The 230,686-nt window shown below is 35.5% G+C and carries 187 protein-coding genes, 2 tRNA genes, 1 pseudogene and 1 riboswitch; of the genes and pseudogenes, 95 read left to right on the top strand and 95 right to left on the bottom strand.

Annotation, left to right across the window (positions count from 1 at the left end):
- Positions 1–25: 25 nt before the first annotated feature.
- The 8 genes from C1631_RS09130 to C1631_RS09095 all read left to right on the top strand — a co-directional run bounded on the left by C1631_RS09130 (position 26) and on the right by C1631_RS09095 (position 9,322).
- Positions 26–583 carry a YMGG-like glycine zipper-containing protein gene (locus tag C1631_RS09130; protein ID WP_103249728.1) on the top strand — a complete coding sequence of 186 codons (558 nt, stop codon included), beginning with the start codon at positions 26–28 and terminating at the stop codon, positions 581–583.
- Between the two features lie 52 nt (positions 584–635).
- A complete protein-coding gene (locus tag C1631_RS09125) occupies positions 636–2,270 on the top strand; it encodes an LIC_10190 family membrane protein (RefSeq protein WP_109711789.1) in 1,635 nt (544 codons plus the stop codon).
- A gap of 50 nt (positions 2,271–2,320) precedes the next feature.
- Positions 2,321–3,391 carry a chorismate synthase gene (gene aroC, locus C1631_RS09120; protein ID WP_109711786.1) on the top strand — a complete coding sequence of 357 codons (1,071 nt, stop codon included), beginning with the start codon at positions 2,321–2,323 and terminating at the stop codon, positions 3,389–3,391.
- Positions 3,392–3,408: 17 nt separating this feature from the next.
- Positions 3,409–3,972 (top strand): thioredoxin family protein, encoded by a 564-nt coding sequence (locus C1631_RS09115; RefSeq protein WP_109711784.1) that lies wholly within the window; start codon positions 3,409–3,411, stop codon positions 3,970–3,972.
- Between the two features lie 10 nt (positions 3,973–3,982).
- Positions 3,983–4,522 (top strand): TlpA family protein disulfide reductase, encoded by a 540-nt coding sequence (locus C1631_RS09110; RefSeq protein ID WP_103249335.1) that lies wholly within the window; start codon positions 3,983–3,985, stop codon positions 4,520–4,522.
- Between the two features lie 82 nt (positions 4,523–4,604).
- Positions 4,605–4,946 (top strand): YkvA family protein, encoded by a 342-nt coding sequence (locus C1631_RS09105; protein ID WP_103249334.1) that lies wholly within the window; start codon positions 4,605–4,607, stop codon positions 4,944–4,946.
- A 120-nt stretch (positions 4,947–5,066) separates the two neighbouring features.
- Complete coding sequence (pyrF, locus tag C1631_RS09100; RefSeq protein ID WP_103249333.1) at positions 5,067–6,446, top strand: orotidine-5'-phosphate decarboxylase; 1,380 nt, start codon at positions 5,067–5,069, stop codon at positions 6,444–6,446.
- A 53-nt stretch (positions 6,447–6,499) separates the two neighbouring features.
- A complete protein-coding gene (locus C1631_RS09095) occupies positions 6,500–9,322 on the top strand; it encodes a BamA/TamA family outer membrane protein (RefSeq protein ID WP_228441142.1) in 2,823 nt (940 codons plus the stop codon).
- Positions 9,323–9,452: 130 nt separating this feature from the next.
- Here C1631_RS09095 and C1631_RS09090 read toward each other — a convergent pair whose 3' ends face one another.
- Both C1631_RS09090 and C1631_RS09085 read right to left on the bottom strand, forming a co-directional pair.
- The gene (locus C1631_RS09090; RefSeq protein ID WP_109711780.1) at positions 9,453–10,262 is read right to left on the bottom strand and encodes a T9SS type A sorting domain-containing protein; all 810 of its coding nucleotides are present in this window, start codon (positions 10,260–10,262) and stop codon (positions 9,453–9,455) included.
- 172 nt (positions 10,263–10,434) lie between these two features.
- Positions 10,435–11,235, bottom strand: a complete 801-nt coding sequence (locus tag C1631_RS09085) for a T9SS type A sorting domain-containing protein (RefSeq protein ID WP_103249432.1) — start codon at positions 11,233–11,235, stop codon at positions 10,435–10,437.
- 438 nt (positions 11,236–11,673) lie between these two features.
- Between C1631_RS09085 and C1631_RS09080 the strand changes: the two genes are divergently transcribed.
- Both C1631_RS09080 and dusB read left to right on the top strand, forming a co-directional pair.
- On the top strand, positions 11,674–14,901 hold the full coding sequence (locus tag C1631_RS09080) for a DUF8818 domain-containing protein (RefSeq protein ID WP_109711778.1): 3,228 nt from the start codon (positions 11,674–11,676) through the stop codon (positions 14,899–14,901).
- A gap of 181 nt (positions 14,902–15,082) precedes the next feature.
- Positions 15,083–16,078 (top strand): tRNA dihydrouridine synthase DusB, encoded by a 996-nt coding sequence (dusB, locus tag C1631_RS09075; protein ID WP_103247923.1) that lies wholly within the window; start codon positions 15,083–15,085, stop codon positions 16,076–16,078.
- Between the two features lie 51 nt (positions 16,079–16,129).
- On the opposite strand, the gene deoC is transcribed toward dusB, so the two are convergent.
- The 5 genes from deoC to C1631_RS09050 all read right to left on the bottom strand — a co-directional run bounded on the left by deoC (position 16,130) and on the right by C1631_RS09050 (position 20,617).
- Positions 16,130–16,873 (bottom strand): deoxyribose-phosphate aldolase, encoded by a 744-nt coding sequence (gene deoC, locus C1631_RS09070; RefSeq protein ID WP_109711776.1) that lies wholly within the window; start codon positions 16,871–16,873, stop codon positions 16,130–16,132.
- 4 nt (positions 16,874–16,877) lie between these two features.
- Positions 16,878–17,348: an Lrp/AsnC ligand binding domain-containing protein gene (locus C1631_RS09065; protein ID WP_002976659.1), complete on the bottom strand. Its 471-nt coding sequence runs from the start codon at positions 17,346–17,348 to the stop codon at positions 16,878–16,880.
- A gap of 28 nt (positions 17,349–17,376) precedes the next feature.
- On the bottom strand, positions 17,377–18,312 hold the full coding sequence (locus C1631_RS09060) for an endonuclease/exonuclease/phosphatase family protein (protein ID WP_109712342.1): 936 nt from the start codon (positions 18,310–18,312) through the stop codon (positions 17,377–17,379).
- A 374-nt stretch (positions 18,313–18,686) separates the two neighbouring features.
- Positions 18,687–19,358 carry a tRNA (guanosine(37)-N1)-methyltransferase TrmD gene (gene trmD, locus C1631_RS09055; RefSeq protein WP_109711774.1) on the bottom strand — a complete coding sequence of 224 codons (672 nt, stop codon included), beginning with the start codon at positions 19,356–19,358 and terminating at the stop codon, positions 18,687–18,689.
- A complete protein-coding gene (locus C1631_RS09050; RefSeq protein WP_103247928.1) occupies positions 19,355–20,617 on the bottom strand; it encodes an NAD(P)/FAD-dependent oxidoreductase in 1,263 nt (420 codons plus the stop codon). The genes trmD and C1631_RS09050 overlap by 4 nt, the downstream gene beginning before the upstream one ends.
- Before the next feature lie 65 nt (positions 20,618–20,682).
- Between C1631_RS09050 and C1631_RS09045 the strand changes: the two genes are divergently transcribed.
- Complete coding sequence (locus C1631_RS09045) at positions 20,683–21,546, top strand: glycoside hydrolase family 25 protein (protein WP_103247929.1); 864 nt, start codon at positions 20,683–20,685, stop codon at positions 21,544–21,546.
- Positions 21,547–21,594: 48 nt separating this feature from the next.
- Here the strand turns inward: C1631_RS09045 and C1631_RS09040 are convergent, their stop codons facing one another.
- Entirely contained in the window at positions 21,595–22,107 is a 513-nt protein-coding gene (locus C1631_RS09040; RefSeq protein ID WP_103247931.1) for a 5' nucleotidase, NT5C type, read from the bottom strand.
- A 197-nt stretch (positions 22,108–22,304) separates the two neighbouring features.
- Here C1631_RS09040 and C1631_RS09035 point away from each other — a divergent pair, with 197 nt between their 5' ends.
- Entirely contained in the window at positions 22,305–24,200 is a 1,896-nt protein-coding gene (locus C1631_RS09035; protein ID WP_109711772.1) for an ABC-F family ATP-binding cassette domain-containing protein, read from the top strand.
- A gap of 143 nt (positions 24,201–24,343) precedes the next feature.
- On the opposite strand, the gene C1631_RS09030 is transcribed toward C1631_RS09035, so the two are convergent.
- A complete protein-coding gene (locus C1631_RS09030) occupies positions 24,344–25,399 on the bottom strand; it encodes a Gfo/Idh/MocA family oxidoreductase (protein ID WP_109711769.1) in 1,056 nt (351 codons plus the stop codon).
- A gap of 181 nt (positions 25,400–25,580) precedes the next feature.
- On the opposite strand from C1631_RS09030, the gene C1631_RS09025 reads away from it, so the two are divergent.
- The 3 genes from C1631_RS09025 to C1631_RS09015 all read left to right on the top strand — a co-directional run bounded on the left by C1631_RS09025 (position 25,581) and on the right by C1631_RS09015 (position 29,372).
- Positions 25,581–27,860 (top strand): TonB-dependent siderophore receptor, encoded by a 2,280-nt coding sequence (locus tag C1631_RS09025; protein WP_109711767.1) that lies wholly within the window; start codon positions 25,581–25,583, stop codon positions 27,858–27,860.
- Positions 27,861–27,951: 91 nt separating this feature from the next.
- Entirely contained in the window at positions 27,952–28,467 is a 516-nt protein-coding gene (locus C1631_RS09020; RefSeq protein ID WP_103248362.1) for a hypothetical protein, read from the top strand.
- A 314-nt stretch (positions 28,468–28,781) separates the two neighbouring features.
- A complete protein-coding gene (locus C1631_RS09015; RefSeq protein WP_109711765.1) occupies positions 28,782–29,372 on the top strand; it encodes an outer membrane beta-barrel protein in 591 nt (196 codons plus the stop codon).
- Between the two features lie 97 nt (positions 29,373–29,469).
- Here C1631_RS09015 and C1631_RS09010 read toward each other — a convergent pair whose 3' ends face one another.
- Positions 29,470–30,105 (bottom strand): peroxiredoxin, encoded by a 636-nt coding sequence (locus C1631_RS09010; RefSeq protein WP_109711763.1) that lies wholly within the window; start codon positions 30,103–30,105, stop codon positions 29,470–29,472.
- Positions 30,106–30,202: 97 nt separating this feature from the next.
- On the opposite strand from C1631_RS09010, the gene C1631_RS09005 reads away from it, so the two are divergent.
- Complete coding sequence (locus C1631_RS09005) at positions 30,203–31,090, top strand: mechanosensitive ion channel family protein (protein ID WP_109711761.1); 888 nt, start codon at positions 30,203–30,205, stop codon at positions 31,088–31,090.
- Between the two features lie 202 nt (positions 31,091–31,292).
- Here C1631_RS09005 and sucC read toward each other — a convergent pair whose 3' ends face one another.
- The 6 genes from sucC to C1631_RS08980 form a co-directional block, all read right to left on the bottom strand.
- Positions 31,293–32,483 (bottom strand): ADP-forming succinate--CoA ligase subunit beta, encoded by a 1,191-nt coding sequence (gene sucC / locus C1631_RS09000; RefSeq protein WP_034694875.1) that lies wholly within the window; start codon positions 32,481–32,483, stop codon positions 31,293–31,295.
- Positions 32,484–32,614: 131 nt separating this feature from the next.
- Positions 32,615–33,892 (bottom strand): chloride channel protein, encoded by a 1,278-nt coding sequence (locus tag C1631_RS08995; RefSeq protein WP_109711759.1) that lies wholly within the window; start codon positions 33,890–33,892, stop codon positions 32,615–32,617.
- Positions 33,893–33,894: 2 nt separating this feature from the next.
- On the bottom strand, positions 33,895–34,281 hold the full coding sequence (locus C1631_RS08990) for a DUF423 domain-containing protein (protein WP_103249944.1): 387 nt from the start codon (positions 34,279–34,281) through the stop codon (positions 33,895–33,897).
- A 1-nt stretch (position 34,282) separates the two neighbouring features.
- Entirely contained in the window at positions 34,283–35,371 is a 1,089-nt protein-coding gene (locus C1631_RS08985; RefSeq protein WP_109711757.1) for a hypothetical protein, read from the bottom strand.
- Positions 35,371–35,538: a hypothetical protein gene (locus C1631_RS24000; RefSeq protein ID WP_165828264.1), complete on the bottom strand. Its 168-nt coding sequence runs from the start codon at positions 35,536–35,538 to the stop codon at positions 35,371–35,373. Before C1631_RS24000 ends, C1631_RS08985 begins: the two co-directional genes overlap by 1 nt.
- Positions 35,538–36,866 carry a hydroxymethylglutaryl-CoA reductase, degradative gene (locus tag C1631_RS08980; RefSeq protein WP_109711754.1) on the bottom strand — a complete coding sequence of 443 codons (1,329 nt, stop codon included), beginning with the start codon at positions 36,864–36,866 and terminating at the stop codon, positions 35,538–35,540. The genes C1631_RS24000 and C1631_RS08980 overlap by 1 nt, the downstream gene beginning before the upstream one ends.
- A 240-nt stretch (positions 36,867–37,106) precedes the next feature.
- Here C1631_RS08980 and C1631_RS08975 point away from each other — a divergent pair, with 240 nt between their 5' ends.
- Positions 37,107–38,366 (top strand): putative DNA modification/repair radical SAM protein, encoded by a 1,260-nt coding sequence (locus C1631_RS08975; protein WP_109711752.1) that lies wholly within the window; start codon positions 37,107–37,109, stop codon positions 38,364–38,366.
- A gap of 46 nt (positions 38,367–38,412) precedes the next feature.
- Entirely contained in the window at positions 38,413–39,171 is a 759-nt protein-coding gene (locus C1631_RS08970) for a TIGR03915 family putative DNA repair protein (protein WP_109711750.1), read from the top strand.
- 760 nt (positions 39,172–39,931) lie between these two features.
- Here C1631_RS08970 and C1631_RS08965 read toward each other — a convergent pair.
- Both C1631_RS08965 and C1631_RS08960 read right to left on the bottom strand, forming a co-directional pair.
- Entirely contained in the window at positions 39,932–40,729 is a 798-nt protein-coding gene (locus C1631_RS08965) for a DNA alkylation repair protein (RefSeq protein WP_438502070.1), read from the bottom strand.
- Positions 40,729–41,367, bottom strand: coding sequence for a peroxiredoxin-like family protein (locus C1631_RS08960; protein WP_109711746.1), 639 nt, complete (start codon positions 41,365–41,367; stop codon positions 40,729–40,731). Before C1631_RS08960 ends, C1631_RS08965 begins: the two co-directional genes overlap by 1 nt.
- 95 nt (positions 41,368–41,462) lie before the next feature.
- Here C1631_RS08960 and C1631_RS08955 point away from each other — a divergent pair, with 95 nt between their 5' ends.
- The 5 genes from C1631_RS08955 (at position 41,463) to C1631_RS08935 (ending at position 46,461) form a co-directional block, all read left to right on the top strand.
- A complete protein-coding gene (locus tag C1631_RS08955; protein WP_103248428.1) occupies positions 41,463–41,807 on the top strand; it encodes a winged helix-turn-helix transcriptional regulator in 345 nt (114 codons plus the stop codon).
- A 138-nt stretch (positions 41,808–41,945) separates the two neighbouring features.
- Positions 41,946–42,818: a DUF4846 domain-containing protein gene (locus tag C1631_RS08950; protein ID WP_103248427.1), complete on the top strand. Its 873-nt coding sequence runs from the start codon at positions 41,946–41,948 to the stop codon at positions 42,816–42,818.
- A gap of 84 nt (positions 42,819–42,902) precedes the next feature.
- Positions 42,903–43,889: a 6-phosphofructokinase gene (gene pfkA / locus C1631_RS08945; RefSeq protein WP_103248426.1), complete on the top strand. Its 987-nt coding sequence runs from the start codon at positions 42,903–42,905 to the stop codon at positions 43,887–43,889.
- A gap of 32 nt (positions 43,890–43,921) precedes the next feature.
- A complete protein-coding gene (gap, locus tag C1631_RS08940; protein WP_027373765.1) occupies positions 43,922–44,926 on the top strand; it encodes a type I glyceraldehyde-3-phosphate dehydrogenase in 1,005 nt (334 codons plus the stop codon).
- A 338-nt stretch (positions 44,927–45,264) separates the two neighbouring features.
- Positions 45,265–46,461, top strand: a complete 1,197-nt coding sequence (locus C1631_RS08935) for an oxygenase MpaB family protein (protein WP_228441139.1) — start codon at positions 45,265–45,267, stop codon at positions 46,459–46,461.
- A gap of 35 nt (positions 46,462–46,496) precedes the next feature.
- On the opposite strand, the gene C1631_RS08930 is transcribed toward C1631_RS08935, so the two are convergent.
- A complete protein-coding gene (locus tag C1631_RS08930) occupies positions 46,497–47,714 on the bottom strand; it encodes a hypothetical protein (RefSeq protein WP_109711744.1) in 1,218 nt (405 codons plus the stop codon).
- Between the two features lie 301 nt (positions 47,715–48,015).
- On the opposite strand from C1631_RS08930, the gene recA reads away from it, so the two are divergent.
- Positions 48,016–49,017, top strand: a complete 1,002-nt coding sequence (recA, locus tag C1631_RS08925) for a recombinase RecA (RefSeq protein ID WP_027373769.1) — start codon at positions 48,016–48,018, stop codon at positions 49,015–49,017.
- Between the two features lie 162 nt (positions 49,018–49,179).
- Here the strand turns inward: recA and C1631_RS08920 are convergent, their stop codons facing one another.
- Positions 49,180–50,619: a hypothetical protein gene (locus tag C1631_RS08920; protein ID WP_109711742.1), complete on the bottom strand. Its 1,440-nt coding sequence runs from the start codon at positions 50,617–50,619 to the stop codon at positions 49,180–49,182.
- A 167-nt stretch (positions 50,620–50,786) separates the two neighbouring features.
- Positions 50,787–53,675, bottom strand: a complete 2,889-nt coding sequence (locus tag C1631_RS08915; RefSeq protein ID WP_103249002.1) for an alpha/beta hydrolase family protein — start codon at positions 53,673–53,675, stop codon at positions 50,787–50,789.
- A 154-nt stretch (positions 53,676–53,829) separates the two neighbouring features.
- Here C1631_RS08915 and htpG point away from each other — a divergent pair, with 154 nt between their 5' ends.
- The gene (htpG, locus tag C1631_RS08910; RefSeq protein WP_109711740.1) at positions 53,830–55,722 is read left to right on the top strand and encodes a molecular chaperone HtpG; all 1,893 of its coding nucleotides are present in this window, start codon (positions 53,830–53,832) and stop codon (positions 55,720–55,722) included.
- 409 nt (positions 55,723–56,131) lie between these two features.
- Positions 56,132–56,524 carry a helix-turn-helix domain-containing protein gene (locus tag C1631_RS08905; RefSeq protein ID WP_109711738.1) on the top strand — a complete coding sequence of 131 codons (393 nt, stop codon included), beginning with the start codon at positions 56,132–56,134 and terminating at the stop codon, positions 56,522–56,524.
- Positions 56,525–56,598: 74 nt separating this feature from the next.
- Here the strand turns inward: C1631_RS08905 and C1631_RS08900 are convergent, their stop codons facing one another.
- Together C1631_RS08900 and C1631_RS08895 are read right to left on the bottom strand one after the other, a co-directional pair.
- Entirely contained in the window at positions 56,599–57,396 is a 798-nt protein-coding gene (locus C1631_RS08900) for an alpha/beta hydrolase (RefSeq protein ID WP_103248787.1), read from the bottom strand.
- A 107-nt stretch (positions 57,397–57,503) separates the two neighbouring features.
- Positions 57,504–57,800, bottom strand: coding sequence for an MGMT family protein (locus tag C1631_RS08895; RefSeq protein ID WP_103248786.1), 297 nt, complete (start codon positions 57,798–57,800; stop codon positions 57,504–57,506).
- A 102-nt stretch (positions 57,801–57,902) separates the two neighbouring features.
- Here C1631_RS08895 and C1631_RS23995 point away from each other — a divergent pair, with 102 nt between their 5' ends.
- On the top strand, positions 57,903–58,049 hold the full coding sequence (locus C1631_RS23995) for a hypothetical protein (protein WP_165828263.1): 147 nt from the start codon (positions 57,903–57,905) through the stop codon (positions 58,047–58,049).
- 225 nt (positions 58,050–58,274) lie between these two features.
- Here the strand turns inward: C1631_RS23995 and C1631_RS08885 are convergent, their stop codons facing one another.
- The 4 genes from C1631_RS08885 to C1631_RS08870 all read right to left on the bottom strand — a co-directional run bounded on the left by C1631_RS08885 (position 58,275) and on the right by C1631_RS08870 (position 61,767).
- Positions 58,275–59,246, bottom strand: coding sequence for a deoxyhypusine synthase family protein (locus C1631_RS08885; RefSeq protein WP_103248784.1), 972 nt, complete (start codon positions 59,244–59,246; stop codon positions 58,275–58,277).
- Between the two features lie 275 nt (positions 59,247–59,521).
- A complete protein-coding gene (locus tag C1631_RS08880; protein WP_109711736.1) occupies positions 59,522–59,902 on the bottom strand; it encodes a GreA/GreB family elongation factor in 381 nt (126 codons plus the stop codon).
- 398 nt (positions 59,903–60,300) lie between these two features.
- A complete protein-coding gene (gene arfB / locus C1631_RS08875) occupies positions 60,301–60,693 on the bottom strand; it encodes an alternative ribosome rescue aminoacyl-tRNA hydrolase ArfB (protein WP_109711734.1) in 393 nt (130 codons plus the stop codon).
- Between the two features lie 48 nt (positions 60,694–60,741).
- Positions 60,742–61,767: an AMP-binding protein gene (locus C1631_RS08870; protein ID WP_109711732.1), complete on the bottom strand. Its 1,026-nt coding sequence runs from the start codon at positions 61,765–61,767 to the stop codon at positions 60,742–60,744.
- Positions 61,768–61,866: 99 nt separating this feature from the next.
- On the opposite strand from C1631_RS08870, the gene C1631_RS08865 reads away from it, so the two are divergent.
- Both C1631_RS08865 and C1631_RS08860 read left to right on the top strand, forming a co-directional pair.
- A tRNA-Gln gene (locus C1631_RS08865) sits at positions 61,867–61,937 on the top strand.
- Between the two features lie 203 nt (positions 61,938–62,140).
- Positions 62,141–62,211: transfer RNA gene (locus tag C1631_RS08860), tRNA-Gln, on the top strand.
- Between the two features lie 113 nt (positions 62,212–62,324).
- On the opposite strand, the gene C1631_RS08855 is transcribed toward C1631_RS08860, so the two are convergent.
- The 10 genes from C1631_RS08855 to C1631_RS08810 all read right to left on the bottom strand — a co-directional run bounded on the left by C1631_RS08855 (position 62,325) and on the right by C1631_RS08810 (position 82,538).
- Positions 62,325–62,525, bottom strand: a complete 201-nt coding sequence (locus tag C1631_RS08855) for a hypothetical protein (RefSeq protein WP_109711730.1) — start codon at positions 62,523–62,525, stop codon at positions 62,325–62,327.
- Positions 62,526–62,531: 6 nt separating this feature from the next.
- A complete protein-coding gene (locus tag C1631_RS08850) occupies positions 62,532–69,206 on the bottom strand; it encodes an RHS repeat-associated core domain-containing protein (protein WP_109711728.1) in 6,675 nt (2,224 codons plus the stop codon).
- A 105-nt stretch (positions 69,207–69,311) separates the two neighbouring features.
- Entirely contained in the window at positions 69,312–69,800 is a 489-nt protein-coding gene (locus C1631_RS08845) for a T9SS type A sorting domain-containing protein (protein WP_109711726.1), read from the bottom strand.
- A gap of 5 nt (positions 69,801–69,805) precedes the next feature.
- A complete protein-coding gene (locus C1631_RS08840) occupies positions 69,806–70,768 on the bottom strand; it encodes a cell wall anchor protein (RefSeq protein WP_109711724.1) in 963 nt (320 codons plus the stop codon).
- Positions 70,769–71,376: 608 nt separating this feature from the next.
- Entirely contained in the window at positions 71,377–72,258 is an 882-nt protein-coding gene (locus C1631_RS24360) for a CDK-activating kinase assembly factor MAT1 (protein WP_228441136.1), read from the bottom strand.
- 239 nt (positions 72,259–72,497) lie between these two features.
- A complete protein-coding gene (locus tag C1631_RS08830) occupies positions 72,498–73,169 on the bottom strand; it encodes a hypothetical protein (RefSeq protein ID WP_109711722.1) in 672 nt (223 codons plus the stop codon).
- Between the two features lies 1 nt (position 73,170).
- Positions 73,171–80,088: an RHS repeat-associated core domain-containing protein gene (locus C1631_RS08825; RefSeq protein ID WP_165828262.1), complete on the bottom strand. Its 6,918-nt coding sequence runs from the start codon at positions 80,086–80,088 to the stop codon at positions 73,171–73,173.
- Between the two features lie 105 nt (positions 80,089–80,193).
- The gene (locus tag C1631_RS08820; RefSeq protein ID WP_103247144.1) at positions 80,194–80,682 is read right to left on the bottom strand and encodes a T9SS type A sorting domain-containing protein; all 489 of its coding nucleotides are present in this window, start codon (positions 80,680–80,682) and stop codon (positions 80,194–80,196) included.
- A 6-nt stretch (positions 80,683–80,688) separates the two neighbouring features.
- Complete coding sequence (locus C1631_RS08815) at positions 80,689–81,525, bottom strand: hypothetical protein (RefSeq protein WP_109711717.1); 837 nt, start codon at positions 81,523–81,525, stop codon at positions 80,689–80,691.
- Between the two features lie 14 nt (positions 81,526–81,539).
- Positions 81,540–82,538, bottom strand: a complete 999-nt coding sequence (locus C1631_RS08810; RefSeq protein ID WP_103247146.1) for a cell wall anchor protein — start codon at positions 82,536–82,538, stop codon at positions 81,540–81,542.
- A 506-nt stretch (positions 82,539–83,044) separates the two neighbouring features.
- Between C1631_RS08810 and C1631_RS08805 the strand changes: the two genes are divergently transcribed.
- Entirely contained in the window at positions 83,045–83,752 is a 708-nt protein-coding gene (locus C1631_RS08805; protein WP_103247147.1) for a LytR/AlgR family response regulator transcription factor, read from the top strand.
- Positions 83,753–83,826: 74 nt separating this feature from the next.
- Here the strand turns inward: C1631_RS08805 and C1631_RS08800 are convergent, their stop codons facing one another.
- The 3 genes from C1631_RS08800 to C1631_RS08790 form a co-directional block, all read right to left on the bottom strand.
- Entirely contained in the window at positions 83,827–84,453 is a 627-nt protein-coding gene (locus C1631_RS08800; RefSeq protein WP_103247148.1) for an outer membrane beta-barrel protein, read from the bottom strand.
- Between the two features lie 35 nt (positions 84,454–84,488).
- Positions 84,489–85,181: a TapB family protein gene (locus C1631_RS08795; RefSeq protein ID WP_109711715.1), complete on the bottom strand. Its 693-nt coding sequence runs from the start codon at positions 85,179–85,181 to the stop codon at positions 84,489–84,491.
- Positions 85,182–85,374: 193 nt separating this feature from the next.
- The gene (locus C1631_RS08790; RefSeq protein WP_165828261.1) at positions 85,375–86,178 is read right to left on the bottom strand and encodes a sensor histidine kinase; all 804 of its coding nucleotides are present in this window, start codon (positions 86,176–86,178) and stop codon (positions 85,375–85,377) included.
- 509 nt (positions 86,179–86,687) lie between these two features.
- Here C1631_RS08790 and C1631_RS08785 point away from each other — a divergent pair.
- Together C1631_RS08785 and C1631_RS08780 are read left to right on the top strand one after the other, a co-directional pair.
- On the top strand, positions 86,688–87,998 hold the full coding sequence (locus C1631_RS08785; protein WP_109711711.1) for a serine hydrolase domain-containing protein: 1,311 nt from the start codon (positions 86,688–86,690) through the stop codon (positions 87,996–87,998).
- The gene (locus C1631_RS08780; RefSeq protein WP_103247153.1) at positions 87,995–89,401 is read left to right on the top strand and encodes a hypothetical protein; all 1,407 of its coding nucleotides are present in this window, start codon (positions 87,995–87,997) and stop codon (positions 89,399–89,401) included. The genes C1631_RS08785 and C1631_RS08780 overlap by 4 nt, the downstream gene beginning before the upstream one ends.
- 77 nt (positions 89,402–89,478) lie before the next feature.
- On the opposite strand, the gene C1631_RS08775 is transcribed toward C1631_RS08780, so the two are convergent.
- The 8 genes from C1631_RS08775 to C1631_RS08740 all read right to left on the bottom strand — a co-directional run bounded on the left by C1631_RS08775 (position 89,479) and on the right by C1631_RS08740 (position 99,191).
- Positions 89,479–90,111 carry an HdeD family acid-resistance protein gene (locus tag C1631_RS08775; protein WP_103247154.1) on the bottom strand — a complete coding sequence of 211 codons (633 nt, stop codon included), beginning with the start codon at positions 90,109–90,111 and terminating at the stop codon, positions 89,479–89,481.
- A 315-nt stretch (positions 90,112–90,426) separates the two neighbouring features.
- Positions 90,427–91,521, bottom strand: a complete 1,095-nt coding sequence (locus C1631_RS08770) for an agmatine deiminase family protein (protein WP_103247155.1) — start codon at positions 91,519–91,521, stop codon at positions 90,427–90,429.
- A 5-nt stretch (positions 91,522–91,526) separates the two neighbouring features.
- Entirely contained in the window at positions 91,527–92,138 is a 612-nt protein-coding gene (locus C1631_RS08765) for a hypothetical protein (protein WP_103247156.1), read from the bottom strand.
- Between the two features lie 345 nt (positions 92,139–92,483).
- Positions 92,484–93,902 carry an amino acid permease gene (locus C1631_RS08760; RefSeq protein WP_109711709.1) on the bottom strand — a complete coding sequence of 473 codons (1,419 nt, stop codon included), beginning with the start codon at positions 93,900–93,902 and terminating at the stop codon, positions 92,484–92,486.
- Between the two features lie 125 nt (positions 93,903–94,027).
- Positions 94,028–94,858 (bottom strand): hypothetical protein, encoded by an 831-nt coding sequence (locus tag C1631_RS08755; RefSeq protein WP_109711707.1) that lies wholly within the window; start codon positions 94,856–94,858, stop codon positions 94,028–94,030.
- 173 nt (positions 94,859–95,031) lie between these two features.
- Complete coding sequence (locus C1631_RS08750) at positions 95,032–95,646, bottom strand: response regulator transcription factor (RefSeq protein WP_103249719.1); 615 nt, start codon at positions 95,644–95,646, stop codon at positions 95,032–95,034.
- The gene (locus tag C1631_RS08745) at positions 95,643–98,615 is read right to left on the bottom strand and encodes a sensor histidine kinase (RefSeq protein WP_109711705.1); all 2,973 of its coding nucleotides are present in this window, start codon (positions 98,613–98,615) and stop codon (positions 95,643–95,645) included. The genes C1631_RS08750 and C1631_RS08745 overlap by 4 nt, the downstream gene beginning before the upstream one ends.
- Positions 98,616–98,894: 279 nt before the next feature.
- Entirely contained in the window at positions 98,895–99,191 is a 297-nt protein-coding gene (locus C1631_RS08740) for a helix-turn-helix domain-containing protein (RefSeq protein WP_103249621.1), read from the bottom strand.
- A 183-nt stretch (positions 99,192–99,374) separates the two neighbouring features.
- Between C1631_RS08740 and ccoN the strand changes: the two genes are divergently transcribed.
- The 5 genes from ccoN to C1631_RS08715 all read left to right on the top strand — a co-directional run bounded on the left by ccoN (position 99,375) and on the right by C1631_RS08715 (position 111,157).
- Positions 99,375–101,654, top strand: a complete 2,280-nt coding sequence (gene ccoN, locus C1631_RS08735) for a cytochrome-c oxidase, cbb3-type subunit I (protein WP_109711703.1) — start codon at positions 99,375–99,377, stop codon at positions 101,652–101,654.
- 22 nt (positions 101,655–101,676) lie between these two features.
- Complete coding sequence (locus C1631_RS08730; RefSeq protein WP_109711701.1) at positions 101,677–102,564, top strand: cbb3-type cytochrome c oxidase N-terminal domain-containing protein; 888 nt, start codon at positions 101,677–101,679, stop codon at positions 102,562–102,564.
- A gap of 286 nt (positions 102,565–102,850) precedes the next feature.
- Complete coding sequence (locus C1631_RS08725) at positions 102,851–107,881, top strand: translocation/assembly module TamB domain-containing protein (RefSeq protein WP_109711699.1); 5,031 nt, start codon at positions 102,851–102,853, stop codon at positions 107,879–107,881.
- Positions 107,881–110,208: a translocation and assembly module lipoprotein TamL gene (gene tamL / locus C1631_RS08720; protein ID WP_103247563.1), complete on the top strand. Its 2,328-nt coding sequence runs from the start codon at positions 107,881–107,883 to the stop codon at positions 110,206–110,208. The genes C1631_RS08725 and tamL overlap by 1 nt, the downstream gene beginning before the upstream one ends.
- A 1-nt stretch (position 110,209) precedes the next feature.
- A complete protein-coding gene (locus C1631_RS08715) occupies positions 110,210–111,157 on the top strand; it encodes a YihY/virulence factor BrkB family protein (RefSeq protein WP_109711697.1) in 948 nt (315 codons plus the stop codon).
- 36 nt (positions 111,158–111,193) lie between these two features.
- On the opposite strand, the gene argS is transcribed toward C1631_RS08715, so the two are convergent.
- The 7 genes from argS to C1631_RS08680 all read right to left on the bottom strand — a co-directional run bounded on the left by argS (position 111,194) and on the right by C1631_RS08680 (position 127,178).
- Positions 111,194–112,954: an arginine--tRNA ligase gene (gene argS / locus C1631_RS08710; RefSeq protein ID WP_103247564.1), complete on the bottom strand. Its 1,761-nt coding sequence runs from the start codon at positions 112,952–112,954 to the stop codon at positions 111,194–111,196.
- A 139-nt stretch (positions 112,955–113,093) separates the two neighbouring features.
- Positions 113,094–114,659: a SusD/RagB family nutrient-binding outer membrane lipoprotein gene (locus tag C1631_RS08705; RefSeq protein ID WP_109712338.1), complete on the bottom strand. Its 1,566-nt coding sequence runs from the start codon at positions 114,657–114,659 to the stop codon at positions 113,094–113,096.
- Positions 114,660–114,664: 5 nt separating this feature from the next.
- On the bottom strand, positions 114,665–117,586 hold the full coding sequence (locus C1631_RS08700) for a SusC/RagA family TonB-linked outer membrane protein (protein WP_103247565.1): 2,922 nt from the start codon (positions 117,584–117,586) through the stop codon (positions 114,665–114,667).
- A 277-nt stretch (positions 117,587–117,863) separates the two neighbouring features.
- Positions 117,864–119,285: a SusD/RagB family nutrient-binding outer membrane lipoprotein gene (locus C1631_RS08695; protein ID WP_103247566.1), complete on the bottom strand. Its 1,422-nt coding sequence runs from the start codon at positions 119,283–119,285 to the stop codon at positions 117,864–117,866.
- Between the two features lie 12 nt (positions 119,286–119,297).
- The gene (locus tag C1631_RS08690; protein WP_109711695.1) at positions 119,298–122,297 is read right to left on the bottom strand and encodes a SusC/RagA family TonB-linked outer membrane protein; all 3,000 of its coding nucleotides are present in this window, start codon (positions 122,295–122,297) and stop codon (positions 119,298–119,300) included.
- A 418-nt stretch (positions 122,298–122,715) separates the two neighbouring features.
- On the bottom strand, positions 122,716–124,146 hold the full coding sequence (locus C1631_RS08685) for a SusD/RagB family nutrient-binding outer membrane lipoprotein (RefSeq protein WP_103248825.1): 1,431 nt from the start codon (positions 124,144–124,146) through the stop codon (positions 122,716–122,718).
- A 5-nt stretch (positions 124,147–124,151) separates the two neighbouring features.
- Entirely contained in the window at positions 124,152–127,178 is a 3,027-nt protein-coding gene (locus tag C1631_RS08680; RefSeq protein WP_109711693.1) for a SusC/RagA family TonB-linked outer membrane protein, read from the bottom strand.
- A 604-nt stretch (positions 127,179–127,782) separates the two neighbouring features.
- Between C1631_RS08680 and rnhB the strand changes: the two genes are divergently transcribed.
- Positions 127,783–128,367, top strand: coding sequence for a ribonuclease HII (gene rnhB, locus C1631_RS08675; protein ID WP_103250054.1), 585 nt, complete (start codon positions 127,783–127,785; stop codon positions 128,365–128,367).
- Between the two features lie 99 nt (positions 128,368–128,466).
- Here rnhB and yidC read toward each other — a convergent pair whose 3' ends face one another.
- From yidC to C1631_RS08660, 3 genes are all read right to left on the bottom strand, one after another.
- Positions 128,467–130,266, bottom strand: coding sequence for a membrane protein insertase YidC (gene yidC, locus C1631_RS08670; protein WP_109711691.1), 1,800 nt, complete (start codon positions 130,264–130,266; stop codon positions 128,467–128,469).
- A gap of 178 nt (positions 130,267–130,444) precedes the next feature.
- Positions 130,445–132,052 carry a CTP synthase gene (pyrG, locus tag C1631_RS08665; RefSeq protein WP_109711689.1) on the bottom strand — a complete coding sequence of 536 codons (1,608 nt, stop codon included), beginning with the start codon at positions 132,050–132,052 and terminating at the stop codon, positions 130,445–130,447.
- Positions 132,053–132,265: 213 nt separating this feature from the next.
- On the bottom strand, positions 132,266–132,835 hold the full coding sequence (locus tag C1631_RS08660; RefSeq protein WP_103247368.1) for a YceI family protein: 570 nt from the start codon (positions 132,833–132,835) through the stop codon (positions 132,266–132,268).
- Positions 132,836–132,974: 139 nt separating this feature from the next.
- On the opposite strand from C1631_RS08660, the gene radA reads away from it, so the two are divergent.
- Both radA and C1631_RS08650 read left to right on the top strand, forming a co-directional pair.
- Positions 132,975–134,324: a DNA repair protein RadA gene (gene radA, locus C1631_RS08655; protein WP_109711687.1), complete on the top strand. Its 1,350-nt coding sequence runs from the start codon at positions 132,975–132,977 to the stop codon at positions 134,322–134,324.
- Between the two features lie 93 nt (positions 134,325–134,417).
- A complete protein-coding gene (locus tag C1631_RS08650) occupies positions 134,418–135,011 on the top strand; it encodes an acyl carrier protein phosphodiesterase (protein WP_103247366.1) in 594 nt (197 codons plus the stop codon).
- On the opposite strand, the gene C1631_RS08645 is transcribed toward C1631_RS08650, so the two are convergent.
- Positions 135,008–135,451 carry a DUF6702 family protein gene (locus C1631_RS08645; protein WP_306461380.1) on the bottom strand — a complete coding sequence of 148 codons (444 nt, stop codon included), beginning with the start codon at positions 135,449–135,451 and terminating at the stop codon, positions 135,008–135,010. The two genes, C1631_RS08650 and C1631_RS08645, sit on opposite strands and share 4 nt — an antisense overlap.
- Positions 135,452–135,581: 130 nt before the next feature.
- Between C1631_RS08645 and C1631_RS08640 the strand changes: the two genes are divergently transcribed.
- Positions 135,582–136,160: a HupE/UreJ family protein gene (locus C1631_RS08640; protein ID WP_103247365.1), complete on the top strand. Its 579-nt coding sequence runs from the start codon at positions 135,582–135,584 to the stop codon at positions 136,158–136,160.
- Positions 136,161–136,227: 67 nt separating this feature from the next.
- Positions 136,228–138,615, top strand: coding sequence for a M1 family metallopeptidase (locus C1631_RS08635; RefSeq protein ID WP_103247364.1), 2,388 nt, complete (start codon positions 136,228–136,230; stop codon positions 138,613–138,615).
- An 81-nt stretch (positions 138,616–138,696) separates the two neighbouring features.
- Here C1631_RS08635 and C1631_RS08630 read toward each other — a convergent pair whose 3' ends face one another.
- Both C1631_RS08630 and C1631_RS08625 read right to left on the bottom strand, forming a co-directional pair.
- Positions 138,697–139,389, bottom strand: a complete 693-nt coding sequence (locus tag C1631_RS08630) for a LytR/AlgR family response regulator transcription factor (RefSeq protein ID WP_103247363.1) — start codon at positions 139,387–139,389, stop codon at positions 138,697–138,699.
- Positions 139,382–140,494 carry a sensor histidine kinase gene (locus C1631_RS08625; protein WP_185144659.1) on the bottom strand — a complete coding sequence of 371 codons (1,113 nt, stop codon included), beginning with the start codon at positions 140,492–140,494 and terminating at the stop codon, positions 139,382–139,384. Before C1631_RS08625 ends, C1631_RS08630 begins: the two co-directional genes overlap by 8 nt.
- Before the next feature lie 151 nt (positions 140,495–140,645).
- Here C1631_RS08625 and C1631_RS08620 point away from each other — a divergent pair, with 151 nt between their 5' ends.
- The 11 genes from C1631_RS08620 to C1631_RS08585 all read left to right on the top strand — a co-directional run bounded on the left by C1631_RS08620 (position 140,646) and on the right by C1631_RS08585 (position 152,477).
- Complete coding sequence (locus C1631_RS08620) at positions 140,646–141,332, top strand: DUF2490 domain-containing protein (protein ID WP_103247372.1); 687 nt, start codon at positions 140,646–140,648, stop codon at positions 141,330–141,332.
- 25 nt (positions 141,333–141,357) lie between these two features.
- Positions 141,358–142,644, top strand: coding sequence for a CitMHS family transporter (locus tag C1631_RS08615; protein ID WP_103247371.1), 1,287 nt, complete (start codon positions 141,358–141,360; stop codon positions 142,642–142,644).
- Between the two features lie 99 nt (positions 142,645–142,743).
- The gene (locus tag C1631_RS08610; RefSeq protein ID WP_103247362.1) at positions 142,744–143,946 is read left to right on the top strand and encodes a cation:dicarboxylate symporter family transporter; all 1,203 of its coding nucleotides are present in this window, start codon (positions 142,744–142,746) and stop codon (positions 143,944–143,946) included.
- Positions 143,947–144,126: 180 nt separating this feature from the next.
- On the top strand, positions 144,127–144,756 hold the full coding sequence (locus C1631_RS08605; protein ID WP_228441133.1) for a DUF3108 domain-containing protein: 630 nt from the start codon (positions 144,127–144,129) through the stop codon (positions 144,754–144,756).
- A 345-nt stretch (positions 144,757–145,101) separates the two neighbouring features.
- Entirely contained in the window at positions 145,102–145,242 is a 141-nt protein-coding gene (locus C1631_RS23990; RefSeq protein WP_165828260.1) for a hypothetical protein, read from the top strand.
- 306 nt (positions 145,243–145,548) lie between these two features.
- Positions 145,549–145,686, top strand: a complete 138-nt coding sequence (locus C1631_RS23985) for a hypothetical protein (RefSeq protein WP_165828259.1) — start codon at positions 145,549–145,551, stop codon at positions 145,684–145,686.
- Positions 145,687–146,013: 327 nt separating this feature from the next.
- Positions 146,014–146,148 (top strand): hypothetical protein, encoded by a 135-nt coding sequence (locus C1631_RS24510; protein WP_262510202.1) that lies wholly within the window; start codon positions 146,014–146,016, stop codon positions 146,146–146,148.
- A gap of 172 nt (positions 146,149–146,320) precedes the next feature.
- Positions 146,321–146,599 carry a co-chaperone GroES gene (locus C1631_RS08600; protein ID WP_103247361.1) on the top strand — a complete coding sequence of 93 codons (279 nt, stop codon included), beginning with the start codon at positions 146,321–146,323 and terminating at the stop codon, positions 146,597–146,599.
- Between the two features lie 111 nt (positions 146,600–146,710).
- Positions 146,711–148,336 (top strand): chaperonin GroEL, encoded by a 1,626-nt coding sequence (gene groL, locus C1631_RS08595; RefSeq protein ID WP_103247360.1) that lies wholly within the window; start codon positions 146,711–146,713, stop codon positions 148,334–148,336.
- A gap of 105 nt (positions 148,337–148,441) precedes the next feature.
- Positions 148,442–149,881 (top strand): ligand-binding sensor domain-containing protein, encoded by a 1,440-nt coding sequence (locus tag C1631_RS08590; RefSeq protein WP_109711683.1) that lies wholly within the window; start codon positions 148,442–148,444, stop codon positions 149,879–149,881.
- Positions 149,882–150,185: 304 nt separating this feature from the next.
- A complete protein-coding gene (locus C1631_RS08585; RefSeq protein WP_109711681.1) occupies positions 150,186–152,477 on the top strand; it encodes an nSTAND3 domain-containing NTPase in 2,292 nt (763 codons plus the stop codon).
- A gap of 73 nt (positions 152,478–152,550) precedes the next feature.
- Here the strand turns inward: C1631_RS08585 and C1631_RS08580 are convergent, their stop codons facing one another.
- On the bottom strand, positions 152,551–152,838 hold the full coding sequence (locus C1631_RS08580; protein ID WP_103250316.1) for a helix-turn-helix domain-containing protein: 288 nt from the start codon (positions 152,836–152,838) through the stop codon (positions 152,551–152,553).
- A gap of 509 nt (positions 152,839–153,347) precedes the next feature.
- On the opposite strand from C1631_RS08580, the gene C1631_RS08575 reads away from it, so the two are divergent.
- A complete protein-coding gene (locus C1631_RS08575; protein ID WP_123966630.1) occupies positions 153,348–153,893 on the top strand; it encodes a hypothetical protein in 546 nt (181 codons plus the stop codon).
- 35 nt (positions 153,894–153,928) lie between these two features.
- Here the strand turns inward: C1631_RS08575 and C1631_RS08570 are convergent, their stop codons facing one another.
- On the bottom strand, positions 153,929–154,276 hold the full coding sequence (locus C1631_RS08570) for a winged helix-turn-helix transcriptional regulator (protein WP_103247004.1): 348 nt from the start codon (positions 154,274–154,276) through the stop codon (positions 153,929–153,931).
- An 80-nt stretch (positions 154,277–154,356) separates the two neighbouring features.
- On the opposite strand from C1631_RS08570, the gene C1631_RS08565 reads away from it, so the two are divergent.
- The 23 genes from C1631_RS08565 (at position 154,357) to C1631_RS08450 (ending at position 174,854) form a co-directional block, all read left to right on the top strand.
- Positions 154,357–154,866: a dihydrofolate reductase family protein gene (locus tag C1631_RS08565; RefSeq protein WP_109711679.1), complete on the top strand. Its 510-nt coding sequence runs from the start codon at positions 154,357–154,359 to the stop codon at positions 154,864–154,866.
- Positions 154,867–155,045: 179 nt separating this feature from the next.
- On the top strand, positions 155,046–155,546 hold the full coding sequence (locus C1631_RS08560) for a hypothetical protein (RefSeq protein WP_109711677.1): 501 nt from the start codon (positions 155,046–155,048) through the stop codon (positions 155,544–155,546).
- Positions 155,547–155,790: 244 nt separating this feature from the next.
- Positions 155,791–156,966: a Kelch repeat-containing protein gene (locus C1631_RS08550; RefSeq protein ID WP_123966628.1), complete on the top strand. Its 1,176-nt coding sequence runs from the start codon at positions 155,791–155,793 to the stop codon at positions 156,964–156,966.
- 73 nt (positions 156,967–157,039) lie between these two features.
- Positions 157,040–157,975 (top strand): alpha/beta hydrolase family protein, encoded by a 936-nt coding sequence (locus tag C1631_RS08545; protein WP_103247007.1) that lies wholly within the window; start codon positions 157,040–157,042, stop codon positions 157,973–157,975.
- A gap of 204 nt (positions 157,976–158,179) precedes the next feature.
- Positions 158,180–158,725: a hypothetical protein gene (locus C1631_RS08540; protein WP_109711673.1), complete on the top strand. Its 546-nt coding sequence runs from the start codon at positions 158,180–158,182 to the stop codon at positions 158,723–158,725.
- Positions 158,726–158,732: 7 nt separating this feature from the next.
- Entirely contained in the window at positions 158,733–159,392 is a 660-nt protein-coding gene (locus tag C1631_RS08535; RefSeq protein WP_109711671.1) for a DUF2461 domain-containing protein, read from the top strand.
- A 25-nt stretch (positions 159,393–159,417) separates the two neighbouring features.
- The gene (locus C1631_RS08530; protein WP_123966626.1) at positions 159,418–160,188 is read left to right on the top strand and encodes a hypothetical protein; all 771 of its coding nucleotides are present in this window, start codon (positions 159,418–159,420) and stop codon (positions 160,186–160,188) included.
- 297 nt (positions 160,189–160,485) lie between these two features.
- Complete coding sequence (locus tag C1631_RS08525; RefSeq protein WP_103247011.1) at positions 160,486–161,130, top strand: DUF6563 family protein; 645 nt, start codon at positions 160,486–160,488, stop codon at positions 161,128–161,130.
- A 102-nt stretch (positions 161,131–161,232) separates the two neighbouring features.
- Complete coding sequence (locus C1631_RS08520; RefSeq protein ID WP_165828258.1) at positions 161,233–161,733, top strand: DUF2004 domain-containing protein; 501 nt, start codon at positions 161,233–161,235, stop codon at positions 161,731–161,733.
- A gap of 40 nt (positions 161,734–161,773) precedes the next feature.
- Entirely contained in the window at positions 161,774–162,724 is a 951-nt protein-coding gene (locus C1631_RS24355) for a DUF6985 domain-containing protein (protein ID WP_228441130.1), read from the top strand.
- 73 nt (positions 162,725–162,797) lie between these two features.
- Positions 162,798–164,855 carry a M48 family metalloprotease gene (locus tag C1631_RS08510; RefSeq protein WP_109711667.1) on the top strand — a complete coding sequence of 686 codons (2,058 nt, stop codon included), beginning with the start codon at positions 162,798–162,800 and terminating at the stop codon, positions 164,853–164,855.
- 61 nt (positions 164,856–164,916) lie between these two features.
- Positions 164,917–165,291: a VOC family protein gene (locus tag C1631_RS08505; protein ID WP_109711665.1), complete on the top strand. Its 375-nt coding sequence runs from the start codon at positions 164,917–164,919 to the stop codon at positions 165,289–165,291.
- Positions 165,288–165,842: a dihydrofolate reductase family protein gene (locus C1631_RS08500; protein ID WP_109711663.1), complete on the top strand. Its 555-nt coding sequence runs from the start codon at positions 165,288–165,290 to the stop codon at positions 165,840–165,842. Before C1631_RS08505 ends, C1631_RS08500 begins: the two co-directional genes overlap by 4 nt.
- 59 nt (positions 165,843–165,901) lie before the next feature.
- Positions 165,902–166,396: a hypothetical protein gene (locus C1631_RS08495; RefSeq protein ID WP_109711661.1), complete on the top strand. Its 495-nt coding sequence runs from the start codon at positions 165,902–165,904 to the stop codon at positions 166,394–166,396.
- A gap of 103 nt (positions 166,397–166,499) precedes the next feature.
- Entirely contained in the window at positions 166,500–167,087 is a 588-nt protein-coding gene (locus C1631_RS08490; RefSeq protein WP_109711659.1) for an ASCH domain-containing protein, read from the top strand.
- 110 nt (positions 167,088–167,197) lie between these two features.
- Entirely contained in the window at positions 167,198–167,581 is a 384-nt protein-coding gene (locus C1631_RS08485; protein WP_109711657.1) for a 5-carboxymethyl-2-hydroxymuconate Delta-isomerase, read from the top strand.
- Between the two features lie 35 nt (positions 167,582–167,616).
- Positions 167,617–168,120 (top strand): DinB family protein, encoded by a 504-nt coding sequence (locus C1631_RS08480; RefSeq protein WP_103247019.1) that lies wholly within the window; start codon positions 167,617–167,619, stop codon positions 168,118–168,120.
- A 254-nt stretch (positions 168,121–168,374) separates the two neighbouring features.
- Positions 168,375–169,550, top strand: coding sequence for an alpha/beta hydrolase-fold protein (locus tag C1631_RS08475; RefSeq protein ID WP_109711655.1), 1,176 nt, complete (start codon positions 168,375–168,377; stop codon positions 169,548–169,550).
- A gap of 703 nt (positions 169,551–170,253) precedes the next feature.
- On the top strand, positions 170,254–171,093 hold the full coding sequence (locus C1631_RS08470; protein ID WP_103247021.1) for a hypothetical protein: 840 nt from the start codon (positions 170,254–170,256) through the stop codon (positions 171,091–171,093).
- Between the two features lie 444 nt (positions 171,094–171,537).
- The gene (locus C1631_RS08465) at positions 171,538–172,317 is read left to right on the top strand and encodes an alpha/beta fold hydrolase (protein WP_109711653.1); all 780 of its coding nucleotides are present in this window, start codon (positions 171,538–171,540) and stop codon (positions 172,315–172,317) included.
- Positions 172,318–172,322: 5 nt separating this feature from the next.
- The gene (locus C1631_RS08460) at positions 172,323–172,673 is read left to right on the top strand and encodes a DUF2200 domain-containing protein (RefSeq protein WP_103247033.1); all 351 of its coding nucleotides are present in this window, start codon (positions 172,323–172,325) and stop codon (positions 172,671–172,673) included.
- A gap of 188 nt (positions 172,674–172,861) precedes the next feature.
- Positions 172,862–172,987: riboswitch (FMN riboswitch) on the top strand.
- A 92-nt stretch (positions 172,988–173,079) separates the two neighbouring features.
- Entirely contained in the window at positions 173,080–173,727 is a 648-nt protein-coding gene (ribB, locus tag C1631_RS08455) for a 3,4-dihydroxy-2-butanone-4-phosphate synthase (RefSeq protein ID WP_109711651.1), read from the top strand.
- Positions 173,728–173,852: 125 nt separating this feature from the next.
- The gene (locus C1631_RS08450; protein WP_103247023.1) at positions 173,853–174,854 is read left to right on the top strand and encodes a T9SS type A sorting domain-containing protein; all 1,002 of its coding nucleotides are present in this window, start codon (positions 173,853–173,855) and stop codon (positions 174,852–174,854) included.
- Positions 174,855–174,918: 64 nt separating this feature from the next.
- Here C1631_RS08450 and C1631_RS08445 read toward each other — a convergent pair whose 3' ends face one another.
- Entirely contained in the window at positions 174,919–177,003 is a 2,085-nt protein-coding gene (locus C1631_RS08445) for a TonB-dependent receptor domain-containing protein (RefSeq protein WP_109711649.1), read from the bottom strand.
- A 185-nt stretch (positions 177,004–177,188) separates the two neighbouring features.
- On the opposite strand from C1631_RS08445, the gene C1631_RS08440 reads away from it, so the two are divergent.
- Complete coding sequence (locus C1631_RS08440; protein WP_109711647.1) at positions 177,189–177,941, top strand: DUF3575 domain-containing protein; 753 nt, start codon at positions 177,189–177,191, stop codon at positions 177,939–177,941.
- 110 nt (positions 177,942–178,051) lie between these two features.
- The gene (locus tag C1631_RS08435) at positions 178,052–179,347 is read left to right on the top strand and encodes an MFS transporter (protein ID WP_109711645.1); all 1,296 of its coding nucleotides are present in this window, start codon (positions 178,052–178,054) and stop codon (positions 179,345–179,347) included.
- Positions 179,348–179,394: 47 nt separating this feature from the next.
- On the opposite strand, the gene C1631_RS08430 is transcribed toward C1631_RS08435, so the two are convergent.
- Positions 179,395–179,610, bottom strand: a complete 216-nt coding sequence (locus C1631_RS08430) for a hypothetical protein (protein WP_103247026.1) — start codon at positions 179,608–179,610, stop codon at positions 179,395–179,397.
- A 229-nt stretch (positions 179,611–179,839) separates the two neighbouring features.
- On the opposite strand from C1631_RS08430, the gene C1631_RS08425 reads away from it, so the two are divergent.
- The 6 genes from C1631_RS08425 to C1631_RS08400 all read left to right on the top strand — a co-directional run bounded on the left by C1631_RS08425 (position 179,840) and on the right by C1631_RS08400 (position 185,075).
- Positions 179,840–180,514, top strand: coding sequence for a DUF4919 domain-containing protein (locus tag C1631_RS08425; protein ID WP_103247027.1), 675 nt, complete (start codon positions 179,840–179,842; stop codon positions 180,512–180,514).
- A gap of 205 nt (positions 180,515–180,719) precedes the next feature.
- A complete protein-coding gene (locus tag C1631_RS08420) occupies positions 180,720–181,571 on the top strand; it encodes an alpha/beta fold hydrolase (protein ID WP_103247028.1) in 852 nt (283 codons plus the stop codon).
- Entirely contained in the window at positions 181,571–182,041 is a 471-nt protein-coding gene (locus C1631_RS08415) for an RNA polymerase sigma factor (protein WP_103247029.1), read from the top strand. Before C1631_RS08420 ends, C1631_RS08415 begins: the two co-directional genes overlap by 1 nt.
- Positions 182,031–182,624, top strand: a complete 594-nt coding sequence (locus C1631_RS08410) for a hypothetical protein (RefSeq protein ID WP_103247030.1) — start codon at positions 182,031–182,033, stop codon at positions 182,622–182,624. The genes C1631_RS08415 and C1631_RS08410 overlap by 11 nt, the downstream gene beginning before the upstream one ends.
- A complete protein-coding gene (locus C1631_RS08405; protein WP_103247031.1) occupies positions 182,624–183,238 on the top strand; it encodes a class I SAM-dependent methyltransferase in 615 nt (204 codons plus the stop codon). Before C1631_RS08410 ends, C1631_RS08405 begins: the two co-directional genes overlap by 1 nt.
- Positions 183,239–183,293: 55 nt before the next feature.
- Complete coding sequence (locus tag C1631_RS08400; RefSeq protein ID WP_109711643.1) at positions 183,294–185,075, top strand: GEVED domain-containing protein; 1,782 nt, start codon at positions 183,294–183,296, stop codon at positions 185,073–185,075.
- Between the two features lie 56 nt (positions 185,076–185,131).
- On the opposite strand, the gene C1631_RS08395 is transcribed toward C1631_RS08400, so the two are convergent.
- Complete coding sequence (locus tag C1631_RS08395; protein WP_103249520.1) at positions 185,132–186,883, bottom strand: ABC transporter ATP-binding protein; 1,752 nt, start codon at positions 186,881–186,883, stop codon at positions 185,132–185,134.
- A gap of 515 nt (positions 186,884–187,398) precedes the next feature.
- Complete coding sequence (gene truA / locus C1631_RS08385) at positions 187,399–188,130, bottom strand: tRNA pseudouridine(38-40) synthase TruA (RefSeq protein WP_109712336.1); 732 nt, start codon at positions 188,128–188,130, stop codon at positions 187,399–187,401.
- 109 nt (positions 188,131–188,239) lie between these two features.
- Here truA and lpxK point away from each other — a divergent pair, with 109 nt between their 5' ends.
- The 6 genes from lpxK (at position 188,240) to C1631_RS08355 (ending at position 194,112) form a co-directional block, all read left to right on the top strand.
- Complete coding sequence (gene lpxK, locus C1631_RS08380) at positions 188,240–189,265, top strand: tetraacyldisaccharide 4'-kinase (RefSeq protein ID WP_103247290.1); 1,026 nt, start codon at positions 188,240–188,242, stop codon at positions 189,263–189,265.
- Positions 189,249–190,061 carry a purine-nucleoside phosphorylase gene (locus C1631_RS08375; RefSeq protein ID WP_109711641.1) on the top strand — a complete coding sequence of 271 codons (813 nt, stop codon included), beginning with the start codon at positions 189,249–189,251 and terminating at the stop codon, positions 190,059–190,061. The genes lpxK and C1631_RS08375 overlap by 17 nt, the downstream gene beginning before the upstream one ends.
- A gap of 190 nt (positions 190,062–190,251) precedes the next feature.
- The gene (locus tag C1631_RS08370; RefSeq protein WP_103247288.1) at positions 190,252–190,767 is read left to right on the top strand and encodes a TlpA family protein disulfide reductase; all 516 of its coding nucleotides are present in this window, start codon (positions 190,252–190,254) and stop codon (positions 190,765–190,767) included.
- A gap of 83 nt (positions 190,768–190,850) precedes the next feature.
- Entirely contained in the window at positions 190,851–191,306 is a 456-nt protein-coding gene (locus C1631_RS08365) for a GNAT family N-acetyltransferase (RefSeq protein ID WP_103247287.1), read from the top strand.
- A 191-nt stretch (positions 191,307–191,497) separates the two neighbouring features.
- On the top strand, positions 191,498–192,595 hold the full coding sequence (dinB, locus tag C1631_RS08360; RefSeq protein WP_109711639.1) for a DNA polymerase IV: 1,098 nt from the start codon (positions 191,498–191,500) through the stop codon (positions 192,593–192,595).
- Positions 192,596–192,639: 44 nt separating this feature from the next.
- Complete coding sequence (locus C1631_RS08355) at positions 192,640–194,112, top strand: alpha-amylase (RefSeq protein WP_109711637.1); 1,473 nt, start codon at positions 192,640–192,642, stop codon at positions 194,110–194,112.
- A 375-nt stretch (positions 194,113–194,487) separates the two neighbouring features.
- On the opposite strand, the gene C1631_RS23980 is transcribed toward C1631_RS08355, so the two are convergent.
- The 3 genes from C1631_RS23980 to C1631_RS08345 all read right to left on the bottom strand — a co-directional run bounded on the left by C1631_RS23980 (position 194,488) and on the right by C1631_RS08345 (position 197,120).
- Positions 194,488–194,652: a hypothetical protein gene (locus C1631_RS23980; RefSeq protein WP_165828257.1), complete on the bottom strand. Its 165-nt coding sequence runs from the start codon at positions 194,650–194,652 to the stop codon at positions 194,488–194,490.
- Positions 194,653–194,757: 105 nt separating this feature from the next.
- Complete coding sequence (locus C1631_RS08350) at positions 194,758–196,092, bottom strand: carboxylesterase family protein (RefSeq protein ID WP_109711635.1); 1,335 nt, start codon at positions 196,090–196,092, stop codon at positions 194,758–194,760.
- 125 nt (positions 196,093–196,217) lie between these two features.
- Positions 196,218–197,120, bottom strand: coding sequence for a helix-turn-helix domain-containing protein (locus tag C1631_RS08345; protein WP_109712334.1), 903 nt, complete (start codon positions 197,118–197,120; stop codon positions 196,218–196,220).
- A 130-nt stretch (positions 197,121–197,250) separates the two neighbouring features.
- Here C1631_RS08345 and C1631_RS08340 point away from each other — a divergent pair, with 130 nt between their 5' ends.
- Positions 197,251–197,655 carry a cupin domain-containing protein gene (locus tag C1631_RS08340; protein WP_103247284.1) on the top strand — a complete coding sequence of 135 codons (405 nt, stop codon included), beginning with the start codon at positions 197,251–197,253 and terminating at the stop codon, positions 197,653–197,655.
- A gap of 24 nt (positions 197,656–197,679) precedes the next feature.
- Complete coding sequence (locus C1631_RS08335; protein WP_103247283.1) at positions 197,680–198,732, top strand: NAD(P)-dependent alcohol dehydrogenase; 1,053 nt, start codon at positions 197,680–197,682, stop codon at positions 198,730–198,732.
- 53 nt (positions 198,733–198,785) lie between these two features.
- Here the strand turns inward: C1631_RS08335 and C1631_RS08330 are convergent, their stop codons facing one another.
- Positions 198,786–199,214 carry a winged helix-turn-helix transcriptional regulator gene (locus C1631_RS08330; protein WP_103247282.1) on the bottom strand — a complete coding sequence of 143 codons (429 nt, stop codon included), beginning with the start codon at positions 199,212–199,214 and terminating at the stop codon, positions 198,786–198,788.
- 160 nt (positions 199,215–199,374) lie between these two features.
- Between C1631_RS08330 and C1631_RS08325 the strand changes: the two genes are divergently transcribed.
- Positions 199,375–200,253 (top strand): NAD(P)H-binding protein, encoded by an 879-nt coding sequence (locus C1631_RS08325; RefSeq protein WP_103247281.1) that lies wholly within the window; start codon positions 199,375–199,377, stop codon positions 200,251–200,253.
- Between the two features lie 139 nt (positions 200,254–200,392).
- Here the strand turns inward: C1631_RS08325 and C1631_RS08320 are convergent, their stop codons facing one another.
- The 23 genes from C1631_RS08320 to C1631_RS08210 all read right to left on the bottom strand — a co-directional run bounded on the left by C1631_RS08320 (position 200,393) and on the right by C1631_RS08210 (position 228,211).
- Positions 200,393–201,673, bottom strand: coding sequence for an alkaline phosphatase family protein (locus C1631_RS08320; protein WP_109711633.1), 1,281 nt, complete (start codon positions 201,671–201,673; stop codon positions 200,393–200,395).
- A 107-nt stretch (positions 201,674–201,780) separates the two neighbouring features.
- Complete coding sequence (locus C1631_RS08315; RefSeq protein WP_103247279.1) at positions 201,781–202,617, bottom strand: GNAT family N-acetyltransferase; 837 nt, start codon at positions 202,615–202,617, stop codon at positions 201,781–201,783.
- 34 nt (positions 202,618–202,651) lie between these two features.
- Complete coding sequence (locus tag C1631_RS08310) at positions 202,652–203,047, bottom strand: cytidine deaminase family protein (protein ID WP_103247278.1); 396 nt, start codon at positions 203,045–203,047, stop codon at positions 202,652–202,654.
- Between the two features lie 4 nt (positions 203,048–203,051).
- Entirely contained in the window at positions 203,052–203,654 is a 603-nt protein-coding gene (locus C1631_RS08305) for a GrpB family protein (protein WP_103247277.1), read from the bottom strand.
- 178 nt (positions 203,655–203,832) lie between these two features.
- Positions 203,833–205,530 (bottom strand): hypothetical protein, encoded by a 1,698-nt coding sequence (locus C1631_RS08300; RefSeq protein ID WP_103247276.1) that lies wholly within the window; start codon positions 205,528–205,530, stop codon positions 203,833–203,835.
- 195 nt (positions 205,531–205,725) lie between these two features.
- Entirely contained in the window at positions 205,726–206,496 is a 771-nt protein-coding gene (locus C1631_RS08295) for a T9SS type A sorting domain-containing protein (protein ID WP_103247275.1), read from the bottom strand.
- Position 206,497: 1 nt separating this feature from the next.
- On the bottom strand, positions 206,498–207,022 hold the full coding sequence (locus C1631_RS08290) for an ankyrin repeat domain-containing protein (protein WP_103247274.1): 525 nt from the start codon (positions 207,020–207,022) through the stop codon (positions 206,498–206,500).
- Positions 207,019–207,564, bottom strand: coding sequence for a YceI family protein (locus tag C1631_RS08285; RefSeq protein ID WP_103247273.1), 546 nt, complete (start codon positions 207,562–207,564; stop codon positions 207,019–207,021). The genes C1631_RS08290 and C1631_RS08285 overlap by 4 nt, the downstream gene beginning before the upstream one ends.
- A gap of 10 nt (positions 207,565–207,574) precedes the next feature.
- Entirely contained in the window at positions 207,575–207,922 is a 348-nt protein-coding gene (locus C1631_RS08280; RefSeq protein WP_228441127.1) for a hypothetical protein, read from the bottom strand.
- A 1-nt stretch (position 207,923) separates the two neighbouring features.
- Positions 207,924–208,766: a DUF5777 family beta-barrel protein gene (locus tag C1631_RS08275; RefSeq protein WP_103247271.1), complete on the bottom strand. Its 843-nt coding sequence runs from the start codon at positions 208,764–208,766 to the stop codon at positions 207,924–207,926.
- A gap of 126 nt (positions 208,767–208,892) precedes the next feature.
- A complete protein-coding gene (locus tag C1631_RS08270) occupies positions 208,893–209,543 on the bottom strand; it encodes a Crp/Fnr family transcriptional regulator (protein WP_109711631.1) in 651 nt (216 codons plus the stop codon).
- Between the two features lie 229 nt (positions 209,544–209,772).
- Positions 209,773–210,078, bottom strand: coding sequence for a DUF3467 domain-containing protein (locus C1631_RS08265; protein ID WP_027375539.1), 306 nt, complete (start codon positions 210,076–210,078; stop codon positions 209,773–209,775).
- An 87-nt stretch (positions 210,079–210,165) separates the two neighbouring features.
- Positions 210,166–214,431, bottom strand: coding sequence for a DNA-directed RNA polymerase subunit beta' (rpoC, locus tag C1631_RS08260; RefSeq protein WP_109711628.1), 4,266 nt, complete (start codon positions 214,429–214,431; stop codon positions 210,166–210,168).
- A gap of 124 nt (positions 214,432–214,555) precedes the next feature.
- Positions 214,556–216,109 carry a hypothetical protein gene (locus C1631_RS08255; RefSeq protein ID WP_109711626.1) on the bottom strand — a complete coding sequence of 518 codons (1,554 nt, stop codon included), beginning with the start codon at positions 216,107–216,109 and terminating at the stop codon, positions 214,556–214,558.
- Positions 216,110–216,167: 58 nt separating this feature from the next.
- Entirely contained in the window at positions 216,168–219,989 is a 3,822-nt protein-coding gene (rpoB, locus tag C1631_RS08250; RefSeq protein ID WP_103247200.1) for a DNA-directed RNA polymerase subunit beta, read from the bottom strand.
- 438 nt (positions 219,990–220,427) lie between these two features.
- Entirely contained in the window at positions 220,428–223,025 is a 2,598-nt protein-coding gene (locus C1631_RS08245; RefSeq protein ID WP_109711624.1) for a T9SS type A sorting domain-containing protein, read from the bottom strand.
- 30 nt (positions 223,026–223,055) lie between these two features.
- Positions 223,056–224,189 (bottom strand): phage tail-like protein, encoded by a 1,134-nt coding sequence (locus C1631_RS08240; RefSeq protein WP_123966624.1) that lies wholly within the window; start codon positions 224,187–224,189, stop codon positions 223,056–223,058.
- Positions 224,190–224,319: 130 nt separating this feature from the next.
- Positions 224,320–224,826 (bottom strand): hypothetical protein, encoded by a 507-nt coding sequence (locus tag C1631_RS08235; protein ID WP_109711622.1) that lies wholly within the window; start codon positions 224,824–224,826, stop codon positions 224,320–224,322.
- Between the two features lie 269 nt (positions 224,827–225,095).
- A complete protein-coding gene (gene rplL, locus C1631_RS08230; protein WP_103247204.1) occupies positions 225,096–225,464 on the bottom strand; it encodes a 50S ribosomal protein L7/L12 in 369 nt (122 codons plus the stop codon).
- A gap of 46 nt (positions 225,465–225,510) precedes the next feature.
- On the bottom strand, positions 225,511–226,104 hold the full coding sequence (gene rplJ, locus C1631_RS08225; RefSeq protein WP_103247205.1) for a 50S ribosomal protein L10: 594 nt from the start codon (positions 226,102–226,104) through the stop codon (positions 225,511–225,513).
- 17 nt (positions 226,105–226,121) lie between these two features.
- Positions 226,122–226,814 (bottom strand): 50S ribosomal protein L1, encoded by a 693-nt coding sequence (gene rplA, locus C1631_RS08220; RefSeq protein ID WP_045501112.1) that lies wholly within the window; start codon positions 226,812–226,814, stop codon positions 226,122–226,124.
- 11 nt (positions 226,815–226,825) lie between these two features.
- Positions 226,826–227,272, bottom strand: a complete 447-nt coding sequence (gene rplK, locus C1631_RS08215; protein WP_047099700.1) for a 50S ribosomal protein L11 — start codon at positions 227,270–227,272, stop codon at positions 226,826–226,828.
- Between the two features lie 312 nt (positions 227,273–227,584).
- Positions 227,585–228,211, bottom strand: a complete 627-nt coding sequence (locus tag C1631_RS08210; protein ID WP_228441124.1) for a hypothetical protein — start codon at positions 228,209–228,211, stop codon at positions 227,585–227,587.
- A gap of 96 nt (positions 228,212–228,307) precedes the next feature.
- Between C1631_RS08210 and C1631_RS08205 the strand changes: the two genes are divergently transcribed.
- Positions 228,308–230,257: a BspA family leucine-rich repeat surface protein gene (locus C1631_RS08205; RefSeq protein ID WP_103249861.1), complete on the top strand. Its 1,950-nt coding sequence runs from the start codon at positions 228,308–228,310 to the stop codon at positions 230,255–230,257.
- A 43-nt stretch (positions 230,258–230,300) separates the two neighbouring features.
- Here C1631_RS08205 and C1631_RS08200 read toward each other — a convergent pair.
- Positions 230,301–230,686 (bottom strand): annotated as a pseudogene (locus C1631_RS08200) (hypothetical protein); the annotation flags it as partial.

Here is a 230,686-nt window from a genome sequence, read left to right as displayed (position 1 = left end):
GCTTAAGCTTATTAAAATTTGAATTATGAAAAAGATAGTATTAGCAGGTTTCTTATCTGTTTTTTTGATAACAGCCTGTAAAAAAGATGACAGAACCGCCGAGAAGTCTCTCGAGGCACAAAAGCTTGAATTTCAGGCCAGACAACTTGAAATAGAAAAACAGAAACTGGCTATTGAAAAAGAAAAACTGGTCTATGAAGCTCAGAAAAAAGTAGATAGTATTTCAGAGAGTAAAAAAGCAAAAGCTACCAGTGCGAATAATTCAAAACCACAGATCATAAGAGAAACAAGAACTGTATACAGAGACCGACAATCAAACTCCAATTCCGGAGGAAATAGTAACGGTGGCTATGCAGACAATGGAAGTGGAACATCACAAGGTACTACTAAGAAAAAAGGAATGAGCAAAGCTGCAAAAGGAACCATTATCGGAACCGTTGGTGGTGCAGCTGTTGGTGCCATTGTTGCCAAGAACAACAGAGGGCTTGGAGCTGTAATTGGTGGTGTAGTCGGTGGTGCTACAGGATATGCCATAGGGAGATCAGGAGACAGAAAAGACGGAAGAGTTCAACCCCGCAGATAAATATTTTCAAGATAACATATAAAGATTGCTTATTTTTAAGCAATCTTTTTTTATGATAGTAATTCTCTTTTCTACGATTTTCATTATCTCCGTCTTAGCAGGATGGGGGAAAGTCTTTGAAAATATATGGGGCACTTTATTTCACGGAATTTCCGGAAAAATTCTATCCGGAATTTTAGGGATAAGCTTAATATGGACTTTGATTTCTTTCTTTTACCCCCTTGATATTTATTTAGAGGTAATCTTTATCGCATTAGGATTGTTCTTTTTTTTCAAAAATCAACTTTATCTGTTCTTTTACCGGTTTTCAAAAAATGACGGCTATTTATTAGCTTTTATGTCAGGAATTATTTTGTTGGCTGGATCCTATTATCCTTACATACTGGATCATTTCGGATACTACATACCTTCTATCAATTGGCTCACCGAATATGGATTAACAAAAGGCATTTCGAATCTGGACCTTACTTTGGGGCAAATGTCGTTGTGGCATATTTTTCAGGCCGGATTTTCCAATTTCTCAGATCCGTATTTAAGAATCAATACTCTACTTTTAGTTATTTATACTTTTTACATTATTGAAAGAAAGAACTGGATATCCTTTTGTTTTATCCCTGTTTTATTGTTGTTTTCACAGTCTCCAAGTCCGGATCTTCCTGCCATTATTTTTTCTTTAATTATTTTACAGGAAATAATCGCAGGAAATAAAAACACTGTTCTGCTTTTTGCTTTTGCCGTTTTTGCTTTTGCCATCAAACCCACCATCCTATGGCTACCCATAATGGTATTTCTATATAGTATCTTTATTTCAAAATCAAATAGTAAAAATTTAATTTTTGGAACATTGATCCTCTTTTTATTCTTCATCAAAAATATATGGACATTTGGATATCCCATATTTCCTGTTGCTATAGGCGATTGGGGGTTCAGTTGGAAACCTGATGCTCAGATTTTAAAAACCTCCGCGGAATATGCCATTCGGAAAACGTATGACATGCAGTATTCTTATGAAGAAATCCAAAAGTTTTCTATATGGGAACATATTAAAAACTGGTTGCTCCTGAAGGGAATCAAATCAAAAATCAATATTCTTTTTCTTATAAGCTTACTTATTTTCACAACATTTGTCTGGATCAAAAAAAACAAGATTATAACGATAATATACTTTTCATTGTTAATCAAAAGCATATTCACACTTGCTTTTTCCGCCCAATACCGGTTTTTCATTGATGTATTCTTCGTACTATTTTTTGTTATATTTTATGAGTATTTTAACAAAAGAAAATCTATCATTATTTTTTCAGTATTAAGTATCATTCTGATTTCGGCCCTTACCTTCCCTACTCTTATTCAGCAATATATTCCAAGTTTCAGATTGGGAAGTTTCATGGCAGGATTTGAAAAAGAACAGCTTTACAAACCATCAACCTATCAATATCGACAATTTAAAACATATAAGATCGGGAATTTAAAATTTCATGTTTCAAAAAATTATCCTTATAATTTTGACACTCCTCTTCCCGCCATTTCTGCAAGTTTTGTTTCTGAAGATATTAAAGCCGGGGTTTTTCCACAACTTTCAGATAAAAACGATATCAAAAAAGGATTTATCACTAGAAAACTTTCCTGCGAAGAAAAAAAGGAGGCAGCAAGCGTGATTAATAATATCAAAAACACTGATAAATAGAACAAATCCTGAAACTTTATTATATGAAGAAAAAAAGGTAATTTTGTATCATGTTCAACACATTAGGTAATCTTCTTAGTCTTACAACATTTGGAGAAAGTCACGGAGTGGCTTATGGCGGTATCATCAATAATTTTCCGGCAGGTTTAACGGTAGATCTCGATAAGGTTCAATACGAACTTAACCGAAGAAAGCCGGGACAGTCTGCGATCGTTACTCAAAGAAAGGAAAGTGACACAGTACAATTTCTTTCCGGGATCTTTGATGGAAAAACAACCGGTACCCCAATTGGCTTTATTATTGAAAACGAAAATCAGAAATCAAAAGATTATGACCATATTGCACAGGCATATCGTCCCAGTCATGCAGATTTCACTTACGACCAGAAATTTGGGTTAAGAGATTATCGTGGGGGTGGAAAATCTTCCGCCAGAGAAACAATGAACTGGGTGGTAGCTGGTGCTCTTGCCAAACAATTGTTACCCGATATTGAAATTAATGCTTATGTTTCTTCTGTAGGTGATATTTTCTGCGAAAAACCTTATCAGGCCTTAGACTTTTCTAAAACAGAAAGCAATGATGTACGTTGTCCGGATACGGAGACCGCTGAAAAAATGATCTCAAAAATTAAAGAGATTAAAAAAGAAGGGAATACCATTGGAGGAACCATTACCTGTGTTATCAAAAACGTTCCTGTAGGAATTGGAGAACCGATATTTTCAAAACTTCAGGCTGAACTGGCAAAAGCAATGTTAAACATCAATGCCTGCAAAGGTTTTGAGTACGGGAGTGGATTTTGTGGAGCCAAAATGACAGGAAAGGAGCATAATGATGCCTTCAATACGGATTTTACAACAAAATCAAATCTTTCAGGGGGAATTCAGGGCGGAATTTCTAACGGAATGGATATCTATTTCCGGATAGCTTTCAAACCTGTAGCCACTATTTTAAGACCTCAGGATAGCATTGATAAAGAAGGCAATCCTGTTGTGGTGGAAGGAAAAGGGCGTCATGACCCATGTGTGGTTCCGAGAGCCGTTCCTGTAGTGGAAAGCCTTGCTGCATTTGTATTGGCTGATTTGTTTTTGATCAATAAAACAAGAAATATCAATAATTTTTAATATAAATATTTTTCGTAATGAAAAATTACTGGGATCAAGGAATTTCTTTTGAAGAATACCTTCAGATAGCAAAAGAAAGATTAGAAAATCCGGCTAACCAACAGGAAGCTGATTATAAACAATACTACGAGCTTGGACTTCAGAGAATGGACAGAACTGTAAAGAAGTATGTTCCTGCTGAAGAACAAATACAGGAACTCCTGACAAAAAACTTTGACGGAAGAATTTTAATTATTTCCGAAGCGTGGTGTGGTGACGCAAGTGCAACAGTACCAGCACTTTTTAAGTTCTTTGAAGGTCACAATGAGGTAAGAGTATTCCTGAGAGATCGTGATAAAAGTCTTATCAATCAATTTTTAACCAATGGTACAGAGTCTATTCCGAAGGTTCTTATTCTGGATAAAGATTTTAATGTAAAAAATTCATGGGGGCCTCGTCCAAAATACGGATATGAGCTTCTTATGAAATACAAAGCAGATCCTGAAGCTTATCCGAAAGATAGTTTCTACAACGATCTGCAGATATATTATGCCAAAAACAGAGGTAAAGATGCTGTTCAGGAAATTTTAGATCTGCTATAAAAAACAGAATATGAAAAAGAATATCATTTATGTTGTATTAGTCGCGATTATTGGTATTGTTGCATTTGTACCCGGAATAAGAAATTTTCTTAAAGATCAGTTCTTCCCAATTGCAACCATTGAAAATGCCGTACATATAAGTGAAGAAGACTACGATGTTGATCTTAAAGGAATCAATGCACCAAGCACAAATCTTAAAAGCTTTAAAGACAAGGCCGTATTTCTAAACTTTTGGGGAACCTGGTGCCCGCCATGCAGAAAAGAATGGCCATCTATTCAGAAACTGTATGACTCCAGGAAAGGAAATGTTGACTTTGTACTTATCGCCATGAATGACAAGGAAGAAGATATAAGAAAGTTTTTAAAAGAAAACAATTATACCGTGCCTGTGTACATCGCACAAAGTCCGATTTCTGAAAAAATTCTTCCTAAAGTATTTCCTACCACTTTTCTGCTGGATAAAAACGGAAGAATACTGATTAAAGAAGATGCGTCAAAAGATTGGGACTCAGAGACTGTACATCAGTTCATTGATAATATCATCAAATAATTTTTAACTAAATTTTATAATTTGTTGGTACAGGATTTGTGAAATTTATAGTGTTGAAAAGTTTATTAAATTCAAACACAAAATGAAATATTCAAAATTAAATCTTGCAAAAGAAGCTATCAGTCACAAGGGCTTTGTAAAAAAGATCCCTGATATTTTCAGAATGGTTAAAATGTGGAGAAAAGGAGTATATCCAATGAAATCTATCGACATTATTCTTCCTTTACTAGGACTTTTATATGTTATCTCTCCTATTGACCTGCTTCCAGAGTTTGCCATACCGGTACTTGGAGTAATGGATGATATAGCAGTATTATCGCTGACAATTCCTAAACTCATCAAGGAGGTTGACAAATTTTTACTTTGGGAAGCCGAGAGGAAATATAACGGCACCCAGGTCATTGATGCTGAAGTCATAAAATAATAGTTTATTATATTTTAGAACCATCCCGGAAGATTCGGGGTGGTTTTTTATTTACAAATAGGTAATAAATTTTTGAGCCTTATTTCAAATCCTTAAATTTGCAATATCTAATAAAAAATAATGGAAAGTAAAAAAGAATTCTTCTTAGAGTGTTACAAACTGGGCATCATCAAATTCGGTAGGTTTACCTTGAAAAGTGGTATTGAAAGTCCTTTTTATGTAGACTTAAGACCTCTGGCTTCAGATCCTAAAATCTTAAAAAATCTTGCTAATTATTTATTGGAAATGCTTCCTCTGGATAATTTTGATTTAATCTGTGGAGTTCCTTATGCAGCACTTCCAATGGCTACAGCCATGTCACTGGAAAGCTATATTCCATTAATTATTAAAAGAAAAGAAGCTAAAAGCTATGGAACCAAAAAAATGATCGAGGGAATTTATCAGAAAGATCAAAACTGTCTTTTGGTAGAAGATGTTATTACGTCAGGAAAATCTTTGGTGGAAACTATTGCGGAAGTGGAGCAGGAAGATCTTAAAGTTTCAGATATCGTTGTCGTATTGGATAGAGAACAGGGAGGGAAACAATTATTGGAAAATAAAGGATACAGAGTACATACTCTTTTCAATATTTCTGAAGTATGCGAAATTCTTCAGGAAAACGGAGAATTATCTGATGAAGAAGTAAAGAGAATCCAGGATTTCCTACAAGGGAATCATATTCAGTTTGAAGAAGAAATCAGATCTTCTTATGAACAGAAACTTCAGAATGCGCAGCACTCAGTTTCAAAAAAATTGCTTGAAGCAGCATTGACAAAAAAATCAAACCTGATTGCTTCTGCAGATGTAACCACAACACAAGAACTCCTGGCTTTAGCTGAAAAAGTAGGTCCACATATTGTTGCTTTAAAAACCCATATCGATATTATTTCAGATTTCGAATACGAAAAAACAATAGTTCCTTTAAAAGAAATTGCTGCTAAGCACCAATTTTTATTGATGGAAGACAGAAAGTTTGCAGATATTGGAAATACACAAGAATTACAGTTCACCAGCGGTGTATTCAAAATTACAGATTGGGCAGATTTTGTAACATCTCAGGTAATCGGAGGCTTTGAATCTTTAGACTGTTTTAAAAATGTAGGTGTTGTAGCTATTGTAGGAATGTCTTCAAAAGGAACGTTAACAACTGCAAGTTACCGTGAAGAAGCTTTAAAAGTAGCTCTATCTCATCCGAATGTAATCGGAGGTGTAGCTCAGAATAAGATTCCTGAAGACCTTTTATTATTTACTCCGGGAGTAAATCTTGCTGATTCGGGAGATGGTAAAGGACAACAATACAACACACCTGAACATGTCTTCAGAACTTTGCATACAGACTTTATTATTGTGGGGAGAGGGATCTATAAATCTGATGATCCAGAAGCATCTGCAGTCACTTATAAAACCGAAGGCTGGAACGCATATATTAATTCTTTGGTAAAAAAAGAAATTCAGAACTAAAATCCTAGAAAGTATATACAAAATAAGTTATATTTGGGCTTTATCACCAGTATTTGAAAAAGATCAGCATTTGCCTTATTTTGTTTTTGGGAGTTGTACAGATTTCTGCGCAGAAAGACAGCATCTATATTGAAGCAAGGTTGTCTTCTGACAGAAAAACGCTTGAAGTCAATCAGGAAATTGTGTATCACAACCAATCTGACAAAGACCTTCAGCAAGTCAAACTTTTAAATTGGGTTTCAGCATATAACAAGCGTGGAACCTCTTTAGTGTATAGAAAACTGGAAGACAGAAATAATGACCTGCACTTTGCTAAAAGCAATCAGCTTGGAAAATTATTGGATCTGACCATCAAAAACCCGGAGAATGAGATAATTCCTGTCAATACGCTTTCAGATGAAAATCTTTTTATTCCTCTGAAAGAGGTATTACAACCCGGTAAAAGCATTACACTGCAGTTACAATATCGGATACAACTTCCCGATGGAAGGTTTACAGGATATGGAACATCTGGTCAAAACATTGCATTAAAATATTTCTTTATTGTTCCGGATCATTTTGATCCGGACAATATTTCCGAAAGAAAATATCATGATATTGAAGAACCGGTAAGTTTCAATACATTCTGGACTGTAAATTTTGATATCCCTGTCAATAGCTTTGTTGAAGGTAATCTGCCACAAACCCAGATGAATTCGTTCAAAGGTTATCTGGAATCAGACCCGGAGTTTTTGATTTCACCCACAACCTATCCGTCTATAAAAACCAATATTGACGGTGATGATACCGAAATTAAATTTGGATACAATTTAAAACCTGAGGAGAGGCAAAATCTGGAATTTTATCTGCCACTGCAATTAAAGTTTCTTAAAGAAAAAATCGGGCATCTCCCGGAAAGTATTTTCATTTCAGATAAATTCAAAGCAAAGGAAGACTTCTTCGGAAATAACGATATCAAATTCTGGAAATTCAGATTCCAGCTATTTACTGACGCTGAAAAAACCGATCTTGATTATTTTGGGATGATCACCAAAAAGATCCTTAATGAAATTATAATTTCCGACAAACAAAAAGATCATTGGTTTGCGAATGGGTTAAAATCATATCTTGAAATTCAATATCTTGACAAATTTTATCATGATACTAAGCTTTTGGGGATGTTGCCGGAAACAAAAATATTCGGTATCAAACCTTTAAAACTGTTTCATGCTTCCAAACTTAAGCTTTCAGATCGTTACGGATTGGCATACCATTATATTATGTTGCAAAATCTGGATCAGAAGATTGAGGAAGACTTTACCTCTCTGAGTAATTTTAATGAGATGGCAATCAGTAGCTTTGAAACAGGAAGCTTGTTAAGCTATTCGGCTGCCAAAATGGGCAATGATAAATTTAACAGCATTGTAAAAAATTATATTTCTCAAAACTCCGGAAAAAAAATAAATCCTGAAGAATTTCTAAAAACACTTTCGGAGAAAGATAAATCAACAACTTATCTTTCAAAATTTTTTAAACATAAAAACAGAGTTGATTTCAAACTGGGGCATATTAAAAAAGAAAATGACTCCCTGCAGATCAAGATCTTGAAAAATACAACAGCTTCTATTCCGGTAAAAATGGAAACCCAGTCTAAAGAAGGAGAAAAGAAAGCATATTGGATAGACACTGAAGAAAATCAGGATGTCACTACTATTTCTCTTCCTGCTTCTGACAATATTTATAAAGTCACATTGAATAGCGGCTACATCTTTCCTGAATCGAAATACAGGAATAACTTTCTCTATGCCAAAGGGCTCTTTTCCAACGCTAAAAGAATTAAGCTTAAATTAATAAAAGACATTCCGGATCCTGAATATAATGAGATTTATATCAGCCCAAGAGTACGTTTCAACAATACCTATGATAAATTCCTGGTGGGAATAAACCTTAAGAATCAGTCTTTTTTTGATCAGAAATTTCTCTATTCAGTTACTCCAACATACAGTACAGGAACCGGAAAACTAACCGGATCAGGAGCTGTATCCTATTCTTTTTTACCGGCTGAAAGCATTATCCGCAGTCTAACCTTTGGAGCATCGGCTTCTTACTTTCACTATGATTATGGATTAGCCTACAGAAAGGCCGGTTTATTTTCAAATATTAATTTTAGAAAAAACCCAAGAAGTACAGTAAGCAGAGGATTAGCATTTTCTTATAATTATTTAGAAAGAGATCTGAGCCCTAAAATGATTGCCAATGATGATTATAAAAAATACAATCTCTGGAGTCTTGGGTATGGTTACACAGATAACCAGATGATCCATGAAAAAAGCTTTAGCCTCAGCACACAAGGAATGGAAGATTTCAACAAAATTACAGCTGAAGGTTTCTATAGATGGGAGTTTGCTCCTAAACAAAAGCTAAGTCTTCGTTTATTTGCCGGATATTTCGTAAGAAACAACACCAGAAACAATTTGTTTGATTATGGAATTTCCAGAGTATCCAATTATTCTTTTTCCTATAATCTTTTAGGAGAAAGTGCTGACAGTGGTCTTCTTTCCCAACAGTTTATTCTGGCAGACGGAGGGTTTAAATCTTTTATCCCCGGAACAGTCAACCAATGGATCACTTCTTTCAATGTTGATTCCAGTGTCTGGAAAATCTTCCATGTATATGCGGATGCAGGAATGTATAAAAACAAAGATCTTCCTGCCAAATTCATTTGGGATAGTGGTATTAAAGTAAGAATCATCCCGGATTTTCTGGAAATTTATTTCCCGATACAATCTTCTTTAGGATTTGAGCCTGCATTCAAAGATTACGCAAAACGAATCAGATATACGTTGGTGCTCAATCTTAGCTCAATTATTAATGCTGCCAGAAGAGGATGGTATTAGAGTAATTGAAAAATGAGAATTGAAAATTGAGAATTGTAATTTGATAATTATAAGTATCACTTTTATTGTCTTACAATAGTATAAAAAATACCAGCTTATCTGATGGATGGACTGGTATTTTTATTTAAAACTAATCTTTAACAATCTTCTGAGAGATAGGAACATTATTAATTGTTCCTGTCACAATATAGGTACCTTTCGGAAGGTCGGTAATATCCATCGCTATAGCAAATTTGGTAGGTGATTTCTTAACAACTTGCCTAAAAGTATCATATACCTTAGCATCTTTAACTTCAGTTCCAAAAACAATTTTACCATCTTTTATAAACGGATTTTGTACAAAACCGGATTTCGCATTTCCTTCCAGTGAAAAATCTGTCATATTATCACTGCTTCCATTCAAAGTCCTTTTTATAGCTGTTGTTGTGGTTGGCGAGGGTGCCGGGCCGTCACCTTTAAACTGATCCGCATTGGAACCATATCCTACAAAATCCAAAACATTGGATGATGTGGGGCCAGAAACCTGTACTATACTTCCTGCCAATGCAATTTTACCGGATACATTTGAAATTTTTAATCCTACAGATTTATTAAGGCTTCCGTCAAAATTAGTGATGGTAGTAGCAATAAAATCTGGTTTCGGTAAGTCCTCTGTACCTCCTGCAATGGCGGCTTCCTGGATCAGATACGATTCATCAGGACCTAAAGTAAAATCGGGCAATGTATGATACTGAGAGAAAGCTCCTATTGCTGGAGCATATTGTATACTTGCTCCCGTAAGAGAAACCAGAGAAGTTCCTATATTTTTGAGCACGATATAATTATTTTTTAATACAGCACCAGAGTTTTCGTTGCCACCATAAATTTCATTGATAACGATTTGGGCATCCGAAAATGCATTTATTAGTATCAATCCAACAATAGTAAATGTTTTTTTCATCAGCAATTAATTTTAAGGATAAATTTATGGTAAAAATATCAAAAACAGTACCATCAAATTGAAGAATCGTAAAAAATGGCTACGATAAATAAGTATATGTCAACAGCTATTTGTATTAAAAAATCCGGCCACTTCTTCGAAGTGGCCGGACCCTTATTTTGATCTAAAAAAATTAGTCTTTCAAAATTTTCTGAGAAACAGCTTGTTTGTTTACTGTACCTGTTACGATATAGTTTCCTTTTGCAAGCTCAGCAATGTTTACTGTTTCGTTTTGTCTTACAGACGCTTCTTTTACAAGCTGTCCGAACATGTTGAAGATTTTTACATCTTTTACATCTGCTCCGAAAGTAATTTCGCTGTTTGTAACAAAAGTGTTTTTAACGAAATTTCCTTTTTTAGCATTTTTAACGTCTGAAATCCCTAATGTTCCACTAACAGTTTTTACAACAATATTATCAAGGTAAGCTCTAAAAGATGTATTTGTAGTTTCAAATGTTACAGTAGAGTTAGCTTGTCCCCCTGTAAAATTCAACGTTTTTGATTCAGGAGTACCTGACATCACAGCAACATAGTTTACGGTCTGATCAGCTAAATTAGTAACTTTTACAGTGATCGTACTTGGAGTACCTGTCCATCCTTTTACATCAAAAGTAATGACTACATTCCCTCCGTCTGTTGATAAGTCTAATGTCTTAGAAGTCATACTTCCAGTAGCACTGGATGTTCCTAATTTCACCATACCACCAGCGCTGTAAGCTTTTGCTCCGGCTGGAAAGTTAGCAACAGGAGGAATAGGATTTGTAGCAGTTCCCGGATTGTATACATCTGTTCCGTTAGGAGCGTTAGTTCCTGTTGAAGCTGTATTTCCCCCGGCTGAATAAGAAGCAAAATCCTCAGATAAAGCAATAGTTTGTTGCGCATTTGCTACAAAAGCCATAGCAGCGATTCCAAAAATAGTAAAGATCTTTTTCATAAAATAATTTTTTTTAAAATTTATGGTGTAAAACTACAAAAAAACTGTTAGTTTAAAAAAAGCAATGACTACATTTAACAATTAGTTAATTTACCTCATTTTAAACGATTTTCAACGAAATATTTTCGTTATTTACACCTAATATAATGAAATAAATTCATTCTTCAAAAAATGATCTGAACCTATTATTTTATTTTAGAACAAAAGCATTTTTTTGTTTTTATTGTAAATACATCAGTATCGTTTTTTATTCCAAAATAAATCGATTTAATCAACTTCACGGAAATATATTATTCATTGACTATAAACTTCCAATACAGTTCTAAATTACCGCTTACTCTAAAGGACTTCACAATAATTAGATTAAATTTCTGTTAATAATCCTAAACATCTTAGTATTAACAATTTTTAATTATTTTTACGAATTATTTTCAAAACTTGCGGAATTTTATTCTTCTATTCGTTTTCTTTTTTCTAGGCATATTTTCAGGAAATGCTCAGGTATTTTCGTGGAAAAATCCTAATGTTCAAGAAGACAGTATCAAAAGAGACAGTATTCTTGCAGCAAAACTGGAACAGGATATTTTTGCAAAAGACACTCTGGACTTTATAAGAACCAATAATAAAATTGTCATCGATGAAGCTGTACTTGCAAAAAATGATAAGAAAAGGTTTTTAGGTGAACTTAATTCTAAGGGTTCCATTATCCGTGGAATTACATTTGGTAATAACCAGGGACAATCTGTACAAAGTTCAATGGATCTTCAGATTTCCGGACGACTGTCAAAAGATGTAACTATTCTAGCCAGTATTTCTGACCATAACCTGCCTATTCAGGCGGATGGATATACTCAGACTTTAGAGGAATTCGATAAGATTTATATACAGCTTAATATTAAGGATAAATCGATTCTCAGAGCAGGGCATTTGGACCTCGTAGAGCCTAAAAATTATTTTGCCAAGTATCAGAGAAGAAGTATGGGGATTCAGTTCCAGACTGAACTTGGTAAAGAAAACAAGACCTTCATAGACATTTCAGCTGGTGTAGCACGAAGCGAATTTCACAGAGTTCGTTTTCAGGGTGTAGAAGGTAACCAGGGACCTTACCGTCTGACAGGTAAAAACGGGGAACAATTTATCACCCTGATTTCAGGGTCAGAACAAGTTTTCATTGATGGAATTCTAATGAAAAGAGGAGAAAACCAGGACTATGTCATCAATTACAATACAGGAGAAGTAACTTTTACCAGCTTTCGACCTATTTTTCAGCAGAACTTTATTACGATTTCGTATAACTATGCCAATAGAAATTATTCAAGGTATTTGTTTACAGGAAAGGTGGAGCACCAAAGAGAGAAATTCAAAGTAGGCTTCAACTGGTTTATGGAAAATGATAATAAAAATGCACCCCTTTCTTTAAATCTATCAAAAGAGGATGAACAGATTCTTGCAGATGCCGGAAATGATCCTAACCTGATGTATGCTCCATCCGGCGTTCTCACTGAATATGATGTTAATAAAATTTTATATCGTAAAAATGCCGCAGGAAATTATGAATTTTCTTCTGATCCAAACGAACCTCTTTATCAGGTTTCATTTACCTATTTTGGAGTGAATCTCGGAGATTATAAAACAGCACAAACTACCAATAACGGCCGTGTTTTCGAATATGTTGGTCCTAACAGTGGTGATTACAGAGCTGTTAGAAAATTGCCTTCGCCTCAGAAATCTCAGGTATTCTCTCTCAACTCAGAATATTTATTAAAAGAAGGAAAGATAGGTGCTGATATTTCTCTTAGCAACTACGATCTCAATTTATTTTCTTCAAAAGATTCTGATCAGAATATCGGATATGCCTACCGCATTTTCGGAAATAAGAGCTTTACAAAAAATAACTGGAAAGGAACTCCAAGTTTTGAATATCAATATATTGACAAACAATTTCACATCTTAGATCGTATCAATGATGTTGAATTTTCCAGAGATTTTAACTTAGCTCAGGAATTCAATAAAAAAACACAGAACAGATTTATTTTCAGTTTCTTAAATAAATGGAATAATAAATCGACTTTGAACTATCGTATCAATTATTTGAACGAACAAAACTCCTACAAAGGGATTAAGAATGATCTTGATTTTGGATGGATCTCAGGAAAGTTTTTCACTAAAGGAAATCTTTCTTACCTGAATACCACTGCTACTCTTCAGGACACCAAATTTATCAGAGGTGGGGTTTCAACTGAGTTTACCGGTAAAAAAGGGAGCTGGACAATTGGGGGAAGTATGGAACATAATGAGAAAAAATACAACGATTCTCAATTGATGGATGTCACCAGTTTTAGCTGGAAAGAAATTTTTATGCAAAAGAAAATTGGAGACAGCACCCGTACTAAATTGCTTGTTAAAGTATATATGAGAGATAATGATTCCGTTCGTGATAACAGACTTCAAAATATGAATAATATTTTAGGAATTATGGCCGAGAGTCAGATTATCAAAAACGAAAGAACCTCTTTAAATGTTCTGATTCACTATAGAAAATTCTTTTATCAGAATGTAGATCCCAATGTAACAACCAGAAATAATGACTTCGTTGTAGGAAATGTTCTTTACAATCAACAACTTTTCAGAAACGGGATGCGCCTTCAGGCTTTTTATGAACTTGGAAACGGACAGGAGGCACAAAGAGAATTTCAGTACATCAAAGTAACTGATGGACAAGGAATTTACAAATGGACTGACTATAATGGAGATGGCATCCAACAGCTCGATGAATTTGAGATTGCGGAATATTCTGACCTGGCAAAATATATCAGAGTTTACACCAATTCTGTAAGATATATTCCTTCCAATAAAAACAAATTACAATTGGCTCTATTTGTAAACCCGGCTATTGTTTTCAATTCGGAAAATAAATTTTTAAAGCGATGGAATTTTAATATCTCACTCAACTCTCAAAATTCATTTTACAAAAAAGACAAAGTTTTGGTTTTGAATCCTTTTGAGAAAAACAGTGATCAGATCCTCAAAAATCAAAATATTTTAGCCTCAGTCCAATTTAACCCAACTGATAAATCGGGATGGAACGGAAACTACAGATTCATTACAAATGACAACCTTATCAATGCCAATTTCAGTAATGAAGAACGTCAGCAAACTTCTCAGTTTGTGAATATAGGGTATTGGTTCAATAAAGAATTCAGGGTTGATTGGGAAAATTCTGTTCATGATATCAAAAACTCTTCACAGCTTTTCACAACAAGAGATTACCGTTTAAATAATTTTGAAACAAAGCCTAAGGCGACTTACAAATTTACAGATGCTATTCAGGCCGAACTTTCTTCTGCTTACCGCCAGAAAAAAAGACAGGATGGAGAAGAGTTACTGAAAGCATTCGATGTTACCGGAACCATCCAGTGGGAACGCAGAAAGACTTCCATACGTGGAAATTTTTCTTTCATTAATAATAATTTTAACGGAAACAACTTCAGTATTGTAGGAAACCAGATGCTGGACGGACTGAAACCGGGAAAAAACCAGGTATGGAGTGTTTTCATTCAGCAGGCAATCAATTCTTTCATACAATTAAACTTAAACTATGAAGGAAGGAATTCGGGAGACAGAACCATTCATATTGGAAGTATGCAGGTGAAGGCAAGCTTTTAAGATTTGAAAATTGAAAGTTGAAAGCGTCTTGTATCGTTCCTGAATAACCTGGTAATACCATCAGTACTCATCACTTACATAACCTTCTCATTATCATAATACTAAATCTTTCTACACAACAAGATCACACTAATAGATATTATCATATTTTGGAATGTTTAGAATTTTGTAAATTTGCACCATGATAAAAATAGGCAAGATAGAACTGCCGGAATTTCCACTTTTGCTGGCTCCGATGGAAGACGTAAGTGATCCTCCGTTCAGACGTTTGTGTAAAATGCACGGTGCAGATTTAATGTATTCGGAATTTATTTCTTCCGAAGGTTTAATCCGTGATGCCATCAAAAGCCGTAAGAAACTGGATATCTTTGATTATGAGAGACCAGTCGGAATACAAATATTTGGCGGAGATGAAGAAGCAATGGCCATGTCTGCAAGAATTGTTGAAACAGTAAATCCGGATTTGGTAGATATTAACTTTGGATGTCCTGTAAAAAAAGTAGTTTGTAAAGGGGCAGGTGCAGGTGTTTTGAAAGATATAGATCTTATGGTTCGTCTTACAAAAGCTGTGGTAAGCTCTACTCATCTGCCAGTAACTGTTAAGACCCGTTTAGGCTGGGATAGTACATCTATTAATATTGATGAAGTCGCAGAACGTTTACAGGAAACAGGAATCAAAGCCCTTACGATTCATGCAAGAACCCGTGCACAGATGTACAAGGGAGAAGCAGATTGGGAACATATTTCAAGAATAAAACAAAATCCAAATATTGAAATTCCAATTTTTGGAAATGGTGATATAGACTCTCCTGAAAAAGCATTGGAGTATAAACAAAAATATGCATGCGACGGAATCATGATAGGGCGTGCAGCCATTGGGTATCCATGGATATTTAATGAAATAAAACATTTCTTTAAAACAGGTGAACACCTACCTGCCCCTACAATTTCCGATCGCCTATTGGCGGTGCGCCAACATGCGGAATGGAGTGCAGAATGGAAAGGAGAGAGATTGGGCTTAGTAGAGATGAGACAACATTACAGCAATTACTTCCGGGGAATTCCTCATTTCAAAGATTTCAGGAAGAAGTTTCTGGAAGTTTTTACATTGGAAGAAATGGACAGCTTAATTAAAGAAACCCAACAATTCTACGAAGAATATCAGGCTCAGGTATAAAAATAAAAAACCATCAATTGGATTGATGGTTTTTTTTATTGAATTTTATTTTTAATATCCTTCTGATGAAGATTCATTTTTAATTAAAGCTAATGCCGAAGAAGTTCCAATTCTTTTGACGCCCATATTGATCATCTTCTCAGCATCATCGGGAGTTCTCACTCCTCCTGCTGCTTTTACAGGAAGTTTCCCTGCGTTGTCCAACATAATTTTTATTCCTTCGAATGTTGCTCCGTTAGGTTTTCCGTCAGTAGTTTTATAGAATCCTGTAGATGATTTTACAAAAATTCTGGATACATCATCTTCAGAAAAATTCTCTTCTGCCCAGTTCGAAATATTTTTGGTAAGATCAGCGATTTGCGCATCACTTAATGCTGCAATTTCAATAATCCATTTAACAACTTTATGATGCTCCAGTGATAAACGTGAACATGCAATAAATTCATTTTTAACCAATTCTATGTCTCCCTGAAGATAAGCATTGTAATTAATCACAAAATCAAGCTCATCTGCACCATCCTCAATTGCTTTTGATGCTTCTGCAAGCTTCTCATCAACTGAATACGTTCCTTCATGGAACCCGATTACGGTTCCTACTGCAACATTTGAATTTCTTTCCTGGATATATTTTTTGATTTCTGATACATAATCCGGACGAATCATCACGGCAAAAATACCATTATCAATTGCTTCCTGAGCCAGTTCTTTATCTTTTTGAAGTGTTTCTTCGTTTGAAATCCCTGATTGCTCAGGAGTCTTCAGATAAGTTGAATCCAAATATTGTGCTGTGTTCATATCGTTATACTTTCAATTGTCTATATATACCTTGTTCCAAAGATATAAAAGTTTCTGTTCTTGTTACCCCCTTCAACTTTTGAAGTTTGCTAAGGATTTGCATCAAATGATCATTATCTTTACAAAGAACTTTCAGAAATATTGTATAATTTCCCGTTGTATAGTGGGCTTCTACCACTTCGTTAATATCATGCAAAGATTTTACTACTTCCGGATAATGGCTTGGCTGATCCAAAAATACACCGATATAAGAGATCACCTTATATCCGATTTTTTTAGGATTAAGGAATGAAATTGAGTTTTCAATAACCCCCGCGTGCTCCAGTTTCTTAATTCTTTGATGTACTGCTGTTGTAGAAATTCCTACATTTTTTGAGATGTGTGCTAATGAAGTTTTAGCATTATCCATCAACATGTAGATGATTTCCTTGTCGATTGAATCTAAATGATAGCTTGTGTTGCTCGAATTTTTCATTTTCTACTTTTTTATTATTTATGTTTTTTTACTGTAAACTTTTTAATTTTACAAAGACCGGAAAGTGATCGCTATATCCTCCTAAATACCGGGTACCGGCATAAGTTCGGAAGGGTCTTCCTTCAAAATTTCTGGTTCTGCTGCTGATTTTTTCAGAATTAAAAATATGGGCATCCTGAAAAACCAGTGTATTATTATCAAGAAGAGATCTTGACATAATAATCTGATCATACAGCAATCCAGACTTATAATGAAAAGTAGAATAATTTCTTGCAGAAAACAACTCCTGAAAAGGGTTCATCATAACCTTCTCATGATCGTTGTCATAGAGAATTTGTACTAAATTTTCATCATCCGGGTTTTCGTTAAAATCACCACACAATATGACATGTTCTTTATCAGAATTTACAATTTTCAAAATCCGTTCACGGATTTCAGCCAGGATGAAGGATCTTTTAGGTTTATTAATATCTTTCTCACGCTTAGAGGGAAGATGCGCGATAAATACATTAATAATTTCCCCTTTATACTTAACTTTTGAAAAAAGAACGTCTCTGGTTGTGTCGTAATTCCCTGTGTTTTTATTTATTATTTCAAAAAAGAAAGTAATGGTTTCAGAATCTATAACCTCTACTTTATTTTTATCATATAACATTGCTACATCTACCTTTCTTTCATCCATAGAATTGTAATGTACAATTCCATATTCATCATTGAAAGGTTCCATTTTTACAAGATCCTCTAAAACTTTCCTTCCGGAAACCTCAGACAACCCTATCATAAATGGCAATACACCACTATCCTCCTTCATCAATTGAAATACGTGTGAGATCTTAAAAAGCTTGTTTTCATATCTCTTTTCATCCCAGTTCCTTAAGCCTGACTTTGTAGGATCTAATTTGTGGACAGGTTTCGGATCCGGTAAGAATAAATTTTCAACATTATAAAAAGAGAACAGTTCCATCAACATTAATTTCTATACTTTAATTATTTTGTTCTTTTCTTTAAATGTAAATTTATAATTATTTTTCGAATTTCACTGATCATTTTATTATTTAATGGAATATTTTTATCATTAAGAAACACTTCAAATATAACAAAAAAATCAATAAAACAAGCCATATTAAATTAAATTTTCAATTATTTTCAATTTTAACGCTATAAATCGAAATTAAAGACCTACGCAAAATTCAAAATAATGAAAAAAAAATTTCAATCTAAAACCAATATCACTAATATTTTTCTTTCCATTAACTCATATAACAAATATTATTCCATTCAATCCATTATTAAAAGGAATAAGTAAAAAAATAGCGATTGAATAAATGGTATTGTTTTTTAAAGCAGATCAGGGCGTTTTTCCTGAGTTATCCTTACCGCTTCATCATGACGCCATTCTTCAATTTTTGCAGAATTTCCGCTTAATAAAACTCTTGGGACTTCTAAGCCTTTATAGGTTTCAGGTCGGGTGTAAATAGGTGGTGACAAAAGATCATCCTGAAAACTATCTGTTAAAGCACTCTGCTCATCATTTAAAACCCCGGGAAGGAGTCTGATTACAGAATCTGCAAGAACACATGCTGCCAGTTCACCTCCTGTAAGAACATAATCTCCTATAGATATTTCTTTTGTGATGTGAAGATCTCTTACTCTTTGATCAATTCCCTTATAGTGGCCACACAGAAAAATAAGGTTTTTCTTAATGGAAAGGGTATTGGCAATCTTTTGATTTAAGGTAAGTCCATCCGGTGTCAGATATATAATTTCATCATAGTCACGTTGCGCTTTAAGTTCAGATATGCATTTATCCAATGGCTCCACCATCATCACCATCCCCGCGCCGCCTCCATAAGGCTCATCATCTATTTGTCTGTGTTTATTGATCGCCCAATCTCTCAGATGATGAAAATGTACTTCTGCCAATCCTTTATCCATAGCTCTTTTTAAAATAGAGGTTTTGAATGGACTTTCCATCAATTCAGGAAGTACGCTTATGATATCAATTCTCATTGTAATGTTTCGTTTTTCTTAGTAGGTATAATAATTAATCTTAAAGAAGAATCTTTGTTGATATAGCTCCACATCCAGTTGAAGAATATGGCAAGCTTATTTCGAACGCTCAAAATTAGCATTAAATGGAGAAACATCCAGAAATACCATGCTAAAAAGCCCTGAAATTTAATAAATGGCAAATCTACAACAGCTCTGTGCTTTCCGATTGTTGCCAGTGAGCCTTTGTCATCGTATTCATATTCTTTCCATTCGTCCTGATTTTTCTTTAAAAGATTTTTACCTAAATTCTTTGCTTGATTAATGGCTACGTTGGCAACCTGAGGATGCCCTTGTGGATATTTAGGAGTTTCCATATAGGCAATATCTCCGATTGCATAGATATTTTCGTAACCTTTTATTTTATTATATCGATCTACGATATACCTGTTTCTTACTAATTTTTCTTCAGGAAATCCTCCCACAACATTTCCGGTAACCCCGGCTGCCCAAATTACATTATTGGACGGAATTTCTTTTCCGCTTTTCAAATGTACTTTATCTCCGTCATAATCTGTCACAACTTCTCCACTCATAAAAGTTACTCCAAGATCTTTGAGATATTTTTCAGATTTGTCCTGAGCTTCCGTACTCATTACAGCAAGCGGCTTTTCGGTAGAGCTTACCAGAATAATTTTCAGATGATCAAAATTCATGTAAGGATAATCTCTTGGAAGAATATCTTTTTTCATTTCGGCAAAAGCTCCTGCCAGTTCTACCCCGGTAGGTCCGCTTCCTACAATTACTATATTCCAGTTTCCATCATCACTTCGGCTTTTCTCAAGGATCAGTTTTTCAAAAGTCATCAGTACATGATTCCTGATGCTGATTGCTTCCTGGGTATTTTTCATTCCGAAAGCCCTCCCTTCAAGTTCTTTATTTCCGAAAAAATTAGTTTTACAGCCTGTTGCTATGATGAGTTTATCATATGTAAATTCGGCTTCATCAGTAATTATCCTGTTATTGGCAGTGTCAATTTCTCTGACATCTGTCATTCTAAACTGTGTATTTCTGGACTGCTGAAAAATCTTTCTGAAGGGGAAAGAAATATTGGAAGGTTCTATCCTTCCGGAGGCTACCTGATAAAAAAGCGGCTGAAACATATGGTGATTCATCCGATCCAGAACAATTACTTTTTTGTTCTTGTTATTCAATGTTTTTGCAAGCTGCAGCCCCGCAAATCCTCCTCCAATAATGATGATTTTTTCGCGTGTTTCCATAATACACAAATTTACTGATTTTATTTAGCATTTAGAAGTGAAAAAAGTTAGTTTTGCAAAACTTTATGACACAAAGAAAGTACACCAAAAAAACTGCCAAACAGGTTCATAAAAACAGACGGAAGAATTATTTTTTCCGTCGGAGAGTGATTTTGGCCATCTTAATTGTTGCTTTGATTGGAACCGGTTTTTATCTGAAACAATCCATCAGTTACTATTATGCCTTGTACTTTAACAAATTCACTCATAAAAAGCTTCATAACAGTGAAAAAGAAGCCTTAAGAATTCAAAAAATACTGAGTAACAACCTTGATAAAACCTACGGCTTTGATGTTTCGCATTATCAGAACAAAGAAGATATCAAATGGGACAGCTTAAGTGTAGGCAATAAAACAATTCCTCTGGAGTTTGTTGTGATGCGTGCAACGATGGGAAACAAAAGTGCAGATAAACATTTTGATGAGTTTTGGGAGAAGGCCAAAAAGCATAACCTGATTCGAGGAGCTTATCATTTTTACAGAGCAGACGAAGACCCTGTCATTCAGGCTAACAATTTTCTGGCTAATGTGAAACTTGAAAGTGGAGATCTCCCTCCTATTCTGGATATTGAAAAAATTCCAAAACGAAAGACCAACAAGAAACTGGTAGAAGACTTAAAAGTATGGTGTAAGATTGTGGAGGAAACGTATGGTAAAAAACCGATCATCTATACGTATTACCATTATTATAAAGATTTCATGAAAGGTGAGTTTAATGATTATCCTTTATGGCTCGCCAATTACAATGATGTTCCCACTCCATCTCCGGATGATCAATGGGATTTCTGGCAGTTTACTGAAAACGGAATTGTTCATGGTATCAATACCAAAGTTGACCTGGACATTTACAATGGAAATTCATGGTCTTTGAGAAGGCTCACATTGGATTAAAAAAGGAAGATAGCAAATACTACCTTCCTGTGCTTTTTCATGTTTGTTTTATAAAATATTCATAATTTCCGCCCAGGAATCTACCCTTTTGTAGGTTTCGTTTTCTATATGCTCATTGTGAGGTTGGGTAAAAATGAATCTTTCTCCTTCAAAATGATTTAAATTCTTCGGGTAATCGTCAATCATTACATCTCCGGCCACTACTCTTTTACTTCCACAAAGAACAATCTGTTCCCATGTAATAAACGGAAAATGCTCAGCCAGCCAATCATATTTTTCTCGTAAACTATTGGGAAATTCCATCCCTGCAGATACGATGTACAGTTCATATTTATTGTTCAAATATTCTATAGCTTCACGGCTGCCTTTCATAAGGGGCAGGGTTCTGAAAAACCCGATTTCATTCACATGTTTTTTACCATTAGGAAATGCTTCTATTTCGGGTTTACCTGCTAAGTTACTGATCTCTATTTCTTGTCCCGAGTCTCTTTTTTCAAATTGTATCAGCTGATGATATACATCTGCCATTACCCCATCCATGTCGACAATTACTTTTTTCATTATTTTAAATCAGATTTTATTTGTGATTGATTATTTTATCTATCAAATGTACTGAATACTTTTTTCAGGCAATGGACACAGTCTATTAAAAAATTATAAATATTCATTTTTATAAAGGAAGTTCCGGAAAATTTTCTGGTTACATTTTCGTATTTTTGCGATTCAATTCATATTCAAAATCAAACCATTAATTTCCAATGAATTACGTTTCTGCCGAAAACCTTACCAAATCTTACGGTATTAAAGTTTTGTTCGAAAACATTTCTTTTCACATCAATGAAGGAGACAAGATCGCTATTGTTGCCAAAAACGGAAGTGGAAAATCCACCCTTCTGAAAATATTAATGGGGAAAGAAATTACAGACAGTGGTACTGCAATCATTAACAAGGATATCCAGGTAGTTTTGTTTGACCAGGAAATCGATTATGATCCCAATTTAAATATTGAGGAGTTCATGATGACTTTGAATTCTGCTCCTATTCTTGCTTTAAAAAATTATCACAAATCCCTTCATTCTACGGACAATGATTTTATCGAAAAAGCACTGGCTGATATGGAAGTGCACAAAGCATGGGATCTGGAAAATGAAATGAAGCAAATTCTTTCCCAGCTTAAGATCACAGATCTGGAAGCAAAAATGGGAACTCTTTCCGGAGGACAGATCAAGCGTGTTGCATTGGCAAAACTATTGACAGAAACCCGGGCAGAGCACAGACATACTTTACTGATCATGGATGAGCCTACCAACCACCTTGATGTAGACATGGTAGAATGGCTTGAAAATTATCTGAATAAAGCAAAAATCACTTTATTACTGGTGACTCACGACCGATATTTCCTTGATAGCGTTTGCGATATTATCTGGGAGATGGAAGACGGAAACCTTTATACGCATAATGGTTCTTATGCCACCTATCTGGAGAACAAAATGATCCGTGAGGAGAATCTTAATGCTACCATTGATAAGGCCAATAACCTTTACAGAAAGGAATTGGAGTGGATGAGAAGACAACCCAAAGCCAGAACTACAAAATCAAAAAGCCGGATAGATTCCTTCTATGAAACGGAAAAAATAGCTAAAACCGACACCAGAAAGGATGGTTTGGAACTGGATTTTGAAATGAAACGTCTGGGGAATAAAATCCTTGAATTAAAGAATATTGATAAAAGCTTTGGAAGCAAAGTTTTATTAAAAGATTTCAGCTATCAGTTTCAACGCGGTGAAAAAGTAGGAATTGTTGGAAAAAATGGTGCCGGAAAATCTACTCTTTTAAATATTATTCAGGGATTTGAAAGAGCTGATAAGGGAGAGATAGAAACAGGAGAAACTATTTCTTTCGGTTATTTTTCCCAGAAAGGCCTTACCTACAAAGAAGATGAACGTGTTATCGACTTTATTAAAGAAATTGCAGAATTTTATCCTTTAGCTAATGGAAAAAGTCTTTCTGCATCGCAGTTCCTGAGATTATTCTTATTTGACGATCAGACACAATACAATCCTATTTCAAAGTTATCAGGAGGTGAAAAAAGAAGATTACACCTGATGTATATTCTTTATCAGAATCCTAATTTCCTGATTTTTGATGAGCCTACGAATGATCTGGACCTTCCTACATTAACGGTTCTTGAAAACTTCCTGCAACAATTCCAGGGATCTTTAATTATCGTTTCTCACGACAGATATTTCATGGATAGAATTGTAGACCATGTTCTGGCTTTTGAGGGGAATGGTAAGATCAGAGACTTTGTTGGTAATTTCTCGGAATACAGAGAAGCAAAAAGTCGTGAAGAGGCTTTGGAAAAAAATACTGCGTCAAAATCTGAGCCTGTAAAAGAAATTATTTCTACTCCGGAAGCTACACAGGCATCTCAATCTAAAAAAAGAAAATTAACTTTCAAAGAGCAGAGAGAATTAGAAACGATTGAAAAAGAAATGCCTGAACTGGAAGTGCAACGTGCCAAGATTATGGATATGCTGAATAACGAAACAGATTATGAAAAGATCGCCAAACTTTCATCAGAACTGGAAACCGTATCTGAAACTCTGGAAAATCATGAGATGAGATGGCTGGAACTTCAGGAAGAACTATAATTTCTCTATAATATTATGAATGATGGGTTGAGAAATGGAGCGGTTCGGGTACCGGAGGATTTGGAAGTAAAGACTTTTTCCCCGATACTAACCAACCCAAACTTTTTTAACTTAAAATCAACCCATCATTCATAATCTATCATTTATAACTTTATTATCTTTTCTTCTTTTGTACTTTCCAAAGAAGCATCAATGATTTTCATATTCTGAATAACTTCTTTTCCGGGAGATGGCAAATCATATCCGAAAACAATGTGTTCATAAATCTGTTGGTAATAGTTCATATAGTTTCCAGCTTCACTGGAAGTCAATATCCTTTCCGTTTCTGCATTTTCATTTAGAATATTTAAAATTCCATCTGTATCCTTTAAGGGTTGTGTCCATTCTTTTCCATACACAGGAATTGCTCCGGCTACCAATTCATTTTCCTGATTATCGGTTCTTTCTTGCAGGAAGGTTCCCTTGTCTCCATGAATCTTATAAGCATAATGATCTTCTTTAGTGAAGACAGATGATTTCAATCTTACCCTTACATTATTTCTATAGTATAACAGGATTTCAAAATAGTCGTTTGCAAACTCAGCGCCTTTCATCGAAAATACGTCTGCAAAAAGTTTTTCAGGATACCCAAAATACTGTACGGCCTGATCTACCAAATGAGCACCAAGGTCATGAAGAGACCCTGAACCTATCTGATCAGGATCTTCTTTATGTTGTTTTCCACTTGGCATAGTACGGAATCTGTCAAAACGGATTTCTGCTTCTTTGATGTTCCCTAGTTTTCCATCATTGAGAATCTTATGTACCTGCAGGAAATCACGGTCAAATCTTCTGTTTTGATATACACTAAGAAACAATCTTTTTTCTTCAGCCAACTGCACCAATTCTTCTGCCTCTGAAACATTTACAGTAAAAGGTTTTTCAACAACAATATTTTTTCCTGCTTCCAATGCCTTTTTAGCATATTCGTAATGAGTTTGAACCGGAGTATTGATAATCACCAACTCAATATCTGCATTTTGAAGCATCTCTTCTATGGAGCGATAAATTTTTGCAGACGGATACTTTTCTTTTGACTCTTCTTTACTTCTTTCTACGATCGCAGAAATGAAAAACCCCGGATGTTCTTTCAAAAAAGGTGCATGAAACACTTTCCCGCTCATTCCAAAGGCACAAAGCCCTGCTTTTACCAATTGCATATTCTATTTTTTTAACAAATATATTCATAAAAACCGGATGATTGCCCTTGTGTAATACCTTTAGAAACAATCCACTTAGCTACCACAAAAGATATGACAAAAATCATAAAATTATTTTTATCTATTCTAAACAAATACTTACATTTGCGCCTTATTTAAAACTGTTCTACATAAAAATAAAATGAAAAGACAACTACTTTCTTTAGGTCTTCTATTGATCGCTGTTTCAGCAAGTTCACAGCTAAAAAACGTTGAAGCAGACACTATCAGAACTCAAACGATTGAAGACATCAATCTTCACAAAACGGGAAATCCGAATCAGGCGAGACCATTATCTACAAAGTCTAGTCTGACCGTAATGGAAACTCCTCAGCCTATTGCAATTGTTACTCATGAGATCATTGAACAACAACAGGCAAAGCAGCTCAGTGATGTTCTTCAGAATGTAAACGGAATGTATATTACTTCATCCAGAGGAAATTCTCAGGACAGCTTTGGGGGGCGTGGTTTTATTTTGGGAAATGATAATATTTTCAAGAATGGATCAAGAATAAACAGTGGTGTTTTCCCTGAAGTAAGTGGTTTAGAAAGAGTAGAAGTTTTAAAAGGAGCCAACGCAATGCTTTACGGAAATACAGCTGCCGGTGGTATTATTAACATGATTACGAAAAAGCCTAAATTCAATTTTGGCGGAAGTATAGGACTAAATGGCGGAAGCTGGAATTCTTATAAACCAACTGTTGATATTTATGGTCCTTTATCTAAAAATATTGCTTTCAGAGTAAACGGAGCTTATGAATATGCTGAAAGTTTCAGAGATGTTGTGCAGTCTGAAAAATATTACTTTAATCCTTCATTCTTATTTAATTTAAGTGAGAAATCTCAATTAATTGTTGAGGCAGATTATCTTAAAAATAATTTTACTCCGGATTTCGGACTTGGGTCCATTACTGAAAGAGACCAAAGTTACAGATTAAATGATGGTTTTTCCAGAAACGTTTTCTTTGGAACTGACTGGCAATATCAAAACGTACAGCAAGCTTCTACAAATGTAACTTTTAATCATCAATTTAATGAAAGATGGTCTTTAAATGCTACAGCTTCATACCAAAACTATACGAAAGATTATTTTTCTTCTGAAAGAGTTCAATGGGGCTACAGCTCACCTACTGCTACAAGACTTTCATGGAACAGACCTTTTGGTAAAACATACAATGAACAAAATTATACTTCTGCGCAAGTAAACATCAATGGTGAATTTAATACCGGAAAAATCAACCATAAGGTTTTGATTGGTTCAGATGCAGATTACAGCCAGGCGGATGCCTATGCTTATAATGTTACAGATCCAAAAAATACGCTATATTTAGATGATCCTTCAACATGGGCAAGTATTAGCATGCCCAATTCTACCCTTAATACAAGAAACAGAATCAATACAAGAAGAATTGGGATCTATGCACAAGATTTTATCAGCTTAACGAAACAACTTAAGGTAATTGCCGGATTAAGATGGTCTTATGTAGAAAATATGCCTACGTTAACAACTCGTTTTGCAACTAATGAAAAATTTGAAGTAGCAAATTCTTCAACTTCGGATAATGCATTTTCCCCAAAAGTAGGGTTGGTCTATGCTCCTAATGAAAACCTTTCGGTTTTTGCAACGTATACCAATTCGTTTGCTTCAAATGCAGGATATACTTCAGATCAATTCAATACAGTAAACACTAATCAAACGGTTCCGCAAATTCAGAATCAGTTGCTTACTTTATCAAGACAAAGCATAAAACCATCAACAGTTGATCAATATGAAATTGGTATTAAAAAAAATTTCTGGAACAATGCTTTAGCGGTTAACCTAACAGCTTACCAGATTATGTACAACAATTATTATCAAACATATTGGTTCATTCCTACAACTACACCCAATGCAGTACCTGTAAATTCAACAGATACAAACCTTAAAGAATTTGCTGGAAATATGAGAAGCCGTGGTGTGGAATTAGACATTACGGGAAATCCGACAGAAAACTTATCTATCATCGGAGGTTTCTCTTATAATAATTCTGTTTACCTTGATACTCCGGAAAAGGGATATATTGAAAAACAAAGACTGGTAAGAACACCAGCTACAACAGCAAACGCTTCCGTTTTTTATAAATTTACAAACTATGTAAAAGGTTTAAAAATCGGAGCGGGAATTTACTACATCGGAGACAGAATAGCAGGGTGGAATGATACAAAATCTACAAACACAAGTAGAAATAACGTGAGTAGAATGTTTGATCTCAAAGACTACACAACTGTTTCTGTATCTGTTGGCTACGAGTGGAAGAAATTTTCTATTCAGGGAAGAGTGGGTAACCTATTTGATGTGGTCAACTACAATGTTCATGAAAATTATTCAGTGAATCCTATCACTCCGAGAAACTACTATTTCACACTGACATACAGACTCTAGAGTTCTTTTTATAATAATTCTTTCATTAAAAGTGGAAATTGCATTTTTGCAGTTTCCACTTTTAAAATTTAAAAAACAAAACAAAAACAATATGGATAAGATTAAAGACACGAGAAGTTTCATGAGAATCACACACCGTTATCTGGGCTATTTTCTGGCAGGTATTATGGCTGTGTATGCATTAAGTGGAATTCTTCTGGTGTACAGAGACACTGATTTTTTGAAAAACGAAAAAAAGTATGAAAAAACCATTGCTAAAGATCTTACTGAAAAGCAGTTGAAAAAAGAACTGAAGATGAAGGGTCTCGAAGTAGAAAAAACGGAAGGGAGTGTTCTTTATTTCAAAAAGGGAACTTATGATGCAGCAACAGGGAAGGCACAATATTCTAAAATGGAGCTCCCATTTGTATTGGATAAAATGGTTTCTCTTCACAAATCACAGTCTAAGGATGCTATTTCTCCTCTAAGTGTATTCTTCGGGGTAGCTCTTTTCTTCTTTGTTATTTCCAGTTTTTGGATGTTTAACCCTAAAACTAAAGCTTTCAAACGTGGAATTAAGTTTACCATAGTCGGTTTGATTATTTCACTTATTCTTTTATTTGTTTAAAAAATTAAAGTATAAGATATAAGTTGTGAATATTTTACTAATAATTGAAAGTGAATTGATAAGTTTACAGGTCAACAAAGCAAAAACTCCATTCATTTACCTTTCAATAATTTCACTTCATTATTCATTTGCCTTTTATGACTTTTATATATTATTGTGAGATTACTAATAATAATGTTAAAAAACCACTAATTAAATGACACCAATTATTAACACTTTTTCTGAAAAATTGTCTAAAATTAAGAGTCTGGCACATTTATTGTTTTTTCTATAATTCGTGAATAATAAACATTTAATTATTAAAATAATAAATTATGAAAAGACTTATTTTAACAGGGATATTAGCCGTAGCAGGTTTAACAGCAACTGCAAACGCTCAGATTCAGAAAGGTAATTGGATGGTAGGTGGTAACCTTGCAGGCGCCAACTTCGGTTTAAACAAAGGAGGTGGTTATGATTTCAATATTCAGCCAAAAGGAGCTTACTTTATTGAAGACAATATTGCTATTGGGGGTTATGTGGATTTAGGTTTTAAAGGAGCTAAGGATGCACCCACTACTTTCACGTATAACGTAGGAGCATTAGGTCGTTACTATCTTAATCCTGGTGAACAAGGAGTAAACAATCTATTACACCACGGAAGATGGTTCCTAGAAGGTAATTTAGGGGTTGGAGGAACGTCAATTTCTAAAGGAGGATCTTCTTCGAACGGACTTAACTTTGGATTCGGTCCTGGTTATTCATACTTCATTACTCCAAACATTGGATTAGAAGGTTTAGTTAAATATGATGCTAACGCAGGATTCGGAAGCGGTGGATACACTAACAAAATTACTTTTGGTTTAGGATTCCAGATTTATCTTCCAACGTCTAAAGGAAAGCAAATCATCAACGACGTTAAGTAATTACTGAATACTTATAAAAATTGAAATCGCCTCGAAAATTTTTCGAGGCGATTTTCGTACAAATTAAAACTAAACTATAAAAAATCAAATAAATAAATTATATATTGGGTTGGGGAGTATATCGTAAATAAGGTTTTACTTCCGTCACGCCTTTTGGAAATATCTTCCTGGCATACTCTGTAGAAATATTGAGTGGTACAATCACTTCGTCACCATTCTCCCAGTTCACCGGAGTCGCAATCGTATGTTTATCTACCAATTGCAAGGAATCCAGCACTCTCAATATCTCATTGAAATTCCGGCCTGTGGAAGCAGGATAGGTAATAATCAATCTTACTTTCTTTGCAGGATCAATAATTAACAAGGAACGAACTGTAGCGGTTACTGAAGCATTAGGATGAATAAAATCATATAATTCAGAAACTTTCCTATCTTTATCTGCAATTATAGGAAAGAGTACCGTTGTATTCTGAGTCTCATTAATATCTTTAATCCAGTTTTGATGGTCTTCTACTCCATCCACACTTAATGCAATTACTTTTGTATCTCTTTGAATAAATTCAGACCGCAACTTAGCGGTATATCCAAGCTCTGTCGTGCAAACCGGTGTATAATCTGCAGGGTGCGAAAATAAAATTCCCCAGGAATCTCCAAGGTAATCATGAAAGTTGATCTCCCCTAAAGAGGTGTCTGCCTGAAAATTGGGTGCTGTATCTCCTAGTTTAATTGACATAATACTTTGCATTTGTTAGTCTACAAATTTAGTAGACTTTTTGATACTGGCAAAATTTTTGATGAAAATTTATATATTTATTTAAAAAAAAATAATCATGCAGAAAACCGGGCTCAGCTATGTAGACCTTGTTTATAAGGTATTGGAAAGCTGGTATGTGACATTTGCCGAACTTACCCCGAAACTAATTGTCGGAATTTTAGTATTTACTTTTTTTCTTATCACCAGTAAATACTTAAGTATTGTCGCCGTAAAACTCTTTCACAAATTTTTCCCCAAAAGCCAAAAAGAAAGCTCTTTGGTTACTTTAATAAGTATATTCAGATTCCTCATTATGCTGATGGGGACCTTTATTTCCCTTGAAATTATGGGTTTCAGCGGATTTCTTTGGAAGTTTATCGGAAGTTTAGGAGTTGCCGGGGTTATTGCTGGGGTTGCTCTAAAAGATCTTGTTTCCAGCATCTTTTCAGGAATGCTTATTGGAATTGATAAGGCATTTAAGGTGGGAGATTACATTACTATCGGAGCTCATTCGGGAACAGTACAGGAAATCGGTTTTCTTACTACAAAAATCCTTACGGACGATGGGAAAAAGGCCTACATCCCTAATCAGGTAGTCTTCAATGCCCCATTCTATAACATCACCGCTTCTCCGCAACGCAGGATTATTTTAAATTTTGAAATTCCTGCAGACGAAGATATCAGCAAAGCTCAAAAAGGGATTCTGGATGTTGTCAAAAATCTCGATAATGTGGATAAACTAGATACTGTGGAAGTAATCTTCACTGATCTGAAACAAGGTTCATTCAATCTTCAGGTCAAATTCTGGATTAAGATCGGAGCTAATCTGGCTCAGGTAAGAAGTAAAGCCTATTTAGGTATTAAAGAACGTTTTGATGCTGATAAAATTCAGCTGGTAACCCCTACGAGCATCAGTATTACCAGCGGCGAGAGTAATTTACAGGAAAGCCATCAGGATAAGTAACAAAAACCTATATAAATAAAGAACACCTCAAACTGAGGTGGTTTTTATGGTGACCAATAAAACCTAACAGGTTTTTGAAACCTGTTAGGATTACAATAGTACATTTCCGCTGAAGTTATTACAAAACTGTGCCCTTCATGTACCAACAAAAAAACCGTTCCAAAAAATGAAACGGTTTCTTTATTTATCTGAAAATTTCAGCTTACGCTAAAACTTCTTTTACTTTGTTTGCAGCTTCTTCTAAAGTGATTGCAGAGTGTACCGGAAGACCAGACTCGTCAATTAATTTTTTAGCTTCTACAGCATTAGTTCCCTGTAATCTTACGATCAATGGAACCGGAAGGCTACCCATAGCTTTGTAAGCATCTACAACCCCTTGAGCAACTCTGTCACATCTTACGATACCTCCGAAGATGTTAATCAAAATAGCTTTTACGTTTGGATCTCTTAAGATGATTCCGAAAGCAGTCTGTACTCTCTGAGCATCAGCTGTACCACCTACGTCAAGGAAGTTAGCAGGGTTACCACCAGATAATTTGATGATATCCATAGTTGCCATTGCAAGACCAGCTCCGTTTACCATACAAGCAACGTTACCATCCAGTTTTACGAAGTTAAGACCAGCTTCACCAGCTTCAACATCCATTGGATCTTCTTCTCTTGTATCTCTAAGTTCAGCTAAATCTTTGTGACGGAACAACGAGTTGTCATCCAAAGTTACTTTAGCATCTACCGCAATGATCTTGTTGTCAGAAGTCTTTAATACCGGGTTGATTTCAAAAAGAGAAGCATCAATTCCTGTATAAGCATTGTAAAGAGATGAAATAAATTTCACAAATTCTTTGAAAGCATTTCCTTCAAGACCTAGGTTGAAAGCAATTTTTCTAGCCTGGAATCCTTGAAGACCAATAGCTGGATCAATCAATTCGTTGTGGATCAAATGAGGAGTTACTTCTGCAACGTGCTCAATGTCCATACCCCCTTCAGTAGAATATACGATCGTATTTTTCCCTTCAGCTCTATCTAAAAGAATAGAAACATAAAATTCTTTAGTTTCAGATTCTCCAGGATAATAAACATCTTCTGCAACCAAAACAGAGTGTACTTTTTTACCTTCAGCAGAAGTTTGTGGAGTTACCAACTGCATTCCGATGATATTCTGAGCGTTTTCTTTAAGTTTGTCCATATTTGGAGAAAACTTAACACCCCCACCTTTACCACGTCCACCTGCGTGAATCTGTGCTTTTACAACCCAAGCCTGTGCTCCGGTTTCAGCAGTCAATTTTTCAGCAGCTGCTACAGCTTCATCTACGTTGTTTGCAACGAAACCACGTTGGATAGCTACTCCGTACTTTGATAAAATCTCTTTTGATTGATACTCGTGAAGATTCATATTATTTTTATTATTTTATTTAAAAATTTAAAGGTTGACAAATTTACTAAAAAGACATGGAAGTTCAAGTTTATTGACCTAAAATTTAAAGTCCAACTGACTTGATTTTTAACATATCATTCAATTTATCCTTATTCTTCCGCTAATTTCTCAGATTGAGATCCGATAAACGGAATTCTAGGAGCCAGAAAATATCCTGTCAGACTGGCAAATAATATCGGCACAAAATAGGTAAATCCTGTGAGTGTTCCCAAAATAATCGTTGTACTCATTGGTGTTCTGGTTACACAGGCATTGATGGCTGCCATACAGCTTACAATCGCCAACGTATTATCTACAGAAGGAAATAGATTATGAATAATTAATCCAAGAGTTGTTCCTACAAAAAACAGCGGGATAATAAATCCTCCTCTCCATCCTGAAGTCACTGTAATGGCAATCGCCAATATTTTAAAAACAAGAATAAGAATCAGGAAGTTTAATCCAAAGTTTCCACCAATCAGCTGATTGATTTCGTTATGGCCAAAGTATCTTGTAATCGGGAAATTGTAGGCAATTACCCCTAAAATAATTCCCCCAACAAGAGTTTTGATATAGATCGGAAAATTCCTGTATTCAAAAACTGTTTTGAAGAATTTGACGACAAAAATAAAAATCCATCCAAAGAAAGTTCCCACCACTCCAAATAGAGTTGCATATAAAAAATCGTACACTCCTGTATAATGGTAAGCCTTCAGATCCCAGGTTGCCCCGATTCCCAAATGGATAATCAATGCAAACATCAGGTAACTGAAGCAGCTCGCCACCAAAGCCGGAATAATGGCTTTATAATATTCAACGGCATGTTTATGGTGCAGGATTTCCAGAGAGAAAAGACTCCCTCCGAGGGGAGCACCAAATAATGCCGTAAAACCTGAGGCCATCCCTGCAATACTGAGGGAACGCAGTTCTTCTCCTTTCAGTCTGAAAATTTTTCCCAGATATGTACCTGTGGAACCTGTTACCTGAACCAAGGGAGCTTCCGGGCCTAAACTTCCTCCTGAAGCCACACAAAAAAGTGAGGATAAAATCATGGAAGGATTGTTCTTCGGTTCCAGTTTTCCTTTATTAAATCTGATGTTGTTTACGATAAGATGAATTTCTCCCGGATCGCCGATAAAGTGAATCACCAGACCCGCCAGCAAACCACAGATGGCCATCGTAGGAATCACCTGCCATCCCTGAAATTCAGCAAGAAATTCTGTAAAATGTTCCAAAACAATCCAGTATCCGCCAGCAATAATACCACCTACCAGACCTGTAATGGCCCACATAAAAAAAGTACGGCTGAATACAAACGGGTTGAATCTGATAGGCTGATCTAAAAGATTAAATGTTCGTATTAATCGTCTTCTTCTGTTAATTTTCATTGTTAGATCTTATTTTTAGCAAAATAAAGAATAAGCATTCCCCAGCTTAAGATCATCATCAGACCTCCAAGTGGCGTGATAGGTCCCAGAAATTTTAGATTCATTCCCAGGTAATCCTGCATACTCAGGAAGTAGATACTCACTGAGAATAATAATGTTCCCGCAATCATCAAAATGGAAGTCCATCTCTCGGCAGAAGTTTCAAATTTTAAGATATATCCGATGATCAGCAGGAAAAAAGCTGCATACATCTGATATCTTACCCCTGTTTCAAAACTTTCCAGTCTTTCCACGGCTAATATTTTCTTTAAAGCGTGTGCTCCGAAAGCACCAAGGATTACAGAAACCATTCCGTAAACTGCTCCAAAAATTAAAGTAATTGTTTTCATTTTATAACTCTTCTAATTCTAGGGTTAATTTCTTTTTTGTTTTAACATCTTCCCAGGTTCCGGTAATTTTGGTCCCGCTCATTTCCGCTTCTACGAGAGCTCTTTGAATCCATTGACTTTTGGCATCATCATATTGGTCATTTTCAATAATGGAAATATGGTTGCCTTTCATCTGCCCATCCCATTTGATCAGTTTTTTGCTTTTATCATACCAATATTCAGCATTAAAAGAACTGACCCCGGATTTATCTTCAGCGGGATAGAAACGGGTGATAAGAACAGTAATCGGATATTTACCATCTATTTTTCCTTTATACAACTTATTTCTAAAACTCGTTGCATTAATTTGCCCGGAGCCGGAAACCAGATTTTTAGCATAAGGACTCCAGTGTTTATCAAGATCTTTGTAAGGAATTTCAATTACATGACTATCCAGTTCATCCAGGGCCCGGCTTGCATGATTAGAACATCTTCCTGCTACAAAGGTTAATTTATCTTTTCCGAAAAAGTATCTGAGATACTCCAAAGTATGATCTGTAAAACAGCCTTCATAAATACCGATCTGACTCTCAACCTCTTCCGTTGGATCTTTTTCGGCTTTCAACTTGATAAGAAAATCAGAAATTCTTTTTTTTACTCCTTTCTGAATGATTCCTTCAACAATTTTTGCTGAATTGGGTTGAAATAAATCTTCAGCATTAATAAAATTTCCGGTTCTCAAATCAAAATTCTTCCAGACCGCGAAATTTTCAGGATAAGCTCCTGAAGCCTCGCCATCCATGCCAATTGTCAAAATATTTTTAGGTGTTTCAATCTTTTCCCAACTGTTAAAATAGATATAATTGGAATAAGAAGTCGTTCCGGTAGATATCAGCTTGGAAGGGCTTACCGATGACCCCGGAATATACTCAAGCTCGTTCACCTGAAGAAAAGTATTAATCTTGTTTTCTACATTGGGATGATCCGGATAGGAGATAACCGGAAACACAAAATCTTCGGTTTTGGGTGGCAAATCACCAACTTTCACATTTTTTTGTTGTGAAAAACTGAGTCCGGAAATCAACAGGAAAAATACAATACTCTTTTTCACTATTTTGATTTTAAATACATTAAAATAAACTTAGCTACCAACGTAGAAATTCCTAGTATGATAAACATATTGGCAAATCTCTTGGAACTTCTGAATCCTTCGTTATTGGTTTTCTTTAAAAAGAATCCAAAAAGAAGGAATACAATGGGCAAAATGATCTGTAACATTAGTTTCCTCTCATTCTGTTAAACTCGTTAATCACCTCATGATGACTAACCGTCTTATCTTTGAAGTATGCTACAAAGTGTTGCTTTTCTTCTTCAGTCGCTCCCAACTGATTTAAAATATTTAATAGGTGCATTTTCATGTGCCCTTTCTGGATACCCGTTGTTACCAGGGAACGTAAAGCTCCGAAATTCTGAGCAAGTCCTGAAACGGCCAGAATACTCATCAATTCCTGCGCTGAAGGTTTTCCAAGAAGAGCTAAAGAGAATTTTACCAAAGGGTGAAGATTCGTTAATCCCCCTACGACTCCCACAGAAATAGGAAGATCGATCCAGAATCTGAAAACTCCGTTATCTGTGGTGCAATGTGTCAATGATCTGTATTTTCCGTCTCGTGCTGCATAGGCATGTGCACAGGCTTCCGTAGCTCTGAAGTCATTTCCGGTGGCAATTACAACTGCATCTACTCCATTCATAACGCCTTTGTTGTGAGTTGTTGCCCGGTAAGGTTCAATTTCAGCAATGGTTACAGCCTGTTTAAATTTGGAGGCAAATTCTTCAGGAGAAATCCCACTGTCATCTTTTAAGTCTTCCATTTTACAGGAAACCTCAGCTCTTACGATACAATCAGGAGTGAAGTTGGAAAGAATATTCATTACGATCTGCAACGAGTTTTTCTCTTCCTGAGTAAAATCTTCACTCGTGGCTACTTCCTGTCTCAATGTTTTTCCAAACTGCTCAAGACATGAGTTGATAAAGTTGGCTCCCATGGAATCTACTGTATCAAAACTGGCTTTCAACTGGTAGTAATTTGGCATTTCTGCAGTCTTATCAACCAGGCTGATATTTAAAATACCACCGCCACGTTTTCTCATATTCGAGGTAATATCTTCTGTAGTTTCCAGCAATTTTTTCTTTAAACTGAAATTAAAGAAATGCAATAATTTATGGGGCTCAACATTGAAAATAAAATGGGTATGTCCTAATTTTTCAGTATTGATAATGGTTGTTTTAAAGCCTCCCTTGTCTATCCAGAATTTTGCAGCTTTAGAAGCCGCTGCCACCACTGAACTTTCTTCAACAGCCATTGGAAGTGCCAATAATTTCCCATCAATTAAAAAGTTCGGAGCAATTCCATACGGCATATAAAAATTGGAGATGGTGTTTTCAGAAAACTCATCGTGAAGTTTCTGCAGATCTGCATCATCGTTCCAATATTGTTTTAATATATTTTGGTATTCCTGATTTCCTTCAAGATATTCGTTTACGAGCCAGTCGATTTTCCCCTGCTTTGGAAGCTTGGAAAACCCTTCGATTGGTTTATGATTCATATATAGATATTTTATTTTTTCAAAGATTATATACAATCGCGTCGTTTTCTTCGTATTTGTGCCTGCAAATCATGGCGATTTCATCATATAAACTTTAATGAGCCGTAAATATAATGATTTTGAGACTCTTTTTTGTTGATAACTTCTATGAAAAAAGTTTGACATTTATCAATTTTGGAACTAAATTTGAACAAAATATAAAATAAATTACGATACAAATAATATCAAACATTTTACGCTATGAACTTTGAACGTCTTAAAGAAAAACTCGAAATCCTTGCAGACGCAGCAAAGTATGATGTCTCATGTTCTTCAAGCGGTGGCACGAGGAAGAATAAAAAAGGGGCTTTAGGGGATAGTTCTGTAAGCGGGATCTGCCATACTTATACAGAGGACGGGAGGTGTGTTTCTTTGCTTAAAATTCTACTGACCAATCATTGCATTTATGATTGTGCCTATTGTGTATCGAGAAGTTCAAATGATATCAAAAGAGCTGCTTTTACTGTTGAGGAAGTGGTAGATCTTACCATCAATTTTTATCGTAGAAATTATATTGAAGGCTTATTTTTAAGTTCAGGAATTTTCAAAAATGCAGACACTACCATGGAGCGGCTGGTGCGGGTAGCCAAAAAACTTCGACAGGAAGAAAATTTTAATGGGTATATTCACCTGAAGTCGATTCCCGGAGCGAGTGATGAGCTGATGCAGGAAGCTGCTTTATACGCAGACCGTTTATCTGTGAACCTTGAAATTCCTACCGAAAGCGGATTAAAGTTACTGGCGCCTGAGAAAAACAGGGAGGATATGCTGAGTCCGATGCGTTACATTCAAAAAGGAATCAGCCAATACGAAGATGAAAAGAAAATTTTAAAGAAAGTTCCCAAGTTTGCTCCGGCAGGGCAGTCTACCCAGATGATTGTGGGAGCTACCAATGAAAATGATCTACAAATTATCAAAGTCGCTGATCACTTCTATAAAAATTTCAATCTGAAAAGGGTTTATTATTCAGGATACGTTCCGGTTTTGGAGGATAAACGACTTCCTTCATTAACCACGGAAGTTCCGATGCTCCGTGAAAACAGGTTGTATCAGTCGGATTGGCTGATGAGATTTTATGGTTTTAAGGCAGAGGAAATTTTAGATCCTCACATGCCTTTTCTTGATCTCGAAGTAGATCCGAAATTAAGCTGGGCACTACGACATCTGGATCAGTTTCCGGTGAATATCCAAACTGCGGATTATCAGATGATTTTAAGAATTCCGGGAATTGGTGTAAAATCTGCACAAAAGATCATCAGTGCAAGACGTTTTCAGATTTTAAGCATTGATCATTTAAAACAATTGGGAGCAGCCGTAAACCGGGCAAAATATTTTATTGATTTTACTGCTGGAAATGCTTATTTACGCTATTTAACAGATAAAAATTTCAGAAAACTACTGGTAGGAGGAAGTTCTTCAAAGTTTCATAATCAGTTCTCACAACAATTGAGTTTATTTTAAATGTAAGCACAAAAAAGACAGTACAACAATTTTTTAAGCTAGACCAATGACTACCCTACTTTACGATGGAAGCTTTGACGGCCTTTTCACAGCGATATTTGAAGTTTTCGAATACCGTTTTCGGGATGTGGAAATTGTGAGGAAGGGAAAGTTTCATCAGGAAAATATTTTTGCTGAAATTCATGAGGTCATTACCCAGTCTGAAAAATCGGAAAGAGTTTTAAATAAACTGGAACAAATCATTGGAAAAAGGGGAATCCATCAGCTTCTGAAAGTTTTTTTATCTGAAGATCCGGAATTGGAAAAACTTACCATATCTGTAGTGAAAAAGTCGCTAAAACATCCTGAAATAAACATTCTTGAAAACTTTGCAGATTCAGATATTTTAAAAATTTCACAAATCTGCAAGTCAGTGGACCGGGAACGGCATAGAATGACGGCTTTTGTCCGTTTTGAAAAAATGCAGGACAATATTTTCTTCTCCAAGATAGATCCTGATTTTAATGTTTTGCCTTTAATCAGGAAACATTTTAAGGATCGTTATCAGGATCAGAAATGGATGATCTATGACCTGCGCAGAAATTACGGAATTCTCTATGACCTTGAGAACTGTGATTTTTTTTATCCTGACAGACCACTGGATCTGAATCATTATCAACAGAAATTTCATGATGAAGAAAAAAAATATCAGGTATTGTGGCAGCGGTACTTTACCAAAACAAATATTGTTGAGAGGAAAAATATAAAACTTCATGTTCAGCATGTTCCCAAACGATATTGGAAATATCTGACGGAGAAATGGTAGCTTTTATCCCTCGAAGACTTACACTGACGATTATGAAAACAGACATTCGCAATTATTTTTTATAAGTAAATTGAGGAAAGACGGGGAAAATCACCACTTTGTGGATAACTTTTTCCTTGTCAGTCAGAACCATACCTTCAAAAAATGCTTCTGCCACAACGATTACACAATACACTAATTACCATATAATTATCATATTCCACAATCAACATTCCCATATTGTGGATAACTTTCTTCAACGAATTAAATATTTCAAACCTTCGCAAAACATGATCACAAGGGATATTCGTAAAATATTAATTCCCAGAATTATATATTAAAAGACTTTCCAAAATATGAGATTGTGGATAACTTTTTTATTCCCTCAGATGACACAGATTGGCCCAGATGATTTTTAAAAATCATCAACTGAAATCTCAACAAATATTTTTTGATACCATTTTATGAACTCCAACTAACACCGATTTTTATTTTGAATTTCGTGAATGAACTTGAAAACTCATATTGTGGATAACTTTTTTCCATTGCCGATGTATTGAAATTGCAGGAAGTAGCTTGTATAGAAGTTCCCATATAAAACTAATTATCAAACATTTATAATCCACATGATTTAACAACTTGATATTGTGGATAACTTTTTCTATAATCAAACACCAATATTATAGTATACAAACTCCCGTCAATAAGACTTTATATAACAATCTCACTGGCAGAAAACTATATGGAAAAACAATTCTAAAAAATGAAAATGTGGATAACTTTATTTACGGATGGTTCGTAAAGCTTTTTTAACAATGTACTTTGTTTCTTTCGTTGGACTCTCACGAAGCCATTCATCACAAATTTCTATGACAAATTCAGGTTGTGACTTACTGGCGTCATTCAGCCAGTTTCCCACACTATCCTGTACATATCGCGACGGATCTGCTCGTAGAGGCTCTAAAATTTCCAATCCCAATCCGGGGTTTTGTTTTAATTCGGCAATATGTTCACACCAAACGCCCCGCGGTCGGGTAGATTCACTGGCAAAGCGCCGCACATACTCGTTTTCGTGAGTTGTCCATTTCGATAAAACAGATATCGTCTCGGAAAGATTTTTTGCAATATCAGAGCGTACAGTCATCCAACAAATTTCTCTTACACCAAAATGCTGATCTGAAGCGAAGTCTTGCATTCTCTGCAACCTTTCTTTAAGACTTAATTTGTTGTTTTTTCCGATTATATACGCAGCCCAACAACGAACCAGATCTGATTTGTGAACAGAAAGAGTTGACACCCATTCTTCATCCTTATTTTTAATAACCTGATCCAGCAGACCGATTCCTATCGCCTCATTAACGGTATTGACAGTTTGCTTTTTCAACTCCATTACTTTTTTTAAAACAGGTTTCAGATACCCTGCTCGATGATGCTGATGAAGTAAATTCTCCAGCAACAACTTCTGATCTACTGCCAGCCATTCTGTAAGATTGGCAGTTTCAATTTCACCATTGTTTAATTGATGTAAAATTTCTGTTGATATATCCTTTATAGAACAGGCTCCTTTCCTCTTTTCGATCATAATGCTTGTATTAATTCTTCGACATTTACTCGATTCATGTAATTTACATCTAAAAATTTATAGGTAATCGCATTATTTTTGTCTACCACAAAAACAGCAGGAACCGGTAATGTATTTTCTTCATTTTGATTACAATCAGAAAGATTGATCCCCAGGTTTTGGTAGTGAGGGAGTACAAAATTCTGTAATTGAAAGACAATTCCCAGCTTTTTGGCATATTCATTATTCTTGTCGGTTAGTATCTCAAACTCTAAGTTATTTTTTTCTATCATACTTAAAGAATGATCAGGACGTTGGGGAGAAATAGCAACCAGGACGGCATCTTTATTTCTGATTTCTGAAAGATGATCTTGTAAAAATTTCAATTCCAGGTTACAGTAAGGACACCAGCTACCTCTGTAAAAAGCCATAACCATTTTTTTATTTTTAAGGATATCCTCAGAAAGGATGGTCTTTCCCAAAGCATTAGGTAAAGCAAATCCCGGCATCAAATCACCAACTTGAATACTGTTTTCCTCTATATTTTTTGTCCTTATATCTTTAATTGATTGTCCAAAGACTTCGAAAACCTCCTGTGGAAGTTGTGAAAAGAGTTCATGATTCAACTGATCAATTTGTGTAGCCAGGCTGTTCATTGTTTTTTATTTATTATTTTTACAAAGGTGCGAAAGCCTTTAGAAACAGGCAATACCGCATATTTTTCGCCCATAGGGATAAAAAAGTCAATTTTATGGAAACAAAGGGAAGAGCTGAAGAAAATAAAATCTGTCCATTGGAAGTTGCAGTGAATACCATCAGTGGAAAATGGAAAATTCCTATTGTCTGGCAGATTAATGAAGGGAAAAAACGCCCTAGTGAATTTCTGCGTGGGATTGCTAAAGTAGACCGGAGAGTTCTTAACCAACAGCTTACTGAAATGGTAGAAGACGGTATTCTGGAGAAACAGTCATTTAACGAATTACCTCCCAGAGTTGAATATACCTTGACGGAGCTTGGGGAAAAACTGGTTAAGGTTCTGTGGCAGTTGAATAACTGGGGAAAGTTGTTGATTCCTGATCAGGAAAATACAGAATAACTAATAATTTTTGATCATTTAATCTCATAAATCAGGCTGATTATACAGATTTTCATCATTGATGAAATCCTGACGTCTACTGCACCTGTATTATCATACAAAAATCCCATATTTGTAGTGGCTTCAAAAAAACTAACCATGAAAAAAATTATTTCGGGACTTCTTATTACCAGTATTATTACGGGATGTATTAAAGAGAAAACCTCATCTTATAAGGATTTACAGAAAACTAAGGATTTAGTTCAGAGAAATGTGGTTTCTATTCATAAAGATAAAAATACCATTAAAGACAGATTTTCTGCACCTCAAGGGTATGAATGGGTTGATGAAAAGCAGGATTCTTTTGGATATTTTATTGAGAATTTCAAACTAAAACCCTACGGAAGCCAGATTCTGAGGTATGATGGCCTTCCTATTTCGACTCAACACCTTCATGAGGCTGTCTTTGATATTGATACCGGAAATAAAGATCTGCAGCAATGTGCCGATGCGGTCATTCACCTGAGAGCTGAATACTTGTATAAAATTAAAAGATCAGATGATATCAAATTTCATTTTACGAGCGGTGATCTGCTTAGTTGGAATGATTATAAAAATGGCACCAGAGCCTTTGTGAATGGCAACTCTGTAAGTTTCAGAAAAACTGTGGGCTTTGATGATTCTTATGGAAATTTCAGAAATTATCTGGATCTGATCTTTAATTATGCAGGAACTATTTCTTTGAACAAGGAAACCCAACCCGTGACAAAAAATTCAGATCTAAAAACAGGTGATATTCTGATTACTCCGGGAAGCCCGGGTCATGTCGTGTTCATTGCAGGAGTATGTGCCAACACGAAAGGTGAAAGATTATTTTTATTGGGCGAAGGTTTCACTCCGGCGCAGTCTATTCACGTACTATCCAACCCGTTCAATAAAAACATTTCTCCCTGGTACAACATCGATGTCAGTGCTCAGGAAACTCAAACTGCCCGTTATATTTTTAAACCTACAAATTTCAGAAGCTTTTAATTATTTATATTCAAAACAATTAGAAAGTTACTGCTATAATCTGAACTTGTTTTTGTAAATTTGTGTTCGTAATTTTTTTACTAGATGAAAGAAAGTGCTGTAAAAAAGATTGCAGTTCTTACTTCAGGAGGAGACTCCCCGGGTATGAATGCTGCATTAAGAGCGGTAGTAAGAACTGCCAACTACTATAATATCGAATGCTATGGTGTAAGGGAAGGCTACAATGGCCTTATCAACAATGATTTCCTTAAAATGGGAGCCCGTTCCGTTAAAAATATAATCAACCAGGGTGGAACGATTCTAAAGTCTGCCAGATCTGCTGAATTCAGAACTAAGGAAGGCCGTCAACAAGCATATGACAACTGTGTAAAGCTTGGAATAGACGGATTGGTATGTATTGGTGGAGACGGAACATTTACCGGTGCAAAAATATTCAATGAAGAATTCGGAATCAGAGTAATCGGGGTACCGGGAACAATCGATAATGATATCTTTGGGACTGATAATACAATTGGATACGACACCGCGTTGAATACCGCAATGGATGCCATTGATAAAATCCGAGACACGGCAACTTCGCATAACAGAGTTTTCTTTGTGGAAGTAATGGGGCGTGATGCAGGTTTTATTGCGTTGAACAGTGGATTGGCAACTGGAGCTTTGGATATTTTAATTCCTGAGAAAAAAGACAGTATTGATGAGCTTTTCGCAAAATTCAGAGATGCTGAAAAAACAGGAAAAGCATCAAGCATTGTGGTTGTCGCCGAAGGTGAAAAATTAGCCAATGTATATGAACTTGCAGAAAAAACAAAGCTTACATTCCCTGATTATGATATTCGTGTAGCCATTTTGGGACATATGCAAAGAGGAGGATCTCCAAGTTGTGCAGACAGAGTCCTGGCAAGCAGGTTAGGCTATGGCGCTGTAACGGGATTAATGGAAGGACAAACCAATGTAATGGCAGGAATGCGTTCTAATGATTTAACGTATACTCCTATAGAAGAGGCCATTAAAAAACATAATGAAATCAATGAAGATCTTTTACTGATTTCAAAAATTTTAGCAATCTAATTATTTTTATAATCTAATAAAAACAAAGTATTATGTCAACAATTAAAGTAGGTATCAACGGTTTTGGTAGAATTGGACGTCTTGTTTTCAGAGCAATGACTGAAAGAGACAACATTGAAGTTGTAGGAATCAATGACCTGATCAATGCAGAATACATGGCTTACATGTTAAAATATGACTCTGTACACGGGATTTTCCCAGGTGAGGTTTCTGTAGAAGGAAATGACCTTGTGGTAAACGGAAAAAGAATCAGAGTAACTGCAGAGAGAGATCCTAACAACCTAAAGTGGAACGAAATCGGTGCAGACTATATCGTAGAATCTACAGGTCTTTTCTTATCTAAAGATACAGCTCAGGCTCACATCAATGCGGGTGCAAAGAAAGTAATTCTTTCTGCTCCTTCTAAAGATGATACTCCAATGTTTGTAATGGGGGTAAACCATAAGGAACTTACTGATGATATCAAAATTTTATCAAACGCTTCTTGTACTACCAACTGTTTAGCTCCTTTGGCTAAAGTGATTCATGATAAATTTGGAATCGTAGAAGGTTTAATGACAACTGTACACGCTACAACAGCAACTCAAAAAACTGTTGACGGTCCTTCAGTAAAAGACTGGAGAGGTGGTAGAGCTGCTCTGAACAACATCATTCCTTCTTCTACAGGTGCTGCTAAAGCGGTAGGAAAAGTAATTCCTTCATTAAACGGAAAGTTAACAGGTATGTCTTTCAGAGTACCTACAGTAGACGTTTCTGTAGTTGACCTTACTGTAAGATTAGAAAAAGCTACTTCTTACGATGAGATCTGTGCTGCCATTAAAGAAGCTTCTGAAGGTGAATTGAAAGGTATTTTAGGATATACTGAAGATGCAGTAGTATCTCAGGACTTCGTAGGAGATAAGAGAACTTCTATCTTCGACAAAGATGCCGGTATCATGCTTTCTCCTAACTTCGTAAAACTTGTTTCGTGGTATGACAACGAAATGGGTTATTCAAACAAGTTAGTTGATATGCTTGTACACGCTGCTTCTTTATAATAAACAATCAGCAATGAATCATATGAAACCTTCCCGATGGGAAGGTTTTTTTGTTACCTATAATTAATAATGCTTATTTGCTCATTATAACCTACTTATTGAGTTGCTTTAAATAGTTTGATATTTGTTCAAAATTATCTTTAAATTTTTGAGAAAAACCAATTTTAACATTTTCCACTATCTGGTATAGTCCCCCATCTTTTAAGTCATTTAAACGCTTTTGCAGCTCTCCAATATCAGAAAATGGCTTTTGAATGGGGATACTTATAATCTAATACTTATGGGCCTGACAAATCTCACCCTAAGATTTCGGTGTAAAACTTGTATTTTTATATACAATGGAACAAACAATGATACAACCCCGGTTTAAAGATGCTCCACATTTCAGAGACTTCTGGGAAAAAGGCAATGGCAAGCAGCTGATTGAATTTTCCGGAGCTGAAGTGAGTTTTAAAGATTTTGAAAAATTTTCATCTTTCTTTTATCATGTAGACGAAACGGGTGACCAGGTTGTAAAAGATGTTTATTTTACCCAAAAATTTCAAGAAGCTTCAAGAGAAATAGAAGGATATATCCGAAATGGAGTTTCTCAGAAAGACACTGTTCCTGAAAGTGTAAAAAAATTATTCTTACAAACACAAAATATTCCTGATTGGTTAGATTACAACCTATTAAAAAGTGGTGCCGAGCTATGCATGAGAAGCAATCTGGATTCCCTGATTTCACTAAGAGATTATTGCCTGATTGGAGGATATGATTATGCCTATCTCAACAAGCCTCTCGTTGCTACGGAAGCTTTAAAAAAAGGAGCTGTAAAGCGTCTTTCTGAAACATTGGATTTCTGGGTAAATGCTACCCGTTATAACGCATTGGAAATTCATGCAAAAGGATATGAGTTTGCTATAAAAACCCGCTTGATTCATTCCTACGCAAGGCTTTCCATCAAAAGACATTATAAAGAATGGGACACAGAAAATTGGGGAGAGCCAATCAATTCCTGGGACATGATGGCAACGTACATTGGCTTCAGCTTAGTTTTTCTTCATAGTCTTCAAAAATTAGGAAATACTTTTTCTAAAGAGGAAGAGCAAGGGATCTTCCATTTATGGAAGTACGTAGGTTATTTACTTGGAATTCCTGAACAACTTCTGCCTGACGATAAGAAAGAAGCGACAGAATATTTTTATTTATGGACTTCTGTTCAGCCGCCTTCTGATAAAGATTCTGTACTTCTGGCTCATTCTTTATTGAATGAATCATTAGAAAATCCCATCTTGAAATTTGAATTTCAAAGAAAAAATTTAAGGTATCTCCATATTTGCTGTACCTGGTTCCTGTTGGATGATGAAGTTTGTAAAAGATTACAAATTCCTGAGGTTCCCAATAAAAAGCTATTTCCAAATTCAAAGATCCTTTTTAATAGAATATATGACAGCTTAGTAAGCCGCGATGCCAGAATAAAAAGGGGAAATAAAGACCAGATGAAAGTATTGGAAGATTATCTGAACATCACCAAAAATTCAAATTTTCATTAAAGCCTTCTTTTTCAGGGAAGCAAGAAAGTTAGAAGTTACATTTGTTCATTTTCATTAAAGTTAACCGAAGAAAGTTTACTGCTTCTTAAATTCCAGATCAGATACAATAAGAATACAATAAGCCAGACACCAATGACAGCAATGAGGAAAATTTCCCTGATGGAAGGATGAAAATAATTCGGTTTGTAGAACAATCGGTCAAGGGTTGCAAATTTCTCTTTTAAGCTATTTCTTTCGTGTGTATTCCGTATTGCATTCAGAGGCTCCTGCCGATGATCCCGATAATAAAAAACGTCTTGAGTCAAGTCTTTTGGAACAATCTGCGTTTCTATATTGTATTTTTTGAAAAGAATATCAAGCTTCTGAAATGAATAAAGCAGTGAATCCTGGCTATATGAGTAAAGCAAATTGTACCTTTTTACAGCATTTTCATACTGTTGCTGCCGTTCGGGAACTTTATGTAATGGAAAGAACAAAAGCTTGTTTTCAAGAAAAATACACATCTTCTCATCATATTCAGGATGTACTTCTATTCCTTGAAATATAATTTCGGTACTATCCCCTATCTCCTTCTTAGAAATAATTCTTTTTTCCAGCTCCCCGTCATCAAGCCCAAGAATATCAAGCACCGATCTTGCTTTATTATTTATTTTTTTATGATCGGTACTCAGCATTGTCAGGGTATCAATACTGTAATACCTGGATTCTGTTGAGGAATACTCCTTAGTATTACCCAGATCGTAATACACCGTATCTCTCAGTTCAATTACAGGGTAAGGTTTGGGATATAAAATATTTTTGGGATTAAACAGTTTTTCTGAACTGTAGGAAGTATAATTGTATAAAAAAGGCTGTAAGACATTCAACAGCATCTTATCTTTATTAAGATCCTTTTCAGGCAATTCAGTTCGTAGTTTTGCATTGAATCCTAAACTGTAACTAACAAAAAAAGTCAGGGACAAAAAAGACACTAACAGAAGTATCAGACCCATTCCCAATTTTTTTGAAAATCCATTTTTGTTTCCGGAATGATTTCTAAGAAGGAAAATAACAAAGAAAAACAAAAAAAAGCCGGAAACGAAAAAGTGTGAAATGGAGACATCATCGTAAAACTTGAATCTGTAAAATTCTGTATATATATTAATGTCCTTAAGACCTTTAAACTTTATATATCCGTAAATAAAGTAAGCCAAATGTATGGCAGCTAATACAGCAAAAGATTTAATCAGAAATAGTTTTAATTTTTTGTCCATATTATGATCTTAAAAACAATGTTTTAAGATAAGCATTTTTTATATTGGGTGGGGATAAAACTCTTATAAAAACCACAACAACCAAAAATCATTCGTTCAATAACACCTTTCAATGGTAACTTCCTGCCTTAAATTTATTTTTTCATTATTCCTTACCTGTACATTCTACATCTATCTCGTTATGAATAACATCAACCCTGAAAATTTATCATTTTTTAACTCTAAAAACCAATTTCAGGGATAAATAATATTAGTTTTTGATTTTTAAATTATGTATTTTTGAGAAATTATTTTAATAGAGATGAGTAACATTGATGATAAGAAAAAAGCACTCGCATTAGTGCTTGATAAGTTAGATAAAACATACGGAAAAGGAACAGTAATGACTTTAGGTGATGAATCTATTGACAATACAGTAGAAGTAATCCCTTCCGGTTCTTTAGGATTAGATATCGCATTAGGTATCGGAGGATATCCAAAAGGAAGAATCATTGAAATATATGGTCCTGAATCTTCAGGTAAAACCACATTAACACTTCACGCTATTGCTGAGGCTCAAAAAGCTGGTGGTATTGCAGCATTCATTGATGCAGAGCACGCTTTCGACAGAACATACGCCGCAAAGTTAGGAATCGATTTGGAAAACCTTATTATATCTCAGCCGGATAATGGGGAACAAGCATTAGAGATTGCCGATAATCTGATTCGTTCAGGAGCAATTGATATCGTAGTTATTGACTCTGTAGCAGCTCTTACACCTAAAGCAGAGATTGAAGGGGAAATGGGAGATTCTAAAATGGGTCTTCATGCAAGATTAATGTCTCAGGCATTAAGAAAGCTTACGGCTACTATTTCAAGAACGAAATGTACAGTAATCTTCATCAACCAGTTAAGAGAAAAAATCGGGGTGATGTTTGGTAACCCGGAAACTACTACCGGAGGTAACGCTCTAAAATTCTATGCTTCTGTAAGAATTGATATCAGAAAGGCAAGCGCGCCAATCAAAAATGGAGATGAAGCAATAGGAAGTCGCGTAAAAGTGAAAATTGTGAAAAATAAAGTAGCTCCACCATTCAAGATGGCTGAATTTGACATTATGTATGGGGAAGGAGTTTCTAAGGTAGGAGAAATTCTTGATACGGCAGTAGATATGGGAATTGTGAAGAAAAGCGGCTCCTGGTTCAGTTATGAAGAGTCTAAATTAGGTCAGGGACGTGATGCAGTAAAAGATGTTTTAAAAGACAATCCTGAACTTTCCGAAGAATTGGAAAACAAAATCAAGGAAGAATTGAAAAACAAATAAGTTTTTAAAGAATAATAAAAAAGGCAGTCTTAGGATTGCCTTTTTTGTTTTTATCATAGATCAGGTGCATTTTTTTTCTTTTATTTATTCTTATTTATAGTCAGAAAATAAAAAAGAGGATATTCCGTGGAACAACCTCTCTTATTTTTATATTTTGCTAAACTATTCAGCAATTTTACCTTGTAACTGTAATGCTCCGATGAGCTTCATTCCTTTTGTCAGGGTCTCAAATCTCATGTTTTCCTTATTCACAAAAGCATCAATTGTGAAGAAGTCTTCATTTTCTTCGTTTGTAATTAATTTCAGTTTCAGAATATATCCTTTAATACTTCCGTCTTCAAGCAATTCAGTCTCTCTAAAGTCTACCAATTGAGCAATAAAATCAAAACATGCGTAATTAGGCAAATCCTGACTTGGAGCATAGGTTGTAAAGTCCTCGCTCATTTTGGTACCATCAGGTAATTCAGTATTTTGATTAATTTCAAGAACAAAAACAATTCCGCTGACATTCACTTTCAAATGAGGCTGTGTCAGATATCTATTTTTATTTTCCGCATAATCTGTTGCAAAAAACCAAAGTCCAAAAGTATCTCTGGCAGGACCTGCTACAATAGCATGTAAATCCTGTGCATTCTCCCACTCTCTGATAGATCTTGTTTCAAAATCCAACGTATAGTCAGTTTTCACTTCAGGGATAATGGTACTCACTTCTTCAGCAAAAATAGTTTTAAACCTTACATCCCTAAATTCTGCCTTGTTTTTGTGTTCTCCCGACGGATCAGGAACTGTAAGAGGATCCATATAACCGGAATAATCTTTAGTCTGGAAATTTTCATGCCCAAAAACACCTCCCCAAATGTTGGAAAGATTGTGTACATTAGATTTTCTGATGATAATCCCTGCTTCGTTAGTTGTTTCAGGAGCCTGAACCCCTTCTGTATTGGAAAAATAATTTTTACCTTCTATTAGCTGCGTGTTCATAATCTCATTATTTTCTTCATGAGAAAACTCTGCAAAACCCTTATAGGTAATATTTTCGTTTTCAAAAATGTAAGGTAAGCCTGTTTGTTTCTTATCTTCATCCTTAAAATGATATGAAAGTGAAATTGCTTTAAACTCTCCCGGTTTTGTTGCCGGATTATGATGTCCATTTCCTTCAAACTGAGAATGATATAAAATCACATAAGATCTTATTTTCCCTTCATTAAGTTCGTTTTCAAACTTTTCTTCCATTTTTGCAATCGCCTGCTCCGGGGAAAATGCATATGCATCCTCTGTTACTGCATACACAAAACCTTCGATCTCTCCATTCTCTTTCTCAAAAGCAGAAATCGGAGTATATTCACCTCTAAGCTGAAGTGCAATAGAGTGTACAATGTAATCATTATAAATTTTGATTTTTTCAAACTCCTCATTTACTTTTTTCTCCTGTACAGGTTCTAAAGAAATTGCAGGTATTGTTTCTACCACTTCTACCGTCTCTTCTATCTCTGGTTCTGGTTCTGCTACCTCTACTACACTTGGCGCTTCATATTGCTGAACCGGGATACTGCTATTCTCCTGTCCGCTATTCTTTTTCTTAAAAAAATCAAAGATTCCCATATTGTTATTATAATTGGAGGTAAATATAATAAAAGCGACCAATTACTCCATCATTTGCAAAATGTCATTGTGTCACTTTCTTATTTGTTTTATTCTTTGAACAGAATTTATCTGAGTCTTAAAGTCATAAAATAATCGGCAGAGCCTTTGGCTCTGCCGATTATTTATTAATCAGGTTTATCATCTGTAAGTTCAAATCCCCAATTTTTTCCTTTTTGAGTTGCCGGAATGCCTTTTGTCATCCATACCGGAGCTTTAGCATCTTTGAGATAATAATCAAAGAACTGCTGTTCACGGATTTGGATATCCTTTCTATTCTGGCGCTTTATAAGATTGTGATCATCACCATTGTAATTCAACAACCAGGAAGGTTTTCCGAGACGACGTAATGCAGTAAACATTTCAATTCCCTGATACCAAGGCACTGCTCCATCCTGGTCATTACTCATAATCACTACGGGTGTTCTTACTTTATCAATCATGAAAAGCGGTGAATTTTTAATATAAAGTTCCGGAGCTTCCCATAAATTTTTCCCTAATCTGCTTTGTGATTTTTCATACTGAAATTGTCTGTTCATCCCCGAAGTCCATCGGATCCCTCCATATGCAGAAGTCATATTGACAACAGGTGCTCCACTCCATGCAGCTGCATACATATTGGTATGCGTAATAAGATAGGCTACCTGATAACCACCCCAGCTTTGTCCCTGGATTCCTATTTTAGAACCATCAACCCATGCGTTTTGCTTTAGTTTTTCAACTCCGGAATTAATGTATTCCATTGCTGATTCTCCGGGAAAACCATCGGTATAAGAAATATCAGGAGTAAAAACCAAATATCCGTTGCTCACAAAATAAGAAATATTTAATCTTGAGGGGGTTGGAGTCGGTGCTACATAACGATTCAGATTATCTGAAAGCTTTTCATAGAAATAGACAATCATAGGATACTTTTTATTCGGATTGAAATCTTCCGGTCTGTATAAAACTCCGGTAGATGTATTTCCTTTTGGAGTTGTCCAATGTACCAGCTCATTCGTTCCCCAATTATAAAGCGTTTGCTGTTGATTTGTATTGCTAAGCTTCTGTTGTTCTGAGAAGTCAGATGTCACAAAAATATTTGGAGAATCAGTGTATGATTCTTTTACCAGAATATAACGATCTGTATCTTTCGCTTTTTGAAGACTTCTATATCCCCATCTATTTTCCATCTGAAGTTTTACAGGATCAGAATTTGATTGAATTGTTGTTTTAAAAATTCCGCTCGCCTTGGAAGTATTATCAAATGCAGACAAATAAATAGAGGACTTTCGGTTTAAACTTTTAATATCTTCATTTAAATCATAAGTATCAAACGTTATTTTATTTTTACGCCCGAATCCTTTGGTAATATTTCTTGGTTTTTTCGAACCTTTCAGGAAAAACTCCCAAAGGTCAAAACGGTCTCTGATAATCACAGATTCATCATTTTCCGTCCACGACGCAATGCCATAAGAGTTGGGAAAATCCGGCATATCAAACTCTTCATCAACGAAGGAAACCGGCAAGTCATCATTGAGTGTAAGTGTTTGTTTTGTTTTAATATTATAGCTCAACCACTTCCCCTTTTCTCTATCAAAAATCACGACAAAATTTCCCAATGGAGATACAGCCACTGCTCCATTCAGATTCTGAATAATTTCTGTTCTTTTCTCTGTCTTATGATCAATAAGGAAATACGTTTTCTTTGTTGAACCTTCCCATTGTGAAGAAATACGTTTATTTAAACTCGTAATCCCAATTGCAAATTCTGCATTTCCTTCGTTCACCAATCGTAAAGTATCCAGATCCTCTCCCTCAATATTTCTAAAAGAATCAGGTTTCTCGGTTTGCATTACGGCAGCATAAGATTTTTTCAAATCATTCTTTAATTCCTTTAGCTGCATGGTTTGCAGATAATCATCTTTATAATTCCAGATATCCACAACAGCATGATCATTTGCAATCATCGCCGTATCCTTTGCTACAGGTTTGGGAGCTACCCCAAAATACAACTGTTTTCCGTTTTTACTGAATAGAGGTAAACGATTTTCAGAGATCACCCAATTCTTTTTCATGTGTGAATTTTCATTGGTTACCATCTCTTTTTTATTTCCTTTAAAATTAAAGTAATACAACTGGTACAATTTTACTAAATCATTCTGAGCAGAAGAAGTTCCTACAAATGCCAGTTGATTTCCTTCTTCATCAAAAGACAGTTGTGAAAAATCACCTTCCATTTCCGAAATTTTAGTGACAACTCCTTTTTGGAGATCTACCACCTGTACGGTTTGAAGGGTATACTTCTTTGGCTTTGATTTATCAATATTTTTTTTATCAACTGAGTTCCCATCTGTGGAATCTTTTTTATCCTTGCTGATTTTCTCTTCAGGCTTTTTTGTCACAAAAGCAATTTGCTTTCCATTTTTACTAAACTCATAGCGTATCACATTATCATAGGTTGTACTTTTCCCATTCAAAAGATTTCTTACTATCAACTGTAACGGCTTCACATTTTTGTCGTCATCTTTGTCATCCCCATCATCTTTATCCGAAGTATCATCGGATGATTTATCTTTTGTATTTTCCAGAAGATAAGCAACATAGGAACCTGCTTTTTCAGGAGTTTTAAATGTTTTTACATTAGGAATTTTCTCCGTTTGCCCACTCAAAAAATCAACTATTGCAAGACTGTCTTTTGTTAATTTATTTTTTTTAAGCTTTTTATCTTTTACCGCTTTTATATCTTTATACATGGGACGGATTTGAAAAACAGCAAACCTCGAATCATTCGTTAAATTTACTTTTGTTGCTCTTTCAAATTTCTTTGATGTTTTATTTTTAACTGAATATAAAAACAGGTTAGAATTTCCTTCCTGAACATCTACTGAATAGGCAATCCATTTTCCATCATTCGAGATTTTTCTAGAACCAATATTCTCCCAGTTATCGTAGACGGAGTGGTCTAAAGGTTTTTTCTGCGCATACATAAAACAGGTCATGATGAACAGAATGAAAACAGTACATTTCAACTTCATTTTTAAAAATTTTTAAGGATTAAAAATATGATATTTCTTTGACAAATTCACAAGACACCCTTGTTTCTCTGCATCGAAACAATGCCATTCTGTCAGTTTCTGCTTCGTGGTATTTTTTTTGAGAAAGATTTGAAAATTAAAAATCTAAAATATTATGACTAAAGGAAATATTAATGTATCTGTGGAAAACATTTTCCCTCTTATTAAAAAATTTCTTTACAGTGACCACGAAATATTCTTAAGAGAACTGATTTCTAATGCTACTGATGCTACTTTAAAATTAAAACATTTAACAAGTATTGGTGAAGCAAAGGTTGAATATGGAAATCCGAAACTTGAGGTTAAAATTGATAAAGAACAGAAAACTCTACGCATCATCGATCAGGGTATCGGGATGACAGGTGAAGAAGTTGAAAAATATATCAACCAGGTGGCATTTTCAGGAGCTGAAGAATTTTTGGAAAAATATAAAGATTCTGCAAAAGATTCGGGAATTATCGGACACTTTGGATTAGGATTTTATTCTGCTTTTATGGTAGCAGAAAAAGTGGAAATCCTTACCAAGTCTTACAAAGACGAGCCGGCTGTTCGTTGGATCTGTGATGGAAGCCCTGAATTCACCCTTGAAGAGACAACAGATAAGACAGACAGAGGTACAGAAATTATTCTTCACATTGCAGAAGATTCTGTAGAATTTCTGGAGGAAGGAAAAATCCGTGAGTTGTTATTAAAATATAACAAGTTTATGCCCGTTCCTATTAAATTTGGAACTAAAACACATACTCTTCCACTACCGGAAGATGCTCCGGAAGATGCTGTAGCTGAAACTGAAGAAATAGATAATATCATCAACAATCCTGCACCGGCATGGACAATCGCGCCCAATGAACTGAATAATGAAGATTATATGAAGTTTTACCACGAGCTGTATCCAATGCAGTTTGAGGAGCCTTTATTCCATATTCATCTGAATGTTGATTATCCTTTCAACCTTACCGGAGTATTATTCTTTCCTAAATTGAGCAACAATTTAAATATTGAGAAAGATAAAATCCAATTGTATCAAAATCAGGTATTTGTAACAGATGAAGTAAAAGGTATTGTTCCTGATTTCCTTATGCTTCTGAGAGGAGTTATTGATTCTCCGGACATTCCTTTGAACGTATCCCGTTCTTATCTTCAGGCAGATGGTGCTGTAAAGAAAATATCTTCTTACATCACGAAAAAAGTAGCCGATAAAATGGCTTCTTTAATCAACGAAAACCGTGAAGACTATGAGCAAAAATGGAACGATATTAAAGTAGTGATCGAATACGGGATTGTTACCGAAGACAAATTTGCAGAAAAAGCGGATAAGTTTACATTATATCCTACAACAGACGGGAAATATTTCCTTTGGGATGAACTGACTGAAAAGATCAAACCTTTCCAAACTGATAAGGATAACAAATTAGTAATTCTTTATGCAACCAATGCTGATGAACAGCACAGCTACATTCAGTCTGCCAAAGACAAAGGTTATGAAGTACTTTTATTAGATACTCCTATTACGCCACACGTTATTCAAAAACTGGAAACTTCAAAAGAGAATGTTTCATTTGTAAGAGTAGATGCTGATCATATCAATAATCTGATCAAAAAAGACGAGCCCGTTATTGCTAAATTAAATGAAACGGAGAAGGAATCTTTAAAGAAAAATGTAGAAGAAGCAATTCAGGATGCTAAATTCACAGTACAACTTGAAGATCTTGACAGCAACGATGCGCCATTCACGATTACTCAGCCAGAGTTTATGAGAAGAATGAAAGATATGCAGGCAACCGGCGGAGGCGGTATGTTTGGAATGGGAGGCTTCCCGGAAATGTATAATCTTGTGGTTAACTCAAACAGTGAGCTTTCTGGCCAGATTTTAAAAACTGAAAATGCTGAAGAGAAAGAAAACCTGATCAAATATGCGTTGGATCTTGCCAAGCTTTCACAAAACTTACTGAAAGGAAAAGACCTGACAGATTTTATTCAGAGAAGCTATAAGCAACTTGAAAAATAATATACCGAAGACTGTTTCATTTTGAAACAGTCTTTTTTTTTGTCAAAAGGTTAGAGAATGTTTAGGAGACCAAGATGTGATCTCCGGCCAAATAATTGTATACTGCTCAATAATCGCCACGAATACACGAATAAGGGTATTAGTGGCAAACCAATGTAGGTGTAACTCTTGCTGAAGATCTGAAATTTTCTTGTGGCTTACAATTTTTATAGTGTATACAAACTTCTGGTGTTTTCGCGTTTCCAACCTATAAAATTATATTTAAATCATTAATAAATAACTTGAATACCCTTCATATTATACAGCTATTTTGCATTTCCTGTTCGCCTTTATTGTTTTACTCTATATTTTTTCTGTTTTCTATTGTATAGATTCGGCTTTTTTGCCATTTTTGTATAAAATGTCGAACATGCAAAAAGAAAAATTACGCGTCATAAGAAAGCAAAAAGGTTATACTCAACAACAAATCGCTGACTTTATCGCAACGGATGTATCGAACTATAGCAGAAAGGAAAGTGGTGAAGTAAAAATTATAAGAGACGAGTGGGATAAAATTGCCCGTTTCTTAGAGGTTCCGGTAGAGGATATTTATGAAGAAGAAGAGGCTACAGTAGTTATTAATAATGATCATCCCGTATTTAATGACAGGTCGTCTTCTGCAGGAGTAATTACTACACAGAATCACTATGATAATATTCCAGGAACTGTGATTGAGAATCTTCAAGGATATATTGCTTTATTAAAAGAAGAAATCGAAAGACTTAAAGAGGAATTAAAAAGTTCCCCAAGAATAAAAAAATAAATTCCTATTTCAGGATGCTAAAGAAAATAATACTCCAGCGGCAAAGCCGCTGGAGTATTATTTTTAGTGTATGTTTACAACTGATCAATGGCCTTTAAAATTTCTTCTTTATTATTAATAAGCCCTTCCAAATGGTCTCCTTTGGATTCAATAAAAATTTTAGTTCTAGAAGTTGTATTATCAAAAACTAATTTTCCTTGTTCATAAGGAATGGTTCTATCATCCTTTGCATGAATTACAAGTACCGGTAGCTGATCTAAGCCTTTAACATCATTTTTGGCAGCGTAAGGTGAGATCATAGTCTGTACAATGAAATCTTTATACTGCGGAGCGAAGTGAGCAGCAATATCCGTAAAAGAAGCCATTGGGCAATCCAGAATAAGACCAGATATTTTAGAAGTGTTATCTTTAGCCAGATGAGCGGCGATCTGAGTTCCTAAAGAAGCTCCATAAAGATAAACCCTGGTGTTTTTAATATCTTCTCTTTTCATCAATTCATCAAAAAACTTTTGTCCGTCTTCCGCTACATTTTTATGGGTGGGTTTTCCTGTAGACAATCCATACCCTCTCAGGTCAACCATTACTACCTGATAGCCTGCATCTACTAAAGGCTTTGTCATAAACTGATACGTGGTAACATTACCTGCTGCCCCATGAAAATAAAAAATGGTTTTCTTAATCTTTTTTTGTTCAGGCTTTGCAATAAATGCCGTAATTATATTATCCTCCACCGGAAACTTGATAGAATCTGAGATTTTCATTTCAAAAGGTTTCATCGTTTTGCCAGGCTGATAGAATTTATCATCCGACTGAGCTTTTGAAAATACAGCAATAAAAAGGAGTACTACAGTAAAGATTGAGCTTGGTTTCATATGATTAGTTTTTTATGATGAACCAAAGATATTGTGACATACTATTACTAGAAAAAATATATGACCGGACAGTAGTTTTTATATTCTGAATGGTAAAACCTACCATACTAAATCTCTTCTATCGGATCCCAAAACAGTTTTTTGAAATTCTTTATCCTAAGATTTTCTACAATAATTCCCTCGGCCTCAAGCCTTGGTTGAAATTCCGGAACAGATAATACTCCCGAACTGGAAATAACACGATGAGCCGGAACATCCTCAGGACAACCTCCCATCGCTTTTCCAACATGACGCGAATGGTTCGGATATCCTACGGCCTTAGCTATTGCTCCATAAGAAGAAACTCTACCCTTTGGGATAAGCCTTGCCACTTCGTATACCTGTTGTTTGAAAATTTCATCCATAATTACTGTTTTATATTCTAATGCTTTAGGAAATAGCTCTTAAGTTTTGCATCATTTTTGAACTCTCATTCACTCAATGATGTTTCATTAAAAGATAAAGATATGAAAAAATCATTTTTCCGATTGCTGAATGTAATCAATAAAAAGGTTCTTCCGAAGTTGAGTGATAAAGATCCTAATCAATTGACAAAGATTGAAAAAGGTATTCTGGCATACAGATATTTTGTATTGGTTAATTCGCTGGATTGATTTTTTTCCCAGAGATTTCATAGATCAAAATCAGGTCAAAATTTATTCGCTCACAGGCTTATTGGATAATGCATGCTTTAAGGTGCTACGATTGTATCTGCAATAGTATACCATATGATTTTTATATCACCCGGATTTTATAGATTACACAGAAGAGTAAAAAAAGAAAAGCGCCCCAAAATAAATTGAAGCGCTACTATTTTAATCTCTGACGAGAATTGATTCTTAATTTTCTAAGATATACGAGAACATCAATGGTGCACAGATGGTAGCATCACTTTCAACGATAAACTTCGGTGTGGTGATATCTAATTTACCCCATGTAATTTTCTCATTTGGAACAGCTCCTGAATATGAACCGTAAGATGTTGTAGAGTCAGAAATCTGGCAGAAATAAGACCAGAAAGGAATATCATGCATTTCCATATCCTGATATAACATCGGTACTACACAGATTGGGAAATCTCCTGCGATACCTCCACCAATCTGGAAGAAACCTACTCCTTTTCCTGCTGAATTTTTAGTATACCAGTCAGCAAGGTAAGTCATATATTCAATTCCCGATTTCATGGTAGTCGCTTTAAGCTCTCCTTTAATACAATAAGAAGCGAAAATGTTACCCATTGTAGAATCTTCCCATCCCGGAACTACGATGGGCAAGTTTGCTTCTGCAGCAGCGATCATCCATGAGTTTTCTCTTGGAATTTCATAATATTGCTCCAACACTCCTGAAAGAATCATTTTGTACATAAATTCGTGTGGGAAGTATCTTTCTCCTTTAGCTTCTGCATCTTTCCAGATTTCTACAATGTGCTTCTGTAGTCTTCTGAATGCCTCTTCTTCCGGAATACAAGTATCAGTAACTCTGTTTAGTCCTCTTTCTAAAAGATCCCATTCATCCTGAGCAGTCAAATCTCTGTAATGAGGAACTCTTTCGTAGTGTGAGTGCGCCACAAGATTCATTAAGTCTTCTTCAAGATTGGCACCTGTACAAGAGATAAAATCTACTTTACCCTGACGGATCATTTCTGCAAGAATTTTACCTAATTCAGCAGTAGACATTGCTCCTGCCAAAGTGATCATCATCTTTCCACCATCTTTAAGGTGTGCTACATATCCTTTAGATGCATCTACCAACGCTGCAGCATTGAAATGCAGGTAATATTTTTCTATAAACTCAGAAATCGGTCTGCTCATTTTTTTAATTTTTGCAAAGATAAAACTTAAAAATGGAATCGGGTCAACCCATATCAAGAAAGTATAACAGAGGCGTTATTTTTTATCATTTGTTAAATGGGTTGAGAAATTCACCTTAGATGGAAAGGTTCTAAAAATATTTGTATTACTCAGCTATCACAGATTTTTTATGATGAACATTTTTTAATAATAAATCCAGGAAATCTTAGGGATATAAAAGCATAGCCCATTGTAGGACTATGCTTAGTTTATGATTCAATAAGAGTTTACAAACATTATTCTTCCCAGGCTTCTACTTTTAGTATTTCGATTTTTCTGTTTCCCCCTTTAAAAGGCCAGTCGATGATATCCCCTACTTTGTATCCTACTACAGCCAATGCAATGTCAGAAAGTATAGAGTATTTATTTTTTTTGAGTTTTTCTCTTGTCGAGGATACAAAAATATACTCATGTTCAAAATCTAAAGTATGATCCTTTAGAGTTACTTTTCTCTCCACTGTCACAATGTCAGCAGGTAAGTCTCTTCTTAAAACCTGTCTGGCATTTCTAAGTTCTGTTGCTAATCTTTTCTCTTCATGAATACTTACTTTTTTTCTTCTGAGCGTTTCTTTTATAGCATCATAAATTCCTGTAGTTACAATAATCTGATTGGACATTTTTCAATTTTTTAGGATTACAATGCGGTTATTCATCGATGATCCAATGTAGAAAACAGATACAACTGTATCTTATCCTATAGAAAAACCGCAAAAAACAATAAATAAAAATCCGGAATATTCCCCTGCCTTGGATCCTGACAGGGCCTAATTGATAAAGTCCTTAGAACTTTTTAGAAAAGAATCTGTGTGTAAATACAATAATGACAGCAATAATCCCATTCCTCTGTGCTCTGCCGATAAAAAGATTACTGCTGTCATTATTTTGGTATTTTAATTCTAACAAATATAAGACTTAAAAACGGAATGTGGCTACCCCATTCAATGAAACTCTGGTTAAACTTTCTTTTTGATTGTCTCCCAGCTGTACGGTTTAGGATTTTCCTCGAGAAAGGTAATTACAATTTAAATCTCCTGTTTTCCTTTTTATCGGAAAGTTTCTTCTTGCTGTCTAACCTTTTTTGTTTTTGGGCTTTGGATGGCTTTGTAGCAGTCCTTTTTTTGGGAACAATCAAAGCTTTATTCACGATCTCTGTTATTTTTTCAATGGCTTTGTTTTTATTCATCAACTGGGTTCTGCTTTCAGAAACCGTCAGAAACAGAAATCCTTCCGCATTAATTCTGTTTTTTAATTTATTATGAATCAATACTTTTTCATCCTCATTGAAAAATCCTGATGCTTCAACATTCCAAAGTACAGTAACAGCAGTTTCTACTTTATTCACATTTTGTCCTCCTGCCCCACTGCTTCGGGAAGTTTTAAAATTGAGTTCTCTTGAAAAGTCTTTCATGGCATGTGATTTTTACATTCAGTAATCAATTGTCGTGTAACAATAAATTTATTTTTCGCTAATCATTTTATGAATTTCCATTCTGTTTACCTTTCCGTTGGCTGTCCTTGGAATTTCATTGATAAATATAATTTCTTTTGGCTTATGAAAACTTTTTTCAAATGGGAGCTGTGCAATAGTTTCTATCACAGACTTTGATTCTTTTCCTTCGATGATCAATAGTAATTTCTGTCCCAACCTTTCGTCTTGTATTCCTACAAATACAGCTTCATTCGGAATTTCTTTTTTAACCAAAGCTTCGAGGGTTTCGGGGAAAATTTTTGCTCCTCCAGAGTTGATTACGTTATCTATTCTTCCTAAAAATCTAAACTGATTCCCATTTTTAATTTCAACTAAATCATTAGTTTGTAAAATATCAGTATTGACAGCGGGAGCAAATAGAGTCAGACAACCTCTGTTATCTAAAGAAACAGATACATTTTCAAAGGCTGTGAAATACTCTTCCGGCTGTGGTAACACTTGTCTTAAAGCGATATGAGAAAGCGTCTCGGACATTCCATAGGTTTCAAAAATACGGTTTGAAGGACTCAGATTAATTTGAAGTATCTTATTTTTCAGGCTTTCAGAAACAGCAGCTCCTCCGATGATCAGGTTTTTAATCAGATAAAGTTTATCCAATGAGTTTTCAACCTGAGGGGGGGTCATAGCACAAAAATCTACTTCCTGATCAATATCTTTGAGAGGATATAGTGAAGGGTCTGTGATGATCAGTCTTAATTTTCTCTCTATGGAACGTACTACCATCATTTTTCCTGAAATATATTCTACCGGAAGGCACAGCAATGCCGTGTTCCCTTCTTTTAAGCCTAAAAAATTGCAGGTCATAACTGCAGAATTGATCATTTTCTTTTTTTCAATATCAAAGATTTTAGGGATACCCGTAGATCCGGAAGTCTGAACTTTAACCGTTGTAGTGTCAGTAAACCATTCTTTTAAAAAAGATTCCACTTTTTTTTCAAATTCAGTATTGAAAGATAATTGATTAATATTGAGATTATTGAAGTCTGCCAGCATATTTTCCGTAAATAAATTCTACAGTAAATTTAAAAAAAAAATTAAAAAGTTCTTGTATATAAAGAAAAAAGCTATAAATTTGCACCACCAAAATAAAACAGACCTATAGTGTAACGGTAGCACTCCGGTTTTTGGTACCGTCAGTCGGGGTTCGAATCCCTGTGGGTCTACAAACCATCCTTTTAAGGGTGGTTTTTGTTTTTTCTGATAAAAGCATATTAATCAATTACAATATGTACCTATTTCCAGAGACTCAGGATATGATCTTCCATAGGGATAAACACCTTTTTATTTTTAATTAAAAAAACAGTTTTTTCAGAAAGGTATTGATATATTTAAAAAAAAGCTATAAATTTGCATCACCAAAATAAACAGACCTATAGTGTAACGGTAGCACTCCGGTTTTTGGTACCGTCAGTCGGGGTTCGAATCCCTGTGGGTCTACAAACCATCCTTTTTAAGGGTGGTTTTTGTTTTTTATACGTTTATTTAGATATAAATAAAATAGCCATTGCAACAATTTGCAATGGCTATTGAGTCAATAATTATAATTACTGTTATTTAAAAAAATCTGCAGCATCGTTAAAAAGGGCAACCAAAGAAATCACAATTAACAAAACAGCAACAACCCATCCTCTATAATAAAGCATTTTATCATACATAGAATCATCATTTCTTTTCACATTAAAGACATTTTCTTTAGGGCTTAATTTAAAATAGATAATAACTAACCCAATCAATAATGGTATAAATGCCATTTTATTTTAATTAACTGTTTTTACTTTTTGTTTACTTTGTGCCTTTATTTCTGCTTTAATAACCGGAGCAGCACCATCTGTTACTAACCTTCCGTTAAGCTCACCTGCAAAAGCTCTGCTAGCTGCTGAAGCAAGCTCATTTTGTCCCGGACTTTTCATTTTCAATACACCGCCTGTAGCTTCTGCGACGATAAAAGAAGCAGCGACTTCAGTACCTTGTGCAACAGCTTTAGCATATCTTCCCTCCATTGCATATGTTGCAGTATATCCAATATCTCCTGCCAGTCTTATATAATTTCCAATTGCCAGCAAAGGAACTCCAATTTCTGCTCCAATGACAGAAGCGGTAAGTCCAAGTCCTATCGTTGTAATCATGTTTCCAGTTTTACTAATTGCCGAGAACCATTCTCTTGCTACCATAAACTTCGTTTTCAGGATAATTCCGGAGATATATTTGGTATCTACAATTTTGCCGTCAACTCTATGCTGGTAAAGGTACTCACCAATTTTGAAATATTCCCCTGATTCATCAGCAAAATAATTTTCATTAAATCCAGCAGGTGGTTCATGCATGGCAAGGTGATTAAATACGGTCACCACTAAGCCTTGTGCTGCACCTGCCCAAAAGTTACCACCGGTAAGTGCAGAACCTATACCTCCTGAAACAGCCCCTGTTAACATAGCAAAGCCATCACTTCTAATAACACTAAACTCGCCTGCTCCATTTTTTGCCCATCCTAAAAGATCTAAACTTAAACTTGCAAATGCACCGCTTAGCATACCACTTAAGAACTTTCCTCCCTGCACATATGAAAGTGCACCCTGTGTCAAGGCATGCGCTCCAGCTCTTGCTATCATTGTTCCTCCTTTTCCCAGTGCTTTTGCTATTTCACCTCCCACTTTAAAAACATCTCCAATACCATTACTGATCCCCATAGACATTAGGGACATCGCAACAGACTGTACCAAACTTCCGATATTAACCGGTCTATTTAAATAATAATCGGTAGCAAAAGATGTAAAGATAGCTACACCTATGGCAATAAGGACATCATCCCATCCCATAATTTCACCTGTAGGATCGTTGAACATCAAAGGGTTATTCAATACATATCCATACTTATTATAATTCTGTGTATTATATGGATCCTGAATATAATCGTCAGCATTTAAGAATCTTCTTAATAACGGATCATATAATCTTCCATTCATGTGAATGATTCCCACTTCTGCAAAATGTTCATGGCTTGTATATCCTCTGTCTATTAATAACGAAGTATTATCAATAGCATTTTTATCTGTGATAACAGGGCCATTTCCAATTTGAAGGTGAGTCAAATTACCCCAAGCATCATAGTGTCTCTGTTCTAATTTATTTCCTGCTTCATCACTGATTGCCAAGATACTTCCGAGATAATCTTTATGTAAGAATTTATAAGAACCTGAGGTTTCTTCATAATTCTTCAGATAAATAATACTGCTTTCATAAGGTGATCCACCAATATAAAGAACATGCTTTTCTTTACCAGTAGTATTATCTTTTACCACTTCAAAACTTGCGTCTTCACTATAGAATTTAGTGAATTTACCTTCTCTATCAGCAGTAAAGTTACCTCCATACGTGACTCTCTGTCTCATACTTGTCAATCCATACTGGAAGCCTACATCACCTTTCACTCCATCAATGAACACAGGATCATTGTTTTCATTATAAACAATACTTTGAATTAAATCATTGTTATAATTTTGAGTTCCTGCAGCATTGAGGGTCATTCCCGTTGGTTGATAAATCTTAGCAGCGTTATCAAATTTAATCTTTCCTACCTGATCATTTTCTAAGATTCTTCCTTTAACGTCGTAAACATTTCGATTGGTTTGAGGTTTTATATTGGTTACAGGATTTGTCCAGTTGATTAATCGATTATTATCATCATAATCAAATGATTCTGTAATATTAAAATCTCCTGCTGTTGTTCTTGCTTCTAATTCATTTTTAATCGCATTGAAATTATAGGCAAGCTGTAAGATTCCCGGCTTAACAGCAGAGTAATGTGCTACCTGACTTAAAGTTCCGTCATTTTCATAGGTATTTCTAATCTCGGCGGCTCCTAATTGGGCTTTAAGCACTTGTCCTCTTCCATTGGTTTCTTTAAGCTCCCAAAGAACTTTACCCGATTTTTTATCTTTAATTTGATACAATTCTCCATTCCAGGCACTGTATACATTTTCTACTTGTACTTTAGTAAGAGTACCGGAAGAATACAACTGTTTTTCGTAAGAAATTACTTTTCCTTTATCATCATATGTTATCCCTTTCTGGATAAAGTATCTTTCATTACTGCTTTCGGATGCGGAAATAAGTCTTCCCTGAGGGTCATAAGCAGCATTTGAACTGTAAGCCTTTCCGTTTGATGTTCCGGATTTTGAAATAACTCTACCTTTATCATCATAAGTGAAAGAAATCAACTTATTGGTTGCTTTGCCTCCATCTGTTGTAGAAACTTCTTTTTGAGAAATAAGCTGTCCAATATTGTTATAGGTGTATTCTTTCGTTCCTTTAGGGCTAACAATCTTCGTAGGCTGTCCAAATCCATCATATTCATATTTATAGATTCCGTTTGAAGGATCATTGAATTCTGATTTTCTTCCCCAAGCATCATACTTGATGGTTACTATGTTTTCAGCATATTTAGCCTGAGTCTGTTCTCCTGCTGCATTATAAGAAAATTGAACCGTTCCTCCCTTATCAGTAGAAGCTACTATATTTCCTAGAGCATCACTAGTTTTTGAGGTTACTCTTTGATATCCCGTAAGCTCTCTTTCTGTAGTAGTAGTCCCTGTAATAGAAGTTTCTTGTTTTTTTCCTGTAAATGCCGTAATGGTAACTTTCGCTGGAAATACTGAATCATCATAAGCTATAGTATTTAATTGCCATGCACTTCCTCCCTCATTATAAGCTTCACTTTCACTAACCTTTCTTCCAAGAAGATCATATTTAATATCCTTGGAAACAAACTGCCCTTGCCCTAATGCTTTGGTAGATGTTTTATATACCTGACCTAAAAGATTGGTATACTTTTTAGAAACATTCCCGTCCGGATCGTATTGTGTTACGATAACATTAGATGCATTATCTTTTTCATATTGGTAGGTTGTAGTTCCTCCAAGATTGGTTTTAGACTTTAGCAATTTACCCCAGGCATCATACGTATTTACTGCTGTATTACCTAATGGATCTGTCTGAGATAAGATCTGTCCCCAATTATTATAGGCACTAGCATCACTTAATCCTAAATCATCTGTTTTTTTAACAACAAATCTTCCTTTATCATCATATGCTGTCAATGTTGTTTTTGTTTGGGCATCAACACTATTACTGATTGTTTTTTGGGTAATATTTCCAAAACCATCGTAGCTGTATACTTCCTGTAGATATCCTACATTATCTCTGTCCCATGTTTTTGTCGATTTCAGAAGGTTATTCTCATACGTATATTCTTCTTTTCCAACTTTAGTATCTCCATAAGCCTTGGTCGTTTCTGTCTTCATTTTTGGTTTCCCTATACCATATCCTGGTCCTGAAGTAAGGTTGGAAGGATAATATTCTAATTCTGATGTGGAAACCGCCAATCCATTATTAACGGTTGTTGTGGATTTTGTAGGTAAATAATCAGAATTATAATTTTCTACCTTATGAACTATTTTAATATCCTTTAAGAAATCTTTGGAAGTTGTAACAGATGGATTAATGGAGGTAACGATTTTAGGTTTGTCAGCATCTGCAACCGTGGTTACCACTGTTCCATTTAAAATTTTGGTTACGTTATATTCATACTGTTTAAAGGATAATAACTGAGTATTCGCTAATGAAATATCAGAAGGGAATACTTTTGATTCATCTGGTGTTCTTATTGACCAATCTTTATAGGGAGCTCCTTCATTGAGTAGATCAATTTCAGATCCATTCCAGATTTGGGTACTTTCAAACCCGGTAGCAAAGAATGTAGATCTTGCAGATTGCTTAAAACCTATCATTCCTTTACCATTCAAATGCCCTACTAAATCACGATATCTGAAATCTTGTTTTCTTTCTCCCTGAATAAGTCTTGAAACTACATTGTAATTTGTATTATCAGAAATATTTATAAAAGGGTAAGTAACCGGTGATACGGCATAAGAGGATTTATATACCGCAGGGTTTGATAGATTTGAATATTCAATATTTGTTTTTAAGCCACCTTGCGTAATGGAATTGATTCTGGAAATTTTATCAATTTTAGATCCAAGGTTCCATGTAATCAATTTTGTTTTGTGGATAATGGCGAATTCAGTGTTCAATTGTGCTATACGAGAAGATCCTACTATAGGAATATAATGCTCGCCATACATTGAATAATTAATATTTTCTCCATCCCAATCTAATTCAACAGGAGAAATATTGTAAGCATTGGTAAATATTGGCTTACCATCAGCATCTACTCCGTCATTTCTTAAATAATTGAAACCATAGCTTGAGTCCGGATTATTCCAATCAAAGACTCCATCTCTGAACCACACCTGAGATTCAAAAATCATGAAATCACTTTTTCCGTCTTTATTAATGTCAGATATAGAATAAGTTCTTACCGTACTTCTGTTTTTTCTTGGTGCACCTTGATGTCTAGGTTTATATAAGAATAGGTTAGAATAGTAATATTCTTTAAATCCTTTTCCCGTAGAAACATACATTCTCCAATCAGAAGAATCTACCCCAACTGGAACCAGGATATCTGTCTTACCATCTCCGTTAAAATCTCCAAATTTTCTTCCTTCATACGGAATCTGGCCAGCAAACTGAATCTTTAATTCAAAATCTTTTGTTGCTTCGTTAAAAGAATAAATACCTGTTGTACCTGCAAAATTGGCCAGATCAGATTTTCCGTCTCCATCAAAATCTCCTATCACATATTGAAAATGATCAGTAGTAATGGCTTTCGTAAAGTTATTTTTGGTATCCACATAAAAATAGGCTTCTCCTGTAGTTGTATTTTTACGTGTCTGATAACTTCCATAATAGTCCTCACAATTGCACCATGACACCCCTTCTACTCTAAGAAGTAATTCAGAAATTCCATCTCCGTTAAAATCACCTTCTTTTCCGGAAATACCTACAGTGTGCCCTGAATTACAAAAATTTTGATTATATTCAGGATAACAAGCTGCTTCTGCAAATACATTTGCTGGGATACCACTTAATTCGAAAGAGTTGTATTTCTCAAGAACATTATTGGCATTAAGTGCATAATAATTGATGGTAACTTTATTCGTTAAATAGTCCCATGCTGCGGTAGCAAATGACTGTCTATCTAAGAAGACATTATTTTTCGGTGTATTAACGATTGTCAAAAAATCGCCCTCGTAAGAAATATTAACAAAGTTGCTATTTCCATCAAGTCTTCCCAACATGATTGTATTTCCTTTTAAGAAATCTAATTTTCCATCACCATTAAAATCAGCTGTAACGATATTATCCCCATAAATATCATCATATCTGGAATTTTGGTTAAAGATATTCGTTGCTGACGGATCTGGTTCATTCGTAAAGGCAACCGGATTTGCGGCTTCATCCGCTGAATTATATTCTGTAATTTTATCAATGAATTGATAATTGGTTCCATTCTTTACATAATTAATAGCATATCTTTTAAACTGACTTCCATTGGAGCTAACTTTTATTTCTTTTAATAAGTTGCTTTGTGTAAATCCGATACCAGCTACGTAAGATTGCTCTGCGAGGTCTCTTGAAGCATAAGTAAACAGAATTTCGTTAAAGTCAGCTTTATTTAGTGTCTCGTTTCCACCCCATGTTATGGTTGTTAGTACAGCGACATTGTTTTGCTTTCTGTAATTATAATGAATAACATTTCCCTGTGCATCCTTCCATTTTACAATATTATATTCCAGAGGTGTTGTTACATCCGGATTATCTCTAAATCCCGCTTTATATGCTCCATACCAAGCTTGTGAGCCATCCTCAAACGTAACTTCAAAGTGAGCCGGGCCTATATCCTGAAAACTTCCTACTGATTTTATTTTTATGTTAGAATATTTCTCCGTAGCATATTCCGCTCCGTCTTTACCATATTCTCCGGATTTCAAAATTAATCGTTGTCCGTTAAAACTGTAGACATCTGAATAATCTAATTGAATTCCTTTGGTAACTCCATCTCTTTCAATGTTTTTGGACATTCTTGAAATAGCCGAAATCCCTGAAATATTCCAACCATACCCTGCAATTCCACTTCCAGAGTTACTAGTATAAACCAAATTAATCTGTGGCGCTACGCTTTTTACTCCAGGAGGAAGAGCTATTGGCAAGGTATATTGGAGTTGTCCTCCTGCACTTACCTCTATGTTTCCTTTTGTATCATGAAAACTTTGGCCTGAAGGTGACGATGTTCCTGTTGGACTATTAGACCCTGCATTCGAATTGGCAGGGCCTCCACCCGGATTCTCCGTAGCTGGACCAATTTTTGCGACAAATGGATTAGAAACATCTGCTGTAGCACGAAATCCCTGCGCCATCACCACGGTCTGTGGATCCTGCACCGTCCGGGACGCCGTTTCTGCCTGGTAAAGTATGGTCTGCGAAAAGCCCAATACTGAACACAATGACAGCATCAATGATGAAAAAAATTTCATTTTGTTATTAGTTTGTTGTATTAATAGTTTTTTTAATCAATTGAAATACTGATCTATGCAAAGAATAATTATTCAATGCCTTAATCTTTATATTTCCGCTGAGTTTTATCTTTTGGTAACATTTCTGCCAAAGACTCTTCCATCTTTCAATGTAAATCTCAGAATATATACTCCCCAATCATATCCGGTCATGTTGATTTTTATCTTACGACCTAAATCAGGAGAGTTCTGTTGCTGGAATTTCCAGTGAACGGTACTATGCTGGTACAGTGAAACTGACTCCATTAAGCTATCTACTTCTTCTGTCCAATCAATTGTTAAATAGTCATTCACCGGAACAGGATAGAGTCTTATATTTTTCAGGAATGTTTTTTCATCCATTACAGCAGCTTGTTGAGCTGGTACTGCTGCTTTTTTAACTTGTTCCTCCTGTTTAATTTCTTTTGGTATAAGCTCCGGATCCTTTTTACCTGAAGCATTCGTCCCTCTGTATCGTTGATTTCCGGCTTCATCATATTTGAAGTAAACTTCAGTTTGTGAAAAAGCAAGGAAGCCAATCAGCAAAGAGAATAGGGAAAGTAATTTCCTTTTCATCCTTTTTATTTTTTAGCGGATAACAGCTGTTGAATTTTTTCTTCCAGCTTTTCGATTTTCTCAGACTGGGATTTTAACTGCTTATTCTGATCTATAGAATAAAGTGTCAATTCTTCTATTTTTTCAAGTAGTTTCGCATCCATTTCAGCCACATTAATCCCTTTTTCGATTACTTCGGAAGCTGATGGAATATTGGGAAGATGCCCCTTATCTGTAATATGTTTTTCCACTTCTTCCAAAGATTTTAATTGATAATCTTTCTTGAAAACATAGTCTGCCCATACGTTTGCTTTTACCTCAATTTCCTTAGCATGGATTTTTCCATCAAACTTGGCTATCCCATTGTTAAGAAATTTAATCCATATTCCACGGGTAGCATCCTGAAATCCTACAAAAGAGTTACCATCATTATTGTCATTAGGCTGAGCTATAATAATGTTGTGAGAACTTCCAAGGTTTCGTAAAACGGTATCACCAGGCATACCTCCATAGCATCCGTTACAAGATGACTTGGCAATCTGAAACGTTCCAAATGAGTTGGTAACTTCCATCATAACACTATTTTGATCATATACCCTTAACAAAGCTGCAGAAGTAGTATCAGGATCATTGGAACCGATTCTTACTTTTCCGTCACCAGATTGTAGCAATAGTTTACCCCAGCTTCCCCATTGTGGATCACTTGACAAGGCATTTCTGTAGAAAATACCACCATCGTTAAAATTAAGCTGATGGCGTTTATTTCCTGAATTATCGCTCCATGGAGCAATCGTCAACATACCGGAATGATTCCCTGTTCCCGGAACCCCTACTGCGGTTCTTGATTTAAACTCCGCCTTAACCTCATTATTGTAAGTTGCAGGTAAATCATTCGTATTTCTCGTGTCGTGAATTGTTAAGCCCGGTGCATTTTGGGCAAAGATTGAACCTGATAATGCCAGTCCGGCAATAAAGAATGCTTTTTTCATGGTTTTAAAAATTAGTTTTTTGTTATTTTTTTATATTAATCTATAAGGTATATAGACCTTAATCTATCGAAAAAGATTGTATTTGTTGCTGCCTAATAGGTGCAGTCTGCTATAATTTTAATGGAATTGGTAATAATTTTGTTTTCATAATTTTCAATTAGTTTTTATGAGTACAATTTAACTATTTTTAGTACATCAAAGTTATATTAATATGATTTATTGCAAATTTTAACACTTTTTGGTGTCTTAATTGTATTAAGAAACTCCTTGACTTTATTGTATTCAAACGTGCTGCAGAGTTTTAATAACTTATAACATAAAAAAATCCGTCTCAAAATGAGACGGATTAACATATTTCTTAATTGATCGCAAAGGAGATGTTTGCAATCACTAAATTATTTTAATTACTATTCGCTTCTAAATTGTTTCTTTTCTGAAGGAACAACCTTAATTACAATGTGTTGATTGTTTTTTTAATTTTCCTTTCTTACATTCATCTGAACCGAATGCATGGTTGGGACCATCATTTTTTTTATACTATTTAAATGATTAATAGGAGGCACAACCATTATAGACCACAGGAAAAATATTGTTGTTTTCTGATATTTCTACTTTTGAGTCGATAGTAGCTTCTGAACCTGCTCTTCCAGTTTATTAATTTTTTCAGATTGAGATTTCAGGGTTTCATTCTCTTTCTGAAGCCGATTTATCTTCTTGTTCTGCTCAATAGAATAAAGAGTCAACTCTTCTATTTTCTGTAAAAGTTTAATCTGGAACTCTCCTATATTTACGCCTTCTTTTTCCATTATCCTGGCTGAAGCAATTTCAGGAAGATGTTTTTTCTCTTTAATATGTTTCTCAACATCTTCCAGCTTAGGAAGATCATATTTTTCGTCAAATACAAAATCAGCGGTAGGTGTCAGGGTTACTTTAATTTCTTTCGTTTCAAGTTTTCCGTTTAATAAAGCATTTCCATTAGGCATGATAGCCATTTGTATTTTTTTGTTTGTCACGAAATTAATAGCTCCGTGAGTAGTGGACAAGCTCTCATTTTCAATGTTGAAATCACCATAATCTCCATATCTGAATCCGCCTGACGTATATCCTGAATTTACTTCCAAATTTGCAGTTGAATGATAGCCTATACTGATCATATTACTTCCTCCCGAGGCTCCATACGACGAAAATTTAGCCAAGACCAAATTTTGATTGCCTGTGTTTTCTTTAGCCACTTCAAATCTTGCCTGCGGGTCAATTGTTCCAACACCTACATTTCCATTATTGAGTAACTGAAGAATTGAACCGGTAGTCTGGAGTCTTATACCTCCATACCATTTAATATCTAGTCCGTCTGAGCCAGGCACAGGATAATGAGTAAGGTAATAATTGGCTGGATCTGCATTTCCATATAATTTATTGAAAGCTATATCCTGAGAAAATAATAAGCCAAATGACATTAATCCGATCATTGATAATAATTTTGTTTTCATAGTTTTATAAGTTTTTCAGGATGCAAATTTAACATCTTTTAATGTAGAAAAGATATTTTAATGTGATGCTTTAGATCATTTTTTTCTAAAATTAAAATTTAAAGAAAAGCATCCAGGGACTTGTAATTGACAATTTAGTTAGGAATAAAAAAAGAAGCTATCCTCCTGTACGGTGGATAGCTTCTAAGTATTAAGGTATAAGAAATATAATTTTAAGTACCTACTTTAGTCTATTATGCTCAATTTAAAAACATAGGAATAATAAACAAATATATGACAGCAAAAATGATAATACCAATTGTTGCACTATATATTCTATACTTCATCTGTTTATCAAAAATGTGATCCCATAAAAAACTTATCATTAAAAAATTAACAAGCATTTTAAAAGCAATTCTAAAAGTTAATAACGAGTATCTATTTTTGGAATAGCCACTCAGGTTTTCAATAATAAAATCATTTACAAGATCTGAAACATAGGCATTATATAACAAAATAGCGATAAAAGCTGCGATAAGATATGCGATGATCAAAAAAATATTTTTTGCTTTTAATTGGTCTATTTTTTTTAGGTTAAAAAAAAGCAAAGCACCCCCCACTATTGGATTAATAACAGTTGAAGCCAATATAATATCATTTTTTGAAAAAAGGATAGGGAATTTTTCGTTTTCAGAACTATCTTCCAGTATATTTTGATCTACCTTAAAATCAACATTTTCCTGATGCTCTTTGTGAGCTATTAGTTCTTCTATCCTTTTTGTCTCTTCATCTGAAAACTGAACATTTCTTTCGTTTTTTAAGATCTCATAAGCGTATTTTACCGCTAAAGAGACATACTTACTATCACTGTTTACATATTGTAATAAACCGGATGTAGGTAACTTTCTTAATACTTCTTTTTTTACTTCCATTTTAAAATCCTCGATGCATATTATAAATAGCTTGCCTTTGTACGTAACCGCCAAAACGGGTCATAAAGTTATCAAAATATTTAATAGCTCTAAAATACGTCTGGTCCATATAAAACCCTATTCCTATTCCGACAGCTGCTCCAACCCAGCCACCTACTGTAGCACCATATTCAGCGCCGACAGCTGTTGCCGCCAAGCTACCAAAATGTGCTGTGATCAGGCCTTTAGAAGTTGTTTTCACAAATCTGAATTTAAATTCATTTTTAGTGATCCCATTAAACTGGGTAAGTTTATGATCATAATAAATAGTACCTCCCATTTCTAAATAATCAGCATACCCTAATTTCAGATTTTTACCTAGAGGTGTTTTTTCAATCCAGTTATCTAAAATTTTACCCAGTCCTGTTTCTTCAAGCATATCTTTCGTTAATGAAGTTCCGGATTGAATCTGCTCCAATTGTTTTCTTTGAGCTGGAGTTAATTTGCTGATAATTTTATCATCATCGCCATCATCTCCAAATCCAAATGGATTTCCATCGTGCATTGTATGATTTAATCCTGCCACAATTCCTCCAATAAGAGCTCCCTGCCAGAAGTTACCTCCTGCAAGCTCTGATCCGATTCCTCCGGATATTGCTCCAAACAATATTTGACCCGCAGCTTTTTGTGCAAAATCTTTCGCAATAGCTCCAAATGCTGCTGCTCCTAAACTACCTAAGAAACCTGATGCGGCAGAAGTAAGGAAATTTTCTCCTTGTACAGAACTTAATATTCCTTGTGCAATAGCGTGGGTTCCTGCCTGTATCAAAACGAAACCTATTTGCCCAACAGTTTCTTTGATCATTTGTGCCGCAGCTGTGATACATCCACCGGCTCCCGAGAATAAACTTCCTATCCCAAAAGTAACGGCTCCCGAAACAGCTCCTGTAAAGGTGGCCTTAAAGGCTCCCAATAAGTTCCATTGATCAAAGTTACCTGTTACTGCAAGGCTCAATGTATAAGCTGCTAAACCAACAGCCGCCCCAATAATAATTGCCTTTACGATAGCAGCCATAGAAATCGCAAATAATGTTACGAGTTCTTCTCCGCTTGGATCGTTGAACATTAAAGGATTGTTGAGCACATATCCATACTTGTTGTAATTCTGTGTGTTGGTAGGATCCTGAATATTTTCATCTGCGTTTAAGAATCTTCTTAACAACGGATCATACAGTCTTCCATTCATGTGAATAATTCCTACTTCCGCAAAATGTTCGTGGCTGGTATAGCCTCTTTCCAATAATAATGGAGTATTATTAATGGTATTTTTATCTGTAATAATTGCTCCGGATCCTATCTGTAAGTGAGTAAAATTACCCCAGGCATCGAAGTGTCTTTGTTCAAGTTTATTTCCAGCCTCATCACTAATGGCCAAAATACTTCCCAGATAATCCTTATGTAAGAACTTGTAAGAACCAGCAGATTCTTCATAATTCTTCAAATAAACAATACTACTTTCATATGGACTACCACCAATATAAAGAACATGCTTCTCTTTACCGGATGCATTATCTTTTACAATTTCAAAACTTCCGTCTTCACTGTAAAACTTGGTGAATTTTCCATCTTTGTCTGCTGAGAAGTTACCTCCATATGTAACTCTTTGTCTCATTTTTGTAAGCCCATATTGGAAAGCTACATCTCCTTTCTGACCATCAATAAAGACTGGATCATTGTTCTCATTATAAATAACGGTTTGGATCAGATCATTATTATAATTCTGAGTTCCGGCTGCATTTAAGGTCATTCCTGTTGGCTGATAGATCTTAGCTGAGTTACCATATTTGATGGTACCCACCTGATCATTCTCCATAATTCTTCCTTTTGCATCATAAACATTTCTGTTTAAAGGCTTAACTCCTGTCACAGGATCCGTCCAGCTTACCAATCTGTTGTTCTCATCATAATCGAAAGATTCTATAATATTAAAATCACCAGTGGTTCTTCTGCTTTTCAGCTCATTCTTTACTCCATCAAAAGTATATCCTAAATCTAAAATTCCGGATTTAACCTGTGAAGAATGATTCACTTTTGTTAAAAATCCATTAATATCATAAGAATTTCCGATAACAGCTGCTCCTAGTTTGGCACTAAGAATTTGTCCTCTTTCATTGGTATCCTTTAATTCCCATAAGATTTTTCCTGAATTTTTATCTTTTATCTGATATAATTCTCCGTTCCAATCGTTATAAACATTTTCAACGTTTACCTTAGTAAGAACTCCTGATGAATACAAACTTTTTTCATAAGAAATAATTCTTTCTTTGTCATCATAGGTAATTCCTTTTTGGATAAAATATTTATCATTACTACTTTCTGATGTTGATAAAAGTCTTCCTTGCGGATCATAAGTTGCAGTAGAGCCGTATGCTTTACCTTTAGAAGTTCCATTTTTAGCAACAACTCTTCCTTTACCATCATAAGTATAAGTAATAGCTTTATCAGTTGCCTGACCTCCATCTACAGTAGAAATCTCTTTTTGACTGATAAGCTGTCCCAGGTTATTGTAAATAAACTCTTTCGTTCCTTTAGGGCTGATTGTCTTCTTAGGTTGTCCAAACCCATTATATTCATATTTATATAATCCATTGGATGGATCATTGAATTCTGATTTACGCCCCCAATCATCATACGTTGTAGTTACAATATTCTCTGCATACTGTGCTTTTATTTGTTCTCCCACAGCATTGTATGAGAAAGTAACACTTCCACCTTTATCTGTTGTAGAAATTATTTTTCCTAAAGCATCAGTAGTCTTCGTGGTAGTTCTTCCGTATCCGTTAACTTCTTTTACTGAAGTTATATTTCCAGAGATAGAAGACTCCATTTTTTTCCCGGTAAATGAAGTGATAAGCCCCTGGCTATTTACTTTTGCTAATCCTGTGGTTGTTATTTTGGTAGGATATCCGGAATCATCATAAGTATTAACATTCCATTGAAGATCAGCTGGTAATTCTTCGGAGGCCTGATCAAAATAAGGTTCAGACTCGCGGATTTTTCTACCTAATTTATCATATACTGAGTAGACAGCAATATATTTATTTACTCCAAAACCTTTGGTTACTTTTTTATATTCCTGCCCAAGTCTATTGGTATATTTCTTTGAGATATTTCCATCAGAATCATATTGAAAAATAGCAATATTAGAATTGGCATCTCTTATATACTGATAATTGGTTGTACCTCCTAAATTTGTTTTGGATTTTAAAAGTTTACCCCAACTATCATATGTATTTTCAAGTGTATTTCCTAAAGGATCCGTTTGTAATGTTATTTGTCCCCAATCATTATAGCCAATAGTCGTTTCAAGACCCAGATTATCAGTTTTCTTTACAACAAATCTTCCTTTCGGATCATATGCTGACGCTGTGGTCTGAGTGATCGCATCAATGTTGTTATTAACAATTTTTTTTGTAACATTTCCAAAACCATCATACTCATATGTATCCTGTACATATTCTGTATTGTTTCTATTCCATGTTTTGGAAGATTTTAATAGATTCCCTTCGTAAGCATATTCAACTTTTGCAGATTTGGTATCACCATAAGCCTGAATCTTATCTGTCTTGGATTTCGAGCGCCCAATAAAATAATCAGAACCTAAACCTGACGGGTTATGATAATATTCAAAAGTTGAAGTGGTTATTCCATAATTATTATTGATAGCAGATACAGCCTGTACCGGCAGATAATAATCTCCATACGTAATAGTACTTGCCGTAGTTGTATTTGTTAAAAACTCTTTTGTAACTGTAGATTTTGGAAGCATTGCAGTGACAATTTTTGCCTTGTCTGCGCCACTATTACCAGCAATTACCTGCCCGTTTAATAATTCATCTTTCTGGTAGCTTATTGATTTAAAATTTAAAAGCTCATTATTACTTTCAGAAATATTCGTTGGGAAGATTTTATTCTCATCATTCGTTTTTATAGACCATTCTTTTAGAGTTACTCCCTCGTTTAAAGGATCTATTTCTGCTCCTGACCATATTTTAGTGTTTTCAAAACCATCAGCATACCAGGTAGAACGCGCTGCCTGTCTGTATCCGATTACCCCTTTTCCATGTAAATTAACAATTAAGTCTCTGTATTTGAAATCTTGCTTTCTTCCTTCTTCCTTAAGTTGGGTAATAATAAAATTCTGCGGCATATGCTCTACCTGAACATACGGATACGTCTGAATTGTGGTCGGTTTATAAAACTTGGCTGTTACAGGATCATTTACATCCAGTTCATTGTATTGGATTTCAGTTTTTATCCCTCCCTGGTTGATGGCATAAATTCTTTCTCTGCTTTTTATGTCATAATAACCATAACGATATAAGTGATTTTCAACCTTTACAAAAAAGTGATTTTCTTCCTTATTGATACGAAGGGATACATTCATAGGAATCCAATGAGCACCAATTTCAGAGTACATTCCCCATAAATCTTCTTCATATCTGGTTTCGAATTTAATATTTCCATTAGCATCAACTCCCGTTGATTCCATAATCTTGAAACCTCTTCTTGAGTCTATATCTTTACAACATTTGTGTGCTTTAAAAATCTGGGATTCAAAACACACCAAATCACTCTTGCCATCACCATTCAAATCCTTGGCAAAATGCCAGATAGCGGCCTGTCTCTGATAGGTATTATCAACAATCTTAGGGTCTTTAGTATAAGAAGAGAAGTTATTAAGATCCTGTACTCTGAAGGTTGGTGCACTGCTTCCTGCAGGAAGTGTTTTTCCAGGATTCATATATAATTTCCAGTTGGAGGTATCCGTACCTTGCGGAACCATGAAATCCATCTTACTATCTCCGTTGTAATCTCCAAAAACCATCCCGGCCTTTTCCCCATCAAAACCAATATAATTGGTTTGCATTACATACTTACCTTGATCATTTACTGCAAAGAAATTACTATTTACCCAATTTCTTGTCACCTCAACAAGGTTCTCTTTTCCATCTCCGTCAAAATCCATTGCAATCCCTTCTTTCAAAAGATCTCTAGGACCGGAACCTACCCAATATGCATCATTTACAGAAGTATTCGGATTAAGAATATAATAATCATATTCAGTGTATGTTTGAGGCTGAGTAGTACCTGGATCAGGAAACCCTATTTCACCAGTTCCCGGGTCTATAACAGGTCCCGTATAAGGATATGTTGTGGTCACATTCTCTACGGAAAACATAACTTCCGAAAGACCATCTCCATTCACATCTACGTCCCTGAACTCCCTGACATATGATCGTATTGTATAATACCAATCCATAGGATTTTCCCTAGGCTGGGTATATGTTTTATCATACAACGATTTGGGAACAACCTTAGATTGGTTCAAAACATATTGCCCATTATCAAGAATATATTTATCAAACTTAATTTGATTCGCTTCTGTCTTGTGGGTATACAGAGACTTTACCGGTCTCATCTTATCGTTTGCCAATGTGGCATTAATGGCTAAAGCGCCTGTAAGGTTAATATCTGAAACTTTTACAGAATTCGCTCCAAAGAAATTATTATAGGTAATATATGTACCGGCAACAGTACCTTCTACGTAATCTCCTTCTCTTTCACAACGACCATAATCATCATAATCCAGGCATTCATAATAGCCGTCTCTAGCCGTCTGATAATACAATAAATCCAGATTTCCATCTCCGTCAAAATCAGAAATATTCTTATTATCTAAATTTAAATTATTAGAAATTTCATTCCCTCTGATCGTTGTATTATCAATTTTCCTGTCAAACTTGATTGGGTTTGCAGATTCTCCACTGGCATTCGTTTCGGTGATCGTGTCAACAAACTGATAGCTTGTATTATTAGTAGTATATGCTATTTTGTAGCTTTTAAAAACTGCTGAATTAGCTTTTACAACAATTTCATTCAAAAGCTTATCCTGATTATAGTAATACCCTTGATGATAAGACAGTTCTTTTACAATTCTATCAAGATTATAGTTGAACTGAATTTCATTAAAGTGAGGTTTGTTTAATTTTTCATTTCCACCCCACTTAATCGTTTTAATTTTGGTTACTTCTCCTGATGCTGAGGTCTGTGTAGGTACAGTAGCATTTCTTTCATATTCATAAGTAATATAATTGCCCTTTGCATCCATCCATTTCACGATATTGTATTCCATGGTAGTTCTCCCTGCGCTTGCATGTCCGGGATCATTGGCAACCGTATCACCATACCATGCCTGGGAACCATCTTCAAATGTGACGTGAAATAACATTGGTCCTTCAATTCCATTTCTGGCACCTAAAGACTTAACTTTAATGTTTGAATATTTTTCGGTAACATATTCTGCCCCGTCTTTACCATATTCTCCAGATTTTAAAATCAGTCTCTGACCATTGAAGCTGTAATAATCAGAATAATCCATTTTGATTTCTTTAGCTTCTTTGTCTTTGTCAATATTTCTTCCCATTCTGGAGATAGAGGTAATTCCCATTAAAGTCCAGCCATATCCTGCGATCCCATTTCCGGAACCACTGGTATACACAAGATTTACCTGAGGAGCTACTGTTTTTATACCCGGAGGTAGCGCAATGGGCAAGGTAAATTGTAATTGTCCGCCCCCGTTTACCTCAATTCTACCTTTGGTATCGTGAAAACTTTGTTGGGCAGGAGCCGAGCTCCCGCTTGGGTTAGTGGCTCCGGCTCCTGAATTGGTGGGGCCTCCTCCGGGATTCTCCGTAGCGGGGCCAATTTTTGCTACAAAAGGATTAGAAACATCTGCTGTAGCACGAAATCCCTGCGCCATCACCACGGTCTGTGGATCCTGCACCGTCCGGGATGCCGTTTCTGTCTGGTAGAGTATGGTCTGCGAAAAGCCCAATACTGAACACAATGACAGCATCAATGATGAAAAAAATTTCATTTTGTTATTAGTTTGTTGTATTAATAGTTTTTTAATCAATTGAAATACTGACCTATGCAAAGAATAATTATTCAATGCCTTAATCATTATATTTCCGCTAAGTTTTTATCTTTTGGTAACATTTCTGCCAAAGACTCTTCCGTCTTTCAGCGTAAAGCGCAGAATATAAACTCCCCAGTCATATCCGGTCATGTTGATTTTTATCTTACGACCCAAATCCGGAGAGTTTTGTTGCTGGAATTTCCAGTGAACGGTACTATGCTGGTACAGTGAAACGGACTCGATTAAGCTGTCTACTTCTTCCGTCCAATCAATTGTTAAATAGTCATTCACCGGAACAGGATAAAGTCTGATATTTTTCAGGAATGTTTTTTCATCCATTACAGAAGCTTGTTGAGCTGGTACTGCAGTTTTTTTAGCTTGTTCCTCCAGTTTAATCTCTTTTGGTATAAGCTCCGGATCCTTTTTACCGGAGGCATTCGTCCCTCTGTATCGTTGATTCCCGGCTTCATCATATTTGAAGTAAACTTCAGTTTGTGAAAAACCCAGAAAGCCTATAAACAGAGAAAATAACGAAAGTAATTTTCTTCTCATGGTCTATTATTTTTTTGTGGTTAAAAGTTGTTGCATCTGCTTCTTTAGTTCTTTGATCTCTTCTGATTGAGATTTTAAGATTTTATTTTCTTCATGGAGTTGTTTAATCTGCTTATTCTGATCAATGGAATACAACGTAAGTTCTTCGATTTTCTGGAGCAATTTGATCTGAAATTCTCCTACATTTACTCCTTCTTTTTCCATTACTTTTGCAGAGGCAATTTCAGGAAGATGTTTTTTCTCTTTGATATGTTTTTCTACATCTTCTAATGTTGGGAGATCATAATTTTCAGCAAATACAAAATCAGCTGTAGGACTTTGTGTTACCCTAACTTCTTTAGCCTCAAACTTCCCGTTTAATAGTGCATTGCCATTCGCTCCATTAATAATGAATGATTTTCCCCAATCCCAATCGTCATTTGCTGTATTTCTTGGGGCTAGATGCAAGGATTTTCTGCCATCATCAGGGGTATGAAATACCCAAGAGTTGCTTCCTCCACTTATAATATCTGAAAACTTGGCATTGCCATTCACGTCAAGTTTTGTTGAAGGTGAAGATGTTCCTATCCCAACATCACCACTCTCATTAATTACAAATTTCTGATCCCTGTAATCACCTTTTGAAACAATCCATTGGCTACCATGCAAATCTCCGAAAAACCATCCATTATCTCCGTTGAGATATTGCGTTTGGATTCCTCTCGTAAAACCACCATCATTGGTATTTCTTTTCAAATACACAGTAGGTGAATAGCTTTGTACCGTGACTTCAGGAAATGTTGTTTGCTGGGCAAAAACAAAAGATGAAGCCAATAAAGCTAACGACAATAACTTTTTTTTCATGCTGTTTTTTTAATTTATAATTTTTGTATTTCCTTTATTTTTTTGTTGATTTCTTCTATCTGCAGTTTTAACATTTTATTTTCTTCCTGAACTTGTTGAAGTTGTAAAGTCTGAGATTTTAACTGCTTATTCTGATCTATTGAATAAAGAGTAAGTTCTTCAATTTTTTCAAGAAATTTCGTATTCATTTCTGCCACATTGATTCCGTTTTCGATTACTTCAGCAGCAGATGGGATATTGGGAAGATGTCCTTTTTCTGTAATATGTTTTTCTACTTCTTCTAAAGACTTTAATTGATAATCCTTCTTAAAAACATAGTCTGCCCATACATTAGCTTTTACTTCGATTTCCTTTGCATGAATTTTACCATCGAACTTGGCAATTCCATTATTAAGGAACTTAATCCATATTCCACGGGTAGCATCCTGGAAACCTACAAAAGTTTTACCATCATTATTGTCATTTGGTTGAGCAATAATAATATTGTGAGAGCTTCCCAGATTTCTTAAAACAGTGTCACCAGGCGTACCTCCATAACAACCATTACAACCTGATTTAGCAATCTGAAAGGTCCCGTATGAGTTGGTAACCTCCATCATCACGTCATTTTGATCATACACTCTTAGTAAAGCGGCAGAATTGGTATCAGGGTCATTGGAACCGATTCTGACTTTTCCTTCACTGGATTGTAATAGGAGTTTGCTCCAGCTTCCCCATTGAGGATCCGTTGAAAGTCCGTTTCTGTAAAAGATACCACCATCATTAAAATTTAGTTGATGACGTTTGTTTCCCGAGTTATCAAACCAGGGAGCAATCGTTAACATACCCGAGTAATTTCCTTTTCCCGGAACGCCTACTACATCTCTGAACTTGAACTCTGCTTTAACCTCATGATTATAAGCAGCTGGTAAATCGTTGGTGTTTCTGGTGTCATGAATAGTGATGCCCGGAGCATTTTGGGCACACATCAAACTCGAAAATGCCATTCCGGCAATCAATAATGTTTTTTTCATTCTCAGTAAAAATTAGTTTTTTAAAAAAAAATATATTAACATTTAATTAACGTTAAATTAACCAATATTAACATATTTTGACACTATTCGGTGTCTTAAATATTTTTTGCAAAAATAAACATATTTTACTAAAATCATAATTTTTTGATCATTATTTCATAAAAAATAATTATCATTTAAATCTAATACAATAATGGCCATACATAGCATAAATGTGAATATATCTAATAAACAGGCTGAGAATGGGCATTTTTGAAAAAAAATTTCAGCAAAGAGAAATTATTCTTTGGGGAACAGACCATATATATCACAAATTTGTACGAGATGAAAGAAGTGACAAGCTCAGGACTCCGGATATATAAATTTCTACAGCAACTAGACTCAGTTTATTTCTAGTGTGTGTTACAATTTAATTTTCCCTGTATCATTTCTCAATATTAAACGACACATTGAGAGAGGTAATTACTGCTTCGATTTTTATATTAATAATGATATAAATTTAAGCTATGAACTGTATTATTATAGATGATGAACCTATTGCAAGACAAGGTATGCTAAGCCTTATTGCTGCGGTACCTGAACTTCGTATTACCGGGATATTCAAAAATGCTACAGAAGCAAAATCTTATATTGAGAAAAATCCGGTCGATCTTATTTTTCTGGATATCAGGATGCCGGGATTAAATGGTCTTGACTTTGCCAGAAGTATCCCCAAAAAAACCTTTATTATTTTTACCACAGCCTATTCCCATTATGCGATGGAAAGCTATGAAATTGATGCATTAGACTACCTTTTAAAACCTATCCGGAAAGACAGATTTCTAAAAGCTGTTCATAAAGCAATAGAATATCGTTTTTTCTTATCCGATGATTTTGAAAAAACACGAGTAACCCATTTGGAAAGTAACAGCATTACTGTAAAAGCAGACCGTAGGATTTATAAAATCCTACACCAGGACATTCTATACATTGAGGGGCTCAAAGACTATTCAATTATTTTCACTGAAGATGCACGCATTACCACAGCTATGAATCTTAAAACAGTACAAAGTCATCTTCCCGAAACGACCTTCAAAAGAATCAGTAAATCTTATATTGCCAATGCTGACAAAATCACAACCATACTTCCCAAATCTGTCATTATCAAGGAGGCAGAACTTCCTTTGGGAAATGTTTACCGTAAAGAATTTATCCGTGATTTTTTAAAAAAATGACATTTGAAATATAAGGTATAAAAAAAGGGATCTTTTTCAAGATCCCATAAGGTTGTAAAATCAACCTTTTCTTCTTACATTTTAAGGCCAAGTCCAAACCATAAAATACCATGCCTTATTTTATTTTCATAGTCATTAGGCCCCTCCGATGGTTTACGGAAGGAAGTATCATAATTCATCCAGAGTTCCAGCTTGTAAAACTCTAACAACAGACCAGCAGAAGCTCCATAATCAAGACGTTTTGCAGCAGGATACAGAATATTATTTCTTTCAGTTCCTTTGAAAGTGTTCCAGGTTGTTTTTTCGCCTCCATTTTCTACAGACGATTTTCCGGAAAATCCATACGCAATATAAGGCCCCGCAGTCAATCCAAGTTTTATCTGAGGTAAAAACTGAATCTTACAACCTGCAGCAGGGCTAAATTCGATGAAGTTTTCTACTTTTCTGTATGTTTCTCCATTTGTTTCAATTTCTCTTGCTCTTTTATTAAAATACAAATACATATTAAAGTAAAAATTATCCTGAAATTGTTTTTCCCTGACAACGCCCAGCTTATAACTTACCGCATTATTGTTATTAGCCTTGCTGTAAAATCCAAAACCTCCACGAATTCCTAAAATTTCTTTTGTCTGTGCATTCATTTCAATACCGCATAATTGGAATAAAATTATTGCGATTACTAAATTCTTCCTTTTGTTCATAGTATTTTTTGCTGGTTATTTTTTTACTGAGGATATTATTTGGTCACAATCGAATATAAAACAGAAGTTTCTTCCAGTTTACCATCTTTGTTATAGCCTTCTGTCTTAATGATTCCAAGTTTAGGACAATACCATTCGTAGATTTTTAGGTTCATCGGAATACTAAGTCCAAGGAATTTAAATTTCACCTGTAAATCATATTGAATTTTAAAGGTATCAAAGATTCCAAAGGGTACTTTTGTTTTTTCTTCAGCCACCACTTTCCGGTTGCTGATACTAAAAAAAATATCTGTTTTTTTTCCTTTGATTATACTCTTAACATTAAAACTAAGATTACCTTCCAATGATTGCCCTACTACCATGTTTGAAGGATAAGAGTAAAACATATTTTTTGAGTTTTCAGTCAGTTCTCCGGGAATCTGAAATCCAATCTTCAAACCTGTTCTATCACAACTGATATCTGCGGCTGACTTTTCAATAACTTTATTATTAATATCCAGCTTAGTAAGATGATAGGTTGATTTTAAAATACCGTTACTTTCTGAGATTTCTTCAATATTCCCAATGTCCTTCCCTGTTTTATCGCCTTTAGCATTATACTTCAGAAATGTTACTTCGACTTTATTTTTAAAATAATAAAGAGAATCACATCCGGCAGACTGATCTTTAACGCTACCTATGGCTCCAAAGAAAAATAAAAGAAATATCTGTTGAAAATTCAATATCATAATTACAATTTTCAACCAAAAGTATGAGCCGTTGCTATGGAATAGGTAGAATTTTATACTTAATGAGTTTTTTTTTATACCAAAGTTTCAGAACGATAATTTTGTATAAAAAAAACAGTACTTGATATAAAAACAGAAACTTATCTGATTTATTTTCTGTAAAGTTCCTGGTAAAATTGATCGTTTTATCATATCACAACTGAATCAGCAAAAGCACACTAAAACAGTTTTCAGCATTTTCTATAGTAAGATGATGCCTTCCGGGATATAAAAGACTAAGTCTTCTTTTTATATTTTCAAGCCCTATACCCCTGTGCTCGTCAGAACAGATTTCATTCATTTCAGGTTTTGAATTGACACACGTAAACTCAAGTTCTTGTTTTTTAAGACAAAAAGAAACTTCTACAAATGAAGGCTCACTATTCGTATAACTATGTTTCACTGCATTTTCAACAAAAGGGATGAACAAAAACGGAGGAATCTCAATCTCTCTATTCTCACCTGAATGGTCAATAGAAAATCTGAAGTCATCTCTTCTACTGGCTTCGAGTTCTAAAAAATCCCTGAGAAAGGTGACATCCGCTGATAGAAAAACGGATGATTCACAATCATAAATCTGATATCGTAACAGATCCGAAAGATTCATCAGCATTTTTGAAGCTGTTTTCGGTTCTTCTTCAATCAAAATATGAACATTGTTAAGTATATTAAAGAGAAAATGGGGACTGACCTGGTTCTTTAGCAAGTTCATTTCCAGATTAAAATTATTCATTTCCATTGTGTAAAATTGTTCCAGACTTTGAAGCCAGTGTTGAAACAATTTTAAAGCTGAAGATGCAGCCATAGCAATTCCAAAGAAAATAAGGAACTCAAAAAAACCTGTTAAAATCTCAGTTTTATTCTCCTGGGCTGATGGAACGAGTCGATAGGGTTCCAATATAATATCGAGAACACATAATAGGATAAAACTTATAACACATAAACCTAGTACAAGCATCAGGTAACTGTAAAACTTTCCTTTTATCAGAAATTTAAGCACAAAACAATAGGCATTCAAATACAGACAGCCAATGAAATAGAGAAAAAAACCAATAGTTAACCATATATTTATGGGGGATCTGAATTCTTGTTCATCCGGTGACTGCAGGATAATAAAAATTACAGTTGCCAATAAAACAAAATGTCTGATCACCCTATATCGGGGAGATACTATCAATTGATACCAAAAAGTCTTGTAGGGCTTTGGGTTGTTGGGAAATCCTGTTCTCATAACTACTGGAATACAACCCAAATATATTACATTTTACACATTCCCATTTCTGTATTATGACGGAAATCAACATTTTTCGAGGTAATAACTTTCGTCTAAAAAAAAGATGGGTTTGTATAAATTCTACTTTTTTAAAAAAAATCATCTTTTAATTTTACAAAAAAACAAGTTAACAGTTTCACTTTCTGTGGATATGCTTTTATTTATCTTTATTACAACCAATTAAGACTTCAACTATGAAAATTTTCTTTATAACAAGGATTGCTGCTCTTCTCATTTTTATACATTCTTTTGTACAGGCTCAGCAATCTCCGGCTCAACTGACTTCTGAAAAACTGAATGAATATTTTTCAGCACTGACTTCTCTGAACAGATTCAATGGTAATGTTCTTGTGGCCCACGCAGGGACATCTATTTTTGATAGAACCTATAATATGCCTGCGGCCCCTGAAGAAATGAAGGTAACAAGAGATAATCGTTTCATCATTGCGTCAGTATCGAAAGTTTTTGTTAAGTATGGGATTCTAAAGCTCGTTGAACAAAAAAAAATATCCCTTGAGGATAAACTTTCAAAATTTTTCCCTGATTTCCCAAATGGAAACAGGATTACAGTCAATCATTTGCTTCATCATCAATCCGGGTTACCAAGAGAAGTCAAAGATTATGAAAAGTATAAGAAGATTTCAGGAAAGCAATTGATAGCAATGGCAAAAAAAGAGAAACTGCTCTTTGAGCCGGGGACTCAAACTTTATATTCCAATATCGGATTCCTTCTCCTTCATGCTATTATAGACATCTCATCAGACAATGGTTATCTGCGGTATATACAAGATCAGATATTTACCCCAATGAGTCTCCATGCTACGACGGAATATAATGATAAAGAAAAGTATCAGAATTTTGCAAGGGGATTTACTCTTGATGACGGCAATATTAAAAGAGCACCTTTTGTGGTTATTGATCGTTTTGAAACCGGAAATTATGTCTCAACTATTCAGGATTTATTTACTTTTGCCGAAAAGGGATTTACAGGGAAATACCTCCCGGAAAATCTTGTAAGGGAGCTTTTTGATGAAAATGAGATATTAGCACAAGCAGGTGGAAGGCCGGGATATCGGGCTTACTTTTACAAAAATAAGAATACTTCTTATGACTTTATGATGGTCAGTAACTATTCTGATATACCGATCCAGTCTATCATTGATGATGTGGTAAATATTATGGAGGGAAAACCTTATGAGATCCCAAAGAAAATTGAAAGAAAAGCTGTTAATTTATCCCTAGAAAAGCTAAAAAGGTTTGAAGGTAAATATGTCCTTGAAGCAGATAATCAGCAACAATATATTCTTATTCTAAAAAATGAAAAACTGATCCTTAAAGATAAGGAAGGAGAAACTACCGAGCTTTTTCCGGATTCAGAAACCAGTTTCTTCTATGATCCGGCCTCAAAAGACGGATTGGAGTTCAAGTGGGACAGCAAATCTGGAAAATATGAGCTTTACATCATATCAACAGGTATTTCATTAAAAGCAAAACGAATAGAATGAAAAAAATAAAAATTTCAGCACTCTTTTTCCTATTGCTAGCTCTTTCCGGACCTCTCAACGCGTGTACTATTTTTCTGGCCCATGATAAAAAAAATGTATGGATCGGTAATAATGAAGATGAAAGCCCGGATATGAAATACAAATTCTGGTATATTCCCAGGGAAGGAAAATCAATTGGGTATATGTTATGGTCAGAAAAGCATGAAGGATATAATGACATTATGTGGCAATATCCACAAGGAGGCATGAATGAATATGGACTTTTTGCAGACTACACTGCAATTGATACTATTCCCGTCATTCCCATATCATCAAAAATAAACCGGGAAGAAGAAGTAGTAAATGATATTCTGAAAACATGCAAAAGTGTACAACAAGCTCTTCAGCTTATTTCTGCCTATAATCTAATAAAACTTTCGGGAGCACAACTTTTCATTGCTGATGCTTCCGGGGATTATGCTACAATTCACGGAAACTACATTGTTACGAAAACTTCTCAAAACTTCTCACTGACTAATTACTGTATTGCAAATGAACATAAGGAATCATGCTGGAGAAGAGAAACATCAACGAATATGCTAACCGGGTTCCAAACATTCAACACAAAAAATATTACTGATATTCTGAAGGAATCTGCTCAAAAAGAACCTGGTGATACCACCACTAATTATTCTATGGCCATTAATCTGAGAAAGAAGAAAATGACTTTATATCTAAAAGGTGACTTTAAGACCGCTGTACAGATCAATCTGGATGAAGAACTGAATAAAGGAAAGCATGCTCTCGACATTACAAGCTACTTTCCGGAAAATATTGAAATGGTATTACATAAAATCTATGAAAATGAAGGAATAAATAAAACAATTTCACTTTATAACTTAATGAAAAAAACGTCTCCAAAAAAATATAATTTCATTAATAACGATGCGCTTTATTTTGGCATTTCCCTCCTGAGAAAAGGAAAAACAGATGATGCCGTGAAATTTATTGAAAATCTAAAAAAGGAAAACCATAGAAATCTACTCATTCAGGATTGGTTGGGTATTGCTTATCAATATCAGGGGAATCATGCAGTTTCAGCAGACTATTTTAATAAAGTTCTCACCAGAAGACCTGATGATTATCTGGCTAATCTTTATCTAAAAAGAAATTCTCAAAAAATTGTATTTAAAATTACCGAATGGAAAGGTGCACAAAGTGTAAAACTGATCGGCAGTTTTACAGAATGGTTGAAAAACCCCATTAGATTGGACAAAAAACAGGAATATTGGTACGCAGAAGTTGATATTCCGCAGGGAAAGCAAGAGTATAAGTTTTTAGTTGACGAGATATTTTATATTGCCGATCCTTGTAATCTGATGTACGTATGGAATGGAAATAACGTGAATTCCGTTCTTAAATAACTATTTATTTCTTCTAAAAACCTGATATAGAAAAAGACCTTAAAAAAGGTCTTTCTATATTGTAAACAATACATCTGTTATTTTTTCAGATCATCAATTTCATCTTGTATAGATCTAATCTTATCTCTTAATTCCTGACTTACTTTTCCAGGTATTTTTTTAACCTTTCTCAGATCTAAAGCCAACATAATGGAAGCTATCCCCATAAAAATAAAAGAAACGCCTGTTAATGTAACCAAAGAGATACCTGTAAATACAGGATTAAATATAAGCAGCAAAGAGAATATGATGCCTCCTACACTGGCCAGTGCTACATTTCCCCAACTCATTATTTTCATACTTTTCAAATCAAAAGCAAAGCCCAGCAGCTGAAAAGAACGGAACAATAATGTAAATCCTACTACAAAAGGAAGGATAGACATTGAAATCTGAGGATAAGCAATCAGATAAAGTCCTATCGCAGTAGTCAACAATCCGCTTACCAGAAACCAACCCCAGCCTTGCAGCGATTTACTGTTTTGTAAGGAGAAGAATACTTCTGTAATCCCAGAGAACAGGAATGAAACACTAAAAAAAATAGAAAGTGTTACATAAGTTGCCAGCGGTACACTGAATACATAAAAACCGCAAATCAGAAACAAAATTCCAAAAATCAATGGTATATACCAATGTTTAACAGTGTTTGTAAGAGTTTGAAATAAATTAGCCATAGGTGTGTTTTTTGATATTGCCTACTTTTTAATGCGGTGTTCGGCTTGTCCGCAGAAATTCCAAACAGATTTGGTTTTCACTACTATTGGAAATATATTCTTTTCTAATTTATGAAAAATAATTGAGCCCATGACGACATTTTAATAATAATTCACCCAGAAAACAAAGCTAACTTATCATTTTAATGCTATTTTTTGCCTGTAACAATGATGATAAAAGCTCACCTGCAAAAAAGAATCTGATGAAATCAACCAGAATGATTTCATCAGATTTTGTGAACAAAGTGTTCTTACTATATATTTTATTTCGTCATGTTAGTTTCCTGCAGGTTGTTGCTGAGTAACACAATGCACCATCCCCCCGTTTTCATAAAGATTTCTCACATCTATACCTATTACTTTTCGTCCGGGGTATTGTTGCTGGATAATTTTATTGGCCACAGAATCATTAGGATCTCCATAATTAGGAACCAACACTACTGTGTTTGCTACATAATAATTGACATAAGACCCTTTATCCTCCAGTTGTTTTCCATAAGCTGTCTTTACTTTGTCTTTAGTGGCAGGAAGATATATTTTTTTGTATTCTTTTCCATTTGCATTGGAGGCTGTATACAGTGTATTGACATCCTTTTCGGACAAACCCAAATCAAGAAGATCATCTTCTTTCATAGTAATCATCGTATTGTGGTTAACGAACTTCATAAAACCATCAATATGCATATCAGTTACATCGAGACCTGTCACCCCATCCAACCATATTACTTTTGACACTCCGTAATATTCTTCAAACATTTCTTCTGCCTCCTGCTCAGTAATTCCTTTGTTTCTGACTGCTCCTTTCTTCTGGCTGATTACCGAACTTCTACAAGCCATTAAAACACCATTTCCATCAGTTTCCACAGAACCTCCTTCATTAACCATTTCTTCGTTCAGATTAATCACTTTCATTCCTAAATCCGTTCCTATCCGTTGTGGGACCTCATCACAATTTTCAAAGTCAAATTTTTCTCCCCATCCGTTAAACCCCCAATCTTCAATCAAAACCCTTCCGTTGTTATCTTTTACGAAAATAGGACCGTTATCTCTCACCCAAACATCATCTGTAGGATAAATTCTGAAGTCGACATTCTTTAACGAAACTTTGTTTTCTTCTAAAAGGCCAACAATCCTATTTTTTTCCTCAGTGTTGTATGCAATGATGTGAACCTTTTCCCCTGTTTGTAAAGCTTTTGTCATATCAATCCATGTTTGCTCTACTCTCTTTCGATAGGTCTCTCCATGTTGATAATGATGTGGCCATTGCAGCCAGGTTCCTTCATGACGTGAAGATTCTTCCGGAAAATGATAAGTCTGTGCCATACCTGATATAAAACTCAATATAAAAGTGAGCGTGAATAATTTGTTCATATGATTTAAAATTTTTTTCCAATAAATATTCCGAAGTTGACATCCGTTTCAAAGCTGCTTCCGGTTTGGGAAATATTACTTCCTATCCCAACCTGCATTTTTTTCTTGTTTTCTATTCCGAAACGAACAATCTGACTACTTGACTGATGTTCTTTAAAGCTGAAGTCAGATTCTACAATCAACATACTGTAGAAGTTGAGTCGTTCATTAATCTTTGGAGTATATTCCAATAAAGTATACAACCCGAGTCCGAATGATTTAGCATCTGTAGAATAAGTGAACGCAGGAAATACATTGATCCCAAAAACATCATTCTCTTTGGCATAAGCAAATCCAACGGATGGCATAATATCCTTGTCCGAAATATGAATTCCCGCAGAAACACCCCAGTTTTTTCCGATCCCATAATTGAGATTCTGATAGAACTCAGGGTTTATTTTTCTTGAATTATAATCGTAAGAAACGGTTCCTGAAGCAAAATAATTCCATTTGCTTTTAAAATCTTTACTAAAAATACCCAGAATTTCAGTTTCCTTATTTCCGCTGTATGCCTGTACGGAAATCTGCGCTTGAACACAAAAGGGAAATAATAAGAGAAGAAGAACTACATTTTTCATTCTATTTGTTTTTTGAAGCTTTACATTATAAATTCATGATTGTCATGATTTACAGGTGCAAAGTTAAGTCCTGAAAAAAAACAAATCTTGTCCTAAATTGACATTCTATTCATCCAGTGCAAAAAGTACAGGTAAGGTTATCCCGCTTTTTTCACTGTTAGTATTCTTTAGCTTCATCGAAATAATTTGGCAGAAGCTTTTGTTCAGTAAACCAAAAAAAATAAAAAGAATGATATACTTTTCAAAATATATCGTTATACCAATTTACAGAAAATAAAAATAAAAAAGGTGAAAATCATTTAATTTTCACCTTCCCAAAACATATATATACCTGTTTTTATATTCTTACTTTGGTTTATATAATTTATACATCATAAATAAAAACCCTATCCAAATCGGAATCAAAATCACCTGAATTTCCATTCCTGTAATACTCATTAATCCTAAAATAAGAATTAAAAAGGCAATACAAATGTAATTGGATATGGGGTAAAAGATGGATGGAAATCTGGATTGAATTCCCTCACTATTAATTGATTTTTTAAACTTCAGATGCGTGTAACATATCATCAGCCAATTGATAATTAATGTAGACACCACTAAAGCCATTAAATATTCAAAAGCTTTTTCAGGAACCAATTTATTAATAATAATACAAATTCCCGCAAAGCATGAAGAAACAATGATGGCATTGATCGGTACAGAGTTTTTATTCAATTTCTTTAAAAACTTAGGTGCATTTCCTTGCTGAGCCAACCCGAAAAGCATTCTACTGTTACTGTATACACTACTGTTATAAACAGATAAAGCAGCTGTTAAAACAATTAAATTAAGAACATTGGCAATTAAGGTATTAAACTGTATAACTTTGCCAAAAAGACTAAATTCCAATCCATTTAAATTTTGAAAAACCATTACAAAAGGACTTGAACCCTCTGTAATATCTCTCCACGGGCTCAATGAAAACAGAATCACCAAAGCTCCTACATAGAAAATCAAAATCCTGTAAATTACCTGATTGGTAGCCTGTGGAATTGTTTTTTCAGGATTCTTCGCTTCAGCTGCCGTAATCCCGATTAACTCCAACCCACCAAATGAGAACATGATCATGGCCATGGCAGCAAACAATCCGGAGTATCCGGTTTCAGTTTTATTGAATAATCCTTTGGGAAAAAATCCGCCATCATTCCATAAGTTGGTAATGGATGCTTTTTCGCCTCCTGTTCCGCTGATCAACAAGTAGACTCCAAAGATAATCATCGCAATGATTGCGACTACTTTGATAATAGAGAACCAGAATTCCGTTTCTCCATAGACTTTAACAGAAGCCAGATTCAGCGCATTGATGATCACAAAAAAGAATAAACTGGAAACCCAAAGCGGAATTTCCGGCCACCAGAAATGAATATAATGCCCGATTGCCGTAAGTTCTGCCATACTTACTAAAATATAAAGAATCCAATAATTCCATCCGGAGGCAAAACCCGGAAAATTTCCCCAATATTTGTAGGCAAAGTAGCTAAAACTTCCCGAAACGGGTTCCTGAACTACCATTTCACCAAGCTGACGCATAATAAAAAACGCAATGATACCCGCTAAGGCATACCCTAAAATTACCGAAGGTCCGGCTAATACCGCGGCAGGTCCTATTCCCAGAAACAAGCCTGTTCCGATGGCACCTCCCAGGGCAATTAATTGTATGTGTCGATTTGTTAATCCTCTAACTAAAGTCTCGTTTTGTCCTGTTTTATTTTCGTTGCTCATTGAATGAATTATTCGGTCGCTAAATATATAAAAACTTTTCAGAGAAATTCACATTCCATGGGGTAAATTGACAATTTATGAATGAAGGGTCACGAGTTGTTTTTGAATTATATTGGTACAAATATTTAATTGGTTGGAACTGCATAAATGATATTTTCACTCCAATCTCCTCCAAATGACTGAAAATTGGTAGCTGAAGTCTGTGTTCCTCCAACCGAATTATTTCCGGCAATATATTTATATCTTTTTATAGCTCCGGAAGAATTATTAATGACTAAACTCCCTTGTATCATAGAAAATCTGGTAAGTCCTGCGGTGGTAGGGCCTTGTACCAAACCACTTACTAAAGTTGGACTTTCGGTAAGGTCTGTAGAGAATGTTGCCAATCCTCCAATTGTAATGTTAGGATCATCTGAAAAACTGGTTCTCAACCACATCCATTGATCACTTGCAAGTACCGACCCCGCAGGCAGGATGAGTTGCTGAACCGTAACCAGCCATTTACCGGGAGGTAAATCAATGTAAGAACCTGTATATTGAAAAGTATTTGTAAAATTAAAAGGAAGATTAATTCCAGCTCCATTCACTCCTCTCACAACAGTTAATCTTACTGGCTTCCACACTCCGTTTCCACTCGCATCTGAAGTTAAAACATAGTTTGTATTTTGTGCTCCGTCTGCAATTTTTATCCCTGATACTGGTAAAGCAGGTGTTCCTGTTGTTTTGATATCCAGACTGGTAACCGGAGCATTGTTTCCGATTCCAATATAACCATTACCTGTTATCACTACATCATCCGTCTGATTGGCCGGACTTACATTTCCTGATGTTTCATTGTTCTTCTTTCCGTCGAGATGAAACATTGCTCTCGGATTAGGAGTATTCACCCCAATCTGGGCATTTACTGTACTGTGTAAACCTATCAGTACTACGATGAAAAATAAACTTTTTCTCATAAAAAAAATGGATTTAGAATCTAAGGGTGTTTTATAACCGCCGTTACCTGAAATGTTTTAGGCACCGAAGTTGTGCACAAACTTAGTGTGAAAAACAAAGAATTCACCAGCAGACCCTGTACGCATTTTTCCACAAAACTGTAGGCTTATTATGACATCAACAGCTTTCTATATTAATGAATTTCTTTGTAAACTTCCAGTAATTCTACCAGATTTGTGATTTTTAATTTCTGATAAACTCTTTTTTTATAGGTTCCGACTGTTGACTCCTGAATATCGAGTGTATTGGCAATCTCAAGGTTTCCATTCCCTTTAGCCAAAAGAGTAAAAACCTGCAATTCTCTTTCGGATAGAATTTCTGAGGGCTTCTTCTTTTTCATTCCTTTCAGCATTTCATTCAGAACTTCGGTCGTATAATAGTTGCCATCTTTAAAAATAGTTTCGACAGCTTTTACAAAATCTGTGGCATCACTCTGTTTATTTAAAAAACCATCAGCCCCTTCTTCAATATACTGGATGGCAATATTTTCTTTATAAGAGGTGAATATTAAAACCAGACTCTCTTCGGAGATGGTTTTTATTTCTTTCACCATCGATTTAAGAATACTTCCGGGAAGCTCTATATCGAGAATAATAAGATCAAACTTTTCTTTCAGGATCTTTTCTTTTGTTTCCTCATAAGTTTCCGCAAAATATATTTCAACATCGTCAAAATTCTTCTCCAGAATCATAGCCGTTCCGATTCTTACTACATGGTGATCATCTGCAATGAGTATTTTTTTTGTCATATTTTAATAAGGATTTTAATGTGGGTACCCCTCGGTATATTTTTATGAAAGGTCATTTCGGCATTTATTTTCATCATCAGTTGTACAACCATATGCAGCCCGAGTCCGTAATTTTTGAAAATCAGGTGTTCAGATTGTTTTTTCTGAAAAAGCCCGGAGTAATATTCTATCTGTTCATGAGACATTCCGGCTCCGGTATCCTTAATGCAAATTTCTATATGTGATTCCGTGGAAGCTGAGGTTATAATAATTTCGCCACCAGAAGTATATTTCACTGCATTATCTATGAGGTTATGAAAAATAGCCAGAAGAATATTTTTATTGACCTGTAATTTTAGGCCGTGATCACAAAAATTATACATAAAGGTATTTTTCTGAGCTGCAATTTCTTCAAATAATAATTTTTTAGTTTCAATTAAATCATAGACAAGATATTCTTCTCCGGTCGTGTTACTTTGTTTATATAGCTCCGTATATTCTTTAAGACTTAGTGTAAATTTATATAACTGTTCTGATGTTTTATAAATACTATCAAAATATTTTCTCTGTGCTTTAGGATCTTCAGATTGGGTAAGCTCCTGGGAAAGAAGGGCAATAAATTTTACAGGAGTCGTAATATCATGGCTAATGCTTTCTACCAGTTTTTTTTGATAAGCCGATTCGTTTTTAAGCTTATTGCTGGTTTCCTGCAGCTCTTTATCTTTATGAACCAAAGTATTTTTTAACACTTTATTTTTTAATCTTAAAAAATTGGTTCTGATTCTTATAATCGTAATTAAAATGATGATAACGATAATGATCATCAGGATTTTAAAAGTCAAGGTTTGATAAAAATAGGCCTCTACTTCTATGGGAAAACTTTTATAAACAAATTTTCCATTTTCTGAAGATAAAAACCTGATCAGTACATTATATTTTCCTGGTTCTATATTCTCCAATCTGAAAGTCTTGTCATTTTTAATATTAACCCACTGACTGTCATCATCCACCATAAGTTTTGCTTGAAGATAAGTATTGTCGAGATTAAAATAGTAGGGAATATCAATATACAGTTCAGCATTTTTATAGCCGCATTCCAGAAAAAGGTTGCCTTTAAGATACCTCATTTGCCCATTCACTTTTGCTCTTTCTATATATAGGGTATGATCAGAAGGAAAATAGGTTTTTACATTTTGAGGGGTAAAAAATACAAATCCATCCATAGAAGGAAATACAAACTGTCCATTGCCTAAGACATTCGCGCAAGGATCTGCACTTCCATTGAATTCATTGTTCAAAAATCCGGACTCTTTGGTATACCGATAATAGGTGACCACTCCTTTAGGTTTTTCAATATATTGCAGGAGCCTGTTTTTATTAATCTTAAATAAACCGTTATCAGATGTGATCCAGAAGTTGAAATTCCTGTCTTCAAGTATATAATGGGCATTCGCTAAAAAATCATTCCTATCAGTAGGCACTTTAATAGTCTTTTCGTTTTTTAACAAATATATTCCCCTGTTATAAGTGGTCAACCAGATATTTCCATCATGTATTTTTATGATCTGCTTTACCGGAAGATTCTTTGCTATTTGTTTTATAATTTTGTTGCGGGCAAGAGAGAAAACATAAATTCCGCTACTCCCCCCCAAGTAAAGAAGATCTTCATTATATCTGAGTACTGTATCTATATTATCCTGACAAGGGATAATACGTTCAGTTTCATCAAAATGATCCTGTTTAAAAATATAGAGATAAAACTTATTTCTGTCTAAAACCGAAGCCATATACATCCCTCCGCTTTTATACAATCCATCCACCTCTTTTCTTTTAAAAGAAACAGAATCATATTTAATAAATCCCGAATTTTTATATCTGATATGAATAGAATTATTTTCTCTGTACACCAGATTTCCGGAATTATCCTGAAGCATATATCTTTTGTCGTAGGATTGAGGAGCTTTAAATACCCTTTCAGACTTATTAAGAGAATATCTGATGCCTTCCTGGGTTATAATAGCATTATCTCCGTATGGAATCGCGGCATAGCAGACCTCATCCTGATAAGGCAGATTCTTTGTGGAAACAGAAAAATCTGATAAACTCAGAATTTTAAGCCCATTAATCGAACTTCCGATATATAGCTTGTTGGAAATTTCATCATAGAACATGGCACCGGAAATTTCTTTGTCTATTTGCTTATACTCCAACAAATAAGTAAGGGTAAGCTTTCCCCCTGAAAACTGACTTCTGTATATTTTTCCATGGTTGATGATGAAACCCTGTTTTGTAATCTGTTGCCAATAGATTTTTGTTTCGGGATCACTATAAAGAAAAGGAGCTTCAATATCCGAGACCTTTCCTTTGTATACCAGACGAACTTTTCCATCAGCCGGGTCACTGATAAAAACATGTTCACCGTGAACAAATACCCTATTTAATCTACTGCATGGAAAATCTTCGAGAACTTTCGTCTTTTTCTTACTTTTTTGATCAACATAGATCATGCTGTTATCCTCAAAATAATAAGAACCTGTTTTAAGCTGAATAAAATAGGAATCGATATAGTGCGCAATATACCTCACCGTAATATTGTTCTTGACAAGTCTCTTATATATTTTTTTCTTTGCAGAATCACCGGATTCAAAGGTATTAGCAGCCGGTATAATTTTGGGCTTTCTTTGAGAAATCAAAAGAACATTATTTTCTGAAGTATTGAAAACAGCAATGCTATCTTCCTTTATATTCCCATAGAAATCCCCAAAGCTCAGATTTTTAAGTTTAAAATCTTTGTATTGCACAAAATTGCTTCCGTCATAACGCAAAACTCTACCCTCCATAGATAGCCAGATGAAGCCATATTTGTCTTTTACAATATCCTTAATACTGTTTTGAGGCAGACCATTATCCATGTTATACCATTGGGTAGTATAGCTTTGTCCGTTGCTGGATAAAAAGAACAACATTAAAATAAGGGACAGAAGCTTCATTCAGTTGGACCGGCATTATTTTTATGACAAATATATTATAGAAAATTAGAATTATTGTAAATATTTATCCACAAGAATGTGAATTTTTATCCACATAATTATTTATGAATAATTTATATAATATCATAAATTTGATCAAAACCAAAACTTGTCCCTTTTCATGGTCTTTGAAAAATAAGACTGATTGCTAGAAACACAATTCACAGATCCAAAAAATAATGACCTCTCTCAAATAAGGAGGTCATTATGTTATTTTATAGATAATGTAAATCTGAGAAGTTATAAGTATTCTTTTGGAATGGCAATATTATTCTTTTTCATATATTCTACCAATCCCTGATATTTGTTTTCATAGGCATCATCAGTTCCACATTTATGAGAAATACTGCAGATGTCCGAAGGTTTTATATCCAAAATATCTGAAATTTTAGTCAGTATCTCCAGATTGATCTTCACCTTGGAATTCTCAATATCGGAATATGCTTTTTGGGAAATCCCCATTTCAAAAGCCATATACTCCTGTGTAAGATCTCTGCTCCTACGGATTTTTCTGATATTTTGTCCACATACTTTCATCGTTTTTGTTTTAGTAGTTTTCGGTATACTTTAGAAGATTATCTATTAGCCTCCAACAAAGTTAATAAATACCTTTGGCAAAACATTATACACGTTACATGATATTTATTTTCAATATAGAAAAAGGTAAAAAATAAACCTGTTTCATAGAAAATATCACTTCGGTAAACACTATTGGAATTTATGGAGACGCAAAAATTTAATTATGACAATAATATTGTCAGGGCATTCCTCTATGCTACTATCGTATTCGGACTCGTAGGATTTCTGCTTGGGCTCACTGCTGCATTGATGCTTTTTTATCCTGAATTACCTGAATTTTTATTCGGTACAGATGATACTACTATCAAAAGCTTAGCATCGGGAAATATCCAGGGATTGATTAATACCCAGGGGGCGATGGGCTTCGGCAGGATCAGAATGCTTCATACGAGTGCCGTTATTTTTGCTTTCGTTTGTAATTCCTTTTTCTGCGGTGCTTACTACAGTATGCAAAGGCTGCTGAAAACAAGAATGTATAGTGACACTCTTTCATGGATCCACTTTTGGTCATGGCAATTTATGATCATTACCGTAGTGATTACATTCTTAATGGGAATCAATACTTCTAAAGAATATGCTGAACACGAATGGCCTATTGATATCTTAATTGCATTCTCATGGATCATCTTTGGAATCAATATGTTCGGAACCATCGCCAAAAGAAGGGTAAGACATTTATATGTAGCGATCTGGTTTTATCTGGCAACCTGGATTGCCGTAGCCATGCTTCACATCTTCAATAATCTGGAAGTTCCGTTATCTTTCACAAGCTGGAAATCTTATTCTGTATATGCAGGTGTAAAAGACGCCTTGGTACAATGGTGGTATGGTCACAATGCAGTAGCATTCGTATTAACCACTCCTGTATTAGGTCTGATGTATTACTTTATGCCAAAAGCGGCACAACGTCCTGTATTCTCATACAAACTATCTATTATCCACTTCTGGTCGTTGATCTTTGTATATCTTTGGGCAGGCCCTCACCACCTGCAATATACAGCATTACCTGCATGGGCGCAGGCAGTAGGAACAGGATTCTCCATCATGCTTATAGCTCCATCATGGGGAGGAATGTTAAACGGGCTTCTTACTTTAAGAGGCGCATGGGATAAAGTAAGAGAAAATCCTATCCTTAAATTCTTCGTCGTTGCTATTACCTGCTATGGTATGGCTACTTTTGAAGGTCCTCTGTTAGCAACAAAATCTTTAAATAAAATCGGACACTATACCGACTGGGTTATTGGTCACGTACACCTGGGAGCTCTTGGATGGAATGGATTCATGGCCTTCGGAGTGGTATATTACCTGGTACCAATCATGTGGAGAACAAAGCTTTGGTCTAAAAAAATGGCCAACTGGCACTTCTGGCTGGGAACATTAGGAATTATCTTCTACGCTGTACCCATGTATATTGCAGGATTCACACAGGGTCTGATGTGGAAACAGTTCAACCCGGATGGAACATTATTATGGAAAAACTGGCTAGACACTGTTACAGCGATTATTCCATACTTTAAAATGAGATTCTTAGGAGGTATCTTTTATCTTTCCGGAGCGATTTTAATGGTAATCAATGTAATTAAAACTGTTAAATCGGGCTCATTTCAAAAAGAAGTTCCTGCGGAAGCTCCTGCATTGGCCAACATTGGAAGCTCCAGAAAAGAAGGAGAGGGCGTACACCTTTGGTTGGAAAGAACTCCCACCCTACTTTCGATACTTGCTTTCATTACAATAGCAATTGGTGGACTTGTGGAAATTGTTCCTACCCTGTCGTTGAAACAAAGCGTTCCTACCATTACTGCTGTAAAACCATATACTCCATTGGAACTGGAAGGAAGAGATTTATATATCCGCGAGGGATGTAACTCGTGTCATTCTCAAATGATCAGACCTTTCCGTGATGAAGTAGTACGATTCGAAGGGAAGAATGGTCAGTATTCTAAAGCGGGAGAGTTTATTTATGACAGACCATTCCTTTGGGGATCAAAAAGAACCGGACCAGATCTTCACAGAGAAGGAGGCAGAAACCCGGATTCATGGCACTTCAAGCATATGTATAACCCAAGAATTACTTCGGCAGGTTCCATCATGCCCCGTTTCCCATGGTTAATTACCAATAAACTGGATCGTACCCAGATGGCAGATAAAATGAAACTGATGAAGAATGCCTTCGCGGTACCTTACACCAAAGCACAGATTGATTCTGCTAATCAGTGGGCAGACAATCAGTCAAAAGCGATTGTAGAAAGAATTTATTCAGAAGCTACTGACGTAAAAGATCAGATGATAAAAGAAAAAATAGCTAAAGGCTCTGCATATGTTCCTCTTGAGCAAAGAGAAATTATAGCAGTGATAGCCTATCTGCAGAGATTAGGTACAGATATCAAAACAACGGAGATCCAAACAGCAAGTGTAGACTAAGTAAAGATAAAATGGTATTGCAATGAAAACGAGAACCCCAATTTCAGTATATATCTCAGTAACGATAGGTTTAACGATCATGGCTTTTGAAATGTTTGCCAGTGATTCAGGATATTTTTCTTCCCCATTTTTCTGGGCTCTGATTCTGATTACCGTCATTCTTCTGATGATCATGAACTCTATCGGAGATTTGATCGAGAACGACAGCTTCAGTAAATTATCTGAGGATGAGAAAAAAGAATATCTGGCAGAAAAAAGTATTCCCTATTATCAGAAGCTATGGAATTCAGCTTTCAAAAAGCAATCTGTAAGTGAAGAAAAAGACATTCTTATTGACCATGGTTTTGATGGAATTACTGAACTCGACAACTCGCTTCCCAAATGGTGGATCGGTCTGTTCTGGTTTGGATGTATCTTCTGTGTGGTCTATTTAATGGCATTTACCTTTACTGACTATGCCCATCCTGACGCTGAATATACTAAAGAAGCTAAAACGATGCTCGCTTCCATTGAAGAATATGAAAAAACAGCACCCAAGATCAGTCTGGAAACAGCAAAATACAGCGCAGATAACATAACAGAAGGCCAGGAACTTTTCAAAACCAATTGTGTGACTTGCCATGGGGATGGAGGGAAAGGAGGCATTGGTCCTAACCTTACCGACACCCACTGGATCAACATCAAAGAAAAAAGTTTATTTAAAAATGTTTTCTGGATGCTTGAGAACGGTTCGCCAAACAATCCTACCATGAGACCTTTTATTAAAGAAGGAACCATCACAGGAAAAGATGCTGAAAAAATTGCAGCCTATATTTATCATATCAATCAGGAATCTTCCCCGATCACAGTATCACAAGGTGGCGCTGCCCCACAGGGAGAGGAAGTAAAATGGGAGAATGGGAACAATTAAAAATAATAAATAAACCATGCCACGCCCCCTTTAGAACAACACTAACATTTGAATTTTCATTTTTGCTAACTAACCTTTTCAACATTAAAAAAAATGATATAAAGGGGGCTTTCTAAAGAACAAAATCCACACCTTGGTTCGTCTTACTCAACTATTCACTTGACAACTACTAAACTAAAAATTCCATAATAAGGGGACCAAGGCAGGATTTTTGCATTCGTAAAGGGTACCACAACAAAGTGTAAATAATTTAGTATTATTATCTTTGTTAGAAACCACACCGAATTTGAAACTGAAAATCAACACCACAAAACTCTTAAGGCGTATTGTAATAACCTTTATTTCAATAGTGGTTTTACTTACCCTGTTGATCCTAAGCTTAAGACTTCCAGCTGTTCAAAATTTTATTAAGGACAAGCTTATTGTTTATCTGGAGAAAAAAATCAAAACCAAAGTAAGCCTGGAAAGGGTCTATATAGGATTTCCGAACAGTATTGTTATGGAAAATCTTTACCTTAAAGGTCAAAATGTCGATACACTTCTGTCGGTCAAAAAACTGGATGTTGGTTTACACATGCTGAAGCTCATTAATTCAACTGCAGATATTACCTCTGTAGAAATGCAAGGAGCCAGAGCCAATGTAGTACGCAAACCGGATGGCAAATTCAATTTTGATTATATTATTGATGCCTTTGCCACTAATGATAAAGAAGAAAGTTCTTCTAAACCGTTTATCATTTCACTTGATAAAATTAACTTAAAAGATATCGGAATCACCTTCAATGACCAGCAATCAAAAAACGATATCAATCTGTATTTTAAATCTTTTGACACAAGGGTTAAAAAATTCGACCTTGCTAAAAACAACTACGCGGTTAATGACATTAATCTTGACGGACTAAAATTAAAGCTGAAGCAGGGTATTGTAGAAGAAGTTTCTCAAAAAATTGAGAAAAAAGTAGACTCTCTGAATAAAAAGGAGCCCATGAATATTGGTTTGAGAGGAATAAAACTCACCAATTTCAATATCGATTACGGTGATGAAAACACCAGGACATTTGCCAAGGTACTGTTCAAAGAACTAAGCACTAAGGTTAATAAACTGGATCTAGAAAATAATGCATTCAATGTTGACAATGTTTTCCTTTCCGGGGCAGATATTAATGCCAATCTTTACCTTCCTGCACAAAATGCCAATCCTCAAAAAACAAAAGAACCGGAGATTTCAAAAACTTCCGATCAGAATAAAGCTATGAGCCTTCTGTTAGGAAAACTGGTTCTTAATGATGTAAAAGCTACGTACAGCAATACTGCTATCGCTCCTACCAGACAGGGAATGGATTTCAATCATATGAACTTCTCAAAAATGAATATTGAATTGAGAAGTTTCAAAATGGAGAACAATACTTTTGCCGGAACTGTTAATTCTGCAGAAATACAGGAAGCCCGAGGATTGGATATTCAAAAATTCAATACGGATTTTGTATATACCGAAAAGGAGGCTTCTCTAAAAAGCCTATACCTTCAAACTCCGAAAACACTGTTGCGTGATGAGGTTATTTTAAATTATAATTCCATCGATCAGCTCAGTTCAAATTTGGGTACTGTCAAAGTTTCAGCCAATATTAAAGATTCTAAAGTCGGTTTTTCTGATATCCTGAACCTGGTTCCTACATTAAGAAATACGGTCCCTTTTAATAAATACCCGAACGCCGTTTTAAATGTCAATGCCAATGTAAAAGGCAGTGTAAACGATCTCCTTATTCAGGATCTTAAGGTTTCAGGATTGGATCAGTTGAGGGTAGTGGCATCGGGAAAAATCAAAAATGCGATGAATCCTGATCAGCTGTATTATGATGTAAGAATCGGAGAATTTTCATCTAACGCCAAAACGATTTTCAACCTTGTTCCGAAAAATACAATTCCATCTAATATTTCCCTTCCATCCACTTTTAGCATAAAAGGTAATGCAAAAGGTACAACCAAAGTAGTAACGACCGACCTCAACCTCTACTCTACCCTTGGAAATGCCGCTATCATTGCAAATGTTGATATGCGCAGGAAAAATCACGAATTGTATGATGTAAAAGCCAATCTGCAAGGAATTCAGGTGGGAAAAATCATTCAGAATAAAGATGTCGGACCAATTACAGCTCAGATTTATGCAAAAGGAGAAAGTTTCGACTTTAAAAATGCCAATGCAGATGTAAAGGGACATGTAGCTTCCGCTGTTTACAAAGGGTATCACTATCAAAACATGAATTTAACAGGTAAGATCAATAAAGGAGCTTATCATGTTATTTTAGATTCAAAAGATCCAAATGCCAACCTGCAATTGACAGCTTCAGGAGTGTATGACGAAAAAAATCCTACCGTAAAAATAAACGGTGAAGTAATTAAACTGGATGTCAACAAGCTTGGATTCTATGAAAAACCGATGATTATTGCAGGAAAAATTGACGGAGATTTCTCCAGTCTGGACCCGAACAACCTCAATGGCTATTTAAATCTTAAAGATTTTGCATTTTCGGATACCAAAGAAGTATATCCTGTACAGGAAGTAAATCTGAAAGCATCTTCTACCAGTGACTCAACACAGATCATATTCAATTCTCAAATTGCTGATGTTGAGCTAAAAGGAAAGTACAAACTCACACAAATCTTCGGAGCTTTAACCCAGACAATCAACCAATACTATCAGTTCCAAAAAACGGATAAAAGTCAGAAAATTGATCCGGGACAACATTTTACCTTTACAGCAAAAGTGAAAAATGATGACCTGATCAGAAAATTCGTGCCAGAGCTTAAAGATTTTGAAACCATCAATATTAATGGAAACTATGACGCCGATTCTCAAAAAATTGAACTTGACGGACAAATTCCACGACTATTATATGGTGAAAATACGATTGAAAAAGGTACTTTAAAAGTTACCAATGAAAATCAGGCATTACAATACAACCTCAATGTTGCTGCTTTAAAAAGTTCAAGTTTTTCACTGAATAAAATCAATATTGATGGTGATGTTGCCAACAATACCATCCATTATAATGTCACGACGAAAGATGATAAAGATGCCACCCAATTCCTTATTGCCGGGAATGCACAATCTTTGAATGACATTACAGAAATCTCTTTAAATCCAAACGGATTAAAACTTAATTACACAGACTGGAATGTTGCGGAAAATAATAAAATTCAGATCAGCAGTAAAGGAATTCTCGCCGACAATTTTATTTTATCGAATGGGAATAGTCAGATTTCACTTCAGTCTGAAAATAATAATCCCGGCAGTCCTTTAAATATTTTGTTGAAAGATTTTAAAATTGAAACCATTACAGAACTTATTAAGAAAGATACTGTATTGGCAAGAGGAACAATCAATGGGACTGCACAATTAAGAGATATCACTAAAAAGATGACCTTCACATCGGATCTCAATATTTCCGATCTGATTGTCTACGGAAGTCCTGTGGGAAATCTTGCCGTGAAAGTCAACAATGCTTCACCGAATGTTTTAAACGCAGATATTGCACTTTCCGGAAATGATAATGAAGTGAAAATCCTGGGAGATTACAACACTTCTTCCAGCTCATTTGACCTGAATATGGCCATTAATAAGCTTCAGATGAAAACACTTCAGGGCTTTTCAATGAATGCTATAACAAATACGGAAGGTTATCTCTCTGGAAATTTAAAAATTACGGGAAGTACGGATAAACCCAATATTTTAGGAAAAATAAAACTGAATGATGCCGGATTGGAGATTGCAAAAACAGGAAGCGACTTCAGAAAGCTGAATGATGAAATTGATTTTACCAGCCGTGGGATTGAATTTAATAAGTTCAAAATTAACGATAAAGACGGAAATGCACTTGTTGTAGACGGGCAGGTACTTACCCAAACGTATAGAGATTTTGCATTTAACCTTAATGTGAACGCTAAAGATTTCAAAGTAGTCAACTCTCAAAAATCGAACGATGCCATGATGTATGGTATCCTTGCAATTGATGCCGGTCTTCGTATCCGTGGAAATCTTGACTTACCAAAAGTAGACGGACGACTGAGTGTCGCCGACAATACGGATTTCACATTTGTTCTGCCTCAATCTAGTCCTACATTGCAGGAGAGAGATGGCATTGTAGAATTTGTGGATCAGGATCAGGTTGTGCTCAATAAAACAATCAAAACGGATTCTCTTAACGCCCAAAGCCGTATCAAGGGAATGGATGTAAGCGTTAATATTGAAGTGAGTAAAGAAGCAAAACTTTCATTAATCATCGATAAAGCCAATGGTGATTTTGTACAACTACAAGGTGAAGCGGAATTAACCGGAGGAATTGATCCTTCAGGAAAAACTACACTTGTAGGCGTCTATGAAGTGAACAAAGGAAGTTATGATCTTTCGGTAAGTTTCCTGAAACGTAAGTTTGACATTCAGAAAGGAAGTACCATCACCTGGACGGGAGAACCTACAACAGCTATAATGGATATTACTGCGGTTTATAAGACTGAAGCGGCTCCTATTGATCTCGTGGAACAACAGATAGGTACTGAAGGAGGAGCATCTATGATAAATCAGTTTAAACAGAGAATACCATTCAATGCTCTGTTGAAAATGAAAGGAGAGCTGTTGAAACCTCAGCTTAGCTTTGATGTGACGACAGAAGAAAAAAATAACTCTGTATCCTCTAATGTAAAAGATATTGTTGACCAAAAATTAGCCCAGCTCAGAACTCAGGAATCTGAATTAAATAAGCAGGTGTTTGCTTTACTTCTCTTAAACCGATTTATTGGAGAAAATCCTTTTGAAAGCGGTGCCGGAATGTCTGCAGAAACTATGGCAAGACAAAGTGTGAGCAAGATTCTTTCACAGCAATTGAATAACCTGGCAGCAGGGCTCATCAAAGGGGTAGACCTTAATTTTGGACTTGACTCTTCAGAAGATTATTCTACCGGTCAGAAAAATACAAGAACAGACCTGAATGTGGATATCAGCAAAAAACTTCTGAATGACCGATTAAAAGTAACGGTAGGAAGTAATTTCGGACTGGAAGGGCAAGCCCGTCAGAATGAAAATATGACCAATATTGCAGGAAATGTGTCTGTTGACTACAGTCTTTCTAAAGACGGAAGATATATGTTACGGGCTTATCGTAAAGATGAATATCAGGTAGCCCTGCAAGGCCAGATTATAGAAACCGGACTTGGATTTATCATCACACTGGATTATGACAAATTCAGGGAGATTTTCCAAAAATCAAAAGAAAAAAAAACCAAAAAGAATCAAAACAACCAAGTGGTAGAATTTAAATAATGAGTAAGACGTTCCATACATATTGCAAGTATCTGTTGACTTCCGGATTGGTATCTACCGTGATTTCCTGCAGTAATACCCGATTTTTAAAAGAAGGTCAGATGCTCTATACGGGTGCTGATGTGAAAATCATCAATGACACCATGTCCAAAAAAGAGAAAAAAGATCTTCAATCTGCCCTGGCAGAAAATCTCAGACCCAAACCTAATTCTACATTTTTGGGATTACGACCTAAACTGTACTTCTATAATATCGCCAAAGAACCTAAGAAGGATAAAGGCTTCAATTACTGGTTAAAATATAAAGTAGGTGAAAAACCTGTTTTGTTGGGTGATGTAGATCGTGAATTCAATAAAGATATTATTGAAAATTACTCTGAAAACAAAGGATATTTTAATGCAAAAGCTACCTATGATACGGTGTCAAAAAATAAAAGAGCTCAGGTTATTTATACTGTAAAACCCGGAGCCAGATATCTGATTGATGGCGTAAAGTTTCAAAAGGATTCAACAGTGGTGAATCAGGAAATTCAAAATTTAACGGGAAAAACACTGTTGAAAAATGGGAAACCTTTCGATCTGGACGTTATAAAAACCGAAAGAGAAAGGATTGACAATGGATTAAAAGAACGTGGCTTTTATTACTTTCACCCTGATAACATCATTGTACAGGCAGATAGTACCGTCAACAAAAATCATAAGGTTGAACTCAATGTAAAACTTAAAGATAACACACCCGCTTTATCGACACAGCAATTCAGTATTGATAAAGTGGTGGTATTTCCCAACTATAATATTCAGGATGTAAAGGACGGAAAGTATAGTATTCCAATGGATAAAGATTCCCTTTCGAAATATGCTTTTGATGACATCTATGTAATTGACCCGCAGCATAAATTTAAACCCAGGATTTTTGACAGAGCATTATATTTTAAAAAGGGAGATCTCTATAACCGTTCCAATCATAATCTTACTTTAAATCGCTTAATCAGCCTTGGTGTTTTCAAATTTGTAAAAAATGAATTTGTGACTTCAGATTCTTTGAATCATAAGTTTGATGCCTATTATTTATTGACACCGAGACAAGTTCAGTCCCTACGTCTGGAAGCTTTAGGAAGAACCAATTCTGCGAACTACGCGGGTAGTGAGCTGAATCTGAACTGGACTCACAGAAATTTTTTCCGAGGTGCTGAACAATTTAAAGCGGCGATTTTCGGAGCCTTTGATTTCCAGATGGGAGGTGCTCAGAATGCCAATAATATTTTCCGTGCGGGAACGAATGTACAACTTTCCATTCCAAGAATTGTGGCACCATTCCGTTTTCATTCTTCCAGTGAATTTGTTCCAAGAACAAATATTACATTAGGATATGAATTCCAAAATCGTACCCGATATTACACCCTGAATAACTTTACAGGCTCATTTGGATATCTATGGAAAGAAAATGCAAGAAAAGAGCATGAACTGAAGGTGATTGACATTACGTTAGTATCACCACAAAAGGTTACAGATGAATATAGAGCTAAATCTGCCGGAAATCCTGCTATGCAACGAATTGTAGATAAGCAGTTAATTTTTGGTCCTACCTATTCTTTTACCTACACCAATACGATGCTGCCAAGAACCAATACTGTTTATTATAAAGGCACACTTGATCTGGCAGGAAATATTACAGGTCTTGTTTCAGGTGCTGATGTAAAAAAGGACAAAGAGAAAAAAATATTTGGAATTCCTTTCAGCCAGTATGTAAAGATTGAAAATGATTTTAGATTCTATCATAAGTTCACTGAAAAATCTTCACTGGCGACGAGATTTATTGCTGGAATTGCTTATCCATATGGAAACTCCGAGTTTATTCCTTTCTCTAAACAGTTTTTCTCAGGAGGAAGCAACAGCATCAGAGCATTTCGCGCCAGAACACTAGGGCCGGGAAGTTTTGATCCGAGAACCATTGATGAAGGTACTTATTTTGATCAGTCCGGGGACGTTAAACTCGAATTAAATGCTGAATACCGCGCCAATCTTTATAAATTTTTAAATGCTGCCATTTTTGTAGATGCCGGAAATATATGGCTCCTTCACGATGATTCAACAAGACCCGGCGCAAAATTTACAAAAGATTTTTTTCAAGAAATTGCCGTAGGTGCCGGAGTTGGTCTGAGACTTGATTTTTCAATCCTGATTTTAAGGCTTGACCTGGCAATGCCATTGAGAGTTCCTTATTATGAAAAAGGAAACAGATGGGCCTTCGATAAAATTAACTTCGGAGATTCAAGCTGGAGAAAAGATAACCTTGTTTTAAATATAGCCATCGGATATCCTTTTTAATATGATCAAAAATGCAAAATTTTTCTGGGAGGTTTTAAAAGACACGTTTACAGAATGGAACAGTTCTTCCGCATCAAAAGATTCGGCAAGTCTTGCCTATTACGCCATTTTCTCTATCCCGGGATTATTGATTATTATTATCTGGGTGCTGGGAAATTTTTTTGGAGAAGAAGCCATCCGCGGACAAATCAGTACTCAGATCAGTGGTATCATGGGGCCTGATGTTGCTAAAAGTATTGAAGGAATGCTAGCAGGTGCCCTGATTGACAAAAAAAATATTTTTATGAAGGCTGTTGGAGTAGGCGCCTTGGTCTTTGGTTCTACTACCTTATTCTTCCAACTTCAACATACATTGAATTCACTTTGGGATGTAGAATCTGCTCCTAAAAAAGCGCTAATTAAATTTTTACTGGATAGAGCCAACTCTCTTGGTATGATCCTTATTCTCGGCTTTTTACTGATGATTACCATGATTCTATCTTCATTGATCAGCCTTTTTAATACCATCATCACCCAATACTTTGGATTTGAAACCTATTTGCTTGTTGAGGTCGTCAATTTTTCCATTGGATTTGGTCTCGTCATGCTGTTATTTGCCTTAATGTTTAAAGTTCTTCCGGATGTTCAGATCACCTGGAAATCTGTTTGGAGAGGTGCTTTTCTTACAACCGTTTTATTTACATTGGGGAAGTTTTTACTGAGTCTTTATTTCAATCAGGTTAAACCTACTTCAGCATTTGGAGCTGCCGGAACTGTTATTCTGATTATGATGTGGATCAATTATTCCTGTATGCTGATATTTTTTGGGGCTAAGTTTACCAAAGTTTACACTTATAAAAAAGGGTATCCTGTAATTCTCTCCAAACACGCAAGATGGAGTGCGGCCAAGCTGTACGCTGATAGTTTGAAACAGATACAGAATAAAAATAATGAAAACACGAATCCATAAATAAAAAACCTCCTGAAAACTCAGGAGGTCTATTTTTTACATTCTGTTTACGGTTCCGATTCCCAGAAGTTCCAGAGACTTTTTAATGGTCTTGGCTGTGAGATCTGACAGATTTAAACGGAATTGTTTTACATTTTCATCATCCTGATTCAGAATGGGATTATTCTGGTAGAAAGAGTTATATGATTTAACAAGATCGTACACATAATTTGCTACCAAAGCAGGACTTAACGTTTCAGCAGACTTGGCAACTATTGTTTTAAGATTTGCCAGTTGCATAATCAATTCTTTTTCAAATTGGTTTAGAATGATATCAGCAGTATCTTTTTGCGCATAGTCTGCTTTAGCCAACAATGACTGAATACGGGCATATGTATATTGGATAAACGGCCCTGTGTTTCCATTGAAATCAATACTTTCTGCAGGGTTAAAAAGCATTTTTTTCTTAGGATCAACCTTCAGCATAAAATATTTCAATGCTCCTAATCCTACCGTTTCATAAGAAGTTTCTTTATCTTCCTCAGACAACGTTTCTAATTTGCCAAGTTCCTGTGCCTTGGATTTTGCTGTAGCATACATTTCCTGCATTAAGTCATCAGCATCTACTACAGTTCCTTCACGGGACTTCATTTTTCCTTCAGGAAGTTCTACCATTCCGTAAGACAGATGATATAACTGATCTGCCCACTCATATCCAAGCTTTTTCAAGATTTTAAACAAAACCTGGAAGTGATAATCCTGTTCATTTCCTACCGTATAGATCAGCTTTTGAATGTCGTTTTGTTTAAAACGCTCAACCGCTGTCCCCAAATCCTGAGTCATATACACTGAAGTACCATCAGAACGTAACAATAATTTCTGGTCAAGTCCTTCATCCGTCAGATCACACCATACGGAACCATCTTCTTTCCGGAATAAAACTCCTTTATCCAGACCTGCCTGAATAAGGTCCTTCCCTAAAATATAAGTATTACTTTCGTACTGAACCTGATCAAAATCGACGCCCAATCTTTTATAGGTTTCATTGAATCCTTTGTATACCCATGAATTCATTTCTGCCCATAGCGCTCTTACCTTCTCATCCCCATTCTCCCAATCTACCAGCATTTGCTGTGCCTCTCTGATCAGTGGAGCTTCTTTTTTAGCCTGCTCTTCTCCTACCCCCTGAGCTACAAGATCAGCAATTTCTTTTTTATAGTTTTTATCGAACTCTACATAGTAATTTCCAACAAATTTATCTCCCTTAGTATGAGTCGTTTCCGGAGTTTCTCCATTCCCGAACTTTTCCCAAGCCAACATTGACTTACAGATATGAATCCCTCTATCGTTAATAATCTGTGTTTTGATCACATCATATCCTGCCTCTTTTAAAATCTGCGCAACCGAAAATCCTAACAGGTTATTTCTGATATGTCCCAAGTGTAGAGGCTTATTGGTATTCGGAGAAGAATACTCAACCATGACAGTCGCATTTTTCTTTTCAACCGTTGAAAATCCATTGCTTACAGATCTGAAATTATCTACAAACAACTGATTTTTCACTTTTACATTAAGGAAACCTTTTATCACATTAAAGCTTTCAAACAAATCTGTTTGTGTGGTCAGCCCTTCCCCTAACTCAACCCCGATACTTTCAGGATTTTTCTTTAATTGTTTTACTAACGGAAAAGTAACAATGGTAAAATCACCTTCGAATTCCGTTTTATTTTCCTGAACTTCCAGCTTGATGTCTTTTAACTGATATACATTTAAAATAACCTCCGAAAGCTTTTGTTCTATAATATCTTTAATATTCATGTTCTTACATTCAATTTTAATGTTCAGAGATGGAAAATTTTCATTTAATGTTTCATCGCAGAATTTTGAAGTACAAATATACGGAAATTAAAAAACCGCCCGAAGGCGGCAATATGTGAATGTTGATAAAATGTGTATTTTAGTTTTTGTCCCAAATGAGCTTGGTATTCATTTGATCTCCTCCAATAGCCGCTGACGCCGCTTGATAGTTTATTGTATTTAATGTCTGAACATTTGTTGGATAAAAAATTCTGGTGGGTAAATCAGTTAACCCGGCAATAAGTGAAGTAAATGTATAAGTTGTTTCCCCCGTTGCTGATGGTACATTTAAATTTGCAGTTTGCCCCGGTAATAATAAGTGATTGGGATATCCCGTCCGCCTGTATTCTGCCCAGGCTTCATTAGGCTGCATGAATAATGCAATATACTTCTGGGTTATTACATTAGCTTTATTTGCACCTGGAAGTGTTGTTATAAATGAATTAATTTTATCAGTGGTTATATTCCACCTTTCCATAGATGCTCTTACTCCTTTTTCATAATGATCTTGTGACCATCCATTAGCTTCAGCCAATAGAAATTCAACTTCAGCATACTCCATAAATATTTCAGTATACGCCGGCTTTAAGACACTTGCACCAAAGAAGCTTGATGAACCTGCCTGACTTGTGGCCAATGTACTAGGTACCCCATACGGCATTCCTGATATCTGACTTGCACTTGTAGCTTCGGTCATTGTTTGACTCCTGATATTCCCTACCTTTACGGATGTTGGAGAAGCATATTTAAAAATCCTTGGATCTTCGCCAAAATTTCCCGTCTGACCTTTAAGTAGCTGAACAAAAGTTTTTGAAATCGCGAAGTCAGATCTCTCCAGATATGTTGAGAAAAAAGGAGAAGGGTTAACTAGATTATTTTCGTAGGTTAAACCAACTGTATCATCATTAGATGTCATTACCCCGGAAGCAATAGCATCTGCAATATGGGCTTCTGCCTCAGGTATAACTCCTTTTACTCTGATAGCCACTCTTAATCTTAATGAATTAGCAAATTTTTTCAATTTATCAGGACTATTAAACAGCTTATCTCCATCTGTTAAAATATCCTTTGAAGTGTCAATCATTTCAGAAGCTTCTTTTAGCTCTTTTAGAATATCTGTGTACACTTTTTTCTGACTGGCAAATTTTGGCTGTAAATTCACATTTACATTTAAAGCTTGAAAATCTTCATCTTTATTACCATAAGACCAATACGGTATATCTCCAAAGGCATCAACTAAATTTAGAAATACATAAGACAACATTATTCTTGAAACTGCAATTTGGTTTTTGTTTGCCCCGTAGTTTCCCATTTGAGATGCAGTAGCTGGATCTGTATTGAGATCTATTATCTTTTTGTAATCCTGTGCAACATAATAAGATCTGGTCCATAGCTGCGTACCAGTAGTAAGTCTATATTGATACCTATCTTCTTCAGTATACGTTCTCTGAGCCGAATATTGAACCCATGGCAGAATCATTCTACCTCCTACCCAGCCATCTCTTGTATAATCCATATACTCTTTGTTAGCATTGTTAAATAATCCTGTAGGCAATGGATTTTCAGTTGAATTGGGATTGGTATCTATTTCGTTAAGTTTATCAGCACAACTATTAACAGTTAATGACAAGCTTAGTAGTGCTAGTATTGAAAATATCTTTTTCATGATCATTAAAATTTAAAGTTTACATTAATTCCGTACATTCTCGTAGATGGCAGAGAACCACCTTCCAAGCCTTGAATGTTACCAGATCCATACGAAGTATTTTCAGGATCAATACCTTTGAAATCAAGATTCCAGGCAAACAAGTTTCTGGCAAAAGCAGATACTCTTATACCCTGAAGAGAATTACCAATAAGGGATTTTGGCAAATCATAAGATAAAGTAATATCTCTCAGCTTGATATAGCTTGCATCAAAAACATTTTGCGCGTCAACAGTATTATAAAAAGATTTTCCCCATGTTGGTGCATTTAATCTTATATCATTGGGAGTACCATTTTCTTTAACCCCAGGAAGTATAACTCCTGCTTCCCTGTTTCCTCCGAGAGCTGTTTCTTCCAGCATCCCCGTGTACATTCCCCACATATGGGTTGTTGAAAAATATTTACCTCCTTGTTGCATATCAATTAAAAATGACAAACCGAAATTTTTATATTTAAATGAATTTCTTAATCCCATATTATAATTGGGAAGAACCGAACCCAAAGATCTAATTTCGGAAGCTTTATAGCGACCTGTGTTATCAACTACTTTTTCACCATTTGCATCATAAACAAAGTCGGTCCCCAAAATCACACCATACGAATAGCTGACCTGAGCTGCAAGTTGCGCTCTAAAAGGAGCATTTGTTAAAATATAGTTTTGAAGATCACCTTGTAACTCGACTAGTTTATTTTTATTTTTGGTAAAATTCCAAGTCATGTCCCATGAGAAATTACTGTTTTTAACCGGAGTAATATTAACCATAGCTTCAATACCTTTATTAGTCATTTCACCGGCATTAATCCTCTTAAATCCGTAACCAGTAGACGGATCAATAGGTAATGGTATAATTAAATCAGTAGTTTTCACATCATAGTAAGTAACATCAAATCCTAACCTGTTTTTAAAGAAATTCATTTCTAAACCAATCTCTTTTGTAGTTTTAATCTCAGGTTTGATCATTGGCTCACCTTTTGTATTTGGCATGGAATATACAGGACTTCCGTTGAATGGAGTCTCTATAGAAGCGTATGTTCCTCTAATATAGGGATCTGAACCTCCTGCAATTCTTGACCATCCGGCTCTTAATTTACCAAAAGATAACCAATCAACATTTAGTATTTTGGAGAATACAAAACTTCCTGTAACTGAGGGATAAAACTGATCGTCATTTAACATGGAAAACCAATCATTTCTACCAGTGGCTTCTAAATACAAAAAATCTCTATACCCTACTGAAACTGAAGCAAATAAACTTCGTACACCTAAATTATAAGATGCATTAGAGGAACGCGGAGCCTCTTTACTATTAGCTAAATTATATAAACCTGGAATTATCAACCCACCTACGGAATTCCCATTTAAAACATCCCATTTACGATTCATTATATTGAATCCTGCAAATGTATTTAAACTAAAATCTCCGAAATTATCATTGTAATGAATTCTCGCTTCATAATTGAATTCAGAATTATTTCTTTTCTGAATGTTATATTTTGACAATGCGGCAGACCCCACAGCCACCCTGGAAGTTATCATCTGAGAATATGTGTCTCCATATACCTTTCCGGTAACGTACAATTTTTTAGAAAAGTTATAAGTTAAACCAGCATTTCCAAAGAACCTATTTCGGCTATCATCTGAAGTATTCTCGTAGATCGTCCAGTATGGGTTATCCGAAAAGTTTGGGGTTCCATCATCCCATGACGTTCTATTCCATGACCTCTGCATACCATTAGCTAATTTATAATCTTTCAACTCTGAAAAATCAAGCTGTCTCTGGCCCCATTGATAGAATTTTTGTGCAACTGAATTATCTCCATACCCTTGTTCCGGTCTGTTAAACCCTACTGTTCGTACATAATTAAAAACGGCATCAGCTTTCAGATTCTCGGATAGTTGGGTATTAACATTTAAGCTAAAATTATCTTTTTTAATCTCTGAGTTGGGAACAATTCCATTAATTTTAGTATTGGTATAAGATAATCTTACATTTGTATTTTCAAACGATCTGGAAACAGAGAAATTATTTGTATATGTCGTTCCAACTCTAAAGAAATCGTCAACATCTTTGTTTGGAGCCACCCATTTCTTCAATTTCATGTAGTCATTACCAAATTCCGGATCAAATGAATTCCACCCCAGATAATATAAATTGGGGTCATATTTTGGACCCCAGCTTTCATCAGTACCAAATTCAACAATATTATAGGTTTTTCCATCAATTGTTGCTGTAGGTAAACTTGACTGCAAACCACCTCCATATTGGTTTTGTAATTTGGGTCTAATATAAATTGATTCAAAAGAGATACCTGTATTAAATTGGATTTCAGTTTTACCTCTTTTAGCAGATTTTGTGGTATAGATTATAGCTCCGTTACCAGCTCTATAGCCGTACAACGCAGCTGCAGGGCCGCCTTTCAATACTGTTACACTCTCAATATCATCCGGATTGATGTCAAACGTTGCATCTCCATAATCTCTTCCTCCTGCACCTCTTTCGGTATCACTACCGTTCACATTTGAATTGTCCAAAGGAATACCATCAACAATAATTAGCGGACGGTTTTCTCCCGTAACCGAACTAATTCCCCTCATTGTTATTCTGGTGGAACCTCCCATACTAGAGGGAGCCGTAACCTGTACCCCAGCAACATTTCCGGACAATGCGCTAACAGCATTAGTTTGCCCCGCATCTGAGATGACATCCCCTTTAATCTCCTGAGAAGCATACCCAAGGGCTTTTTTCTCTCTTTTAATTCCGAGTGCGGTAACGACTACCCCTTCGATTTCTTTTGTTTTCATGGTATCTTTCTTCTGTTGTGCATTTGTGACAGCTATAGAAGAAGTTAACACTAAAACAAGAAGACTTGTGTTTAGTTTCTTCATATCAAAATAATTTTTGTATCCGCACAAATTTGTTAAACTTTCTTAACAAGTCAAAGAAAAAAAACAAAAAAAATACAAAATCATCACTAAAACACAATAATTAATGTGAAATAATTAAAAAAATATATCAAAAATTAAAATATTAAGAAAAAAAACCAATCAAACGAAGCTTATCACCGCTCTAAATATCATTTTCCAGGAGTAAATAAAATTTCAGATGAGTCCATAAAAAAACCGCCCGAAGGCGGTATAATATGAATGTTGTTAAATGTGTGTGCTAGTTTTTATCCCAGAACAGTTTTGTAGTCGCTTTGTCACCACCAATTTTATCACCGGCAGCTTTTACATTAGCTCCATTCAATACATATTCCTGGTCAGAATAAGGCATTCTGTATGGTACAGAAGATAAGTTTGATTTTGGAGGATTCACAAGAATTGGATAGTCCAAACGTCTTGTAAAGTTCCAGCTTGCAAATCCTTTGTTGAACATCGCAATCCATGCTTGTGTACCAATAGATTGTTTCCAGTTTGCTAAGTTTAAAGGATTGGCAGCTACATATGCATCTGCAACTATTTTACTTATTCCATTTTCTCTCATAGATTCTACCACTGCTGCTGCATAAAGATCAACAGCTGTACCTCCTGCTGCAAATCCCCTTGAAGCTGCTTCAGCTTTTAAGAATGCAACTTCTGCATAACTTAGCAGGTTTGATGCCGTAGTAGCACTTCTGAAGTAAGAGCTCAACTGAGAGAAGTTGGTATAAGGATCATTTAATTCTCCAAAAACACCCCCTTTATACACTCCGTTAACTTTTGTAAACCATACCTCCATTCTTGGATCTGCAAGGTTACTCATTGTCTTGATGGTTAGTTCGCTAGGCAAAAAGTCATTTCTGTTAGAAGCTACCAGGTTATCAAATACTGGATTCGAGAACGTCCCCCCATCATATTTGAATTTGTATGCTTCATCGTCAGAAGAAATAACTCCTGCTGCGATTGCTGACTCAACAGTAGTTTTAGCTAATGCAGGATCAGCATCTGCCAGGTTCATTCCTAATCTTAATTTAATGGAATTTGCAAATTTTCTCCACTTGGTCATATTACCTCCGTATACCAAATCAGCATATCCGGTAGCAGCAGGTTTTATGGTTGCAGTAACCGCATCGATTCTTTTGATCAGATCAAGATAAATGGTTTTAGCATCGTCATATTTTGGAGTTAAAATTTCATCTGGTTTAAATGCCTCAGAATAAGGGACGTCACCGTAAGTATCCACCAAATTTTCCCAAATAAAAATTTCTTCAATTTCTAAGGTAGCTAATTTATTAGCACGAATATCATCAGATTCCACTTCATTTTTCAAATTGGCTTTTGCTTGTCTCAGGTTGTTCATACTGTAAACATACATTCTGTTAAAATGACCACGAGGCTGGTTACGCGTTACCAGGTTATATTGAGTTTCATCCGGATATTGAGTTTCCGCCCATTGCTGTGTAAAAAATCTGTAATTGTTAAAATTTACACTTGGGTTATCCATATAATAGGATGACTGATACAAAGCAGTAGCTAATAAATTATCAGATGGGAGAATTGACGGATGTTTAGTATCATCGTTAAGAGAAGTTAAATCACTTTGACATGAACTTAAAGCCAATCCAATACATGCAGACAACAAACTTATTTTTATAATATTTTTCATTTTTAAAGTAATTTAGAATTTAAATGTGACATTGATCCCAAGGTCTCTTGTCGTTGGCATTGAACCAATAGACCAACCGTAAGAGTTGATACCTCCGCCGACCATAGCTTCAGGATCTGCATATGGTAAATTTTTATGAATAATCCACAGATTTCTTCCTACAATAGAGATTTTTGCATCATAGATTTTAGTCCCTGCCAATACTGATTTTGGAAGGGTATATCCAATACTTGCTTCTCTTAGTTTAATGAAAGAACCATCATAAACAAACTCTCTAGAAGGCTGTGTTTTATATCCTACAGCAGCATTATTATCAGCAAACGGCGATAATCCGATATTGTTTGGAGTACCGTCAGGAAAAACTCCCGGCAAAACGATAGGTTTATCTCTGTAATCTCCTTCAGCTGTCTCTTTATAAAGACCCGATGATAATCCATAATACATATCCGTTGAGAATATATCCCCTCCTTTACGCATATCAATTAAGAAGCTTAAAGAGAATCCTTTATAGCTAAAGCTGTTTCTAATACCTCCAATCCAATCCGGGGTAGTATTACCAATTACCTGATTAGGATTTTGTAAATATTTGCCTGTTTTCGGATCAATAACCTTTTGCCCATTCACATATGTATAATCGGCACCAACCAAAGTTCCCCAAGCTTCACCTACTCTTGCATTTAGAGATACACCACCCTGGAAACTATTCAATAAAAGATTGGTAATTCCTGGATACAAATCGATAACTTCGTTTTTGTTTTTAGACCAGTTAACATCAATATTCCATGTAAAATCTTTTGATTTTATCGGAACTAATCCTAACTGTACTTCAACTCCACTATTATCAATTCTTCCTGCATTAATTACTTTCCCTGTAAATCCGGTTCCTGAAGAAACAGGAAGAGTAATAATCTGGTCAACTGTTTTTGTTTTATAATAAGCAACATCAAGTGTAATTCTGTCTCTTAAAAAGTGTACTTCAGTACCTACTTCAAATTCCTTAGATCGTTGAGGTTTAAGATTAGGATTCGGTTGACTTAATATTGGATTATATATTCCGGTATTAGATAAGATACCTGCAGATCTATAATTGTTAACCAATTGATAAGGGTCTGCTGTCCCCCCTACTTCTGCATAGTTGGCTCTTAATTTCCAAAAATTCATCCAACTTTTAGTATCCAGAATCTCAGACATAATCAACGCTCCTGTTACAGAAGGATAATTGTACACGTTATTACCTGCTGGTAATGTTGAGCTTTGATCTACTCTCCAGGTTCCATCCAGATAGAATTTTTTAAAGAAATCAAATGAGGCAGTAACATAACCTGAGTTGGTTTGTGTGATTGATTCAATTTCATCAGAAGCTAAAGGTGCTTTTTTAGAATTAGATAATGCATAAATTCCCGGTACAACCAATCCTCCTTCCGTGGAAGCATAAACAGAGTTCATATAATTTCGTCTTATATTTCCTCCTACAACCCCAGAAACATTAATATTATCTGTAATGTCAAATTTATAATTTACCATCAAATCATAGTTGGTCTCATTTCTAAGTACATCACGTCTTGCATAACCAGAACCAATTGAATTATTAGATTGCCCAAAAGCCTGTGGAAGAGAGCCAAAAGCTAATCTGTTTTCAGCCATAAGATTTGATCTGTCATATGAAACTTTTCCTGTAACTGTAATATTATCTAATAGATCATATGTTACCTGTGCATACGTAAAGCTTCTGTATCTTTTATCTGACGTATAGTTTTGATAGGCCTGGAAATATGGGTTGTTCCAATAAGCAGGCGCTCCGTTAGCCGCAGATTTTCTGCTCCATGTAACGTTACCATAGTTATTGGCCGCGCTCGCTACTTTAGGATCAACATTCGCTAAGTATATGCTCTCAAGATCGTTCAGATCAACGTTGGTTTGCCACCATTGTCTGAAACCTGTCACAGTATTGTTTGAATACCCTGTAATACTTCTCCCTTTTGTATCCTGCAAAGTCAAGGTAGAATAAAAAGTAGAATGTAATTTAGGAGTCAGATCATAATTAATCTTTAAAGAGAAATTATTTTTATTCAGATGCGAGTTAGGCATTAGCCCGTCAGACATCATATTTTCATATGTAAAGCTGATATTTTTCCCTTTTTGCCCTTTTTCTAACGTTACACTATTGATGTAAGAGGCAGGATTGTTGAAAAACTTAATTGGTCCATTTTTTGCCGCTACCCAAGGAGTTGCTTTTCCTGCATTGGGGGATAGGGGATTAAAAGAATCCCACTGGTACACCATTAGATTAGGATCAAACTTTGGACCCCATGAAGCATCTGCACCAAAGTTAGCGTAATTTAAACCATCAGGTGCCTGTGCTCCGAATTTCTGAGCATATCCGGCACCATATTTTGTCTGATATTCAGGGAAAGTAGATTTATCAATAAATCCTACCTGAATCGCTGATGAAAATGTTACCCCCCAAGATCCATCATCTTTTCCTTTTCCGTTTTTGGTAGTAATGACAATAACCCCATTCAATCCTCTTTCACCATAAAGAGCAGATGCCGCAGCTCCTTTCAGAACATTGATGGATTCAATATCCTCCTGATTAATATCAGATAGGGCATTACCATAGTCAATATTTTTTTCTTGAGTGTAGGTATTGTTAACAGGCGATCCATCAATAACGATGAGTGGATTACCTCCACCTAATGTTTTCACCCCTCTGATCAATAAATTGGAAGATCCTCCAAAATTGTTATTGGTAGTAACATTAAGACCAGCTACTTTACCTGATAACTGCGCAGCAATATTTCCGGTATTTGTGGTTCCATCTGAAAGAGCACCCCCTTTAATTTCCTGGGAAGCATATCCCAAAGATTTTTTCTCTCTCTTGATTCCGAGTGCAGTTACTACGACCCCTTCGATTTCTTTTGTTTTAAGAGTATCTTTCTTTTCCTGAGCATGAGCAACAGCAATAGAGGAAGACAATACCAAAACAAGAAGACCTGTTGTTAGTTTCTTCATATCTAAATTAATTTTGTACGTCACAAATTTGTAAAACTTTCTTAACAACACAAAGAAAAATTGAAAAAAATTAACATTTGTTCAATAATCAAGAAACAAAGACACTAAAAAAGTATTAAATTAAGTTAAAACTAAAATATTTAACAAAATCATCACAAATAAATATTATTTTTTTTTAAGAAACAATAACAATCAATTAAATTGATAATATCTATATATTGCTGAAAACTTCATCCATTAACACATTGCAAATCAATATCATGAAATTAAAAACAGTAAAATCTCTAAATAAGACAATAAAAATATTATGCTCAGCATATTAATTTTATTAACCTTAAATTTTCCCTACAAAGACCTTATTACCAAAAAAAACCGCCCGAAGGCGGTATAATATGAATGTTGTATAAAAAATCAAATATTAATTAACATCCCAGAATATTTTGGTCGTTAATTTATCACCACCGATTGCAGCACTAGCTGCAGCATAATTAGTACCATTGGTGGTAGATTCCAAAGGTGGATACTGAAGTCTTACCGGAACTTTCCCGCCTGCATTAGGAATCGCAGTAGCAGGAGCTACTAATTGCGGGTAATCAAGTCTTCTATAAAAATTCCATGATATCACTGCTTGATTATACATTGCTACCCAAGCCTGTTCTCCAATTGATTTTTTCCAGTTGGAAGCGTCATAAGGATGAGCAGCAAGGTACCCAGCAGCATCAGCCGTTAAATTCCAATCTGTGAAAGAAGAAGTTACAGCAGAATCATACAGTGCTGCCGGAGCCCCTCCAATCCCCCATCTTGCAGCTGCTTCAGCAAGATAAAAAGACACTTCAGTATAACTTAATACAATTCCCGGAGTAGTACTGGTATAAGCAAAACTTCCGGCATTTGAAAACGATGCAAAATCAGCAGGAGCTCCAATTACCTGGCCAATATATACACCGTCAACATCTGTATAATATTCAGCTATTCTTGGGTCATTAGTAGCATTCATATAATCTACCAAAGTTTTTCCACCAACAAAATCATCTCTTGACGCTGTTTCTAAATACATTGGACTTTGATTAGGAGAAGCTGCTAAGTATTGAAATTTACAGTTGTCTGCAGAAGAAGAAAACACTCCACCAGCAATAGCCTGGTTAACTGTTGCCTGGGCTAAAGTTGGATTAACATCAGCCAACGCTATCCCCAATTTTAACAATAAAGAATTTCCAAATTTCTTCCATTTCCCAATATCTCCTTTATAGAAAATATCACCGTTACCAAAAGTACCTCCCGTAGAAGATAATTTATTCACATCAGTATTGAGCCTTGTAATCAAGTCTGCATAAATTGTTGCAGCATTGTCATATTTCGGAAGAGGATATTTATCATTATCCAGCGACTGCGTATAAGGAATATCCCCATAAGCATCTACTAAGACCTGATAGGTATACACTTTCATAATATCCAATATAGCAAGCTGATTATCTCTTTTTGCAGGCCAGGCTGCAGCCTCTGCAAATGTCGGTACATATGCCGTGATTATTTTAGAAGCCTGATTAAGATTCATTAAAACATTTACATAATTATCTCTCCAGACATTATTGGATACATTACGATTAGTAAAGTCATAATTACTCTCATTCACATAAATAGTTTCCTGCCAATATTGCATCATCAACCTGGAATTATTCTCATTAACACTTGGTGTTGTTAAATAATCACTTAATTCTTTTTGTGCATAAGTAAGCAACGGTTCCGGCTGTGTTTCATAACTCGCATGCGGATCCGAGTTGACATCTTCACTGGTTCGACAACCTGCAAACAAAAATGGTAATGTTAATATTATTATATATTTTTTCATAATTTCTAGAAGTTAATTTTTACGTTAAATGAGATATTTCTGGTACCTGGCATAACTCCGGACTGATACCCCTGAATATTACCTGACGACAGACCTGCTTCCGGATCAGCATAAGGAAGATTTTTATGGATAATCCAAAGATTATTACCAATTAAACTCATTGACATCCCTTGTATAAATTTAGAGTTGAAAATCTTTTTATCAAATCTATACGTAATGGCAACCTCTCTTAATTTCACAAAACTAGCATCATAAATATAAGCTGCTCCCGGAAGGTCGGTTTGCAAAACCTGACTCGATTGAGACTTATCCAACCTGATTGTATTTGGAATATAATGTCCTGGATTATTTGGATCAACCATCACCCCAGGCATAATTACACCACCACCATTAGCCAGTGTATTTCTTATTGGATTACCCAAATCATTAAAGCCTACAGAATCAGGATACAAACCTGTTCCATAGCCATAAAATTGATCTAGAGAATACACTTTTCCACCTTGTCTCCAATCTATTAAGAAACTTAGCGACAAGTTTTTATAATTAATAGTATTATTCAAACCAGCTGTCCATCTTGCCTGGAAGCTTCCTTGATCATAAATAGCTTTATCCGTAACCAGATAAGCACCATTTGGCCCCACAATTCTCTGTCCGTTGGAATCATAAACATAATCAGACGTCCAGATTGAACCATAATCACCATTAAGAGGTGCATTAATACTCACCCCTCCCTGAAGAGCTCCGATTGTAATATTTTCAATACCAGGATTTAGTGAAGTAACTTTGGTCCATGGGTTAGACCAGTTTAAGTTCAAATCCCATGAAAAGTTATCAGTTTTAATAGGCGTGGCATTCACACTCACCTCAAAACCTCTTGTGGTCAATTCTCCTGCATTAGCAAACTTAGCCGTCACACCATTTGCAAGGGATACCGGCAATGGAAGAATTTGTTGAAACCCTTTATTTTGAAACCATGAAACATCAAAACCTAAGCGATTATTAAAAAGTCTGGCCTCAATACCAAATTCAATATTCTTAAGACTTTGTGATGTAAGCTCAGGGTTTCTAAGTATTGCATTATAAGCATTTACAAGAACATCCCCAAATGATGGTTGAGATTGATATCTATTTCGCAGTCTGTCTGCTCCCGTATCCGAACCAACCTCGGCATAAGCCGCTCTTATTTTACCAAAATTCAACCAATTCTGTTGTATTAAATTTGAAAACACAACACTTGCAGATACTGAAGGGTACCAATAAACATTATTTCCAGCACTCAATGCTGTAGTCTGGTCTCTTCTATAAGTACCTTCCAAATAGTATGTATTTTTGTACCCTAATGACACCTGACCAAAAACCCCATAGATATATTTGGACAAATCTGAAATTATAGGTCTTGCAGGTGATGAAGCAGAGTTCGCAATTGTATAAAGTCCTGCCACAGAAAGACCACCTGATGTAGACTGTTGATTAGAATAATCCCTTTGCACATTAATATTACCACCTAATAAAGCATTGACATTAAAGTCATCTGTAATATTCTTTTTATAGGTACCAATAAAATCATAGTTTGTTTCAGAGAATTTATATTCACTTAATGCATATCCAGACGGTTGATTTACAACATTTAAACCAAAAGTATTTCCTGTATAAGATCCTACAGCTTTCCTTTCTTCAACCATCATTGTGTATGTGTCTCGTCCTGCTCTGAATAATAAGTTGATATCTTTTGATACATCATAACTCAAACTAAAGTTACCCGCAAAACGATCTTTAGAATCATTCTGATAGTTTTCATATCTCTGAAAATATGGATTATCCCAAAAGGCAGGTCTAAGATCCGTCCTACTTCTCATATTCCATGTATAATTCTTTCCGGACATTTTATACAGGTTTTGCAGATCTTTAATATCTACATTGGTAGGCCACCACTGTCTGAAATTGGTCATAATATTATCATTATAACCCGTTGTATTTCTACCAGTTGTTTTTTGTGTAATATAACTTGCATAGAAATTAGCAGTTAACTTATCTGTCAACTTATAAGAAGCATTTCCTGTAAAGTTATTTTTTATCAATTCACTATTAGGCATAATATCTGTAGCATTGGTATTCGTATAACCGAATCGGTACGTAGCCACATCATTTCCTCCACTGAAAGAGATACTGTTTACATAGTTTGTTGCCTTCTCAAAGAAAGTAATAGGTCCATTTTCTGCCATTTTCCAGGGAGTCAGTTTTCCTTCAGTCGGAGAACCCGGAATAAATGCACCATACTGCCAAACCATTGAACCATCATAAGCAGACCCGTAAGAAGCGTCATTTCCAAAACCTACGATAGGACTCCCCTGATAAGTACCCGGGAAACTACTTCCCCCATATCCCTGTCCGTACTGAGACTGATAGGTAGGAAAGGTTGATTTATCCACAGAAGAAACAGTAATTGAACTGGAAAACTCCATTCCAATACCTTCTTTATTCTTTTTACCTCGTTTAGTTGTAATAATAACCGCACCATTTTGAGCTCGTGCACCATATAATGCTGTTGCCGCAGCACCTTTAAGAACGTTAATAGTCTCAATATCATTCGGATTTATATCTGAAACAGAACTTCCGTAATCATATCCTCCAGCACCATTCGTTTGGTTAGTACTATTGATATTCTTATTCATTACCGGAACCCCATCCACCACAAAGAGAGCCTGGTTATCTCCTAATATTGATTTGTAACCTCTCGTTACAACATTGATAGACCCTCCAAAGTTGGTACTCTGTTTAATTTCCAGACCGGCTACTTTACCGGAAAGGTTGTTCAAAAAGTTTGTCGTTGGATTTTTGTTGACTGCCTCCCCTTTTACTTCCTGGGTAGCATAACCAAGAGATCTTTTCTCTCTTTTGATCCCGAGTGCAGTCACTACAACTCCCTCGATTTCTTTTGTCTTCACGGTATCATTCTTTTTTTCCTGGGCATTTGCAATAGCCACTGAAGAAGTCAACATCAAAACTAGAAGACTGGTTGTTAGTTTCTTCATATCAAATTAATTTTGTATTGTATTCGTACAAATTTGTAAAACTTTCTTAAAATCACAAAGCAATTTCTTAAAAAAATATTAATATTTTAACAATAATCAATAAATGAATTGAAAAAATTATTAAATTAAGTTAAAATCAATCTTTTTAACAAAAACAAAGAAAATTAATCGATATTATATTTTCAAAACATTAATAATATCAATCACACACTTAAATAAGCTTAAAAAAAGCGACAAAACACTGATTACAAGACATTTAAACCATTAATTTCATATTCAAAATCAAAATTCGAAAATATACAATGTCACGCATATATATTTTTTTCATCACCAAAAGGAGAAAAAAAAGGGAGCAAACCGCAAAAAAACAGGAATTCGCCTTGAAAAATAAATTAAGTAATAACAATATCTCAATACATAAAATAAATTAATAACTCAATTGCAATAAAACTTATTTTTCAATACAAAAAATGCAAATAAAATCATAAGTTGCAAATGCTATAAAATTTTAATCTATTTCCCATAAAAAAAATTTATTCAGCTTAAAGAACAAACAAATAAAATTGTTTTTTTTAATTTTACACTTCTTATTTTAAAGTTAAACATGGAATTATTACAAAAGTGGACAGATATTTATATTGAAGCAGGATGCGATGAAGTAGGAAGGGGCTGTCTAAGTGGGCCTGTTGTTGCAGCAGCCGTTATTCTAGATGACAGCTTTAAACAAAACCTGGTTAATGATTCAAAAAAATTAACTTTCAAGACAAGGATGGAGCTTGATAGCTATATAAAAGATAATGTAAAGAATTATGCCATAGCAGAGCTCCCGCCATCCTTCATAGACGAGCACAATATTCTTAATGCAAGCATTCATGCCATGCATTGTGCTCTGGACCGACTCACCATTACTCCCGAACTTATTTTAGTAGATGGTAATAAATTCCATCCTTACAATTATATCCCTCATCAATGCATCATCAAGGGAGATTCAAAAGTCTTATCTATTGCAGCAGCTTCTATCCTGGCTAAAAATTACAGAGATACATTAATGATTGAATTACATGATGAATTTCCGGAGTACGGTTGGGATACTAATTTTGGATACGCTACTAAAAAACATCAGGAAGCCCTTATAAAGCATGGACCAACAAAACATCACAGGCAATCATTCAGATTAAAGTACGATTAAGAGTTTTAAAAAATTTATTCAGGTTTAAGGACTTGACAAGGATTTACAAAAAAAAAGGGAAGCAATTATTTGCTTCCCTTTTTGTATTTTGATCGTAAATTATTTCTTTTTACCTCTCGCCTGCTCCTGAACTTTTTGTTGCTCCTGAGCCTTTTCCATCATTTCTCTCATTCTTTTCTGGAATTTACCTTCCGACTTTGGCTTTTCTTTATTAGCCTGTATCTGAGCATGAATTTTCTTTTCATCTAAAATCCAGTATTTAATAACAAGGATAATTAAAATGTTAATCGCATTGGATACAAAATAATACCAAGAAAGACCGGATGCTGATGTATTTAGGAAGAACAGGAATGTAATCGGGAAAATATACATTAATACCTTCATATTTGGCATTCCTTCCTGCTGTGGTTGTTGCATATTTCCTGAAGTCATTACCGTATAGATTAAAATAACTACAGTACATGCCAAAGCAAAAATACTTAAGTGATCTCCCAAGAAAGGAATTTTAAACGGCAATCTGATCAAATCATCGTAAGCTGTTAAATCTTTCGCAAACCAGAACCCTTGCCCTCGTAAATCGATAAAATTCGGGAAGAAACGGAATAATGCATAGAAAATCGGGATCTGAACCAGCGCCGGCAAACATCCGGCCATCTGATTTACTCCGGCTTTACGATACACCTCCATAGTAGCCTGCTGCTTTTTCATCGGATCAGCATCTTTAAACTTAGCGTTTACCTCATCGATCTCCGGACGAATTACTTTCATCATCGCACTTAGCTTGTGCTGCTTGTACATAATTGGCGATAAAATCAGCTTTACGATAATCGTTAGCAAGAAAATAGCCCAACCTGCAGTTAATCCCCAAGATGCAATGAAATTATACATCGGAATGAAGAAACCACGGTTCATCCATCCAATGAAAGACCATCCTAATGGAAGTATCTCATCAAAATTTTTATCGTATGACTTAAGCAATGGCAAATCCAATGGCATAAAATACCATGTGAAATCCTGATTCAACTCACTTCCCGTCATCTGAACGAAACCTTCGTAGTTGAGTTTCTTCAAAAACTCCCCTTCTTCAACAGACTCCTGATTCCCTTTACTTTGGGTAAATCCGTTCTTGGCTTCAATTACAGAAGTAAAGAACTGTTGTTTCACACCAATCCAATTAAGCGTTTCTTTTTCTTCATTCATTGTTGTTCTTCCATCATAATCATAATCTTTATAATTATTGAAAGCATATGCAAATTCTGTATGAGATTGTTCCTGAGCTCTACCTTTTTCAAGATTTCTTACATTGTAATCCCAGATAAAATCTGCTTTATTATCAGCCGTAATTTTAGAAAGCCCCTGAGTTCTCACTTTAAAATCCAGGGTATATTTTGGAAGAAGGGTATAGATAAACTGAATCACAGCTCCGTTATAATCAGCTGTTAATGTTACTGCATTTCCATTAACTGTTGGTGCAAAAACTAAATCTTTAGTATTGATTACCTTACCCGTTTTGTCTTTAAACTGGAATCCGTAATTGGAGTTGTTTTTATTGATCAGATAAAGAGGTTGATCTGCATTATCTGTTTTATGATTGTATGCTTTATACTTTACAAGTTCTACTCTTGAAACCTGTCCTCCCAGACTTGAAAACTCTAATTTCAATTCATTATTTCCCAGACTGGCGGTCTGAATAGCATTTGGAGTTACATTTGGATTGATATTAGTTGCCTGAGTTGGTTTTACAGCTGTTTTCGCCTGTTCAGTTTTCTGCTGCTGAGCTTTTAACTCCTCTTCTTTCGCTTGTTTGTTCTGGAAATAGAACATAAAACCGAAGAGAACAAGGCATAAAACCGCGAAACTAATCATTTGTTTCTTATCGATTCCGTTGTTTTGTTGCATTTTATTTTATATTAAAATTTTAAATTTAAAATGTACATCGTTGTGTACATTATTTGAGCTGACAAAAATACTGTTTTTTTATCAAAACTCTATGCTTTACCATGTTACTATATAATAAACTCAAGCTGAGAATAATCAGCCTGAGTTTATGTTTAGACGTTTATGATAAAAATTTACCTTATTTCTTTTCGCAAGCTTTGATGAAAGCTCTGAATAGAGGATGCGGAGTGGCAACCGTACTCTTATATTCCGGGTGATACTGCACTCCTACATAGAACGGATGATCAGGCATCTCAAGAGCCTCTACCAGTCCTGTTTCAGGGTTTGTACCAGTAGCAAGGAAACCATTCTTCTCAAATTCCTGAAGATATTCACTGTTGAATTCATAACGGTGACGGTGTCTTTCAGAAATATTTTTGCTTCCATAGATATCTGAAAGTTTGGAACCGTTTTTCAGAGCACATTTCCATGCTCCAAGACGCATTGTTCCTCCTTTATCTACCACATTTTTCTGTTCTTCCATTAGTGAGATTACAGGATCCGGAGTAGCGGTATCAAATTCCATTGAATTGGCTTTTGTGTGCCCAAGAACATTTCTTGCAAATTCAATCGTCATGATCTGCATTCCAAGACAAATTCCCAACATTGGAATTTTGTTTTCTCTTGCATACTTTGCCGTAAGAACTTTTCCTTCAATTCCTCTGTCACCAAAACCTGGAGCGACAAGAATACCGTTCACACCTTTCAGTGTATCTTTAATATTTTCTTCTGTGATATCACCACTGTAAACCCATCTTACTTTCACCTCGGTTTCAAGATCAGCTCCTGCATGTTTGAAAGCTTCCGCAATTGAAATATAGGAATCCTGAAGGGAAATATATTTTCCTACCAATGCGATTTCAACAGTTTTCTTAGGATTCTGGAATTTCTTAAGGAAATTTTTCCAGTCCTTAAGATCAGCTGTTTTGTCGCTTTTCAGATCCAGTTCCTTCAATACTACATCATCAAAATTTTGCTTCTGAAGATACATTGGAACTTCATAAATTGTTTCCAGATCTTTACATTCGATAACATTATCTAAAGGTACATTACAGAATTGTGCTAATTTTGCTCTCTGATCTTTTGGAATTTTATGCTCTGTTCTGCAAACCAATACATCAGCCATAATTCCACTTTCCATCAATTGACGAACAGAATGCTGTGATGGTTTTGTTTTTAATTCTCCACTTGAAGCCAGATAAGGCAATAAAGTCAGGTGAATGACCATAGAATTACTTTCTCCCAATTCCCATTTCAACTGACGAACAGTTTCAATGTATGGTAAAGATTCAATATCCCCTACCGTTCCTCCGATCTCAGTAATAATGATATCGTAGTTTTGTTTTGAAAGAATTTTAATTCTACGCTTAATTTCGTTAGTAATATGAGGAATTACCTGAACTGTTTTTCCAAGGAAATCTCCTTTTCTTTCTTTTTCGATGACAGTCTGGTAGATTTTTCCTGTAGTAACATTGTTATTTTGGGATGTAGGCGCATCCAGATAGCGTTCGTAGTGACCTAAATCCAGATCCGTCTCCGCACCATCTTCAGTCACATAGCATTCTCCATGCTCATAAGGATTCAAAGTTCCCGGGTCGATATTGATATACGGATCAAGTTTTTGGATGGTTACGTTAAAACCGCGTGATTTTAGCAATAGTCCCAGAGAAGCAGACACGATTCCTTTTCCCAAAGATGAAGTTACACCTCCTGTCACAAAGATGTACTTTGTATTCTTTTTACTCATTAGATTAGGTTTGTGCAAAGTTATGGGAAAAAGAAATACAAAGCAATCTTTTGCATTTTGAAAATAAGAAAACAGCCTTCAAACAGGTATTAAACCTCATTATTTTTTTTAATTATTGTAAAATAAAAAAATCCTGTTTTAATTTCTATGATAGAAATTAAAACAGGATTTCCATACGTTTGGAAAACCCTTTTAAAATAATAAAATTTAACTTTATTTTTTAACTAACTCAAGGTAGACATTGATATCAACATCTTTAGCAATGCCAAGTCCTTTTTCATCATAATTGATATTGTATTGTAAACGGTCAATCGTAAACTTTGCCTGCAATCCCATGATTTCTTTTCCGTCTTTATTTTTTGTAATCCCGCCAAATGTTACAGGAATACTTATTTCTTTAGTTACATCTTTAATTGTTAATTTCCCTTTAATAATATACCCGTTATTTTTATCTTTTACAACAGAGTTACTTTCAAACAACATTTCGGGATACTGTCCTGCGGCAAAAAATTCATTGCTTTTAAGATGGTTATCTCTCATTTCAACTCCCGTATTGATGGTTTCAGTAGCTACAGATATATTGATTGAGGCATTATCAAGATTCGCACCCTTTGTCATTACTTTACCGGCAAACTTATCAAATCTTCCCTGAACAAAACTTATTCCCATATGCTTAATATTAAAATTGAAAGAAGAGTGCATGGGATCTATTTCCCAGTTATTTTGTGCAAAGCTCATTATACTCAACAGTACAAATACGAAAGATAAAAGCAGTTTTTTCATTGTAATTATATTTTATATTAATATTTTAATTCGATAAAGCGAATATATGAAAGATATTTCTAGCATTAATCTCTATATTTTGTTAATATTATATGGAGTTAAATTTCTAAAGAAAAATGCTTTTTTATAACTTCGCAGTATGGCAAAACTGAAAACAGCATATTTCTGTCAAAACTGCGGAAGTCAATATTCCCAATGGATGGGGCAATGCAAAAATTGTGGACAATGGAATACTTTAGTGGAAGAAATTGTTGAAAAACCCTCCCACAAAAACCCTCCTTTTTCAAAATCCAAACAACATGTTATCAACATTGTTGAAGTTGAAACCATTGAGGAACCAAGAATAAAAACTCCGTCTGAAGAATTGAACCGTGTTTTGGGTGGTGGTATTGTTTTAGGCTCCGTGACCTTAATCGGGGGTGAACCCGGAATCGGAAAATCTACCCTTCTGCTTCAGCTTGCCTTAAAAATGAAGAAAAAAATCTTCTATGTTTCCGGTGAGGAGAGTGCCTCTCAAATTAAAATGAGAGCAGACAGGCTTAGTGACATCCAGAATCCTAACTGTTTTCTATTTACCGAAACATCTCTTGAAAAAATTCTTCATGAAGCCAAAAAACTGGAGCCCGATTTCATGATCATCGACTCTATTCAAACTCTTCAATCTCAATTGATCGAAAGCTCTCCGGGAACTGTTTCCCAGATACGGGAATGCTCCAATGAAATCATTAAATATGCCAAGGAAAACAATATTCCTGTATTCCTCGTTGGCCACATCACTAAAGATGGCCAAATCGCAGGACCGAAAGTACTGGAACACATGGTAGATGTTGTCTTGAATTTTGATGGAGACAGAAATCACCTTTTCAGACTATTGAGAGCCAATAAAAACCGTTTTGGATCCACTTCTGAAATAGGAATTTATGAAATGATTTCCCAGGGACTAAAAGAAATTAAAAACCCCTCTGAAATTCTTATCACTAAAAAATTTGAAGAATTATCCGGAAATTCTGTTGCCGTTACCCTGGAAGGAAACAGACCTATGCTTTTAGAGATTCAGGCACTGGTAAGTACAGCGGTATATGGTACCCCACAAAGAAGTTGTACAGGTTTTGATTCCAAAAGGCTGAATATGCTTCTTGCTGTTTTAGAAAAAAGAGCAGGATTTCAATTGGGATCTAAAGATGTATTCCTGAATATCACCGGAGGTATCAAAACGGATGATCCCGCCCTGGATCTTGCTGTTATTGCCTCTGTTCTTTCCTCCAATGAGGACATTGCTATTTCTGAACATTATTGCTTTGCCGGAGAAATAGGGCTAAGTGGTGAAATTCGTCCGGTTGCTCAAATTGAACAAAGAATTACAGAAGCTGAAAAGCTTGGATATGAAAAGATATTTGTCTCCAATCTTAATAAAATTCCGAAAAGAAAATTTGGAATCAAGATTGAAGAAGTGAGTAAGATTGAAGATTTTCACGAAAGACTTTTTTAATTGAAAATGGAGAATGGAGAATGGAAAGTTGAGAAATGGGAATAGGAATCTATCAATAGTATCTTTTACCTTTTTAATTCATATCTTTAATCTATGAATTATCTGGCTCATTCTTTTCTTTCTTTCACCGACGGACAGATCGTAGGGCAATTTCTCGAAGACTTTATCCGTAACAGAGATCGTTTTACCTTTCCAAAAGACATTCAGGATGGAATTACCCTGCATAGGGCGATTGACACGTTTACTGATTCCCACCCAGCCATTCACGAAGCTAAAAAAGTATTTGCTCCTTTGGTAAGATTGTATGCGGGAGCATTTGTAGATGTTTCCATGGATTATTTTGTAGCCAATGATCTGAGTTTACACTCTCTTGCAGAATGGAAATCTCATTCACTCAGGGTATATCGCGTATTGAATGAACATGAAGAATGGCTACCTGAAAATTTTAAAAGAATGCTTGCTAAAATGGAACAGGACGACTGGTTGTACAATTACCGTGAAGACTGGGGGATTAAGTTCAGCATTCAGAATGTGTTGAACAAAGCAAAATACCTTGATAAGGACATTCCCGTTTTTGAAGCTTTTCTGGAACATAAAGATATTCTTCAAAAATGTTATAATGACTTCTTTCCTGACCTGTTGGATCATACCAAAGGGATCAATAGTTTACTTCAACTCGAAAATTAAAACTGATGGTACATATACCGGTTGGGATATGAAAGCTTTTCGCTTTTCCGCTGTCCCCCAACAATAATATGTACAATATTCATCTGATCATCAAACAGATTATATAAAAAGCTTACCGCTGTTTCTACCTTTCTAGGACTGGATACTGGCTCAGATTCAAGAAAGACGTTCACAGCTTCCTGATCTTCTTCATACCCAATATAGTTCATTTTTAAAAACTTATTATCTGTTTTTAGTTTAAAATACTCCTGACAATATTTTTGTAAAGCTTCGTTGATATTAGCTTTATATTTTTCATCATTAAAATGAAAAGAGCCGGCATATTTTTTACTTAACCCATTCTCCAGGTCATCTAAGAAGAATCTTCCGGTGACTTCAAAAGTTTTAGATTTTGAATTGTAATTAATCTCTACAGAACCTACATGGTAAGGGTGCTTCATTGTAGTAAAAGACAATAAACAAAAGGTAAGAATCAAAAACAACCAAAAATTCTTCATAAACCCTAACATAGAAATAAAATTTGTCCGAAATTAATCATTATTTTCGTACGCATTATATTTTAATACCATGATGCAGGATTTTCTCTTTTATTTACACCTTGGTTGGGAACATATTATTTCTTTAGATGCCTTAGATCATCAGCTGTTTGTACTGGCCTTAATTGCTGTTTATTCTTATAGTGACTGGAAAAAAATCCTGATCCTTGTAACCGCATTTACGATCGGCCATTCTATTACGCTAGCCTTAAGTATTCTTGATGTTTTCAGAGTTCCTTCTGATTGGGTTGAGTTTTTAATTCCATTGACAATTGTTTTGACTTCACTGGATAATATTGTCATGAAAAACCAAAAACAAACCCTGATGCGTGCTAATTACTATCTTGCCCTCATCTTTGGGCTTATTCATGGGATGGGATTTGCCAATACAGCCAGGGTTATGATTGCAAAAAGTCAGAGTATTGCTGTTCCTTTATTAGGTTTCAATATTGGTTTGGAATTGGGGCAAATAGTCATTGTTCTCGCTATCTTAATGCTGCTATTTATCCTGCTGAAAGTTTTTAAAGTCAATAAAAAGGATTGGATCCTGTTTGTATCCTCGGGAGTATTTGCATTATCACTTAAAATGGCATTAGAAAGAATTCCTTTCTAAACGTGAAATATTTTCAAAATTTCAACCGCTTATTGTTATCTTTGACAATTATTAAATCACTTCGGTTATGAAACTAAAAGTTTGTATACTTTCACTTTCTGTATTTGCCTATACAGGTTTCACCGCACAAAATATTCAGAATAACCCTGGCAGCAACCACGGAAACAAGTTTGAACAGTTGGGAAGTATTCTCCCGACACCCAATATTTACAGGACTGCTTCAGGAGCTCCCGGACATGGATACTGGCAAAACAGGGCAGACTACAATATTTCTGCTTATCTTGATGAAGACAAAAGAAATCTGAAAGGTTCTGAAACGGTAACCTACTACAATAACTCACCGGACGAACTGGATTACATCTGGCTTCAGCTGGATGAAAATGAGCATTCAAGCATCAAAAATGCAGGATATGACAACTCAAGTATTCTTCGTCCTACCACCACCGATCAACAATTAAAAGTCACGGAACTTCCTGTTAAAGATAATGGCTATGGGGTCAACCTTGAAAAAGTAACGGATGCTTCCGGTACTCCATTAAAATATACAGTCAACAAAACAATGATGCGTATTGACCTTCCAAAAGTTTTGAAAAAGGGAGAAAAATTTGTTTTCAAGGTAGACTGGAATTACAATATCGGAAACCGGATCAAAATGGGAGGTCGTGGCGGCTATGAAAATTTCCCGGAAGACGGTAATGATCTGTACACCATGGCTCAATGGTATCCGAGGATGTGTGTATACAGTGATTTTCAGGGATGGCAAAACCATCAGTTTACAGGAAGAGGAGAATTTGCTTTGGTGTTCGGAGATTTTAAAGTATCAATGAACGTTCCGGCAGATCATATTGTAGGAGGTACGGGAGAATGTAAAAATTATGATCAGGTTTTAAATTCAGATCAACTTTCAAGATACAGAAAAGCAGAAAGTGCTTCTGAACCGATAGAAATAGTCACCTTGGATGAGGCTAAAAAGGCAGAGAAAAATCATTCAAAACAAAGAAAGACATGGGTTTTTGAAGCCAATAATGTAAGAGATTTTGCATGGACTTCTTCAAGAAAATTCGTGTGGGACGGAATGCGTGTCACAATTCCTGAAAACAACAACAAAGTAATGGCAATGAGCTTTTATCCTAAAGAATCTTATGGTCTTTATAGAAAGTTTTCTACAAAAGCCGTAGCTCATACCATTAAAACATATTCAGAATTTACGATTCCTTATCCATATCCGGTAGCTCAATCTGTAGAAGCGGCCAGCGGAATGGAATATCCAATGATTTGTTTTAATTTCGGAAGAACCGAAAAAGACGGAACGTATTCTGAAGGGACTAAAAACGGAATGATCGGAGTTATTATCCATGAAGTAGGACATAATTTTTTCCCAATGATCATCAACTCAGATGAAAGACAATGGGCATGGATGGATGAAGGGTTGAATACATTCACAGAATACCTTACGGAAGAAAAATGGGATAATAAATTCCCTTCCAAAAGAGGACCGGCATGGACGATTGTTGACTATATGAAACTTCCGAAAGACCAGTTGGAGCCTATTATGAGCAATTCAGAAAATATTGTTCAGTATGGTCCGAATGCCTATTCAAAACCTGCTACAGGATTGAATATTCTTCGTGAAACCATCATGGGAAGAGAGCTATTTGATAAAGCATTTAAAACATATGCCAAAAGATGGGCTTTCAAACATCCTGAACCTGCGGATCTTTTCCGTACGATGGAAGATGCCAGTGGTGAAGACCTCGACTGGTTCTGGAGAGGATGGTTCTACGGAACAGATCCTGTAGATATCGCCATTGATAAAGTAACGGTAGCGACCCCTAACCTGGAAACCAATCCAAAAGCAGCGGCTGAAGTAAAATATCAGGTTGAAAAGCCTTTGGCCAGCAGCTTTGATGACATTTCAAAAATCAGAAACAGAGAAGACAAAAACATTACGTTCTATGTTGACAAAGATAAAGAAGCTCAGGATTTCTACTACCGATATGACAGAGGACAGGAAAAAGTGGATAACAATAAAGAATATTCAATCAAAACGGAAGCTTCTCTTCCATTAGATGCAAAAGATAAAGATAAGTTTAAAAATATTACCGCTTACCAGATTGATTTTGCAAACAAAGGAGGTCTTGTAATGCCTATTATCCTTGAATTTACTTTTGAAGATGGCACCAAATTATATGATAAATCTTCTGCGCAGATCTGGAGACTGAATGAACAAAAGGTTTCTAAAACCTATTATTTTGATAAAAAGCTGGCATCTATCCAACTTGATCCGATGAAGGAAACTGCAGATATAGATACTTCCAATAATTTCTGGAGCAATACAGGTGGAAATGCAGAAGTTTCCAAATTTCAGTTATTCAAACAAAAACAGGACGGAGGTTCTGTGAGAGGGGGCTCAACCGGAAAGGTTAATCCAATGCAGGCAGCTGGAAAAAGCTAGCATATGACTCTTAACAATTAAAATATTTAAAAGTTCACTTTATTTAAGTGAACTTTTTTCTTTTCCACCCCTTTTCAGTAATCAACCGAGATACTCTTTGACCAACTTTTTATAAGTCCTGCCCAGCGGAAGCTGCTCTCCTCCATTCAGATGTACATGGTGAGAATCATAGGATTTGATGTGGGATGATAATACAATATAGGATTTATGGATTCTGATAAATCCGAAACTTTGAAATTTCTCTTCAAAATTAGACATTCTCTCTAGGATCATGTACTTTTTTAATGAGGTGATCAGGGTAATATATTCTCCAAAACCCTGAATCCAGAGAATATCTTTTAAGAAGACTTTATTCATCACATAATTAGATTTGAACATGATATAATCTTCCTGCTGACTGGCTGAATTTTTAAAATGCAAAAAATCTTTTGCTTTATGAATGGCTTTTTTAAAGGTATCAAAATCCACAGGTTTTACCAGGTAATGAACGACATCCAGTTCAAATGCCTTTACAGCATACTTCACTTCCAAAGTCAGGAAAATACAAAGAGGGCGGTAAGGAAGTTGTTGGAGAAGCTCCACCCCGTTGATCCGGGGCATGTTGATATCGAAAATAACCAGATCTACCTGATTGGCTGTAAGGAATTCGAGTGCCTTTTCAGGGTCCTGAAACGATGCCAGCAGTTCTACCCCTTCCATCCGGGTACAATATTGCTTGACCAGCTGCAATGCCGGATATTCATCATCAACATTTACTACTGTTAGATTAGCCATTTACTTTAATTTTTAAAATAATTTTATACTGGTCATTTTTTTCCGGTTCTGAAATAAAATCAAAACATCCGGGATAAAATTTTTCTAATATATGAATAACCGCATCATTTCCCAACCCATGATAACCTGTTTCAACAGAATGTCTCTGATATTGAGTGACTGAATTAATAATTTTAAAAATCAATTCGGACTGTTCGATTCTGCATGACAGTCTAATAAAGCTGTTCTCATCCTCTCCTATAGCAGAATGCTTTAATGCATTTTCGAATAAAGTAAGTAATATCGAAGGCGGAATTTCCACAATATCAAATTCTTCCTGCCCGGGAATATCCAATGTAATATCAAGCCGGTTATTATACTTCAGCTGGTATAAAGAAGCTAGCGCTTTCAAAGAAGAAAACTCCTGAGCGACACTTATTTTTTCTTTGCCACTATCATAAATAATATACTGTAAAAGCTTACTCAACTGCAAAATAGAATCTGAAGTTTTCTCAGAATAAGTGAAACTATTGGCGTACATATTATTGAGGGTATTCAACAAAAAATGCGGGTTGAGTTTAGACTTCAGAAGGTCCAGATACAGCTGTTCTTTTTCTTCACCAAGCTCTATCACGTCCTGCTCTATCAGAAATTTATCTTTGGTAATTCCCAAAAAGGAAGCGACAAGAATAACAATTCCCTGAGAAATATACACATTATACAGAAAGCCTATATGATAGCCTTTCGGAGAAAAATCCATTTCGAATACTGCCGGTTCCCATAGAATTCTAAAAAGACTGGAAACTAAAAAACAGATTAAAGCATATAATATAAACTCAGGATACTTATTTGATAAATAAAAATAAGGAACCAGATAATAATACACCAAATAATAGATCCCAATGTTAAAAATTACATTCAAAATAATACTCCAAATCAATTCATAAGAATCAAGAAAGTAGTTTTCGGTAAAATAAGTGATCAGAATGAAGACAAAAAAGAAAAAAATATGCTGAAACCTCAATAAAAATTTCCAACGGTACTTCATCAAACTTTCAAGAATCTTTCCACTAAACAAGATCCTGATAATCAACAATATGATTACAAAATTTACAATTAAAAACATATTTTAACTCCTATTTTGAGCTTTATCAAATATACCATCTTTTTATCTCAAAATGCAGTTCGTTGATAAAAACTGCCATTGATTGAAAAATTCAATAGCCGCTTCTTCTAATAAATATATTTGAAAGACTTCAATGTTAATCAAATATTATATGAATCTTACTATAAAATTAATCGTCACTTTTTTATTGATTCTTATCAACAGTCTTAGGGTAAAAAGCCAAAGTATTGATAATTACAATATGTGGTATCAATACATCATGAATTCTAAGCTGAGCGATAAGACTACTTTAACGGCCCTTTCTCAATACAGATCATTTGATCTTGCGGGAGATGGAAGATTATTTCTTGTCAATGCCTATCTGGAACATGAAGTTGCTCCCGGTGTAGAAGCCGGTGCAGGAGGGATGTTTCTTATATTAAACTCTTATAATTCAAAAAGAGAGAAAGTAACCCGATATGAAACAAGACCTTTTCAACAGGTTACCCTGACAGGACACATCGGACGAACATTGGTAAACCATCGGTTTCGTGTGGAAGAACGTTTCCTGACAAATCCGGATGAATTTAAAGTAAGGCTAAGGTATCTTCTCTCCATGAGGATTCCTTTCGGGAAGGTTGGAAAATATTATGGTATTTTAAAAAATGAAATCCGAATCAACGCTACCAAAACAGATATATTCGACAGCAACCGTATTACTGCAGGACTTGGAATAAAGATAAGCAAAGCTTCTGCTATAGAACTGGCTTACATTAATCAGCTTGGAAGCTTCAGAACAGATAATTATGCCTATATCGGCTTCAGGAACTCCTTTGACTGGAGAAAGAAAAATCAATAAAAACATCACTCATAAATCGATAACTATGCTAACATTTCTTGGTTTCATCATGATTTTCATTTTCATGATTCTCATTATGAACAAAAAACTGACTCCTCTTACTGCTTTGGTTCTTGTTCCCGTTCTTATAGCCTTTGTCGCCGGCTTTGGCCCTGATCTTGGGAAAATGATGAAAGAAGGTGTAAAAGAAATTGCCCTTACGGGAGTGATGCTGATTTTTGCCATACTTTATTTCAGTCTGATGATTGACACCGGACTTTTTGAACCCCTGGTCAATGCTATTTTAAAAGCTGTAGGAGACAATCCGGTAAAAACGACCATCGGAACAGCTATCCTTACCACACTGGTTTCATTAGATGGTGATGGATCTTCTACCTACATCATCGTTGTAGCTGCTATGCTTCCTCTGTATAAAAAACAAGGAATGAACCCTCTCGTACTGACCTGTATTATTATGCTTTCAGGCGGCATCATGAATATTTTACCCTGGGGAGGCCCTACTGCAAGGGTAATGAGTTCTTTGAAATTGGGACACACCGAAATATTTGTTCCTATGATTCCGGTGATGCTGATCGGGCTGGCATGGGTATTCATCGTAGCCTATATCCTGGGCGTAAAGGAAAGAAAAAGAATCAGTAAACATGGAAAATATACCCGATACAATCCGCAGGATATTGTAGGAGAAGTGGATCCGGCTATGCGTCGTCCGAAATTGATTATAGTCAACCTGATCCTTACTATTATTCTTTTAGTCGTCATGATTCTTGATCTGATGCCATTGGGAATCGCCTTTATGATCGCTTTCTGTATTGCTTCTGTCATCAATTATCCGAAACTGAAAGATCAGCAGAAAATCATCTCCAAACACGCAGGCAATGCGTTATCAGTTGCCGGAATGATCTTCGGGGCAGGAATTTTCACCGGAATTCTTAATGGTACGGGCATCATGCAGGCTATGGGAAACAGCATCATTAATATTGTTCCTCAAAGCTGGGGTGGTTATCTGAATGTTATTACCGCCGTATTTAGTGTTCCACTTACTTTTTTCCTTACTAATGATGCTTATTATTTTGGAATTTTACCAGTCATTACCGCAACAGGACATCAGTTGGGAATACCTCCTGATATTCTGGGACGTGCGAGTCTTGTAGGCCAGGCTTCACACTTGCTGAGCCCTTTGGTTCCTTCCACCTATTTATTGGTATCATTGGCCGGTGTTGAATTTTCGGATCATTTAAAATTTACTTTAAAATGGGCGATCGGATCATCAATTGTGATGTTGCTGGGGGCTTTAGCGCTGCAGATTATTTAAGGTCAGGAAGATGGAGGCTGGAAGTCTTCGAACGAAATAACTTCCACTTCTTATCATAACTATTTACTAATTTCGTATTCTTACTTTATAAAAATTGTGATGAGTTCCTTAACCAAGCAAAAAACGTTTACCGATTCTTATCTTAAAAATCTTAGCCTGTACGCATTCACAGCGATTATTTGTGGTGCATTAACAGGATATTATTTTCCTGAGGTCGGTAAACATCTTGAACAGGTTAGCCATTACTTTTTTATGCTTCTTGAAGTTCTTATTGTTCCTGTTATTTTCATTGCCGTTACGTATGGGGTGAGTTATATTTTCAGTGTCGAAAATGCTTTTAAAGTAGTAGGGCAAATGATCCTCTATTTCCTGGTTATTACTTCTGTAAGTATTGTATTGGGACTAGGATTTGGTCTTCTTCTCAAACCCGGTGCTGATACGGGAATTTCTGCTACAGTAATCCGCAGAGAAATTCCCCGGCATTTTTTGAGCCATTCTACCAACCCTTTACATATCAGCAATTATGTAATTTTTCTTCTTATTTCTATTTCGGCTGGGATCGCCATTGGGCTTTCGGGGATGAAAAATAAACTTATCCACATTTTAGATGAAGGAAAAAACCTGTTTTTCAAACTGATAAAGTATGTGTACATTTTTCTTCCTATTGTTATTTTCTGTAATATTTCATACGGAATTGCGGTCTATGGAATCAATACCCTTCTCCCCCTGAGTAAAGTGGTTGCCACGGTGTACCTTGCCTGCCTTGTTTTTATTTTCGGAATCCTGGGTGTGGTCACTTCTTTGTTTAAGATCAGTCTATGGGATTTTTTAATCAGCATTAAAGAAGAAATTATCCTTGTGGTAGCTACTTCCTCTTCCAAAACGGCTTTTCCGATGATCTTTGATAAAATGGAATCTCAAGGGTATGACCGGAAAATTCTTCGTTTTGTTATTCCTTTAGGATATAATTTTAATCTGGCGGGAGCCTGTATTTACCTTTCTATCTCATGTATCTTTTTGGTTCAGTTCTATAATATATCTCTTACGACAACAGATTATTTCTGGCTTTTCGTTATTATTTCACTGGCTTCGAAAACAGCTTCTGGTGTACCGGGATCAGGTTTTTTAGCTCTTATGTTTACACTCAGCAGATTTGGAAAAATTCCGGTAACAGATCTGGCCCTGCTGTATAGTGTAGACCGTTTTATGAATGAGGCACGATCAGTAACCAATTTCATTGGAATCGCGGTTTCAGCAGCGATTATTTCAAAGTTGAATCAACATCATAAAAAAACAATCTGATATATTTTACCCTATTCTATTAAAAAATTCCACAAAAAAATAAATGTAACTTTTTGAAAACCAACACTACTCATTGGTAAAAAAGCTATGAAATCATTGAGTTTACTTTTACTAATAAGCAGTACTTGTTTATTTTCACAGAAAATTATAACACCTTCCAATGTTAGTCTCGATCATAAGATGATACAAGACGAAACCTCAGAAGCGGTATGGTACGCAGACAATGCCGGATCAAAAATTGAAATTGGAAGCATTATAACACAGATTAAAAAAATAAATAAAACCGATCTGCTTCTCAAAACTTCCGTTAAGCTAAAACAGGCACCGGAAGCAAGCTGGACAGATTCTACTATTGTAAAGAGCAGAAATTTTCTTCCGGACTATCATTCTTCTTATAATTCGATGAGAGATATGGTTATCAAATCAGGTAAAAGCCAGGTTACAGGATATTACCTCGATAAAAAATCTCAGAAAAAAGACAATATTGACCTACCGGCAACGGATTATTTTGACAGCAGCAGCTATGCAACGATGATCAGATTTTTACCTTTAAAAGAAAATTACACCTCTGAAATTGCCATCTTTGATTATAATCCCAATGCTACAGCTAAAGGCATGATGAAAGCCTATATATTGGGCGTAGAAAAAAGCGACTACAAAGGTAAAAAGGTCTGGGCCGTAAAAACAACCGATGATATTTCTAATAAAACCTCCACCGTCACCTATTATATTGATCCGGAAACAAGGAAACTCCTGAAACAGGATATGGATATGGGGGGAAGAAAAATGTTTTTAGAAGTCATCAAATAAAAATCGTTTACAAAATACCAATTCCGTCCTTCTGTCTACACACTACATAACACTCTGTATTTAAAATCATTACATTTACAACAACTAACACCCGTTGTCAAAAACCCCTGATTGACTCTAAATATTCAGGGATTAAAAAATCAAAAGTAATACTTATGAAAAATGCTAAATTATTAAACAGAGAGGCCCAAAAATCCATTCAAGGAGGCGGAGTTGCTGCAAGACTTGTTTGTTGTGATTATGATGACAACATGAAATGTATCCGCTGGATCGGACCAGGACAATTTTGTCCGTAGATCAACCTTCTATAGCTCATCAGATGTTGTACACATTAATAGCACCCCTATGAAAAATGCAAAATTAGTAAGCAGAGAAGCTCAGAAATCTATTACCGGAGGAGTTATCGCTGCAAGAATCAAATGTTGTGAAAAGGACAGAGAGGGAAACTGTACTTTATGGATCGGACCGGGACAATATTGCCCGTAATATGATCATCAGATAATCATTGGAAAAGAAGCCGGAGATTTCCGGCTTTTACTTTTCTCTATTTCAGAAACTCACTTCTTATTTTATTATTCTGAATACTGCTTTTTATGACAACTATAAAATATGGAAGGCAAAATAAAACACCTATCAACTGATAACCAAACAAATACCACTCAATAAATCACTAAAACATATCACTTATTAAGGAAAAAAAATCTATATTTGGATGACTTATTTTACACCAAATGTCAAAAACCTGATTGAATTTAAATGCTCAGGAATTGTACACATTAAATATTGTTAACTATGAAAAATGCTAAATTATTAAGCAGACAAGCTCAAAAATCTGTCATCGGAGGAGCAGCTGGCAGACTCGTATGTTGCGAACGCGACAATAACGGAAAATGTACTTTATGGATCGGACCGGGACAAAACTGTCCGTAGTTTCATCATGTTAATACAATGAAAAATCAAGCCGGAAATTTCCGGCTTTCTCTTTTATATTTTACCATCAATAGTACATCGCATAATCTTGCAATGACAGCCAAAAAAGCTGCAAAATAAACCCTATCCATCAACTACCATTCGAATAAAAAACCCAAAAAAACACCATTAACAACTGACCTACAAATAATTATTAAAATAACATATTAAATTATATCACACATAAAGGAAAAAGTTTTATATTTGACCTACTTCTTTTACACCAAAGGTCAAAAACCTGATTGACTCTAAATATTCAGGAATTTTGTACACCAAAAATTATTAACTATGAAAAACGCCAAAGTATTAAGCAGAGATGCTCAAAAGGCAATCAATGGTGGAGCTGCACAGCGCTACTGTTGCGAAAGAGACTACAAAGGAAGATGTATCCTTTGGGTAGGTCCTGGAGAAAATTGCCCTTAGTAAAAATCAACTCATGAGTTAGATAAAAGCCGGAAAATTTCCGGCTTTCTTTTTTTATTTTTCTGCCAAATTTTCACATTCCGGAATAAAAGTCTGCCATTTCAGCCATCGCTGTCTCATGGCATACATTTAGAGAATTACAACACAGAAATAATTAAAAAATAAATATATTATGTCAGTAAACTTTAAACCATTGGCAGACAGAGTTCTGGTAGAGCCAATCGCAGCAGAAACTAAAACAGCTTCAGGAATTATTATCCCAGATACTGCTAAAGAAAAGCCGCAAGAAGGTACTGTAGTGGCAGTAGGTCCTGGTAAAAAAGATGAACCTACAACTGTTCAGGTAGGTGACAAAGTTCTTTATGGAAAATATTCAGGTTCTGAATTGAAATTGGAAGGTAAAGATTACTTAATCGTAAAAGAGGGAGATTTACTTGGAGTAATTGGATAAGACTCCAGATACAAAACATCAGATTTCAGACTTAAAACTGAATAAAAAATAAATTTTCAAATAATGCTTGGCGTCTAACATCTGACGTCTAACATCTAATATCTAAATAAAATGGCAAAAGAAATAAAATTCGATATTGAATCAAGAGACGCTCTAAAGAGAGGAGTTGATGCATTAGCAAATGCAGTAAAGGTAACTTTAGGTCCAAAAGGAAGAAATGTAGTAATCGAAAAATCTTTCGGGGCTCCACACGTAACTAAGGATGGTGTTTCTGTTGCAAAAGAAATCGAACTTGAAGACAGAGTAGAAAATATGGGAGCGCAGATGGTAAAAGAAGTTGCCTCCAAAACTAATGATATCGCAGGAGACGGTACTACTACCGCTACTGTATTGGCACAGGCTATCGTAAGAGAAGGTCTTAAGAATGTAGCTGCGGGTGCTAACCCAATGGATCTTAAAAGAGGAATCGACAAAGCAGTAACTGCTGTTGTTGAAAACTTAAAAACTCAGTCTCAGACTGTTGGAGATTCTACAGAAATGGTAAAGCAAGTGGCTTCTGTTTCTGCTAACAACGACGAAACAATCGGTGCTTTGATCGCTGAAGCTTTCGGAAAAGTAGGTAAAGAAGGAGTAATCACTGTAGAAGAAGCTAAAGGTATCGATACAACAGTAGATGTTGTAGAAGGTATGCAATTCGACAGAGGATACCAGTCTCCTTACTTCGTGACTAACCCTGAGAAAATGGTGGCTGAAGTAGAAAACCCATATATCCTTTTAGTAGAGAAGAAAATCTCTTCAATGAAAGAATTGCTTCCTGTTCTTGAGCCAATCGCACAAGGTGGAAAATCTTTATTGATCATCTCTGAAGAAGTGGAAGGTGAAGCTTTAGCTACTTTAGTAGTAAACAAATTAAGAGGTTCTCTTAAAATTGCTGCTGTAAAAGCTCCTGGATTCGGAGACAGAAGAAAAGCAATGTTAGAAGATATCGCAATCCTTACAGGTGGTCAGGTAATTTCTGAAGAGCAAGGTTTCACTATGGAAAACATCTCTTTAGATATGTTGGGAACTGCTGAGAAGGTAACAATCGATAAAGACAACACAACAATCGTAAACGGTGGTGGTGACGAAGCGAAAATCAAAGGAAGAGTAGCTCAGATCAAAGCTCAGATGGAAACTACAACTTCTGACTACGACAGAGAGAAACTTCAGGAAAGATTAGCTAAGTTAGCTGGTGGTGTTGCCGTTCTTTACGTAGGAGCAGCTTCTGAAGTGGAAATGAAAGAGAAAAAAGACAGAGTTGATGATGCCCTTCACGCTACAAGAGCAGCAGTTGAAGAAGGTATCGTAGCTGGTGGTGGTGTTGCTTTAGTAAGAGCAATCTCTGCTTTAGATAACCTTTCAGGAATCAACGCTGACGAAACTACAGGGATCAAAATCGTAAAAAGAGCGATCGAAGAGCCATTAAGACAAATTGTTGCCAACGCAGGAGGTGAAGGTTCTGTAATCGTTGCTAAAGTTGCAGAAGGAACAGGAGACTTCGGATACAATGCGAAAACTGACGAGTACGTACACATGCTTGAAGCAGGAATCATCGACCCAACTAAAGTAACAAGAGTTGCCCTTGAAAACGCAGCTTCTGTATCTGGAATGCTTCTTACGACTGAGTGTGTAATCACTGATATTAAGAGCGCTGAACCAGCTATGCCAATGGGTGGTGGAATGCCAGGAATGATGTAACAACGTGTCGTTGAGACAAATTTAATATATAAACCGCTCTACTTTTTGTAGGGCGGTTTTTTATATATTTGATGAGTAACTATGACACATGAAAAATAATCCAAAATGAAAAAAATTATACTTTTATTATTGACACTATTTAGTTTCACATTAAGTTATTCTCAAAATCTTTATCCTGAAAAATACAAAGACTGTAGTTTAAATTCCTTTTGTCTTGATTGTGGAGAAACTATAGCTAACCCTCAAAACTCAATAATAAATGAATTGTTGAACAAATTTGACAAAAAGAGTTTAAGTAAAATAACAGGAAAAATTGAAGTACAAATTTTAATTGACGAAAATGGAAAGCCTTGCCTGCTAAGCTCATTAAATCAAACTAATATCTCTTCAAAAAAATTAGGTTTACAGGATGTCATAAACTCAACATCAAATTGGGAACCTGCTATTTCACAAAATAAAAAAACAAACAGTTCTGTTTCGCTAATTTTTGAATTTGAAAACGGTAGCTTTTCTGCAAAGCGCAGAATATTTGATTTTAAAAATCAATCCAATGCAAAATCTGTAGGGAGTCCTGATATAAAAGGAACAGATAAAGAAAAACTTTCAAAAGGTTGGACTGTATTCACCCAGCAAAACTCAGAGTTACCTTGGGATATAACAAGAGCTGTTGCCAATGATCTGGACAATAATATCTGGATTGGAACAGATAATGGAATTGTAAAAATAAATAATGGAAAATGGGAACATTTTAACTCAAAAAATACATTAATCTCCTCTCCTCCTTATAATAAAAATGAAACACAATCAGTACGGGATTTAGAAGTTGACAAAAACAACAATAAATGGTTTGTTGTTGGTTGGGATGTTTATAAATATGACAATAAAAACTGGACAAAATACGACTCCATAAACTCTCCAATAAAATGGGCAAGAAAAATATTTGTTGACCACTCCAATAATGTATGGTTTACGTCTTGGGATGGTGTAGCAAAGTTTGACGGAAAGAATTGGTCGGTCATTAACAAACAAAATTCAAATCTACCTACTGATAAAATCCTTGGTGTTTATGTAGATAAAAAAGATAGAATCTGGATTGGGACATTTGAAGGAAACGTCATGATCGAAAACGGGGTGACGAAATTGCTGAACGAGAAAAATTCACCTTTATCAAAAGCGTACATTTCAAAAATCTATGAAGATAAAAAAGGCAATTTCTGGTTTGACTTATATAACGATAAATCTGATGATGCTGGAATCTATGTATTAGATTTACAACAGAAATGGACAAGAATAAAACATCCAAATACTAAAATGTTCAGTGAAAATTCAATCAATGATTTTTATTTAGATGAAGAAACCCAATTATTATGGATAACATTAAACGGAGTTGGCATTTTAAGTTATGACATTAACTCAAAAAAATGGGAAACTTACACCAATGAAAATTCAAACGTCCCAAGTGTTCATTGCGAGAGAATAACGAAAGATAAAGATGGCTCCATCTGGATTGCGACTTATGCTGGAGTAATCAAACTTAATAAATAAAAAATATCTGCTAAAAACGAAATCATTGCCCAACTAAAGTAACAAGAGTTGCCCTTGAAAACGCTGCTTCTGTATCTGGAATGCTTCTTACAACTGAATGTGTTATCACTGATATTAAGAGCGCTGAACCAGCTATGCCAATGGGTGGTGGAATGCCAGGAATGATGTAGTAGCGCAAGCTAAGACAATTTAATATATTAACCGTTCTACTTTGTAGGGCGGTTTTTTGTTTTTATTGAAAAAACCATATATAATGAAATTGAAAATTATTATTCCTTAAATTTGAATAAAACGAACATATAACATGGAATATGATTTTTCAAAATTAAATGACAGAGAATTTGAAATATTAGCCGCTTCTGTAATTGGGAAAGAACTAAATAAAAAGGTAGAAATCTTCAAGTCTGGTAAAGATGGTGGTGTTGACGGTAGATTTTGGATTGGTGAGAGTAATGAAGGTATTATACAGTGTAAACATTATTTGGAAACGTCATACCCTCAATTGATTTCAAAATTAAAAACTGAAGAATTAGATAAAGTAAAGAAGCTAAATCCTAGTAAGTATATTTTTGTCACTTCAAAAAAGCTTTCTAGAATAAATAAACAAGAAATTAAAGAAATTTTTAAACCATATATTCATACGGAGGAAGATATTTGGGGAATAGAAGATTTAAATATTTTTTTATCTAAAAGGGAAAATCAAGATATTGTTGAAAGGAATTATAAACTCTGGATTACTAGTACGATTATATTGGACTTGCTTTATAACAATGCCATAAAAGGTAGAAGTCAAGTTACAATACGTGAAATTGAGGAAAAAGCCTACAGATATGTATTAACCGAAAATCATAATAAAGGATTAAGAATACTAGAAGAAAATAATGTAATCATTTTGACTGGTGAGCCTGGAATCGGCAAAACTACACTTGCTGATAATTTGGCAATTCACTACATAACAAAAGGTTATGAATTCTGTGATATAGAAGAAAATATTAGCGAAGCAGAAAGTTTATTTCGTGAAAATGAACAAAAGAAAATTCTATTTTATTGTGACGATTTTTTAGGTAGTAATATGTATGATGCTATCAACAATAAAAAAGATTCTCATATTGTCAAGTTCATCAGTAGAATTAAAAAAGATAAAAGCAAAAAGTTTATTCTTACATCAAGAACGAACATTTTAAATAAAGCATATAGATCAAGTCACATTTTTCAAAACTTAAAAATTCGCGATAATGAATTTTTATTAACAATTGAAAATTTAACTAATATAGATAAAGCAAAAATTCTTTATAATCATATATATCATTCAAATTTACCAAAACAATTTATAGATATTATATACAAAGATAAAAGATACAAGGAAATAATAAAACATCGAAATTTTAATCCACGAATAATAGAGTTTATAACTGATTCTTCTGTTATTGGGGATTTAAAACAAGAAAATTATTGGCCATATATTATCAAAAGTCTAAATGAGCCTGAGGTTATTTGGGCAGATTATTTTCAAAATCAAACTGATGACTGTGTAAGAGCTCTTACATATTTAACTGTTTTTAATAATGGAAAAATAGCCGAGGACAATTTAAGAAACTCTTATACGACCTTTCTAAAAATTCACACAATAAATATGGGTGATAGTTCTGATAAAAGTTTTGAAGCTGTAAGAAAATTAGCAACAAAATCATTATTAAATAGAAATCAAATTGAAGAAAATAAATATGAGTATGTTTTATTCAACCCATCTATTGCTGATTTCGTTCTAAGTACATATTCTAAAGAAATTGATTTGGTTTGTAATATTCTTAAGTCATTAGATAACGAAGTTTCCATAGATTATTTGCGTATTTTATTAAGGTCTAATAAAATCAATAATTCATATAGTAGTAGGATCTTAGAAAATTTATTTGATTATTTTTTTGAACGTAAATTGGAAGAAAAAGATTGGGATTTTTTAATTGCCTTATGCTATTTTGATTTTTTTAATGAAAAAATAAATAAAAGGGTAGAGTACTTTTTGAACACATTAATAAATGCTAATAATCCAAGTGGAAATAGATTATGGGAATTATTAACAATTTTAACAGAATTTGAACCAAAAATTGAATTTAAAAATTTTGAATTCTTATACAATTTCATAGATGACGTAGATGATGAAGAAACACTAAAAAAGCTATTAGATTTTGTAGATGAATATAACATTGAAGATGAAAATATTTTAATGCAAATTGATATTTTACTTGAACGATATCTAAGAAGCATTGTTGATAGTAATGATTTTGATGTTGATTATTCTAAATATATAAGTCACTATTATCATCCTGATGGCTATTCAGACTATGACATTGACATACATGGTATTGAAGATGAAATTCGTGAAATTATTGATTCTTATTTAGATGGTTTCAACGAAAATGTACTAGATAGTATTTCTTTTGATCTATCTAACATAGTTTCAAGCATAGATATAGATTCTAAAGTTACAAGGCATTTGGAAAGCTATGAGCCAGATTATGATGATGACAGTCACGGTAGCTATTATTCAGGAAGCTCAGGCGAAGATGATATTGATGCGATATTTGAACGTTCATAAGTAAAAATAACTGTCACTACATTGTATTGGTAAAATACAGAAAGAATTGTAGAACTGAAAGTCCTAACTCTCGTTAGGATTTTTTCTTCACCTCTATTTCTTTTACAAATTCGTACTTTTCTTCCAAAATTGGCTGTTCTGGCCAGAAATCTTTTGGAGAGCATCCCAAAGCTTTAGATATTAAGTTTAGGCTTTTAATATTGTATTTTGCGGTTTTGGAATGCGCTTCAATATCTGAAATATAACTCGTACTCTTACCAATAGCCAAAGAAAGTGAAGTTTGGCTAATACCTCTCTGTTCTCTTATTTCTTTCACTTTTGAAATTATATATCGCTCTATTTCGTCTAAAGAATCATGCATAATGACAAAGTGAGCCAAAAACAGAATAAAAAACTAAGGACTATAGTCCTGTATATTAAAAATATTATTATATTTGGAAAAAGATTACTCATTAGAGTAATTTTGCGATACTTCAAAGAAATATAGAAGCTATTGCTTAGAGTCTTGTCATAGAAAACTGGTAATTTTTAAAGCAACAAGATGATAAGTATGAAGCTCACGACCTAGGCGTGGGCTCTCTTATCTGTTGCACGGTATACCAGTACCTCTATGACAGATATTGTAGAGTCTCATGCCGTTTTTATTTCCATGCTGTTCTGCTTTTCTACAATCATCTTTTCTAAGCCTGCTTTACAACATAAAGTATCATGATACGTACAATGGGGTGTACAATCCATTGCGGCTTTAGGGCTTTTAGAAAAACACAAATTCTATCCTATTCATTCGGCTTGTATAGACAGGAAGTTCAGGCATTGCAGGGCTTACTTCTTTACTGCCGGGTAAAATCGTACAATAAAAAATACAAACTCATGAAAAAAAACAGAACAGACTTTCAATCCCGGCTTGGGAAAGGCCGGAAGAGACATTACGGCTTACAACAGATGGAAACATTTTTTCAGCTCAATGACCTTACAGCCACCAAAGAGCTTTTAAACATCATTATGAGCTATGCCCTTAAAAGAAATAGCTGGATAAAAGAAGAGCCGTCAGTCATTTATCATTTTCATCTGGCGATGCGTTCATTCATCCGTGCAGGCTACTTCATGATGCTGAAGGAAAAGAAATTGGTGGTCAACACTCAGTTGGAAGATTGCTCTCCGTTGGTTCTTGGCTTGCTTTCTGAGAAAGAATACCAAAATCCTCTGTTGGTTTTAAAAAAAGCATTCAAAGAATACAGCGTTAAGGAATTTGATTATTTTATGTCCGGAATGGTCTATTTCTCACTGGGAATCTATGATCATCTACCGGAAAGGAATATGATCAACCCCTATATTCATCTGACTAAAATGCTGGATGCCGCGTATCTTATTACTGAAAGGAGAGGAAAAATAAAGCTTTCAAAATCAAAAAAATGATTTGATGTAAACTCAACTTCTTAATGATATAAAAATCACTTCTCCTTTATTTTCTTTCTATGCTTCAAACCAAAATTAATCAGGGCATTGACAACATCTTCAGTTTCTTTGGCGTGTGTGGTAATGGCATACGAAACGGTAACAGGTTTGGTATTATTAACCGTTCGGGTAATCAGTAAATTATCTTCCAGTTCCTGCAGCTCTTTGGATAGAACTTTTGGACTTATTCCCAAAGCTGTTTCCTGCAAATCTTTGAACCGCATTGTTTCGTAATAATACAAATTATGCAGAATACAGAATTTCCATTTGCCCCCCAATAATTCAATCGCATCTTTAAGGGCTAATATTTTTTCTTTATTGATGTCATTTTTTTTGGCATTCATAGTATAGTTACTTTCCAAAGGGTAACGGATAGTAAAGGTAAAGTTTCTTTCAGATAATTTTACACTGTAAAAAAATAAAAATGAAAGTAACAGTAATTGCCAACATTTCGGCTAATGGTAAAGTATTATTATCCGATCATCCACATCATCAGTTGCCACCAGGAGCGATGGAGTTTTATTTAGCATTCGCAAAAAAAGTAGGGAATCTTGTCATAGGTGTAAAAACCTTTGAAAATTTTTTAAACTTCCCACAGGAAGTCAAAGACCATTTCAGCGGAATAGAAATCGTAATACTTTCTGAAAAACCCTATACATCAAAAGGCTACAAAACCGTTGAGAGTCCCGAAGAAGCTATTGAATATATGTCAGAAAAAGGCTTGCACGAAATGGCAGTTGGCGGAGGAACAGGTGCTTTTAATGCTTTTATAGACAAAGATCTGGTGACAGACATTTATTTTAATATTCATCCACTCATCACAGGAGTTGGCGGTGTTTTAGGAAACAGCAGTGAACTGAACTCAAAATTTAAACATACAGAATATGACTTTAAAGACGGTTTCATTCAACTGCATCTAACCAAAGAAGACTGAATAACAACGAGCTAAAAAGATGAATGGTATCCTTGTCAAGGTTTAAAACCTTGACAAGGATATTTAAACACCTAACTTACAAGAAAGGATTCGTTCGGTAGCGGTGAGTACTCGTTTTTGATGAAAAACAGACTTGTATTCATTCTGATTTCGAAATCATCTATGTATATTTGAATATCATGAAAACCCTCAGTCTAATTTTAACTTTATTATTTTTTTTCTCTTGTAAGCCACAAAAGAACTTGCAGGGAGTTTACAAAACTAACAAGGCTGAATTTGGTTTCTTCATTATTAAAATTGACTTAAAAAATAACAATGAATTTAATTATGTGTTTTCTGGAGATCTTCAGTATACAGAACTTTCTGGTCTTTATAAGATAAGCGGTCATAATCTATATTTAAAATTCAATAAAAATAAAGGAGAGGTAGAATCTGTAAATGATTCAGTGACAATATCCGATATATTATCCGGCAACTATCATAATTATGATTTAAAAAGTGAAAACGGAATCAGCTATCATTTAAAATATAAAATTCAGGGAAATAAACTTTTTGCTTATGGAATTAAAAACGGGCAATTGAAAAAAAAATCAAAAGTATACACTCATCAAAGCAAGTTTTTATTTTTTGGTTCCCGATGGAGAAACAAAAGAATTTATCTCGAAAAAATTAAATCGTAGCAATTCCTCCTGTTGCACAAAGTCTCCCGGTTTTGTGCAAAAAATAAATAATCCAAAGTCAGATTTTGGACAATAAAATACCTCCAACCTCTTCCATACCCCTCTTCCCACCCTTCATCAAAGATTAACAACTCCTTCCCAAAATTCGATTCAACTTTTTCCTTATCTTTAAACCTGGATTTTCTGCTAAAAAAATCCCGAATTCTTAGCAAAAAATACAACCAAACACTAAATCTTAATACCATTGAAAACAAAATTATTATTCCTTTCATTTTTAGGCTCACTGCTAGCCCATGCACAAACGCTTGAATTTAAAAATCTCGCTAATATGTCTTTAGGCAGAGGTGCCATAACCAGTGTCATCGTGAATGATCATATTTATGTGAGCAATGGGTATCAGGAAAAGGGAGGTAATGCCAATTATATAGAAAAATATAATATTAAGGATAACAGCTGGAGTATTCTTAATTCTACTCTACTCACCAAAAAATTTGCTAATTCGGAGACTTACGATAATAAAATTTATATTTTTAACGGCTGGGGAAATAGTCATCTTGAAATTGTAGACCTTGCAACCAATACCATAACAAAGGGAGCTGTTAATCATTCCTATACAGGAAATGCAGGTTCCGCCCTCTATAATGGCAAAATATATGTGTTTGGGGGCAGCGGACTCAACGGCGCTGCCACCACTAAATTTTCTAATAGATTTCAATATTATGATATTGCTTCCAATACATGGAATCCGTTACCGGATATGCCTACAGCCAGAGAAACAAAGGGCAAAATTGTGAATGATAAGCTGTATGTCATTGGTGGTTTTAATGGTACCCCATCCCGCCTGATCAATGTGTACGACCTCAACACTAATCGCTGGACCGATCAGTATACGATGCCTTCCGGTATATCCGGACACTCATTAGCGGTATCCGATAATAAGATTTTTATTGTAGGTGGTTTTAATAATCAAACTTTTCTGGCTTATTTTGATACGACAACCAATACATTCCATCCGTTATCATCCAATATGATTCCCCGAAGACACGCTGCAGCGGAAGTATATAACAATAAGCTATACATCATTGGCGGAAGTACAACATCTCTCACCAGCTCAGCTATTAAAAGCATACAGGTGGCAGATATTAATGAAAGTGTGTTCTCTGCCAAAATAACCAATGATGGTCATGAGAAGAAGACAAGAGCCTACCCCAATATGTATAGAGATGGTTTTTTCATCAGTAATAAAAATAACAGCAACCAATTCGAGTATACTGTTTTTTCAATAGATGGGAAGCAGATTAGTAAAGGGTTTGCCTATTATAATAAAAATATAGATTTAACAAAAGTTCAAAAAGGAACCTATATTTTTAGTTTTAAAAATGAGCAAGGAGTTTTACAAAAAATAAGAGTTGTAAGATGATCATAAATTTTCAATAACAGATTTCAATAGGAACTACTTAAGCTTCAAATAAAATAGAAAACCACAATTTATTATGATTTACAAAAAAAACAGGGATACTTTATTGAAAGACATCAGAGCTATAAATGCCTATTACAAACCTCTTGTACTCACATTATTTTTATTATTGGTTACCTCTGTTCATGTATTGGCTAAACCTCTGGATTTTACAACAAAAGAAGTAAAGTTTGTAAGTAGTGGAGACACCCTTGCCGGTACAATTTTAAAACCTGAACACCCTGTTGCTGCTCTTGTTATTGTGCACGGCTCCGGTCAGGAAAAAAGGATGATGAAATGGGCAACACTTTTAGCCCAAAACGGCATCGCTGTTTTAACCTATGATAAACGAGGGGTTGGAGAATCCGGTGGCGTGTATGCCGGGCCTGAAGTAGGAACCAATAACGTTGATGCTGCAAACCTTAACCTCTTGTCTTTAGATGCAAGTGCTGCCGTAAATGCATTGAAGAAGGATCTGTCAGACAAACATATTCAGATTGGTTTAATAGGAGGCAGCCAGGCAGGATGGATCATTCCTTTAACGGCCAGGAAAAATAACAACGTCAGGTTTATGACCATATTCAGCGGAGCGTTAGTTACCGTTCGGGAACAACTAAGATTTCAGTTTTATACCAACAATGATCGTAGTTTTTGGGATACCCACACCGAAGAAGACGCCCGTCAGCATATACTCAATGACCCCGACAAGTATCAATTTACAGACACTGACCCTTTGCCTACCCTTTTCGAATTGTCAATACCTGGTTTATGGATCTATGGAGGTAAGGATATTCAGGTTCCGGCACAATTGTCAATAGAACATTTAAAGACCCTGCAATCTAAAAACAACCGATATGAATATCAGTTATTCCCTGATTTAGGTCATAATACAGCTTTTGCAAAAAACCAGGAGCCCGTTGAAGCTGTCATAAAATGGATTAAAACTTTAAAATCTTCAACGAAGAAAAAATGAAAAACTCTTTAAGGAAGAACATCATACCAGTTCCTTAAACCAATACATCTTAATAATACCTCCTCTATTTCTGCTCTGCACAAAATAGAGGAGGTAATTTTTTTTCGTCTATATTAAACATTTTCTCATTTTCTAGCCCTCAAATTTTCCCCTATATTTGTTTCCATAACTGAATAACCAACGTTACTGACGTAAAACAAAAGTATGGCAACACAAGAAGAATTCTGGGAAAGAAAAAGACAGTTAAATGATGACTTCTTTGTAATGGGCTCTCTGGCAAATCCTGCTACTGAAGAGCAGATTAGAAAATATGAAGAAAACACGGGGTTTACTTTTAGCGAAGATATTAAAGACTTTCTGACCACATTTGGTTCTCTGGTTTTTGAAGTCAAGGAAGAAGTATGGAAAAGACCAGAGGAATTCGATGTTCTTCCGAGTTGGAAATTTGGCTACGGTTTTTTCGTGTATGGCCTTTCGCAGGACGATGAAATGCCTTCATGGATGGGATTTGAAGAAAAACATGCAGAAGCCCTTGAATATAAAGAGAAACCTTTGGGGCAGCTATTTTTCAAACGCAGCGGAAATCTCTATCGGGCATATACCGACAACGGAATTATAAAAATTGAATATGATAAATATGATGAGGACGACTTTGAAATTTTTGACGGAAATTTGTACGATTTCTTAATTGAAGAAATTAATAATTTAGAACAAGATTACAAAGAATATATCAACGAAGGAAAAGCCTGATTTTAATATGAAAAAAGCATTTGAATTCCTTAAACAACTGGAAAAAAACAACACCCGGGAATGGTTTGCCGCCCACAAATCAGAATATGAATTGGTCATTAAAGAAAATAAAACATTTTTCAACCAGGTTTATCATGAACTTCAGGAACATGACAATTTAAAAGGAATCCATATTTTCAGGATTTACAGAGACGTTCGTTTTTCCAAAGATCAGACACCTTATAAAACCAATTTCGGCGTTGGATATTCACGTTCAAAACCCATGTTAAGAGGCGGATATTATATTCAGCTGGAACCCGGCAACAGCTTTGTGGGAGGTGGATTTTGGGGACCGGAAGCCAAAGATTTGCTTCGTATTCGTAAAGAATTTGAGATCAGTACTACAGAAATCGAAAAAATCACCTCTGACGAAACCTTTATAAAATATTTCGGAGAGCTTAAAGGTGATGCCGTAAAAACTGCTCCGAGAGGTTTTGAGAAGAATCATCCCGCCATAGAGTTAATCCGGAAAAAACAATTCGTCGTGATGCGAAAATTTACCGATAAGGAAGTTCTTGCAGATCATTTTCAAAAGGAAGTCCTTCTTACCTTACTGGCTATGCGTCCTTTCTTTAATTATATGAGCGAAGTACTGACAACTGACCTCAATGGAGAGCCTTTATTTTAATACAATAAATATCGCAGAGATCCGAATGAAAATTAAAATCCTAATATTCTTACTTACTTTCTCAACAATAAAGATTCTGGCAACAGCTCAGGCCACAGACAAAATTATCATCAACAACAAAGAATATAGGCTGCTCAATAATCCTTTGGAAAAATATTTCAAGGATAATTCTGAATATGATCCTATCTATGGCCCTCACCTGAGTATGTTTAAGGAATATAGAAATAAGCCAATCCCTGTTCCATTTTCAACAGGAAACTACCGTGGGTATATTGCTACTTTTAAAATTGAAAATAACAACTTGATTTTAGCTGATCTTGAAGTTCAAAATATCAATTCGGAAAAACGAAACTATATTTCTGTATATAAACAATTATTCAAAAACAAAAAAGTTATTCTCAATTATTCCGGTATCCTCGTCATCCCGGATGGGAAATTAGTCGAATTTTCCAATTTCGGTTATTCGTCTCTATATGATCATTATAAATTAATTACCATTAAGAACGATACAATAGTCAGGGAAAAAGAATTGGATAAAGATGAATTTATACAGTTTAAGATCAACCAATTTGAAGAATACAAAAAAACAGAGGCCTATAAAACTAAAGTAAAAGAATATATTAAAGATTGGGAAAACGATAAGAAAACGGAATTGTCTAAGAATAACACCAAAGGAATGTCAAAAAAAGAAATCGCAGCATTACGAAAGGAGTACGCGCAGCCTCCTTCTGAAGATTATATTGACGGATACTTTTTTGTGACTAAAAAAATAGACTATATCATTGTTGATTACTAATGTGAAATTTTGTAATCATAGCATATTCCTCTTCTGCTCCTAAGGATTCCCGTAAGGTAAGCCCCACCACTTATTTTATTTTTGATCTTCAATTTTGATTGTTAAAAAATAATGACCGAAAAATAAAACTTACAATAGCCGTTCTGTTTTGCAGAGCGGTTTTTATTGTATCCAAAGCAAAATCTTCCCTTACACATTAAATAAACGTTAACCTTTTTCCAGTTTCTTTTTTCATGTGCGCTTTTTTGTAATTTAACCTTTGAAAAACTAATCAAATCCTCTCAAAATAAGCATTCCATGAAGTTGTATATTTTCGTCTGTATCTCTTTTATTTTCACGATCACGAACGGCCAGAAAAAAGAATATCCGTCCATCCAAAGAGGAGATTTTCCGGAAGGTATTTACATGACATTAGAAGATGTCCTGAATAAAACCCCAAGCTCTACCACAGAACTCTATTTCAAAACCGCACTAAAGGATGACTCCGTTAATCCGGAAAAAGTATATTTTTTTGATAAAACAAATGATCAGAAAGTCAGAAAACCAGTAGCCGTTTCGTACAAAGGAGAGATGTATTTTCAGATCTATAGGAAATATACCAATAAAGATGACCGGGGTTTTAATCCAAATGCTTATTCAAGGTTTTGCAAGGTTCTTAACTACGGAAGATTCTTATATTTTGAGGAAAACATGAGCTCAGCATGGGCAGGTGGATTGCTGGATGTAATCAATTCAAGGACCAAATTAATAGGTGGTAATACCAAAGGAATCGTTCTGGATTTAGAAAATAAAGAATTTAATTTATTGCAAAATTGTGATGATCTCAATGATTTTTTATTCGAACATGAAATTCCCTCTGTACCCTGTGATCCTTCTCAATACACCATTGGAGATTTAAGAAAAGAAATGGATAAAATTAATAAGCCCTACAGTAATCATTGATAAACATAAAAAACCTTGGATAAATCCGTACATTACGGCCTTAAAAATGTTTATACATTCACTTAAATGCCGGCAATATGTCGAAGCATAAAAAATAACACCATGACAAAATACACACTCCCCCACTTCGGACAAATATCAATACAAAATCTGGAAGAATATTACGATGTTAATATCGACTTCAAAGGCAATGAAATTCAGCTCGATCTGAATTTCGAAAATACAAGTATTGACGCTACTCAATTGGACAAAGTGAAAAACTTTCTCGAAAATATTGAGAAGTTTGATACCCAGAATAAAACCTACATCATAGAAGATTATCATGACCAGGACGGCGATACCGTCAAATCATATATAGAACTTCATCTTGAAGAAATTGAACAGGACCAGCTTAAAAAGCTTGTCAATTTTGATGACTCAACCATAAGACCTGAGCAACAATTATTGAAAAAACTGGAATTAGTAAGAGTTGGGTTTTACCCTGACAGTGAAGATAATTTTGCCATTCTGGATTATTCTATCGGGCAGGATCTGACAGATTACCTGGTCGTAATCAATACTGACGAAAACGGGCAGTTGGACTATATGGCTATGGAAAGTTAAAATAATTGCTTATCTATAACACCTAAAATGCTGCAGAAAAATGTCAAACGCAAAAAAAATCATCCGCGAGATTGATCTGTTTTTAGATCAATCTATGTTGAAAACCTCCAAAATCACTCAGGAAGAACTCACCAGATTTATAGAAGAAAAATGGAATGAGGCAGACGATGAAAAATATAGTATTTATCAGGCGTATATCATCAACAGCCGTATGGTTAATGAATATATCCGTTTAAGGGATTTTGAGAATATGGAGCGATGGCTTCACAGAATGGACCTTCATTCTGCCGCAGATAAAAATCCTGCCTACGTCGGAAATTATTACAAAGGAGAATGTTGCCTGGAATGTGGCAATGAAGAAAAAGCTTTGGAATATTTCAACTTATGTTATAGTGAAAATGAAGATTACATTTTTTCAAGAGCTCCTTTTTGCTATGAATTTTTCAACAAGCATCTCAAAAATCCAAGAGATCTGTCTGACAGAGAAGAGGAGAATCATGATGAATATATTGACCTCGGCCTTGAATTGAAACACTGGCAAACCTTCTTTCGAACAGAAGATGTTTATTTTCACTATGAGATTTTCGATGAAGAGGATGAGTACACAGAAGAACCTACTGCAGAACAGGAAAACGGACTCATCTATTTACGGGAAAACCAGGAAAATGTTTTGGAAAACATTTTACTTGAGCTGTTAAAACAATATCCCGGGTTACAAAAAAACTATGGGTATTCCGAAGAGGCTAGGGTTGATTGTATGCCGGATGTAAAAAGTGTTCAAGGCTTCGCTGACCTATTATCTCCAACCTATTTTTATATTACTTCTGTCATCAAAGATGAATATCCGTATATCGGCTATGGATTTTCCTGTTCGTGGGATAGTGAGCACGGATTAGGGATAATGACTCATAAGGACAGCGTTATAGAAATCGGAGGAGCTGATATTGCTTTTGACAGTTGGGTTGCTGAAGAGGATCTCCAAAAAAAATAAACTAACCATTCTTTTTAGAGTGGTTTTTTGTTTTATTAGGTTTATGAATGTATTATTGTAAAAAATTATTTCCATGTATATTCAAGTTTCTGAGGATTTCAAAAAGAAAAGCAAATCCGCTGTTCTGGCCATTACGATTTTCGTGATGGTGTATATTCTTTTATTTCTTTTTACCGTTTTATTAACGGTAGCCTGTGTAGTGGGAGGAATACTGCTTATCATCGCAAAACCAATGTTTCTGACCTTAATGCTGGGAGCCGGAGCCATAGGAACCGGAGTGTTTATCTTTTTTTTTATTATCAAGTTTTTATTCAAAAAACATATTAATGACAGGAGCCACCTTACGGAAATCACAAGATCGCAGGAACCGGAACTTTTCAAAATGATTGATGAGATTGTAAAAGAAACAGAAACTGATTTTCCCAAAAAGATTTATTTATCCTATGATGTAAATGCCAGCGTTTTTTATGATTCAAGTTTCTGGAGCATGTTCCTGCCCATTAAAAAGAATCTGACAATTGGTGTTGGGCTTGTTAATACCTCTACCAAACAAGAATTGAAAGCGATACTCTCCCATGAGTTTGGCCACTTTTCCCAACGTTCTATGAAAGTAGGAAGTTATGTTTATAATGTTAATAAGATTATTTTCAACCTGGTTAATGATGATGAGTCGTATCGTAATTCTATAGAAAGCTGGGCAAGCATGAGTGGATATTTCTCCATCTTTGCGGCTATTTCACTTTTTATAACTCAGAAAATCCAGTGGGTTCTTACTAAAATGTATTCTTTCGTCAATATCCGCCATATGGCACTTTCCAGAGAAATGGAATTTCATGCCGATGAAGTGGCTGCCCATATTGCAGGTTCTCTTGCATTAGAAGAATCCCTGCTGAGAATAGAGCTGGCCAGCAACTCTTATAGTAATGTACTGAGCTTTTATGAAGCTAAAATTTCGAAAAATCAATCCAGCAAAAATATTTATAAAGAACAGTTTTTTGTGATGAACTTTTTTGCACAATTAAATGAATTAGAGATAAAACATCACCTTCCCAATGTAAAACTTTCAGAATCCGGACTTTTTAACAAGTCAAAACTGGTGATCGAAAATCAGTGGGCATCCCATCCGTCCCACGAAGAGCGCATTACAAAACTCAGAAACCTTAATATTACCAAAGAAGCAGATAATGAACCTGCAAGGGATCTGTTTAAACATTTTGAGCAGACAGAAGAAAAACTGACCGCAAAACTTTTTTCAGGAGTAAAATATGAGAAAGGAAGAACTGATCTGGATCTTGATATTTTTAAAACAGAATTTGAAGCACAGTATAAGAAAGACTCTTTTGACAAAGTATTCAACAGTTATTATGACAATAAGAATCCCGACTTTACCGTTGTGGAAAGTACGCTTTCTAAAGAATTATCTTTTGATGAATTGTTCAGTAAAGAAAAAGTAGAATTGGTGTATACACTGATCGCTCTTGAAAATGATAAAAAAACAATTGAAGCCATTATCAATAAAGAACTGATTCTAAAAACATTTGATTATGACGGGGAAAAGTATACTTCTAAGGAAGCAAAAAAATTAATCCCTGTCATCGAACACTCGATTGCAGAAATTAAAGTGCAGATTCAGCAGAATGATGCAGATATTTATAACTACTTTATAAGGTCCGCTACGTATTCAGGCAGAAAATCAGAATTCACCGATACCTACAGACTTCTTGCTGATCTTGATCATCAATATGACGAAAAGCTAACTGTTTATACAGATATTGCCAATGCAACCGCATTTATGAATACCAAAACAGCCTTCGATCAGATTAAAAGGAATTTTATAACCCTTAAACCTCTGGAGGAAAAACTGAAAAAAGAAATTAAACCTTATATGGATAGCCATACAATCTCTCTTGACTTAGGAGAACAGGAAATAAAAGATCTGAATTACTATCTTAGCAATGATCTGGTATATTTTAATAATGATCAATATATGGAAACCCATCTTCAGCTCCTGATGAAAGCCATTAATATATATCCTTATCTTCTGAGTCGAAAATATTTCCGAATGAAAAAGGATTTATTAGATATAATGAAAGAACTGAAAACATCTTTCGATATGGAAAAAGTAAATTGATATTTTAAAAAATGATTTTCAATCCGGATGAAATAAGAATTCCGTTTCAAACTCTTACATCATGAATGTAAAATTAGACACCATCATCCTGTATGTACAAGATGTTGAACTGCTTAAAAACTTTTATGTTGAACATTTCAACCTGACGGTTATTGAGGAAGATTCCACCTGGGCTTTGCTTGAAGCCGGCGCCGCAAAAATCGGATTGCATAAAATAGGAGATCAATACCTGAAAAAAATAAATACAAATCATATCTTTGATAACAACACAAAAATAGTTTTTGAAATTGATCTTGATATTGAAGCTGCACGTTATGAGCTCGTATCAAAAAACATCGAAATGAGAGAAATCAAAACATTTGAAAATTATGATTTCTGGTTGTGTGACGGAACAGATCCCGAAGGAAATGTATTTCAGTTGAAAAGTAAAAAATAATATACCTGCAAAATGAAAAAATAGTACTGGATTTAGCCACCACTTTAGATGGATTTATTGAAGGCCCCAATGGAGAAGTTGACTGGTGCATTATGGATGATGACATGGATTTTGATGGTTTTCTATCTGGCATTGACACCATTTTTTATGGAAGAGTAAGCTATGATGTATGGGGAAACTATCAACCTGATGAAAATGCAGGTCCGGAAGAACAAAAGCTATGGAAAGGGGTACATTCAAAAAATAAATTTGTATTTTCAAGTCAACACAGAGAGGATGATAATGCTACTTTTATTTCTTCTGATATCATTGAAAAAGTTTCTGAAATAAGAAAACAGGGTGGAAAAGATATCTGGTTGTATGGAGGCGCTAGCCTTATTAAAACTTTTATTCAAAATAATTGGGTTGATGTTTACAGAATATCTGCTCATCCCGTTGTTTTAGGAAAGGGGAAACCTCTTTTTGAAGATCTGAAAGAAAGATTAAATCTAAAGCTTGTTAAAACCAATGTTTTCAAATCCGGAGTGGTACAGCTTATTTATGAAGCTTAACACAACAAGCCCTACAGAAAAAATATTGCCAAGATCCCAAGCCTCTACGACACACCCCAATGACTATTGAAATAAAAAATAAAACCAACTGGATAATAACCTTTATCACAAGTATTGGTTTATTCATTTCTCTGTTTATTATTTTAGTCGTGATTCCTTTTACCAGCGTTCAGAATGATTATTTCCTAACCGTTTTACATTTTATTTCTTCAGCAGCTCCTTTTACCGGACTTTTCATTATTTTTCTATATATATGGCTATGGAATACCTTCGGAAAAACAGTTCTTATCATTGAATCGGATATCATAACAGTACGATACAAGAATAAATTATTTACCCACCCCAAAATCTTTTCAAAAAAGGAAATCGACCATATCGTGTCAAAAGATTTTGCAGTAGAAGAATATAAATTTGGGGTTCGATATCATCTCTCATGGAGCGGTTCTACGTACTCTGTTGTTATTGTAAATAGGGATAGAGAAATAAGAATTGTAGATTGGATCACAAAAGATATGGCAGAAGAAATAATTCATAAGATTAAAAGTATCTGGTAATACTTCGTGTATCATTTTTAGGAATGGCAATTAGCAAAAGAAGTTCTCATTCTTAATAAAATATGGCAGTAAATCGTAACTTTAAAAGAATTATCATGTCACTATGTTATTTAAAGAACTCCATCTTCAAGGGATTAAATCCGGAAACATCAATCTGGCATTCAGGCGTTGGAAAAAAGCGTCTGTAAAAACAGGAACCTTGGTTAAAACATCAATTGGTCTTGTCAAAATTGGTGATATTGAAATTGTGGATGAAAATGATATTTCCGAAGAAGAAGCTACAAAAGCAGGTTTCAAAAACAAACAGCAGCTATTACAATCATTTCCTTCCGACCCCTCGGCCTCAATTTTTAAAATTTCTGTTTGTTATCACTCTGAAGATCCAAGGATAGAACTACGGGAACAATCCGATCTCAGTGATGAAGATTATATCAAACTAAAGGAAAAATTACAACGGTTGGATCAGTTTAGTAAACGGGGAGACTGGACGCAAGCGGTCTTACTGACAATACAGGATCATCCCCAACTACATGCCACAGGAATTGCTAAAATAACGGGATTTGAAAAAGAATGGCTGAAATTGAATATTCGTAAACTCAAAAACTTAGGACTGACAATCAGCCATCCTGTAGGATATGAAATTTCTCCTCGTGGAAAATTATTGATAGAAAAACTGACAGGTAAGTCGTAACTCTTTTTAGGTCACAAAAAACACATTATTCAAAACCTCTTTATTTTGAGGAGCTGTCAATATTTTTACTATTTTTATATACCACAAAATCAATAACCAAAATAGTATTTATGCCTCATTTTATCATAGACTGTTCAGAAGATATTCTTCAGCAAAAAACAGCTGATGAAATTATGAATGTAGTATACGAAACTGCTGATGCTACCGGATTATTTGCTCCCAACGATATAAAAGTCAGACTACAACCCTATCAGCATTATCGCTTGGGAAATAATAAAAAGAATTTTCTGCATGTTTTCGGATATATTATGGAAGGACGAAATACAGAGCAAAAAGCCAGTTTATCAAAGCAAATCTGTATTGGTCTTACAGAATTACTCCCTGAAACCTCATTTCTATCTGTGAATATCAATGAATTTGAAGCTGCAACGTATAGCAACAGAGCATTGATTAATCCTGAAAATACGAATAAAGACAGGCATTTTGGATTATAATTCATCAATATCAAATCAACAAAATATCAATCATTATGAGCCTAAAAACATTAACCACCAAAAGCGTTCATTACAATAACTGGGTAGTCAATAAATACATCGACTGGCTATCTGCTAAATCTGATGAGCAACTTAATCAGGAAACTATTTCAAGCTTTCCAACCATTTTAAAAACCCTGCATCACATATGGCAAACCCAGGAATACTGGTGGAGCCATATTGCCGAAAACAATGAATTTGATTTTGAAAAAACCACTGCAGCAAGCAGCAAAGAGGAAGTGTTCAATGCTATTAGAAGCAACTCGCAGAAATTGGTAGATTATGTGGAAAGCCTTTCTGAAGAAGATCTTTCAAAAAATGTAAAAATTGAATCTCAGTGGTTTCAATGTGATTTTTCCAAGTATGAATACATCCAACATGCGATTCTTCACAGCACGTACCACAGAGGACAAATTGTAACCATGGGACGAAATGTTGGAATAACGGATGCCCCAATGACAGATTTCAATTTCTGGAATATTTATAAAGATCAGAAATAGATAAATTATTTACTCCATATTTAAAAACGGAATAAAAACAAAAGTCAGCAAAAGAGAAAAACTGTTCAACCCATCAGAAGTATCTTTCAAAAAAGCATCTTATATTTTTTTCCGTTTTTAATGCTTTTATTTTGTATCTCATGAAAGTAGCAACACAAAATTGACAGCCTGCCTGCTGCTTTTTTTTGTATGTTTTTTCAAAAAAACCGATTCTACTCACATGGAAATAAAAGCTACTTTAATATATAAAATCCATGATTTCAAAACTCTATTCTTTCCTGTGGAAAAAGTTTTCCCTGCTATTTTTTTCTTTATGGTCCCTTTCAGCATTCTCGCAGCTTGAAAACATTCCGTCTAATAATGACACTGCCTTTTTGATAGAATCAAAAATTCTGAATGAGTCAAGAAGTATTTGGGTTCATCTGCCTGTAGCGTATTCATCTTTCCAGAGCTATCCGGTTCTATATCTGTTGGATGGAGATGCCCACTTTAAATATGTATCTCAACTGACCGATTATCTTTCAGACTACGACCGAAACAGAATTCCAAAAATAATCGTTGTTGCCATCGTCAATATCAACAGGGGCAAAGATCTGAGCATTCGACATAATACAGTAAATGGAAAAGAAGATACTTCCAGTACCTCATTAACTGATGGTGCCGGAAAATTTTTAAAATTTATTGATCAGGAAGTTGTTCCACAGATCAATTCCCGTTACAAAACCCAGCCTTACAAAATTTTAGTAGGGCATTCGCTAGCCGGAGAATTTGCTTTTTATACTAAAAATACACTCCCAGACCTGTTCCAGTCTACCATTGTAATAAGTCCGGCCATTCATGACGAAAATATCAGTATGGTGGATGATTTCAGTAAAATCTTGCAACAAAAAAAATTAAGAGGCAAACTATTTATAAGCCTTGGCGATGAAGATACTCAGAAAGTCGATCTGATTACACAAAGACTCAAAAATCTCGCTCCCCCGACTTTTGAATGGGATTATAAACACTATAAAGATGAAAATCATTTTTCAGTTCCTTATAAAAGCATTTTTGATGGTTTAAAATTCATCTATAAAAACTGGTTTTTTGATAATTATGGTACAGAGCTCATGGCTTCTAAAGAAATTCAAAAACGGTTTGATGCTCTTTCGAAAGAATTTGGGTATACCATTCGCCCTACAGAAGATTTCGTTAATAATTGCGCATACAGGCAATTGCGTGCCGGCAATATAGATACTGCTCTTGAATTATTTCAGCAAAATGTAAAAGATCATCCTGATTCATGGAATGCTTATGATAGTTTAGGTGAAGTGTACATGAAAAAAGGTTATAAAAAATCAGCCATTGAAAACTATAAAAAATCACTTCAATTAAAGCCGGATAACAACGACGGAAAAGAAATGCTTGAAAAACTTCAATCAGACAAGTAAAAAATTCTTTTTTCTCTACTTTTCTTATGATTATGTAATACGAAAAGTACATTAAATTTATACAAATACCCACAATATCGCAATTTAAAACTCTCATGTAGAGGCTTTGGAGTGGCAATACAATGTCGTTTCGTGCTCATTCAAGAGGTAAAAAAAGGATCTATGTAAGCTATAAAAATTGTGGATAACTTTTTTCATCCCCATTATTTATGGAGGATAAAGTATTAGTATCTTTTTTCACATATATAACAAAACAAGTCAATAAGCTATAAATAAGCGCCTTATAATAAATTTCAATCTCTAACATAGCCCTTACATTGTTGTGGATATTTTTTGTGGATAACTTCTTACAAAGGAATTTTCACTCGCCCTACAATCTCATCTTAATTCATTTTGTGAATATTTATTCATACACATTTATGATTTATTTTTTGTAAATTGCACTAGCAAAATAAATCACCAATCAATGAAATACAGACCATGAAAAACTTACATTCCATGCGGGAGAGAAATTCATCTCCCTAGCTTACACAATGATCAGCATCTGTCTCAAATAAACCTCAATACAGAAAGCTGAATCACAGAATATATACTCCAGATAAAAAAGTAAAAAGCCGATTACCCTTACTCACAGCATGCTTATGTTGTGCCATAATTTTTATGTCCATGAATTGAATAATTCAAAAAAAATCCCTCATTCAAAATGATAACAACAAGTACCCAGGTTCCTTACCTCAGTGAAACCTCTCCCTACATCTGTATACCAGAGCACATCATCCTAAAAGACAACAAAATAGAAACAGAACTCAACAACTGCAATTTCGAAAATGAAAATTTTTCAATCTTTTTAAAAATCCTGACCTCGCTGGCCAACTGCAACTTGCACCAGCTCCTGAGTAGCAGCACAAAAGAAAAAATATACTTTATTGGTGAAAAATTACGCATCAGAAAAACATCTTACAAAGAAACACCTCTCTCAGTTTCTATTACAGGCGAAAGTATACTGGAATCACAGAGAAGAGGAAAAACCCGTTTAAAAGTCATGGATGCCATTTCAGAAGAAACAACATACACTTTTGAATTAGACCATTATATTTTAACAAAAGAATCATTTAAAAATTTATATAAAAATTATTTTGAACCCAACATCGTTATGTACTACGATGAAACACTTCCCGAAAGTAAAATAACACAGATAAACCCTGAACATCAGTTTACCATAGCAATAAATCCTTTCACCCCCAATCAATGCAAAGGCCATTTTGAAAACTTTCCCATCGTTCCATTCGTTTTCGTTACCAGTTGCATTGTAAAAGAAATTTTTAATTTTTTCGGTTCTGATAAGGTACACGAAATTGAAAACCTTGAAGGATACCCATCTAAAGCAATCCCCATAGAAACACAATTGGAAGTCGATGTTTTTTACCAAAAATTTTTACAAGACCTTACGTATATAAAGTGCGAAATAAAAGATAGTTTGGGTATTTTGTATGCTACTCTTATGATCAATTTAAAGTCAAAAGCCGGCAAACAAAAAATATAAAATTTCACCAACAAAGTTCTGCATTATTTCAGTGCAGAACTTTGTTTAAACTTGTTTTTATTACCCCCCAAAAAAACATTCATGATCGTTTTCCACAAAGCAAATACAATGTGGATAACTTCCTTAAATACTAAAATATATTGTGGATAAAGTATGGATAACTTTTTTACAACAACGAATAAAATCCAATAAACCATTAGTTATCAACAAATAAAAACAAAAAGCATATTATAATCATTCTATAAAATAATGGGGATAAGTTATGGGGATAAATAAATTATGCTGCCATTTTTTATTTTTCTAAGACGGAAAAAAAATACAGATGTTTATAACTGAATCTGTTAAAAATACGTGAGATTTTTTTAATTTTATCTATACTGAAACTCTTTGCCTTCACCAGTCTTTTCGTAAATTAGTTTTCCTAAAAATTCAATAAACAAATCCATGGAAAAATACACACCATCCTCAGACGGTCAGAAAATACATTACAAAGAATCCGGTAAAGGAAAAACCACTCTCATCTTTGTTCACGGATGGCTGGGCAATACCGAATGGTGGAATCATCAGCAGGAATACTTTAAAAATGATTACCATATCATCCAAATGGATCTGGCAGGACATGGAAAATCTGATTCCGGCAGACAAAACTGGGCAAGTGAACTTTATGCTGATGATATTAAAGCGGTAACCGATACTATAGACGCTTCAGACATTATACTTATCGGCCATTCAATGTCTGGAGCTTATGTCCTTGAGGCTGCTTTAAAAATCCCAAAAACAAAGGCAATTGTTATTATTGACACCTTAAAAGATTTAGATGAATCCTTTACTGAAGAACAAGCCGAGCAATTAATGTTCAGCCATTACCGAAATGACTTTAAATATGCCGTAGAAAACTTTCTTCCTCAGTATCTTTTCGCTGCACAAACCCCACCTGCAGTAAAAGAAAGGTTGCAACATGAATTCCTTCAAAATGAACCGGAAATGGTCATCAATCTTCTAAAACCTTTATACCAAACAGACTACAGAGAGATTGCAAAAGATGTACAGGTACCTGTTGTTGCCATCAATTCCGATGCCTCCCCTACTAATACTGAAGCCAATCGTAAATACCTGAAGCATTATGACAATCTAATGATCGAAGGGGTTGGTCATTATCCCATGTTGGAAAAACCTGATGAATTTAACACAATCCTTGATAAAGTACTCAAAAAACTGAGTTGATCAATATGCAGAATACTAAAATTTATACAACCGCCTTTGCCAGTGTTTATCCACATTATATTCAAAAAGCAGAAAAAAAGGGACGAACCAGAGAAGAAGTACATGAAATTATATTCTGGCTTACCGGATATGATGAAAAAACCTTACAGGAAATACTGGACGACAGGACAGATTTTAAAACTTTTTTTGAAAATGCACCTCAGATGAATCCCAATACATCTTTAATAAAAGGAGTCATTTGTGGATATCGTGTTGAAGAAATTGAAGATAGTCTCATGAAAAACATTCGTTATTTAGACAAACTCATTGATGAACTTACTAAAGGAAAGCAAATGGAGAAGATTCTGAGAAAATAATATAATCTTAACAGAAAAGCCATTACAGATTGGGATGGCTTTTTTTGTATAAATTCTATCTCTGTTGAAAATTCTCATCAAAACTCCTTTTCTATTTCAAAAAACTTCCCGAAATTAGCGACCTGTGCGTTAAATACTATTCAATGAAATAAAAATTTAAATTACAACATACAGCAAAACTTAGTATAAGTTTTCTTCGGGGCAGGGTGAAATTCCCTACCGGCGGTTACAGTCCGCGACTCCCTTCTTTTGAAGGGACTGATCTGGTGAAATTCCGGAACCGACAGTTAAAGTCTGGATGGGAGAAGAAAATGAGATGATCAGTAAGATTCCTTATGGGTTCTTATTGTGTCGTATTTCATTTCCATGTACCGAAGACTATTTTAACTTTTAAAAGTAAAATAACATGGAAAAATTATTAGAACAATTCGGAGCAACCTCCAAAGAACGTGTAGAAAAAGCACTATCAACATTACAACAGGGAAAAGGTATTCTTTTAGTAGACGATGAAAACCGTGAAAACGAAGGAGACATCATCTTTCCCGCTTCCACTATTACAGAAAGAGATATGGCACTTTTGATCCGCGAATGCAGTGGCATCGTTTGTTTATGCATTTCCGAGGAAAAAAGCAAACACCTCAATCTTCGTCCGATGGTGGAAAACAACAATTCAAAAAATCAAACGGCATTTACCATTACCATTGAAGCAAGAGAAGGGGTAGAATCAGGAGTTTCAGCGAAGGACCGTGTGACCACCATCAGAACTGCTATTGCTTCAGATGCACAGGCAGAGCACATCGCAAGCCCGGGACATGTCTTCCCTTTAATTGCTAAAAAAGGGGGTGTTTTTGAAAGACGCGGTCATACTGAAGGCAGTGTTGACCTTGTCAAAATGGCCAATCTGGGTGACGATGCCGTACTTTGTGAACTAACCAACGAAGACGGCTCTATGGCAAGACTTCCTGAAATTGCAGACTTTGCAATAACAAAAGGAATGACTGTGGTAACAATTGAGGATATTTATGCCTATCGCAAAATGATTCTCAGCAACTAAAATCAACTATTCTATTTAACGCACAATACAACCATCTGATCACTTCAGATGGTTTTTTAGCATTAATAACCATTTAAAAATAAATTATTTTCCCGCTTTTAGGTATATTTGATGAAAAATTAACAATGAAAACATCTTTATTTATTTTGTTGGGAACCCCAGCTGTATTCTCAGCACAAATCACACTTACGAAAGCAACTCATGATCCTGTGATCAACGATATCGTTAATAATAGTATTGTAACCGGAACAGTAGACAACTCTGCCACTGGCCCCAATGTTACTTTTTCTAACGGGAGTCTTGCACAGGGAGCCTCATCACAAGTTACCTATTCTACTCCTACGGCTACAGAAATTGGTAATTATCCGGGTTCTACAATTAAAATGATTGATGGCACAACCACTATTTTCTATAAAGCATCTGCAACCAAACTTGAAATTACGGGAATTATAAATCCTCAGGTAACACTGAACTTCAATCAGGATAACGGTACTTATATTGCCTATCCCACGACTTACAGTTTGACCGCTCAAAGCGATACCGTTCAAGGGTTGTTTTCCTCTTCCATTGCTAACGGTCTTGTGAAAGGTACAATGGCCTTCCAGGCTGATGCATACGGAACACTGATGGTTGCAGGTAAAACCTATAATAATGTTCTCAGGGTAAAATTCACCCAGAATATCGGATTGTATTCTCCTATAGATATCACCTTTTCCAATCCTCTGGGAACATTTACCAATACCGCATACTCCTATTATGATGCCAGCCACAGATATGCTTTATTGAGCTCAACCAGCGGAACACTTTCAGTTCCGGCATTCGGGATCAATCAAACTACGGCAACCGCTCAGGCACTGAACGAAACATTTTTAGCCGTTGGTCATGTGATGAAAAAAGCAAACCTTTCTATTTATCCTAATCCTGCGCAGGATTTTATTGGCTTTAAAGGAGAGGTGGATAACTATTCAACGGCAAAAATCTATAGTCTGGACGGAAAGTTGGTTAAGACATCAGAAGTAAAATCCGGAAATGTACAGATTTCTGATCTGCCTCCTGCCTCCTATTTTATTGAAGTCGGCGGAAAAAACACCGAAACGGCAAAAACGACAAAATTCATCAAGAAATAACATTTTAAAATCCCCGCTCAAAAGAATTGACGGGGATTTTTATTCTCTTTATCTATTTGTTATTTTAGAATGTGGCTGCCGGTGCAGTTACATTATTCAGCTTTCTTTGGATCTCAGTTTTTTTACCTTTAGAAAAATCATAGCTAAGTCCCAGCACGAACATCGATTTATTATTCATGATCTGGGTGTGCAACCTGTAATCTACAAGACTTTCCGGTAAGCTTTTGGTTTTATATTCCGAAGGCATTCCCATCCAGTACATTCCGGAAGAGAAAGACCAGTTTTTCAATTTATAACTGACAAAAACGTGATTTGCATTCTCGTTTGTATTCAAAAATGCTCCATTAAGGCTGTACACAGGAATATTGAATTCGTATTGAAGTGAAAACGATTTATATTCTGAAGACAATACAAAAGAATTTCCTAAATAATTATTCTTAATCAATGCTCCGGCACTTGTTTTAATCATTTCCGAAGTGGGCGTCAGAACCAATTTTACGACAAGAAGGTTACTGCCAATAGGTTTGTAAGAACCCGTTACCTCTACTCCGTATCGTTGGCCACTTTTCCCGTTTTCATAGGTCAGGGCGTATCCTCCTAATGTATCATCCAGTACATAATACTGATTAATAACCCTGTTTGTGTATCGGTAAAACAAACCGGCATTAAAGTCAAAATGTTTATTATTAAAAGAATAAGTGAGCGCATTGGAAAAGACCTGTTGTGATTTCAGGAAAGGATTTCCCCGCTGAACAATATTGGGAGCCACCTGAATCACATTACTACTTAAAGCATTACTTCTCGGGCTTACCGGAGTAAAGCTTCCTGTAAACCGGAGATTCTGATTATTTCTCAGTTGATAACTTAAAATAACTTTTGGAGTAAAAGTCCATTCATCAAAAGTATTTTCAGCACTTTTATTATGGATATTGGTGAGCCCGGCTCCCACTCGATAGCTGAATTTCTCCAGCTTACCCGAAAATTCCGTATAAAAGTACTGTTCCAGATAATTGACGTTATATTGAGAATATCCCGCAAGGTTATTCAGATCATTAGAGATGGAAGTTCTGGAAATACGATATCCGGATGAAAGCTTTCCTGTTTTAAAATCATGTACATGGGCCAGCTCCCCCACGATACTGGTTTGTTTTGCTTTAAGCATCATATCATTATCGTACACAGAAAGTCCGGAATTGACGATCCATTCTTTAGCCGTCTCTGAAGTATTGGTGGTGTAATGAGATCCCACCACATTAATGCTCAGCTCATCTCTTTCCCCCATCCTTTTAGAATAATAAAGATCCAGCTTAGGAATTACATAATCAGATGCGTTATTTTTAAACATTGCATGTTCTTCAGGAGCATTATCCTTTGCAAAAATGCTTTGTCCTGTTCCTTTTGAAAATCTGCTGAAAATATTCATATCCAGCTTTGCCTGAAAAGTATAATCATCAGGAACAAGGCGTGTATAACGGAAGGCCACATTCTGATCCGTATATCCAAAATGATCTGTTCTGTTCTCATCAGAACGATAATGCATTCCGTTGAGTTGATAATCGTAGATACTGTTGACTCTTCGGTCATTGTAATCTCTTAAATTCAGGGAATATTCAAGCCCAAAATCATTTTTCCCTTTAGTAAAAGCAGCATATGCTGAACCATTAACAAATCCTGTACTCAAACCTGAAGATACTTCCGCTCCAAAAACATATCCTGTTTCCGTAGATCTTGTCAGAATATTAACTACAGTATCAGCTCTCGTCGACCAGCGGGCAGGTGGAATATCATAATACTCAACTTTTACAACTTCACCGGGGGCTATACTGCGAACCTGAAGATCTGTAGCTTCAATACCATTAATCAAAAATAAAGTCGTTCCGCCTTTCGTACTTTTAAGGGTATTAGAAATTGGATCCAGTTGTAATTCCGGAAGACTACGAAGCAAATCTTTGGCATACCTTGCTCTATCCAATGCTTCTTTATCAAATGTATACACAGCCTTATCTGCAAATTGCTTTTTACGTTGAGATTTAACAATAACTTCCTGGATTTCATTTGTCTGTAAAACACCAACAGTATCATTCTCTTTTTTCTGTGAAAACATCAAAGTTCCATACAGTAAGGCTATGGCATATATCGTTTTTTCCATTTCAGAATAGATTATACCTTTAGAACAATCTACTTTTGAAATATGTTACACTACCATTTCTCACCAAACAAAAAAACATAATAAATAATGAAGATGTAATAGTATTTTTTTTGTTAATTATTTTTATTATGTTAAATTCAGCCCGTTTTTTGCTGGTACTTTTTAACACCACAAAATATTAGATCATGAAAAAAGTAATCATACCTATCCTCTGTTTTCTTTTTTCAGAGGCAAGCGCACAGGAAATACAGACTTCCCCGGCGGAAAAAATGAACATTGTCAAGACCAATGTCACGGCTTATGTATTCAGAAATATCAATCTGTCTTATGAAAGAGCGTTCACTCAATGGTTTTCATTAAATATCGGTTTCGGAACAATGCCTGAAGGCAAAGTACCGTTCATTAATGCTTTTCTTAAAGATAAAGATGAAAAAAGATTTGAAAACCTTAGGGTAAAAGCAACCCATTTTACTATTGAACCCAGATTCTATCTGGGACAAGGTTACGGAAAGGGATTTTACATCGCTCCCTATTACCGGTATTCTGATGTGTCATCTAATACTTTTGATTTTTATTACGACTACAACGGTCCTGATGGAAACACCTACCCAATTCCCTTAAAAGGAGGCGGAAGTGCCAACGGAAACAGCGGCGGATTAATGGTTGGAGTTCAGTTTTTCCTTACCAGAAGTCAGAATCTGGTTCTTGATTTCTGGATTGCAGGCGCCCATTATGGAGGCGGAAAAGGAGATTTCAGCATGACCTCTGATTATGTTCTTACTCCTGATATGCAGGCACAGCTCAAAAAAGAAATTGAAAACCTTGATATCCCATTTGTAAAATATACTGTAGAAACCAATGCCAATGGTGCCAGAATAAAAGTAGACGGACCATGGGCGGGCTTCAGAAGCGGGATTTCTCTGGGGTATAGATTTTAAAATCACCATTATTTATATTTAAAAACCGTGCTTTTAAAGGGCGGTTTTGTTTTTCTTTGAAATTTGTATTTTAGCCGTCATTAGACTAAAATTATTGGGATTATAAAACCATGAACACACCCTCCATCACCACCGCTCAAAGAATCAAAGCCATTGTTGGCGGTTCTATCGGAAATCTCGTAGAATGGTACGATTGGTATGCCTATGCTGCTTTTGCCATCTATTTTTCTCATTCTTTTTTCCCCGATTCCGATCTCAATGCCCAATTGATGAATACTGCCGGGATCTTTGCGGTAGGGTTTCTGATGCGACCTATTGGAGGATGGATGTTTGGAAGTATTGCAGATAAAATCGGAAGAAAAAAAGCCATGACTCTTTCCGTTCTTCTGATGTCATTTGGTTCCTTGCTTATTGCACTTACCCCAACTTATAAGTCAATCGGTATTCTCGCCCCTCTGCTCCTTTTGCTCGCCAGATTACTTCAGGGGTTGAGTGTGGGTGGAGAATATGGTGTTTCTGCTACTTATCTGAGTGAAATGGCCACACAAGACAGAAGAGGATTCTACTCAAGTTTTCAATATGTAACTTTAATTGGTGGACAGCTTATTGCCCTGGGAATTCAGCTTATTTTACAAAAATTATTATTAACTGAAAACCAACTGGAAAATTGGGGTTGGAGAATTCCTTTTGTCATAGGGGCTATGCTTTCTATTATCGCATTATATCTCCGGGCTAATCTTCATGAAACTGAAGCTTTTGAAAACAAAAAAGAAGTCAATGAAAAGAAAAAAGGTACGGTAAAAGAACTCCTCAAGCATCCACAAGCTTTACTTACCGTGGTAGGACTTACTTTAGGAGGAACACTGGCATTCTATACCTATACTACTTATATGCAGAAATTCCTCGTGAATACGGTACAACTGACCAAGGAAGAATCTACTTTAATTTCATTTATTTCGTTATTTATTTTTGCCTGCCTCCAACCTGTATTCGGGGCATTATCCGACAGAATAGGAAGGCGTCCGCTTCTTCTGGGTTTTGGAATTCTGGGGACTTTGTTCACAGTTCCGCTTCTCACTGCATTGAGTACCACGACATCAATGTGGGGAGCCTTTTTATTGATTATGGCTGCATTAATCATAGTAAGTGGTTATACTTCCATCAATGCTGTGGTAAAAGCTGAGCTTTTTCCTTCTGAAATCAGGGCCCTCGGAGTCGGACTTCCTTATGCGATTACGGTAGCTATATTTGGTGGAACAGCAGAGTATATTGCTCTTTGGTTTAAGAAAATTGGTTCTGAAGAATATTTCTACTGGTATATTACCGGCTGTATTTTATTTTCGTTGATGGTGTACGTAAGAATGAAAGACACAAAAGAGACCTCAACGCTTGATAAAGATATATAAATGTATAAAAAATCGGCGGCGCAGGTTCCCTGCGCCGCCGATATATTTTAATGGTAGGCTTGTTTAAATTTTTCAATCATACTGTCCAGATTATGACGTTGGACATAGATACTTTTTACCTCATCATACCTCGGTGATTTGTAGAAAACTTCGTGAAAATCCATACTTCCATTCCCTACTTTCACTACTTTCTGTACTTCGATATTCAACTTTCTTAATTCGTCTTTAAAGACTTTAAATTCATCTTGGATGCTACTGCTCATTTATATTTTTTGATTTAAGTTAAAAATTCCAATTTTATTCTGTTTACCCCTGTTAATATTAGGGGTTACATTTCAAATTCCGAATAAAGTTACTAAATTTATCAATACAAAATAAGACTTCATTAACATTTTACTACTTTTTTTACCAATAGATAATTATTTTTATCCTATGGCTACATATTTCGTATTTTTAACCGTGTAAAAAAAGTGATAATACTCCATCTAAACTATGAGTACCAAAGTATTTCTTTCCCTATTCTTTCTAAGTCTTCTTACTTTCGTAAAGGCTCAGAAGCCGGAATTCAAATCACCGGATTATTCTTTAATTCAAAAAAACATTGGGGATAAAAACTCAGAATTCTACTATCCAAAGCTTTTAAAAAGATTAAAACAAAATGATACATTGCTTACAGGTAATCAGTATCGTCACCTTTATTTCGGTTATACTTTTCAAAAAGAATATAACCCCTACAAAGCAAGTAAAAATGCAGAGGAACTGGGCAAATATTACCGGGGAGAAAGCATTTCGGAAAAAGATCTTCCCAGGGGAGTTCAACTTTTTCATGAAGCTTTGGAAGAAAATCCTCTGGATCTTCGTGCGATGAATTATCTGACCCATCTTTACCATTTAACCAATGATGATGATTATGCAAAAAAAATTGCAGGAAACCTCCATGGATTACTGGGGGCCATTTTGACATCCGGAGATGGAATGAAATGTGAAACAGCATTTCATGTTATTTCTGTTACGGATGAATACATGGTGCTAAACCGGTTCCAAATGGAAAGTGTATCCCAGAATTCTCATTCGAAATGCGATTATCATGAGTTTCAGAAAGGTAAATATAAAATTCCTGGGTTCTACTTTAACATCAGTACATTCTATGGAAAAATTATAGAGTAATCAGACCACTACCATATACACCACACTATTACTCAAGCTCTGGTTTCAATTAGTATTACTTTAAAAAAATAAAATGACGACTTTGCCCTTATAACGGGGCCTTCGGAGAAGAGAAAATATTTTTTTCAAAAAAAAGTAAAATTTACTGTAACATTTTAAGAAGGGTTGTCTCTAAAAGGCAAATCAACCTAAAACTTTAGAAATCATGAAAAAATTCACATTCCTTCTTATTATCATGTTATTTTTTTTAGCAGTGTGCAATATATTCGGTCAGGAAAAAAACCATCCTTTTGAGGTAAAGAAAACCGGAAAAGGAGACCAATCCCTCATCTTTATTCCAGGGTTTGCTTCTTCAGGAAATGTATGGGACGAAACAACAGCCAGGTTCGACAAAAACTACACTTGCTATACTTTAACAATGGCAGGATTTGCAGGAACAAAGCCGCAAACAGACGCTAGCTTTAATGATTGGGAAAAAGGAATTGCAGCCTTTATAAAAGATCATAAAATACAAAAACCCATGATCATCGGGCACAGCATGGGTGGCGGCCTCGCTCTCGCTCTTGCAGCAGATTATCCACAATTGGTAGGTAAAATCGTTATCGTGGATACACTTCCGTGTCTGGCAGCCTTTGCTAACCCTACTTTTATATCAAAAGAGAATAATGACTGCTTGGCACCCATCAACAAAATAACTGCTATGACAGATGATCAGTTTCGTCACATGCAAACACAGGCTATTTCCCGCTTGCTGACAGACACCGCCAAGCAGGAAACAGTGATTGACTGGAGCATGAAGTCGGACCGAAAAACATTTGCTAAAATGTATTGTGATTTTTCCAATACCGATCTCAGAGAAAAGATCAAAAATATTCAATGCCCATCTCTAATCCTGCTGGAATCTTATTTTGTTAACTTTAAACCTACCATTGAAGGCCAGTATAAACAGCTAAAGAATGCCAATTTCCAATATGCAACAAAAGGTCTGCATTTTATCATGTACGATGATAAAGAATGGTATTTCAATCAACTAAATAATTTTTTAGCGACGAAATAATGGTATTCGAAGAGATATATGAGCTCTACTGGCAAAAGATATTCCGCTTATGCATGGGATATGTCAACGAGGCTGAACTCGCTCAGGATCTGGCTCAGGAAACTTTTATCATTGTATGGCAACAGCTTCCAAAATTCAGGAATGAATCCAGTGTAGGGACCTGGATTTTCAGAATCGCATCCAACAACTGCCTTCGCCAGATTGAAAAGGAAAAGAGATTTGCAAAAACCGAACTTCCCATTAACCTGGAAGAAAAAAAACAAGAGTCTATAGAGCCTCAGATACAATTACTCTATCAATTTATTTCTGAACTGCCGGAAACGGACAGAATTATCATTTCTCTGGAACTGGAAGAAGTAAAACAGGCAGAAATTGCCCATATCGTCGGACTTTCAGAGCCTAATATCAGGGTAAAAATTCACAGGATAAAAGAAAAACTCACTCAAAAATTTAAAGACAATGGATACTAATATCGATTTTAAAAATATATGGAAGCAACAGACCTCTCAAAAACCCAATATTGAAGAGCTGTTGAAAAGATTGAAAAAATTTAAAAATGAAAATATTCGTAAACTAATCATTGCCAACATTTTACTCATCACCACCTGTCTTGCTATTGGATTTATCTGGTATCGCTATCAACCTCAACTCATTACTACAAAAATCGGAATTGTTTTCGTACTGTTAGCGATGGTTATATTCCTGGTGGCTTACAACAGAATGTTTACCACATTTTACACCATCGATCATACTCAGTCTAATAGTGAATACCTGCAAAACTTATACACTGTCCAAAACAAACAGCAATTTATGCAGACTACTATGCTGAATGTATATTTTATCATGTTATTTCTCGGAATAGTTCTCTATATGTATGAATATGCATCACAAATGCAAATGATATATGCTGTGCTGGCCTACTCTCTCACCCTGGCATGGATAGGCTTTAATTGGTTTTACCTGAGACCAAGAACAATTAAAAAACAACAGGCAAAACTTGACGGATTAATTAATAAATTTGAAGAACTCAATAATCAGTTAAAAGAATTGTAATGGCCAACGATCAAAAAAATCACTGGGAGAACGTATATGAAACGAAAAACCCGGACCAGGTAAGCTGGACACAGGAAAAACCTCAAACTTCACTTGATTTGATCAACTCCTGCGGATTGGGGAAGGAGGCAAAAATTATTGATATTGGTGGTGGAGACAGTAATCTGGTAGATTTTCTTCTTGAAGAAGGATACAAAAACATTACGGTACTTGATATTTCCGCAAAAGCTCTGGAAAAAGCAAAACAAAGATTGGGGAAAAATGCTGAAAAGATACAATGGGTGACAACAGATATTACAGAATTCAATCCTTCTGAAGCTTATGATATCTGGCATGACAGAGCGGCTTTTCACTTTCTGACCACTCCGGAACAGATATCAAAATATATTGATATTGCGGAGAAAAATATTACCGGATTTATGATCCTGGGCACTTTTTCCAAAAATGGCCCTACCCAATGCAGCGGTCTGGATATTCAACAATATGATGAAGAATCATTATCTAAAATATTCGGGAATGATTTTGAAAAAATAAAATGTAGTACTGAAGATCATACAACTCCTTTTGGAACTACACAAAATTTTGTTTTTTGCCATTTTAAAAAGCACGCATAAATTGTATGTATTTTTTATTTATTTTTAGGTTTCAACTACTTAAATAGAAAATACTATGAAAAAATTATTATTCCTGCTTATTTCAGGGACATTCTGCTCCCATGTTTATTCACAAAAAATAGAATTTCAGGAATGTGGAACCGATGAATTAATGAAAAAACATTATGAAAGGTTTCCTGAAGAGAAAGCTCAGGACGATGCTTTCAATCTGAAATTATCAAAAATGATCAAAAGCGGAAAACTGGCCTCTAAACTCAACAATCAGATTTACGAAATTCCTATTGTTGTTCATGTTGTAGGAGACGGAAGTGCCATAGGAACAGCCAATAATAAGTCCGATGCCGATATCATTGCATGGGTAAACTATACTAACGGAGTTTTCGCCGGAAGTTCTACCAGTGGAATGTCCGGAACAAGTTCTGTACTCCCTGTTAAGTTTGTCTTCGCAACCAAAGATCCTGGTTGTAATTCAACGAATGGGATCAACAGAATCAATGCCTCTACTCTTCCCAAATATGTAAGTGGAGGGGTCAATAATGATAACACTACCAATGCGGTCACTGCCTCTGAAATTACAGCCATGGGAATGTGGGATACCTCAAAATACTACAATATTTATGTTGTTAAAAAATTAACTTCCAACTCCGGAGGCTTGAATGGTTTCGCTTATTATCCCGGAGGAAGCAATGACTACGCTTTTATGGCAACAAGTGCTTCTGCTGTTAATGCACAGACGCTAGCTCATGAATTCGGACATGCATTAGGTCTCAGACATACCCATCAGGGATATAATGAAACCACTGGTGATTGTCCCGTAAACAACGACTGTACCCTGGATGGGGATCTTGTTTGTGATACGGAACCTATGAAAAGTCTTTATCATTCTTCTGTTCCGCATACCTGCCAGACGGGGCAGATCAATCCTTGTACAAATCAGTTATATGATGGAGGTGAGAGAAATGTAATGGCCTACACCTACTGCTTCAGAAATTTATTTACGCAAGGGCAGGCTGACAGAGCAACCGCACAACTTTTACAATACAGACAGTCGTTAATCAACTCAAAAGTTGCCTCAGCTACTACCATTGATAACAGTGCTACATTAGCCGCGGCATGCACTCCATCTTCAATAACTAATCCAGGCAACTACAATGTAGGAATTACGTCTGTAAAGTTTGGTAACATTAGTAATTATTCAAACAATTTTAAGCAGGCAGCAAATAATTTTTATGAAAACTTTACCGGCACTTACTGCTCAGGAATATCAAAAACCAACATTCCTCAAAATACTGCCACAACACTTACTATCGCTCCGGGAACAAGCAACGCTCACATTATAAAAGCATATATTGATTTTAATAATGACGGGCAGTTTAATGAATCAACAGAATTGGTTCTTAATCAGAGCGGAATAAGTAATGGTTCATTTGCTACAGCTCAGATAACCCCTCCGGCCAATGCAGTTATCAATACTCCTTTAAGAATGAGAGTGATTGGAGAATTCAACGGAACTACAGTAACAGCCTGCTATACTCCGAAATACGGACAGGTGGAAGATTATTCTGTAATTATTGAGCCTCAGGAATTATTAGCAATAGAAAATACAGGAGTAAAAAATTCATCTTCTATTTTTAAAGATGAAAATTCAGTATGGATAAGAAGCAATGTGAAAATCTCTTCTCTACATATTTATGATGCTTCCGGAAGATTATTGATGAGAAAATCAGATGTTAAATCAACAGAATTCAGATATCCGGTTGACCAGAAAAATCTGATCATCGCTGTAACAGCAGTACTGGAAGATGGAAAAGTGATCACTAAAAAACTAAAATTTTAAATATTTTCCACAAAAAAAGAGAGCCTTCCGGCTCTCTTTTTTATTAAATTTTCACTTTATTTTTCTTCTTCCATTTCTACTTCATGACGCAGCTGAGCTTTGTAAAGGGTCGAATAGTAGCCATTCTTGTCTAACAGCTCCAAATGTTTACCTTCTTCTACAATTTTACCGTGCTCCATGACAATAATTTTATCAGCTTTTTCAATAGTGGAAAGCCGGTGTGCAATAATAATGGATGTCCTGTTTTTCGTAATTTTTTCTGTAGCTCTCTGAATCAGTTTTTCACTTTCGTGGTCTATCGAAGAGGTTGCTTCATCGAGAATTAAAATTTTCGGATCTGATAAATAAGCTCTTAAGAAAGACAGTAATTGTCTCTGTCCTAAGGAGATTGATGACCCTCTTTCACTCACCACATAATCATAACCACCAGGAAGCTGTTCAATAAACTGATCTACTTCAATTTCTTTAGCTCCGGCTTTTATTTTATCCAGGGTAATACTATCATCTCCAAATGAAAGGTTTTCAAAAATACTTCCGTGGAAAAGAAATACATCCTGCAATACTACACCGATATGGCTTCTCAGATTATACAACTCATAATCTTTCAAATCCACATCATCAATTAGAATATTCCCTGAATTGATATCATAAAGTCTTGTGATCAGGCTGATGATCGTAGATTTTCCGGCTCCTGTAGCTCCAACAATAGCAACTGTCTCTCCGGGATTTACTTTAAAATCTATTCCCTTGAGAACTTCCTGCTTTTCATCATATGCAAAATGTACTTTCTGGAACTCAATTTTCCCATCAAAATGATCCTTTTCAACCGTTCCGGTATTGGGCATTCCATTTTCTTCATCCATTAATCCCAATACTCTTTCTGCTCCTACAATACCACGCTGGATATTATTGAAACGATCTGCAATTTGCCTTAACGGGCGGATCAACATTGAAATATACTGAATAAAAGCAATCACCACCCCTGCACTGATTGTAATATATCCTCCATAAAACAGGATAAATCCTATAAACAGGGAAGAAATAAGTTCAACTACCGGAAAGAATAATGAGAAGATGAAAACAGTCCTCAATAATGCTCCTTTCAGAGTAATGTTGATATCATCAAATTTTTTAAATTCAGCTTCTTGCCTGTTGAATACCTGAATAATTGACATTCCTGCTAATCTTTCCTGCACAAAAGAGTTTTGAGTAGCCGTCCAGTTTCTCTCATCCCCAAAGGCCTTTTTCAGTCTCTTTTGAAAAAATCTTGTAATTACGACCATCAAAGGCAGAATAGCCAATGTAATATAACTCAGATGAACATTGGTGCTGAACATCATGATCAATACAAATACAATTCTCAGAATATCCCCGAATACCATCAGGAATCCATCTGTATATACCGTAGCAATGGTTTCCACATCGCCTACTGCACGGGTTACCAGCTGTCCGATCGGAGTTTTATCAAAAAAAGAAGTTTTAAAATAAATCAGCTTGGCATATAATCTTTCTCTGATGTCACGGATAACATTTTGCGAGATAAAATTTGAAAAATAAACTAAGAAAAAGTTAAGAATAGTTTCAGCAAATACCAGTCCTACCAAAATATAGATATGCTTCATCATTAAAGCCTTATCCTGAAGCTTTGTGATATCATTATCCACCACCTGCATGGTAAGATAAGGTCTGTAGGTTGAAACTATTGAAAGTATAATGGAAATTACCAATGTAAGGATGAACCAAGAACGAAATTTCATTCCAATAAAGAACAGCCTTTTTATAATCCCCCAGGTATCTTGTTTTTTCATTGTTCGAATCGAAGAAAAGAATTTAAATTCTATGCAAAAATAAGACTTTATAAATTGTCAATCTTTACAAGTTTTGCAAATCGTCATAGAAAATGTAAGATATCTGTCATTTATAGAATGAATATCTTTCGTAATTACTTCTGCTGACTTTCAGAAATGCGGCCTATCTGGTCAATTTCGACAGAAGGTTTTTGAATCATTTCTTTCTTATATTTTTTCTCAAGAACCTGATAAATACCCCAGACCGCAGCAATAGAAATTATCCAGCTTACAATATTAGCTCCTGAAAAGCCTGTATAACTTACATTATCTAATAACTCCGGGTTTGTTGATGCCAGATAAAAGCCATAGCTAAGGCCTAAAATAATCTGAGCTCCCAGATAGATACCTATAGCCAGAACGCCATGGTGCCATTTTGTTTTTCCAAACCTCTCTGCTAATTGTGCATAATACCGATAGGCACCGATAAGAATAAAAATTGATAATATGGTTATTATTTGTTTTTAGTTTTGTTTTTAAAATTCATATCCTACATCCACCAGATACAACCCATGTCCGGGAGCAGAGGTTCCTGCTGCATTGCGATTTTTGTCTTCAATCACTTTACGCATATCTTCGGGTTTCAATTTTCCGGTACCAATTTCCACCATGGTTCCTACGATAGCACGAACCATATTTCTAAGAAACCGATTGGCTGAAACAGTGAATTTCAATTCTGTTCCGTTTTGCTCCCATTCTGCTTTATATATTTTGCAGATATTGGTTTTATTGTCTGTTTTTAATTTGGCGAAACTTGTAAAATCTTCGTATTCAAATAAAATCTTACAGGCTTCATTCATTTTATCAATATCCAATGATCTTTTCCAATGCTGCCAGGCAGATTCCTGAGTAAAGGGATTTTTCTCTAAAGAAATATAATATTCGTAGGTTCTGTAGGTGGCATCAAAACGGGCATGGAAATCATCTTTTACTTTAAAAATTCTTTTGATCGAAATATCCGGAGGTAAAAAACTATTCAGTCTGCGCGGAAACTCATCACTAAGTTCCTGCTCAGTATCAAAATGGGCAAATATTTTTTTGGCATGAACACCGGTATCCGTTCTGCCGGCACCCGTAGTTTTAATCTCTTCCCGTAAAATTGTCGAAAGCGCTTTTTCCAGTTCTTCCTGTACAGAAACGGCATCCGGCTGTATCTGATAGCCGAAATAGTTCTTTCCGTTGTAAGAAAATTCAATAAAGTATCTCAAAGTATTATAATAACTCCACAAAAATACTTTAATTTAACGAAATATTTGTTGAAAAGTCTTTGAGAATATTATACCAAATGCTTACGAAAATTCCTATTTTTGCAATCGTATGAAAAGATGGTACCTTTATCCTTTTTCCCTCGGTTATCATTTGGTAACGGGTATCCGGAACACACTGTATGATCTGGGAATTTTTAAGTCAACAAAATTCAAGACACCGATAATCAATGTCGGAAACCTGTCTGTGGGCGGAAGCGGAAAATCACCCATGGTGATGTATCTCGCTCAGTATCTATCCAAACATTACAGAACCGGAGTACTTTCACGAGGTTACGGAAGGCTTACCAAAGGCTATGAGGTCACCAATTATGAAAGTAACTACAAAATTGTGGGAGATGAAGCCATGCAGTTATTTGAGCGCTTCAAAAATCGTTTTGTCATTGCTGTTTCGGAAGAGCGTGTTCCCGGAGCTAAAAAAGTGATTGAAGATATGGATCTGAATGTACTGGTGCTTGATGATGCTTTGCAGCATAGAGCGATTAAAGCCGGCTTCAATATTCTGATGACCGACTTTAATGACCCTTACTTTAAAGATTATCTTCTTCCTGCCGGCGACCTACGCGAATCCAGAGCGGGCGCTAAAAGAGCAGACATCATCATGGTCAGCAAATGTCCTGATGAACTAACTGAAGAAACCAAAAGATATTATATTTCAAGAATCCGTCCTTCCTATAACCAAAAAGTATTCTTTTCATCCATCGGTTATGACGAAAATGTATATGGAAAAGACAAAATGCTTCCTGATAACAACCTGAATTATTATGATATTCTTTTGATTACCGGAATTGCCAATCCTAAACCACTTCTGGAGCATCTTGCAAAATTCTCAAAAAGAGTCACTCATTTGAAATTCAGAGATCACCATAATTTCACGGATGATGATATTAAAAAAATCCTTGCGGAGTATAAAAAATTAGGAGAATATAAACTGATATTAACCACAGAGAAAGACTATGTTCGTCTGAAAACTTTTGACTATCTTAGAGAGATCGTTTACTACTGGCCTATCAATGTTTTGATTGATAATAAAGAAGAATTCGATAAAATCATCTTGGATTATGTTAAAAAAAATTAAGGAGACAGCAGATTTCATCAAAAATATTATTCAGGAAACTCCTGATTTCGCTATCATTTTAGGATCCGGACTGGGGAAACTCCAGAATGAGGTAGAACCGATCCATATTTTAGAGTACAAAGACATTCCTAATTTTCCACAAACTACGGTTGCCGGACACAGTGGAAAATTAATTTACGGAACACTGGAAGGTAAAAAAGTTCTGATGATGAGTGGCCGTTTTCATTACTATGAGGGGCATTCTATGGAAACCGTTACTTTCCCGATAAGAGTTTTTCATCTGCTGGGAATTAAAAATCTTGTTCTTTCGAATGCCTGTGGTGGGGTAAATTCGGCCTACAGTGTCGCTGATATCGTTATCTTAAAGGATCATATCAATATGATGCCTGAGCATCCGCTTAGAGGCAAAAATATTGACGAACTTGGTCCTCGTTTTGTGGATATGAGCGAACCCTATAACAAAAAAATGATCGCTGTAGCTAAACAGGCTGCATCAGACCATAATATTAAAGTTCATCAGGGCGTTTACGTTGCCTTGCAAGGTCCTACTTTTGAGACGCCTGCCGAATATGGGATGATAAAGGCTATAGGAGGAGATATGGTAGGAATGAGTACCGTTCCTGAAGTTATCGTTGCCAGACATATGGGAATGGATTGCTTCTGTATTTCTGTTATTACCGATCTTGGCGGGCCGGATGTTGCCTTCGCCGTTTCTCACGAAGAAGTTTTAAATGCAGCCAACAAAGCTATGCCGAATGTAATTGCAGTGGTAAAAGGTTTGATTAAAAACTACTAATCAGCAAATATTACAACTGAAGAGGTAAATATTCCTCCTCTCTCGGAGAGGTGGAGAAAATTCAAAGAATTTTTGACGGAGTGGGTATTCTCATAGAAGCCATCAATATTATAAATTTTTACTAATTCCAAAGAAATCAATCTCAGATTGCAATTCATTGTTTAGATTTGTATAAATGAAATTGTACGAAATGAGAAAGTTGTTATTAATTTTTATGATAGGTATTTTTGGGTTAAGCTATTCACAAAAAGTACCCACCGTTCTTAAAAAAAGTTTTTCCAAAGAAGCCTTGAAGCAAAAACTTGAGGATGAAGAGGGGAAAACCATTACCATCCAGCAGATTTTGGATCAGCATAAAGGAAAAGTTCTGGTTATTGATTTTTGGGCCGGATGGTGTAGAGATTGCTTAAATGCACTTCCAAAAGCGAAGGAATTAGAAGAAAATAACAAGAATATTGATTTTGTATTTCTATCATTAGACCGTTCAAAAGAAGGTTTTGAAAAAAGTCTTGAAAGATTTGATATGAAAAACAAAGAAAATTATTGGTTTGCTTCAGGATGGAAAAATGATTTCAACAATTATGTAGATCTTAACTGGATTCCAAGATATATGATCATTGATCAGAAATCGGCGATTGCAAAATATTATGCTATTTCTCCTGAAGATCCGGAGATCCAGCAAACGATAAACAATCTTTTAAAATAATTTATATTCATTTTCAACCAGGATTTGTTGCAGGCTAAGAATATTGAGTCTGAAACCCAAAAAACATTTAACCATTTATTACTATGATCACAAGAGAAGCTACAGAGCAGGATTTGGAAATTCTATTAGAATTTGAGCAGGGAATAGTTTCAGCAGAGCGACCTTTTAACACAACACTTATTGATGGCGAGATTCATTACTATGATCTGAATCATTTTATACAATCTCCGGATGCTATCCTGATTGTCGCAGAAGAGAACAATGAGATTATAGGTTCCGGATACGCTCTCATCAAAAAGGCAGAAAAGTATTATTATAAGTTTGAAAAATATGCTTATCTGGGCTTTATGTACACAAAACCTGAATACAGAGGAAAAGGCTTGAATAAAGTAATCACCGATGAATTGATCAGCTGGGCAAAGTCCAGAAATATTTCTGAAGTAAGGCTCGATGTATACGCTGAGAATGAATCGGCTGTCAAAGCGTATGAAAAAGCCGGATTTGAACCTCATCTTCTTACGATGAGATTGAAGCCGTAAAAGGTTGGAAGCAGGAAGAACGAAAATGGAAGTAATTTAAGTACCTTAAATGATCAGTTAGTCTTTAGCTAACTTTTAATAAAATGGATCATCCAGTTCTATATCGTCATCATTAACTTCCCTCTCCCAGCTTCACACTTTCCTTCTTGAAAATAATTTACCATAAATACAGGAATCCATATCTTTGTGATATGGATTTCTCTTTGCCACTTCGTAAAATTATTCATGTAGATATGGATGCATTCTATGCTTCTGTAGAGCAGCATGATAATCCTAGCCTCAAAGGGAAACCAATTGCTGTAGGTGGCCAGCATCGCGGAGTGGTTGCTGCGGCGAGTTATGAAGCAAGAAAATATGGTGTACGCTCAGCGATGCCCAGTAAAACGGCAAAAGAACGATGTCCTCATCTTATATTTGTACCTCCCCGTTTTGCCAGATATAAAGAGATTTCAAAAAAAATCAGAGAAATTTTCTATGAATATACTGACCTTGTGGAACCTTTATCCCTTGATGAAGCTTATCTGGATGTAACCGAGAATAAAAAGGGGATGGAATCTGCCAATACAATAGCAAAGGAAATCCGCCAAAAGATTTTTGAAGAAACCGGGCTCACTGCTTCTGCAGGAATCTCCGTGAATAAATTCCTGGCTAAAGTTGCTTCTGACATTAATAAACCCAATGGTCAGAAAACCATTCATCCTGATAAAGTAGAGGCCTTCCTTGAAGAACTACCTGTCGAAAAATTTTATGGTGTAGGGAAGGTTACAGCTAACAAAATGTTTAGTCTAGGAATTTACAAAGGAAAAGATTTAAAGAAGAAATCTCTGGAAGATCTGGTACGCCTGTTTGGAAAATCCGGAGCCCATTATTACAATGTGGTACGGGGTATTCATACATCTGAAGTAAAACCTCACCGAATACAAAAAAGTGTTGCCGTTGAGCGAACTTTTTTTGAAGACCTCTTTGATGAGCAGCAAGTCAATGAAAAATTAGAAAGCTTAGGAAATGAACTTCATCAGAGATTGCAAAAAAATAATATTCTGGGAAGAACTTTAACCTTAAAAATCAAATACAAAGATTTCTCTCTCTTTACCAGAAGTATTACAAGAGAAGAGTTTTTCACTTCTCCTGAACACTATTTAAATACCGGAAAAAAACTCTGGGAGCTTCGCCCTTACGACAAAGCTGTTCGTCTTCTCGGGCTGTCTCTCTCTCATCTCAATACGGAAGAAAAAAAGCTGGTCTCCGTTCAACTAAAAATCCCGTTTGAAGAATTCGAAAATCAATAGGTAATATTTTTTCACTACCTTGTACTAACCAAATCTTCAATTCTATGAACCCGACAATGATTCAGTTTTTTCACTGGTACTCAGAAGGAAATGGAAAACTATGGAAAGAAGCCGAAAAGCAGGCCAGATATTTGGCAAAGCTGGGAATTACTTCGGTATGGTTTCCTCCTGCCTACAAAGGAACCAGTGGCGGTTATTCTATAGGATACGATTCTTATGATCTCTATGATCTGGGAGAGTTTGATCAAAAAGGAACTATCCCTACAAAATATGGAACGAAAGGTGAATATATAAAAGCCATCAAAGCATTAAAAAAACAAAACATTGATGTGATTGTTGATATTGTTTTGGGCCATAAAGGCGGTGGTGATGAGCTTGAAAAATTCAATGTAGTAAAAGTAGATGAAGAAAACAGGGAAAAAGTAATTTCTGATGTTATAGAAATAGAATCCTACACTAAATTTACTTTTCCCGGAAGAGGAAAAAAATATTCCGATTTTGAATGGAACTTCACCTGCTTTAGCGGAGTAGATTATGCTGAGGGAATGGATTCTCATATTTACAAAATCCAATCTGAATATGGAGATGACTGGGAAGAGATGATCCATGATGAGAAAGGAAATTATGATTATCTGATGTATAATGACATTGAACACAGAAATCCTTTTGTGCGGGAAGAACTCAACAACTGGGCAAAGTGGTATTTTGATCAAATCGATTTCGACGGGGTAAGGCTTGATGCATTGAAACATATTTCTTTTGATTTTTATAAAGAATGGCTTACACTCCTTCGCGCCAATTCCGGGAAAAATATATTTGCTGTAGGTGAATATTGGGCTCCCGGATATCTTCATCTTCTACAAAAATATATAGAAGTAACTGAAGGAGCTATGAGTCTTTTTGACAGCTCTCTACAGAACAATTTTCATAATGCCTCCAAAGAAGGAAGCAGCTATGATCTTCGACGAATTTTTGACGAAACACTCACTCAGGCTGATCCTATGCATTCTGTAAGCCTTGTAGCGAATCACGATACACAACCTCTGCAGGATTTGGAAGCCCCGGTGGAACCATGGTTTAAACCTCTGGCTTATGCTTTAATTTTATTAAGACAAAATGGCTATCCTTGTGTTTTTTATCCTGATTTGTATGGTGCTCATTATGTGGATAAAGACCGGGAAGGCAATGATCAGGAAATCTTTATGCCCAAGGTAGATGGTATTGAAGAGCTTATTAAAGCCCGGAAAGACCATGCCTATGGAGAACAACGGGATTACTTCGAAGATGCCAATTGTTTGGGATGGATCCGGGAAGGAGATGATCACCATACAGGATGTGCTGTGGTTCTAAGCAATAAAGATGCTTACAACAAACCTATGGAAATAGGGAAACGATATGCCGGAAAAAAATGTAAAGATCTTCTCAAAAGATCTAAAGATAAAGTAGTAGTTGACGAAAACGGCTGGGGAGATTTTCCTGTTCCCGCCGGCAATGTCAGCGTCTGGATTCCTGAATAGAATAGACTGAGATTAAAATAAAAAAGCGTACATGATTGATTATGTACGCTTTTTTTCTTAAGATGCGGTTTATTAACATTTAATACCGCGGCAGTTCCATGGGTCGGATGCCCACTCACAACAGAAATTGTTTTCATCAGAAAAACAACATATTCTGTCTCTTATTATAATTCCTCCTGTTACGTGTTTAAGTTCCTGTCGGTCGATTTTTCTCCCTTTTTGAATATTTTTCATTTTCATAGTTATTATATTTTGGATTTAAATACAAATAAATATACAAAAAATATCATTTACTATTAAACAATAATCAACAAAAAACATCATTCACATCTTACTTAACATCTGATAAAGTTATCTCTTCAACAGCAGGCAGTATTAGCAGTAGATATATCGACAATTAAAAATATCTTTAGCCCATTCACAGCAATACCCGTCTTCTGTTGAGGTACAACATATTTTACCGATATTGATATCTCCTCCTTTTAGGTTTTTAAGATCATTTCGACCTAGTTTTCTCTTGTTTGTAATACTTTTTTTCATAGTGATCTGTTTTTAAAATATTGGTCTGTCAAAGGTAACCACAAGGTACATGAGTAGCAAATAAGAGCCACCAACAACAGTATTTCGTCTACTTCAAGGTCAAAGTTAAAGTTTTTGGAGCCGGAGAATCTCTGGTCTTTCGGACTCGTCAGCAATATTCCCGGTCTGAGCAAATTCTGCCCAAAGCGCCCTTAATTTCTGCCCATTCTCATGAATATTTTTCCAGGGGATATCTTTTAATAACGCTGACCTTTTCCATGCTTCTTCGTTTCCAAAAATCAAGGGAAGATCAATACAATGAGGTGCTCCGATCTGGTTTTCTTTTAATTGGGAATGAATTCTGAAGAGATAGACATTACCACCGGAATCAGCAAGATTTTGTGCAAATTGTTTTGCCGGGTTTCCATAAATAAATTCGGTTGTGGTTTCCACTGTTTTGTCCATAATTTTCAACCCCCATCCTTTGCCAAAATACTTATTTAAAGCCTCGGAAGTTTTGAGATAAAACGCCGTCTCATTATTATTGAGACCAATCAGAACATCATATTTTTTAGCATTCTCTTTCCATCTCTCTATAGCTTCTTCTTCGTTGCACAGTGGAGGAAATCCATATTGTGTACCAAAGGGCATAGCCGCCTTCAAACCATATTTCATAACAGATGGCACATATTTTTTATAATTATCCATCATTTTAAAAATATCAGCTTCATCTTTTAATGTTTCCGTTTTCTTTAAAAATTCAGCAGACATATTCTGCCTTTTATGACGTAATCCCAGGGGGGCACTTTGGATAATAACGCGCTGGAACAACCCGTCCACATCCTCTGAAATCATTAAATGGGCTATAGCATCTCCACCGGAAGATTGTCCGAAAAGGGTAATATTCTCTGTATCTCCGCCAAAATCAGCAATGTAATTATTTATCCACCTCAACGCTTCAATGATATCAAAAAGTCCCAGATTCGGAGGTCTTCTCTCATTTCCTCCTAAAAAGCCGAAGAGCCCCAGTCGATAGGAAACTGTGACCACTATAATTTCCTGTTCTCTCACCCATTCAGTAGGATCAGCGGTAGGAAGGTCTCCACACCCTATTTCATGAGATCCTCCGTGGATCCAGACAACAACAGGAAGTTTTTTATTTTCAATAGTATTTTCAGAGCGGTATATTGAAAGGTATTGAGTAGATTCATCCGGTTCAAAATTATCAACCGGAGTGGGTGCAATCATCTTTTCTACAAGAGGGCTCAATTTTTGCGGGCAAACAGGAACTTTATCAGGAAAAGCAAATTCTGAAAAAGAATCTACGGGAACCGGTTTTTGAAATCTTTCAGAAAGGGCATAACGGATACTTCTGGCTTTAATTATCCCATTTTCCTTCAAGGCAGTAATTCTTCCGAACCGGGTATCAAAAAAATGGGTTCCTTTGTGATTTGATGTCATTTTTACAATTATAAAAATTCTTACCTTTAAAATTAACCTTGTTTTTTGACAACGGAAAATAATTTAACCGGAAATATCACAAATAAAAACACAAATATTCACTTATCAGAATTCGCTTAAAACACTTAGTTTAGAATTTTGTATTCACTTGGAGAAATACCCACTTTCGTTTTGAAGAGTCTTGTAAAATGCTGCGGATATTTAAAGCCCAGATCATAGGAGATCTCACTGATTGTTTTTGCCTGATCCATGATCTGTTCTTTGGCAATATCAATAAGTTTGTTGTGGATAAATTCCTGTGCGGAAATTCCCAATTCTTTTTTTATCAGATCTCCAAAATAATTGGCAGACAGATTTAATTTTTCAGCGAAATAATTAACCATAGGAAAACCAATATTTTTTGGGTTTTCGGATTTTAAATAATCGTCCACAAGATTTTCAAATTTTCCGATAACCCCCTGGTTGATATGATCTCTGGTAATAAACTGACGGTCGTAGAAACGCATACAATAATTCAAAAACAGTTCAATATTATTGACGATTAATGATTTACTATGTTTATCAATAGACTGTTCCAGTTCATGTTTTATATTTTTAAAGCATTCCAGAATAATTTCCCTTTCTTTTTCTGAAAGGTGCAAGGCCTCATGAACATCATAAGAAAAGAAATTGTACTCTTTTATATTTTTCCCAAGATTGGTTCCTTTCAATAAATCAGGATGAAAAATCAAAGCAAACCCTGCAGGCTGCACATGTTTATCTTTATTATAAATTCCGTAGGTCTGCCCCGGAGCAATGAAAACCAATGTCCCTTCCTGATAATCGTAGCTATGTTTCCCATACAACATATCTCCACACATCACATCTTTCAGGAAGACCGTATAAAAACCGAATTTTCTTTTATACTGGCAAATAGGATCTGATTTGGAAAAATCAATGACACTCACCAAGGGATGAAGCGTTTCATGATTAGCCATTTTATTATATTCTGAGACCGTGTTATAGATTTCAACCTCCTGATTTTCCATGAAGTATATTTTTTTATCATTCAAAATTACCAATTTCCTGATGAACTGATATACTGTCTGTAAAATTGGTAAGTAATTCGGTAATCTGTATAAGCAAGGTTTCTCTGAAAGTTTCGAATTTTGTATCGTTATGGAAACTTTTAATACCAACATTTTTCCAAAAGGAGAAAAAGCACCTTCTGAATATTTTTCAGGTGGAACAGCCTGGGTTCATGTCCTTAAGCCCAATGAAGACAATCTGAACTGCCAGATCGGAAATGTCATCTTTGAAGCAGGATGCAGAAACAACTGGCATTCCCATAAAGGGGGACAGATTTTAATCGTAACTTCAGGAAAAGGATTCTATCAGGAAAAAGGAAAACCGGCACAGGTTTTAAACCCCGGAGATGTTGTCAATATTCTTCCTGACGTCATCCATTGGCATGGAGCTACTTCGGACAGCGAGTTTACTCATATCGCTATTAATCCCAATACCCAACATGGAATTGTAGAATGGCTGGAGCCTGTAACGGATGAAGAATATAACAATTTATAAACCTTAAATAAACTAAATATAAAAATGAGCACAATCACTGTAAAAGCTTATGGTGCTGAATCCACCACAGCAGATCTGAAAGAAATGAATATTGAAAGAAGAGAGGTAACCTCAAAAGATGTAGAAATTGAAATTCTATATTGCGGAGTATGTCACTCTGATCTTCATACGGCAAGAAACGACTGGGGCGGATCTTTGTATCCCGCAGTTCCGGGACATGAAATTGTGGGAAGAATCACCAAGGTAGGAAACGAAGTTTCCAAATTTAAAGTAGGTGATCTTGCCGGTGTGGGATGTATTGTAGATTCCTGTGGACATTGCGACAGCTGTAAGCATGACCTGGAGCAATATTGTCTGAATGGGTTCACAGGAACATATAATGGTAAGGATAAACATTTGGGAGGCCATACTTTTGGAGGATATTCTCAAAAAGTAGTGGTAGATTCTCATCATGTATTAAAAGTACCAGAAAATCTCGACCTTGCTGCTGTAGCACCTCTTCTTTGTGCAGGTATTACAACCTGGTCACCTTTAAAACACTGGAATGTAGGTCCCGGATCTAAAGTAGCTGTTGTAGGACTAGGTGGTTTAGGTCATATGGCTATTAAGCTGGCAAAAGGATTAGGAGCTGAAGTTACTTTGTTCTCAAGAACTCCGGGAAAAACTGATGATGCTAAACAATTGGGTGCTGATCATGTTATTATTTCTACAGATGAAGCGCAAATGGATTCTGTAAAAGGGAAATTTGATGTGATTATTGACACCGTTCCTTATGTACATGATGTTAATCCCTATATAACTACTTTAAATATCAACGGGACTCATGTTCTTGTAGGATATTTGGGAGGGCTTGAGCCTATCCTCAATACAGTGCCTATGATTATGGGAAGAAAATCAGTAGCAGGTTCTGTTATCGGTGGTATTGCAGAAACTCAGGAATTATTGGATTTCTGCGGAGAGCACAATATTGTTTCAGAAATTGAAATGATCAAAATGCAGGACATCAATGAAGCGTATGAAAGAATGCTGAAAAGTGATGTAAGATATCGTTTCGTGATTGATATGAAATCGTTATAATTCTTCAGTAAAATAGTAAACAAAACAGGTGCTCAGGATTGAAGCACCTGTTTTTATTTTTTAAGGTTTTGGCTGAAAGTATTCTGGTCCTGATTGACCATATATCTGTTTCCTTCAGCACATTTATTATCATTTCTTTCCATGTCCTGGAAAGCCCATGCTGCCATAGCATCAATAACGGGAGCCAATTCATTACCGGCTTCACTCAGTTTATAGGTCACATAAGGTGGTACTATAGGTTTTGCTGTTCTGATAATTAAACCATCTGCTTCCAATTGTTTTAAATGCTGGATGAGCATTTTTTCTGTTACAGCAGGAATTGCTTTTTTCAATTCGCTGTATCTTTTTTCTCCTGTGGAAAGATTAAACAGGATAATCGGTTTCCAAAACCCACCAATTCTTTCCATGACATACATTACGGGACAGTCCTGTACTGTTTTCTTATTTTCCTGAATGGTCGAACTTTCTTTGATTGCTGTCATAATTCTACATACTTTAGGGTAAGTACTTGTATAAAAGTAAGTACAAATATAACTTTGTTCTCAGAAATAAAAAAATAATTATTACGAAATCGCATTCATTTGATCAATTCAATATCAGGCGATTATATACAACCATTAAACAACAATAAAAAATTTACATATGAAAATTGTAATCACAGGATCTCTAGGAAATGTCGCTAAACCTCTAGCACAACAATTAATTGCCACAGGACATACTATTACCGTAGTAAGCAGCAGTGATGCAAGAAAACATGAAATTGAATCTCTGGGAGCGACTCCTGCTATAGGTTCTATTACTGACGTCAATTTTTTAACTCAAACATTTGAAGGTGCAGATGCTGTTTTTGTGATGACGCCTCCGGCGATCAGCCCGGATAAGATTGTAGAAAACACAACTAATGCCGGAAAAAATTATGCTGAAGCTTTAAAAAATACCAACGTAAAAAGAGCTGTAATGCTAAGCAGCGTGGGAGCAGAATCCCCGGTAGAAAATGGTCCGATAGCAGGTCTTCACCATATTGAAAAATTATACAATGAAGTAGAAAATACCTCTTTTACCTTTTTAAGGGCCGGGTATTTTTATAATAATTTTTTCAATGATATTCCTCTCATTCAAAATGCCGGAATCATCGGAGCAAATTATCCTGAAGATATTGAAGTACCCGTTGTACATCCCAATGATATTGCGAAAGCAGCAGCTGAAGAACTGGTAAAAGATGGAAATACCAATAATATCCGATATATTGTGAGTGACATCCGAAAAGCTTCTGATTTTGCTAAAGTTTTAGGAATATCTGTTAATAAACCGGAACTTCCATGGGTAGAATTTTCTGATGAGGAATCCTTACATGGAATGCTGCAAGCAGGACTCCCTGAAGATATGGCTAAACTATATGTTGAAATGGGACGAGGAATAAGAACGGGAGTTGTACAGAAGGATTTTATTGATCACGGTTCACCTGTAACAGGAGATGTTAAGTTGGAAGATTTTGCAAAAGAATTTTCTTCAAAATTCTAATTTCTCTAGCTCCGACACAAAAGTTTAAGATTAGAATCAAAATGCATAATCAATTCAAAAAAACAAGATTCGGCGCACCAAAGGTGCGCCGAATCTTATTTTTTGAAATATTAATCTAGGCCTTAGATTCCATTGTATATTATTTTTCTTTAAGCGTTTTTTTTAAAACTTTTAATTTTCCGTCAATAGGCTCATTAATTTTTAATCCTAAAATTTCAGCAACCAAAGGATATACATTGACATTGGAAAATTCATCAATAACCATATTATTTGTAAATTCGGGTCCCCATGCATAGAACGTAGCTTTCATTTCAGGAACAACTCTCGGATTATAGCCATGTTTTCCTACAGAAGATTTTTTCCCTTTTTCCAAAAATATTTTCGGTGCTTTTGGAATCAGAAGAATTTGTCCGATTCTGTTGTATTTGTCATCTCTTGTAGCAAAATGAAAATATTTAGGAAGTTTTTTATCCAAATACACTTCATAGTCATCTTTCGTATGCCTTTTTAATTCTTTGTATACAGACTTTACCTCATCCGGGTTTTTAACATAGACTCTCAATAAAGTCTGAGAGTTATAAAAATCGAATCTTTTTTTATCCAAAAGAAGGGCCGGAATTTCTAAAGGTGCACCACCGTCTACCTTTATCATCCCATGATCGGAAACAAAAATAAAATTAACATTTTTCAAACCCAGGGCATTGACTTTCTGAACTAAATCTCCAATGGCATGATCAATCAAATGAACTGCCGTTTCAGTTTCTTTGGTATCCGGACCAAAATGGTGGCCACTTCCATCTACTTCCGGAAAATACAATGAAATAAAATGGGGTCTTTTATCTTCAGGAAGTTTCAACCAATTCACAACTTTTTCTATTTTTTCCGACGGAGTGAATTTTTCATGATACGGATAATAATATGAAGGTCTTATTCCTCCGGCATCACTGGCAGAACCTACCCACATTAAAGAAGCTGATACCATCCCCTGTTTTTCAGCTAATCCCCATAGTGGAATTCCCCCATACCAGCTTCCATCCTCTGCATTTTTTTTATTGCTCATGGCATAAACCTCCTTCCTCTTATAGTCGTAGAAGAAATTATCAATCAAACCATGGTGAGAAGGATAAAGCCCGGTAATCAGGCTCCAGTGGTTAGGGAAAGTAATACTTGGGTAACTGGGAATCATTGCTTTTGCCTGCACTCCATTACCGGAAAGTCTCAAAAGATTTTCAGCATTGTACTTTTTAGCATAGTCATAACGGAAACCATCAGTGGAAATCATAATCACATAAGGTTTCGATTGTGCTTCCACAGTGTTTTGTCTTCCAGGAATAATTACCTGAGCAGTATCAAGTATAGGTTGCTGGGCAAAAACTGTAAAGGAAATAAGTAACAGTAAAAAATGGATTCCTCGCTTCATTGTTTTAAAAATTTTAGCAAAGTTACATTCTCTACTGCTCCCTAAAAAGTTTATAAGATTAAAAGTATATTAAAACCTGTTATTTTTGATTGAAAATTTTCTATCTATTAAATAATCCGTTTCATTTCAAACTGTGATAACCAGTTTTGAAGGCCTATTTTTTTTTCAAGAAATCTATCTGTTTCTTTGGATGTATCATCTACATTATTGACGGCAATTGGCTGTCCATCAGCAATAGCTGTAAAAAGGCCGGAACCTATCCCCTGTTTTCTATAGTTTTTATGCACAGCAATCTGAAGCACTCTTCTTGCAACAGGATTGTAAACGATGTATCCAACCAGATTCTCACCTGAATAGGCTCCCAAGGCTTTATATTTATCCTGCATTGGACTCAATACATAAACAGATCCCTGCCATGAAGGTTCGATATCCCAAAAGGAGCGCAGATTCTCCCACTGAAAGTTATTTATATCTTTTATTGTTATCATTGAGTTTTCCATCCCAGGATTGATATTTCCTTTGAAACAAAGCAATTTTCTAACCACCGTAAAACCTAAATTTTCATACGCCCTGATAGCTCCAGCATTTCCTTCGATTACTTCCAGCAGTAATACGTTAGCCTTTCTTTCTTTTAAAGCAGGAATGATAAAATCATACATTTTTCTTACCAGTCCTTTTCCTCTGCTGTCAGGTATAACTCCTGTCCCGCCATTATAAATAATTTTCTGCCCATTTTCCAATTTTTCAGACTGAAGAATAAAGCTTACTAATTTTCCATCTTCAAAGGCACCTACTGAAATACTCAAATCTAACTTTTCAGCAGTTATTTTAGAGGTAAGCATTTCCTTTGTAAGATGAAAAGGAATAATATAGTCTGAAAAAGAAAGATTGAATACTGCTAAAAGCTCTTCTATATCTATATTGTTTAAGGTTTTAAACTCCATGAATCTTTATTTTTAAAAATTATTTATTTTACAATTACCATTCTCTGTCCAGATCTTCTTTCCAGTCATAAGGCATCAGTTCTTTCAAAGTAACAAATATCCCGTTTTTCACCTCTATTAATGCATCAAGATTAGTCTTTGCCAACTGGCTCATCAGTTCTCTGCAACGTCCACAGGGAGGTACCGCATTTCCATCATTTCCTACCGCGACTGCTGCCTTTATGTATCTTTCACCATTCTTCAACATCTCTGCAACAGCACTATGTTCTGCACAAAACCCCATAGAGCAGGCAGTATCAATACTGATTCCTGTATACACATTCCCATCCACCGTTTCAATGGCAGCCGCTACGCCTCCATATTCTATAAAATCATTCAATGTTTTAGATTGGGCAAATTGTCCTGCAATCTCTTTTAAATCTTTTCTCATAGATCTATTTTTTTTGATGTTCTAAATACCATTGAACTGCTTTTTTCTCTTCTCTTTTGATAAAAGGATCTTTCCCTTCATTATAGTCATTTCCATCATGCCATTCTTTTTGGCTGAGAAGCTCTTTTAATCGCTGATATTCATCTTTTACCTCAGGATGAGTACGTAAATAATCCCGGAATGCCATGTGCCGAAGCCAATGTTCTGATGAAACAGGAATTACATGAATATGGGCTATGCGTAGCTTGTGATCGTGAATACCCTCAGGAATCTTATCATTTAGACGGATTATCTCTGGAAAACCCAGGTTATGAGGTCTGTCGATAAGTTTAATAAAGAAGCGACGATACGGCATATCTTCATTATACTTTTCATAGTACACAAAATCTTGTCCTTGTAATAAAGGAGGAATTTTATCCAGTTCATCATCATCATTTACTCCGATCATAATATCGATGACGGGTTTGGCAGATAGCCCTTCCACTGATGTACTTCCGATATGTTCGATTCCCGGATGTAAAAAACCGATACTTTTTTCCAATTCCTTTTTTATAGAGTTAAATTGCTCTTTCCATAAAGGATTATATTTTTCAAAAGTCACTTTCATAGGTATCAGGATTAAACACAAATATATTAAAATTGGTTCAAACCCTTTTTAATTAAGCGATTTTAGATTTTTCAATAATAGATAAAATAATAATACCTCTGAAAAATCAAAGGTATTATTATGAATATTTAATGCCGACTATTGATTACTGTAATAGCCTCAGGTTTATTTCTGCTATTTAATCCTGCCAGTTACTGAAGAGCTCATCCAGATAAATTTTGGTAGGATTGGAATAACTGCTCTTTATTTTATCTCTCCACTGGTACCAGTTTCGTGATCCTTTAAGCGCCTGTTCCAGCTGTGGAGCTGTATATCCGGAAACCCTGTCTACAGGATATCCTGCCCCATAGATACCATTCTGGTTCTGAAGATCTATCATATCATAGCCACCTGAAGTATAATGATTTTCAGCACTGATCGTCCGGTTCTGGAAGTTATTGGATAATGTGGATCTATAGACCGAATACCCTCTTATTCTTTTGTATCTTTCTAATGTCATCAGGGTTTCAACAGTTGTCGGCCAGCTTTCAAGCAACCTGCGGTTTCTGTTTTTGACAGCAGAATTAAAAGACAGGAAAGAATCCTGACAGATGTCATTATAGGCGGATCTGTCTATCACTGAATGCAGTGCATGGCTCAATTCATGAATAGTGGTTCCATATACCATATCAGACAATCTTCCATATGCTTTGATATGGATCTGGGCTGATAAGCCAAATGTCAGCTCACTTCTAACATGAGAATAAGAAGATGGAACTCCCCATGGAGCTGTTTTACGGGCTGCAATTTTTATCTGGCTTTGTCTTCCGAAATTATAAATATGATTATTCTTTGGGGGAGAAGTCAATCCGAATCTGTATCCATAGTAGAAATCATGTGCTGCCTGATGTATCAGAGCATGATACTCATCTTCCCCTCCGTCAATAACAGGATACCAGGCTTGTTGCTTCACATTGGGCCCTTTCATTTCTGCCTGGAAGATAGATCCGTTTCTTACACTGTAATTGTATCTCTCCCATTGGATAACGTATTTTGCCTTTCCGCGCACGGAAGAAGTAGAGAAATTACCGTTCCCGTCTGTAATTCCTTGCGCAACGGTAAACCATTGTCTCATCAATACCTGTGCACCGGTTACCGGCACAACATCTAAGATATCGTCTTTCACCTGAATTCTTCCGCTCGGGTACCATTTTTTTCCAAAAATCCATTTAGCCTGTGGAGTAGAATCATCTGTAAGTAAATCTTTTTCATTCCCTGTAAGCTCATATGCTGTGTATAAAAGATTATGAAACAGATCTGTTCTGTTTCCTACTTTTCCGTTAACTTCATAACGTTCTATATCTTCAATATCAGCAAAATAAGGATCCTGCTCCGGAATATAGAGTTCGCTTAAAACTTCATGACGAACTGCAGGAAGTGCTTTTCCTATTGGAACAGCCGTATAATATACCGGAATAGAATCAGCATCAGGAGCTCTGTTTTCAAGAAAACCATCCTGATATTCAGCATCTAACCTGTAATCAAAATAATGGGTCGTTGAATCCTGTTTCAATAACCCTACTTCGTCCTCATTCTGAGGGGTAAATTTAAGATAAACGTGGGAAGGACGTATTTCAAATCCTCCTATTTCTTTTGGATTCTGGTCTCTTACTTTTTCCAGAGCAATTTTCATTGATTCCACAGAATAAGGATTTTTCAAAAGGATGGAGTCTCCCGTAAATGAGCGTGCATAAGAATTACTCATGTTTTTCTCTAGTGTCTTTTCATCCTGACTTTCAATGAGGTCATCTTTGCAGGAATATTGGAAAGAAAGGAGAATAACTCCGAAAGCAAATAAGAATATCTGCCCAAGTTTAAACGTGGTGCGTGTTTTCATCGTTGATTATTAGTTTTGTTTGTTTTTTGATGTCGTAAATATAAAATAAAAAAGAAGAGAAAAAATATATTTTTCAATAAATAATTATTAATTTCATAAAATATTCATCAATACTATAACAATTCACTTAATGTATAAAATAATACCCCTGAGAAATCAGAGGTATTGCTGGTATATTTAAATGTGTTTTTTTGACTATTCCTTAATCAGTTTTTCATAAGACGTACTTCCATCTTTCAATCTGATTTCAAAATAATAATTTCCGGACTTCAGATCTTCAACACTTGCACTTTCCTTATCCGGCTGTACTGATTTTACTTTTCTGCCTGTTGCTTCATAAATATCAACAGATCTTATTTTATCAAAATTTTTGAAGCTTACTGTTGATTTTGCAGGATTTGGGTAAAGAATCAGTTTTTTGCTTTCCGCAACAGCTTCAGTGGTGCCCAGTACTGCCCTGCTTAAAATTGCGTAGCCTCTGTTAGCCGTCCCGAATCCATGGTTAGCAATTGTAGTGGTAGATCCTTTGGCATAGAAAATATTGATTGAGCTTGTATCATTGGAAAATACTGTATCTCCGGCCCCTCCTGCAAGAGATCTGGTAGCCACAATCGTTCTGGTTCCTCCCGAGGTAGTATTTGAAGTAATCGTCCAGTCTTGTACAGCATCCGGGCTAGGAGGTATTCCCACACCACCAAAAGTGTAATCAATATTCGTGTTTGATGTAGAATTGACATTATAAATAAATCCGTCCACTCCACTTCCCATTCCTCCGGTGATTCCGGTTCCTCCGAATCCTACCCCCAAATATGATGTATCCGGTCCTGTAAGGGTCATCGTAACAGTAGTAGCATTAGTGTCAAGCTTAACGGTCATACCGGTCGACAAACTTACTGTTCCGGTTGTAAACTGTGCCCATGCTAAATTGGCAAGAGCAAAAGTAATGGTTAGTAAAACTTTTTTCATATCAATTTTTTAAGAGATTAATGATTTCTTTGTTATTGGTTTGTAATGCATATTCAAAAGGAGTCATTCCCATTGAATCTTTTTTTGATTGATCTGCTTTGTACTTCAGCAGCAATTCTACGAGTTCTTTATTTCCAAATTTGACAGCCCAGAATAACGGGGTATATCCTGTAGCATCAGCGATATTGGGATCTGCATTTTTTTTCAATAAAGATTCTGCCAGTTCTTTGTTGTACTTTACGGCGAGTCCTGCTAATGCTGTACCTTCATTACTCCTGTAATTCACATCTTTCACATTCTCAATGAGGAATTTTGCGACTTCCGTATTTCCTCTGTAGCAAGCCAGGATAAGTGGTGAAAAGCCACTTTCGTTGGTTTGGTTGATGATGTCCGGATCCTGTTTCATCAGTTCTTTTACCTCAGTCACTGTTCCGCTTCTTGCAATATCAAAGATTGACTTTGTTTTTTCCTGAGCTATACACAATGAGCTCAGAAATAAGGTTAATAACAAGATTAAACTTCTCATTGCTTTATCATTACATAATTATATTCCACGTTTACATTCTCAGCAATTTTTTTAGTGACCACTTTTGGAATTGTCACTTTATAATCTGCCGGTCTTGCCATAAAGCCTCCCTGCATATAGATTTTATTGTCTTTTAAATATATTGTTGCAGAAGAAGTCACGGCCTTATCAACACCATGAAAATTCAGCGTTCCCTGAACAGTATATTTTTGCGGGGTTGCAGTGAGTTTTGTTTTGTCGAAATTTCCAATTTTTCCTTTAAAGGTTGTCTTCGGATATTTTGCTGTTTCTGCATAACTTTCATTGAAGTGCTCTTCCATCAATTTGGTTTTGAAATGGAAGTTTTTAACTACGGAAACAGATGCCATTTCTCCAGTATCAGCATTAAACACAACAAGGTTATTATCATCCTGTGCATAGATGTCATCAAATAATGGTACAGATGCCTCAAATGTAACCTTACCTGTTTTTGAACTATATTTTTGCGCAGAAGCATAACCGGCAAAAAGCAATGAAGCGCCAAGTAATATTAATTTTCTCATATCAAATATTTTAATTTTCAGTTAATCCGTCTGCTTTCCATTTGATGAAAATATTGATCTGTGTTGCAGATAATGAGCCTCCTTTAGGCATTTTTTCCTGATCGCCGTTTGGTCTTTGGATACGATCAAGAATACCGTCTATATTATTTTTCACCTGATTATAGGTCGCAAAAGGTTTAAAACTTCCTGCAGAATGACATCCCATACAGTTGTTATCCATAATCGGCTTTACATCGGTGATATAATTTACAGGAGCTGTTATAGGAGTATTATCAGAAATCTCCTCATAGGTTCTGCTTTCACAGGCAATTACTACCGCTGCTAACGATATAATCAATAAGTATATTAACTTTTTCATATCAAAAAACTCTGTAAAGATTAAACCCAAAGAAAATATGCCCTTTTCCCCAGTTTCCTGATGCATTGGTAAGATATCCAATATCTGAATTGATCTGAGAATTGGTAAATAAAAGCTGGAAAACATGTCCCCCGGTTTCTATATCTACACCCAATGATAATGGATTTTTATAGAAACTGTGATTGTCAAAATTCACAGAATACTCTGCATTTAAAGAAACTCTCTTTGAAATTTTATAACGTCCACCCAATCCTGCAAGGAATTGGTTTTTATCTTCAATATTAGGATCGTAAAGGTTTTTGTGAACAAATGAAGGCGTAAGTTGCAATGAAAATTTATCACTAAACCTTCTGGATATCAGAGCCTGTGTAAGATAAGAAAGCCTGTCACTGAATTTAAGATGTGGATAAGCATCTTTGTCAAGATCTGTATTGGCACCCATTACATTGTACCCTACAATGTCTACAGGAAAATTATCATTCTGCTTCACCAGTCTGTACTTTACCGCACCTTCAAAAGTTTTCAGGTTGGTTTCCCGGGACAGACTTACGGATACTGCATCACTAATCCCGTAGATCACACCCAATTTAGTAGAAGCATTATCCAGCCCGAAAAAATTTTTAAACCCGGTGCTCACATCGCCAAATCTGTGAGCGATCACAACATACCATTCTTTTTTTGCAGCAAGTTTCGTAGATTGTCCGGTAACGATTTGCAAAGCCTTGAAAGCAGGTTGTGATGTATCGGGGTTGGTTGTAATGGTATCAATATCTTTCAGCAGATCCTCCTGTGCAAAGGTAAAACCTGATAAAAATACTGACAAAAATAAGAAAGCTTTTGTCATATACAATTTGAATTAAATTATGATATAACAAACTTATCAAGTTATCAATTCAAAAATGTGTGATAAAAGTCACCAACGGAATCGTTTTTATCAATCGCAAGAAGAAAACTATTAAAACAATTATGCTTAGATCAATCTAACATTTTCATTTACAGGGACTTTTATTCCTTCTTTGGTTTGAAAAATTTCTCCGTCACTTTCTATTTTTTTTAGGACCCTGCTCACTACTTCTCTGGAAGTCCCCAGACTATTGGCAATTTCCCGATGAGTTATCTTGATAGGATTGCTTCCTGTAGTGGAAATTTGTTGTTTAATATAATTCAGGACCCGTTTATCCAATCTATGGAAAACGGCGTCATTTACCATATTCATGACTTCTGAAAAACGACGGTCATATTCCCGGTAAAAAAGTTTATTGATTTCAGGAAACCTGATCAACCATTCGTGCATTACAGAAACAGGAACCAATAATGCTTCGGAATCTTCTTCTGCAATAGCATATACTCTGCTTATATAGTCTGTAAAGATGGAAGAAAAGGTCATGAGGCAGCTGTCATTGGGTTTGATGAAATAATAAACAAGCTCTCTTCCGTCGTTCAATGTAAACACTTTAATGGAACCTTTGGTAAGAAAAGGCACATATTTATTTTTCTGTCCTTCTCTTATAATTTCAGTTTTTGCTTTTATATCCATGATAACAGCATGTTTTTCAAGCTCAGGTAAAAAGTCTTCACCTAAAAAACCAAATTTGTTTATAGCAAATAAATTATCAATCATATCTTCTACTTTTTCTAAAACAAAGATATAAAATTGCTATATCGATATGATATTTTTTATTTAATTAAAAATATGTTTATAAAACACCGATCAACACAAACAAAACCAACAGATAATTATAAAAAATTAAAAGCATCTCATCTGGAGAAATACTATAACAGAATTGATCTCTATTAAAAAAAATGCCCCGGTCAAAACCGGGGCATTCTATTGTATTGTAAAAGAAATCTTACGCTTGTACGTTGTTTCCACCTAATACGAAAGGCTCAACTTCTTTAATTTCTCCGAACTGCTGCTCGTAATTAGCGATGTTCTGCTGAAGAGCACTTAATACTCTTTTAGCGTGAAGTGGAGCAAGAATAACTCTTGATCTTACTTTAGCCTGCTGAACACCTGGCATCAACTGAATAAAGTCTACTACAAACTCAGATGGAGAGTGGTTTACTAAAGCTAAATTAGCATAGATACCAGCAGCTACCATTTCGTTTAACTCAATGTTGATGTTCCCGTCTTGTGGATTTTGATTGTTGTCCATTGTTATAAATTATGTTTTTAAAATTCGAAATTTGAGATTGTGAAAATATAAAAATAATTTCAAATCCCAAATTTCAAATCATTAATTTTAGTTAAGGTCTTCGAATTCTTTCTTAGAACCTACAATAACATTCTGATACTCTTTAAGACCTGTACCTGCAGGAATTCTGTGACCTACAATTACGTTTTCTTTAAGACCACCAAGAGCGTCAACTTTACCAGCTACTGCTGCCTCGTTAAGAACTTTAGTAGTTTCCTGGAACGATGCTGCAGACATGAATGATTTAGTCTGAAGAGCTGCTCTTGTAATACCTTGTAATACAGGAGTTGCTGTAGCAGGAAGAGCTTCTCTTACTTCTACCAAACTTTGATCTTCACGTCTCAACTTAGAGTTTTCATCTCTTAATTCTCTTGCAGTAATCATCTGACCTGGGCTGAATTCTTTAGAATCACCAGCATCTACTACTACTTTAAGACCAAATACTCTGTTGTTCTCTTCCAAGAAATCATACTTATGCTCAAGAGCTCCTTCAAGGAACTGAGTATCACCTCCATCTACGATAGATACTTTTGTCATCATCTGTCTTACGATGATTTCGAAGTGTTTGTCGTCAATTTTTACCCCCTGAAGACGGTAAACTTCCTGAATCTCGTTTACTAAGTATTCCTGAACCGCAGTTGGACCTTTAATTCTTAAGATATCATCTGGAGTAATTGAACCGTCAGAAAGTGGAGAACCTGCTCTTACGAAGTCATTCTCCTGAACCAGAATCTGGTTAGAAAGTTTCACTAAGTAAATCTTTCTTTCTCCGGTCTTAGCTTCTACGATCAATTCTCGGTTACCTCTCTTAATTTTTCCGTAAGAAACTACCCCGTCGATTTCAGTAACAACCGCTGGGTTTGAAGGGTTTCTTGCTTCGAATAGTTCGGTAACTCTCGGAAGACCTCCGGTGATATCCCCTGCTTTTGCAGATTTTCTTGGGATCTTGATTAGGACTTTACCAGCCTTAATTTTTTCACCATCGTTTACCATTAAGTGGGCTCCTACCGGTAAGTTGTAAGCTTTTTGCTCAACTCCTTTAGAGTCTACCACTTTCAAGGTAGGTACGGCTTTCTTATTTCTGGATTCAGAGATTACTTTCTCTTCAAATCCTGTTTGTTCGTCAATTTCAAGTTGGAATGAAATACCCTGGATAATATCTTCGTATTCTACCTTACCTGAAGTTTCAGCAATGATTACCGCGTTATACGGATCCCATCTACAGATTGTATCACCTTTCTTCACTTTATCACCTGGTTTTACAGATAATATAGATCCATAAGGTACGTTAGCGACCATTAACGGAGTTCTGGACTCGTTATCAGCAACTAATCTGAATTCTGTTGAACGGGAAACTACAACTTCAGCAGTATTACCGTTTTCATCTTCAGAAGTAATCGTTCTTACTTCATCCATTTCAACGATACCATCTCTTCTTGCAATAATAGATGGGTTTTCTGATACGTTTCCTGCAGTACCCCCCTGGTGGAAAGTTCTCAACGTAAGCTGAGTACCTGGTTCCCCAATGGATTGTGCTGCAATTACACCTACCGCTTCACCCATGTGAATTACTTTACCTGTTGCTAAGTTTCTACCATAACATTTCGCACAGATACCTTTCTTAGCTTCACAGGTTAATGGTGAACGAACCTCAACAGCTTCTAATCCTGCTTCTTCGATTTTCTTCGCCAATTCTTCAATGATCACCTGATCAGCCTCAGCAATTAATTCATCAGTTTCAGGATCGTAGATATTATGAAGAGATACTCTACCTAAGATTCTTTCAGAGATTCTTTCAACGATCTCATCATTTTTCTTCAGTGCAGTAACTTCTGTACCTCTAAGAGTTCCACAGTCATCTTCTGTAACGATAACATCCTGTGCAACGTCTACCAATCTTCTCGTTAAGTAACCAGCATCGGCTGTCTTAAGAGCGGTATCCGCAAGACCCTTACGAGCACCGTGGGTAGAGATAAAGTATTCTAGAATCGAAAGACCTTCCTTAAAGTTGGCAAGGATCGGGTTTTCGATGATCTCCGCTCCGGTAGAACCAGCTTTTTGCGGTTTTGCCATCAACCCTCTCATCCCAGACAACTGACGGATCTGTTCTTTAGAACCCCTCGCTCCAGAGTCAAGCATCATGTATACAGAATTGAATCCACCTTGGTCAACTTTCATTCTGCTCATGATCATTTCTGTTAATCCGGCGTTGGTGTTTGTCCAAACGTCGATTACCTGGTTATAACGTTCTGTATCGGTAATAAGACCCATGTTATAGTTGGCTCTAATTTCGTCTACTGTTTCAATTGATTGTGCAATCATCTGCTTTTTCTCCACAGGTACTACGATATCCCCAAGTGAGAACGAAAGACCTCCTTTGAATGCGTTTGAATACCCTAAATCTTTCATTGCATCCAGGAACTTCACAGTCGTAGGGAAATCCGTATCAGCAAGGATCTTACCAATAACGTTTCTCAATGATTTCTTAGTAAGAAGTTCATTGATATATCCTACCTGCTTAGGTACAATCTGGTTGAATAAAATTCTACCTACAGAAGTTTCGATCAATCTTGTAACGATTTCACCGTTTTCTTTAACTGGTAGTTTACATCTTACTTTAGCATTTAATGAAACTCTACCTTCTGCATAAGCAATTTCAGCTTCTTCAGGAGAATAGAATGCAAGACCTTCTCCTTTTACTTTCATATCTTCTGTAGAGCTCAATTCTTTGGTCATGAAATAAAGACCAAGAACCATGTCCTGAGATGGTACCGTAATTGGAGAACCGTTTGCAGGGTTCAAAATATTTTGAGAACCTAGCATCAATAACTGAGCTTCAAGGATCGCTTCTGGTCCTAGCGGCAAGTGTACTGCCATCTGGTCACCATCGAAATCGGCGTTGAATGCTGTTGTTACCAATGGGTGTAGCTGGATTGCCTTACCTTCGATCATCTTAGGTTGGAACGCCTGAATACCTAGTCTGTGAAGCGTAGGTGCTCTGTTCAGTAGAACAGGGTGACCTTTCATCACATTTTCAAGGATATCATAAACTACCGGTTCTTTTCTATCAATAATTCTCTTTGCAGATTTTACTGTTTTTACAATACCTCTTTCGATCAGTTTTCTAATGATGAATGGTTTGTACAATTCAGCTGCCATATCTTTAGGAATACCACATTCGTGAAGCTGTAAGTTTGGACCTACAACAATTACGGAACGCGCAGAGTAATCTACCCTTTTCCCTAGTAAGTTCTGACGGAAACGACCTTGTTTACCTTTCAATGAATCAGAAAGTGATTTCAATGGTCTGTTTGATTCAGATTTTACTGCAGAAGATTTTCTTGTGTTATCGAATAATGAATCTACTGATTCCTGAAGCATACGCTTCTCGTTTCTCAAGATTACTTCAGGAGCTTTGATCTCCAATAATCTCTTCAAACGGTTATTTCTGATGATAACTCTTCTATAAAGGTCATTTAAGTCAGAAGTTGCAAAACGTCCTCCATCCAATGGAACCAATGGTCTTAGTTCTGGTGGAATAACTGGAAGTACACGCATAATCATCCACTCCGGTCTGTTGATCATTCTTGTATTAGCACCTCTTAATGCTTCTACAACGTTCAATCTTTTCAGAGCCTCAGTTCTTCTTTGCTTGGAACCTTCATTGTGAGCTTTATGTCTCAAGTCGAAAGATAATGCATCAAGATCAATTCTTTTTAATAATTCTTCAACAGCTTCAGCACCCATTTTGGCGATGAATTTGTTTGGATCAGAATCATCAAGATATTGGTTTTCTACAGGAAGAGTTTCCATGATATCAAGGTACTCTTCTTCTGTTAAGAATTCCATATTTTCAAAATCAGAACCGTCTAATTTTTTAGCAATACCTTGCTGGATCACTACATATCTTTCATAGTAGATGATCATATCTAATTTCTTAGAAGGAATTCCTAAAAGGTATCCGATTTTGTTTGGTAATGAACGGAAGTACCAGATGTGAGCAATAGGAACAACCAAACCAATGTGTCCGATTCTTTCTCTTCTTACTTTTTTCTCAGTAACTTCTACACCACAACGGTCACAAACGATCCCTTTGTAACGAATTCTCTTATATTTACCACAAGCACATTCGTAATCCTTTACAGGACCAAAGATTTTCTCACAGAATAGCCCGTCTCTTTCAGGCTTGTGGGTTCTGTAGTTAATAGTTTCCGGCTTTAAAACCTCCCCTCTTGAGTCCTGTAAAATAGACTCTGGTGAAGCTAAACCGATGGTTATTTTATTAAATCTACTTGTCTTATTTTTATTTGACATAAAAAATGTTTTATTCTTTATTTCTAAATCTTTTATTTAACTATTTTTTTCTTAGTTTCAAACGGATAATCTTTTATCCCGATTTGAATACTTAACAAGCATCAAAAGATCAAACTTTATTGGTCTATTGTTTCTCTTTTTTAAGTTTCAGCAGTATAACGTTATCATAATCAGGCTGCCACACTTTAAGAGGATTAGGATAGGTTTTAACAAGATCGAAATCCGATAGTCCTATTTTACTAACATTTCTCTTTAAGAGGCTGCTTCTTGCTATATAAGAAACAGTACCACTTTTATTAACAGTTTCAATTCCTATAAACGTTATCGTTCCTTTTTTCTGAAATCCTGATGGCAATACAACATAATCAATAGTATTCTCCGCCAGAAACTTTTCAAAAGGCATTGATGCCATCTTCTCAAAAAAGCTTTTATCTGCCACCAAACCATCGGCAGGGATCATTTGCAGATCTGAATAAAATGCTAATTTCCCAGGCATATCATAGGTAAAAACCCTGGAGCCTGCCGGAAGATTTTTCTTCAGATCTTCTGCAATTTCTTGTACTTTATCTTTTTTACTCTCCTTTATTTTTTCATTATCTCCTGCTGCATTATAGCCTAAACTTATATTTGTATTAGCCTTTACATAAGAAATCGAGCTCAAAAAAATAGTACATCCCACCAGCAGAACACCTACTGCTACTTTACTTTGCTTAATACCGGATTTTAGTAAAAATACATTCACCATATCATTCAGCATAAAGGCAACAGCCAACATCTGCATTACAAAATACCACTGTCCTATTTGTGACTGAAAATACATGTTATATAATAACTGTACGATAGCCCCGGTTACAAAGTATAATTTTAATTTTCTAAAATCTACCTTCGTAAAGGAAAGCAGTACTGCATATATCAAATTTGAAGCAAGAAAAATAGTTCCCCAAAGATTCCCAAAAACAGAGCCTTCAGCATAGGGAAAACTTGATTTTATTCTCCCGCTTATCGGAACCATATTCCCGAATTCAAATTTATTATACAATAAGTATCCGCCAACAAGCACAATACTTACTCCTGCAGCTTTTATCAGGTCTCCTGTTCTGGGTCTTGTATCACCGGATAAACAATATAATCCTAAAAAAACAAGGATAAAAACATTGTCCAACCGGGATAAAAACACCATACTGGTCGCTAGTCCCAGGAGCCATCCGTTTACTGTTTTGCCTTTTATCAGCAAGTTGAGCAGTAATGCAATGCAAAATAAATTAAGGTGCGCCTCCGTTAAATATAAGGTACCGAGTGAGAAAAAAACCAATCCCAAAAACCCGACTCCTGCTATTTTCCCAATCCCTCTGTCTTTAAACAAAGGCTGCAGATATTTTATACTTAAAAAGAACAATACAACCTGTATCAGCCACAGCACATAAATCATTTCCTGTTTAGGAAGTACTGTCATGAAGTCTGCAATGATACATACTACCATCCACAAGGGATGAAAACCATTTGTAGAGTAAATGTCATTAAATTTAAAGCCTAATCCGTTCACAAAATTGTGGGCGATTTGTGGATAAAAGAACCCGTCATCAGCCGGAAATTTAGCAGGGCTCAACAAGAAGAACAGGGCTGGAATTGCAAAAAGCCAATATCCATATTTTTCTGTTTTGCCTAAATTTTGCAACATTATACTTTCAAATATGATTTATAATTAAAGTTTGTTCTAATTAATTAAAAGATTTAATTTATTCCTCCAATCTTACGTCTAGTCCAAGACCTTGTAACTCGTGAAGTAATACGTTGAATGATTCCGGAATACCTGGTTCAGGCATCGATTCACCTTTAGCAATTGCTTCATACGTTTTTGCTCTACCAATTACGTCATCAGACTTCACTGTTAAGATCTCTCTAAGAATGTTTGATGCACCGAATGCTTCAAGTGCCCAAACCTCCATCTCTCCGAATCTCTGTCCACCAAACTGAGCTTTACCTCCTAACGGCTGCTGAGTAATCAATGAGTAAGGTCCGATAGAACGTGCGTGCATCTTATCATCAACCATGTGTCCTAGTTTCAACATGTAAATGATACCTACAGTTGCAGCCTGAGTAAATCTTTCTCCGGTACCACCATCATAAAGGTGAGTGTGACCGAATTTAGGAAGACCTGCTTTTTCTGTATACTCAGTAATCTGCTCAAGACTAGCTCCGTCGAAGATTGGCGTCGCGAACTTCATACCCAGTTTCTGACCAGCCCATCCAAGAACTGTTTCATAAATCTGACCGATGTTCATACGAGAAGGTACCCCTAGTGGATTCAATACGATATCTACAGGTGTTCCGTCTTCAAGGAATGGCATATCTTCTTCACGAACGATTCTTGAAACGATACCTTTGTTACCGTGACGTCCTGCCATTTTATCCCCTACATTCAGTTTACGTTTCTTAGCGATGTAAACTTTAGCCAACTTCATGATACCTGCTGGTAGCTCATCTCCGATTGAAATTGCAAATTTCTCACGGTTTTTAACTCCTTGAATATCGTTATACTTGATTTTGTAATTGTGAATCAATTGTTTGATCAATTCATTCTTGTCAGCGTCTACTGTCCAGTCTGCACCACTAACGTTTACATAATCTTCAACTGAAGTCAATAATTTGTGAGTGAACTTCACACCTTTACCGATAATTTCTTCATCAAGGTCATTTTGTACCCCCTGAGAAGTTTTACCGCTTACCAGTGTATTTAATTTTTCAATTAAAGTATTTCTCAACTCATCAAACTTAGCCTTGTAAGTGTTTTCAATTTCTTCAAGTCTAAGTTTCTCTTCAGTTCTTTTCTTTTTATCTTTAATATTTCTAGAGAACAATTTCTTGTTGATCACAACCCCTCTTAATGAAGAGTCAGCTTTTAATGATGCATCTTTCACATCACCAGCTTTATCACCGAAGATTGCTCTAAGAAGTTTTTCTTCAGGAGTCGGGTCAGATTCACCTTTTGGAGTAATTTTACCAATCATGATATCTCCAGGCTTCACTTCAGCACCGATTCTGATCATACCGTTCTCGTCAAGATCTTTAGTTGCTTCTTCAGAAACGTTAGGAATATCTGCTGTAAGCTCTTCCATACCTAATTTAGTATCACGAACTTCAAGAGAATATTCATCTACGTGGATTGAAGTAAACCAGTCTTCACGTACAACTTTTTCGTTGATTACGATTGCATCCTCGAAGTTGTACCCTTTCCAAGGCATGAACGCTACTACCAAGTTTCTACCAAGAGCCAATTCTCCTTTTTCAGTAGCATAACCATCACAAAGTACCTGTCCTTTTTCCACTACATCCCCTACTCTTACGTTTGGTCTTAGGGTAATTGTTGTACTCTGGTTAGTTTTTCTGAACTTAGTAAGTTTATATGTTTTCGTTGCAGGTTCGAATTGTACTAAATCTTCGTCCTCGCTTCTTTCATATTTAATAGTGATCTTATCAGCATCCACATACTCTACAGTACCTGTACCTTCAGCATTGATCAAAATTCTTGAATCTCTTGCAACTTGTTGCTCAAGCCCTGTACCAACGATTGGAGCCTGTGGCTTCAATAGAGGAACGGCCTGACGCATCATGTTGGATCCCATCAATGCACGGTTCGCATCATCATGCTCAAGGAACGGAATCAATGAAGCGGAAATACCAGAGATCTGGTTTGGTGCTACATCGATAAGGTTTACCTGAGATGGCTCAACTACCGGGTAGTCACCATCCAATCTTGCAATAATTCTGTCTGTTAAGAAGTCACCGTTATCACTCAATTCAACGTTTGCCTGAGCAATTACTTTGTCTTCCTCGTCTTCTGCATTAAGATAAATAGGATCAGCATTAAGATTAATCTTACTGTCTTCTACTTTTCTATATGGAGTTTCGATGAAACCTAGTCTGTTGATTTTAGCATAAATACCTAAAGATGAAATCAAACCGATGTTTGGTCCTTCCGGAGTTTCAATCGGACAAATTCTTCCGTAGTGAGTATGGTGAACGTCACGAACCTCGAAACCTGCTCTTTCTCTTGATAAACCACCAGGCCCTAGTGCAGAAAGTCTACGCTTGTGCGTGATTTCTGATAGAGGGTTGGTTTGGTCCATGAACTGAGATAGCTGGTTGGTCCCAAAGAACGAGTTGATTACAGATGTTAATGTCTTAGCGTTAACAAGGTCAAGTGGAGTAAAGATTTCGTTATCTCTAACGTTCATTCTTTCCTTGATCGTTCTTGCAATTCTTGAAAGACCTACACCGAACTGTCCTGCTAATTGCTCACCAACAGTTTTAATTCTTCTGTTTGATAGGTGATCAATATCATCAACATCAGTTTTTGAGTTTACAAGCTCAATTAAGTGTCTTACAATCGCAATAATATCTTCTTTTGTAAGAACTTCAGTTGTAGTTGGGATGTTTAGACTTAATTTTTTATTCAATCTGTAACGTCCTACTTCACCAAGAGAGTATCTCTGCTCAGAGAAGAATAATTTTTCAATGATTCCTCTTGCTGTTTCCTCATCTGGTGGATCTGCATTTCTTAACTGACGATAGATATACTCTACTGCTTCTTTTTCAGAGTTAGTAGGGTCTTTTTGTAATGTATTCTGGATGATAGAGAATTCATTGCTGTTTTCTTTGTGAATCAGGATAGATTTCACACCAGCGTCCAGGATAAGATCCAAATGTTCTTTTTCAAGAATTGTTTCTCTATCTAAGATGATTTCGTTTCTTTCGATAGAAACTACTTCACCTGTATCTTCGTCTACGAAGTCTTCGAACCAAGTGTTCAATACTCTCGCAGCCAATGTTCTCCCTTCTACTTTCTTAAGGGCAGCTTTAGAAACTTTCACTTCTTCAGCAAGGTCAAAGATCTGAAGGATATCCTTATCAGATTCGTACCCGATAGCTCTTAATAAAGTTGTTAATGGTAACTTTTTCTTACGATCGATATACGCGTACATTACGCTGTTGATATCGGTTGTAAATTCCATCCAAGATCCTTTGAAAGGAATAATTCTTGAATAGTAAAGTTTGGTTCCATTCGCGTGGTAAGTTTGTCCGAAGAATACACCAGGTGAACGGTGAAGCTGTGTAACAATAACTCTTTCTGCACCATTGATGATGAAAGATCCACTTGGTGTCATATAAGGAACCGGACCTAGATATACATCCTGAACCACGGTTTGGAAATCTTCGTGTTCCGGGTCAGTACAGTACAGTTTAAGTCTTGCTTTTAGAGGAACTGAATAAGTAAGTCCTCTTTCCACACACTCATCGATTGAATAACGTGGAGAATCTACCAGATAGTCTAAGAATTCTAATACGAATTGGTTTCTTGAATCCGTAATTGGGAAATTCTCTTGGAAAGTCTTGTAAAGAGCTTCTGTCTTTCTGGCTTCAGGAAGTGTATCAAGCTGGAAAAACTCTCTGAAAGACTCAATTTGGATGTCCAAAAAGTCTGGAGTGATGATTTTTCCTTTCGCTGATGAGAAATTAATTCTCGGATTTCCTTGAGTTGTTGATTTTGTTTTACTCATAAAACTTTTAAGAAAGGGTTAAAAAATATTTTGATTCATTAAAAAATATCAGAAAAGAACAAGAAACAAGGTAAAAGTAAAAGGTAAAAGTGTTTTTGGCGCTCACGAAGGACCTTAGAAATCTTTTAACTTTGCACTTGGCTCTTTCTAACTGCAACACTGGTATATCTTTTCACAGCGTAATGCAAAATATTTTTATTACTTTTGAGGCAGCATTACTGCAATATCTACAAACACGAAATCCCTTCCATGTTTCACACAATGAAAGAGTTGATTTTCAGTATTTTATAAATTTACAAACAATTTTTCGCGCCAAAAGAAGTGCAAAGATACAAAAAATTATCCATAATTACAAAATAATCACGCTCATTTTGAGGCTATTAATATAAAAAGGGCCACCATTTCTGGCAGCCCTCACAACACAAGCTTTCTTATGGGTTATTTCACAATAACTTTATAAGATTTTACCGTTGATTTAGTTTCTATGGTAATGATATAAACTCCTGTAGGTAATGCCGAGGTATCAATACTGGTACGTCCCGAGAATTTACCAGATTTTATCGTCTTCCCTTCTGAGGAGAATAAAGTATATATCCCTTCTTCTGTAGTTGTAACCATAAGACTTTCTCCAGCTTTTACCGGGTTAGGATAGATTTTCACGTCACTTACAGTATCAGTGATTTCTGAAGCGCTGGTAATTTTCGCACTTCCTGAAGTATTTTTCAATAGCGAAGCATAAGGTGAAAGCGGAGAATTTGGAGCTCCTCTCTTCACAAGATCCGTATCTACAACTGCCTGAATGCCATCTCTATCTCTGTCATCAATTGTAGAGATAAATCCTCCTCCTAAAGTATCAAGATTACCTTTCCCGATTTTATAAAGATCCAGATCTGAACCATTGGACATTACGTCAAGGAAGTCAGGCTTATCATCACCATCAGTATTTTTGACTGCATATTTCAGAACTCCGGAATCAGGAGAAGTTTCCAGAATATCTGCAATACCATTTTTGCCTACCGGAATATTGCTGTCAACAATCCCATTGTGGTCTGTGTCAATCTGATTGATTACCGATCCGGGAATTCCCGATTCAAATAAATCTAAAATGCCATCATTATCGGAATCAAGGTCAAGATAATTCGGAACTGAATCTCCCAAAACAGGTGTTAATAAAATATCTCCTTCAGCATCATCGTCCTGGAACTTACCATTTTTATCAAAATCTTCCACAGCATCAGGGATTCCATCATTATCAGAATCAAGATCACAAGCATCTACAATACCATCACCGTCAGTATCTAATGCAGGCGATTTATCATTTACTACTGTACATCCTTCAGCGCAATCAGGAATACCATTCCCGTTATTATCAATGCTATCATCCCCTCCCGGACATTGGTCAAAACAATTAGGTACTCCGTCATTATCATCATCCCTGCTGGCAAAAGCATTATATACATAGTAGTTCTGAGGAATACGAACCGAAGTACCACTGTTGAAAGTAATTTTAATACGGTTAAAAGGTTTGGTTGCTTTACCTCCTACATAAAATTTATTTGAATTTGTAGTGAAGAAGTTTCCACTGATCAGACTTCCTGAGCTGGTAAATGTATCTGTTGTTGTATTTCCGTTATATAAAGTCACAGTAATGTTTTCAAGCACGCTAACTCCGATAAGATTCGCTGCTTTTTCCACTGTAAAACCAGCCATTGTATTGGCAGGAAGAGTAGTATTACTACTTACTGTAGCATAGGAAGAGAAAATACTGAATAATGATGCGGCTGGTATAGTCGCAGTAGCATAATTGGAAGGATTATTGTCTACAATGGCTTCCGGATTGATCATTTTAGCAAAAATAAGTCCCAGAAATCCCGGACCTGATGTCCAACTGCTTCCTGTTACTAAATTTCCGGGAACTGAAGAACCATTTGTCTGGATTTTATCATCACATTCGCAAGAGATTGGTTCTTCAAAGGCATAGTAAACATTTAACTTTCCTAAATTAAACCCTAATGTTTGAGTGATTTTTAATCTTACTTCATTAAAAGGTTTCGTCGTGGTCAAAGTAACTTTTTGTTTTCCGGAACCATAACCTAAGACTTTGATATTAATCAGACCACCTCCATCTGACAGTTGTTTTGAATCCTGAAGCTGCCCGAATAGATAAGTTTCAATAGTAATATTTTTAAGAAATTCAGCACTCAACAGCTTACCCTGATCATCAGGTTCAATGACAAAACCTGTTCTGTTTCCTGCAGGATATATCTGATTTTTATCCAAAACTCCTACTGAATAAGACCCCAACAAGCCTATTGGAAGAACAATTGATCCGTAAGAATTTTTATTCCCGTCTCCAATTCTTTCTCTGTTCTGTACATAAGACAATGGCGCCAGGAAACTACTACTTCCGGATACGTTGCCATCAACACCACTTCCTGCAATGATATCATCACAAATACCATTATTATCTGTAGGCACTTTTACCGGATCAAAAGCAAAGGCATAATAGACATTCATTGCACTGAAGACAGACAATACGTTGGTCTGATACAATCTCACCTCATTAAATTCTTTTGAGGTTTTAAAGTGAAGGAAAATTCTGTTTTTATTTCCGCCGAAAGCAGGCACGGACAACAATGTACTTGTGGTTGTTGTTTCCTGTAGCACGCCATTTTTATAAGTACTGATCCTCAATGAACTCAGAAGGTCTATTGTAATAAAACTTGTCCCAAGATCTACGTTAAATCCTGTAATATATCCGGCAGGATAGGTAGAATTATTATTTTTCACGGAAATTCCGTTTCCACTGATCAATGAAGCAAAGTTTCCCATGCTTACACTGTTATCCAAATTAGCATCTATTACAGGATTCATACTTCCGTTATAGCATGCTAAACAAATTCCTGAATTATTTACAGGCTTTGCTTCCACTCCCATCCCTCGGATAGGTTCATAGCCTTGCTGTGCCAATACTATGGCAGACATCATTAATGTCATGAGCATTGCGGCCAATTTCACAAATAATTTTTTGGTCATTTTTGTTATTTTTATAAGGTTTGTGTTTGTTTAATTATATAGTGCTTTCCATGTGCTGCCATTGCATCCTTCATGTACTTTAGCAGTTGCATTATAGCGAATAGCTCCTTCTTCAGCTGATGTACATGAGAAAGTAGGATTAGTAATCCCCTTCATTTGAAGAGCAGCCCCAGTTGCTGTATCTGCTGTAGGAATCATATTAATTCCCACTATTGTATTATTTCCGTTATTTTTATTGAAAAAAGCATGGGCTTTATTGGCATATACGTTTTGGCCTGCCGCCGCCTGTCCTGAGACCCCAAATGCTACAGCTTCTGTACCCACTGCTGTATTTCCTGATCCTATAGCAATATTATTGGAAGATGCCGTATTTCCACTTCCAATGGTAATTCCACCGTTATTTGTATTACTGTTCCCCAAAGTTAATCCGATGATCCCGGTTACCGTATTTGAGTTCCCGAACACAAGATTATTAGGTCCTGTTGCATTATTAGAATTTCCGATTATTTTAGCACCATTGGTTGCCTTATTAGCCAGACCAATAGCAACAGCCGGGAAATTTCCCTGAGCTGATACTGTATTATCTTTCCCTAAAGCTATATTGGAAGATGTACTGTTGGTCAGTATATTATTGGATCCCCAGGTAAAAGAAGCAAATGAGCCTGTTGTACTATTGGAATTCCCTCCCTGTAAACTCCCATTAACATCTAAAATACCTTTCACATTTTTTTGAGTAGCCAGTACGAGATTTTGTCCGTCACTGGTCCCTAAATAATTTCCTGAAGCGATATCTGCTCCTAAAGTTGCAGACGTTGCTACTGTACCTGCATTACCTACAGTACGCCAATCAACACTTAGACTTCCCCATTTTACCCCATCAAAATAATAGTACCCGGGTGAAACAACGTCAACAGTTTGTCCTGTCGGTGTGGTTTCTGCTACAGTGACATATACTATTGCCCCGGTTTGTGATGTGGTATAATTTTTAGCTTTAAGCTGTACTCCTGTGAGTCTGGGTGCAATGAAACCATCCGGTTTATTAGGATTAGCAGGAAACCCCGTGACATCAAATGTAGCATTTGGTGATTCAATATTAATCCCTACCTGTGCGATAGCTATGGAGCTCGCAGATAAAAATGCGAGAGTGAATAATTTGATTTTCATTTGTAATGATATTTGTTGTTTTTTTGTATAAATTTTTATGCAGAGACCATCATCATACTCTCTCATTCAACTCCTGAATGAAAGGCTGATAATTCTACCAAAGAAATAATAAGATTGTGGAAATCGTATGTTATACTGAAATGCGTGTCAGCTTATCCGGGTTTTTAATGATACCATTAAAACCATCAACTAGTTCAAAAGCAAACTCACTGAACTTTTTGCTTTTCCCCGATAGCACTATAGCGTTATTGGGTTCAACTAAGTTTATTGGCGCCCAGTGTCCCCCAATTTCAATATACTTTAAATTTTTAAGCAAGAGTGAACAAAAGTCATGGTCATTATGGGCTCCGGGAAAAGTATTTTTGTAAAAATGGTAATTAAAAATGGTATTGAGAATGCCATTTACTTTTATAGCATTACCCTCTAATCCATTCACTGTTAATGGGCTTCTTTTTAATAAGGGCTGATGTGCAGACTTAGAAATATCTGCAAGACGTATTTGTAGCTCTTTATTACTTTTATCTGCAGGTATTCTCAATGCGGCAGATATAACCGTAGTGCTCAATTTTCCTACAGACAATAGTAATAGCAGAAAAACTATCCTGCGTCCATAAGAACGAAAGTAATTTCTATCCAATTAGTGTTTTTTTTCGATGCAAATATAATAAATTTTTAATTAAAACAATGTTTTAATAATAAAAATTCACAACAATGTAATAAAAACAAAAATAAAATTAAACAAACTAGTAAAAAATTATAAATTAAATAAATATAATAAAATATTTACATAAAAAAAACAACAATATCTAAATACTTTTATTGATTAAATTTCACATTTATAGGGTATTAGCAAAAAAAAAGCCTGAGCAAACTGCTCAGGCTTCTATATTAATGATACAATTGAAATTATTTCAATTCTACTTCAGCACCAGCTTCTTCTAATTGCTTCTTAAGAGCTTCAGCTTCGTCTTTAGAAACTCCTTGCTTAATAGCAGCTGGAGCACCATCTACGATATCTTTAGCTTCTTTAAGACCAGCACCAGTTAAATCTTTTACTAATTTAACGATAGCTAATTTAGAAGCACCTGCAGACTTAAGAATTACGTCGAATTCAGTCTTTTCTTCAGCAGCTTCACCTGCACCACCTGCAGCAACTACTACAGCAGCAGCAGCTGGCTCAATTCCGTACTCATCCTTAAGGATAGTAGCTAATTCGTTTACGTCTTTTACAGTTAGGTTTACTAGCGTTTCAGCTAAATTTTTTAAATCTGACATTGTTGTAATGTTTTTGTTGATTATTTATTTAATTTTTTGAGTGTAATTATTCAGCACTTGGAGTTTCTTCCGTGCTTTCTGCAGCAGGAGCTTCTGGAGCTTCAGCAGCAGGAGTTTCTTCTACAGCAGGAGCAGCTTCTTCAGCTTTAGCTTCTACCGTTTCAGGCTTGTTTTGAAGAGCAGAAACAACTCTCTGGATTGGAGACTGAAGTAATCCGATGATTTCACCGATCATTTCTTCTCTAGACTTGATGTTAGCCAACATGTCTAGGTTGTCATCACCAACGTAGAAAGTTTCTTGAACAAAAGCAGATTTCAAAGCTGGCTTTTCTTCTTTCTTTCTGAATCCTTGGATTAACTTAGCAGGAGCATTAGCTGTTTCAGCAATGATCAACGCTGAGTTTCCTTTGAAAGATGGGAACATCTCAGAGTAATCTACTCCTTCGATCTGCTCCATTGCTTTCTGTAAAAGTGTATTTTTTACAACTTTTACTTTAATATTTTGCTTGAAAGCCTGTCTTCTGAAATCAGAAGATTTACCAGCGTTCAAACCTTCTAGATCTGCTACGTATACTACTTTTGCATCCTGAAGCAAATCTTTGATCTCTTGTATTGCTACAACTTTTTGGTCTTTTGTCATTGTCTTAAGGATTATTATTAGTTAACAGATTTAGTATCAATTGCAATACCTGGGCTCATTGTAGAAGACAAATAAATGCTCTTCACGTAAGTTCCTTTAGCAGCAGTTGGTTTCATTTTGATCAAAGTAGAGATCAATTCCTGAGCATTTTCCTTGATTTTAGCAGCATCGAAAGATACTTTACCAATACCAGCATGGATAATACCGTATTTATCAACTTTGAAATCAATTTTACCAGCTTTTACTTCAGTTACTGCTTTACCAATTTCCATTGTTACAGTTCCTGATTTAGGGTTTGGCATTAGACCTCTTGGACCTAAAACTCTACCTAATGGACCTAATTTACCCATAACAGCTGGCATCGTAACGATAACGTCAACATCCGTCCAACCGTCTTTGATTTTTTGTAAATATTCGTCAAGACCTACATAATCAGCACCAGCAGCTTTAGCTTCTGCTTCTTTATCTGGAGTTACAAGAGCTAATACTTTAACATCTTTACCAGTACCGTGAGGAAGAGATACTACACCTCTTACCATTTGGTTTGCTTTTCTTGGGTCTACACCTAATCTTACAGCGATATCTACTGAAGCATCAAACTTTGCAGTGTTCACTTCTTTCACAAGAGCTGAACCTTCTTCAAGGTTATAGATTCTTCCTTTTTCTACTTTGCTTAAAGCTTCCTTTTGCTTTTTTGTTAGTTTTGCCATTTCTTTAAGTTTTAAGCGTTAAAAGTTGGTTTAGTTCCTGTTACTCTTAATCCCATAGATCTAGCAGTACCTGCAACCATAGAAACTGCAGAATCCATTGTAAAACAGTTAAGATCCGCCATTTTATCTTCAGCGATTTTCTTTACTTGTTCCCAAGTTACAGAACCTACTTTGTTTCTGTTTGGTTCACCAGAACCTCCCTTGATCTTAGCTGCATCCATTAACTGGATTGCTGCAGGTGGAGTTTTAATAACGAATTCAAAAGATTTGTCTTCGTATACTGTAATTACTACAGGTAAAACTTGCCCTGGCTTATCTTGGGTTCTTCCGTTAAATTGCTTACAAAACTCCATGATGTTCACACCTGCAGAACCTAATGCCGGACCTACTGGTGGAGAAGGGTTAGCTGCGCCACCTTTCACCTGAAGCTTTACCATTTTAAAGACTTTCTTAGCCATTGTTTGTTTTTTAAATTTGAATAATTAATGAGTTTGGAAGCATTTATTATTCAGCAGGTTATGCACTCACATAACAATAAACCTACTTTTTGGACTGCAAAAGTATAAAATATTTTTTAAATAGCAAACGGAATTTGCTGATTTTTAAAAAGTTTAATTCTTTTTTGCATGACATTTTCTTTTTTCTTCATGACTTTCTATTCAACTCCCATCTAAAAACTAAGGAGCTAATCATCCATGACTTATCGGATTTACACAACAAAAAAGGTCATTCTTACTGAACAACCTTTTATTATAGAATAAAATTAATCTCTAAAAACCTGACGGTTTATTAATGGTTTGAGTCGAACCATCAGTTCCCCCCAGATCAGCATTAACATCATTTATATTATGTTTTGTAATCAATCTCTTATAAGCCATCAAATAAAGATCAACGGTGAAATTATTATAAGTTCTTGAAGGATTAGCCGATGTTACAGCAATAATTCTACTATCCGTAAATCTGGCTCTGATATGCCATGTTCCATTGCTCTTGAATGCAACTACATCAGGTGATCCTTGTTTATTATCATTCACTCCATTATCTCCGTAATCCAACATAACGTTAGTTGTTCCGTCATTGAGTTTGAATGAATAGTTATGAAGCACCACAAGGAAATTATTGGCATCTATTTTTGTATCATAGTCTGTAATTCCTGTTCCGGATACTCCGGTCAGAGAAAGTTTCAGGTAATTAAATAATCCACTGCTTTCCAGTGTAGGATCATAGAGTTGCATTGCATTTTCTGAAGTAGCTAAAAAACTACCTCCGGTCATGGTAGGTTCACCCGGATTTCTAAGGTATAAAGAATTCGTGTGCGTTTTTCCATTGACATCAAAAATCTCTGTTGATTCAATATTGATTATCTTTTCGCTTTTGCCACTCAATATCAATGCCACAATTCTATATCACATTATTAAAAAATTCTATAATAAAAACTAACTTCGCTTTTACACCGAGGATTGTTATTTTTGTAGCACAAAAAAATTAATACCATGAAATTTAAAATTTTATTTCTAAGCATTTTTCTTTCTATTTTCACACTTTTCAAAGCACAAAGTGAATTCGTTACGATTTGGAGACCTAGTTCACTTAATCCAATTAGCTTTTACGCTCAGGGAACAAATTATACAATTTCCTGGGAAGAGGTAGGAACACCATCACATCATGAAACTTTAACAAATGTAACATCTACAAACAACAGTCTTTTTACATTAGATGTGGGTATTTCTACCACACCTGGTGCATTATATATTGTTCGTATCAGCAATGGAAATGGAAACTTCAATAGAATTCGTATGAATGGGAATAAAGCCCTTATTAATGTAGACCAATGGGGAAATAGTATTCAATGGTCCAGTATGGCTCAGGCATTTTACAATTGCACTAACTTAGTGGTAACAGCACCGGATATACCCAATACATCAAATGTAACAGACTTTTCAGGGATGTTTTACTATTGTTATTCTATGACCGGCCATCCTTCCATGAATAACTGGAACATGTCCTCTGCCACCAATCTTTCCAACATGTTTTATAATACGTCAGTTTTTAATCAACCTCTTGGAAACTGGGATACGTCTAATGTAACCAATATGTCCAGCATGTTTTATAATGCAGCAATTTTTAATCAACCGATAGGAAATTGGAATACTTCTAAAGTTACTGATATGTCTAAAATGTTTATGAATGCAAATAAATTCAATCAACCGATAGGAAATTGGAATACCACAAACGTAACAGACATGTCTCAGCTATTTTCAGGTGCATATGACTTTGACCAACCTCTTGCAAATTGGAACACTTCCAAAGTCACCAATATGGCCAGGTTATTTCAGGCCACAAAATTTAATAAACCTATAGAAAACTGGGATACTTCCAAAGTAACAAATATGTCATATATGTTTAATGGTAGCTTTAATCAGCCGATAGGAAATTGGAACGTATCTAATGTAACTGATATGACGGGCATGTTCTATGGCTCAGGATTTAACCAACCTATTAATAGTTGGAATACTTCTAATGTAACATCGATGTACAGTATGTTTGCTTATTCAAGCAACTTTAATCAACCGATAGAAAACTGGGATACTTCCAAGGTGACCGATATGATTAGTATGTTTTATGAATCAAAAGCTTTTAATCAGCCAATAGGAGGTTGGAATACTTCTAATGTGGCTTACATGATCAGTATGTTCGCAAAAGCAAAGGCTTTTAATCAACCAATAGGAAACTGGAATACCTCTAATGTATTGAGTATGCGCTCAATGTTTACTGAAAACAAAGTTTTTAATCAGCCTATAGGAAACTGGAATACTTCCAAAGTAGCAGATATGTCTTATATGTTTGATTATACAAGTGCTTTTAATCAACCCCTTAATAGCTGGGATGTTTCAAATGTTAAGTATATGGATTTTATGTTTTACTATTCTGAGGCCTTCAATCAACCTCTAGGCAATTGGAACTTAGCTCAACGCCCAGTAACCAACCAAATATTTGCTTACTCTAATATTTCATGTATTAATTACGATTTGACATTAATCGGATGGGCAAACAATCCGGCTATCGTTAATAATCTAGGGCTGAATGCAAGTGGGGTACGGTATTCTTCACCAGCGTCTGTAAATGCAAGAAACTTTTTAAAAAATACTAAAGGATGGACAATTACCGGTGATTATTATGACGCTACTTGCAATAATACACTTTCTACTGTTGAAACCAGTAAAATGGAATTTGAAGTCTATCCAAATCCGGCAAAAAATAAGTTATTCTTTACTGAAAAAGTATCCAAAATAGAAATTTATTCTATAGATGGTCGATTACTAAAAAATAATATTACGTCCGAAAATGTTATAGATATTTCAGATTTACCTAATGGGCTGTATATTTTAAAAGCACTAAATAAAGCCAATAATACAGTTTATAAAAAAATTAAAAAAGATTAATTAAAATTAACCCCTCTTAATTTCTTAAGAGGGGTTAATTTATCTAAAAACCTGATGGTTTATTAATGGTTTGAGTCGAACCATCAGTTCCCCCCAGATCAGCATTAACATCATTTATATTATGTTTTGTAATCAATCTCTTATAAGCCATCAAATAAAGATCAACGGTGAAATTATTATAAGTTCTTGAAGGATTAGCCGATGTTACAGCAATAATTCTACTATCCGTAAATCTGGCTCTGATATGCCATGTTCCATTGCTCTTGAATGCAACTACATCAGGTGATCCTTGTTTATTATCATTCACTCCATTATCTCCGTAATCCAACATAACGTTAGTTGTTCCGTCATTGAGTTTGAATGAATAGTTATGAAGCACCACAAGGAAATTATTGGCATCTATTTTTGTATCATAGTCTGTAATTCCTG

It is taken from the genome of Chryseobacterium phosphatilyticum (assembly GCF_002899825.2).
GTDB lineage: Bacteria > Bacteroidota > Bacteroidia > Flavobacteriales > Weeksellaceae > Chryseobacterium > Chryseobacterium phosphatilyticum.
This window is presented reverse-complemented; position numbering and strand designations above follow the sequence as displayed.

Excerpts from the sequence above, each read along its gene's own strand:
- C1631_RS09130 (WP_103249728.1), top strand. The coding sequence starts at position 26 with ATGAAAAAGATAGTATTAGCAGGTTTCTTATCTGTTTTTTTGATAACA.
- C1631_RS09125 (WP_109711789.1), top strand. The coding sequence starts at position 636 with ATGATAGTAATTCTCTTTTCTACGATTTTCATTATCTCCGTCTTAGCA.
- aroC (WP_109711786.1), top strand. The coding sequence starts at position 2,321 with ATGTTCAACACATTAGGTAATCTTCTTAGTCTTACAACATTTGGAGAA.
- C1631_RS09115 (WP_109711784.1), top strand. The coding sequence starts at position 3,409 with ATGAAAAATTACTGGGATCAAGGAATTTCTTTTGAAGAATACCTTCAG.
- C1631_RS09110 (WP_103249335.1), top strand. The coding sequence starts at position 3,983 with ATGAAAAAGAATATCATTTATGTTGTATTAGTCGCGATTATTGGTATT.
- C1631_RS09105 (WP_103249334.1), top strand. The coding sequence starts at position 4,605 with ATGAAATATTCAAAATTAAATCTTGCAAAAGAAGCTATCAGTCACAAG.
- pyrF (WP_103249333.1), top strand. The coding sequence starts at position 5,067 with ATGGAAAGTAAAAAAGAATTCTTCTTAGAGTGTTACAAACTGGGCATC.
- C1631_RS09090 (WP_109711780.1), bottom strand. The coding sequence starts at position 10,262 with ATGAAAAAAACATTTACTATTGTTGGATTGATACTAATAAATGCATTT.
- C1631_RS09085 (WP_103249432.1), bottom strand. The coding sequence starts at position 11,235 with ATGAAAAAGATCTTTACTATTTTTGGAATCGCTGCTATGGCTTTTGTA.
- dusB (WP_103247923.1), top strand. The coding sequence starts at position 15,083 with ATGATAAAAATAGGCAAGATAGAACTGCCGGAATTTCCACTTTTGCTG.
- deoC (WP_109711776.1), bottom strand. The coding sequence starts at position 16,873 with ATGAACACAGCACAATATTTGGATTCAACTTATCTGAAGACTCCTGAG.
- C1631_RS09065 (WP_002976659.1), bottom strand. The coding sequence starts at position 17,348 with ATGAAAAATTCGAGCAACACAAGCTATCATTTAGATTCAATCGACAAG.
- C1631_RS09060 (WP_109712342.1), bottom strand. The coding sequence starts at position 18,312 with ATGGAACTGTTCTCTTTTTATAATGTTGAAAATTTATTCTTACCGGAT.
- trmD (WP_109711774.1), bottom strand. The coding sequence starts at position 19,358 with ATGAGAATTGATATCATAAGCGTACTTCCTGAATTGATGGAAAGTCCA.
- C1631_RS09050 (WP_103247928.1), bottom strand. The coding sequence starts at position 20,617 with ATGGAAACACGCGAAAAAATCATCATTATTGGAGGAGGATTTGCGGGG.
- C1631_RS09045 (WP_103247929.1), top strand. The coding sequence starts at position 20,683 with ATGACACAAAGAAAGTACACCAAAAAAACTGCCAAACAGGTTCATAAA.
- C1631_RS09040 (WP_103247931.1), bottom strand. The coding sequence starts at position 22,107 with ATGAAAAAAGTAATTGTCGACATGGATGGGGTAATGGCAGATGTATAT.
- C1631_RS09035 (WP_109711772.1), top strand. The coding sequence starts at position 22,305 with ATGAATTACGTTTCTGCCGAAAACCTTACCAAATCTTACGGTATTAAA.
- C1631_RS09030 (WP_109711769.1), bottom strand. The coding sequence starts at position 25,399 with ATGCAATTGGTAAAAGCAGGGCTTTGTGCCTTTGGAATGAGCGGGAAA.
- C1631_RS09025 (WP_109711767.1), top strand. The coding sequence starts at position 25,581 with ATGAAAAGACAACTACTTTCTTTAGGTCTTCTATTGATCGCTGTTTCA.
- C1631_RS09020 (WP_103248362.1), top strand. The coding sequence starts at position 27,952 with ATGGATAAGATTAAAGACACGAGAAGTTTCATGAGAATCACACACCGT.
- C1631_RS09015 (WP_109711765.1), top strand. The coding sequence starts at position 28,782 with ATGAAAAGACTTATTTTAACAGGGATATTAGCCGTAGCAGGTTTAACA.
- C1631_RS09010 (WP_109711763.1), bottom strand. The coding sequence starts at position 30,105 with ATGTCAATTAAACTAGGAGATACAGCACCCAATTTTCAGGCAGACACC.
- C1631_RS09005 (WP_109711761.1), top strand. The coding sequence starts at position 30,203 with ATGCAGAAAACCGGGCTCAGCTATGTAGACCTTGTTTATAAGGTATTG.
- sucC (WP_034694875.1), bottom strand. The coding sequence starts at position 32,483 with ATGAATCTTCACGAGTATCAATCAAAAGAGATTTTATCAAAGTACGGA.
- C1631_RS08995 (WP_109711759.1), bottom strand. The coding sequence starts at position 33,892 with ATGAAAATTAACAGAAGAAGACGATTAATACGAACATTTAATCTTTTA.
- C1631_RS08990 (WP_103249944.1), bottom strand. The coding sequence starts at position 34,281 with ATGAAAACAATTACTTTAATTTTTGGAGCAGTTTACGGAATGGTTTCT.
- C1631_RS24000 (WP_165828264.1), bottom strand. The coding sequence starts at position 35,538 with ATGTTACAGATCATTTTGCCCATTGTATTCCTTCTTTTTGGATTCTTT.
- C1631_RS08980 (WP_109711754.1), bottom strand. The coding sequence starts at position 36,866 with ATGAATCATAAACCAATCGAAGGGTTTTCCAAGCTTCCAAAGCAGGGG.
- C1631_RS08975 (WP_109711752.1), top strand. The coding sequence starts at position 37,107 with ATGAACTTTGAACGTCTTAAAGAAAAACTCGAAATCCTTGCAGACGCA.
- C1631_RS08970 (WP_109711750.1), top strand. The coding sequence starts at position 38,413 with ATGACTACCCTACTTTACGATGGAAGCTTTGACGGCCTTTTCACAGCG.
- C1631_RS08960 (WP_109711746.1), bottom strand. The coding sequence starts at position 41,367 with ATGAACAGCCTGGCTACACAAATTGATCAGTTGAATCATGAACTCTTT.
- C1631_RS08955 (WP_103248428.1), top strand. The coding sequence starts at position 41,463 with ATGGAAACAAAGGGAAGAGCTGAAGAAAATAAAATCTGTCCATTGGAA.
- C1631_RS08950 (WP_103248427.1), top strand. The coding sequence starts at position 41,946 with ATGAAAAAAATTATTTCGGGACTTCTTATTACCAGTATTATTACGGGA.
- pfkA (WP_103248426.1), top strand. The coding sequence starts at position 42,903 with ATGAAAGAAAGTGCTGTAAAAAAGATTGCAGTTCTTACTTCAGGAGGA.
- gap (WP_027373765.1), top strand. The coding sequence starts at position 43,922 with ATGTCAACAATTAAAGTAGGTATCAACGGTTTTGGTAGAATTGGACGT.
- C1631_RS08935 (WP_228441139.1), top strand. The coding sequence starts at position 45,265 with ATGGAACAAACAATGATACAACCCCGGTTTAAAGATGCTCCACATTTC.
- C1631_RS08930 (WP_109711744.1), bottom strand. The coding sequence starts at position 47,714 with ATGGACAAAAAATTAAAACTATTTCTGATTAAATCTTTTGCTGTATTA.
- recA (WP_027373769.1), top strand. The coding sequence starts at position 48,016 with ATGAGTAACATTGATGATAAGAAAAAAGCACTCGCATTAGTGCTTGAT.
- C1631_RS08920 (WP_109711742.1), bottom strand. The coding sequence starts at position 50,619 with ATGGGAATCTTTGATTTTTTTAAGAAAAAGAATAGCGGACAGGAGAAT.
- C1631_RS08915 (WP_103249002.1), bottom strand. The coding sequence starts at position 53,675 with ATGAAGTTGAAATGTACTGTTTTCATTCTGTTCATCATGACCTGTTTT.
- htpG (WP_109711740.1), top strand. The coding sequence starts at position 53,830 with ATGACTAAAGGAAATATTAATGTATCTGTGGAAAACATTTTCCCTCTT.
- C1631_RS08905 (WP_109711738.1), top strand. The coding sequence starts at position 56,132 with ATGCAAAAAGAAAAATTACGCGTCATAAGAAAGCAAAAAGGTTATACT.
- C1631_RS08900 (WP_103248787.1), bottom strand. The coding sequence starts at position 57,396 with ATGAAACCAAGCTCAATCTTTACTGTAGTACTCCTTTTTATTGCTGTA.
- C1631_RS08895 (WP_103248786.1), bottom strand. The coding sequence starts at position 57,800 with ATGGATGAAATTTTCAAACAACAGGTATACGAAGTGGCAAGGCTTATC.
- C1631_RS23995 (WP_165828263.1), top strand. The coding sequence starts at position 57,903 with ATGAAAAAATCATTTTTCCGATTGCTGAATGTAATCAATAAAAAGGTT.
- C1631_RS08885 (WP_103248784.1), bottom strand. The coding sequence starts at position 59,246 with ATGAGCAGACCGATTTCTGAGTTTATAGAAAAATATTACCTGCATTTC.
- C1631_RS08880 (WP_109711736.1), bottom strand. The coding sequence starts at position 59,902 with ATGTCCAATCAGATTATTGTAACTACAGGAATTTATGATGCTATAAAA.
- arfB (WP_109711734.1), bottom strand. The coding sequence starts at position 60,693 with ATGAAAGACTTTTCAAGAGAACTCAATTTTAAAACTTCCCGAAGCAGT.
- C1631_RS08870 (WP_109711732.1), bottom strand. The coding sequence starts at position 61,767 with ATGCTGGCAGACTTCAATAATCTCAATATTAATCAATTATCTTTCAAT.
- C1631_RS08855 (WP_109711730.1), bottom strand. The coding sequence starts at position 62,525 with ATGGCATTTATACCATTATTGATTGGGTTAGTTATTATCTATTTTAAA.
- C1631_RS08850 (WP_109711728.1), bottom strand. The coding sequence starts at position 69,206 with ATGAAATTTTTTTCATCATTGATGCTGTCATTGTGTTCAGTATTGGGC.
- C1631_RS08845 (WP_109711726.1), bottom strand. The coding sequence starts at position 69,800 with ATGAAAAGGAAATTACTTTCCCTATTCTCTTTGCTGATTGGCTTCCTT.
- C1631_RS08840 (WP_109711724.1), bottom strand. The coding sequence starts at position 70,768 with ATGAAAAAAGCATTCTTTATTGCCGGACTGGCATTATCAGGTTCAATC.
- C1631_RS24360 (WP_228441136.1), bottom strand. The coding sequence starts at position 72,258 with ATGAAAACAAAATTATTATCAATGATCGGATTAATGTCATTTGGCTTA.
- C1631_RS08830 (WP_109711722.1), bottom strand. The coding sequence starts at position 73,169 with ATGGAAGTAAAAAAAGAAGTATTAAGAAAGTTACCTACATCCGGTTTA.
- C1631_RS08825 (WP_165828262.1), bottom strand. The coding sequence starts at position 80,088 with ATGAAATTTTTTTCATCATTGATGCTGTCATTGTGTTCAGTATTGGGC.
- C1631_RS08820 (WP_103247144.1), bottom strand. The coding sequence starts at position 80,682 with ATGAGAAGAAAATTACTTTCGTTATTTTCTCTGTTTATAGGCTTTCTG.
- C1631_RS08815 (WP_109711717.1), bottom strand. The coding sequence starts at position 81,525 with ATGAAAAAAAAGTTATTGTCGTTAGCTTTATTGGCTTCATCTTTTGTT.
- C1631_RS08810 (WP_103247146.1), bottom strand. The coding sequence starts at position 82,538 with ATGAAAAAAACATTATTGATTGCCGGAATGGCATTTTCGAGTTTGATG.
- C1631_RS08805 (WP_103247147.1), top strand. The coding sequence starts at position 83,045 with ATGAACTGTATTATTATAGATGATGAACCTATTGCAAGACAAGGTATG.
- C1631_RS08800 (WP_103247148.1), bottom strand. The coding sequence starts at position 84,453 with ATGAACAAAAGGAAGAATTTAGTAATCGCAATAATTTTATTCCAATTA.
- C1631_RS08795 (WP_109711715.1), bottom strand. The coding sequence starts at position 85,181 with ATGATATTGAATTTTCAACAGATATTTCTTTTATTTTTCTTTGGAGCC.
- C1631_RS08790 (WP_165828261.1), bottom strand. The coding sequence starts at position 86,178 with ATGCTTGTACTAGGTTTATGTGTTATAAGTTTTATCCTATTATGTGTT.
- C1631_RS08785 (WP_109711711.1), top strand. The coding sequence starts at position 86,688 with ATGAAAATTTTCTTTATAACAAGGATTGCTGCTCTTCTCATTTTTATA.
- C1631_RS08780 (WP_103247153.1), top strand. The coding sequence starts at position 87,995 with ATGAAAAAAATAAAAATTTCAGCACTCTTTTTCCTATTGCTAGCTCTT.
- C1631_RS08775 (WP_103247154.1), bottom strand. The coding sequence starts at position 90,111 with ATGGCTAATTTATTTCAAACTCTTACAAACACTGTTAAACATTGGTAT.
- C1631_RS08770 (WP_103247155.1), bottom strand. The coding sequence starts at position 91,521 with ATGAACAAATTATTCACGCTCACTTTTATATTGAGTTTTATATCAGGT.
- C1631_RS08765 (WP_103247156.1), bottom strand. The coding sequence starts at position 92,138 with ATGAAAAATGTAGTTCTTCTTCTCTTATTATTTCCCTTTTGTGTTCAA.
- C1631_RS08760 (WP_109711709.1), bottom strand. The coding sequence starts at position 93,902 with ATGAGCAACGAAAATAAAACAGGACAAAACGAGACTTTAGTTAGAGGA.
- C1631_RS08755 (WP_109711707.1), bottom strand. The coding sequence starts at position 94,858 with ATGAGAAAAAGTTTATTTTTCATCGTAGTACTGATAGGTTTACACAGT.
- C1631_RS08750 (WP_103249719.1), bottom strand. The coding sequence starts at position 95,646 with ATGACAAAAAAAATACTCATTGCAGATGATCACCATGTAGTAAGAATC.
- C1631_RS08745 (WP_109711705.1), bottom strand. The coding sequence starts at position 98,615 with ATGAAGCTTCTGTCCCTTATTTTAATGTTGTTCTTTTTATCCAGCAAC.
- C1631_RS08740 (WP_103249621.1), bottom strand. The coding sequence starts at position 99,191 with ATGAAAGTATGTGGACAAAATATCAGAAAAATCCGTAGGAGCAGAGAT.
- ccoN (WP_109711703.1), top strand. The coding sequence starts at position 99,375 with ATGGAGACGCAAAAATTTAATTATGACAATAATATTGTCAGGGCATTC.
- C1631_RS08730 (WP_109711701.1), top strand. The coding sequence starts at position 101,677 with ATGAAAACGAGAACCCCAATTTCAGTATATATCTCAGTAACGATAGGT.
- tamL (WP_103247563.1), top strand. The coding sequence starts at position 107,881 with ATGAGTAAGACGTTCCATACATATTGCAAGTATCTGTTGACTTCCGGA.
- C1631_RS08715 (WP_109711697.1), top strand. The coding sequence starts at position 110,210 with ATGATCAAAAATGCAAAATTTTTCTGGGAGGTTTTAAAAGACACGTTT.
- argS (WP_103247564.1), bottom strand. The coding sequence starts at position 112,954 with ATGAATATTAAAGATATTATAGAACAAAAGCTTTCGGAGGTTATTTTA.
- C1631_RS08705 (WP_109712338.1), bottom strand. The coding sequence starts at position 114,659 with ATGAAAAAGATATTTTCAATACTAGCACTACTAAGCTTGTCATTAACT.
- C1631_RS08700 (WP_103247565.1), bottom strand. The coding sequence starts at position 117,586 with ATGAAGAAACTAAACACAAGTCTTCTTGTTTTAGTGTTAACTTCTTCT.
- C1631_RS08695 (WP_103247566.1), bottom strand. The coding sequence starts at position 119,285 with ATGAAAAATATTATAAAAATAAGTTTGTTGTCTGCATGTATTGGATTG.
- C1631_RS08690 (WP_109711695.1), bottom strand. The coding sequence starts at position 122,297 with ATGAAGAAACTAACAACAGGTCTTCTTGTTTTGGTATTGTCTTCCTCT.
- C1631_RS08685 (WP_103248825.1), bottom strand. The coding sequence starts at position 124,146 with ATGAAAAAATATATAATAATATTAACATTACCATTTTTGTTTGCAGGT.
- C1631_RS08680 (WP_109711693.1), bottom strand. The coding sequence starts at position 127,178 with ATGAAGAAACTAACAACCAGTCTTCTAGTTTTGATGTTGACTTCTTCA.
- rnhB (WP_103250054.1), top strand. The coding sequence starts at position 127,783 with ATGGAATTATTACAAAAGTGGACAGATATTTATATTGAAGCAGGATGC.
- yidC (WP_109711691.1), bottom strand. The coding sequence starts at position 130,266 with ATGCAACAAAACAACGGAATCGATAAGAAACAAATGATTAGTTTCGCG.
- pyrG (WP_109711689.1), bottom strand. The coding sequence starts at position 132,052 with ATGAGTAAAAAGAATACAAAGTACATCTTTGTGACAGGAGGTGTAACT.
- C1631_RS08660 (WP_103247368.1), bottom strand. The coding sequence starts at position 132,835 with ATGAAAAAACTGCTTTTATCTTTCGTATTTGTACTGTTGAGTATAATG.
- radA (WP_109711687.1), top strand. The coding sequence starts at position 132,975 with ATGGCAAAACTGAAAACAGCATATTTCTGTCAAAACTGCGGAAGTCAA.
- C1631_RS08650 (WP_103247366.1), top strand. The coding sequence starts at position 134,418 with ATGAATTATCTGGCTCATTCTTTTCTTTCTTTCACCGACGGACAGATC.
- C1631_RS08645 (WP_306461380.1), bottom strand. The coding sequence starts at position 135,451 with ATGAAGCACCCTTACCATGTAGGTTCTGTAGAGATTAATTACAATTCA.
- C1631_RS08640 (WP_103247365.1), top strand. The coding sequence starts at position 135,582 with ATGCAGGATTTTCTCTTTTATTTACACCTTGGTTGGGAACATATTATT.
- C1631_RS08635 (WP_103247364.1), top strand. The coding sequence starts at position 136,228 with ATGAAACTAAAAGTTTGTATACTTTCACTTTCTGTATTTGCCTATACA.
- C1631_RS08630 (WP_103247363.1), bottom strand. The coding sequence starts at position 139,389 with ATGGCTAATCTAACAGTAGTAAATGTTGATGATGAATATCCGGCATTG.
- C1631_RS08625 (WP_185144659.1), bottom strand. The coding sequence starts at position 140,494 with ATGTTTTTAATTGTAAATTTTGTAATCATATTGTTGATTATCAGGATC.
- C1631_RS08620 (WP_103247372.1), top strand. The coding sequence starts at position 140,646 with ATGAATCTTACTATAAAATTAATCGTCACTTTTTTATTGATTCTTATC.
- C1631_RS08615 (WP_103247371.1), top strand. The coding sequence starts at position 141,358 with ATGCTAACATTTCTTGGTTTCATCATGATTTTCATTTTCATGATTCTC.
- C1631_RS08610 (WP_103247362.1), top strand. The coding sequence starts at position 142,744 with ATGAGTTCCTTAACCAAGCAAAAAACGTTTACCGATTCTTATCTTAAA.
- C1631_RS08605 (WP_228441133.1), top strand. The coding sequence starts at position 144,127 with ATGATACAAGACGAAACCTCAGAAGCGGTATGGTACGCAGACAATGCC.
- C1631_RS23990 (WP_165828260.1), top strand. The coding sequence starts at position 145,102 with ATGAAAAATGCAAAATTAGTAAGCAGAGAAGCTCAGAAATCTATTACC.
- C1631_RS23985 (WP_165828259.1), top strand. The coding sequence starts at position 145,549 with ATGAAAAATGCTAAATTATTAAGCAGACAAGCTCAAAAATCTGTCATC.
- C1631_RS24510 (WP_262510202.1), top strand. The coding sequence starts at position 146,014 with ATGAAAAACGCCAAAGTATTAAGCAGAGATGCTCAAAAGGCAATCAAT.
- C1631_RS08600 (WP_103247361.1), top strand. The coding sequence starts at position 146,321 with ATGTCAGTAAACTTTAAACCATTGGCAGACAGAGTTCTGGTAGAGCCA.
- groL (WP_103247360.1), top strand. The coding sequence starts at position 146,711 with ATGGCAAAAGAAATAAAATTCGATATTGAATCAAGAGACGCTCTAAAG.
- C1631_RS08590 (WP_109711683.1), top strand. The coding sequence starts at position 148,442 with ATGAAAAAAATTATACTTTTATTATTGACACTATTTAGTTTCACATTA.
- C1631_RS08585 (WP_109711681.1), top strand. The coding sequence starts at position 150,186 with ATGGAATATGATTTTTCAAAATTAAATGACAGAGAATTTGAAATATTA.
- C1631_RS08580 (WP_103250316.1), bottom strand. The coding sequence starts at position 152,838 with ATGCATGATTCTTTAGACGAAATAGAGCGATATATAATTTCAAAAGTG.
- C1631_RS08575 (WP_123966630.1), top strand. The coding sequence starts at position 153,348 with ATGAAAAAAAACAGAACAGACTTTCAATCCCGGCTTGGGAAAGGCCGG.
- C1631_RS08570 (WP_103247004.1), bottom strand. The coding sequence starts at position 154,276 with ATGAATGCCAAAAAAAATGACATCAATAAAGAAAAAATATTAGCCCTT.
- C1631_RS08565 (WP_109711679.1), top strand. The coding sequence starts at position 154,357 with ATGAAAGTAACAGTAATTGCCAACATTTCGGCTAATGGTAAAGTATTA.
- C1631_RS08560 (WP_109711677.1), top strand. The coding sequence starts at position 155,046 with ATGAAAACCCTCAGTCTAATTTTAACTTTATTATTTTTTTTCTCTTGT.
- C1631_RS08545 (WP_103247007.1), top strand. The coding sequence starts at position 157,040 with ATGATTTACAAAAAAAACAGGGATACTTTATTGAAAGACATCAGAGCT.
- C1631_RS08540 (WP_109711673.1), top strand. The coding sequence starts at position 158,180 with ATGGCAACACAAGAAGAATTCTGGGAAAGAAAAAGACAGTTAAATGAT.
- C1631_RS08535 (WP_109711671.1), top strand. The coding sequence starts at position 158,733 with ATGAAAAAAGCATTTGAATTCCTTAAACAACTGGAAAAAAACAACACC.
- C1631_RS08530 (WP_123966626.1), top strand. The coding sequence starts at position 159,418 with ATGAAAATTAAAATCCTAATATTCTTACTTACTTTCTCAACAATAAAG.
- C1631_RS08525 (WP_103247011.1), top strand. The coding sequence starts at position 160,486 with ATGAAGTTGTATATTTTCGTCTGTATCTCTTTTATTTTCACGATCACG.
- C1631_RS08520 (WP_165828258.1), top strand. The coding sequence starts at position 161,233 with ATGACAAAATACACACTCCCCCACTTCGGACAAATATCAATACAAAAT.
- C1631_RS24355 (WP_228441130.1), top strand. The coding sequence starts at position 161,774 with ATGTCAAACGCAAAAAAAATCATCCGCGAGATTGATCTGTTTTTAGAT.
- C1631_RS08510 (WP_109711667.1), top strand. The coding sequence starts at position 162,798 with ATGTATATTCAAGTTTCTGAGGATTTCAAAAAGAAAAGCAAATCCGCT.
- C1631_RS08505 (WP_109711665.1), top strand. The coding sequence starts at position 164,917 with ATGAATGTAAAATTAGACACCATCATCCTGTATGTACAAGATGTTGAA.
- C1631_RS08495 (WP_109711661.1), top strand. The coding sequence starts at position 165,902 with ATGACTATTGAAATAAAAAATAAAACCAACTGGATAATAACCTTTATC.
- C1631_RS08490 (WP_109711659.1), top strand. The coding sequence starts at position 166,500 with ATGTTATTTAAAGAACTCCATCTTCAAGGGATTAAATCCGGAAACATC.
- C1631_RS08485 (WP_109711657.1), top strand. The coding sequence starts at position 167,198 with ATGCCTCATTTTATCATAGACTGTTCAGAAGATATTCTTCAGCAAAAA.
- C1631_RS08480 (WP_103247019.1), top strand. The coding sequence starts at position 167,617 with ATGAGCCTAAAAACATTAACCACCAAAAGCGTTCATTACAATAACTGG.
- C1631_RS08475 (WP_109711655.1), top strand. The coding sequence starts at position 168,375 with ATGATTTCAAAACTCTATTCTTTCCTGTGGAAAAAGTTTTCCCTGCTA.
- C1631_RS08470 (WP_103247021.1), top strand. The coding sequence starts at position 170,254 with ATGATAACAACAAGTACCCAGGTTCCTTACCTCAGTGAAACCTCTCCC.
- C1631_RS08465 (WP_109711653.1), top strand. The coding sequence starts at position 171,538 with ATGGAAAAATACACACCATCCTCAGACGGTCAGAAAATACATTACAAA.
- C1631_RS08460 (WP_103247033.1), top strand. The coding sequence starts at position 172,323 with ATGCAGAATACTAAAATTTATACAACCGCCTTTGCCAGTGTTTATCCA.
- ribB (WP_109711651.1), top strand. The coding sequence starts at position 173,080 with ATGGAAAAATTATTAGAACAATTCGGAGCAACCTCCAAAGAACGTGTA.
- C1631_RS08450 (WP_103247023.1), top strand. The coding sequence starts at position 173,853 with ATGAAAACATCTTTATTTATTTTGTTGGGAACCCCAGCTGTATTCTCA.
- C1631_RS08445 (WP_109711649.1), bottom strand. The coding sequence starts at position 177,003 with ATGGAAAAAACGATATATGCCATAGCCTTACTGTATGGAACTTTGATG.
- C1631_RS08440 (WP_109711647.1), top strand. The coding sequence starts at position 177,189 with ATGAAAAAAGTAATCATACCTATCCTCTGTTTTCTTTTTTCAGAGGCA.
- C1631_RS08435 (WP_109711645.1), top strand. The coding sequence starts at position 178,052 with ATGAACACACCCTCCATCACCACCGCTCAAAGAATCAAAGCCATTGTT.
- C1631_RS08430 (WP_103247026.1), bottom strand. The coding sequence starts at position 179,610 with ATGAGCAGTAGCATCCAAGATGAATTTAAAGTCTTTAAAGACGAATTA.
- C1631_RS08425 (WP_103247027.1), top strand. The coding sequence starts at position 179,840 with ATGAGTACCAAAGTATTTCTTTCCCTATTCTTTCTAAGTCTTCTTACT.
- C1631_RS08420 (WP_103247028.1), top strand. The coding sequence starts at position 180,720 with ATGAAAAAATTCACATTCCTTCTTATTATCATGTTATTTTTTTTAGCA.
- C1631_RS08415 (WP_103247029.1), top strand. The coding sequence starts at position 181,571 with ATGGTATTCGAAGAGATATATGAGCTCTACTGGCAAAAGATATTCCGC.
- C1631_RS08410 (WP_103247030.1), top strand. The coding sequence starts at position 182,031 with ATGGATACTAATATCGATTTTAAAAATATATGGAAGCAACAGACCTCT.
- C1631_RS08405 (WP_103247031.1), top strand. The coding sequence starts at position 182,624 with ATGGCCAACGATCAAAAAAATCACTGGGAGAACGTATATGAAACGAAA.
- C1631_RS08400 (WP_109711643.1), top strand. The coding sequence starts at position 183,294 with ATGAAAAAATTATTATTCCTGCTTATTTCAGGGACATTCTGCTCCCAT.
- C1631_RS08395 (WP_103249520.1), bottom strand. The coding sequence starts at position 186,883 with ATGAAAAAACAAGATACCTGGGGGATTATAAAAAGGCTGTTCTTTATT.
- lpxK (WP_103247290.1), top strand. The coding sequence starts at position 188,240 with ATGAAAAGATGGTACCTTTATCCTTTTTCCCTCGGTTATCATTTGGTA.
- C1631_RS08375 (WP_109711641.1), top strand. The coding sequence starts at position 189,249 with ATGTTAAAAAAAATTAAGGAGACAGCAGATTTCATCAAAAATATTATT.
- C1631_RS08370 (WP_103247288.1), top strand. The coding sequence starts at position 190,252 with ATGAGAAAGTTGTTATTAATTTTTATGATAGGTATTTTTGGGTTAAGC.
- C1631_RS08365 (WP_103247287.1), top strand. The coding sequence starts at position 190,851 with ATGATCACAAGAGAAGCTACAGAGCAGGATTTGGAAATTCTATTAGAA.
- dinB (WP_109711639.1), top strand. The coding sequence starts at position 191,498 with ATGGATTTCTCTTTGCCACTTCGTAAAATTATTCATGTAGATATGGAT.
- C1631_RS08355 (WP_109711637.1), top strand. The coding sequence starts at position 192,640 with ATGAACCCGACAATGATTCAGTTTTTTCACTGGTACTCAGAAGGAAAT.
- C1631_RS23980 (WP_165828257.1), bottom strand. The coding sequence starts at position 194,652 with ATGAAAAAAAGTATTACAAACAAGAGAAAACTAGGTCGAAATGATCTT.
- C1631_RS08350 (WP_109711635.1), bottom strand. The coding sequence starts at position 196,092 with ATGACATCAAATCACAAAGGAACCCATTTTTTTGATACCCGGTTCGGA.
- C1631_RS08345 (WP_109712334.1), bottom strand. The coding sequence starts at position 197,120 with ATGGAAAATCAGGAGGTTGAAATCTATAACACGGTCTCAGAATATAAT.
- C1631_RS08340 (WP_103247284.1), top strand. The coding sequence starts at position 197,251 with ATGGAAACTTTTAATACCAACATTTTTCCAAAAGGAGAAAAAGCACCT.
- C1631_RS08335 (WP_103247283.1), top strand. The coding sequence starts at position 197,680 with ATGAGCACAATCACTGTAAAAGCTTATGGTGCTGAATCCACCACAGCA.
- C1631_RS08330 (WP_103247282.1), bottom strand. The coding sequence starts at position 199,214 with ATGACAGCAATCAAAGAAAGTTCGACCATTCAGGAAAATAAGAAAACA.
- C1631_RS08325 (WP_103247281.1), top strand. The coding sequence starts at position 199,375 with ATGAAAATTGTAATCACAGGATCTCTAGGAAATGTCGCTAAACCTCTA.
- C1631_RS08320 (WP_109711633.1), bottom strand. The coding sequence starts at position 201,673 with ATGAAGCGAGGAATCCATTTTTTACTGTTACTTATTTCCTTTACAGTT.
- C1631_RS08315 (WP_103247279.1), bottom strand. The coding sequence starts at position 202,617 with ATGGAGTTTAAAACCTTAAACAATATAGATATAGAAGAGCTTTTAGCA.
- C1631_RS08310 (WP_103247278.1), bottom strand. The coding sequence starts at position 203,047 with ATGAGAAAAGATTTAAAAGAGATTGCAGGACAATTTGCCCAATCTAAA.
- C1631_RS08305 (WP_103247277.1), bottom strand. The coding sequence starts at position 203,654 with ATGAAAGTGACTTTTGAAAAATATAATCCTTTATGGAAAGAGCAATTT.
- C1631_RS08300 (WP_103247276.1), bottom strand. The coding sequence starts at position 205,530 with ATGAAAACACGCACCACGTTTAAACTTGGGCAGATATTCTTATTTGCT.
- C1631_RS08295 (WP_103247275.1), bottom strand. The coding sequence starts at position 206,496 with ATGAAAAAAGTTTTACTAACCATTACTTTTGCTCTTGCCAATTTAGCA.
- C1631_RS08290 (WP_103247274.1), bottom strand. The coding sequence starts at position 207,022 with ATGAGAAGTTTAATCTTGTTATTAACCTTATTTCTGAGCTCATTGTGT.
- C1631_RS08285 (WP_103247273.1), bottom strand. The coding sequence starts at position 207,564 with ATGAGAAAATTAATATTACTTGGCGCTTCATTGCTTTTTGCCGGTTAT.
- C1631_RS08280 (WP_228441127.1), bottom strand. The coding sequence starts at position 207,922 with ATGAAAAAGTTAATATACTTATTGATTATATCGTTAGCAGCGGTAGTA.
- C1631_RS08275 (WP_103247271.1), bottom strand. The coding sequence starts at position 208,766 with ATGACAAAAGCTTTCTTATTTTTGTCAGTATTTTTATCAGGTTTTACC.
- C1631_RS08270 (WP_109711631.1), bottom strand. The coding sequence starts at position 209,543 with ATGATTGATAATTTATTTGCTATAAACAAATTTGGTTTTTTAGGTGAA.
- C1631_RS08265 (WP_027375539.1), bottom strand. The coding sequence starts at position 210,078 with ATGGACAACAATCAAAATCCACAAGACGGGAACATCAACATTGAGTTA.
- rpoC (WP_109711628.1), bottom strand. The coding sequence starts at position 214,431 with ATGTCAAATAAAAATAAGACAAGTAGATTTAATAAAATAACCATCGGT.
- C1631_RS08255 (WP_109711626.1), bottom strand. The coding sequence starts at position 216,109 with ATGTTGCAAAATTTAGGCAAAACAGAAAAATATGGATATTGGCTTTTT.
- rpoB (WP_103247200.1), bottom strand. The coding sequence starts at position 219,989 with ATGAGTAAAACAAAATCAACAACTCAAGGAAATCCGAGAATTAATTTC.
- C1631_RS08245 (WP_109711624.1), bottom strand. The coding sequence starts at position 223,025 with ATGACCAAAAAATTATTTGTGAAATTGGCCGCAATGCTCATGACATTA.
- C1631_RS08240 (WP_123966624.1), bottom strand. The coding sequence starts at position 224,189 with ATGAAAATCAAATTATTCACTCTCGCATTTTTATCTGCGAGCTCCATA.
- rplL (WP_103247204.1), bottom strand. The coding sequence starts at position 225,464 with ATGTCAGATTTAAAAAATTTAGCTGAAACGCTAGTAAACCTAACTGTA.
- rplJ (WP_103247205.1), bottom strand. The coding sequence starts at position 226,104 with ATGACAAAAGACCAAAAAGTTGTAGCAATACAAGAGATCAAAGATTTG.
- rplA (WP_045501112.1), bottom strand. The coding sequence starts at position 226,814 with ATGGCAAAACTAACAAAAAAGCAAAAGGAAGCTTTAAGCAAAGTAGAA.
- rplK (WP_047099700.1), bottom strand. The coding sequence starts at position 227,272 with ATGGCTAAGAAAGTCTTTAAAATGGTAAAGCTTCAGGTGAAAGGTGGC.
- C1631_RS08205 (WP_103249861.1), top strand. The coding sequence starts at position 228,308 with ATGAAATTTAAAATTTTATTTCTAAGCATTTTTCTTTCTATTTTCACA.